Annotated in this window: 221 protein-coding genes, 2 tRNA genes, 1 other RNA gene and 2 pseudogenes (1 of these 226 only partly in view); 120 read left to right on the top strand and 106 right to left on the bottom strand. The window is 75.8% G+C overall.

The window, feature by feature from the left end:
* The 5 genes from AC1050_RS18735 to AC1050_RS18715 form a co-directional block, all read left to right on the top strand.
* On the top strand, positions 1-757 hold the end of the coding sequence (locus AC1050_RS18735) for an ABC-F family ATP-binding cassette domain-containing protein (protein WP_482388918.1). 908 nt of this gene lie to the left of the window's left edge; 757 of the gene's 1,665 nt are visible here — the last part of the coding sequence; its start codon lies off the left edge, out of view; the stop codon is at positions 755-757.
* Between the two features lie 21 nt (positions 758-778).
* Positions 779-1,276 (top strand): aminoacyl-tRNA deacylase, encoded by a 498-nt coding sequence (locus AC1050_RS18730; protein WP_482388917.1) that lies wholly within the window; start codon positions 779-781, stop codon positions 1,274-1,276.
* A gap of 164 nt (positions 1,277-1,440) precedes the next feature.
* Positions 1,441-1,791, top strand: a complete 351-nt coding sequence (locus AC1050_RS18725) for an STAS domain-containing protein (protein ID WP_482388916.1) — start codon at positions 1,441-1,443, stop codon at positions 1,789-1,791.
* 76 nt (positions 1,792-1,867) lie between these two features.
* Positions 1,868-3,061 carry an exonuclease SbcCD subunit D gene (locus AC1050_RS18720; RefSeq protein WP_482388915.1) on the top strand — a complete coding sequence of 398 codons (1,194 nt, stop codon included), beginning with the start codon at positions 1,868-1,870 and terminating at the stop codon, positions 3,059-3,061.
* Positions 3,061-6,132 (top strand): AAA family ATPase, encoded by a 3,072-nt coding sequence (locus tag AC1050_RS18715; protein ID WP_482388914.1) that lies wholly within the window; start codon positions 3,061-3,063, stop codon positions 6,130-6,132. The genes AC1050_RS18720 and AC1050_RS18715 overlap by 1 nt, the downstream gene beginning before the upstream one ends.
* A gap of 37 nt (positions 6,133-6,169) precedes the next feature.
* Here the strand turns inward: AC1050_RS18715 and AC1050_RS18710 are convergent, their stop codons facing one another.
* Entirely contained in the window at positions 6,170-6,613 is a 444-nt protein-coding gene (locus tag AC1050_RS18710; protein WP_482388913.1) for a hypothetical protein, read from the bottom strand.
* 194 nt (positions 6,614-6,807) lie between these two features.
* On the opposite strand from AC1050_RS18710, the gene AC1050_RS18705 reads away from it, so the two are divergent.
* Positions 6,808-7,566: an ABC transporter ATP-binding protein gene (locus tag AC1050_RS18705; protein ID WP_482388912.1), complete on the top strand. Its 759-nt coding sequence runs from the start codon at positions 6,808-6,810 to the stop codon at positions 7,564-7,566.
* Positions 7,566-10,106, top strand: a complete 2,541-nt coding sequence (locus AC1050_RS18700; RefSeq protein WP_482388911.1) for an ABC transporter permease — start codon at positions 7,566-7,568, stop codon at positions 10,104-10,106. The genes AC1050_RS18705 and AC1050_RS18700 overlap by 1 nt, the downstream gene beginning before the upstream one ends.
* Here the strand turns inward: AC1050_RS18700 and AC1050_RS18695 are convergent.
* Both AC1050_RS18695 and AC1050_RS18690 read right to left on the bottom strand, forming a co-directional pair.
* Positions 10,093-11,526 carry a glucose-6-phosphate dehydrogenase gene (locus AC1050_RS18695; RefSeq protein WP_482388910.1) on the bottom strand — a complete coding sequence of 478 codons (1,434 nt, stop codon included), beginning with the start codon at positions 11,524-11,526 and terminating at the stop codon, positions 10,093-10,095. The genes AC1050_RS18700 and AC1050_RS18695 overlap by 14 nt on opposite strands.
* A 10-nt stretch (positions 11,527-11,536) precedes the next feature.
* Complete coding sequence (locus tag AC1050_RS18690) at positions 11,537-11,821, bottom strand: antitoxin (protein WP_482388909.1); 285 nt, start codon at positions 11,819-11,821, stop codon at positions 11,537-11,539.
* Positions 11,822-12,131: 310 nt separating this feature from the next.
* Between AC1050_RS18690 and AC1050_RS18685 the strand changes: the two genes are divergently transcribed.
* Together AC1050_RS18685 and AC1050_RS18680 are read left to right on the top strand one after the other, a co-directional pair.
* On the top strand, positions 12,132-12,839 hold the full coding sequence (locus AC1050_RS18685) for an LmeA family phospholipid-binding protein (RefSeq protein WP_482388908.1): 708 nt from the start codon (positions 12,132-12,134) through the stop codon (positions 12,837-12,839).
* The gene (locus tag AC1050_RS18680) at positions 12,836-13,579 is read left to right on the top strand and encodes a M50 family metallopeptidase (RefSeq protein WP_482388907.1); all 744 of its coding nucleotides are present in this window, start codon (positions 12,836-12,838) and stop codon (positions 13,577-13,579) included. Before AC1050_RS18685 ends, AC1050_RS18680 begins: the two co-directional genes overlap by 4 nt.
* A gap of 74 nt (positions 13,580-13,653) precedes the next feature.
* Here AC1050_RS18680 and AC1050_RS18675 read toward each other — a convergent pair whose 3' ends face one another.
* The gene (locus AC1050_RS18675; protein WP_482388906.1) at positions 13,654-14,385 is read right to left on the bottom strand and encodes an HNH endonuclease family protein; all 732 of its coding nucleotides are present in this window, start codon (positions 14,383-14,385) and stop codon (positions 13,654-13,656) included.
* 105 nt (positions 14,386-14,490) lie between these two features.
* On the opposite strand from AC1050_RS18675, the gene AC1050_RS18670 reads away from it, so the two are divergent.
* The gene (locus AC1050_RS18670) at positions 14,491-14,907 is read left to right on the top strand and encodes a DUF2809 domain-containing protein (protein WP_482388905.1); all 417 of its coding nucleotides are present in this window, start codon (positions 14,491-14,493) and stop codon (positions 14,905-14,907) included.
* Between the two features lie 108 nt (positions 14,908-15,015).
* On the opposite strand, the gene AC1050_RS18665 is transcribed toward AC1050_RS18670, so the two are convergent.
* Positions 15,016-15,744 carry an excalibur calcium-binding domain-containing protein gene (locus AC1050_RS18665; RefSeq protein WP_482388904.1) on the bottom strand — a complete coding sequence of 243 codons (729 nt, stop codon included), beginning with the start codon at positions 15,742-15,744 and terminating at the stop codon, positions 15,016-15,018.
* Positions 15,745-15,850: 106 nt separating this feature from the next.
* On the opposite strand from AC1050_RS18665, the gene AC1050_RS18660 reads away from it, so the two are divergent.
* Positions 15,851-16,744 carry a ribonuclease Z gene (locus AC1050_RS18660; RefSeq protein ID WP_482388903.1) on the top strand — a complete coding sequence of 298 codons (894 nt, stop codon included), beginning with the start codon at positions 15,851-15,853 and terminating at the stop codon, positions 16,742-16,744.
* A gap of 30 nt (positions 16,745-16,774) precedes the next feature.
* On the opposite strand, the gene AC1050_RS18655 is transcribed toward AC1050_RS18660, so the two are convergent.
* The 8 genes and pseudogenes from AC1050_RS18655 to AC1050_RS18620 form a co-directional block, all read right to left on the bottom strand.
* Complete coding sequence (locus AC1050_RS18655) at positions 16,775-17,845, bottom strand: phosphotransferase enzyme family protein (protein ID WP_482388902.1); 1,071 nt, start codon at positions 17,843-17,845, stop codon at positions 16,775-16,777.
* A gap of 177 nt (positions 17,846-18,022) precedes the next feature.
* Positions 18,023-18,997 (bottom strand): acetylxylan esterase, encoded by a 975-nt coding sequence (locus tag AC1050_RS18650; protein ID WP_482388901.1) that lies wholly within the window; start codon positions 18,995-18,997, stop codon positions 18,023-18,025.
* 24 nt (positions 18,998-19,021) lie between these two features.
* Positions 19,022-20,335: a family 43 glycosylhydrolase gene (locus AC1050_RS18645; protein WP_482388900.1), complete on the bottom strand. Its 1,314-nt coding sequence runs from the start codon at positions 20,333-20,335 to the stop codon at positions 19,022-19,024.
* A gap of 94 nt (positions 20,336-20,429) precedes the next feature.
* Positions 20,430-20,534: pseudogene (locus tag AC1050_RS18640) on the bottom strand (family 43 glycosylhydrolase); the annotation flags it as partial.
* A 56-nt stretch (positions 20,535-20,590) separates the two neighbouring features.
* Positions 20,591-22,951, bottom strand: coding sequence for a beta-xylosidase/alpha-l-arabinosidase (locus AC1050_RS18635; RefSeq protein WP_482388951.1), 2,361 nt, complete (start codon positions 22,949-22,951; stop codon positions 20,591-20,593).
* Between the two features lie 113 nt (positions 22,952-23,064).
* On the bottom strand, positions 23,065-23,952 hold the full coding sequence (locus AC1050_RS18630; RefSeq protein ID WP_482388899.1) for a carbohydrate ABC transporter permease: 888 nt from the start codon (positions 23,950-23,952) through the stop codon (positions 23,065-23,067).
* Positions 23,952-24,989, bottom strand: coding sequence for a carbohydrate ABC transporter permease (locus AC1050_RS18625; RefSeq protein WP_482388898.1), 1,038 nt, complete (start codon positions 24,987-24,989; stop codon positions 23,952-23,954). The genes AC1050_RS18630 and AC1050_RS18625 overlap by 1 nt, the downstream gene beginning before the upstream one ends.
* A 7-nt stretch (positions 24,990-24,996) precedes the next feature.
* Entirely contained in the window at positions 24,997-26,295 is a 1,299-nt protein-coding gene (locus tag AC1050_RS18620) for an extracellular solute-binding protein (RefSeq protein WP_482388897.1), read from the bottom strand.
* A gap of 251 nt (positions 26,296-26,546) precedes the next feature.
* Here AC1050_RS18620 and AC1050_RS18615 point away from each other — a divergent pair, with 251 nt between their 5' ends.
* A complete protein-coding gene (locus AC1050_RS18615) occupies positions 26,547-27,554 on the top strand; it encodes a LacI family DNA-binding transcriptional regulator (protein ID WP_482388896.1) in 1,008 nt (335 codons plus the stop codon).
* Between the two features lie 7 nt (positions 27,555-27,561).
* Here AC1050_RS18615 and AC1050_RS18610 read toward each other — a convergent pair whose 3' ends face one another.
* Complete coding sequence (locus tag AC1050_RS18610; protein ID WP_482388895.1) at positions 27,562-28,386, bottom strand: SDR family NAD(P)-dependent oxidoreductase; 825 nt, start codon at positions 28,384-28,386, stop codon at positions 27,562-27,564.
* Between the two features lie 132 nt (positions 28,387-28,518).
* On the opposite strand from AC1050_RS18610, the gene AC1050_RS18605 reads away from it, so the two are divergent.
* Positions 28,519-29,799: an alpha/beta fold hydrolase gene (locus AC1050_RS18605; RefSeq protein ID WP_482388950.1), complete on the top strand. Its 1,281-nt coding sequence runs from the start codon at positions 28,519-28,521 to the stop codon at positions 29,797-29,799.
* Positions 29,800-29,967: 168 nt separating this feature from the next.
* Here AC1050_RS18605 and AC1050_RS18600 read toward each other — a convergent pair whose 3' ends face one another.
* Together AC1050_RS18600 and AC1050_RS18595 are read right to left on the bottom strand one after the other, a co-directional pair.
* Positions 29,968-31,728, bottom strand: coding sequence for an alpha-amylase family protein (locus tag AC1050_RS18600; protein WP_482388894.1), 1,761 nt, complete (start codon positions 31,726-31,728; stop codon positions 29,968-29,970).
* A complete protein-coding gene (locus AC1050_RS18595) occupies positions 31,725-32,777 on the bottom strand; it encodes a TIGR03885 family FMN-dependent LLM class oxidoreductase (protein ID WP_482388893.1) in 1,053 nt (350 codons plus the stop codon). The genes AC1050_RS18600 and AC1050_RS18595 overlap by 4 nt, the downstream gene beginning before the upstream one ends.
* Positions 32,778-32,902: 125 nt before the next feature.
* Between AC1050_RS18595 and AC1050_RS18590 the strand changes: the two genes are divergently transcribed.
* Positions 32,903-33,349: a ScoMcrA-related endonuclease gene (locus tag AC1050_RS18590; RefSeq protein ID WP_482388892.1), complete on the top strand. Its 447-nt coding sequence runs from the start codon at positions 32,903-32,905 to the stop codon at positions 33,347-33,349.
* A gap of 13 nt (positions 33,350-33,362) precedes the next feature.
* Here the strand turns inward: AC1050_RS18590 and AC1050_RS18585 are convergent, their stop codons facing one another.
* The 4 genes from AC1050_RS18585 to AC1050_RS18570 all read right to left on the bottom strand — a co-directional run bounded on the left by AC1050_RS18585 (position 33,363) and on the right by AC1050_RS18570 (position 38,008).
* Positions 33,363-34,121 (bottom strand): hypothetical protein, encoded by a 759-nt coding sequence (locus AC1050_RS18585; RefSeq protein ID WP_482388891.1) that lies wholly within the window; start codon positions 34,119-34,121, stop codon positions 33,363-33,365.
* Positions 34,111-34,296 carry a hypothetical protein gene (locus AC1050_RS18580; RefSeq protein ID WP_482388890.1) on the bottom strand — a complete coding sequence of 62 codons (186 nt, stop codon included), beginning with the start codon at positions 34,294-34,296 and terminating at the stop codon, positions 34,111-34,113. The genes AC1050_RS18585 and AC1050_RS18580 overlap by 11 nt, the downstream gene beginning before the upstream one ends.
* A 132-nt stretch (positions 34,297-34,428) precedes the next feature.
* Positions 34,429-35,754, bottom strand: a complete 1,326-nt coding sequence (locus AC1050_RS18575) for a glycosyltransferase (protein ID WP_482388889.1) — start codon at positions 35,752-35,754, stop codon at positions 34,429-34,431.
* Positions 35,755-35,800: 46 nt separating this feature from the next.
* Positions 35,801-38,008, bottom strand: a complete 2,208-nt coding sequence (locus tag AC1050_RS18570) for a glycoside hydrolase domain-containing protein (protein WP_482388888.1) — start codon at positions 38,006-38,008, stop codon at positions 35,801-35,803.
* Positions 38,009-38,217: 209 nt separating this feature from the next.
* Here AC1050_RS18570 and AC1050_RS18565 point away from each other — a divergent pair, with 209 nt between their 5' ends.
* Positions 38,218-38,859 carry a DUF2510 domain-containing protein gene (locus AC1050_RS18565; RefSeq protein WP_482388887.1) on the top strand — a complete coding sequence of 214 codons (642 nt, stop codon included), beginning with the start codon at positions 38,218-38,220 and terminating at the stop codon, positions 38,857-38,859.
* A gap of 21 nt (positions 38,860-38,880) precedes the next feature.
* On the opposite strand, the gene AC1050_RS18560 is transcribed toward AC1050_RS18565, so the two are convergent.
* From AC1050_RS18560 to AC1050_RS18550, 3 genes are all read right to left on the bottom strand, one after another.
* The gene (locus AC1050_RS18560; RefSeq protein WP_482388886.1) at positions 38,881-39,993 is read right to left on the bottom strand and encodes an NADH:flavin oxidoreductase/NADH oxidase; all 1,113 of its coding nucleotides are present in this window, start codon (positions 39,991-39,993) and stop codon (positions 38,881-38,883) included.
* Positions 39,994-40,077: 84 nt separating this feature from the next.
* Entirely contained in the window at positions 40,078-40,941 is an 864-nt protein-coding gene (locus tag AC1050_RS18555; RefSeq protein ID WP_482388885.1) for a mycothiol transferase, read from the bottom strand.
* 40 nt (positions 40,942-40,981) lie between these two features.
* Positions 40,982-41,893 (bottom strand): NERD domain-containing protein, encoded by a 912-nt coding sequence (locus AC1050_RS18550; RefSeq protein ID WP_482388884.1) that lies wholly within the window; start codon positions 41,891-41,893, stop codon positions 40,982-40,984.
* A 94-nt stretch (positions 41,894-41,987) separates the two neighbouring features.
* On the opposite strand from AC1050_RS18550, the gene AC1050_RS18545 reads away from it, so the two are divergent.
* Entirely contained in the window at positions 41,988-42,374 is a 387-nt protein-coding gene (locus tag AC1050_RS18545) for a VOC family protein (RefSeq protein ID WP_482388883.1), read from the top strand.
* Positions 42,375-42,423: 49 nt separating this feature from the next.
* Here AC1050_RS18545 and AC1050_RS18540 read toward each other — a convergent pair whose 3' ends face one another.
* The 7 genes from AC1050_RS18540 to AC1050_RS18510 all read right to left on the bottom strand — a co-directional run bounded on the left by AC1050_RS18540 (position 42,424) and on the right by AC1050_RS18510 (position 49,046).
* Positions 42,424-42,744, bottom strand: coding sequence for a type II toxin-antitoxin system Phd/YefM family antitoxin (locus AC1050_RS18540; protein WP_482388882.1), 321 nt, complete (start codon positions 42,742-42,744; stop codon positions 42,424-42,426).
* 456 nt (positions 42,745-43,200) lie between these two features.
* Entirely contained in the window at positions 43,201-44,286 is a 1,086-nt protein-coding gene (gene fni / locus AC1050_RS18535) for a type 2 isopentenyl-diphosphate Delta-isomerase (protein WP_482388881.1), read from the bottom strand.
* On the bottom strand, positions 44,283-45,386 hold the full coding sequence (locus AC1050_RS18530; RefSeq protein WP_482388880.1) for a phosphomevalonate kinase: 1,104 nt from the start codon (positions 45,384-45,386) through the stop codon (positions 44,283-44,285). The genes fni and AC1050_RS18530 overlap by 4 nt, the downstream gene beginning before the upstream one ends.
* Positions 45,383-46,378, bottom strand: coding sequence for a diphosphomevalonate decarboxylase (mvaD, locus tag AC1050_RS18525; protein ID WP_482388879.1), 996 nt, complete (start codon positions 46,376-46,378; stop codon positions 45,383-45,385). Before mvaD ends, AC1050_RS18530 begins: the two co-directional genes overlap by 4 nt.
* Positions 46,375-47,370, bottom strand: coding sequence for a mevalonate kinase (gene mvk, locus AC1050_RS18520; protein WP_482388878.1), 996 nt, complete (start codon positions 47,368-47,370; stop codon positions 46,375-46,377). The genes mvaD and mvk overlap by 4 nt, the downstream gene beginning before the upstream one ends.
* Complete coding sequence (locus AC1050_RS18515; protein ID WP_482388877.1) at positions 47,367-48,719, bottom strand: tripartite tricarboxylate transporter permease; 1,353 nt, start codon at positions 48,717-48,719, stop codon at positions 47,367-47,369. Before AC1050_RS18515 ends, mvk begins: the two co-directional genes overlap by 4 nt.
* A gap of 60 nt (positions 48,720-48,779) precedes the next feature.
* Positions 48,780-49,046: a hypothetical protein gene (locus AC1050_RS18510; protein WP_482388876.1), complete on the bottom strand. Its 267-nt coding sequence runs from the start codon at positions 49,044-49,046 to the stop codon at positions 48,780-48,782.
* 266 nt (positions 49,047-49,312) lie between these two features.
* Here AC1050_RS18510 and AC1050_RS18505 point away from each other — a divergent pair, with 266 nt between their 5' ends.
* A complete protein-coding gene (locus AC1050_RS18505; RefSeq protein WP_482388875.1) occupies positions 49,313-50,206 on the top strand; it encodes an SDR family oxidoreductase in 894 nt (297 codons plus the stop codon).
* A 57-nt stretch (positions 50,207-50,263) separates the two neighbouring features.
* Here AC1050_RS18505 and AC1050_RS18500 read toward each other — a convergent pair whose 3' ends face one another.
* The 7 genes from AC1050_RS18500 to AC1050_RS18470 all read right to left on the bottom strand — a co-directional run bounded on the left by AC1050_RS18500 (position 50,264) and on the right by AC1050_RS18470 (position 56,527).
* The gene (locus AC1050_RS18500; protein ID WP_482388874.1) at positions 50,264-51,013 is read right to left on the bottom strand and encodes a uracil-DNA glycosylase; all 750 of its coding nucleotides are present in this window, start codon (positions 51,011-51,013) and stop codon (positions 50,264-50,266) included.
* Positions 51,014-51,024: 11 nt separating this feature from the next.
* Positions 51,025-51,645: an L-threonylcarbamoyladenylate synthase gene (locus AC1050_RS18495; protein WP_482388873.1), complete on the bottom strand. Its 621-nt coding sequence runs from the start codon at positions 51,643-51,645 to the stop codon at positions 51,025-51,027.
* A gap of 41 nt (positions 51,646-51,686) precedes the next feature.
* Positions 51,687-52,286, bottom strand: a complete 600-nt coding sequence (locus tag AC1050_RS18490; RefSeq protein ID WP_482388872.1) for a class I SAM-dependent methyltransferase — start codon at positions 52,284-52,286, stop codon at positions 51,687-51,689.
* A 77-nt stretch (positions 52,287-52,363) separates the two neighbouring features.
* Positions 52,364-52,828 carry a DoxX family membrane protein gene (locus AC1050_RS18485; protein WP_482388871.1) on the bottom strand — a complete coding sequence of 155 codons (465 nt, stop codon included), beginning with the start codon at positions 52,826-52,828 and terminating at the stop codon, positions 52,364-52,366.
* Positions 52,829-52,932: 104 nt separating this feature from the next.
* Positions 52,933-55,008, bottom strand: coding sequence for an elongation factor G (locus AC1050_RS18480; protein WP_482388870.1), 2,076 nt, complete (start codon positions 55,006-55,008; stop codon positions 52,933-52,935).
* 108 nt (positions 55,009-55,116) lie between these two features.
* A complete protein-coding gene (locus AC1050_RS18475) occupies positions 55,117-56,040 on the bottom strand; it encodes an FKBP-type peptidyl-prolyl cis-trans isomerase (protein WP_482388869.1) in 924 nt (307 codons plus the stop codon).
* Between the two features lie 79 nt (positions 56,041-56,119).
* Positions 56,120-56,527, bottom strand: a complete 408-nt coding sequence (locus AC1050_RS18470; protein ID WP_482388868.1) for a winged helix-turn-helix transcriptional regulator — start codon at positions 56,525-56,527, stop codon at positions 56,120-56,122.
* Between the two features lie 119 nt (positions 56,528-56,646).
* On the opposite strand from AC1050_RS18470, the gene AC1050_RS18465 reads away from it, so the two are divergent.
* The 6 genes from AC1050_RS18465 to AC1050_RS18440 all read left to right on the top strand — a co-directional run bounded on the left by AC1050_RS18465 (position 56,647) and on the right by AC1050_RS18440 (position 62,041).
* Positions 56,647-57,510, top strand: coding sequence for an SDR family oxidoreductase (locus AC1050_RS18465; protein ID WP_482388867.1), 864 nt, complete (start codon positions 56,647-56,649; stop codon positions 57,508-57,510).
* Positions 57,511-57,749: 239 nt separating this feature from the next.
* Entirely contained in the window at positions 57,750-58,760 is a 1,011-nt protein-coding gene (locus AC1050_RS18460) for a TIGR03557 family F420-dependent LLM class oxidoreductase (RefSeq protein WP_482388866.1), read from the top strand.
* A 55-nt stretch (positions 58,761-58,815) separates the two neighbouring features.
* Complete coding sequence (locus AC1050_RS18455) at positions 58,816-59,181, top strand: hypothetical protein (RefSeq protein WP_482388865.1); 366 nt, start codon at positions 58,816-58,818, stop codon at positions 59,179-59,181.
* A gap of 139 nt (positions 59,182-59,320) precedes the next feature.
* Positions 59,321-60,460, top strand: coding sequence for a VIT1/CCC1 transporter family protein (locus AC1050_RS18450; RefSeq protein ID WP_482388864.1), 1,140 nt, complete (start codon positions 59,321-59,323; stop codon positions 60,458-60,460).
* A 75-nt stretch (positions 60,461-60,535) separates the two neighbouring features.
* The gene (locus AC1050_RS18445; protein WP_482388863.1) at positions 60,536-61,477 is read left to right on the top strand and encodes a siderophore-interacting protein; all 942 of its coding nucleotides are present in this window, start codon (positions 60,536-60,538) and stop codon (positions 61,475-61,477) included.
* A gap of 363 nt (positions 61,478-61,840) precedes the next feature.
* Positions 61,841-62,041: a hypothetical protein gene (locus tag AC1050_RS18440; RefSeq protein WP_482388862.1), complete on the top strand. Its 201-nt coding sequence runs from the start codon at positions 61,841-61,843 to the stop codon at positions 62,039-62,041.
* Between the two features lie 39 nt (positions 62,042-62,080).
* Here AC1050_RS18440 and AC1050_RS18435 read toward each other — a convergent pair whose 3' ends face one another.
* On the bottom strand, positions 62,081-63,100 hold the full coding sequence (locus AC1050_RS18435; RefSeq protein ID WP_482388861.1) for a LacI family DNA-binding transcriptional regulator: 1,020 nt from the start codon (positions 63,098-63,100) through the stop codon (positions 62,081-62,083).
* A gap of 65 nt (positions 63,101-63,165) precedes the next feature.
* On the opposite strand from AC1050_RS18435, the gene AC1050_RS18430 reads away from it, so the two are divergent.
* The 4 genes from AC1050_RS18430 to AC1050_RS18415 all read left to right on the top strand — a co-directional run bounded on the left by AC1050_RS18430 (position 63,166) and on the right by AC1050_RS18415 (position 69,523).
* Positions 63,166-64,761 carry an MFS transporter gene (locus AC1050_RS18430; RefSeq protein WP_482388860.1) on the top strand — a complete coding sequence of 532 codons (1,596 nt, stop codon included), beginning with the start codon at positions 63,166-63,168 and terminating at the stop codon, positions 64,759-64,761.
* 231 nt (positions 64,762-64,992) lie between these two features.
* Positions 64,993-67,287, top strand: a complete 2,295-nt coding sequence (locus tag AC1050_RS18425) for a hypothetical protein (RefSeq protein ID WP_482388859.1) — start codon at positions 64,993-64,995, stop codon at positions 67,285-67,287.
* Between the two features lie 144 nt (positions 67,288-67,431).
* A complete protein-coding gene (locus AC1050_RS18420) occupies positions 67,432-67,998 on the top strand; it encodes a pyridoxamine 5'-phosphate oxidase family protein (protein ID WP_482388858.1) in 567 nt (188 codons plus the stop codon).
* A 43-nt stretch (positions 67,999-68,041) separates the two neighbouring features.
* Complete coding sequence (locus tag AC1050_RS18415; RefSeq protein WP_482388857.1) at positions 68,042-69,523, top strand: gluconokinase; 1,482 nt, start codon at positions 68,042-68,044, stop codon at positions 69,521-69,523.
* 6 nt (positions 69,524-69,529) lie between these two features.
* Here the strand turns inward: AC1050_RS18415 and AC1050_RS18410 are convergent, their stop codons facing one another.
* Positions 69,530-69,952, bottom strand: a complete 423-nt coding sequence (locus AC1050_RS18410; protein WP_482388856.1) for a pyridoxamine 5'-phosphate oxidase family protein — start codon at positions 69,950-69,952, stop codon at positions 69,530-69,532.
* Positions 69,953-70,048: 96 nt separating this feature from the next.
* On the opposite strand from AC1050_RS18410, the gene AC1050_RS18405 reads away from it, so the two are divergent.
* Positions 70,049-70,975, top strand: coding sequence for a pseudouridine synthase (locus AC1050_RS18405; RefSeq protein WP_482388855.1), 927 nt, complete (start codon positions 70,049-70,051; stop codon positions 70,973-70,975).
* Here AC1050_RS18405 and AC1050_RS18400 read toward each other — a convergent pair.
* Positions 70,962-72,275 carry an RNA polymerase sigma factor gene (locus AC1050_RS18400; protein ID WP_482388854.1) on the bottom strand — a complete coding sequence of 438 codons (1,314 nt, stop codon included), beginning with the start codon at positions 72,273-72,275 and terminating at the stop codon, positions 70,962-70,964. The two genes, AC1050_RS18405 and AC1050_RS18400, sit on opposite strands and share 14 nt — an antisense overlap.
* Positions 72,248-72,670, bottom strand: coding sequence for a YciI family protein (locus AC1050_RS18395; RefSeq protein WP_482388853.1), 423 nt, complete (start codon positions 72,668-72,670; stop codon positions 72,248-72,250). Before AC1050_RS18395 ends, AC1050_RS18400 begins: the two co-directional genes overlap by 28 nt.
* A 138-nt stretch (positions 72,671-72,808) precedes the next feature.
* On the opposite strand from AC1050_RS18395, the gene AC1050_RS18390 reads away from it, so the two are divergent.
* From AC1050_RS18390 to AC1050_RS18380, 3 genes are all read left to right on the top strand, one after another.
* The gene (locus tag AC1050_RS18390) at positions 72,809-73,153 is read left to right on the top strand and encodes a DUF3817 domain-containing protein (protein WP_482388852.1); all 345 of its coding nucleotides are present in this window, start codon (positions 72,809-72,811) and stop codon (positions 73,151-73,153) included.
* A 27-nt stretch (positions 73,154-73,180) separates the two neighbouring features.
* Positions 73,181-74,827, top strand: a complete 1,647-nt coding sequence (locus AC1050_RS18385) for an ABC-F family ATP-binding cassette domain-containing protein (protein WP_482388851.1) — start codon at positions 73,181-73,183, stop codon at positions 74,825-74,827.
* Positions 74,828-74,910: 83 nt separating this feature from the next.
* Positions 74,911-75,393 (top strand): hypothetical protein, encoded by a 483-nt coding sequence (locus tag AC1050_RS18380; RefSeq protein ID WP_482388850.1) that lies wholly within the window; start codon positions 74,911-74,913, stop codon positions 75,391-75,393.
* Positions 75,394-75,403: 10 nt separating this feature from the next.
* Here the strand turns inward: AC1050_RS18380 and AC1050_RS18375 are convergent, their stop codons facing one another.
* The 3 genes from AC1050_RS18375 to AC1050_RS18365 form a co-directional block, all read right to left on the bottom strand.
* On the bottom strand, positions 75,404-75,586 hold the full coding sequence (locus tag AC1050_RS18375) for a hypothetical protein (RefSeq protein WP_482388849.1): 183 nt from the start codon (positions 75,584-75,586) through the stop codon (positions 75,404-75,406).
* 76 nt (positions 75,587-75,662) lie between these two features.
* The gene (locus AC1050_RS18370; protein WP_482388848.1) at positions 75,663-76,103 is read right to left on the bottom strand and encodes a hypothetical protein; all 441 of its coding nucleotides are present in this window, start codon (positions 76,101-76,103) and stop codon (positions 75,663-75,665) included.
* A gap of 177 nt (positions 76,104-76,280) precedes the next feature.
* The gene (locus tag AC1050_RS18365) at positions 76,281-76,754 is read right to left on the bottom strand and encodes an ATP-binding protein (RefSeq protein ID WP_482388847.1); all 474 of its coding nucleotides are present in this window, start codon (positions 76,752-76,754) and stop codon (positions 76,281-76,283) included.
* 175 nt (positions 76,755-76,929) lie between these two features.
* Between AC1050_RS18365 and AC1050_RS18360 the strand changes: the two genes are divergently transcribed.
* Complete coding sequence (locus AC1050_RS18360; protein ID WP_482388846.1) at positions 76,930-77,562, top strand: sugar O-acetyltransferase; 633 nt, start codon at positions 76,930-76,932, stop codon at positions 77,560-77,562.
* Between the two features lie 91 nt (positions 77,563-77,653).
* Here AC1050_RS18360 and AC1050_RS18355 read toward each other — a convergent pair whose 3' ends face one another.
* Positions 77,654-78,133: a GNAT family N-acetyltransferase gene (locus tag AC1050_RS18355; RefSeq protein ID WP_482388845.1), complete on the bottom strand. Its 480-nt coding sequence runs from the start codon at positions 78,131-78,133 to the stop codon at positions 77,654-77,656.
* A 29-nt stretch (positions 78,134-78,162) separates the two neighbouring features.
* Positions 78,163-78,978, bottom strand: coding sequence for a polyphosphate kinase 2 (gene ppk2, locus AC1050_RS18350; protein ID WP_482388844.1), 816 nt, complete (start codon positions 78,976-78,978; stop codon positions 78,163-78,165).
* 203 nt (positions 78,979-79,181) lie between these two features.
* On the opposite strand from ppk2, the gene AC1050_RS18345 reads away from it, so the two are divergent.
* Positions 79,182-79,754 (top strand): hypothetical protein, encoded by a 573-nt coding sequence (locus AC1050_RS18345; protein ID WP_482388843.1) that lies wholly within the window; start codon positions 79,182-79,184, stop codon positions 79,752-79,754.
* A 77-nt stretch (positions 79,755-79,831) separates the two neighbouring features.
* On the top strand, positions 79,832-80,449 hold the full coding sequence (locus AC1050_RS18340) for a response regulator transcription factor (protein ID WP_482388842.1): 618 nt from the start codon (positions 79,832-79,834) through the stop codon (positions 80,447-80,449).
* A 21-nt stretch (positions 80,450-80,470) separates the two neighbouring features.
* Here AC1050_RS18340 and AC1050_RS18335 read toward each other — a convergent pair whose 3' ends face one another.
* On the bottom strand, positions 80,471-81,214 hold the full coding sequence (locus AC1050_RS18335; RefSeq protein WP_482388841.1) for a nucleotidyltransferase domain-containing protein: 744 nt from the start codon (positions 81,212-81,214) through the stop codon (positions 80,471-80,473).
* A gap of 28 nt (positions 81,215-81,242) precedes the next feature.
* Positions 81,243-82,649: an APC family permease gene (locus tag AC1050_RS18330; protein WP_482388840.1), complete on the bottom strand. Its 1,407-nt coding sequence runs from the start codon at positions 82,647-82,649 to the stop codon at positions 81,243-81,245.
* Positions 82,650-82,836: 187 nt separating this feature from the next.
* On the opposite strand from AC1050_RS18330, the gene AC1050_RS18325 reads away from it, so the two are divergent.
* Both AC1050_RS18325 and AC1050_RS18320 read left to right on the top strand, forming a co-directional pair.
* Positions 82,837-83,175 carry a YtxH domain-containing protein gene (locus tag AC1050_RS18325; protein WP_482388839.1) on the top strand — a complete coding sequence of 113 codons (339 nt, stop codon included), beginning with the start codon at positions 82,837-82,839 and terminating at the stop codon, positions 83,173-83,175.
* Between the two features lie 13 nt (positions 83,176-83,188).
* Complete coding sequence (locus tag AC1050_RS18320) at positions 83,189-84,787, top strand: FAD-dependent oxidoreductase (protein WP_482388838.1); 1,599 nt, start codon at positions 83,189-83,191, stop codon at positions 84,785-84,787.
* A gap of 79 nt (positions 84,788-84,866) precedes the next feature.
* Here AC1050_RS18320 and AC1050_RS18315 read toward each other — a convergent pair whose 3' ends face one another.
* On the bottom strand, positions 84,867-86,267 hold the full coding sequence (locus AC1050_RS18315; RefSeq protein WP_482388837.1) for a GntP family permease: 1,401 nt from the start codon (positions 86,265-86,267) through the stop codon (positions 84,867-84,869).
* Positions 86,267-86,809: a gluconokinase gene (locus AC1050_RS18310; RefSeq protein WP_482388836.1), complete on the bottom strand. Its 543-nt coding sequence runs from the start codon at positions 86,807-86,809 to the stop codon at positions 86,267-86,269. The genes AC1050_RS18315 and AC1050_RS18310 overlap by 1 nt, the downstream gene beginning before the upstream one ends.
* Before the next feature lie 275 nt (positions 86,810-87,084).
* Between AC1050_RS18310 and AC1050_RS18305 the strand changes: the two genes are divergently transcribed.
* Positions 87,085-87,777 carry a FadR/GntR family transcriptional regulator gene (locus tag AC1050_RS18305; RefSeq protein WP_482388835.1) on the top strand — a complete coding sequence of 231 codons (693 nt, stop codon included), beginning with the start codon at positions 87,085-87,087 and terminating at the stop codon, positions 87,775-87,777.
* 153 nt (positions 87,778-87,930) lie between these two features.
* Here AC1050_RS18305 and AC1050_RS18300 read toward each other — a convergent pair whose 3' ends face one another.
* Positions 87,931-89,703, bottom strand: coding sequence for a pyruvate dehydrogenase (locus tag AC1050_RS18300; protein WP_482388834.1), 1,773 nt, complete (start codon positions 89,701-89,703; stop codon positions 87,931-87,933).
* Positions 89,704-89,938: 235 nt separating this feature from the next.
* On the opposite strand from AC1050_RS18300, the gene AC1050_RS18295 reads away from it, so the two are divergent.
* Positions 89,939-94,054 carry an SCO7613 C-terminal domain-containing membrane protein gene (locus AC1050_RS18295; RefSeq protein WP_482388833.1) on the top strand — a complete coding sequence of 1,372 codons (4,116 nt, stop codon included), beginning with the start codon at positions 89,939-89,941 and terminating at the stop codon, positions 94,052-94,054.
* Between the two features lie 40 nt (positions 94,055-94,094).
* Here AC1050_RS18295 and AC1050_RS18290 read toward each other — a convergent pair whose 3' ends face one another.
* The 3 genes from AC1050_RS18290 to AC1050_RS18280 form a co-directional block, all read right to left on the bottom strand.
* Positions 94,095-95,378 (bottom strand): MFS transporter, encoded by a 1,284-nt coding sequence (locus AC1050_RS18290; protein WP_482388832.1) that lies wholly within the window; start codon positions 95,376-95,378, stop codon positions 94,095-94,097.
* A 70-nt stretch (positions 95,379-95,448) separates the two neighbouring features.
* Entirely contained in the window at positions 95,449-95,742 is a 294-nt protein-coding gene (locus AC1050_RS18285; protein WP_482388831.1) for a GNAT family N-acetyltransferase, read from the bottom strand.
* A 26-nt stretch (positions 95,743-95,768) separates the two neighbouring features.
* On the bottom strand, positions 95,769-96,446 hold the full coding sequence (locus AC1050_RS18280; RefSeq protein WP_482388830.1) for an HAD family hydrolase: 678 nt from the start codon (positions 96,444-96,446) through the stop codon (positions 95,769-95,771).
* A 98-nt stretch (positions 96,447-96,544) separates the two neighbouring features.
* Between AC1050_RS18280 and AC1050_RS18275 the strand changes: the two genes are divergently transcribed.
* A complete protein-coding gene (locus tag AC1050_RS18275; RefSeq protein ID WP_482388829.1) occupies positions 96,545-97,180 on the top strand; it encodes a DUF998 domain-containing protein in 636 nt (211 codons plus the stop codon).
* A gap of 69 nt (positions 97,181-97,249) precedes the next feature.
* On the opposite strand, the gene AC1050_RS18270 is transcribed toward AC1050_RS18275, so the two are convergent.
* Together AC1050_RS18270 and pgm are read right to left on the bottom strand one after the other, a co-directional pair.
* Positions 97,250-97,414 (bottom strand): hypothetical protein, encoded by a 165-nt coding sequence (locus AC1050_RS18270; protein ID WP_482388828.1) that lies wholly within the window; start codon positions 97,412-97,414, stop codon positions 97,250-97,252.
* 101 nt (positions 97,415-97,515) lie between these two features.
* A complete protein-coding gene (gene pgm, locus AC1050_RS18265) occupies positions 97,516-99,186 on the bottom strand; it encodes a phosphoglucomutase (alpha-D-glucose-1,6-bisphosphate-dependent) (RefSeq protein ID WP_482388827.1) in 1,671 nt (556 codons plus the stop codon).
* Positions 99,187-99,263: 77 nt separating this feature from the next.
* Between pgm and AC1050_RS18260 the strand changes: the two genes are divergently transcribed.
* From AC1050_RS18260 to AC1050_RS18250, 3 genes are all read left to right on the top strand, one after another.
* Positions 99,264-100,085, top strand: coding sequence for a DUF5926 family protein (locus tag AC1050_RS18260; protein ID WP_482388826.1), 822 nt, complete (start codon positions 99,264-99,266; stop codon positions 100,083-100,085).
* Positions 100,086-100,462: 377 nt separating this feature from the next.
* A complete protein-coding gene (locus AC1050_RS18255) occupies positions 100,463-101,170 on the top strand; it encodes a glycosyltransferase family 2 protein (protein WP_482388949.1) in 708 nt (235 codons plus the stop codon).
* Positions 101,171-101,288: 118 nt separating this feature from the next.
* Complete coding sequence (locus tag AC1050_RS18250; RefSeq protein WP_482388825.1) at positions 101,289-101,663, top strand: VOC family protein; 375 nt, start codon at positions 101,289-101,291, stop codon at positions 101,661-101,663.
* Positions 101,664-101,781: 118 nt separating this feature from the next.
* Here the strand turns inward: AC1050_RS18250 and AC1050_RS18245 are convergent, their stop codons facing one another.
* The 9 genes from AC1050_RS18245 to AC1050_RS18205 all read right to left on the bottom strand — a co-directional run bounded on the left by AC1050_RS18245 (position 101,782) and on the right by AC1050_RS18205 (position 107,777).
* Complete coding sequence (locus AC1050_RS18245; protein ID WP_482388824.1) at positions 101,782-102,789, bottom strand: hypothetical protein; 1,008 nt, start codon at positions 102,787-102,789, stop codon at positions 101,782-101,784.
* Complete coding sequence (locus tag AC1050_RS18240; protein WP_482388823.1) at positions 102,786-103,448, bottom strand: DUF1345 domain-containing protein; 663 nt, start codon at positions 103,446-103,448, stop codon at positions 102,786-102,788. Before AC1050_RS18240 ends, AC1050_RS18245 begins: the two co-directional genes overlap by 4 nt.
* Before the next feature lie 37 nt (positions 103,449-103,485).
* Positions 103,486-104,064: a zinc-binding dehydrogenase gene (locus AC1050_RS18235; RefSeq protein WP_482388822.1), complete on the bottom strand. Its 579-nt coding sequence runs from the start codon at positions 104,062-104,064 to the stop codon at positions 103,486-103,488.
* A complete protein-coding gene (locus AC1050_RS18230) occupies positions 104,040-104,660 on the bottom strand; it encodes an alcohol dehydrogenase catalytic domain-containing protein (RefSeq protein ID WP_482388821.1) in 621 nt (206 codons plus the stop codon). The genes AC1050_RS18235 and AC1050_RS18230 overlap by 25 nt, the downstream gene beginning before the upstream one ends.
* Positions 104,657-105,145 carry a hypothetical protein gene (locus AC1050_RS18225; RefSeq protein ID WP_482388820.1) on the bottom strand — a complete coding sequence of 163 codons (489 nt, stop codon included), beginning with the start codon at positions 105,143-105,145 and terminating at the stop codon, positions 104,657-104,659. Before AC1050_RS18225 ends, AC1050_RS18230 begins: the two co-directional genes overlap by 4 nt.
* Positions 105,142-105,714 carry a type 1 glutamine amidotransferase domain-containing protein gene (locus tag AC1050_RS18220; protein WP_482388819.1) on the bottom strand — a complete coding sequence of 191 codons (573 nt, stop codon included), beginning with the start codon at positions 105,712-105,714 and terminating at the stop codon, positions 105,142-105,144. Before AC1050_RS18220 ends, AC1050_RS18225 begins: the two co-directional genes overlap by 4 nt.
* Positions 105,707-106,876: a glutathione-independent formaldehyde dehydrogenase gene (locus AC1050_RS18215; RefSeq protein WP_482388818.1), complete on the bottom strand. Its 1,170-nt coding sequence runs from the start codon at positions 106,874-106,876 to the stop codon at positions 105,707-105,709. Before AC1050_RS18215 ends, AC1050_RS18220 begins: the two co-directional genes overlap by 8 nt.
* A 108-nt stretch (positions 106,877-106,984) precedes the next feature.
* Positions 106,985-107,584, bottom strand: coding sequence for a helix-turn-helix transcriptional regulator (locus tag AC1050_RS18210; protein ID WP_482388817.1), 600 nt, complete (start codon positions 107,582-107,584; stop codon positions 106,985-106,987).
* A 108-nt stretch (positions 107,585-107,692) separates the two neighbouring features.
* Positions 107,693-107,777: transfer RNA gene (locus tag AC1050_RS18205), tRNA-Ser, on the bottom strand.
* Between the two features lie 81 nt (positions 107,778-107,858).
* Between AC1050_RS18205 and AC1050_RS18200 the strand changes: the two genes are divergently transcribed.
* Positions 107,859-108,587, top strand: a complete 729-nt coding sequence (locus AC1050_RS18200) for an AAA family ATPase (protein ID WP_482388816.1) — start codon at positions 107,859-107,861, stop codon at positions 108,585-108,587.
* Between the two features lie 50 nt (positions 108,588-108,637).
* Here AC1050_RS18200 and AC1050_RS18195 read toward each other — a convergent pair whose 3' ends face one another.
* Together AC1050_RS18195 and AC1050_RS18190 are read right to left on the bottom strand one after the other, a co-directional pair.
* Positions 108,638-109,012: a roadblock/LC7 domain-containing protein gene (locus tag AC1050_RS18195; RefSeq protein ID WP_482388815.1), complete on the bottom strand. Its 375-nt coding sequence runs from the start codon at positions 109,010-109,012 to the stop codon at positions 108,638-108,640.
* A 32-nt stretch (positions 109,013-109,044) separates the two neighbouring features.
* Positions 109,045-109,410, bottom strand: a complete 366-nt coding sequence (locus tag AC1050_RS18190) for a hypothetical protein (RefSeq protein ID WP_482388814.1) — start codon at positions 109,408-109,410, stop codon at positions 109,045-109,047.
* Positions 109,411-109,630: 220 nt separating this feature from the next.
* Between AC1050_RS18190 and ffs the strand changes: the two genes are divergently transcribed.
* From ffs to AC1050_RS18160, 6 genes are all read left to right on the top strand, one after another.
* Positions 109,631-109,727, top strand: an RNA gene (gene ffs / locus AC1050_RS18185) — signal recognition particle sRNA small type.
* A 161-nt stretch (positions 109,728-109,888) separates the two neighbouring features.
* Positions 109,889-110,656 (top strand): ABC transporter ATP-binding protein, encoded by a 768-nt coding sequence (locus AC1050_RS18180; protein WP_482388813.1) that lies wholly within the window; start codon positions 109,889-109,891, stop codon positions 110,654-110,656.
* Between the two features lie 5 nt (positions 110,657-110,661).
* Positions 110,662-112,026: an FtsX-like permease family protein gene (locus AC1050_RS18175; RefSeq protein ID WP_482388812.1), complete on the top strand. Its 1,365-nt coding sequence runs from the start codon at positions 110,662-110,664 to the stop codon at positions 112,024-112,026.
* 102 nt (positions 112,027-112,128) lie between these two features.
* Positions 112,129-113,625 (top strand): serine/threonine-protein kinase, encoded by a 1,497-nt coding sequence (locus AC1050_RS18170; protein WP_482388811.1) that lies wholly within the window; start codon positions 112,129-112,131, stop codon positions 113,623-113,625.
* A gap of 89 nt (positions 113,626-113,714) precedes the next feature.
* The gene (locus AC1050_RS18165; RefSeq protein ID WP_482388810.1) at positions 113,715-114,929 is read left to right on the top strand and encodes an alpha-hydroxy acid oxidase; all 1,215 of its coding nucleotides are present in this window, start codon (positions 113,715-113,717) and stop codon (positions 114,927-114,929) included.
* Positions 114,926-116,374 carry an FAD-binding oxidoreductase gene (locus AC1050_RS18160; protein WP_482388809.1) on the top strand — a complete coding sequence of 483 codons (1,449 nt, stop codon included), beginning with the start codon at positions 114,926-114,928 and terminating at the stop codon, positions 116,372-116,374. Before AC1050_RS18165 ends, AC1050_RS18160 begins: the two co-directional genes overlap by 4 nt.
* Before the next feature lie 160 nt (positions 116,375-116,534).
* Here AC1050_RS18160 and AC1050_RS18155 read toward each other — a convergent pair whose 3' ends face one another.
* The 4 genes from AC1050_RS18155 to AC1050_RS18140 form a co-directional block, all read right to left on the bottom strand.
* Positions 116,535-117,134: a methionine ABC transporter permease gene (locus AC1050_RS18155; protein ID WP_482388948.1), complete on the bottom strand. Its 600-nt coding sequence runs from the start codon at positions 117,132-117,134 to the stop codon at positions 116,535-116,537.
* Positions 117,135-117,193: 59 nt separating this feature from the next.
* Positions 117,194-118,264: a methionine ABC transporter ATP-binding protein gene (locus tag AC1050_RS18150; protein WP_482388808.1), complete on the bottom strand. Its 1,071-nt coding sequence runs from the start codon at positions 118,262-118,264 to the stop codon at positions 117,194-117,196.
* A gap of 40 nt (positions 118,265-118,304) precedes the next feature.
* Positions 118,305-119,204 (bottom strand): MetQ/NlpA family ABC transporter substrate-binding protein, encoded by a 900-nt coding sequence (locus tag AC1050_RS18145; RefSeq protein WP_482388807.1) that lies wholly within the window; start codon positions 119,202-119,204, stop codon positions 118,305-118,307.
* A gap of 543 nt (positions 119,205-119,747) precedes the next feature.
* A complete protein-coding gene (locus AC1050_RS18140; RefSeq protein WP_482388806.1) occupies positions 119,748-120,659 on the bottom strand; it encodes a MetQ/NlpA family ABC transporter substrate-binding protein in 912 nt (303 codons plus the stop codon).
* 446 nt (positions 120,660-121,105) lie between these two features.
* On the opposite strand from AC1050_RS18140, the gene AC1050_RS18135 reads away from it, so the two are divergent.
* The 3 genes from AC1050_RS18135 to AC1050_RS18125 are packed head-to-tail and all read left to right on the top strand — an operon-like array spanning position 121,106 to position 125,239.
* Complete coding sequence (locus AC1050_RS18135) at positions 121,106-123,895, top strand: DNA polymerase III subunit gamma and tau (RefSeq protein WP_482388805.1); 2,790 nt, start codon at positions 121,106-121,108, stop codon at positions 123,893-123,895.
* A 52-nt stretch (positions 123,896-123,947) separates the two neighbouring features.
* Positions 123,948-124,547, top strand: a complete 600-nt coding sequence (gene recR / locus AC1050_RS18130; RefSeq protein WP_482388804.1) for a recombination mediator RecR — start codon at positions 123,948-123,950, stop codon at positions 124,545-124,547.
* A 59-nt stretch (positions 124,548-124,606) separates the two neighbouring features.
* Entirely contained in the window at positions 124,607-125,239 is a 633-nt protein-coding gene (locus AC1050_RS18125) for a DUF5063 domain-containing protein (protein WP_482388803.1), read from the top strand.
* 94 nt (positions 125,240-125,333) lie between these two features.
* Here the strand turns inward: AC1050_RS18125 and AC1050_RS18120 are convergent, their stop codons facing one another.
* The gene (locus AC1050_RS18120) at positions 125,334-125,759 is read right to left on the bottom strand and encodes an organic hydroperoxide resistance protein (protein ID WP_482388802.1); all 426 of its coding nucleotides are present in this window, start codon (positions 125,757-125,759) and stop codon (positions 125,334-125,336) included.
* 111 nt (positions 125,760-125,870) lie between these two features.
* On the opposite strand from AC1050_RS18120, the gene AC1050_RS18115 reads away from it, so the two are divergent.
* The 10 genes from AC1050_RS18115 (at position 125,871) to AC1050_RS18070 (ending at position 135,142) form a co-directional block, all read left to right on the top strand.
* Positions 125,871-126,503 carry a TetR/AcrR family transcriptional regulator gene (locus AC1050_RS18115; RefSeq protein WP_482388801.1) on the top strand — a complete coding sequence of 211 codons (633 nt, stop codon included), beginning with the start codon at positions 125,871-125,873 and terminating at the stop codon, positions 126,501-126,503.
* Entirely contained in the window at positions 126,500-127,279 is a 780-nt protein-coding gene (locus AC1050_RS18110) for a TSUP family transporter (protein ID WP_482388800.1), read from the top strand. The genes AC1050_RS18115 and AC1050_RS18110 overlap by 4 nt, the downstream gene beginning before the upstream one ends.
* Before the next feature lie 125 nt (positions 127,280-127,404).
* Positions 127,405-128,682, top strand: a complete 1,278-nt coding sequence (locus AC1050_RS18105; RefSeq protein WP_482388799.1) for an aspartate kinase — start codon at positions 127,405-127,407, stop codon at positions 128,680-128,682.
* Positions 128,679-129,743 (top strand): aspartate-semialdehyde dehydrogenase, encoded by a 1,065-nt coding sequence (locus tag AC1050_RS18100; protein ID WP_482388798.1) that lies wholly within the window; start codon positions 128,679-128,681, stop codon positions 129,741-129,743. The genes AC1050_RS18105 and AC1050_RS18100 overlap by 4 nt, the downstream gene beginning before the upstream one ends.
* A gap of 255 nt (positions 129,744-129,998) precedes the next feature.
* Positions 129,999-130,391, top strand: coding sequence for a GntR family transcriptional regulator (locus tag AC1050_RS18095; RefSeq protein WP_482388797.1), 393 nt, complete (start codon positions 129,999-130,001; stop codon positions 130,389-130,391).
* On the top strand, positions 130,388-131,299 hold the full coding sequence (locus tag AC1050_RS18090) for an ATP-binding cassette domain-containing protein (RefSeq protein WP_482388796.1): 912 nt from the start codon (positions 130,388-130,390) through the stop codon (positions 131,297-131,299). The genes AC1050_RS18095 and AC1050_RS18090 overlap by 4 nt, the downstream gene beginning before the upstream one ends.
* Positions 131,296-132,066: a hypothetical protein gene (locus tag AC1050_RS18085; protein ID WP_482388795.1), complete on the top strand. Its 771-nt coding sequence runs from the start codon at positions 131,296-131,298 to the stop codon at positions 132,064-132,066. Before AC1050_RS18090 ends, AC1050_RS18085 begins: the two co-directional genes overlap by 4 nt.
* A gap of 67 nt (positions 132,067-132,133) precedes the next feature.
* Entirely contained in the window at positions 132,134-133,105 is a 972-nt protein-coding gene (locus AC1050_RS18080) for an ABC transporter ATP-binding protein (RefSeq protein WP_482388794.1), read from the top strand.
* Between the two features lies 1 nt (position 133,106).
* Positions 133,107-133,877 carry an ABC transporter permease gene (locus tag AC1050_RS18075; protein ID WP_482388793.1) on the top strand — a complete coding sequence of 257 codons (771 nt, stop codon included), beginning with the start codon at positions 133,107-133,109 and terminating at the stop codon, positions 133,875-133,877.
* A 101-nt stretch (positions 133,878-133,978) separates the two neighbouring features.
* Complete coding sequence (locus tag AC1050_RS18070; protein ID WP_482388792.1) at positions 133,979-135,142, top strand: GGDEF domain-containing protein; 1,164 nt, start codon at positions 133,979-133,981, stop codon at positions 135,140-135,142.
* A 70-nt stretch (positions 135,143-135,212) separates the two neighbouring features.
* Here the strand turns inward: AC1050_RS18070 and AC1050_RS18065 are convergent.
* The 3 genes from AC1050_RS18065 to AC1050_RS18055 form a co-directional block, all read right to left on the bottom strand.
* Positions 135,213-135,286, bottom strand: a tRNA-Pro gene (locus tag AC1050_RS18065).
* Between the two features lie 87 nt (positions 135,287-135,373).
* Positions 135,374-136,348: a metallophosphoesterase gene (locus AC1050_RS18060; protein WP_482388791.1), complete on the bottom strand. Its 975-nt coding sequence runs from the start codon at positions 136,346-136,348 to the stop codon at positions 135,374-135,376.
* Positions 136,348-138,753: a transglycosylase domain-containing protein gene (locus tag AC1050_RS18055; RefSeq protein WP_482388790.1), complete on the bottom strand. Its 2,406-nt coding sequence runs from the start codon at positions 138,751-138,753 to the stop codon at positions 136,348-136,350. The genes AC1050_RS18060 and AC1050_RS18055 overlap by 1 nt, the downstream gene beginning before the upstream one ends.
* Before the next feature lie 248 nt (positions 138,754-139,001).
* Here AC1050_RS18055 and AC1050_RS18050 point away from each other — a divergent pair, with 248 nt between their 5' ends.
* Genes AC1050_RS18050 through AC1050_RS18040 form a run of 3 tightly spaced genes read left to right on the top strand, consistent with a single transcriptional unit; the run spans position 139,002 to position 139,968 of the window.
* Positions 139,002-139,301 carry a WhiB family transcriptional regulator gene (locus tag AC1050_RS18050; RefSeq protein ID WP_482388789.1) on the top strand — a complete coding sequence of 100 codons (300 nt, stop codon included), beginning with the start codon at positions 139,002-139,004 and terminating at the stop codon, positions 139,299-139,301.
* A gap of 26 nt (positions 139,302-139,327) precedes the next feature.
* A complete protein-coding gene (gene sp36 / locus AC1050_RS18045; RefSeq protein ID WP_203669286.1) occupies positions 139,328-139,489 on the top strand; it encodes a Sp36 family protein in 162 nt (53 codons plus the stop codon).
* On the top strand, positions 139,486-139,968 hold the full coding sequence (locus AC1050_RS18040) for a RidA family protein (RefSeq protein ID WP_482388788.1): 483 nt from the start codon (positions 139,486-139,488) through the stop codon (positions 139,966-139,968). Before sp36 ends, AC1050_RS18040 begins: the two co-directional genes overlap by 4 nt.
* A 67-nt stretch (positions 139,969-140,035) precedes the next feature.
* On the opposite strand, the gene AC1050_RS18035 is transcribed toward AC1050_RS18040, so the two are convergent.
* Complete coding sequence (locus AC1050_RS18035) at positions 140,036-140,713, bottom strand: Crp/Fnr family transcriptional regulator (protein WP_482388787.1); 678 nt, start codon at positions 140,711-140,713, stop codon at positions 140,036-140,038.
* Between the two features lie 50 nt (positions 140,714-140,763).
* Positions 140,764-141,186, bottom strand: coding sequence for a hypothetical protein (locus tag AC1050_RS18030; RefSeq protein WP_482388786.1), 423 nt, complete (start codon positions 141,184-141,186; stop codon positions 140,764-140,766).
* Positions 141,187-141,345: 159 nt separating this feature from the next.
* Here AC1050_RS18030 and nth point away from each other — a divergent pair, with 159 nt between their 5' ends.
* A complete protein-coding gene (gene nth, locus AC1050_RS18025) occupies positions 141,346-142,050 on the top strand; it encodes an endonuclease III (RefSeq protein ID WP_482388785.1) in 705 nt (234 codons plus the stop codon).
* Positions 142,051-142,062: 12 nt separating this feature from the next.
* Here nth and AC1050_RS18020 read toward each other — a convergent pair whose 3' ends face one another.
* From AC1050_RS18020 to AC1050_RS18010, 3 genes are all read right to left on the bottom strand, one after another.
* Positions 142,063-142,986 (bottom strand): alpha/beta fold hydrolase, encoded by a 924-nt coding sequence (locus tag AC1050_RS18020; RefSeq protein WP_482388784.1) that lies wholly within the window; start codon positions 142,984-142,986, stop codon positions 142,063-142,065.
* Between the two features lie 11 nt (positions 142,987-142,997).
* Entirely contained in the window at positions 142,998-144,269 is a 1,272-nt protein-coding gene (gene nhaA / locus AC1050_RS18015) for a Na+/H+ antiporter NhaA (protein ID WP_482388783.1), read from the bottom strand.
* Positions 144,270-144,354: 85 nt separating this feature from the next.
* Positions 144,355-145,089, bottom strand: a complete 735-nt coding sequence (locus AC1050_RS18010) for a winged helix-turn-helix transcriptional regulator (RefSeq protein WP_482388782.1) — start codon at positions 145,087-145,089, stop codon at positions 144,355-144,357.
* A 216-nt stretch (positions 145,090-145,305) separates the two neighbouring features.
* Between AC1050_RS18010 and AC1050_RS18005 the strand changes: the two genes are divergently transcribed.
* The 9 genes from AC1050_RS18005 to dtd all read left to right on the top strand — a co-directional run bounded on the left by AC1050_RS18005 (position 145,306) and on the right by dtd (position 152,078).
* Positions 145,306-146,043: a hypothetical protein gene (locus AC1050_RS18005; RefSeq protein WP_482388781.1), complete on the top strand. Its 738-nt coding sequence runs from the start codon at positions 145,306-145,308 to the stop codon at positions 146,041-146,043.
* Positions 146,044-146,082: 39 nt separating this feature from the next.
* Complete coding sequence (locus tag AC1050_RS18000) at positions 146,083-146,511, top strand: TlpA family protein disulfide reductase (protein WP_482388780.1); 429 nt, start codon at positions 146,083-146,085, stop codon at positions 146,509-146,511.
* 30 nt (positions 146,512-146,541) lie between these two features.
* On the top strand, positions 146,542-147,027 hold the full coding sequence (locus tag AC1050_RS17995; RefSeq protein WP_482388779.1) for a DUF4395 domain-containing protein: 486 nt from the start codon (positions 146,542-146,544) through the stop codon (positions 147,025-147,027).
* Between the two features lie 172 nt (positions 147,028-147,199).
* A complete protein-coding gene (locus AC1050_RS17990) occupies positions 147,200-147,790 on the top strand; it encodes a heme-binding beta-barrel domain-containing protein (protein ID WP_482388778.1) in 591 nt (196 codons plus the stop codon).
* 1 nt (position 147,791) lies between these two features.
* Positions 147,792-148,976 (top strand): CAF17-like 4Fe-4S cluster assembly/insertion protein YgfZ, encoded by a 1,185-nt coding sequence (gene ygfZ, locus AC1050_RS17985; protein ID WP_482388947.1) that lies wholly within the window; start codon positions 147,792-147,794, stop codon positions 148,974-148,976.
* Positions 148,973-150,097, top strand: coding sequence for an FUSC family protein (locus AC1050_RS17980; RefSeq protein WP_482388777.1), 1,125 nt, complete (start codon positions 148,973-148,975; stop codon positions 150,095-150,097). The genes ygfZ and AC1050_RS17980 overlap by 4 nt, the downstream gene beginning before the upstream one ends.
* A gap of 51 nt (positions 150,098-150,148) precedes the next feature.
* Positions 150,149-150,502 carry a DUF2516 family protein gene (locus AC1050_RS17975; protein WP_482388776.1) on the top strand — a complete coding sequence of 118 codons (354 nt, stop codon included), beginning with the start codon at positions 150,149-150,151 and terminating at the stop codon, positions 150,500-150,502.
* A 71-nt stretch (positions 150,503-150,573) separates the two neighbouring features.
* Positions 150,574-151,641 (top strand): asparaginase, encoded by a 1,068-nt coding sequence (locus AC1050_RS17970; RefSeq protein WP_482388946.1) that lies wholly within the window; start codon positions 150,574-150,576, stop codon positions 151,639-151,641.
* Positions 151,638-152,078, top strand: a complete 441-nt coding sequence (gene dtd, locus AC1050_RS17965; protein WP_482388775.1) for a D-aminoacyl-tRNA deacylase — start codon at positions 151,638-151,640, stop codon at positions 152,076-152,078. Before AC1050_RS17970 ends, dtd begins: the two co-directional genes overlap by 4 nt.
* Before the next feature lie 146 nt (positions 152,079-152,224).
* Here dtd and AC1050_RS17960 read toward each other — a convergent pair whose 3' ends face one another.
* Together AC1050_RS17960 and AC1050_RS17955 are read right to left on the bottom strand one after the other, a co-directional pair.
* Entirely contained in the window at positions 152,225-152,707 is a 483-nt protein-coding gene (locus tag AC1050_RS17960; protein WP_482388774.1) for a GNAT family N-acetyltransferase, read from the bottom strand.
* Between the two features lie 76 nt (positions 152,708-152,783).
* Positions 152,784-153,026 carry a hypothetical protein gene (locus AC1050_RS17955; protein WP_482388773.1) on the bottom strand — a complete coding sequence of 81 codons (243 nt, stop codon included), beginning with the start codon at positions 153,024-153,026 and terminating at the stop codon, positions 152,784-152,786.
* A 72-nt stretch (positions 153,027-153,098) separates the two neighbouring features.
* Between AC1050_RS17955 and AC1050_RS17950 the strand changes: the two genes are divergently transcribed.
* Complete coding sequence (locus AC1050_RS17950; protein WP_482388772.1) at positions 153,099-153,623, top strand: O-acetyl-ADP-ribose deacetylase; 525 nt, start codon at positions 153,099-153,101, stop codon at positions 153,621-153,623.
* Positions 153,624-153,675: 52 nt separating this feature from the next.
* Here AC1050_RS17950 and AC1050_RS17945 read toward each other — a convergent pair whose 3' ends face one another.
* Entirely contained in the window at positions 153,676-154,830 is a 1,155-nt protein-coding gene (locus AC1050_RS17945; RefSeq protein ID WP_482388771.1) for a pyridoxal phosphate-dependent aminotransferase, read from the bottom strand.
* A gap of 117 nt (positions 154,831-154,947) precedes the next feature.
* Between AC1050_RS17945 and AC1050_RS17940 the strand changes: the two genes are divergently transcribed.
* The 9 genes from AC1050_RS17940 to AC1050_RS17900 all read left to right on the top strand — a co-directional run bounded on the left by AC1050_RS17940 (position 154,948) and on the right by AC1050_RS17900 (position 162,458).
* A complete protein-coding gene (locus AC1050_RS17940) occupies positions 154,948-155,304 on the top strand; it encodes a TraR/DksA family transcriptional regulator (protein ID WP_482388770.1) in 357 nt (118 codons plus the stop codon).
* 69 nt (positions 155,305-155,373) lie between these two features.
* Positions 155,374-156,225: an SDR family NAD(P)-dependent oxidoreductase gene (locus AC1050_RS17935; protein ID WP_482388945.1), complete on the top strand. Its 852-nt coding sequence runs from the start codon at positions 155,374-155,376 to the stop codon at positions 156,223-156,225.
* Complete coding sequence (locus AC1050_RS17930) at positions 156,218-156,934, top strand: TetR/AcrR family transcriptional regulator (protein WP_482388769.1); 717 nt, start codon at positions 156,218-156,220, stop codon at positions 156,932-156,934. Before AC1050_RS17935 ends, AC1050_RS17930 begins: the two co-directional genes overlap by 8 nt.
* A complete protein-coding gene (locus AC1050_RS17925; RefSeq protein WP_482388768.1) occupies positions 156,924-157,703 on the top strand; it encodes a hypothetical protein in 780 nt (259 codons plus the stop codon). Before AC1050_RS17930 ends, AC1050_RS17925 begins: the two co-directional genes overlap by 11 nt.
* Positions 157,700-158,980 (top strand): aminotransferase class III-fold pyridoxal phosphate-dependent enzyme, encoded by a 1,281-nt coding sequence (locus AC1050_RS17920; protein WP_482388767.1) that lies wholly within the window; start codon positions 157,700-157,702, stop codon positions 158,978-158,980. Before AC1050_RS17925 ends, AC1050_RS17920 begins: the two co-directional genes overlap by 4 nt.
* A gap of 90 nt (positions 158,981-159,070) precedes the next feature.
* Positions 159,071-160,372, top strand: coding sequence for an MFS transporter (locus AC1050_RS17915; RefSeq protein ID WP_482388766.1), 1,302 nt, complete (start codon positions 159,071-159,073; stop codon positions 160,370-160,372).
* Positions 160,373-160,427: 55 nt separating this feature from the next.
* Positions 160,428-160,907: a VOC family protein gene (locus AC1050_RS17910; protein WP_482388765.1), complete on the top strand. Its 480-nt coding sequence runs from the start codon at positions 160,428-160,430 to the stop codon at positions 160,905-160,907.
* A 128-nt stretch (positions 160,908-161,035) separates the two neighbouring features.
* The gene (locus AC1050_RS17905; RefSeq protein WP_482388944.1) at positions 161,036-161,986 is read left to right on the top strand and encodes a DMT family transporter; all 951 of its coding nucleotides are present in this window, start codon (positions 161,036-161,038) and stop codon (positions 161,984-161,986) included.
* Positions 161,987-161,990: 4 nt separating this feature from the next.
* Positions 161,991-162,458: an acyl-CoA thioesterase gene (locus tag AC1050_RS17900; protein WP_482388764.1), complete on the top strand. Its 468-nt coding sequence runs from the start codon at positions 161,991-161,993 to the stop codon at positions 162,456-162,458.
* A gap of 18 nt (positions 162,459-162,476) precedes the next feature.
* On the opposite strand, the gene AC1050_RS17895 is transcribed toward AC1050_RS17900, so the two are convergent.
* Entirely contained in the window at positions 162,477-163,259 is a 783-nt protein-coding gene (locus AC1050_RS17895) for a Cof-type HAD-IIB family hydrolase (RefSeq protein WP_482388763.1), read from the bottom strand.
* Positions 163,260-163,595: 336 nt separating this feature from the next.
* On the opposite strand from AC1050_RS17895, the gene AC1050_RS17890 reads away from it, so the two are divergent.
* The 4 genes from AC1050_RS17890 (at position 163,596) to AC1050_RS17875 (ending at position 169,098) form a co-directional block, all read left to right on the top strand.
* Complete coding sequence (locus tag AC1050_RS17890; protein ID WP_482388762.1) at positions 163,596-164,402, top strand: SCO4651 family lipoprotein; 807 nt, start codon at positions 163,596-163,598, stop codon at positions 164,400-164,402.
* Between the two features lie 221 nt (positions 164,403-164,623).
* Positions 164,624-167,206 carry an ATP-dependent Clp protease ATP-binding subunit gene (locus tag AC1050_RS17885; protein WP_482388761.1) on the top strand — a complete coding sequence of 861 codons (2,583 nt, stop codon included), beginning with the start codon at positions 164,624-164,626 and terminating at the stop codon, positions 167,204-167,206.
* Positions 167,207-167,339: 133 nt separating this feature from the next.
* A complete protein-coding gene (locus AC1050_RS17880; RefSeq protein WP_482388760.1) occupies positions 167,340-168,371 on the top strand; it encodes a LacI family DNA-binding transcriptional regulator in 1,032 nt (343 codons plus the stop codon).
* Positions 168,372-168,393: 22 nt separating this feature from the next.
* On the top strand, positions 168,394-169,098 hold the full coding sequence (locus AC1050_RS17875; RefSeq protein ID WP_482388759.1) for an alpha/beta fold hydrolase: 705 nt from the start codon (positions 168,394-168,396) through the stop codon (positions 169,096-169,098).
* A gap of 15 nt (positions 169,099-169,113) precedes the next feature.
* Here AC1050_RS17875 and AC1050_RS17870 read toward each other — a convergent pair whose 3' ends face one another.
* Positions 169,114-169,872: an ABC transporter ATP-binding protein gene (locus tag AC1050_RS17870; protein WP_482388758.1), complete on the bottom strand. Its 759-nt coding sequence runs from the start codon at positions 169,870-169,872 to the stop codon at positions 169,114-169,116.
* A gap of 153 nt (positions 169,873-170,025) precedes the next feature.
* Complete coding sequence (locus AC1050_RS17865) at positions 170,026-171,489, bottom strand: sugar porter family MFS transporter (protein ID WP_482388757.1); 1,464 nt, start codon at positions 171,487-171,489, stop codon at positions 170,026-170,028.
* A 275-nt stretch (positions 171,490-171,764) separates the two neighbouring features.
* Between AC1050_RS17865 and AC1050_RS17860 the strand changes: the two genes are divergently transcribed.
* The 4 genes from AC1050_RS17860 (at position 171,765) to AC1050_RS17845 (ending at position 174,876) form a co-directional block, all read left to right on the top strand.
* A complete protein-coding gene (locus tag AC1050_RS17860; RefSeq protein ID WP_482388943.1) occupies positions 171,765-172,370 on the top strand; it encodes a hypothetical protein in 606 nt (201 codons plus the stop codon).
* Between the two features lie 329 nt (positions 172,371-172,699).
* The gene (locus AC1050_RS17855; RefSeq protein WP_482388756.1) at positions 172,700-173,320 is read left to right on the top strand and encodes a DUF47 domain-containing protein; all 621 of its coding nucleotides are present in this window, start codon (positions 172,700-172,702) and stop codon (positions 173,318-173,320) included.
* Positions 173,321-173,326: 6 nt separating this feature from the next.
* Positions 173,327-174,331 carry an inorganic phosphate transporter gene (locus tag AC1050_RS17850; RefSeq protein ID WP_482388755.1) on the top strand — a complete coding sequence of 335 codons (1,005 nt, stop codon included), beginning with the start codon at positions 173,327-173,329 and terminating at the stop codon, positions 174,329-174,331.
* Between the two features lie 59 nt (positions 174,332-174,390).
* Complete coding sequence (locus tag AC1050_RS17845) at positions 174,391-174,876, top strand: septum formation family protein (protein ID WP_482388754.1); 486 nt, start codon at positions 174,391-174,393, stop codon at positions 174,874-174,876.
* A 58-nt stretch (positions 174,877-174,934) separates the two neighbouring features.
* On the opposite strand, the gene AC1050_RS17840 is transcribed toward AC1050_RS17845, so the two are convergent.
* The 3 genes from AC1050_RS17840 to AC1050_RS17830 form a co-directional block, all read right to left on the bottom strand.
* Entirely contained in the window at positions 174,935-175,915 is a 981-nt protein-coding gene (locus AC1050_RS17840; protein WP_482388753.1) for an NUDIX hydrolase, read from the bottom strand.
* Positions 175,912-178,437 carry an RNA degradosome polyphosphate kinase gene (locus AC1050_RS17835; RefSeq protein WP_482388752.1) on the bottom strand — a complete coding sequence of 842 codons (2,526 nt, stop codon included), beginning with the start codon at positions 178,435-178,437 and terminating at the stop codon, positions 175,912-175,914. Before AC1050_RS17835 ends, AC1050_RS17840 begins: the two co-directional genes overlap by 4 nt.
* 74 nt (positions 178,438-178,511) lie before the next feature.
* On the bottom strand, positions 178,512-179,189 hold the full coding sequence (locus tag AC1050_RS17830; protein WP_482388751.1) for an Atu4866 domain-containing protein: 678 nt from the start codon (positions 179,187-179,189) through the stop codon (positions 178,512-178,514).
* 185 nt (positions 179,190-179,374) lie between these two features.
* Between AC1050_RS17830 and AC1050_RS17825 the strand changes: the two genes are divergently transcribed.
* The 6 genes from AC1050_RS17825 to AC1050_RS17800 all read left to right on the top strand — a co-directional run bounded on the left by AC1050_RS17825 (position 179,375) and on the right by AC1050_RS17800 (position 185,473).
* Entirely contained in the window at positions 179,375-180,205 is an 831-nt protein-coding gene (locus tag AC1050_RS17825) for an SDR family oxidoreductase (protein WP_482388750.1), read from the top strand.
* On the top strand, positions 180,202-182,070 hold the full coding sequence (nhaA, locus tag AC1050_RS17820) for a Na+/H+ antiporter NhaA (RefSeq protein WP_482388749.1): 1,869 nt from the start codon (positions 180,202-180,204) through the stop codon (positions 182,068-182,070). The genes AC1050_RS17825 and nhaA (AC1050_RS17820) overlap by 4 nt, the downstream gene beginning before the upstream one ends.
* A gap of 11 nt (positions 182,071-182,081) precedes the next feature.
* Positions 182,082-182,873: an SDR family oxidoreductase gene (locus AC1050_RS17815; protein WP_482388748.1), complete on the top strand. Its 792-nt coding sequence runs from the start codon at positions 182,082-182,084 to the stop codon at positions 182,871-182,873.
* 160 nt (positions 182,874-183,033) lie between these two features.
* The gene (locus tag AC1050_RS17810; RefSeq protein ID WP_482388747.1) at positions 183,034-183,945 is read left to right on the top strand and encodes a helix-turn-helix transcriptional regulator; all 912 of its coding nucleotides are present in this window, start codon (positions 183,034-183,036) and stop codon (positions 183,943-183,945) included.
* Positions 183,946-183,988: 43 nt separating this feature from the next.
* Complete coding sequence (locus tag AC1050_RS17805) at positions 183,989-184,480, top strand: MmyB family transcriptional regulator (RefSeq protein ID WP_482388746.1); 492 nt, start codon at positions 183,989-183,991, stop codon at positions 184,478-184,480.
* Positions 184,481-184,693: 213 nt separating this feature from the next.
* Complete coding sequence (locus tag AC1050_RS17800; RefSeq protein WP_482388745.1) at positions 184,694-185,473, top strand: SDR family oxidoreductase; 780 nt, start codon at positions 184,694-184,696, stop codon at positions 185,471-185,473.
* Positions 185,474-185,569: 96 nt separating this feature from the next.
* On the opposite strand, the gene mshD is transcribed toward AC1050_RS17800, so the two are convergent.
* Positions 185,570-186,478 carry a mycothiol synthase gene (mshD, locus tag AC1050_RS17795; RefSeq protein WP_482388744.1) on the bottom strand — a complete coding sequence of 303 codons (909 nt, stop codon included), beginning with the start codon at positions 186,476-186,478 and terminating at the stop codon, positions 185,570-185,572.
* A 68-nt stretch (positions 186,479-186,546) separates the two neighbouring features.
* Between mshD and AC1050_RS17790 the strand changes: the two genes are divergently transcribed.
* Positions 186,547-187,911: an FAD-dependent oxidoreductase gene (locus AC1050_RS17790; protein ID WP_482388743.1), complete on the top strand. Its 1,365-nt coding sequence runs from the start codon at positions 186,547-186,549 to the stop codon at positions 187,909-187,911.
* Here AC1050_RS17790 and AC1050_RS17785 read toward each other — a convergent pair.
* The gene (locus tag AC1050_RS17785; RefSeq protein WP_482388742.1) at positions 187,884-188,804 is read right to left on the bottom strand and encodes a LysR family transcriptional regulator; all 921 of its coding nucleotides are present in this window, start codon (positions 188,802-188,804) and stop codon (positions 187,884-187,886) included. The two genes, AC1050_RS17790 and AC1050_RS17785, sit on opposite strands and share 28 nt — an antisense overlap.
* Before the next feature lie 85 nt (positions 188,805-188,889).
* Between AC1050_RS17785 and AC1050_RS17780 the strand changes: the two genes are divergently transcribed.
* Positions 188,890-190,158: an MFS transporter gene (locus AC1050_RS17780; protein ID WP_482388741.1), complete on the top strand. Its 1,269-nt coding sequence runs from the start codon at positions 188,890-188,892 to the stop codon at positions 190,156-190,158.
* Between the two features lie 10 nt (positions 190,159-190,168).
* Here the strand turns inward: AC1050_RS17780 and AC1050_RS17775 are convergent, their stop codons facing one another.
* Complete coding sequence (locus tag AC1050_RS17775) at positions 190,169-191,272, bottom strand: LacI family DNA-binding transcriptional regulator (RefSeq protein WP_482388740.1); 1,104 nt, start codon at positions 191,270-191,272, stop codon at positions 190,169-190,171.
* Positions 191,273-191,412: 140 nt separating this feature from the next.
* Here AC1050_RS17775 and AC1050_RS17770 point away from each other — a divergent pair, with 140 nt between their 5' ends.
* From AC1050_RS17770 to AC1050_RS17755, 4 genes are all read left to right on the top strand, one after another.
* Positions 191,413-192,687 carry an extracellular solute-binding protein gene (locus AC1050_RS17770; RefSeq protein ID WP_482388739.1) on the top strand — a complete coding sequence of 425 codons (1,275 nt, stop codon included), beginning with the start codon at positions 191,413-191,415 and terminating at the stop codon, positions 192,685-192,687.
* Between the two features lie 5 nt (positions 192,688-192,692).
* The gene (locus tag AC1050_RS17765; protein WP_482388738.1) at positions 192,693-193,649 is read left to right on the top strand and encodes a carbohydrate ABC transporter permease; all 957 of its coding nucleotides are present in this window, start codon (positions 192,693-192,695) and stop codon (positions 193,647-193,649) included.
* 19 nt (positions 193,650-193,668) lie between these two features.
* Entirely contained in the window at positions 193,669-194,565 is an 897-nt protein-coding gene (locus AC1050_RS17760; protein WP_482388737.1) for a carbohydrate ABC transporter permease, read from the top strand.
* A 94-nt stretch (positions 194,566-194,659) separates the two neighbouring features.
* Complete coding sequence (locus AC1050_RS17755; RefSeq protein WP_482388736.1) at positions 194,660-195,871, top strand: glycoside hydrolase family 1 protein; 1,212 nt, start codon at positions 194,660-194,662, stop codon at positions 195,869-195,871.
* 99 nt (positions 195,872-195,970) lie between these two features.
* On the opposite strand, the gene AC1050_RS17750 is transcribed toward AC1050_RS17755, so the two are convergent.
* The 5 genes from AC1050_RS17750 to AC1050_RS17730 form a co-directional block, all read right to left on the bottom strand.
* The gene (locus AC1050_RS17750; RefSeq protein ID WP_482388735.1) at positions 195,971-197,407 is read right to left on the bottom strand and encodes a dicarboxylate/amino acid:cation symporter; all 1,437 of its coding nucleotides are present in this window, start codon (positions 197,405-197,407) and stop codon (positions 195,971-195,973) included.
* A gap of 130 nt (positions 197,408-197,537) precedes the next feature.
* On the bottom strand, positions 197,538-197,597 hold the full coding sequence (locus AC1050_RS17745; RefSeq protein WP_482388942.1) for a putative leader peptide: 60 nt from the start codon (positions 197,595-197,597) through the stop codon (positions 197,538-197,540).
* A 176-nt stretch (positions 197,598-197,773) separates the two neighbouring features.
* Positions 197,774-199,774 (bottom strand): acetate--CoA ligase, encoded by a 2,001-nt coding sequence (acs, locus tag AC1050_RS17740; protein ID WP_482388734.1) that lies wholly within the window; start codon positions 199,772-199,774, stop codon positions 197,774-197,776.
* Positions 199,775-199,892: 118 nt separating this feature from the next.
* Positions 199,893-201,203 (bottom strand): hypothetical protein, encoded by a 1,311-nt coding sequence (locus AC1050_RS17735; protein WP_482388733.1) that lies wholly within the window; start codon positions 201,201-201,203, stop codon positions 199,893-199,895.
* Positions 201,204-201,407: 204 nt separating this feature from the next.
* Positions 201,408-202,256, bottom strand: coding sequence for a formate/nitrite transporter family protein (locus AC1050_RS17730; protein WP_482388732.1), 849 nt, complete (start codon positions 202,254-202,256; stop codon positions 201,408-201,410).
* 80 nt (positions 202,257-202,336) lie between these two features.
* Here AC1050_RS17730 and AC1050_RS17725 point away from each other — a divergent pair, with 80 nt between their 5' ends.
* The gene (locus AC1050_RS17725) at positions 202,337-202,894 is read left to right on the top strand and encodes a GNAT family N-acetyltransferase (protein ID WP_482388731.1); all 558 of its coding nucleotides are present in this window, start codon (positions 202,337-202,339) and stop codon (positions 202,892-202,894) included.
* Positions 202,895-202,900: 6 nt separating this feature from the next.
* On the opposite strand, the gene rlmC is transcribed toward AC1050_RS17725, so the two are convergent.
* Positions 202,901-204,025, bottom strand: a complete 1,125-nt coding sequence (rlmC, locus tag AC1050_RS17720) for a 23S rRNA (uracil(747)-C(5))-methyltransferase RlmC (RefSeq protein WP_482388730.1) — start codon at positions 204,023-204,025, stop codon at positions 202,901-202,903.
* A gap of 40 nt (positions 204,026-204,065) precedes the next feature.
* Entirely contained in the window at positions 204,066-205,508 is a 1,443-nt protein-coding gene (locus AC1050_RS17715; protein WP_482388729.1) for an NAD-dependent malic enzyme, read from the bottom strand.
* 78 nt (positions 205,509-205,586) lie between these two features.
* Between AC1050_RS17715 and AC1050_RS17710 the strand changes: the two genes are divergently transcribed.
* Positions 205,587-206,495 carry a Fic family protein gene (locus AC1050_RS17710; protein ID WP_482388728.1) on the top strand — a complete coding sequence of 303 codons (909 nt, stop codon included), beginning with the start codon at positions 205,587-205,589 and terminating at the stop codon, positions 206,493-206,495.
* Positions 206,496-206,826: 331 nt separating this feature from the next.
* Here AC1050_RS17710 and AC1050_RS17705 read toward each other — a convergent pair whose 3' ends face one another.
* Positions 206,827-207,702, bottom strand: a complete 876-nt coding sequence (locus tag AC1050_RS17705) for an HAD family hydrolase (RefSeq protein WP_482388727.1) — start codon at positions 207,700-207,702, stop codon at positions 206,827-206,829.
* A gap of 184 nt (positions 207,703-207,886) precedes the next feature.
* Here AC1050_RS17705 and AC1050_RS17700 point away from each other — a divergent pair, with 184 nt between their 5' ends.
* From AC1050_RS17700 to AC1050_RS17670, 7 genes and pseudogenes are all read left to right on the top strand, one after another.
* Positions 207,887-208,678 (top strand): CpaE-like family protein, encoded by a 792-nt coding sequence (locus AC1050_RS17700; RefSeq protein WP_482388726.1) that lies wholly within the window; start codon positions 207,887-207,889, stop codon positions 208,676-208,678.
* Between the two features lie 11 nt (positions 208,679-208,689).
* Positions 208,690-209,991, top strand: coding sequence for a TadA family conjugal transfer-associated ATPase (locus AC1050_RS17695; protein ID WP_482388725.1), 1,302 nt, complete (start codon positions 208,690-208,692; stop codon positions 209,989-209,991).
* Positions 209,992-210,097: 106 nt separating this feature from the next.
* Entirely contained in the window at positions 210,098-210,883 is a 786-nt protein-coding gene (locus AC1050_RS17690) for a type II secretion system F family protein (protein WP_482388724.1), read from the top strand.
* A complete protein-coding gene (locus tag AC1050_RS17685; protein WP_482388723.1) occupies positions 210,876-211,460 on the top strand; it encodes a type II secretion system F family protein in 585 nt (194 codons plus the stop codon). Before AC1050_RS17690 ends, AC1050_RS17685 begins: the two co-directional genes overlap by 8 nt.
* A gap of 169 nt (positions 211,461-211,629) precedes the next feature.
* Complete coding sequence (locus AC1050_RS17680) at positions 211,630-211,911, top strand: DUF4244 domain-containing protein (RefSeq protein WP_482388722.1); 282 nt, start codon at positions 211,630-211,632, stop codon at positions 211,909-211,911.
* 47 nt (positions 211,912-211,958) lie between these two features.
* Positions 211,959-212,276 carry a TadE family type IV pilus minor pilin gene (locus AC1050_RS17675; RefSeq protein ID WP_482388721.1) on the top strand — a complete coding sequence of 106 codons (318 nt, stop codon included), beginning with the start codon at positions 211,959-211,961 and terminating at the stop codon, positions 212,274-212,276.
* Positions 212,273-212,593: pseudogene (locus AC1050_RS17670) on the top strand (Rv3654c family TadE-like protein); the annotation flags it as partial. The gene AC1050_RS17675 and the pseudogene AC1050_RS17670, both read left to right, overlap by 4 nt.
* Before the next feature lie 30 nt (positions 212,594-212,623).
* Here the strand turns inward: AC1050_RS17670 and AC1050_RS17665 are convergent.
* Positions 212,624-213,166 (bottom strand): dihydrofolate reductase family protein, encoded by a 543-nt coding sequence (locus tag AC1050_RS17665; RefSeq protein ID WP_482388720.1) that lies wholly within the window; start codon positions 213,164-213,166, stop codon positions 212,624-212,626.
* A gap of 109 nt (positions 213,167-213,275) precedes the next feature.
* Here AC1050_RS17665 and AC1050_RS17660 point away from each other — a divergent pair, with 109 nt between their 5' ends.
* The gene (locus AC1050_RS17660) at positions 213,276-213,932 is read left to right on the top strand and encodes a TetR/AcrR family transcriptional regulator (protein ID WP_482388719.1); all 657 of its coding nucleotides are present in this window, start codon (positions 213,276-213,278) and stop codon (positions 213,930-213,932) included.
* A 129-nt stretch (positions 213,933-214,061) separates the two neighbouring features.
* Here AC1050_RS17660 and AC1050_RS17655 read toward each other — a convergent pair whose 3' ends face one another.
* Positions 214,062-216,665: a DEAD/DEAH box helicase gene (locus AC1050_RS17655; RefSeq protein WP_482388718.1), complete on the bottom strand. Its 2,604-nt coding sequence runs from the start codon at positions 216,663-216,665 to the stop codon at positions 214,062-214,064.
* Positions 216,666-216,722: 57 nt separating this feature from the next.
* Here AC1050_RS17655 and AC1050_RS17650 point away from each other — a divergent pair, with 57 nt between their 5' ends.
* The 5 genes from AC1050_RS17650 to AC1050_RS17630 all read left to right on the top strand — a co-directional run bounded on the left by AC1050_RS17650 (position 216,723) and on the right by AC1050_RS17630 (position 222,295).
* Entirely contained in the window at positions 216,723-217,496 is a 774-nt protein-coding gene (locus tag AC1050_RS17650; RefSeq protein ID WP_482388717.1) for a LamB/YcsF family protein, read from the top strand.
* Positions 217,493-219,130, top strand: coding sequence for a 5-oxoprolinase subunit B/C family protein (locus tag AC1050_RS17645; RefSeq protein ID WP_482388716.1), 1,638 nt, complete (start codon positions 217,493-217,495; stop codon positions 219,128-219,130). The genes AC1050_RS17650 and AC1050_RS17645 overlap by 4 nt, the downstream gene beginning before the upstream one ends.
* 220 nt (positions 219,131-219,350) lie before the next feature.
* Positions 219,351-221,168, top strand: a complete 1,818-nt coding sequence (locus AC1050_RS17640; protein WP_482388715.1) for a ribonucleoside triphosphate reductase — start codon at positions 219,351-219,353, stop codon at positions 221,166-221,168.
* 7 nt (positions 221,169-221,175) lie between these two features.
* Entirely contained in the window at positions 221,176-221,889 is a 714-nt protein-coding gene (locus AC1050_RS17635; protein WP_482388714.1) for an anaerobic ribonucleoside-triphosphate reductase activating protein, read from the top strand.
* Positions 221,890-221,959: 70 nt separating this feature from the next.
* Positions 221,960-222,295, top strand: a complete 336-nt coding sequence (locus AC1050_RS17630) for an STAS domain-containing protein (protein ID WP_454050767.1) — start codon at positions 221,960-221,962, stop codon at positions 222,293-222,295.
* 56 nt (positions 222,296-222,351) lie between these two features.
* Here the strand turns inward: AC1050_RS17630 and AC1050_RS17625 are convergent, their stop codons facing one another.
* From AC1050_RS17625 to AC1050_RS17610, 4 genes are all read right to left on the bottom strand, one after another.
* The gene (locus AC1050_RS17625; protein WP_482388713.1) at positions 222,352-223,170 is read right to left on the bottom strand and encodes a hypothetical protein; all 819 of its coding nucleotides are present in this window, start codon (positions 223,168-223,170) and stop codon (positions 222,352-222,354) included.
* Positions 223,167-223,700, bottom strand: a complete 534-nt coding sequence (locus tag AC1050_RS17620; RefSeq protein ID WP_482388712.1) for a SigE family RNA polymerase sigma factor — start codon at positions 223,698-223,700, stop codon at positions 223,167-223,169. The genes AC1050_RS17625 and AC1050_RS17620 overlap by 4 nt, the downstream gene beginning before the upstream one ends.
* Before the next feature lie 172 nt (positions 223,701-223,872).
* Complete coding sequence (locus AC1050_RS17615; RefSeq protein ID WP_482388711.1) at positions 223,873-225,222, bottom strand: hypothetical protein; 1,350 nt, start codon at positions 225,220-225,222, stop codon at positions 223,873-223,875.
* A complete protein-coding gene (locus tag AC1050_RS17610) occupies positions 225,219-225,749 on the bottom strand; it encodes a sigma-70 family RNA polymerase sigma factor (RefSeq protein ID WP_482387203.1) in 531 nt (176 codons plus the stop codon). Before AC1050_RS17610 ends, AC1050_RS17615 begins: the two co-directional genes overlap by 4 nt.
* Between the last annotated feature and the right edge of the window lie 64 nt (positions 225,750-225,813).

Below are 225,813 nucleotides of genomic sequence, written 5' to 3'. Positions count from 1 at the left end.
GGCCATGACGGACCGGAACACGATGGCCTACGGCCGGGCCGGCGACCGGGTGGAGCAGCAGGTGTCCCGCCGGGTGCGGGACGCGCGCCGCCGCCTGGACGAGCTGGAGGCGGCGCCCGTGCCGCGCCCGCCGCGCGAGCTGCGGTTCCGCGGGACGCTCACGACCGCGGGTCCCCGCGACGGGCTCGCCGTCGCCGTCCGGGGAGCGGAGGTGCCGGGCCGGCTGGTGGTCGACGCGCTCGACGTGCACCCGGAGACCGCGCTGCTCGTCACGGGTCCCAACGGCTCGGGCAAGTCGACGCTGCTGCACCTGCTGGCGGGCGACCTGGCTCCGGCCCGCGGCACCGTGCACCGGGCCCGCGGCGCGCGGGTGGCGCTGCTGGAGCAGGACGTCGGCCTGGCGGACGACGCCCGCACCCCGCGCGCGGTCTACGGGCTGGTGACCGACGGCGTGCCGGACGCGGTGCCGCTGGTCGAGCTGGGGCTGGTCGCGCCGCGGGACGTCGACCGGCCGCTGCGCGAGCTGTCGGTCGGGCAGCGGCGCCGGGTGGTGCTCGCGCTGCTGGTCGCCCAGGCACCCGACGTGCTGCTGCTCGACGAGCCGACCAACCACATCTCGCTCGCGCTCGCGGACGAGCTGGCGGAGGCGCTGCGGTCGGCGCCGGGCGCCGTGGTGGTCGCGTCGCACGACCGGTGGCTCCGGCGGACGTGGCACGGGGAGACGGCGCAGGTGGTGGCGGGCACGCTCGTGTCGTAGCGCCCTCGTAGGGTGGCGGGCATGACGACCACGCAGGGCGAGGGCGAGCAGCGCGCGGCGCAGGCGCTCGCGGACGCGGGCATCCCGCACACGATCACCCGGCACGGCCGCGTCGGCTCCCTGGCCGAGGCCGCGGCGGCCCGCGGCGTCGAGCCGTCCGGGATCGTCAAGACGCTGGTGGTCCGGCGCGGGGAGGACGACTACCTGTTCGTGCTCGTGCCCGGGGACCGCACGATCTCCTGGCCCAAGCTGCGCACGCTGCTCGGCGTGAGCCGGATGTCCATGCCCGACGCCGCGACGGCCCGGGACGTCACCGGGTACGAGCGCGGCACCATCACGCCGTTCGGCTCGCTCCGGGCGTGGCCCGTGGTCGCGGACGAGCGGGTCCCGGGCCGGCCCGCGTCCATCGGCGGGGGCGGCCACGGGGTCGGCGCGACGGTGGACGGCGACGACCTGGTGCGGGTGCTGGACGCGACCGTGGCGGACGTCACCGACCCCCTGCCGGACGGACAGGCCTGAGCCGGCGCCGGGGAACGAACCCCGGCGCCGTCGCGTTGTCCCTGATGAGCACGACGGTGGCCGCCGCGGTGGCCACCGGCACCCCGCCGGCCCTCCCGGGTGCGCGGCGGACGCCGACGGTCCATGATCGGTCGGCCCCACGACCAGCGAGCAGACGAGGACCGATGGACCCGATCGAGAACGCCGCGACCCCCGCCGGGGAGATCGGGGTGACCTCCGAGGACGGCCGCACCGTGGTCCGGCTCCGGGGCGAGGTGGACGCGGCGCTGCGCGCGGAGGCGAGCCTGTCGATGGCGGAGGCGCTCGCGAGCACCGCGCCGATCGTGGTGGACACGGCCGGCGTGACGTTCATCGACTCCTCCGGCCTGGCCTTCGTCCTGCAGCTGCACCTGGCCGCCTCGGAGACCGGGCAGGCCCTCACGCTGCGCGACCCGGAGCGCGAGGTGCTGTCCAAGCTGGAGATGCTCGGGATGGCCGGCGAGTTCGACCTGGAGCCGTCGCCGGCCGTCGCCTGACCGCGCCACGCCGGTCGTCCACAGGCGACGTCGAGGTGGTCGGGGGATGTCGGTCCCGGCGGCTACCGTCGTCCGCATGCGGCTCCTGCACACGTCCGACTGGCACCTGGGCCGCACCCTGCACGGCGTGGACCTGACGTCGCACCAGCAGGCGTTCCTGGACCACCTGGTCGAGGTGGTCCAGGAGGAGCGGGTCGACGCGGTGCTGGTCGCCGGCGACGTGTACGACCGGGCGATCCCCCCGGTCGAGTCGGTCGCGATGCTCTCCGAGACCCTGCGCCGCCTGGCCGAGCACACCGTCGTGGTCCTCACGCCCGGCAACCACGACTCCGCCGTCCGGCTCGGGTTCGGCGCCGACCTCCTGCAGGACCGCGTGCGGGTGCTGGCCCGGACCGCCGACGTCGGCCGGCCCGTGCTGCTGCCGTCGGGCGACGGCGACGTGCTGGTCTACGGCCTGCCGTACCTCGACCCCGACGCGGCACGCCACGCGCTCGCCGGCCCCGACGGCGACGGGCCGCTCGCCCGCTCGCACGCCGCGGTGCTCGGTGCCGCGATGGACCGGGTCCGCACGGACCTCGCCGACCGCACCGCCGTGGCGGCCGGCGCGGGCCGGTCCGCGCCGCGCTCCGTGGTGCTGGCGCACGCGTTCGTGGTCGGCGGCGCCGCGAGCGAGTCCGAGCGCGACATCCGCGTCGGCGGCGTGGACCACGCGCCGGCGGCGGTGTTCGACGGCGTCGACTACGTCGCGCTGGGCCACCTGCACGGCCCGCAGCGGGTGGGCGCCGAGGACGGCCCGACGGTGCTGCGGTACTCCGGGTCGCCGCTGGCCTACTCGTTCTCCGAGGCGCGGCAGGCCAAGTCCACGACGCTCGTGGAGCTGGGCGCGTCCGGCCCTCCGGCGGTGCGCTTGCTGCCCGCGCCGGTGCCGCGCCGGTTGACCGACCTGACCGGCCCGCTGGACGAGCTGCTCGGCGCGACCGGGGAGCCGCACGTCGAGGACTGGGTGCGCGTCACGGTGACGGACGCGCACCGGCCGGCCGACCTGTACCGCCGGGTACGGGGCCGGTTCCCGCACGCGCTCGTCGTGCAGCACCAGCCGCCCGTGCGGGAGGCCGGGCCGCGCGCCGCCGAGGTCACGGCCGCCCGGGACCCGCTCGAGGTCGCCGCGGAGTTCGTCGAGCACGTCAGCGGGGCACGACCGACCGACACGGAGGCCGCCGTGCTGCGGCGCGCCTACGAGGACGCCGCGCAGGCGGAGCGGAGCGCCTGATGCGGCTGCACACCCTGACCATCCAGGCCGTCGGCCCGTTCGCCGGGACGCACACGGTCGACTTCGCCGCGCTGTCGGCCGGCGGGCTGTTCCTGCTCGAGGGTCCGACCGGTGCCGGCAAGTCGACGGTGATCGACGCGGTCGTGTTCGCGCTCTACGGCAAGGTCGCGTCCGCCGCGGCCAGCGAGGACCGGCTGCGCTCCGCGTTCGCCGCCGACGACACCGAGACCGTGGTGGACCTGGTGTTCGAGACCGGGTCCGGGGTCTACCGGGTGCGGCGGACGCCGGCCTACGAGCGCGCGAAGCGCCGGGGCGTGGGCCGGGCCAAGCAGCAGGCGACCGTGAAGCTGTGGCGGCTGACCGCCGTGCCCGAGGGGCTGCCGGCGGGCGACGAGCCCGCGGGCGAGCTGCTGTCGACCCGGCTGGACGAGGCCGGTGCCGAGCTGACGCGCGTGGTCGGGCTGGACCGCGCGCAGTTCGTGCAGACGATGGTGCTGCCGCAGGGGGAGTTCGCGGCGTTCCTGCGCGCCGACCCCGAGCAGCGCCGCGGCCTGCTGCAGCGGATCTTCGGCACCGAGGTCTACGAGCGCGTGCAGCAGCGGCTCGACGAGCTGCGGCGCGAGGCGCAGCGGGCCGTGGCCGACGCACGGGCCGAGGTGCAGGAGTGCACCGCGCGGTTCGCCGGTGCGGCGGCGGCGGACGCCGACGCCGTGGCGGAGCTGCGCGCCGCCGCGACCGAGGACGTCACCGCGCTCGGGCCGCTGGTCGCCGACCGGCTCGCCGCGCTGCGGGCGCAGGCCGACGAGGCGCGGGACGGCGCCGCCCGGGCCGCGGCCCGCGTGCACGCGGCGCGGGCGGCGGCGGACGGCGCCGGGGCGCGGCTGACGCTGGTGCGCCGGCGCGTGCAGCTGGAGGCGGAGCGGGCGCGGCTCGCGGAGGGCGCGGACCAGCACGCCGCCGACCTGGCGCGGGTCGAGCGCGCCCGCCGGGCCGCGGTGGTGCGCCCCGTGCTGCGCGGCCTGGACGACGCGCGGGCGGCCTTCGCGGGTGCCGAGAAGGAGCTCCGCGCCGCGCTGGACGCCGCCCCCGCCGGCCTGGCGCCGGCGGACGTCGACGCGGCGCTGGCGGACCCGGGGCTGCCCGCGGCGCTGTCCGCCGCCCGGGACACGAGCACGGCGCTCGTGGCCACCCTGACGCGGCTGGTCGCGCTCGAGCGCACGCTGCCCGGACGGGAGCGGGACCGGGACCGGCTGCGCGAGGTGCAGGTGACCCGGGCGCGCACCATGGCCGAGGCCGACGACCTGCTCGCGGTGCGGCCGGAGGGCCGGGCCGCGCTGGTCCGGGTGCTGGACGAGGCGTCGGAGGCCGCCGCCACGGGCCCGGCCCGCGCCCGCGACCTGGCCGACGCCGAGGCGGTGCTGGCCGCGGTCCGCGACCTGGCCGACGCCGAGTCCGCGCTGGCCGCCGCGGAGGCGGCCCGGTCCGCCGCCGCCCGGGCGGCCCGTGCCGCGGTGCAGGAGGAGGCGCGGCTGCGGACCGCCCGGCTGGACGGCTTCGCCGGAGAGCTCGCCGCCGCGCTGGTCGACGGCGAGCCGTGCCCGGTCTGCGGCGGCACGGAGCACCCGCAGCCGGCCCCGCTGCACGCGGACCACGTCCGCGAGGAGGACGTGGCCGCCGCGGAGCAGCGCCGGCGCGCGGCGGAGGACGCGGTGCAGGAGGCGGACGCCCGCGTGGTGGGCCGCGCGGAGCGCTGTGCCGCGCTGCGCGAGCGCACCGGCGGGCTGCGTGCCGACCAGGCCGACGTCGCGCTCGCGGCCGTCGACGCCTGCCGCACGGCCCTGGCCGAGGCGCAGGCCGCCGAGCGGACGCGCGAGCGCACCCGCACCGAGATCGCGGAGCACGACCGCGCGACCGAGGACCTGCGGTTCACCCGTGCGGCGATCGGCGACGAGCACACCGCCGCGGGGCACGCGCTGGCGCGCGCGGAGGAGGACCTGGCCCGCGACCGCGCGGAGGTGGCGTCCGCCCGCGAGGGGCACCCCACGGTGCTCGCGCGGCAGGGCGCCGAGCAGGCGCGCGTGGACGCCGCGGGCGCGGTGCTGGACGCCCTGGACCGCCGGACCGCTGCCGGCCGGTCCGTGGCCGACCGGACCGCCGAGCTCGCCGCCGTGCTGGCGGAGCAGCAGGTCGACGACGAGGACGCCGCCCGCGCCGCGATCGCCGAGGCGGAGGGCGTCGCGGCCGTCGAACGCGCGGTCGACGCCTACCGGACCGCGGTCGCCCGGGTCGAGCAGGGGCTGCGCGACCCGGAGCTGGCCGACCTGGCGGCCGGGGACCCGGTGGCCCTGGCCGCCGAGGTGGCGGAGCTGGACGAGGAGCTGACCGCGGCCGTCGCCGACGCCGACGCCGCGGGTGCGGTGCTGGGCTCGGTCCGCGACCGCGCGGCACGTGCGGTCGAGGCCGCCGAGCACGTGACGACCGCGGCCCGCGCGCTGACCGCGGCGGAGGCCGGGGCCGCGCCGGTGAGCCGGATGGCGCGGCTGGCGGGGGGCGCCGACGCCGACAACGCCCGGGCCCTGTCGCTGGCCACGTACGTGCTGGTCCGCCGGTTCGAGGACGTCGTCGCCGCGGCCAACGACCGGCTCGGCGAGATGTCCGACGGCCGGTACCGGCTGGAGCGCAGCGACGAGCGGGAGGACGTGCGCAGCCGCCGCACCGGCCTCGCGATGCGGGTCGTGGACCACACCACGGGGTCCGCCCGCGACCCCCGCACCCTGTCCGGCGGGGAGACGTTCTACGTGTCGCTGTGCCTGGCGCTCGGCATGGCCGACGTGGTCACGGCGGAGGCGGGCGGCGTGGAGCTCGGCACGCTGTTCATCGACGAGGGCTTCGGCACCCTGGACCCGCACACGCTGGACGCGGTGCTCGGCGAGCTCGGCCGGCTGCGCGCCGGCGGCCGGGTGGTCGGCGTCGTGTCGCACGTCGAGGCGCTCAAGCAGGCGGTGGCGGAGCGGATCGAGGTCCGGCGGCGCGGCGACGGGTCGAGCACGCTCACCGTCGTCGCGGGCTGACCCGGGCCGGCGAGGCCGGCAGGGTCGACGGGGCGCCTCACCAGGTCCAGCCGCGCGCGGCGAGCTCGACCTCCTCGCGCATCCGCTCCCACGGGTCGCCCTTGGGCCGCGGGAGCACCTCCACCTCGGCCAGGCGGCAGGCGTCGGCGAGCAGCGCGTCGTACGCGAGCTGGCTGGCGATGATCCGCTCGGCACGCGCCCAGGCGTGCGGGTCGGCCTCCAGCCGCTGCAGGTGCTGCGCGACGATCCCGAGCCGCATCTGCACGTGCAGGGCGTCGAACGGGTCCGGCGGCGGCCGGCGCCGGCCGTGCCGGACGCGCGCCGCGATCCGGTCCAGCACGGCGGCCGCGCGGGCGCGTCGCCGGTCCCGGGCCGCACGCCGCCGCGGCGACAGCTCCGCCCCCGCCCCGGGGATCAGCCGGAGGACGACGGCGAAGGTGAGCGCCGGGAGCGTCAACCACAGCAGCAGGGACCACACCATCGGAGCACCTCGTGCACCACACTAGGTGTCCGGTGTGACCCACGCCACACCTCGCAGGACGAACGTCCTCAGGGTTCCCGACCGCGCGGACCCGGGGGCCGCTCAGGGGCCGGCCAGGGTACTCACCGATGCCCCTGGGTGCTGCGGCCACGGGACGATCGACGGGTTCGACTCGGACTGACGGGATGGGGAGCATGACCACCAACGACGCGACGCCGATCGCGAGTGCACGCGGTCTGGTCAAGACGTACGGCACGGGTGAGACGGCGGTGCGGGCGCTCGCCGGCGTCGACGTGGACTTCGGGCGCGGCGAGCTGACGGCCATCATGGGCCCGTCCGGCTCGGGCAAGTCGACGCTCATGCACTGCATGGCCGGGCTGGACCGGTCCGACGCGGGCACGGTGGTCGTGGACGGCGTCCAGGTCAGCGGCATGTCCGAGCGGCACCTGACCCGGTTGCGGCGGGACCGGCTGGGCTTCGTGTTCCAGGCGTTCAACCTGGTGCCGACGCTGACCGCGCTGGAGAACATCACGCTGCCGCTCGACATCGCGCGCCGCCCGGTCGACCGCGACCACCTCGACGCCGTCGTGCAGGCCGTCGGGCTGGCCGACCGGCTCGGGCACAAGCCGACCGAGCTGTCCGGCGGTCAGCAGCAGCGCGTCGCCTGCGCCCGCGCGCTGGTGTCCCGGCCCTCCGTGGTGTTCGCCGACGAGCCGACCGGCAACCTGGACTCGACGTCGTCGGGCGAGGTGCTGGGCTTCCTGCGCCGATCGGTGGACGAGCTCGGCCAGTCCGTCGTCATGGTCACGCACGACCCGACCGCGGCCTCGTACGCGCACCGCGTGCTCTTCCTCGCCGACGGCTCCCTGGTCGGCGAGCTGACGGACCCCACCCCCGAGACGGTGCTCGCGGCGCTCGCCGCCCTGCGCCCCGCACCCGCCGCGGTCGTCTGATGGGCCGGGTGGCGCTGCGCGGGATCCGCGCGCACCTGGTCCGGTTCGTGCTGTCGCTGCTGGCGGTCGCGCTGGGCGTGGCCTTCGTCGCCGGCACGTTCTCGCTGCGCACCATGATGTCCAGCACGTTCGACGGCATCGTCGACGCCGGCACCCCCGGCGACGCGTACGTGCGTGCCGAGCCGGTCGAGGGCGCGTCCGCGGTGGAGGGGTCCGTGCCGGCTCCCGCGGTGCCGATGGACCTGGTGGACGACATCGCCGCGCTCGACGGCGTCGACGCGGCGGTCCCGGAGGCGTCCGGGTCGATCGTGCTGGTCGGCGCCGACGGCACCGCCGTGCAGAGCACCCAGGCGCCGAGCCTCGTGTTCGCCTACGTCGAGGGCGACCCGTCGCTCGAGGTGGTCGAGGGCCGCGGCCCGGAGCGCGCCGGGGAGATCGCGCTGGAGACGGCGACGCTCGCGTCGTCCGGGCTCGAGGTCGGCAGCACGACGCAGGTCGTGCTGGGTGGCCAGATCACCGACGCGGAGGTCGTGGGCCGGTTCGACATGGGTGCCCCGATGGCCGGCGCGACCCTGGTCGTCGTGGACCCGGGAACGGGCTTCGCGCTGTTCGCCCCCGGCGACCTGCTCGCCGACATCGCCGTGTACGCGGCGGACGGGACCAGCCCGCAGGAGCTGGTGACCGCGCTGCAGCCGCTGGTGCCGGGCGACCTCCAGGTCGTGACCGGCCAGGAGCTCCGGGACGAGAACAAGGCCGCGATCAGCGAGATGCTCGGGTTCATCACCACGTTCCTGCTCGTGTTCGCGGCGATCGCGCTGTTCGTCGGCGCGTTCATCATCTCCAACACGTTCGCGATGTCCGTCCGGCAGCGGATGCGGGAGTTCGCCCTGCTGCGGGCCGTCGGTGCCTCGCCGGCGCAGGTCTTCACGTCGATCCTGGTGCAGGCCGCGGTGGTCGGGCTGATCGGCTCGGCCCTCGGGATCGCCGGCGGGCTCGCCCTGGTGCAGGGCCTGAAGGCCGTGTTCGAGCAGATGGGCATGGACCTGGCGGGTGACATCCCCGTCGACGGGGCGACGATCGGCATCTCGCTGCTGGTGGGCACCGTGGTCAGCGTGCTGGCCGCGGCCGTGCCCGCCCGGCGTGCGGCCCTGGTGCCGCCCGTCGAGGCGATGCGCGACGAGGTGACCGTGCCCGAGCGCTCGATGCGCGTGCGCGCCGTGGTCGGCGCCCTGGTGACCGGCCTCGGCGCGGCGGCCGTGCTCGCCGCGGTGCTCAACACCGGCGAGGACACGATGGACGCCGCGCTCGGTGCCGGTGCGGCGGCCGTCCTGGTCGGCGTGCTGATGCTCGCGCCCAGCCTGGCGCGGGCCACGATCGGCGTGCTGGCCTGGCCGTTCGTCCGGCTGATCCGGCCCGTCGGGCGGCTGGCCCGCGGCAACGTGGTCCGCAACCCGCGGCGTACGGCGAACACCGCCGGCGCCCTGATGATCGGCATGGCCCTGGTCGGCGGCGTCTCCGTGATCGCGGTCTCGGCGCAGGCCTCCGTGGCCGGCGTGGTCGAGTCCCAGCTGCACACCGACCTGGTGCTGCAGTCCGCGACCTTCGACATCCCGAAGGGGGCGATCGCCGACGTCGAGGCCCTGCCCGAGGTCGGCGGCGCGGCGTCGTTCGCCTTCGCCTCGCTGGAGGTGTCCGCCGACGGCGAGAGCGCCGGCGTCCCGTTCGTGGCGGGCGTCCGGGACGACCTGTTCGGCAGCACGATCGAGGCCGAGACGATCGACGGCGACCTGGCCTCGCTGGCGGACGGCCGCGCGGCGGTGCAGGAGGGCATGGCCGACGCCGAGGGCTGGGCGGTCGGCGACACGATCCGGCTCGCGTCGGCGACGGGTCCGCAAGACCTCGAGATCGGCGCCGTGTTCACCACGAACGTCATCGGCGCACCGGTGGTCGTGTCCACCGAGGTGCTGGACGGCCTGGTGCCGCCGGAGCAGCAGCAGGTCGACACCCTCGCGGTGGACGCCGCGGCCGGGGTCGGCGTGGCCGAGCTGCAGGACGCGGTCGCCGCGGCGGTGGCGCCGTACGTGGTCGTCTCCGTGCTCACCGCCGACGAGTTCGTGTCCAACCTCGCCGACCAGGTCAACCAGGTGCTCGTGATCCTCTACGCGCTGCTGGGCCTGTCCGTCGTGATCGCGGTGCTCGGCATCGTCAACACGCTGGCGCTGTCGGTGATCGAGCGGACCCGCGAGATCGGCCTGCTGCGGGCCGTCGGCCTGGGCCGGCTGCAGCTCGCCGGCACCGTGACGGTCGAGTCGGTGCTGACCGCGGTGTTCGGCACCGTCGTGGGGCTGGCCGTCGGGGTCGCCCTCGCCGCGGCTCTGCCGTCGGTGTACGCCGACGACGGCCTGTCCGAGCTGGTGGTCCCCTGGGGGAACCTGGCCGGGATGCTCGGGCTGGCCGTCGTCGTCGGGGTGCTGGCCGCGCTGTGGCCCGCGACCCGCGCCGCGCGGATGAAGGTGCTGGACGCCGTCAGCTACGAGTGAGGACCCACCCGTCCGGGCCGGCGAGGTCGTCGGCCCGGGCGGGGCCCCACGATCCCGGCTCGTACGGCTCCGGGTCTGGCCGGTCCGGGCCGAGCAGCGGCGCGAAGGCGGTGAACGCGGCGCGCAGGCCGTCGGGGGTGGTGAACAGCGTCCGGTCGCCGACCAGCACGTCGTGCAGCAACGACGCGTACGGCGCCAGCGGGTCACCGGGGGCGACGTCGTCCAGCGCCAGCGACGCGGTCCCGGTCGCCAGCCGCAGGTCCGGCCCCGGCTGCTTGACCGTGGTGGTGATGTCGATCCCGCCGTCCCCGGCCAGCGAGATGCTGATCCGGCCCGGGCCGGCCGGCTCGCCGAACACCTCGTCCGGCGTGCGCAGCACCAGCGTCACGCGCTGGGCCGACGCCGCCATCCGCTTGCCGGTCCGCAGCAGGAAAGGCACGCCTCGCCAGCGGTCGTTGTCGATCCAGAGCCGCGCGGCCACGAAGGTGTCCGTCGAGGAGTCGTCCGCGATGCCCTCCAGCTCCCGGTAGCCCTCGAACTGCCCGAGCACCACGTCCTGCCGCGGGTCCAGCGGCCGGAAGCTGGTGATCACGTGCTCGCGGGCGCTCGCGAGGTGCGCGGCGTCCATCCGGGCCGGCGGCTCCATCGCGACCTCGGCGGCCACCTGGAACAGGTGCGTCACCAGCATGTCGAGCGCGGCGCCGGTCTCGTCGTAGAAGTCGGCGCGGTCGGCGACGTCCAGGGTCTCCGGCACGTCGACCTGGACCTGGGCCACGTGCTCGCGGCTCCACACGCCGCCGAACAGCTCGTTGCCGAACCGCAGCACGTGCAGGTTCTGGGTCGCCTCCTTGCCGAGGAAGTGGTCGATCCGGAACACCTGGTCCTCGTCGAGCACCTCGTGCACCAGGGCGTCGAGCTCCTCGAACGACTCCGGCGACGTCCCGTACGGCTTCTCGTAGACGACCCGGACGCCGTCGACCAGGTCGTGGGCCCGCAGGGCGCGGGTGGTCGGCGCGAAGGCCGACGGCGGCACGGCCAGGTAGTGCACGACCGTCACGTCGCCGCCGTCCCCGCCCAGCTCCCGGGTCGCGTCGTGGATCGCGTCCACCAGCTCTCCGGGCTCGTCCTCGCTGAACGTGGACGCGTACCGGACGTGGCCGTCCAGGGCGTCCGCGTGCTCGGGGTCGCCGTGCTCGCGGAGCGCGTCCCGCACCAGGTCCGTGTACTCGTCGTCCGGCACCTCGCGGCGGCCGGTGCCGATGACGAGCCAGCGCTCGGGCAGCAGGCCGCCCGCGGCGAGCTGCGCGAGGCCGGGGTAGACCATCCGCTGCGCGAGGTCGCCGCGACCGCCGTGCAGGACGATCAGCACGGGCTGCTCGGGGGTGGTGGGGGGCTCGGTCGTGGTGGTGCTGTCGGTCACGCGGTGCCTCTCAGAGTGCCGGCGGGTCGGTGCGTTCGGTGCGTCCGGTGCGTTCGGGGTTCCGGACGGGGTCCGGCGTGGCGGGGTCGCCCCCTGCGCCGGGTCGGCCGGAGCCCCGCTTCTGCTGCTCCAGGAACTCCCGCGCCCGGTCCGTGGCCTGGTCGATCTTCTGGTCGGTCGAGTCGGAGGTGCGCCCCTTGGCGGCACCCGCGGCCTTGTCGATCGCGCCCGCGATCGTGTCCTCGTGGCCCGCGACGGCGCGCTTGGCCTTGTCGACGAAGTCCCCGATGCCCATGCGCCCGCTCCTGCCGCCTCGGTGGCCGTGTCCCGACCTCGAGTCAACGTCCCCCCGCAGACCCCCGCAACCGGGAGTCCCTGTCCGGCCCGGACCCCGCCCGCTCACCGCCCGGCCCCCGCCCGCCGAGGTAGGGCGTCCGCGCCGAGGTAGGGCCTCCCGTGGCCCTATCTCGACGCCCGCGCCCGATCTCGGCACGTCCGCCGTCATCCCCGGCAGGCGCGGGCGGTGTGCGGGGTGCTGGTGGAGGAGTTGCGTGCGGTGCGCCGACCTCCCGCGGGGCGGCCGTCGCGCCTCGTACCCTCGGGGCGTGACCCGCACCCGCTCCCCCCGCCGCCGCGCCGGCTGCCTCGTCGGACTGTCGGTGGCGGTGGTGCTGCTGGTCGGCGGCACGCTGCTCGCCGACCGCGCCGGCCACAGCATCGCGGAGGACGTCGCCGCCGACGCCGCCCGGTCCCGGCTCGACGCCGCCGACCTCGACGTCGCCATCGAGGGCTTCCCGTTCCTCACGCAGCTGGCCCGCGGCACCCTCGACGACGTCCGGCTGCAGGCCTCGTCCGCGACGCTGCAGGGCCTCGCCGTGACCGACCTCGACGTGACGGCCACGGGCGTGGCGGTCCGCGAGCCGCGCGGCGCCGAGCACGTCGTCGCCACCGGGACCGTGCCCACCGCCGCCCTGCAGACGCTGCTGCGGGAGCGCACCGGCTGGGACCTGACGCTGACGGTGGAGGGCGAGACCCTGGTGGCGGGCGGCTCCGTGGCGGGTGTGCCGGTCGGGGTGGCGCTCGCGGTGGCGCCGGCGGGTGCCGACGGGCTGACCGCCACGGTCACGAGCGCGTCGCTCGCCGGGCTGACCGTCGACGCCGGGGTGCTGCCGGACGCCCTCGCGTCCCGGCTCACGGAGGTCGACGTCACCGACCAGCTGCCGGCCGGGGCGCGCGTCACCGGCGCGGTGGTGCAGGCCGACGGGCTGCACCTGACCGCCGAGCTCGACGACGTCGCCCTCGACGCCCTGTGAACGGGTTCCTCGACACGGTGCGCGTCCTGCCCGGGGAGATCTGGGACCGCGCCACGACCGCGCAGCCCGTCCCCGGGCAGGCCGTCGTGCTGGGCACGCTCGCCGCCGCGCTGCTCTGCCTCGTGGTCCCCGTGCTCTGGCACCTGTCCCGGCACGCGCTGACGATCGTGCACGAGGGGGCGCACGGCCTGGTCGCCGTGCTCTCCGGCCGCCGCCTGTCCGGCATCCGGGTGCACTCGGACACGTCCGGGCTGACGGTGTCCGTCGGCAAGCCGCGCGGCCCCGGCATGGTCGCGACCGCGTTCGCCGGCTACGTCGGGCCGTCGGTCCTCGGTCTCGGGGCGGCGTGGCTGCTCGGGCAGGGGTACGCCGTCGGGCTGCTGTGGGCGCTGGTCCTCGCGCTCGCGCTGCTGCTCGTGCAGATCCGGAACTGGTACGGGCTCTGGGCGGTGCTGGTCACCGGCGTGGTGCTGGTCGGCGTCACGTGGTGGGGCAGCCCCGAGGTGCAGGTCGCCGCGGCGTACGCCGTCACCTGGTACCTGCTGCTCGGGGCGCCGCGGGCGGTGCTGGAGATGCAGTCGCAGCGGCGCCGGGCCCGCGGACGGGGGACGTCGGACGCGGACATGCTCGGCCGGCTCACGCCGCTGCCGGGCGGGTTCTGGGTGCTGGCGTTCCTGGTGGTGTGCGGCGGGGGGCTCGTGCTCGGCGCGTCATGGATCCTGCAGCGGCCGCTGCTCTGACGCCAGAGCCCGCATGAGACGTCCGGCTTCGTGACCTCTCAGGTGAACACCGACGATCGCGGGGGCGCCTCCTCTCAGTCCCCGACCGTGCAGCCGTCGAGCTGGCGGTCCATCGCGTCGTGCTCCGCCTGGGTCACCCACAGCCCGTAGGCGGCCTTCACCCGCACCTGCCGCACGACGTACGCGCAGCGGTACCCGGTGCTCGGCGGCAGCCACGTCGCGGCGTCGCCGTCGCCCTTCGCGCCGTTGGCGGGTCCGTCGACGGCGAGCAGGTTCGCCGGGTCGTTGGCGAACTGCCGGCGCGTCTCGGCGTCCCACTGCTGGGCGCCCTTCTGCCACGCGTCGGACAGCGCGATGACGTGGTCGATCTGGACGCGCGCGCTCTCCGGCCCGCGGACGAAGTCGATGACGGTGTCCGTGTACGGGTCGTCCAGCGTCCCGGTCAGGACGACGCACTCGTGGGTGCCGGCCTCGTAGGTCACGTCCGTCAGGTCGCGGGCGAGGACGTCGTTGCGGGTGTCGCAGCCGTTCCTGTCGACGTCCGCCCAGGCCGGGCCGAACTCCTCCCGGTCGTACCCGGTCTTCGGTGCGCGGCCCTTCACCGCCAGACCGGCGAGCTCGTCCCGGGCGCGGTCGAGGTCCGCCGACGTGACGGGGAACCGGGCCGACTCCTGCGCCTCGGACCAGACCGGCAGCCCGGCGCCGAGCGCCACGGCGACGACGAGGACCAGCCACACCCAGCCGAGGTGCCGCCCCCGTCGGTCGCGTGCGGTCGGTCGGCGGCGGGGACGGGTGGTGCGACTCACCGGGGAACCGTCGCACACGGGACCGACACGACACCTCCTCCCGGCGCGGCCCCGCGCGCCGTCCCAGCAGGTCGTGGCGGACCTACCGTCGTCCCGGGAGGTGCGATGACCACGAGGGACCCGGAGCAGCGGCGGCCGTGGCGTGCGACGGCGCTCGCGGGCGGGCTCGTCATCACGGCGGGGCTCGCGACCGCCCGGTACGGCTCGGGACCGGTCGGCGACGCCCTCGGGGACGCCCTGTACGCCGTGCTGGTGCTGCTGCTCGTCGCCCTGTCCGTGCCACGGGCGTCCCGTCCCGTCCAGGCCGCGGTCGCGCTGGCCCTCTGCTGGGCCGTCGAGCTCGCCCAGGCCACCGGCGGACCCGCAGCGGCCGTCGCCGCACTCCCGCCGCTGCGGTACCTGCTCGGCACCACGTTCGTCGCGACCGACCTGCTCTGGTACGCGATCGGCGTGCTGGTCGCCTCGTCCGTCACGGTGCTCGCCTCCCGGTGGTCCGGCGCGCGGTGCGCCGTTCCCGCCTGAGGGTGCCCCGTCAGATCCGGCCCCGCCCACCCGTGACGGACCGCCTGTGGACGACGCAGGGCAAGACGACCTGTGGAGCACCCGGTCCCCGGTCCGGCACCGCAGTCGCTACTCGCAACCCACCCCGTCCCCGTCACGGTCCAGAGCAGACCGGTAGCCCGGATCGCCCGAGCGGACCGGGGCGGCACCCGCGGCGCGGGCGGCGTCGCAGTTGGCGTAGTACACCGCGCCACCGCCGCTGGAGGACGAGCCTGTCGACGTCGTGCCCGAGGCGGCCGGCGCGCTGACCGCCGCCGCTGCCTCACGTGCCGCGACCTCGGCCTCTCGCGTGGCCAGGCCTGCGGCTGTCCCGTCCAGCTCACCGCTGCGCTGATCGAGCTGCGCCTGGAGGGCGGCCAGCTCATCGGCACGCGTGCTCTGGTCCTCCTCGGTGACCTGCTGCTCCTCCTCGGCGGCGCTCACGGCGCCCTCCCGCGCGACCAGCTCCGCCTCCTGGTCGTCGAGAGCCGTGGCCCTGTCCGTCAGGGACTCGTCGAGGTCGGCGAGCCTCTCCTGCTCCGTCGCGGCGGCGGCGCGGTCCTCCGACGCTGTTCCGTTCGCGACGCCGGCGCCCAGGACCAGCCCGACCACCAGTCCCGCCGCGACCAGGAGAGCGGTGCGCCGGCGACTGCGGGGAGTGCGGGGCGCGGCAGCACCGGGGCCGTCGTCGTCGTCGACCCACAGCTGCCAGCCGTCAGGAGCGGGCGGCCAGGAGGGGTCAGGGCGCCAGTCGGGGCCCGGCGACCAGCCGTCCGGGGCCGCGGGCCACTCGGGCGGCGGGTTGAAGGTCTGTGCCATCGAGGTCCCCTGACTCGAGCGCACCTGCGCGCTCGTCCCCGTCGTCATCGGCAGGGCGGGTTGCCGAGATGAGCAGTCAGCGGGTCCGGGACGCCACACTGGCCAGGTGGTCCGCCAGCTCGTCGTCCTCGGGACGGCCTCCCAGGTCCCCACCCGCACGCGCAGCCAGAACGGCTACCTGCTCCGCTGGGACGACCAGGGCCTCCTGCTCGACCCCGGCGAGGGCACGCAGCGCCAGATGCTGCTGGCCGGCGTCGCGTCGTCCTCGATCACCCGGATCTGCCTGACCCACGTGCACGGCGACCACTGCTACGGCCTGCCGGGCGTGCTGTCCCGGATGGTGCTGGACGGGGTGCAGCACCCCGTGCACCTGCACTACCCGGCCGAGGGCGAGGCCGTCGTGCGGGCCCTCGTCGGCCTGGCGACGCCGGGTCTGGACCTGCGGCTGCACCCGCACGCGGCCGCGGGCGAGGTGGCGGACGGGCTGACGGTCGAGCCGCTGCGGCACCGCATCGCCGCCTTCGGGTACCGCCTGACGGAGCCGGACGGCCGCACGCTGCTGCCGGACCGGCTCGCCGCGGCCGGGATCAGCGGTCCCGCCGTCGGCGAGCTGCAGCGGACGGGGCGCCTCGGCGACGTGCGGCTGGAGGACGTCAGCGTGCCGCGGCGCGGGCAGCGGGTGGCCGTGGTGATGGACACCGCGCCGTGCGCCGGGGCCGAGGCGCTCGCGGACGACGTCGACCTGCTCCTGGCGGAGTGCACCTTCGCGGACGAGGACGCGGAGCTGGCCGAGCAGTACCGGCACCTGACGGCGGGGCAGGCCGGCGCGCTGGCCGCGTCCGGGGGCGCCCGGCTGCTGGTGCTGAGCCACTTCTCCGGCAGGTACACGGACCTCGAGCCGCTCGGCGCCCAGGCCCGGGCGACGGCCGGCGGAGCGCGGGTGCACGTCGCCCGCGACCTGGACCGGGTCGACCTGCGCCGGCGGCGCGCGACCGCCTGACCTACCGGCCGAGCACCCGGCGCCCCCGGCTCAGTGCAGGAGCCAGGCGGGGGAGCGCAGGTACCGCTCCGCCACCAGCACGGTGCCCGCGGGCTGCTCGGCGCGCAGGGCACCCGACGGACCGCCGCGCGGGTCCCCGACGGTGCGGCCGAGCAGCTGCAGGCGCCGGAGCATCGACAGGGCGCACGCGGTCCGCGCGTCGTGGGCGGTGAGCGGGCGGACCTCCTGGTAGCCGGCGGCCCAGGCCTGGGCGCGCTCGGGGGCGTCGGGCAGGTGCTCGACGTACGACAGGTGCGCGGCGAGGTCCAGGACGAACCAGGAGAACCCCGAGTCGTCGAAGTCGATGACGGTGAGGTCGTCGCCGTCCACCAGCAGGTTGCCGGGCCGCAGGTCCGCGTGCACCAGTCCCCAGGCGTCGGGTGCGCGGGAGGCGTCGTGCAGGGCGTCCAGCGCGGCGGACCGTGCGCGGCCGAGCAGCGCCAGGTCCGCGGCCGGCAGGCACGCGGCCTCCCACGGGCCCCAGCGGCTGTCGGGCCCGACCAGGTCGGCCGGCTCCCACGTCGGCCGCACGAAGTCCCGCGGCCGGTGGTAGGCCAGGGCGTGCTCGTGCAGCAGCGCCGCCGTCGTCCCCACCCGCCGGTGCCACCCGCTCGCGTCGGGGAGCGTCGGCAGCACGTCGTCGAGGTCGACGCCCGGCACGTACTGCCAGGTCAGGCAGACCCAGTGCCGGTCCTCGTCGTCGGCGACCATCGCGACGGCCTCGCCGTCGACCGGTGCGACGGTGCGCGGGACCCGCACGGTGCCGGACCGCGCCAGGTCGGCCATCCAGGCGACCTCGGACTCCACCGCCGCGGTGTCGTCCATGTACGCGGGCGGTGCCACCCGCGTCGCCGCCACGGTGCGGCCGTCGACCGAGACCCGGAACGTCGCGTTGTGCGACAGCGCCAGCAGCTCGACCGCCGTGCGATCCGGCTCCCACCCCCAGGCGGCGCAGAGCGCGGCGTGCAGCCACCGGGGGGCCGGGTCACCGGCGTGCAGGCGGCCGAAGGGCGGGTCGGGTTCCGCGAGCCCCGTGCTCCCGAGCGTGTCGTCGGTCGTCATGCCCACCTGCCCCCGGGTGTCTCGCGTCGTCGCGGGGCCTCGGCGGGCCCGAGCCGAGTCTCCGCAGGCCGCGGCCCCGCCCACAAGCAGGCCCGTGCGGAATTCACGCAGGTGTCACGCGGTCCGGGCGGCGGTGACGCGGCGGAAACACGCCGTTCCCCGGCCCGTCCTCCGGGACTACGCGGCGTCGGGTGCGCCGAGGGTCCGCGTGACGAAGGCGATCGCCTCCGCGTGCTCGTCCGGCCCGCCGGACTCGTGCCCGTTCCAGCGCCAGGTCCGCAGCTCCTTGGGCCCGGCCCAGGCGTGGTGGGCCGCGACCACCGTCGACGGCGGGACGACGGTGTCCATCAGCGCCACCGTGAACCGGGCGGGCACCGTGCCGCGGCGCGCGAACGCGACGCCGTCGACGTAGGACAGGGTGCGCAGCACCTGCTCCTCCCGGTCCCGGTGCACGGCGAGGTACGCGGCGACCTCCCGGAACGGGTGGCTGTCGGTGATCCGGACGGCCCGGGCGATGTCGCAGAGGAACGGCACGTCGGCCACCACGGCCGACACGTCGGCGAGCGCGCCGGCCGCCAGGGCCAGGGCACCGCCCTGGCTGCCCCCGACGACGGCGACCCGCGCCGGGTCGACCCCCGGCAGCGTCCGGCCGGCGTCGACCGCCCGCACCGCGTCGGTGACCAGGCGCGGGTAGTAGGCGGTGGCGGGGCTCTCGATCCCGCGGGTCATGACGCCCGGCTGCTGCGGGCCGGTGCCCCACGGGTCGGGGGTGTGGCCCACGCTCCACCCCGCGCCCTGGCCGCGGGTGTCCATCAGCAGGTGGGCGAACCCGGCGGACGCCCAGCCGAGGTTGTCCAGCACGTGCCCGCGGCCGCCGCCGTAGCCGACGTACTGCACGACCAGCGGCAGGTCCCCGGTGACGCCCGCGGGCCGGCGGTACCAGGCCCGGACCGGGTCGCCGCGGTAGCCGGGGAACGTCACGTCGGCGGTCTCCAGCGTCCGCAACGGCGTGCCGACGGGCAGCACCTCGACCGGGCCCTCGCAGGCGCGCGACGTCGCGAGCTCCTCCTGCCAGAACGCGTCGAAGTCCGCCGGGTCGACCAGGCTGCTGCGGTAGGCCCAGAGCTCGGGCTCGGGCAGGTCGACGTGCACGGTGTCCTCCGGGTGCGGCGGCGGTCAGCGGGGCAGGTACTCGAGCTCGGCGAGCCGCACGCGCGAGGTCGTGGGCCGGCCGTGGCTGGTGCCGTGCACCCCGAGCCACAGGCCCAGGAAACCGCCGGTCGCGACGGAGTCGAGCGTGCGCAGGTCCACGCACCCGACGGGCGTCGCGGGCTCGCCGGCCGCCCCGGCCAGCAGCTCCACGTCGACCCCGCGGACCCGGGCGGTCAGGACGAGCGGCCGTGCCGGGTCCCCGGTCAGGACCGCCTCGCCGAGCACGGCGTCCACCCCGGCGCGGCGGTGCACGACGCGCACCTGCCAGCCGTCCGTGTCGGCGGTGTCGGACGCGGGGGTGACGGCGAGGCGCGCGTGGTCGTCCTCGGACTGCCGCAGCAGCAGGCCGCACTCCTCCCCGGGCGCCAGGTGCGGGCGCACGGTGGCGTGCACGTCCGCGTCCCGGTGCTGCAGGCGGACGCCGAGGAACGCGAGGGCCTCCGGCTCGGTGGGCGCGACGGGGCGCAGCGGCAGGTCCCAGGCGTCGCCGTCCAGGGTGGCGACCTCGGTGGGCAGCGCGCGGACGGCGCCCCAGCGGGGGTCGCCGGGCGGGACGACGCCGGACGTGCGGCCCTGCACCACGCCAGGGCGCCAGGGCCCCGCGGCGGGCACCTCGACCTCGGCGGGGACGCGGCCGGCGCCCGGGGCGAACACGGGCCAGCCGTCCTCCCAGGTCACGGGGACGAGGAACGTCTCGCGCCCCAGCGGGTAGTGGTAGCCGCCGTACGGCCGCATGCCCAGGGCCACGGCCCACCACGTCCCGTCGACGGCCTCGACCAGGTCGGCGTGCCCCACGCCGACGACGTCGCTGCCGCGGCCCAGGTGGCGGTGCGTGAGCACCGGGTTGCCGCGGTTGCCGATGTACGGCCCGGTGACGCGGTCGGCGCGCGCGACGCTGACGGCGTGGTGGAACTCCGTGCCGCCCTCGGCCGCCACCAGGTAGTAGGCGCCGTCGACCCGGTACAGGTGCGGTCCCTCCGCCCAGACCACGTCGTGCAGCGCACCGGTCCAGATCACGTGCTCCGGGCCGACCAGCGTCGTGGTCGCGAGGTCCAGCTCCCGCACCCACACCTCGGTCTGGTCGTGCCACCGCGGTTCGCGCGCGAGCCGGGTCCCGTGCACCCAGGCACGGCCGTCGTCGTCGAAGAAGATCGACGGGTCGATGCCGTCGGCGTCCAACCACACCGGGTCGGACCACGGCCCCGCGGCGTCGGTCGCGGTCATGAGGAAGTTGCCGCCGCGCGCGGGGTCGTCGCGGTCCACCAGGGTGCAGATCACCCAGAACGTCCCGTCGTGGTGCCGGATGGTCGGGCGCGTACAGGCCGCCCGAGGACCCGATGCCCCCGTAGTCGAGCTGCCCGGGCCGGTGCACCACGTGCCCGACCACCTCCCACGACACCAGGTCGCGGCTGTGCAGCACCGGCAGCCCGGGCAGGTACTCGAAGGTCGAGGTCACCAGGTAGTAGTCCTCGCCCACCCGGCAGACCGACGGGTCCGGGAAGCAGCCGGGGAGCACCGGGTTGGGCACCCGGGTCACGGAGCGGTGACCTTGACCTCGACCAGCCGGGCCTCGTCGCCGGTGAGGACGTGCACGTCCCCGGTGACCGCGAGCCGGGCGCGCTCCGTGGTGGTCCCGGCGACCGGGTGCCGCTCGGACGCCCGGTGGTTGCTGATCGCGCCGCCGGTGGTGCCGCTGAGCCCGGTCCCGGGACGGGCCGTACCGGCGTGCGAGGCGACCCACACCTCGACGTCGCCGGGCTCGACCACGCGCACCAGGCGCCGGTCCGAGAACGCGAGGCGCGTGGTCGGGACGCCGAAGGTCACGCGGCGGCGCTCGCCCGGCTGCAGGTCCACCCGCGCGTAGCCCAGCAGCTGGGCGACGGGGCGGGTCACGGTCGCGAGGACGTCGTGGGCGTAGAGCTGGACGACCTCCGTGCCCGCCCGGTCGCCGGTGTTCTCGACGGTGACGGCCGCGGTGAAGGTGCCGCCGGCGGCCACGGCCTCGTCGACCGTCAGCACGTCGTAGGCGAACGTCGTGTACGACAGCCCGAACCCGAACGGGCGCACCGGCGTGGAGTCGGCGGACGTCACGTCCGACGGCCCGCCGAGCAGCGGGTGCAGGTACCCGTACGGCTGGGAGCCGGCCGACCGGGGCAGGGAGACGGGCAGCCGGCCCGACGGCCCGACGGCCCCGGTGAGCACCCGGGTGATCGCCTCGCCGCCCCGCTCGCCCGGGAAGAAGGCCTGCAGGACGGCGGCGGGCCGCGGCCCCTCGCCGTCGAGCGCCCAGCCCAGGGCGTACGGCCGTCCGGTGAGCAGCACCAGGACGACGGGCGTGCCCGTGGTGAGCAGCTCCGCGACGAGCTGCCGCTGCACCCCGGGCAGCTCGAGCGTCTCCGCGTCGTTGCCCTCGCCGACGGTGCCGCGGCCGAACAGGCCGGCGTGGTCGCCGACCACCACGACCGCGACGTCGGCGGACGCGACGGCGTCCACGGCGGCGGCGAAGCCGGAGGTGTCGTCGCCCTCGACCGCGCACCCCGGGGCGTGCACGACCTCGGGCCCGGGCGCGCCCGCCTCGCCCGTCCCGCGCAGCGCCTCCAGCACGCTCGCGATCTCGAAGCCCATCGGGACGTCCGGGTGGTGCGCGAGCACGTGGTTCGCGAACGAGTAGCAGCCCATCAGCGCCTCGGGGCGGTCCGCGTTCGGCCCGACCACGGCGATGCGCGCGGGTCCGCCGGCCCCGGGAGCGGCGAGCGGCAGCACGCCGTCGTTGGCCAGCAGCACGACGGACTCCTCGGCGAGCCGGAGCGCGAGCGCCCGGTGCCGCGGGGAGTCCAGGTCGACGGCCGCGGGCGGCTCGTCCTCGTAGGCCCCGGGGTCGAGCAGCCCGAGCTCCTCCTTCTGCGCGAGCGCGCGCAGCACCGCCCGGTCGACGTAGCCCTCGTCCAGCAGCCCGGCGCGCACGCGCTCGGCCAGCGGCTCCAGGTAGGCGTCGCCGGTCGGCAGCTCGACGTCGATGCCCGCGGCCAGGGCCAGCGCGGCGGCCTCGCCGCGGTCGGCGGCCACCTGGTGCATCACCTCGAGGAACGCCACCGCGAAGTAGTCGGCGACGACCACGCCGTCGAAGCCCCAGCGCTCGCGCAGCACCTCGGTCAGGTAGGTCGGGTCGGCCGCCATCGGGACGCCGTCGATCTCGGTGTAGGCGTTCATCACCGAGCGCACGCCGCCGTCCTTGACCGCCATCTCGAACGGCGGCAGGAAGACGTCGGCGATCTCGCGCGGACCGGCCGAGACCGGCGCGTGGTTCCGGCCGGCGGCCGACGCGGAGTACCCGACGAAGTGCTTGAGCGTGGCGTGCACGCCCGCCTCCTGCATGCCCCGCACGTACGCGGTGCCGACGGTGCCGACCAGGTACGGGTCCTCGCCGATGCACTCGTCCACCCGCCCCCACCGCGGGTCGCGCACCACGTCCAGCACGGGCGCCAGCCCCTGGTGGACGCCGAGCTCGCGCATCGAGTCCCCGATCGCCCGGCCGACCTCGTGCACCAGGTCCGGGTCGAACGCCGCGCCCCAGGCGAGCGGCGTCGGGAAGGTCGCCGCCTGCCACGCGGCGAGCCCGGTCAGGCACTCCTCGTGCACCAGGGCGGGGATCCCGAGCCGGGTCTCCCGCTTGAGGCGGCGCTGCTCGGCCCACAGCCAGGCGGCGCGCTCGGCGGGATCGACCGGGCGGGTGCCGTAGACCCGGGTGTAGTGGCCGAGGCCGTGGCGGGTGACCTCGGGCAGCAGCCCGGCGTCCTTCTGGCCGGCGGCCATCTCGGACTGCATCGGGGCGACGGTCCCGTTCTGGTCCAGCCAGTAGCCCACGAGCTGGGCGAGCTTCTCCTCGAGGGACATCTGCGCGTGCAGCGCGCGCACCCGCTCGGAGACGGCGGGCAGGGCAGGGATCTCGGACACGCGGTCCTTCTCCTTCGTCGGCGGGTGGTGCGGGTGCGGGAGGCGGCGGTGCCTCAGCCCTTCACGGCTCCGGTGAGGCCACCGACGATCCGCCGCTCGAAGAGCGAGAAGAACACCAGGGCGGGGATCATCGACAGGGACGTGAACGCCAGCACCCGGGCGGTGTCGACGGAGTACTGCGAGGCGAACGACTGCACGCCGAGCGGCAGCGTGTAGGCGGCCTCGTCGTTGAGCACGAACAGCGGCAGCATGTAGCTGTTCCAGCTCGCCACGAAGGCCAGGATGCCGACGGTGACGACGCCGGGGACGGACAGCGGGACGACCATCCGGAAGAAGAACCCGAGGCGGCTCGCGCCGTCGATGGCGGCGGCCTCCTCGAGCTCCTTCGGGATCGCCCGCAGGAACGGCACGAGGATGATGATCGTCGTCGGCAGCGCGAACGCCACCTGCGGCAGGATGATGCCGGCCAGGCTGTTCATCAGGCCGAGGTTCTTGATCATGATGTACAGCGGCGTGATGGCGACGGTCATCGGGAACATCAGGCCGGCGGCGAACAGCGAGTACATCGCGCCGCGACCCCGGAACTCGTACCGCGCCAGCACGAAGCTGGCCATCACGCCGAGGATGACCACGCCGATGGTGGTCGCGACGCCGCAGATCACGGAGTTGGCGAACTGCTGCCAGAACAGCGAGCTGGTGAGGACGTCGGCGTAGTTGCCGAACTCCCAGGTGCTCGGCAGCCCGGACGGGTCCTGGGTGATCTGCGAGTTGGTGCGCAGACCGCCCAGCACGATGTACGCGACGGGGGCGATGCACACGCCCACCAGCAGCCACGAGACGACGTAGACCATCGGGTTGACGCGGTCGAGCGTCGACCCGCGCCGGCGGTGCGACGACGCCGGGGTGGGGAGCGGGGGTGCCTGGACGGCGACGGCGGCCATCACTTCTTCCTCTCGGTCAGTGCGCCCTCGGTGTCCCGCCGCAGCACCGAGCGCTGGTAGGTCAGCGCGATGACGAGCGAGACGAGGAACAGGACCACCGCGACGGCGTTGCCGAAGCCGTAGTTCCCGGCGTTGCGGCCGTTGACCACCATGTAGGTCGCCATCGTGGACGTGCCCGCGGTGGCGGCCACGTACTGGCCCCAGATGATGTAGACGAGGTCGAACAGCTGCAGCGAGCCGATGATCGACAGGAACGCCCAGATGCGGATGGTCGGGCCGAGCAGCGGCAGCGTGATCGCGCGCTGGGCCTGCCAGTAGGACGCGCCGTCGATGGCCGCGGCCTCGTGCAGCTCCTCCGGGATGGACTGCAGCCCCGCGAGGAACAGGATCACGGCGAAGCCGATGTACTTCCACGTGATGATCAGCATCAGCGACCAGATCGCGACGTCCGGGTCGGACAGCCAGTCGACCGCCCAGCCCTCCAGCCCGATCTTGCCGAGCAGGTCGTTGACCGCGCCCGTGGTCTGCAGCATGAGGGACCAGCCGGTGCCGACGATGACCTCGGAGATCACGTACGGCACGAAGATCAGCACGCGGATGATCGAGCGGCCGCGCATCCGGCGGTTGAGCAGCAGCGCGAGCACGACCGCCGCGGGTCCCTGCAGCAGCAGGGACAGCACCACGATGATGCCGTTGTGCCGCAGCGCGTCGTGGAACGTCGGGTCCTTCAGGATCGTGGCGTAGTTCTCCAGGCCGACGAAGTCGGTCGGCGGGCCGAAGCCCTTCCACTTGAAGAACCCGTAGTACGCCGCCATCACGACGGGGAAGATGACGAAGGCCAGGAAGACGGCGATGGCCGGGCCCGACAGCAGCGTGATCTCCAGCCGCTGCCGCCAGCTGCCGCCCCGCCGGCGCGGGCGGGCGGGGCGGTCCGGCCGGCGGGCCGGGGACGACGCCGTGGCGGCGCCGTCCCCGGCCGCGGAGCGACCCTCGGGCGACTTCGTGACCAGCGGGCCCACGCCCTGCGAGTCGCTCATGGTGCGGCTACTCCTTGGCCGCGGCCGCGTTGACGGCGTCGACGATCCCGGCGGCATCACCGTTGCCGGCGAGCATCTCGACGACGCCCGCGTTGAGGGCGTTGCCGACGTTCTGACCGAACATCGTGTCGAGCCACACGGTCACGTACGCGGCGTCGTTGTACGAGGCGAGCACGTCGGTGAGGGCGGGGTCGGTGACGACGCCCTGCGCCTCCTTGCTGGCCGGCAGGGTCACGAACGCCTCGGCGTAGCCCTCCTGGTACTCCTTCTGCATGAAGAAGTTGAGGAACTCGGCGCACTCCGGCGGGGCCTCGGCGGAGCAGCTGAAGCCGTCGACGCCGCCCATCATCGCGGTGGCGTCGCCGTCACCGCCCTCGACCTCCGGGAACGGGAACCAGCCGAGGTCGGCCAGCGGCTTCTGGTCCGGGGTGAGCGAGGCGATGACGCCCGGGTCCCAGGCGCCCATGAGCTCCATGGCGGCCTGGTGGTTGGCGATCAGGCCGGCCGACGACCCGGCGCCCTGCTGGGCGGTCGTGGTCAGGTAGCCCTCGTTGAACGGCTCGGTCCCCGCGAACTCCTCGAGGTCCTCGCCGGCCGCGGTCCAGCACGGGTCGTCGAAGGACATCTCCTTGGCGGCGGTGTCCATCGTCTCCTGCGAGCACTCGCGCAGCGCGAAGAAGTAGTACCAGTGCGCGGCGGGCCACGCGTCCTTGGCGCCCAGCGCGATCGGCGAGATGCCGGCGGCCTTGAGCTTCGTGACGGCCTCGTCCAGCTCGGCGAAGGTCGTGGGCGTCTCGGTGATGCCCGCCTCGGCGAACAGGTCCTTGCTGTAGTAGATGCCGCCCGGCAGGACCGAGGTCGGCATGCCGTAGACCTTGCCGTCGACCGTGAACGCGCTCAGCGCCGCGTCGCCGACGGCCTCGCGGGTGGCGTCGTCGATCTGGTCGGTCAGGTCCATCGCCTGGCCGGCCTCGACCACGTCGGCGAGCTTGCCGCCGCCGCGCGCCATGAAGATGTCCGGGGCGTCGCCCGAGTTCAGGGCGGTCTGCAGCTTGCCGTCCATGTCCTCGTTCTGGATGGACTGCACGGTGATGGTGACGCCGGGGTTCGCCTCCTCGAAGGCGGCGACCGTGTCCTCCCAGTACGCCTTGCCGTCGCCGGTCGTCGAGTTGTGCCAGAACGTCATCTCGACCGTCCCGTCACCGCCCGAGCCGGAGTCGTCGCCGCCACCGGAGCCGCAGGCGCTCAGGCCCAGCGCGCCCAGGAGGAGGACGGCGGGGACCGCCAGGGTCTTCCTTGCCTTCATCGGATCTGTCCTCTTCGTCGAGTTGATCTGAGTCGAACGGCCGCCCCGGGCGGGGGACCGGAAGCTCGGTACCACGTGCTCCGGGGGTGCCACGACGAGCCCGGCTCCGGCGGCGCGGGGGTGTGCCGCACTCCGCCGTCGTCGCCGGTTCCCCGTCGTCGCTGACCGGGTGCACGGCCGACTCTGGCAGCCCTCGATCTGACGTGTCAACCGTTGTCGATAACGGTTTCGTTACCGCTACGATCGAGCCCATGGCCAACCGGGTGACGATCACGGACGTCGCCCGCGCCGCCGGCGTCTCGGTCGCGACGGTGTCGAAGGTCGTCAACGGCCGGGACGGGATCGCCCGCGGCACCGCCGCCCTGGTCCAGCAGGTCGTGGCCGACCTGGGGTACGAGTCGAGCATCGTCGCGCGCAGCCTGCGCTCGCACCGCACGCACGTGCTGGGCATCCTCGTCGCCGAGTTCGAGCCGTTCAGCACGGAGATCCTCAAGGGCGCCGGCGCGGCGCTAGCCGGCACCTCCTACGACCTGCTGGCCTACACGGGCGGCGGCACCGGCGGCGTCGCCCGGGCCGGCTGGGAGCAGCGCTACCTGTCCCGGCTCAGCGGCACGCTGATCGACGGCGCCGTGCTCGTCACGCCCACCGTGGTCGCGGTCGCCGCCGGCGTCCCGGTCGTCGCCGTCGACCCGCACGCGGGGCCGGGCGGGCTGCCGACCGTCGACTCGGACAACCGGCACGGCGCGGTGCTGGCGGTCCGGCACCTGCTGGCGCTCGGGCACCGGCGGATCGGGTTCCTCGGCGGCCGGGCGGACCTGGAGTCGTCCCGGCTGCGCGAGGCCGGCTACCGGCAGGCGCTGGCCGAGGCGGGCATCCCGGTGGACCCGTGCCTGCTGCACGTGGCCGAGTACCGGCGCGAGGCCGCCGCCGGGCCGACCGCGGCGATGCTCGGGCTGGCCGACCCGCCGACGGCGGTGTTCGCGGCCAACGACCTGTCCGCCATGGGCATCCTCGACGCCGCGCAGCGCCTCGGGCTGCGGGTGCCGGACGACCTGTCGGTCGTGGGGTTCGACGACATCCCGGAGTCGGCGTCGACGACCCCGGGGCTCACCACCGTGCGGCAGGAGATCCAGCAGATCGGCGCCGCCGCCGTCGACCTGCTCGTCGGCCTGGTCGAGGGGACGCCCGCCCCGCAGGCGCACCTGCGGCTGCCGACCACCCTGGTGCCCCGGGGGTCGACCGCCCCGCCGCGCCGCTGACGACGCCTCAGACCCGGACGAGCGCCGCGCTGACGTCCCACAGCCGCCGCGCGAGGTCCGCGTCCGCGGCCTGCGGAGGCGGGACCGCGAGCCGGTCCTTCTCGTAGTACCCGCCCGGCTGCCACGTCGCGCCCGGGGTGCCCTGCACCAGCCACGTGAGGTGCGCGCCGCCCTCCTCGGGCGTGATGGTCAGCAGCCGCCGCAGGGGCGTGTGGTAGACGAACCGCATCAGGTGGGTGGTCTCGCGGGCGAAGCTGGTCGCGACGACGCCGGGGTGGAACGCCACGGCCGCCAGGCCCTCCGCGCCGTACCGGCGGTCCAGCTCGACGGTGTGCAGGATGTTGGCCAGCTTGGCGTCGCCGTACGCCTTCTGCGGGGAGTAGCCGCGCGTGCTGCCCAGGTCGTCCACGTCCAGGGCGCCCCAGGTCCGGGCGGCGACGCTCGACGTCTGGATGACCGACGCCCGGCTCGCGACGAGGGTCGGCAGCAGCAGGTGGGTCAGCAGGAACGGCGCCAGGTGGTTCACCTGCAGGGTCCGCTCGAACCCGTCCACCGTGTCCTCGCGGCGGCCCATGATGCCGCCGGCGTTGTTCGCCAGGACGTCGATCCGCGGGTACGCCGCGCGCAGCTCGTCCGCGAGCCGGTGCACCTGCGCCAGCTCGGCGAAGTCGGCGAGGTGGTGCGGGGCGCCCAGGTCCGCCGCGAGCTTGCCCGTGCGCTCGGCGGACCGCCCGACCAGCACCACCTGCTCGCCCGCGTCGGCGAGCTGGCGGGCCGACGCGGCGCCGATGCCGTCGCTGGCGCCGGTGATCACGATCGTCCGTCCGGGCACGCGTCCTCCGTCCGCCGTCACCGCAGGTGCGGCGACGAGTTCCCGAGAGCCTAGGGTGCTGCCGTGACCCCCGCCTCCCCGGACGCCCGCCGCCGCACCCGCACCTCCGCGACCCGGACGTCGCCCGCGCGCCTGGTCCCGCCGGTGCTGGTCCGGGACCACCGGGTGCGCGTGCCCGTCGACCGGGAGCACCCGGGGCGGTACCCGCACCTCGAGGTGTTCGCCCGCGAGCTGGTCGACCCGACGCGCGACGCCGAGGACCTGCCGCTGCTGCTGTTCCTGCAGGGCGGACCCGGTGGCATGGGCCCGCGCCCGCTGGGCGCCGGCTGGTGGACGACCGCGCTGCGCACGCACCGGGTGGTGCTGCTCGACCAGCGCGGCACCGGGCGCTCCTCCCGGGTGGACGGCCGCACGATGGCCCGGTTCGGCACGGCCGAGGAGGCCGCGGACTACCTGGCCTGCTTCCGGGCGGACGCGGTCGTCGAGGACGCCGAGGCCGTGCGCCGCTCGATCTACGGCGGCCGGCGCTGGGCCACGCTCGGGCAGTCGTACGGCGGGTTCCTCACGCTGACCTACCTGTCCCGGCACCCCGAGGCGCTGACCGCGTGCTACGTGACCGGCGGCCTGCCCGGCACCGGCGCGAGCGCCGAGGACGTCTACGCGCGCACGTTCCCCCGCCAGGCCGCGCGGGTCGCGGCGTTCGCCCGCCGGTACCCGGAGGACGTGGCGCTGCTCGGGGCGCTCGCGGACCGGCTGGCGGCCGGCGACGTCCGGCTGCCCGACGGCGACCCGTTCACCGTCCGGCGCCTGCAGACCCTCGGCATGCCGCTCGGGATGAGCACCGGCGTCGACGGCCTGCACTGGCTGCTCGACACGGTCGACCTGGACGCGGACGGCGTGCCCGACGACGCGTTCGCGCTCGCGGTGCAGACGCAGACCGGCTTCGACGCCAACCCGCTCTACGCCGTGCTGCAGGAGGTCATCTACCACCAGGGCGAGCGCGCGGGCGGCTGGGCCGCGCAGGCCGAGCTGGACCGGCACCCCGGGCTCGACCCGGCCGCGCGGCCGCTCGGGCTGACCGGCGAGGCGGTGTTCCCGTGGATGTTCGGCGAGGTGCGAGCACTGCGGCCCTTCCAGGCCGCAGCCGAGGCGCTCGCGGCCCGGACCTCCTGGCCTGCGCTCTACGACCCGGAGCGGCTCGCGGCCAACGAGGTGCCCGTCGCGGCCGTGCAGTACGTGGACGACCCCTACGTGGACCTCGACCTCGCGGTCGGCACCGCCGACGCCGTGGGGAACGCCCAGGTGTGGGTGACCAACGAGTACCTGCACGACGGGCTGCGCGCCGCGGGCGACGTCATCCTGCCGCGGCTGACGGACCTGGCCGCGGGGCGCTGGTCGGTCACGCGCGGCTGACCCCCGAGGGCCGGCCCGCGGGGTCCCGGCCCGGCCGGCTTGCGCACCCCGCACACCGCGCACTCGGCGAGCCCGCGAGCCCGCGAGCCCGCGAGCCCGCGAGCCCGCGAGCGCACGGGTCCGTGAGCGCACGGGTCCCCGGGAGGCAGGGGTCTCCGGGAGGCAGGGTCAGAGCAGCCGGCGGGAGCCCGGGCGGACGACGCGCATCCACCGGTACCCGTACGCGGGCAGCTCGACCTCGAGCCGGCCGTCGGCGCCGACCTCGCACGCGGCGTCCTCGAGCAGGTCCACCAGGCGCACCGGCTCGTCGTCCCGGGCGTCGCTCTCCGTGGACGCCGTGCCGTCGGCCCGCGCGTTCTCGCCGGGGTCGCGCTCGGCGTCGGGCAGGTGCAGCGGTACCGTCACCGCCTCGGGACCCAGGTTGTGCAGCGCGATCATCGAGGCGTCCTGCCACGTCGACCGGTGCGCGAGCACGGCGGGGTGCGGCTGGTCCAGGATCTCGGCGCGGGTCGCCCAGCCGAGCTCCGGGCACTCGCGGTACCGGCGGACCAGGGTCTGCACGAAGACCAGCAGCGAGTCCGGGTCCCGCCGCTGGTCGGCGACGTTGACGTGCTGCGGGGCGTACCCGCCGTCGACGACCGGGCCGGAGAGCCGGCGGGCCGGCGCGGCGGAGAAGCCCCCGTTGGTGCCCGAGGTCCACTGCATCGGCGTCCGGACCGCGAGGCGGCCGTCGGCGGCGAGGTTCTCGCCCATGCCGATCTCCTCGCCGTAGAACAGCACCGGGGTGCCGGGCAGCGTGAAGAGCAGCGAGTAGACCATCCGGATCCGGCGCGGGTCGCCGCCGAGCATGGTCGGCAGCCGCCGGCGCAGCCCGCGCCCGAACAGCTGCATGTCCTCCTCGGGGCCGAAGGCGGCGAACACCTCCGCGCGCTCCTGGTCGGACAGCTTGTCGAGAGTCAGCTCGTCGTGGTTGCGGACGAACGTCGCCCACTGCGCGTCGTGCGGGATCTCGGGCCGGTCGCGGAGCGCCTGGGCCAGCGCGCCGGCGTCCTGCCGCGCCAGCGACAGGTACATCTGCTGCATCGCGACGAAGTCGAACTGCAGCGTGAGCTCGTCGCCCTCGGCCGAGCCGTCGGCGTCGTGGTCGCCGAAGAACAGCCGCTGCTCCTCGTACGGCAGGTTGACCTCGCCCATCAGGATCGAGTCGCCGGTGCGGCGGGACAGGAACGACCGCAGGGCCTTGAGGAACTCGTGCGGGTGCTCGATGTCGTCCGCCGGGGAGCTCGCGGCGTCCGCCAGCATGAACGGCACCGCGTCGACCCGGAACCCCGCGAGGCCCAGCTCGGCCCAGTACCCGACCACCTTGGCGATCGCGTCCCGCACCTGCGGGTTGGCCGTGTTGAGGTCGGGCTGGTGCCGGTAGAACCGGTGGCGGTACCAGGCCTGAGCCTTCTCGTCCCAGGTCCAGATGCCGTCCTCCTGGTCCGGGAAGATCACCTCGTCCCCGGTCGGCGGGGGCGCGTCCGTGCGCCACACGTAGAAGTCCCGGAACGGGCTGTCCGGGCTGCTGCGTGCCGACCTGAACCACGGGTGCCGGTCGGAGGTGTGGTTGACGACCAGGTCCGCGATCACGCGGATGCCGCGGTCCCGGGCCGTGCGGATCAGCTCGACCAGGTCGCCGGCGTCGCCGAGGCGGGGGTCGACGCCGTAGAAGTCGGTGATGTCGTAGCCGTCGTCCCGGTCGGCCGTCGGGTAGAACGGCATCAGCCACAGGCAGGTGATCCCGAGGTCGGCCAGGTGGTCGAGCCGCTGCACCAGGCCGGGCAGGTCGCCGACGCCGTCGTCGTTCCAGTCCATGAACGTCTCGACGTCCAGGCAGTAGACGACGGCGTTCTTCCACCAGAGGTCGCCGGTGTCGCGGATCCTCACGCGTCGGCCTCCGCGGTCCCGGCCTCGACCGCGTGCAGCGCGGGCAGCAGGTGCTCGGCCGCGAGGTCGATGAACGCGTCCAGCGACGACGGCGGGTGCGTCACCGTCGGGGTCGCGTCGTCGTGCTTGCCGTGGTCCGGCCGGACGTCGGTGGCGACCTGGTGCAGGTACACCTCGTCGAACCCGATCTCGACCAGCTCGACCAGCCGGTCCCGGAGCCGCACGGGATCGTGCTCGACGACGACCGCGGTGCCCAGGGTGTCGTCGTCGACGGTCTTCGCGAGCTCGTCGAACGCCTCTGGGGTCGCGAGGTCCCACGCCGCCGGTGGGCCGGCCGCGTTGCCCGCCCACTGCTCGCGGGCCAGGCGCCAGGCCTCGTCCGGGTCGGTCGCGTACGACACGTGCACCTGCAGCGAGATCGGCCCGCGTCCGCCGGCGTCGCGGTAGGCGTCGACCACCCGGCGGAGCTTCTCGGGCTCCTGGTTCACCGTGACCAGGCCGTCGGCCCAGTCGGCGTGCGCGCGGGCGGTCTCGACGGTCACCGCGGGCCCGATCAGCCGCGGCGGCACGTCCGGCAGCGTCCACAGCTGCGCGTGGTCGACGGTCACGAGGCCGTGGTGCGTGACCTCCTCGCCGGCGAGCAGCGCGCGGATGATCTGCACGCACTCGCGCAGCCGGGCGTCCCGCTCCGGCTTCGGCGGCCACGGGTCGCCGGTGATGTGCTCGTTCATGTTCTCGCCGGAGCCGAGCGCGACCCAGAACCGGCCGGGGTACATCGAGGCGAGCGTCGCCGCCGCCTGGGCGACGACCGCCGGGTGGTACCGCTGCCCCGGGGCGTTCACCACCCCGAACGGCAGGCGCGTCGTGGCCATGGCCGAGCCCAGCCAGGTCCAGGCGAAGCCCGAGTGCCCCTGGTTCGTGCTCCACGGCGCCCAGTGGTCGGAGCACATGGCGGCGTCGAAGCCGGCCTCCTCCGCGTGCTGGGTCGCCGCGAGCAGCGCGCTGGGGTGGACCTGCTCGTGCGAGTTGTGGAAGCCGACACGGGTCATGCCGTCGTTCCTACCGGCTCCGCCGCTGCTCCGCGCGGTGAACGGTCCCGCCGTGCGTCCGAACTCACAGGGTCCAGGGGCTCGCGCCCGGGGGGTGGCCGCCCGGCGGGACGTAGCCTGGGGGCGTGGCGACCTTCTCCGCCGTGACGCGACAGCACCTCCTCCAGGCCATGGCCGAGCACGACGCCCGCGGCGCCGAGGACTTCCTGGGCGTCTACGGCTACACCGAGACCAGCGGCAGCACCTTCGAGCACGAGGGCACCCGGTACCCGAGCCTCGCCGTCGTCGGGGTGGCGCACCGGTTCGCGACCGGCCGGCTGCCGTCCGCGGACGAGTTCCACGGCGGCGACCAGGCCGTCGAGGCGCTGCTCCGCCGGCGCGGCTTCGACCTGCCGGAGCCCGCCGGGACGCGTCCCGCACCCGCCACCCGCACCCGCGCGTCGGCGCCCGCGCGCACCCGCACGGCGGCCCCGGCCAAGCCCCGCGCGGTCCAGCGCGAGGAGGTCATCACGCTGTGCCCGACCTGCTCGATGGCCCTGCCGGCGACCGGGCGCTGCGACTACTGCGACTGACCGTCCGGCACCCTCAGAGCGCCCCGAGCCGGTCCGCCCGCCCCGCGGGAACCGACGCCGGCGCGGCCACCCGGTAGCCGAGGCGGCAGAGCTCCGCCGCGGCGCTCACGGGGTCGTCCCGCACCGCCGCCCGCAGCTGGGTACCGCGCCACCGCTCGCGCCCGGTGCGGATCGCGTCCTGCCAGCCGTCGCGGGTGTCGAGCCCGAACTCCCGCACCAGCATCTCGAGCACGTCCTCGAACGCCGGCCGGAACCGGTGGCCGCCGAGCGGGAAGTGCAGCGTCGACACCCGGGGCACGCGCCCGCGCCGGACCGCGGACGTGCGGGCACGGCCGCGCAGCCGGTGGCCCGCCGCCATCATGGCGAACACGAGCTCGTCGCGGTGCCCGTGCACGTTGAGGTGCGCGGCGGGGACCTTGCCGTCGGACCCGGCGTCGTAGTCGTACCGGAACAGCGGCTCGGCGGTGGACTCGGTGACGACGGAGAAGCTCGAGCGCCGCACGGCGAGGTGCTCGCCGGTGCCGTCCCACGCGCAGCGGAGCAGACCTCGGAGCCGCAGGATCGTCAGGCCGTCGACGGTGAGCGGGATGCCCGTCCGGGGGCCCTGCTCGATCGCGAGTCCCACGTCGCCGCCGGCGCGGACCGCTCGTGCACGGACGAGCGGCGGGACGACCGGCAGCACCCCCGCCAGCGTGCGGTGGAGGTCGTCCGCGAACTCGGTGGCGGCGTCCAGGAGACGCCGGTCGGCGAGCGGTCCCGGCTCAGTCCTCATCGAGGAACCACCCGAGCTCCTCGTACTCCTCGAAGTCGGCGCGCTGCTCGGGCGACAGCTGCCAGCTCTCGGCACGCTCGTGCAGGGTCGCGAGGTCGAGGCCGGTACTGGCCAGCGCGGCGGCTCGGCGTTCCAGCACCTGCTCGATCGAGAGGATCTCGATGATGACGGCCACGGGGCGCTCCTCGGGTGCGGCGGACGACCCCCTCGGCGGCGGCTGACGGGTCGACGCCTCGACGCTAGCCGCACCGGGCTGTGCGCTGTCCAGCCCGATCTCGCGAGGTCGTCCGCCCGCCGCCCGCCCGGGTCAGCGCGCCGCCGGCTGCACCTGGTCCACGGCCTCGAGGATCTTGTCCAGCACGACCGCCCGGTCGAACTGCAGCGCGAACTCCCGCGAGGCGGCCGCCCACGCCTCGCGCTCCGCCGCCGCGAGCCCGAGCGACCGGTCCAGCGCCGCGGCGATCGCGGCCGGGTCGTCGACCGGCACGATGATCGCCGTGTCGCCCACCGCCTCCGGGATGCCGCCGGTGTCGGTCGTGATGACGGGGCCGCCGCCGGACAGCATCTTCTCGACGAGCGCGATGCCGAACGTCTCGACGAACTCCGGGCGCGGCTTGCTGGGCAGCACGTACGCGGCGGCGCCGGCCATCAGGTGCGGCTTCTCGTCGTCGGAGACGTCGTCCAGGAACAGCACGCGGTCCGCGACCGGGGAGGCGGCGGCGTGGGCGCGGAGCTCGGCGGCCTCGGGCCCGTTGCCGGCGATGACCAGCCGGTGCGTGCCGGGCGCGGAGCTGGCGGCGTAGCCGTCGATCAGGTCGTCGACGCCCTTGGCCGCGGCGAGCCGCGACAGGAACAGCACGTAGCCGTCGCGGTCGAGCCCCCGGGCCGCGAGCAGGGCATCGGTCTCGGTGTCGTCGCGGGACAGGTACTGCGCCACGTCGACGGCGGGGTAGGAGATCCGGACGCGCTCGCGGCACTGCTCGGCGAACGTGGTGCCGTGCCGCGCGTCGACCGCCTCCGCCTCGCTGATGATGAGGTCGCGGGTGTACTCCGAGACCGCGAGGCAGACGTCGTGCTCCAGGTAGGACACCAGCACGTGCGCAGCGGCGCCGAACCGGTCGGCCTGCACCGCGGCGCGCACGACGTTGGTGACGTCGGAGCCGACGGCCTCGGCGACCGTGGTGACGTTGACCGGCAGGCCGGTGCGGCGGGCGACCTGCACGGCGTCGGCGACGGCGGTGGCGTGCGGGCTCAGGTAGAGCGACAGCGCGACCGTGGGCACCCCGTCGGTGAACAGCTCCACCAGGCGGCCGATCAGGCCCGCGACGTAGCGGCCGTCCGGCACCTTGTAGTCGCCGACCGGGTCGGGCCGCTCCACGATCACGCCGTCGCGGTACGGCATGACCCGGTCCAGCGGCTTCAGCGGCAGGCCCGCGGCCTGCAGCCGGTCGATGGGCCAGGTCACGATGCGCACCTCGTCGAAGCCGCGGTCGAGCGCGGCCTCGGCCAGGTTGCGGGCCTCGCCGGAGTGCCCGCAGATGACGGGGTCGGCGCGCACCACGATGACGAGGCGGCGGTCGACGCGGCGGGGCGGTGCGGCGTCGGTGGCGGTGGTGAGGGTCGTGTCGGTCACGGCATGCCTCCGGGAGCGTGCTGCAGGGGAGAGAGGGGAGAGCGGGTCAGGCCGGGGTGGTGCTGACCGAGGGGGGCCGGGTGGCGGCGTTCCACGGCCCGGGCGCGGGACCGAGGTCGACCTGCAGCCGGCCCCCGGCGTGCAGCTCGGTGCCGGTGAGCCAGGTGCGGTCCAGCTCGACGCCGTCCAGGCGGACCCGCTGCACGTGCTGCGCGGGGCCGCCCGGCTCGGGTTCGACGAACCCCGACGTCTCGACGGTGAGCACCTTGCCGCCGACCTCGAGCCGGGCCTCGCGCCACGCCGGCGCGTTGAGCAGGAACAGGTTCTGCCCCGCGACGGGGAACAGCCCCAGCGACGCCCACACGTACCAGGACGACAGGCCGCCGGAGTCGTCGTTGCCGGGCAGCCCGCCCCGGCCGGTGCCGAACTGCTGCTGGACCACCGCGTGCACCACCTCCGCGGTGCGGTCCGGCCGGCCGGCGTACTGGTACGCCCAGGGGGCCTCCATGTCCGGCTCGTTGTTCAGCCCCTCGAACCGGTGCAGCCCGTAGCCGGCGAGCATCTCGTCCTCGGTGGGCGCCAAGCCCGGCTGCCGGACCGGCTCGGCGCCGTAGCCGAAGAACCGGTCCAGCAGCGTGACGAACCCGTCGTCGCCGCCGGCCAGGGCGATCCGCGCGGCCATGTCGTGCAGCAGCCGGAACGAGTAGTTCCACCGCCCGCCCTCGTAGAACGTGGAGTCGCGCAGCAGGCCGGTCCCGGGGTCGAAGGCGTTCCGCCACCGCCCGGCGAACGGGGCGAACTGGTCCGTCAGCGTGCGGTCGCCGACCTGGCGGGCGATCACCGCGGTGCAGAAGTACCCGGACGCCAGGTCGAGCGTGTGGCTGATCGGGTGCGTGCGACCGTGCAGCAGGAACTCCTCGCCGTAGGTCCGGCGCAGGTCGTTGTGCAGGTGCACCAGCGCCCAGTCCCAGTCCATCGGCAGGCCCAGCGCGCACAGGTCGGCCAGGAACGTGTGCGCCAGGGCACTGCCCTGCCGGGAGAACCGGTCGGCGCCGCGGGCCATCCGGTAGCCGATCGGGAAGTTCCCCTCCTCCTCGGCGATGTGCAGGATCGCGGTGGCGAGCTCGACGGCCTTCTCCGGCACCAGCGCCGTCAGCAGCGGCAGCTGGGTCCGGTAGATGTCCCACATCGTCGCGATGTCGTACGCGAACGGGGTGTCCGTCGGCCAGAACGGGCTCTCGTCGGGGGCCAGGCAGGGCTTGATCAGCGAGTGGTAGACCGCCGTCGACAGCACGGTCTGCTTGCCCGGGTCGGGGGTGTCGACCTGGACCTTGCCCAGCTGGCGGCGCCACTCGTGCGCGGTGCGCGCCCGGCGCTCCGCGAACGACGACGGCCCCGGCCCGCAGTCGCGCACCAGGTTCTCGCGCGCCTGCTCGACGCCGCGCAGCGAGAACCCGAAGCGCAGCTCGACCACCTGGCCGGGCTCCGTGGGGCCGGCCCACATCAGGCCGAACGGCCGCAGCGTGGTGGGCCGGATCCGGTCGAAGTCCAGCCGGGTGCCGCCGGGCATCAGCCGCCGGTCGTACCAGAGCAGCTGCCGCCACTGCGCCGACGCGGGGGCGTCGCACTCCACGTGCACCGCCAGCGGCGCGCCCTCGACCGTGATCTCGCCCTGCGCGACGCCGGGCGCCACCGACTGCAGGTGCGCCCGCAGCGGGACGGTGCGGCCGTAGGGGATGTCCAGGCCGCCGAGGCTGAGGTCGATCACGAGCCGCGCGTCCCGGTGCGCGGGGAAGGTGTACCGGTGCACGGCGGACTTGGGGCCGACCGTCACCTCGCACCGGATGCCCGAGTCCAGGGTCGCCGCGTAGTAGCCCGGCTCCGCGACCTCGTCGGAGACGTCCCACAGCTGTCCGAGGTCGTCCAGCGGCTGCAGCATCGGCGTGACCCGCAGGTAGTTGTAGTACTTGCGGATCGCCCCGGTGCCGGACTGCTGGAAGTGCGTGAAGCCGGAGGCGCGCTGCCCGTCGTGCAGCTCCGGCGGCAGCCCCTCGGTCGACAGGTCGTACCGGCCGTAGCCCGTCGGGTAGGCGCCCGAGTAGGCGCACGCGCTGACCATGCCGAGCGGGTACGTCGCCCCGGGGTGCGTGTTCCCGACCTGCGGTTTCGGCCACCACCACGTCGCGGCCAGACCGGACTGCGGCGGCAGCGCGGTGGCCTCCGTGCCGATGAACGGGTCGACGTGCTCGAACACCCTGGCCTGCCCCCTCCCGGTCGCCTGCGCCCTGCGCCGGCCGCCGCGGTGCGGCCGGTGGAGGGAACGTACGCGCCGGAGGTGTCCGGCGGGTTACGAGACGGCGGGGCGCGCCGGGGGTGCGCCGCGCGCCGGGCGCCGCTGCGCCGAACGGGGGATCGCGCGCGCCCGGGGTCATGGAGCGGCACCCGCGTACCGAGAGGGAGGGCATGACCGAGGCTGCACCGCTCCCGGCCCCCGGGTGGTACCCCGACGGGGTGACGCCCGGCGTGCTGCGGTGGTTCGACGGCGCGGGCTGGACCGAGCGGACCGCACCGGTCCCGGCGGCACCGCCCGTCCCCGCGCCGCCCGCCCCCGTCAGGCCCGCGGTGCCGGACCCCGCGGATGCCGGTCCCGCCGCACGACCCGGGGCGCACACCGCCGCGGGGGTCGCCGCGCCGGCGCACGCCCGGCGCCCGGTCGCCGCGGCACCCGTCCCACCTGCTGCCCCCGTCGCGCAGCCGTACGCCGCCGCCCCGTACGCCGCCGCCCCGGGTGCCGCGCCCGGGTGGGCCCCGCAGACGACCGCCTGGTACCCCGACCCGCCGCGGCCGGGGGAGAGCCCGCGCGACGCGCTGCACTGGCTCGTCCCCGTGGGCCGGTCCTGGCAGTCGGTCGTCGCCGGCTACCTCGGTCTGGTCGCGATCGTCGTGTGGCCGCTCGGCCCGGTGGCGCTCGGCTTCGGCGTCTGGGCGATGCGGCGTGCCCAGGACGGCGGGCACGGCCGGGGTCGCGCGGTGCTGGCCCTCGTCGTCGGCGTGCTGTCGACCGTCGCGCTCGTGTTCGTGGGCGTCTCGCTGCTCACGACCTGACGCGGCGACCCGGCCCGGCGCTCAGCCCCAGGAGCCGCGCGCGTACTGCGCGGGCCAGCCGGCGGGCTGGTCGGGCAGCGCCGTGGCCGCGGCGTCGCCGGCGTGCTCGAGCACGGGGGCCTTGTCGTCCAGGGTGTGCGCGGCGCGCAGGGGCCAGTGCGGGTCGAACAGGGCGGGCCGGCCGATCAGGACGACGTCCGCGGAACCCTCGGCGAGCACCTGCTCGGCCTGCTGGGGCGTCGTGATGAGGCCGACGGCGGCGGTGGGCAGCCCGGCGGTCTCCCGGACCGTCCGCGCCGCGGGCACCTGGTACCCGGGGCCGACCGGGATCGTGGCGTGCACGTTGCCTCCGGTGGAGACGTCCACCAGGTCCACGCCGTGCTCGCGCAGCCAGACCGACACCTGCGCGACGTCCTCGACCGTCAGCCCGCCCTCGGTCCAGTCGGTGGCCGAGACGCGGACCAGCAGCGGCCGGTCCTCGCCGAGCTCGGCGCGCACGGCGTCCACGGTGTCGAGCAGCAGCCGCACGCGGTCCGCCAGGGAGCCGCCCCACGCGTCGGTGCGCTCGTTGGACAGCGGCGACAGGAACTGGTGCAGCAGGTAGCCGTGGGCGGCGTGCACCTCGACCACGTCGAACCCGGCGGCGACGGCGCGCCGGGTGGCGGCCGCGAACTGACCGGGGACGGCGGCGACCTGCTCGGCGGACATCGCCTGCGGCGCGGCGTAGCCGGCGAACGCCAGGTCGGACGGGCCGACCGTCTCCCAGCCGCCGTCCGTCGCGGGGACGGTGCCCGACCCCTCGCCGAACCCGCGGTAGGTCGAGGCCTTGCGGCCCGCGTGCGCGAGCTGGACGCCGACGGCGGCGCCCCGGCTGCGGACGAAGTCGGTGATCCGGCGCCAGGCGGCGACCTGCTCGTCGTTCCAGAGCCCGACGTCCTGCGGCGAGATCCGGCCCTCCGGGACCACGGCCGTCGCCTCCGCGAGCACCAGGCCGAACCCGCCCACGGCGCGGGCGCCGAGGTGCGCCAGGTGCCAGTCGGTGGGCACGCCGTCGCCGTCGGCGGAGTACTGGCACATCGGCGCCAGCCAGACGCGGTTCCGGAAGGTCGTGCCGCGCAGGGTCAGGGGGGACATCAGCAGGCTCACGCCTGGTCGAACGGCGGCGACCGCGGCGGCCATTCCGGCCCCGCCCGCGTCGTGACGCAGGTCACGCCGGTGCTACTCGCCGACCTCGCCGTCGACGGCCTCGCGCAGCAGGTCCGCGTGACCGGCGTGCCGCGCGTACTCCTCGATCATGTGGGTGACCACCCAGCGCACGCTCGGCGCCCGCCCGTCGGGCCAGGTCCGCCGGACCGGGGAGCCGGGCCCGCCGGCCGCCAGCGCGGCCGCGAGCAGCTCGCGGGACCGGTCGACCGACGCCTGCCACAGCGCGCGCAGCTCCTCGGGGGAGTCCTGCGCGGCCGTGTGCCACTCCCAGTCGCGGTCGGCGGCCCAGTCGACGGAGCGCCAGGGCTCGGCGCGGTCGCGGTCGTGCAGGGTGCGGGAGAACCAGTCGTCCTCGACGTACGCCAGGTGCTTGAGCAGGCCGCCGAGCGTCATGGTCGACGGCGGCACGGTCACGGCGAGCCCGGCGGCGTCGAGGCCGCGGGTCTTCCACTCCAGCGTGGCCCGGAGGAAGTCGAGGAACCCGAGCAGCGTCGCCATCTCGTCGGCGTCGACCGGCGGCTCCGGCCGGCCCTGCTCGTCCAGATCCACCGCCGGGGCGACGACCGGGTCGGGCCGGTCCGCGGGCACGTCGAGCTCGCGTGCCGCCGCGGAGACCTGGCTCGCCAGGGCCGCGTCGCGCTCGCTCAGCCCGCCGACGTCGTGCGACACCAGCCGGACGGTCACCGCGGCGTACCGCAGGTCGACGTCCGCGTGGTGGTCCGCGGCGTCCGCGAGCTCGCCGATCGCGTCGACCAGCTCGACGCCGGCCGCGAACGACCCGGTGCGGAACCGCGCGGACGCGCCCTCGGGGGTCGCCCGCCAGTCCGCGACGCCGGGGGTCGCGTGGAACTGCTCCGGCGTGATCCGATCGCCCATGGCGCCACGGTAGACCCGGGTGCTGCCCGCGGTCTGCGGGTCAGCCGGCGGCGTCGAGCCAGGCGAGCAGGAAGTTGCCCACGGTCAGCAGGCCGAGCACGGCCAGCCCGAGGCGGAGCGCGCCGTCGCCGGCGGCCGCACGCGGGGCGGCGGCCCGTCCCGCACCGTCGACGTCCGCGTCGGCCTGGTCGTGCAGGCCGGCCACCGCGTGGTTGCGGGGCTGCGCGTACGGGGCGACCCGGTCGGACGTCGTGGTGCCCGCGGCCCGGGCGGCCGGCGCCTGCCACACCGCCGACGGCCGGAACACGTCGTCGACGGTCAGCTGCTCCGGGCTCACCGCGCCACCGAGCTCGGCGGCCAGGTACTCGGACACGAGGACCACGTCCTCCGCGGTGAAGCGGTCCGGCAGCCCGGCCAGGTGCTGCGCGAGCCGCAGCTCGCCGACCACGAGGCCGCCACCGCGGGCCGCGGCGGGCTCGAGGGTGCTGCCGGCGACGCACAGCACCGCGTGCACCGCGCGGCGGTGGGCAGGCGCGAGCAGCGCGGTGATCGCCCCGGCGCCGTCGGCGACCGCCGTGACCTCGGGAGTCCGCCCGTAGCCCTGGTGCCGCAGCGTGCCGTCCACGACCTCGACGTCGCCGCGCCACCGGACCGTCTCCAGGACCACGACGCCGCCGGGGCCGACCGCGACGTGCTCGACGGTGGTGCGGGAGCGTCCGGGTCGGTGCAGGTCCCGCAGGACGGTCCAGCCCGCAGGCGCGGCCGCGAGGGCCCGGGTGGTGCCGGACGCCTCGGCGGCCGTCCCGCCGAGCCAGGAGTCGAACCAGTCGTCGTCCCGGTCGGCCTCGGGGCGCGCCGCAGGCACGCCGCTCGCCGTGGTGGCGTCGCCGCGCCGCAGTGCCCGCCGGCGCGCGCGTCGCGCGGTCCGGTCGGTGCCGATCCCCAGGTCCATCGTCCTCACCCCACGGGACCTATCGACACGTGGGGTGCCGGTGCTGAGCGGAACCGTGCACCGGTTCCGGGTACCCGGGTCGTACGCTCGGCGGATGGCCGCCCTGCGCGACGTCGTCGTCGACTGCCACCACCCCGCCTCGCTGGCGCGCTGGTGGGCGGCGACGCTCGACGGGTTCCGGGTCGCGCCCTACGACGACGCCGAGCTCGCCCGGCTGCGGGCCCAGGGGGTCGACGACCCGGAGGACGACCCCTCGGTCCTGGTCGAGCCGGTGTCCGGCGCCGGGCCGCGGCTGTGGTTCAACCAGGTGCCGGAGCCGAAGGCCGGCAAGAACCGGCTGCACCTCGACCTGACGGTCGCCGACCTGGGGTCGGGCGTCGACGACCTGGTGGCGCGCGGCGCGACCGTGCTGGCGCGGCACGACGGCTGGACGGTGCTCGCCGACCCGGAGGGCGACGAGTTCTGCGTCTTCCCCGCCTGACCTCGCGACAGCGGTGGCCGCGGGGTCGGCGCCCTGGCCGGAGCCGGCGCTAGCGGGCGGGGGAGGTCGGCGTGCTGCCGTCGTCCCCGTCCTCGACGGCGCGTGCCTCGCGTGCCTCCTCCTCGCGTCGCAGGCGGTCCTCCTCGACGGTCCGGGCCGCCCACTCGTCGAGCGTCTCGCGCTCCCGGGCGTCGGGGTCGGCCTCGAAGCGCCGGAGCTTCTGGAAGTCGTCGAGCCCGATCAGCACCGCGACGAGCGTCCCGTACCGGTGCAGGGCGATGCGGCCGTTGCCGTAGGCGGCCTCGTTGACGAGCGTCGCGAGCTCGCTGCGGAGCTGGCGCGCGGTGACTTCCCGGGTGATGGTCTCCATCGTCCGACGGTAGGGCGGGTGCGGGCCGTCGAGGGCGTCGTCCCCAGGGCGGTGTGCGGAGCCGTCGATCCGAGGTCGGGTACACGGTGTCCCGCAGACGAGCGGGGTGATCCGCTCGGACGACGTGGACACCTGGTACCCGGTGCACCCGGTGGACACGTCGTCCTGCGGGAACCTCGCGAAGGCGCCCGGGTCATGGTGTACCGGGTGGACACGTCGCTCCGACAGGAAACCGCGGCGGCCCCGGCGTCACGGTGTACCCGGTGGACACGTCGCTCAGACTGGAAACCGCGGCGGCCCCGGCGTCACGGTGTACCCGGTGGACACGTCGTCTCTCGGGAACAACCCGAGGTCTCCTGGGTCACGGTGTACCCGGTGGACACGGCGCCCCACCGGAACACGTCCCGGGCGCGTGGGCCACCGTGCACCCGGTGGATGCGGCGCGTGCGTGAGAGGTCAGAGCCCGCTGCGCCGTGCGTACGCCGCCGCGTCGACCCCGCGGAGCCCGCAGAACTCGCGCACCGGGCCGGTGAGGAGCAGGTCCGTGCGCTGCAGGTCGGCCACCGTGCGCGCGCCCAGCAGCGTCATGATGTCGCCCACCTGGGTCAGCCAGGTACGGATCCGTTCGACCAGGGCGGCCTCGCCGTCGGTGAGCAGCACCCGCAGGAACCCGCCGGCGACCCCGACGGCCGTCGCCCCCAGCGCCAGCGCGCGCACCACGTCGAGGGGGTGCCGCACGCCACCGGACGCGAGCAGGTCGACGCCGTCGACGGACGCGGCGTCGAGCAGGCCCTCGACGGCCGACTGCCCCCAGGACGCGAGGTAGTCCATGCCGCCGTCGTCGCGGCGGGCGGACTCGATGGCGGTGAAGTCCGTGCCGCCGCGCCCGGACACGTCGACGGCGGCGACGCCGAGGTCGCGCAGCTGGGCGACGGTCCCGCGGCTCATCCCCGCGCCGACCTCCTTGACGACCACCGGGACGCCGACGCCCTCGACGATCGCGGCGATGCCGTCCGCCCACCGCGTGAAGTCGCGGTCGCCCTCCGGCATGACGATCTCCTGCGCCGGGTTCACGTGCACCTGGAGCCCGTCGGCCTCGAGGATCTCGACGGAGCGACGGGCCTGGGCGGGCGTCAGGTTGGCGTTGACGTTGGCGAGGACGAAGCCGTCGGGGTTGAGCTCGCGCAGGACGCGGAAGGACGGGATCGCCGCGGGCTCGCGGTGCAGGATCCCGGTCGACCCGGACGCGATCGGGACGCCCGTCTCCCGCGCGGCCAGGGCGAGGGCGCGGTTGATCGTCGCGGTGTACGCGGTCCCGCCGGTCATGCCGTTGATGTAGAGCGGCACGGGCCAGTCGAGCACGCGGCCGGTGGTGCGCAGCGAGACCTGGGACCGGTCGCCGGCGGCCAGGGGGTGGTTCATCGGCCGCACGTGGTCGAAGTCGTGCGCGCCCGGCTCGGCGTGCTGGGCGACCGCCAGCCGGACGTGGTCGTCCTTGCGGCGGGCGTCCTGCCCGGACAGCGCGGCGTCGTCGGTGCTCATCGGACCTCTTCCCGCGGGGGCTGCACGTGCAGGGACAGGTGCCGCACGTCGGACAGCGCCCAGTCCCGGAGCATCGGCTCGAGGTCGGTGTCGGCGTCCACCAGGACGATGCCGCAGTCGCCGCCGCCGGCGCCGGAGGACTTCGCCGCGGCGCCGACCTGCTGCGCGGTCTCGCACAGGGTGCGCAGGGCGGGCGTCTCGATGTCGACCCCCGCGGCCCGCGCGAGCGAGGTGAGCAGCCCCCGGGCGCGACGGATCTGGGCCTTGGCGGCGGGGGCGTCGTCGCGCTCGATGGCGTCGGCCAGGGCGTCGACGCAGTCCCGGGAGGCGGCCAGGAAGTCGGGGTAGTGGCTCTCCGCAGCACCCTTGCGGGACTGCATGGCCTCGACGAGCCGGGTGGTCGACGCCGGGACCCCGGTCCAGCCGACCACGAGCCGCATCGACGTGGGCGTCGGCAGCCGGCGCACGGACAGCCCGGGCCACTCGGCGGCGAGCAGCGCGGTCAGCGGCCGGTCGACACCGGACGCGGCCGCCTCGGCCTGGGCGTCGCGCAGCCAGACCCGGTCCAGTGCGGCGTACCGGATCCAGCCGCCGTACAGGCTCGCGGCGACGTCGCCGCCGGAGCCCATCGGGTTGACCGCCACGGTGGCCAGCAGCGCGAGCCGCAGCAGCTGCTCGGTCGGGAGCCCCAGCTCGTAGAACTGGTCCAGCGCCCGCACCGTCGCCGCGGTGACGGCGGCCGAGGAGCCCAGGCCGAACTTCCGTCCGGACTGGTCGTCGAGCTCGGAGCTGATGGTGATGTCGTAGAACCCGAGGGTGCGGCCCTGCTCGGCGGCGAACCGCTCGACGACGTCGATCGCGGCGAGCACGTAGTCGAACGGGCGGCTGTCGTGGTCGAGCACGACCCGGTCGCCGTCCCGGCGCCACACCACGGGCAGCCGGCCGTACTGGTCGGAGGCGATGGAGCCGGCGCCCTCGGCCGGTGCCAGCCGCACGGTGACGTGCCGGTCGACGGCCACGAGCACGGCCGGGTACCCGGCCTCGACGACGGCGTACTCGCCGGCCACGAACAGCTTGCCGGAGGCGCTGACCTCGATCACGCGGCACCTCCCGCGGTCACGCGCAGGTCGGGCCCGGGCCGGGCGGTCACGACGCGCCGCGTGCCCTCGAGCGACAGCGCCTCGGCCACGGCGGGCAGGTCGCGTCCGGCGCACAGCACCTTGACGTTGGGGCCGGCGTCGATGGTCGCCCAGCAGGGCAGGCCGTCGGCGCGCAGCGCGAGCACCTGGTCCAGCACCGCGACGGTGTGCGCCGTCCAGTACCGCACCGGCGGGCGGGCGCCCAGCATCGTCGCGTGCATCCGCAGCGCGTTCGACTCCGCGAGCTCGCCCAGTGCCGGGAGGTCGCCGGCGGTGACGGCTTCCAGCATCAGCGTGACGTCCCGCTCCGTCGCCTCGGTCCAGGCGGCGAAGTACGGGGACGTCTCGACGGTGCGGCGCATCGCGACCCGGCTCGACACGGACTTCAGGCCGGCGTCGAGCACGACGACCGCCATCGCCGGGTCGAGGGGGCCGCCGGCCTCGCCACCGGCGACGGGCTCGGCGAACGAGGAGGCGTCGTCGGTGCCGGCGTGCCAGATCACCAGGCCGCCGAACACGGACCGGGCCGCGGAGCCGGAGCCGCGCCGGGCCAGCCGCGACAGGCCGCGCGGGTCGAGGTCCAGCCCGTAGGCCGCGGCGGCCGCACCGGCCAGCGCGGCGAACCCGCTCGCGGAGGAGGCCAGCCCGGCGCCGGTGGGGACCGTGGAGGTGGAGGTCACCGTGCCGTGCACTGCGGACCCGGCCAGCGAGCGCACCAGGTCGAGGAACCGGCGCACGCGCACGACCTCGGCCTCGGACATCGCCCGGCCGTCGAGCACGCCGGTGTCCTCCGTGGCCCCGGGGTCCAGGGTCACCGTGGTGGTGGCGTGGAACGCGTCGAGCGTGAGCGACAGGCTGGACGTCGCGGGGAGCGCCAGGGCCTCGTCGCGCTTGCCCCAGTACTTGGCGAGCGCGATGTTCGCGTGCGCGACGGCTGTCGCGGAGTTCGTCATCCGAGGGACACCTGGGCGGGAGCGGCGGGGGGCCGCGCGTCGGTCCGGTGCAACCATGTGCGCGCCGCGCCCGCGCGGCGCAGGGCAGCGGCGATCGTACCAGCGGAGGTGGTGTCGGCCGCGAGCGCGAGCAGGCATCCGCCCTGGCCACCGCCGGTCAGCTTCGCGCCGAGCGCCCCGGCGGCGAGGGCCGCGCCGACCAGCCGGTCGAGCTCGGGGGAGGAGACGCCCAGCTCCGCCAGCGCCCCGTGCGCCCGGGTCATCCGGGCCCCCAGGTCGCGCGGGCGGTCCAGAGCGAGGTCGTCAACCACGTCGCGCGTGATCTGCCCGAGCTCGGCGACCAGCTCCGCGCCGCGCGCGGGGTGCCGGTCGAGGAACGCGCGCACGTCGGCGACGGCGACCCGGGTCCGGCCGTGCACGCCCGTGTCCGCCACCACCAGGTGCGCGCGGAGCCGCAGGTCGAGGGACCGGATCTCCCCGGCCTGGAACCAGACGGGCTCCGTGGAGGCGGTGGTGCGCGCGTCCAGTCCGCTCGGGTTGCCGTGCGCGACGCGCTCGCCGACCTGCACGAGGTCGAAGTGCTCCTGCTTGGTGAGCGTGCGTCCGGCCAGGTCGGCCAGCGCGAGGGCCAGGGCTCCGGCCGTCGCGGCGCTGGAGCCGAGGCCGCGCGCGGCGGGGATGGTGGACTCGGTCGACAGCACGATGCCGTGGTGCGGCAGCCCGAGGTGGTCGAGGGTGGCCTCGACGGCGGCGCGCGGGGCGGCCAGCTGCTCCGGCGCGTCGGCCAGCGGACCGGAGTACAGGACCGACTCGAGCGTCAGCGGGCCGTCCTCCCGGCGGGCGGTGGCGCGCATCGGGAGGCTGGCCAGGGGCAGCGCGATGGCGGGCTCGCCGTAGACGACGGCGTGCTCGCCGACCAGGATCGCCTTGGCACGGGTGTGCCCGGTCCCGGTGCTGCGCGGGTGCGTGCTGGTGATGGCCGTACTCCTCACATCAGGTGGGTGACGAACCACGGGGCCGCGTACAGCGACATGAACTGCACCCCGAAGTTGACGCCCAACCGGTTCAGCGTGCCGCAGGTCAGCCCGACCAGCAGCACGGCGAAGACGTTCACGAGCCCGGCGTCCAGGTACGCCAGGAGCAGGACGAACACGACGAAGAGCGCCAGCACCGCCTCGTGCGGCACGTACCGCGTGACGAGCGCGGTCAGCCGGAACGAGTACCGGACGGCGAGCACGTAGGACAGCACCAGGGCGATGGACCCGCCGACCAGCACGGCGACCACGAACTGCGACGTCGTCAGCAGGTGGTGCAGGTTGTTGTCCAGGGTCAGCACGGGCGGCGCGTTGAACAGCGCGTTGGCCGGACCGACGGCGACGGGCGACAGCGGCAGGCCGATCGCCAGCAGCGGGATGATCACCCCGGCCAGGTACGTGGAGTGCGCCAGCGCGGCCATCGCCGTGACGGCGCGGGACGAGCGCTCGACCGGCTCCTTCGCGCGGCCGCCCGCGGCCTCGCCCATCAGCAGGGTGAGCGCGACCGGGCTGAGGAAGAACAGCGGCGTGGACGCGGCGGACACCGTGGCGCTGGCGCCGAGCTCGGCGCGGGTGAGCAGCCGCCGGGGGCTGAGCGGGGCGCCCTTCAGCTCGGACGTGGTGATCCGCACGGGCGTCCGGCCGGCGCGGGGCATCGCGGCCCGCAGCGTCGGGTTGAGCAGCGTGGTGAGGCTGAGCAGCAGGGGGCCGGCGGTGATGGCCAGGAAGAACGACACGGTGATGGTGCCGTCCTCGGGCAGCACGCCCGTCTGCCGGTACAGCGCCTGCACGCCCTGGAACAGCAGCCCCAGCGGCACGATCGCCAGCAGCGACAGCACCTTGTTCTTGCCGAGCAGCGCGAGCACCACCGCGCCGCCGACGAACAGCAGCGAGCCGTACTCGCGCAGCTGGTCCGCCAGCGGGGTGATCGCGGACGCGATGAGCAGCGCCAGCGGGATCGCGATCAGCGTCCCGACCACGGAGCCGGCCGCCATCTTCCGGATCGTCTCCGCGGCCCGCCCCTGCCGCTTGAGGACCAGGGCGTGGTCGATCATCGGCGCCGACAGCACGCCGCCGGGCAGCCCGACCAGGGCCGTGGGGATCGAGTTGGTCAGGTTCAGCGTGACGACGGCGGCGATGAAGAACGCCAGCACGACCTGCGGGTCGGTCCCCGCGAGCACCAGGGCGAGGGTCACGGGCAGCAGCACCGAGGTCTCGTCGGTGCCGGGGATGAACCCGATCAGCGTGTAGAGCGCCACGGCCGCCAGGACGGCGGCGACCATCGGCAGCAGCAGGGAGAGGTCCACGGAGGTCTTTCGGTGCGGGGCGCCCACCCGGATGGGTGCGGCGCCGGTCGACGGGTCGGCTCAGTCGGCGCGCGGGTCGGTCCGACCGGCCTCCGCGTCGGAGTCGTCGACGATCTGCACGTCGCGCTTCGGCCGGACGAGCACCAGCGCCGCACCGAACCCGGCGACCGCGCCGCCGAGGCCCCAGAAGAACTCCGACGACCCGAGCGCACGCCCCACCAGCACGGCCGCGACGGTGACGGCCGCGACCGCGGCCAGCGCGACCACGAGGTCGCGCATCGACACGCGGTCGCCCCAGATCTCGACGTACTGCTCGTCGTCGCTCACGTGCGCTCCTGCTCTGGTGGTCGGGATCGCCACCCTAGGGCCCCACCTGCGGGGAGGCTGCGTGGCGGGTGTGCGCGCGGTGTGCACGTGCTGGACGGACGCCGGGAGGCGTGGCGGCGGCGCACCCGCGGGCGCGGGCGGCCGGGGGCCACTGTGCGCGGGTGCCGGGCGGCCCGGCAACTCGGGACGACGCGCCGGGCGGCGACACGCCGTGGTTTCACCCGCTCCGGTGGCGCGCCGCCGCGCGATGCGCACGATGGATGAGCATGAGCGACCAGACGACACCCCAGGACCCGACCGACCAGCACCCCGAGCCGGAGCAGCCGGCCCAGAAGCTCGACCACCCCGGCGTGACCGGGGACATGGCGCAGAAGCCGGACCACGGCGAGGACACGTACGTCGGCTCCGGCCGGCTCGAGGGCCGCAAGGCCCTCATCACCGGCGGCGACTCCGGCATCGGCCGCGCCGTCGCCCTCGCCTTCGCCCGCGAGGGCGCCGACGTCGCCATCGTGTACCTGCCCGAGGAGGAGCAGGACGCGCAGGAGACCGTGCGCCTGATCCAGGACGCCGGGCGCAAGGCCGTCACCTGCCCGGGCGACCTGCGCGAGGAGCAGTTCTGCCAGGACGTCGTGGAGCACGTGGTGTCCGAGCTCGGCGGGCTCGACATCCTCGTGAACAACGCGGCGTACCAGATGTCGCAGGAGAACGGCCTGCTCGACCTCACCACCGAGCAGCTCGACCGCACGATGAAGACCAACGTCTACGCGCTGTTCTGGCTGACCAAGGCCGCGCTCGCCCACCTGGGCGAGGGGGCCAGCATCATCAACACGACCTCGATCCAGGCGTTCCAGCCGAGCCCGCAGCTGATCGACTACGCCGCGACCAAGGCCGTCATCCTCAACTTCACCAAGGCGCTCGCGCAGCAGGTGGCGGAGCAGGGCATCCGCGTCAACGCCGTGGCGCCCGGCCCGATCTGGACGCCGCTGATCCCGGCGACCATGCCGGCGGAGAAGGTCAAGGAGTTCGGCGCCGACACCCCGCTGGGCCGTGCCGGCCAGCCGGCCGAGCTGGCGCCGGCGTACGTGTTCTTCGCCAGCCAGGAGTCGAGCTACATCACCGGCGACCGCATCGGCGTCACCGGCGGCAACCCGCTCGCCTGACCACCGTCGGACCCGCTCACCGACGTCGGGCCCGGCAGGGGTCTGCCGGGCCCGGCGTCAGGCGGCGAGGTCGCGGGCGCGCAGCAGCACGGCGTCGAGCATGTCCGGCGTGAGGCGGCCGGTGAAGGTGTTCTGCTGGCTGACGTGGAAGCAGCCGAGCACCGTCAGCCGCTCGTCGGTGCGGGGCCGGTCCAGCACCACCTCCGCGCCGTGGCCGAACCGCGGCCGCGGCCGGGGGACCGCCCAGCCCTGCTCGCCGAGCGTGCGCAGCAGCGCGTCCCAGCCGAACGCCCCCAGCACCACCGCGACCCGCGGCCGCACGATCTCCAGCTCCCGGGCCAGCCACGGCCCGCACCGGTGCCGCTCCTCGGGCAGCGGCGTGTTGTCCGGCGGTGCGCAGTGCACCGGCGCGGTGATCCGCACCCCCGTCAGGCCCAGACCGTCGCCGGCGTGCGTCGACGTGGGCTGGGACGCCATGCCGACGCGGTGCATCGCGGCGAACAGGAAGTCGCCCGACCGGTCGCCGGTGAACATCCGGCCGGTGCGGTTGGCGCCGTGCGCGGCGGGGGCCAGCCCGACGACCAGCACGGCCGCGTCCGGGTCCCCGAAGCCGGGCGCCGGGCGGGCCCAGTACTCCTGGTCGCGGTAGGCCGCGCGCTTGACCGTGGCGACGTGCTCGCGCCACGCGACGAGCCGGGGGCACGCGCGGCACTCGACGACGGCCCCGTCCAGCTCCGCGAGGTCCCGCGCCCCGGGCGCGAGCGCGGCGGGGAACCCGGCGTCGTCCGGCGGCGGCACGTCGGGCACAGCGGGCACGGTCAGGCGAACCGGTCCGGGTCGCCCGCGCCGACGCGGACGACCTCGGGGTAGCCCTCCGACCAGTCGACGACGGTCGTGGGCTCCGTCCCGCACTCGCCGGCGTCCACCACGGCGTCGACCACGTGGTCCAGCTCCTCCTTGACCGTCCAGCCGTCGACCTGCGGCTCGGCCTCGCCCGGCAGGATCAGCGTCGAGGACAGCAGCGGCTCGCCCAGGTCGCGCAGGATGGCCTGCACCACCCGGCTGTCGGGGATGCGCACGCCGACGGTCTTCTTCTTGGGGTGCGCGAGCCGCCGGGGGACCTCCTTGGTCGCCGGCAGGATGAACGTGTACGGCCCGGGGGTCGCGGACTTGATCGCGCGGAACGGCGCGTTGTCCAGCCGGACCAGCTGCCCGAGCTGCGCGAAGTCGCTGCACATCAGCGTGAAGTGGTGCTTGTCCCCCAGGTGCCGGATCGCGCGGATCCGGTCCGCGCCGGTGTGGCTCTCCATCCGGCAGCCGAGGGCGTACCCGGAGTCGGTGGGGTACGCGATCAGCGCGTCGTCCCGCAGCAGCGCGACCAGCTGGCTGATCGAGCGGGCCTGCGGGTCGTGGGGGTGGACGTCGAAGAACCGGGCCATGCGGTCGAGCGTAGGCACGACCCGGGCCCGCGACCAGCGGGTCAGCCCAGGACGGCGACCAGGAAGTCGGAGCCGGGCTCGACCGGGCGCAGGTCCCAGGTCGAGAACCGGTGCTCGACGCGGAAGCCCGCCGCGCGCGCGTCCACGTCGAGCGCGTCGAACGCGTAGCCGCGGCCCGCGCCGAACCCGACCACCAGCCGGCCGCCGGGGACCAGGTGCCGGCGGACCCGGCGCAGCACCTCGGCCTCGGTGCCGGGGGCCACGAACGTCAGCACGTTCCCGGCCATGACGGCGACGTCGAACGGCTCGGCGACGCCCGCCGCGGGCAGGTCGAGCTCGGCCAGGTCGCCGACGTGCCAGTCGCCGCCGGGGTGGTCGGCACGCGCCGCGTCGACCAGCAGGGGGTCGACGTCCACGCCGACCACGGTGTGCCCGCGCCGGAGCAGCTCGCCGCCGACCCGGCCGGGACCGCAGCCGGCGTCCAGCACCCGCGACCCGCGCGGCACCATCGCGTCGACCATCCGCGCCTCGCCGGCCAGGTCCGCGCCCTCGGCCGCCATGGTGCGGAACCGCTCGACGTACCAGGCGGACCGGTCGGGGTTCTGCTGGCCGATCTGCTCCCAGCGGGTCGGCTGACGCATGACGCTCCTGGCGGGTGGGACGACGACGGGCGGCACCGAGCCTAGCCAGGTGCCGCCCGCGTCCTGCTCCCGGGCCGTCAGCGCGTGACGACCTTCTTCGCCTTCGTGGTGGCCTTGACGCCGGCCTTCTTCGCCGACGAGGTCAGGGCGTCGATCAGGTACGACGTCGCGGCGCCGAAGATGATCACGTCCTTGGCGATGCCGACGCCCTGCTCGCTGGGGCGCGGGTCGCTCTCGCCGCGGCGCAGCGCGGGCGTGCGCGCGTACATGCCGACCAGCCCGGCCGAGAACGCGGTGAACCCGGCCGCCACGACCACGCGGGGCAGCACCGGGACCAGCAGCGCGGCGCCGAGGCCGACCTCGGCGGCGGCGAGCGCCCTGGTGAACGTCTTCGGGTCGACGTCGGCCAGGAACGGGTACGCGCCGGAGGCCATGCCGTGCAGGCCGGCGGCGGTGTCGTCGTCGGCGCTGAGCTTGTCGACGCCGGAGCTGAGGATGTACGCGCCGGCGCCGAGCCGGATCGGGAGATGGCGGAGCTTCACGGGTCCTCCTCGAAGAGCGGGTGGTCCGTCGACGCTATGACCACCCGGCCCGGTCCGCACGGTCGCGGGACCCGCCGCGCGACGAGGTCGCGCCGGCGGAGGCCTCACACCGGCGCCAGGTGCCGCGGGCGGACGTCGTACCCGCCCGGTGCGAGCACCACCTCGGCGCGCCCGCCGGCCAGCGCCCGCAGGTCGAGCGCGTACCGCACCACCTCCGCCTCCGGCACGACGGCCTCGACCCGCACCCGGCCGTCGTCCGTGGTGCTGCTGGCGCTGATGTGCCCGCGCCGGCCCGACAGGTCGCCGAGCACGTCGCCCTGCGCCTCGGGCGGGACCAGGACGCTGACGTGCACGGTCGGCTCGAGCAGCACCGTCCCCGCGGAGGCGAGGGCGGCGCGGACCCCGGCGGCGGTCGCGGTGCGGAAGGCCATGTCCGAGGAGTCGACCGCGTGCGCCTTGCCGTCGTGCACCTCGACCTCGACGTCGACCACCGGGTGCCCGAGCGGCCCGCCGGCGGCGAGCGCCTCGACGGCGCCGCGCTCGACCGCCGGCAGGTACGACCGGGGCACCGCCCCGCCGACCACGGAGTCCACGAACACGAACCCCGACCCGGGCGGCAGCGGGCGCAGCCGCAGCTGGACCACGGCGAACTGGCCGTGCCCGCCCGACTGCTTCTTCAGCCGGCCCTCGGCCTCGGCCGGCCCGGCGAGCGTCTCCCGGTACGCGATCCGCACCGGCTCGGTCGTGACGTGCACGCCGAACACCCGCGCGAGGCGCTCGACCGCGACCGCGAGGTGCGCGTCGCCGAGCCCGCGCAGCACGGCCTGGTGCGCCGTCCGCTCGACGTGCAGGGTCGGGTCCTCGGCGGCGAGCCGGGTCAGCGCCGCGGACAGCCGGTCGTCGTCGGCCTGGCTGACCGGGACCAGCGCGACCCCCAGCACGGGGCCGCGGGCCGGCAGCCCGGCGGGCCGCACCGGCTGGGCCCGCGCGGCGAGCAGACCGCCGGTCGGCGTCCCGGTGAGCTTGGCGACCGCGGCGATCTCGCCCGCCCGCACCACGTCGGCGGGCAGGTGCTCGCGGCCGCGCAGCCGGAACAGCCCGTGCAGCCGCTCCTCCGTGCCGGTGGCGGTGCTGACCAGGCGGTCGCCCGGCCGGACGGTGCCCGAGAGCACCTTGAACACCGACACCTGCCCGACGAACGGGTCGGCCACCGTGCGGAACACGTGCAGCACGGGCTCGCCGTCCGGGTCGGCCGGCAGCGCCGTCGTGGCGACGTCCCCGCTGCCGACCCGCAGCCGGGCCGGCCGGTCGGCGGGCGCGGGGCCGATCTCGCACACCAGGTCCGCCAGGCGGTCGACGCCGACGCCGGTCGCCGCGGAGACCACCAGCACGGGGACGGCCGTGCCGCGTGCGACCTCGCGCGCGAGCGTCCGCTCCAGCTCGGCGGCGTCCGGCTCGTCGCCGGACAGGTACCGCTCCAGCTGGTCGTCGTCGTGGGCGACGATCTCCTCCGTCACCTCGTCGTGCAGCCGGTGCTCCTCGTCCGCGACGTCCGCGGGCAGCTCGCAGTCCCGGTGCCGGCCGTCGGGCGCGTAGTCCAGGCCCCGGTCGGACAGGACGTCGGCGACGCCGTGCAGCGCCTGCTCCTCGCCCAGCGGCAGCTCGAGCGGCACGACGCCGGCCGGGTCGTGCCCGGTCCGCCGCGCGAGGTCGCGCACCTGGTCCAGCACCCGGTGGAAGTCGGCGCGGGCGCGGTCCTCCTGCGTGACGACGACCAGGCGGCCGATCCCGGCCTCGTCGCACCGCCGCCACGCCGCCTCGGTCCCGGCCTGGACCCCGTCGACGGCGCTCACCACCAGCACCGCGAGGTCGGCGACGGACAACGCCGCGTCCACCGCCCCCGCGAAGTCGGGCGCGCCGGGGGTGTCGAGCAGGGTGACGCGGTGCGGGCAGCCCTGGCTGCAGGTCCAGTCCAGGTCCGCTACGCCGAGCGCCACGGAGGAGCCGCGGGCCACCTCCTCGGGCTCGTGGTCGCAGACCGTCGAGCCGTCCTCGACCCGCCCGGCGCGGGGGACGGCCCCGGCGCGCAGCAGCAGGGCCTCGGCGAGTGTCGTCTTGCCGGATCCGCCGTGGCCGACGAGCGCCACGTTCCGGACCGTCGGCGTCGTTGCCGCGTCCATCGCAGTCTCCTGGTTGGGGCCGGGACGCCAGGCTAGTCGCGTTGGTGCCCGGAAAGACAGGACCCCGGCCGCAGGTGCGGCCGGGGTCCTGCTCGGGTGCGCTGCGCGTCAGGAGGCGCTGAGGATGTCCACCACGAAGATCAGCGTCGAGCCGCCGGGGATGGACGCGGTGTCCTCGTCGCCGTAGCCCAGGTCCGGCGGGATGATCAGCAGCACCTGGCTGCCGACCGGCTGGCCGACCAGGCCCTGCTGCCAGCCCTGGATCAGGTTGCTGAGCGAGGTGGACAGCGGGGTGCCGTTCTCCCACGAGGAGTCGAACGGCGTGCCGTCCCAGAGCCACCCGCTGTACTGGATGGTGATGTTCTGGCCGGCCTCGACGGCGGCGCCGGTCCCGGTGATGAGCGGCTGCACGACCAGCTCGGCCGGCGGGTCGGTGTCGACCGTCTCGATGGACGGCTGGCCGTCCTCGGCGAGCGTCACGGTCGGCAGGCCCTCGGGCAGCGGGGTGACCGGGGTGCCCTCGGCGCGGGTCGGGACGGCCTCGGCGCCCATGATCTCGACCGCGAGGATCAGCGTGACGTCCTCCGCCGGGTTCGCGTAGAGGATGCGCGCGCCGACCTGCTGGCCGATGACCTGGTCGAGCAGGACGTCCGGCAGGGTCGGGCTCTCCGCGATGTAGGACTCCGGCGCCGCGCCGTAGGTGCCGCCCTGGCTGGTGCCGTCGGCACCGCTGACGGCGGCGATGTTCATCGTGACCAGGTCGCCCTCGGCCACCTCGGCGCCGGTGCCCGGCGTCGCGACCCGCGCCACGGGGGCGGAGACCGTGAACGGCTGCTCGAACTCGAAGGTCGGCTCGGCGCCCGCGTCACCGGTGACGGTCACGGCCTCGAGGGCGGCGACGTCCTCGGCGCTCGCGGTCGCGGCGGTGCTGGCGGAGGCGGTGGGCGACGCGGAGTCGTCCGGGTCGCCGCTGCTGCACGCGGAGAGCAGCAGCAGGGAGGCGGCGAGGAGGGTGGCGGCCGTACGGCGCACGTGCTCGTCCTTCGGTCGGGTTCGGCGGGCGGTCGGCCATCGTAGGCGCCCGCCCTGGGGATCGTCTGTGCGCGCGGGCTCAGCGCCCGGTCGCGCGCCCCGCCAGCATCGCGTCGGCGTGGCCGGCGATCCAGGACATCAGGGGCAGCAGGTGCGCGGCCAGCTCGCGGCCGAGCGGGGTCAGCGAGTAGTCGACGCGCGGCGGGATCGACGGCGTCGCCTCCCGCAGCACCAGGCCGTCGGCCTCGAGCGTGCGCAGCGTCGAGGCGAGCATCTTCTCGCTGATGCCCTCGACGACCCGGCGCAGCTCACCCCAGCGCAGGGTGCGCTCGGACAGCGCGACCAGGACCAGGACGCCCCACTTGCTGGTCACGTGGTCGAGCACGACGCGGCTGGGGCACGCGGACGGCAGCACGCCGTCGGTCAGCAGCCCGTCCAGGACGGATGTCGGCGGCCGCAGGCCCGTGTCCTCGATGCTTACCGTCATGCCAGTACCTTACGCGGAAGTGGGTACCGGCGATCGGGAAGGGTGCTGCCGGGGTCGCGGTTGGGGCGGGTGCCGGACACGTCACCGATCCGGCGCCGCCCCACCGAGAGGAACCTCCCATGTCGATCGTCGTCACCGGTGCCACCGGCCACCTCGGCCGCCTCGTCGTCGAGCACCTGCTGGCCGACGGCGTCCCCGCCGACCAGGTCGTCGCGACGGGCCGCCGCACCGAGCGGCTCGCCGACCTCGCCGAGCGCGGCGTCCGGGTCGCCACCGCCGACTTCGCCCGCCCCGAGACCCTTGCCGCCGCGTTCGACGGCGCGGAGGTCGTGCTGCTCGTCTCCGGCAGCGAGGTCGGGCAGCGCGTCGAGCAGCACCGCACCGCGATCGAGGCCGCGAAGGCCGCCGGCGTGCGGCGCGTGGTCTACACGTCCGCACCGCAGGCCGACACCACCGCGCTGGTGCTCGCCCCCGAGCACAAGGCCACCGAGGAGATCCTGCGCGCGTCCGGGGTCACCTTCACGATCCTGCGCAACGGCTGGTACACCGAGAACTACGTCGGCGACGTGCAGCGCGCGGGCGAGACCGGCGAGATCACCGGTGCGTTCGGCGACGGGCGCGTCGCCAGCGCCCCGCGGGACGACTTCGCCGCCGCTGCGGCCGTCGTGCTCCGCACCGAGGGCCACGACGACGCGGTCTACGAGCTGTCCGGCGACGAGGCCTGGGGCTTCACGGACCTGGCCGCCGCCGCGTCGGAGCTGCTGGGCCGCGAGGTGACGTACCGCCCGGAGTCCGCCGAGCAGCGTCGCGCCGACCTCGCCGCCGCCGGGCTGGACGAGGGCACCGTCGGGTTCGTCGTCGCCCTCGAGGAGAACACCCGCGACGGACTGCTCGCCGCCACCCCGGGCGACCTCTCCCGCCTGATCGGCCGCCCGACCACCCCGCTGGTGGACGCCCTCCGCACGGCCCTCGCCACGTCCTGACCGAGGCGCCCGCGCCCGCGGCCCCCGCCCCGGGCCTCCGCCCCCGCCCCGGCCCTCCGCCCCGGACCCCGCCCCGGCCTCCGCCGAGATAGGGCCTCCGCGCCGAGATAGGGCTTGCGCGCGCCCTACCTCGGCGCGACGGCCCTCTCTCGGCGCGGGAGCGGAGGCGCCGGGCGGTCTCGCCGGGGGGGGGCGGCGCTCCAGATGCCGTGGCGGGGCGGGCGGGGGAGAGTCGGAGCATGACGCGATTCGGGTACACCCTCATGACCGAGCAGTCCGGGCCGAAGCAGCTCGTCGGGTACGCCGTGGACGCCGAGCGTCTCGGCTTCGACTTCGAGGTGTCCAGCGACCACTACTTCCCGTGGGTCGACGAGCAGGGGCACGCCTCCTACGCGTGGTCGCTGCTGGGCGCGGTGGCGCACGCGACGTCCCGGGTCGACCTGATGACCTACGTGACGGCCCCGATCGTCCGGTACCACCCGGCCGTCGTCGCGCAGAAGGCCGCCACGATCGGCGTGCTGTCGGACGGCCGGTTCACGCTCGGCCTCGGTGCCGGCGAGAACCTCAACGAGCACGTGGTCGGCGAGCGCTGGCCCGCGGTCGGCGAGCGGCACGACATGCTCGAGGAGGCCATCGAGATCATCACCGCGCTGCTGGACGGCGAGCGGCTGACCTTCGACGGCGTGCACTTCCGCACCGACTCCGCGAAGCTCTGGGACCTGCCGGAGCAGCCGGTCGAGATCGGTGTCGCCGTGTCCGGCGCGCAGTCGATCTCCCGATTCGCCCCGCTGGCCGACCACCTGATCACCACCGAGCCCGACGCCGACCTGCTGCGCGGCTGGGACGAGGCCCGGGCCCAGGCCGCGAAGGAGATCGGCGAGGGCACCCCGTCGCCGTCGCGCAAGATCGGCCAGATCCCGATCTCCTGGGACCCCGACCTGGAGACCGCGAAGCAGCGCGCGCACGAGCAGTTCCGCTGGTTCGCCGGCGGCTGGAAGGTCAACGCGGACCTGCCGACGACCGAGGCGTTCGCGTCGGCCAGCCAGTACGTCCGGCCGGACGACGTCGCCGAGACCATCCCCTGCGGGCCGGACCTGGACGCGATCGTCGAGGCCGTGTCGGCGTACTGGGAGGCCGGGTTCACCGACATCGCGCTGGTGCAGGTCGGCGACGAGGGCCAGCAGCGGTTCCTCGACGAGGCCGCCGCGCCGCTGCTGGAGAAGCTGCGGGCCGCCGCGCCCTCGTCCTGACCCGGCACCGTCCCCAAGCCGCCTGTTGCACAACCGTCGAGTTGAGAGGAGCGCCATGGCCGTCACCGCCTTCCAGGACCTGCCGCTGGCCGACCGCGACCGCGAGTGGGACGGCGCCGCCGCCGAGAAGCGGGTCCGCGCCTGGGCCGACGCCGAGGACGAGCCGAACCAGCAGTACCGCGACGCGCACGTCTGGTACGACGCGGACGCCAAGCAGAACTTCACCGCGTACAAGCTGCTGATCGCCGACGTGGTCGGCGGGAAGCTGGTCGCCGTCCCGCGCGGGGTGTTCGCCGCCGCGGCGGTGATGCAGGGTTCGCGCGGCGGGGTGGACCTGCCCGCGAAGGACGTGGACCGGGTCAGGAGCCACCTCGCCAAGTACTACGCGAAGCTCGACGAGACACCGCCCTGGGACGACTGAAGCCGGCGACGGCGCACCGGTCCGGCCTCTGGGGCCGTCCGGTGCGCCGTGGCGGGGTCGTCCCGACGCCCCGATTCGGCCGTCCGAATCGGCTCGGAACGCGTGACTCGGCCGGTTCCGGCCGCCACCATGGACGACCGTGCCACCGACCGACACCCCCTCCCGCCCTGCCCGGCCCGCGCCGACCCCGCGGCAGATCCGGCGCTGGCGGCGCTACCTGGCCGACGAGCGCGCCGAGGCGGCCGCCTACCGCGACGTCGCCTCCCGCCGCACGGGCGAGGAGCGCGCGATCCTGCTCGCCCTCGCCGACGCCGAGAAGCGCCACGAGCAGCACTGGCTCGACCTGCTCGGTGACCAGGTCGGCCGCCCGCTGCGGGGCGACTACCGGTCCCGGGCGCTCGGCTGGCTGGCGCGGCGGTTCGGCGGGGTCTTCGTGCTCGCGCTCGCGCAGCGGGCGGAGGGCCGCTCCGCCTACGCCGAGGACGACGACGCCACGCCCACCATGGCCGCCGACGAGCGGATCCACGAGGAGGTCGTCCGCAGCCTCGCGATGCGCGGGCGCAACCGGATCTCCGGCACCTTCCGCGCCGCGGTGTTCGGCGCCAACGACGGCCTGGTCAGCAACCTCGCGCTGGTGCTCGGCATCGGCGCCAGCGGCGTGGCGACCTCGACCGTCCTGTTCACCGGCCTGGCCGGTCTGCTCGCCGGCGCGCTGTCGATGGGCGCGGGCGAGTACGTCTCGGTGCGGTCGCAGCGCGAGCTGCTCGAGGCGTCCCGGCCCAGCCGCGAGGCCCGCGAGGCGCTGCCGCACCTGGACCTCGACGCGAACGAGCTCGCGCTGGTCTACCGGGCGCGCGGGATGACCGAGGACGAGGCGCACGACCGCGCGGCCACGGTGCTGGCCGGCATCGCGGTGCTGGACGGGGCGCTGCCCCCGTCCGACGCGGCGCCCGCGTCCGACGGCCCGCACGCGCCGGACGAGGTCGACGAGCACGAGACCGTCGGCAGCGCCGCGGGCGCCGCGGGTGCGAGCTTCTGCTTCTTCGCGGGCGGCGCGATCGTGCCCGTCCTGCCCTACCTGCTGGGCATGGAGGGCTGGCCCGCGGTCGCGCTCGCCACCGGGCTGGTCGGCCTCGCGCTGCTCGGCACCGGTGCCACGGTCGGCGTGCTGTCCGGCTCGTCGCCGATGAAGCGCGCGCTCCGCCAGCTGGCGATCGGGCTCGGCGCGGCCGCCGCGACGTACGGCCTCGGGCTGCTGTTCGGCACCACCGTGGCGTGATCCCCGGGTGTCCGTTCTGTGGGATCTTTCACACCAGGGGTGAGGGAAGCCTTACCTACGGGTTACGGTGGCGGCATGACAGCGTCCACCACCGCGCCGGCCGTCACCACGCCGTTCCGCTTCTTCGACGTCCGCGTCGCGCGGATCGTGGACCTCAGCCCCTCGTTCCGCCGGTTCACGTTCGTCGGCGACGACCTGGAGCAGTTCGCCGACAACGGCTTCGACCAGCGCATCAAGCTGCTGCTCCCGCTGCCGTGCGGCTACGGCGCGGTCCCGCAGGGCGACTCCTGGTACCTGCAGTGGCGCGACCTCCCCGACGAGCTGCGGCACCCGATCCGCACCTACACAGCCCGCGGGGTCCGGCACGACGTCCGCGAGCTCGACGTCGACATGGTTCTGCACGGCGACGGCGGACCCGCGTCCGCCTGGGCCGGCTGCGCGCAGGTCGGCGACGGCCTGGTCATCCTCGGGCCGAACCGCGAGCACACCGGCCCGACCGGCGGCATCGACTTCGTCCCGCCGGCGCACGCCGACCGCGTGCTGCTGGCCGGCGACGAGACGGCCGCCCCCGCCATCGTCGGCATCCTCGAGCGCCTGCCCCGCGACGCGCGCGGCGAGGCCGTCATCGAGGTGCCCGTCTCCGGCGACGCGATCCCGGTCGACGCGCCCGCCGGCGTGACCGTCCGGTGGCTTCCCCGCGACGGCGCCCACCACGGCGCGCGGCTGGTGCCGGCGGTCCAGGCCGCCTGCGTCCGGCTGATGCCGCACGAGGCGCCGCTGCCCGAGGGCCTGGAGCTCGAGGACGTCGACGTCGACACCGGCATGCTGTGGGAGGTCCCCGTGGACCACGCCACCGGCGAGCCGCTGCGGCAGTCCGCCGCCCTGTACGCGTGGCTGGCGGGGGAGGCCGGGGCGATCAAGACGCTGCGGCGGCACCTCGTCGGGACCTGCGGTGTGGACCGCAAGGCCGTGGCGTTCATGGGGTACTGGCGCGAGGGGCGGGCCGAGGGGGCCTGAGGCTGGGCTCGGAGGGTCGTCCGACGGGGATCCCGAGGATGGGCACTGGGTTCGCGTACTCGCGTACGTCGGTGATGAGCCCCTCGGCGTCGAAGGTGAACCGGAAGACGTAGACGTTCCGGTACGGCTCTCCCGTCGCCGCCACGAGGAGGTCTCCCCTCGCGTCGACGAAGATCGTGCGCCCGCCGTGGGCGACGCTCACCTCCGGTCCCGGATCTCGACGCGGGTGAAGGGCGTGGTCAGGCGCTCCCACGTCCGGTCCCGTCCGCCCGGCTGTCGCCCGCCGGTCCGCGGTGGCATGCTCGACACGACCGCAGCCGGGAGCAGCCCGGACGCGGCCGCACTCACGAGGGAGTGAGCGTCATGAGCACAGCGGTCCCCGGATCCGGCTCGACACCCGACGACGCGTCGGCGGCGGCAGCCAGGCCGTCCAGCCCGGGTCCCGACCCGGACGACATCAACCCGGACCACGACTCGGGCGACCTGCCCGCGACGGGCGGGGACGCCGCGCAGCAGGCCCGGCCGACGAGCCCCGGGCCGAACCCGGACGACCTGGACCAGTAGCAGCGGCACACGCAACCGGCGGTGCGCACGCCGACCCGCTCACGCCGACTCGCGCACCGTGAGGAACTGGGGCTCCGGTCCGGGCGACCCCCGGTGCGTGGCCGGCGCCCCGGCGAGGAGCGCGGCGACAGCGTCGATCGCGAGCCCCGCGTAGTGCGGCTTGCTCAGGTCGATCGTGGTGAGCTCGGGGGAGAGCATGCGCCCGAGCTCGAGCCCGTCGGCGCCGATCACCGCGACGTCACCGGGGACGGCGACGCCGCGGCGGGCCAGCGCCTTCAGCGCGCCTGATGCCATGACGTCGTTGTAGACCAGCACCGCGTCCAGGTCGGGGTAGCCGGCGAGCAGCTCCTCGGCGGCGTCGGCGCCGCCCTGGTACGTCTCGGGCCCGGCGGTCTCCGAGCGCGCGTCGCGGTGCAGGCCGAGCTCGTCCAGCCGGTCACGGAAGGCCGCGTGCCGGGGCGAGCTGGGCAGCTGGGTGCTGCCGACCAGCCCGATGCGCCGCCGGCCGGTCGCCACGAACCGGTCGACCGCCGCGCCCACGCCGGCGCGGTGGTCGATGTCGATCAGCGCGTCGACCGCCGGGTGCGGGGTGCCGTCCAGCATCACGGTCGGGATGCCGAGCAGGTCTCCCCGGAGGTCGTCCAGCGGGATGAGGCCCACGGTGCCCTCGCGGCACCCGGTGAGCACGAGGGCGTCGATGCGCGCCATCAGCGTCGTGATGCGGTCGCGCGCGCCGGCCTCGTCGTCCCCGAGGTCGCACAGGATGACGCTCCAGCCGCGGCCCGCCGCCGCCCGGGTGAGCGCCGCGGCCATCTCGGAGTAGTACGGGTTCGCGAGGTTCTCGACGAGGAACCCGACGGCGGTCCCCGCGCCCCGGACCAGCGCCTGCGCGGCGCGGTTGGGGCGGTAGTGCAGCTGCCGCGCGGCCGCCAGCACGCGCTCGCGGGTGGCGTCGCTGATGTCCGCCATGCCGTTCAGCGCGCGGGTGACCGTCTGCCGGGAGACCCCGGCCTCGCGGGCCACGTCCACGATCGTCGCGGTCCCCGGGCTCGTTGCCATGGCGGGAACTCTACGGCTAGGGTCCGCCGTGAACGTTCACGTGAACGTTCACGGGAGGAGCGAAGATGTCGGAGCAGATCCCCGCGGCGGCCGCCGCGGTCGAGGCGGGGCGCGGTGCCGCCCCCGAGCTGCGCCGGGCGCGCGCGGCGGTCGCGGCGCTGTTCTTCACGAACGGCGCGGTGTTCGCGATGCTCGTGCCGCGGTACCCGGACATCAAGGCGGCGCTGGAGCTGTCGAACACGCAGTTCGGGCTGGCCGTCGCGATGTTCCCGCTGGGCGCGCTCCTCGCCGGGCTGCTGGCCGCACCGCTCGTGCGGCGTTGGGGGTCGGGGCCGGTCGCGGTGGTGGGGACCCTGCTCGCCGCGACGGCGGTGGTCGCGGCCGGGACGGCCCCGGTGGTCGCGGTGCTGTTCCTCGGGCTGTTCGCCGGCGGCGCGGCGGACGCCGTCACCGACGTGGCGCAGAACGCGCACGGGCTGCGGGTGCAGCGGGCGTACGGGCGGTCGATCCTCAACGCCTTCCACGCGGCGTGGAGCGTCGGCGCCGTGGCAGGTGGTCTCGGCGGGGCGCTGGCCGCCGGTGCCGACGTGCCGCCCGGCGTGCAGCTCTCCGTGTCGGGTGCGGTGTGCTGCCTGGTGGCGGTGCTCGCCGCCCGCGCGCTGCTGCCGGGACCCGACGCGCCGGAGGACCCGGAACGGGCGGCCGCGGGTGGGGCGACCCGCTCGGCCGGGCGCGGGCGGCTGCTGCGCTGGGGGAACATCGCGGCCCTGGTGCTGATCGCCACGGCGGCAGCGGTGGTGGAGGACGTGGGCGCCTCCTGGTCCGCGATCTACCTGCGGGAGAGCCTCGGTGCCACGGCGCTGGTCGCGGGGAGCGGCTTCATCGCGCTGCAGGCGTCGCAGGTGGTCGGCCGGCTGCTCGGCGACCGCCTGGTGGACCGGTTCGGGCAGCGGGCAGTGGCCCGCGCCGGCGGCGCGCTGGTCGCGGTCGGCATGGGCCAGGCGCTGCTGCTGCCCTCTGCTGCCGGCACCGTGATCGGCCTCGGGCTCGCAGGCCTCGGGATCGCCACCCTGATCCCGGCCGCCATGCAGACGGCCGACGAGCTGCCCGGCCTGCGCGCCGGCACGGGGCTGACCGTGGTCGGCTGGCTGCTGCGCGCCGGCATCCTCGTCTCCCCGCCCGCGATCGGGGCCGTGGCCGACGCGACGTCCCTGCGCGCGGCGCTGGTCGTGGTCCCGGTCGTCGGGGTGCTGGTCGTGCTCCTGGCCGGCGTCCTGCCGGCCCGGTCGGCGGCCCGCCGCGGGTCCGGCACGTCCGGCGGGACCCCGCCGGCGGAGGCGCCCGAGGTGCTTGAGGTGGGCGACGACGGCACGCTGACGCTGCGCGGCGAGGTCGACCTGACGTCGCTGTCCGCGGCGGCCGGCTTACGTGGCCTGGCGCTGGCCGAGCTGCCAGCAGCGCTCGGGTCCGTGCAGCGGGTGGACCTGTCCGCCGTCACGTTCGCCGACACCGCGGCGCTCGGCCTGCTGGCCGGGCTCGCGGCGCAGAGCCCGGACGACCACGCCGTCACGGTCGTCGGCGCGGGTGCCGGGGTCCGCCGGATGCTGAGCCTCAGCGGCCTCGACCGCCGCGTTCGCGTGGCCGAGGTCGCGCCGGGCTGAGACCGCGCCCGCCGCTGCCCCGGTCGTCCAGCCTGCGCACGAACCGGGACGAACCGCCCATACCGGGCGGCGTCGAAGGTGAACCGCGGGGTGAACCGTGCCCGTCGCGCCCCGAGGCGGGACGTTCGTCCGCCAGGCTCCCGCAGGAGCCGGCCGCGTCTGCGTGCCGCCCGCAGGTGACGACCGCCGCGCACCGGCGCGGTCCCGGTCGGGACAGCATGGAGGAGACACGTGCAGCACAGACCCACGTCCGCGACCCGCCGACCCGGCGCGCGCCGCGCCGGGCTCGCCGGCCTCACGGCGGCGGCGGTCCTCGCCGCCGGCGTCGTGCCGGTGGCCCTGGCGCCCGCCGCGCTCGCCGACCCGGCGGCCCCGGCCCCGACCGCCGTCTTCGGGGTGGGCGCCCTCGCGGGCGTGGTCCCGGACGGGGTGTGCGCCGTCGAGGCGGTCGTCGTGGGCGGTGCGGGCGGCCGCGCCGCGGCCGGTGCCAACGGGGTGGGCTCCAACGGCGGGGCCGCGCGGGTGACGGCGACGTTCGACGTCGTGCCGGGCACGGCCTTCGGCGGGACCGTCGGTGGCGGTGGCCGCGAGAACAGCGGCAGCCTGGGTGGCGCCGGCGGGGCGAACGGCGGCGGTGCCGGTGGCGCGGTCGTGGGCCAGCACGGCGGCGCGGGCGGCGGCGGTGCCAGCGAGCTCACGCTCGGTGGCGACCTGGCCGTGCTCGCGGGCGGTGGCGGCGGGTCCGGCGGCGGGCACTCGGTCTCGGCCGACGGCTTCGGCGGGGACGCCGGCCTGCCCGTCATGGCCGGTGCCGTCGCACCCGGCTCCGCGGGGACCGACGGGTACGAGGGCGTCACCGCCGGCGGTGAGCGCATCGTCGTCGGCGGCGGTGCGGGCGGCGCCGCGACACCGGGTGCGGGCGGCGTGCACAGCACGGACAGCACGCTGGACGGCCTGCCGGGGGCGGGGCGGACCGGCGGCGCCGGCGCCTTCGACCCGAACTACGACGCGGGCGGCGGCGGTGGCGGTGGCTACCAGGGCGGTGGCGGCGGTGCCTCGACGCTGATCCAGAACACCGACGCGGACGGCTCCGGCACCGTGATCTCGACCGTCGCCGGCGGTGGCGGCGGTGGCGGCTCGAGCCTGGTGGCTGTCGGCGCGACCGGCGTCGGCGCGACCGCGGTCGGCCGCCAGACCGGCACGGGTGCGGGCGCCGCGGGCTCGATCACGCTCGACTGGGTCGAGTGCGCCTACGACCTCGCGGTGACCAAGACGGTCGCCGTCGACGGCAGGCCCGCGGGCACCGCGGCGACGGCGGTCGCGGGAGACGTGCTGACCTGGACGGTCACCGTCACCAACCGCGGCCCCGCCGCGATGACCCGCGGCGACGTGGTGACCCTGCGCGACGTCGTCCCGGGCACCGGGCCGGCCGTCCTCACCTCCCTGACGACCACCGGCGGCACCGCCGGCGCGCTGGGGCGCGGCCCGGTCACCTGCGACGCCGGCGTGGGCGACCCGCTCCCGGCGGAGCTGGACTGCGCACGGCCGTTCGCGCCGCTCGGCGGGACCGCCTCGGGCAGCCGCGGGCTCGACGTCGGCGAGACGCTCACGGTCGTCGCCACGCAGACGGTCGCCGACGCGGCCGGGACCACCCTGACCAACGTCGCCGCGGTCGAGGACCGCGGCGACGCGGCCGACAACACGGCGAACGCCGCCGTCACCGTCGTCACGCCGCCCGCCGCGGCCGACGACGCCGACACCGGCAACACCATCGGCGACTCGGTGGTCGTGGACGTGCTCGGGAACGACTCCGGCACCGGCGCGCCCCTGGACCCCGCGAGCGTCGTGCTCCGCGACCCCGCCGGCGCGTGGGTCACCTCCCTCACGGTCCCGGGCGAGGGCCGCTGGACCGTCGACCCCGCCACCGGCACGGTGGCGTTCGCGCCCGAGCCCGGGTTCCGGGGCGACCCGACGCCGGTCCGCTACCGGGTGGCGGACGCCGGCGGCCGGACCGCCTCGGCGCAGGTCGTGGTGACCTACCTGCCGCAGGCGACCGACGACGCCGCACGGGGCAACGCCCCGGGCACCGCCGTGACCGTGGACGTGCTCGGCAACGACGCGGGTCGCCTCGACCCCACCAGCGTGCGGCTGGTGGACCCGGCGGACGGCGGCGCGGTCACTCGGCTGGTCGTGGCCGGCGAGGGCACCTGGACGGTCGACCCCGCGACCGGCGCGATCACGTTCACCCCGCAGGACGGGTTCACGGGTGACCCGACGCCCGTCGGCTACCGGGTGAGCGACCTCGAGGGCGACGTCACGTCCGCGCTGGTGCGCGTCACGTACCTCCCGGTCGCGGCCCCGGCCCCCGGCGCGCCGGCCCTCCCGGTCGCGGCGCCCGCCGCCGCTCCCGGCACGCCGCTGGCGGTGACCGGCTCGGAGGCCGGCGTCGCCGGGGGCGGGGCGCTGCTGCTCCTGCTGGCCGGCACGGCGCTCGTGGCCTGGCGCCGCCGGGCGAGCCGAGCCTGAGCCGCGGCCCGGACGGGCCGACCACCGACGACCCCGGCCGCACCGCCCCCCGGTGCGGCCGGGGTCGCCGGCGTCTCCGGGCACGAGCGCGCGACTCCCGGGTGCCGGCGGGCGACCGCACGTGCGGTCCGTGATGCTGGGCGCATGAGCACCCCCGAGCCCGACGTGCGGCTGTCGGCGACCTGGCGCGCGCTGGCCGAGGCGACGACGCGGCGCACGCCGTACACGCTGGCCGCCCTCGCGACCGTCGACGCGACCGGGGCGCCGCGCGTCCGGTCGGTCATCCTGCGGGACTGCGACCCGGACGCCGGCACCCTCGCGTTCGCCACGGACGCCCGGTCCGCGAAGGTCGCCGAGCTCCGGGCGGAACCGCGGGTCGCCCTGACGTTCTGGGACGACGGCACCGGCGTGCAGGTCCGGGTGACGGGGCGGGCGGTGCCGGTGGACGACGACGAGCGGCGGCGTCGCTGGTCGGCGCTCGGCGCGCGCTCCCGGCGCGGCTACGGCTCGCCGTCGGTCCCGGGGACGCCGCTGGCCCCGGGCGAGGCGCCCGCTGGACCCGACGACGAGGACAGGTGGCCCGCCCGGTTCGCGTGGGTCGAGGTGCACGTCGAGCGGGTCGACCGGCTCGACATCGCGGCGGAGCCGCACGACCGCTGGGTGTTCACGCGCGACGGCGCCGGGTGGGGCGGCGGCCGCGTGGTGCCGTGACTAGGGTCGGAGACGACCCACGCCGCCGAGGACGAGGACCGCGATGACCCGGACCGATGACGACGTCGACCTCGGATCGGCGCTCGACCCGCTGGTGGTGGCGCTCGACGTCGGTTCCACCGCGACCCGCGGCGGCGTGCACGACGCGTCCGGCCGCCGCGTGCGCGGCCTGCAGCACAAGGTGCCGCACGCCTTCACCGTCGCCCCCGACGGCACGTCGGTCATCGACCCGGACCAGGTGACCGCCGAGATCGAGCAGGTGCTCGACGCGGTGACCGCCGACCGGGCTCTCGGCTCCCGGATCGCCGGGGTCGCGGTGGCCACGTTCGCCGCGTCGCTGATCGCCGCCGACGCGGCGGGCCGCGCGCTCACGCCGTGCCTCACCTACGCCGACTCCCGCAGCGCCGCCGAGGTGCCGATCCTGCGGGCCGAGCTGGACGAGCACGCCGTCCAGCAGCGCACCGGGACCCGGGTGCACACCAGCTACCACGCGCCGCGGCTGCGTTGGCTGGCCACGGCGGCGCCGCGCGTCGTCGGGGCGGCCGCCGGCTGGTGGTCCCTCGGCGAGTACGTGCTGGCCCGGCTGGTCGGGACCCCGCTGGCCGGGACCTCGACGGCGGCGTGGACCGGGCTGCTCGACCGCCGTACCGGCGCGTACGACCCCGAGCTGCTCGCGGCCGCGGGCGTCGACGCCGTGCAGCTGGCACCGCCCCGGGACCCGGCCGACCCGGCACCCGCCGTCGCCCTCGCGCGCTGGCCCGCCCTGGCGCGCGCCGTCTGGTTCCCCGTCATCACCGACGGGTTCGCGAGCAACATCGGCGCGGGCGCGGCCGACGCGACGGTCATGGCCGCCTCGACCGCGACCAGCGGGGCGCTGCGGGTGCTGGTCGACGGACCCGCCGAGCCGCTGCCCTTCGGCCTGTGGAACTACCGGGTCGACGCCCGCCGGACGCTGCTCGGCGGGGCGATCAACGACGTCGGCCGCGCCATCAGCTGGGCGCAGGCCACGTTCCGGCTCGGCCCGTCCCTCGCGCCGGTGCTGGCCGCGCCCCCGACGGACGCCACCCCGCTCGTGCTGCCGTACCTGACGGGCGAGCGCGCGCCGGGCTGGGTCGGCGGCGCGCGGGCCGCGTTCACGGGGGTCTCGGCCGCCACCGAGCCCGACGTCGTGTTCCGCGGCGTCGTCGAGGGGGTCGCGATGACCTACGCCCGCGTCGCGGACGAGCTGCACCCCGCCGCCCCGCAGGTCGTGGAGGTCGCCGCCTCGGGCCGGGTCAGCAACGACGAGCCCGCGTGGCTCCAGGTGCTCGCGGACGTGCTCGGTCGTCCGGTCACGCACGTCACGCGCCGTAGGGCCACGCAGCGCGGCACGGCGCTGCTCGCGCTCGACGTGCTCGCGCCGGACGTGCCGCGGGCACCCCGGGTCACCGGGGCGACGTACGAGCCGGTCCCGGCGCACGCCGCGCACTACGCCGAGCGGCGCGCGCGGTTCGCGGACACGTACGACGCGCTGGTGCGCGGCTGAGGGTCGTCAGTACTCGACGCGCCGGACCTGGTCCGGGTGGATCACGACGCGCACCTGGTCCTCCGCCAGGATCCCGGCCAGCTCCTCCGCGCGCCGCGGGTCCTCCAGGTCCCAGTACCGGGCCGCGAGGCGTGCGGCGAGGTCGTGCGCCCCGTCCGTCTCGACGGTGACCCGGCCGGTGACGGCCACCCAGTGCTCCCGCTCGTCCGCCGGGGCGGCGACGATCAGCGACGCCCGCGGGTCCTCGCGCAGCCGCTTCACCTTGAGGGTGCCGGGCCCGGTGAACAGCTGGAGCGTTCCCTCGTCGGTGAGCTCGAACCACACGGGCCGCGCCGGCGCCGGCACGGGCCCGGCGGCGACGGTCAGGAACCCGAGCAGCGGCCGCCGGAGCAGCTCGCGGTCGGTGGCGGTCAGGGCGTCGGTGCTCATCAGGGTGCCTCCAGGGTCGGACGTGCCGGTCCACCGGCACAACCGCGGCACAGGGCCCCGTCATCCCGGCGCCGGGCGTCCTCGTACGATCGGCCGGTGCCTCCTCGCTCGCCACTGCCCGCCCGCCACGGGCTGAGCGCCGCCTGGGTCCGCACGCCCGACCGCGACCGGACCCGGCCGGACCTCGACTGGCCGAGCATGGGCGCGTGGCTCCGGGAGCGGCTGCCGGAGCAGGTCGACGTCCCGGCGATGCTGGCCGGCGAGCGGTTCGTCGACGAGGACGGCCGGCCGGTCCGCGACGACGACCCGTACCGCCCGCACCGGTTCGTGTTCTTCCACCGCGACCTGCGCGAGGAGCCCGAGGTCCCCGGCACGATCCACGTGGTGCACCGCGACGAGCGGCTGGTCGTGGTGGACAAGCCGCCGTTCCTGTCGTCGATCCCACGGGGCCGGCACGTGATGCAGAGCGTCGTGGTCCGGCTCCGGGCCGAGCTGGGCCTGCCCGAGCTGTCGCCGCTGCACCGGTTGGACCGGGTCACCTCGGGCCTGCTGATGCTGGCGACCGAGCGGCGGTGGCGCGGCCCGTACCAGTCGGCCTTCGAGCGGCGGGCGGTGCGCAAGACCTACCGGGCGCTCGCCCCGGTGCGCGCGGACCTGGAGCTGCCGGTCGAGGTGCGGAATCACATCCGCAAGGAGCGCGGCGTCTGGCAGGCCGAGGTGGTGCCGGGCGCGCCGGTGAACGCGGAGACCCGGGTCGAGCTGGAGTCCGTGCGCGACGACGGGCTCGGCGTCTACCGGCTCAGCCCGCGCACGGGCCAGACCCACCAGCTGCGGCTGCACCTGCTGGGCCTGGGTGTCCCGATCGTCGACGACCCGCTGTACCCGGTGGTGCAGGACGTCGAGGTCGACGACTTCCGCCGGCCGCTCCAGCTGCTCGCCGCGGAGGTGGCGTTCACCGACCCCGTCGACGGGCAGGAGCGGGAGTTCCGCAGCGTGCGGACGCTGCCGCTCACGGCCGGCTGAGCGCCGCCGCCTTCCGCTCCAGCACCGCCCGCTCCCGCGCGTTCCCGCACAGCTGCGCCGCCAGCCCGAGCTCGGCCCGCGCCTCCTCCGTCCGCCCCAGCCGGGCCAGCAGCTCGCCGCGGACGCTCGGCACCAGGTACGTGGCGCCGAGCGTGCCCGTGGCGGCGAGCGCGTCCACCAGCGGCAGCGCGGCGGCGGGGCCGGCGGCCATCGACACGGCGACGGCACGGTTGAGCTCGACCACGGGTGACGGAGCGACCCGGCCCAGCGCCTCGTAGAGCAGCACGATGCGCTCCCAGTCGGTCCCCGGGACGGACGGTGCGATCGCGTGCTGCTCCGCGATCGCCGCCTGCAGGCCGTACGGCCCGAGCCCGCGTCCGGCGGCCACCGCCCGGGCGAGCGCCGCGCGGCCCCGGCGGACCGCCGAGGCGTCCCAGCGGCGCCGGTCCTGGTCCGCGAGCAGCACCGGCTCCCCGTCGGGCCCCGTGCGGGCGGGGAAGCGTGCCGCGGTCAGCTCCAGCAGGGCGAGCAGGCCCTGCGCCTCCGGCTCGTCGGGCACGAGCCGCACGAGGATCCGCGCCAGCCGGATCGCCTCGTGCGCCAGGTCCAGCCGCAGCCAGGAGTCGCCGGTCGAGGCCGACGAGCCCTCCGTGAACAGCACGTACACGACGTTCAGCACGGAGCCGAGCCGCTCGGTGCGCTCCGCCGCGGGTGGCACCTCGAACGGCACCCGCGCGGCGGCGAGCGTCTTCTTGGCGCGCGTGATCCGTGCCTGGACGGTCGGCACCGGCACCAGCAGGGACGCCGCGACCTGCTCGCTGGTGAGACCGGCGACCACCCGCAGCGTGAGCGCGAGCCGCGCCTCCTTGGACAGGACGGGGTGGCACGCGACGAACAGCAGCGCGAGGCGGTCGTCGTCGATCCGGTCCGGGTCCCAGAGCAGGTCCGGGTCGTCCGCCGGCGACGGCGCCGTGCCGGTGTGCGCGCCGCCCTCGGTCAGCTCCCGGGCGAACCCCGCGTACCGCTCGTCGCGGGCGGACCGGCGCCGGAACGCGTCGATCGCCCGGCGCCGTCCGGTGGCCAGCAGCCACGCGACCGGATCCCGGGGGACGCCGTCGCGCGGCCACGCCGCCAGGGCCTCGGCCAGCGCCTCGGAGGCGACGTCCTCGGCGAGCGCGAAGTCCCCGGTGTACCGGGCGAGCGCGCCGACGATGCGGGCGGACTCGATCCGCCACACCGCCTCGACGGCGCGCCGCCCGGCCTCGGCGGGGCTCAGTTGGTCCCGAGCTGCTCGCGCCACCCCGCCTCCTTGCGGATCCACTCGTTGTCCTGCGGGAAGTCCTCGACGCCGTTGACCCGGCGGACCTCGATCTTGTTGCCGGGGCCGCCCAGCGGAGCGCGGCGCGCCCACTCGACGGCCTCCTCCTTCGTGGCCACGTCGACGATCCAGAAGCCGTTGAACAGCTCCTTGGTCTCGCCGTAGGGGCCGTCGGTGACGACCGGCGTCTCCGCGGAGAAGTCGACGACGGCGCCCTCGGCCGCGTCGCTCAGGCCCTCGCCGGCCACCAGCACGCCGGCCTCCACCATCGACTCGTTGTACCGGCCCATGGACGCGATCACCTCGGTGAAGTCGATGTCCGCGTACGCGGCGGCGCCCTCGTCGGTGCCCCGCATGATCAGCATGTACTTCGGCATGGTGCCGTCCCCTTCGCGTCGGTGGTCCGCTCCTGCGGACCTTCTCACCTCCCAGGTCGAACGGGGAAGACGCGGATCGACACCTCGGCCGGGTTAGTGTCGTCCGACCCCCGGAACCCACCCCCAGGAGCCACCCGCATGAAGCCCGTCAGCAACGCCGACGGCCAGGCGTTCCGCATCGTCGCGTTCCTCGAGGCCGCGACGTGGGCCGGGCTGCTGGTGGGGATGTTCCTCAAGCACGTCACGCACACCACCGAGCTCGGGGTGCAGATCTTCGGCCAGGCGCACGGGCTCGTGTTCCTCGCCTACGCGGGCATCACCGTCTGGGCGGGCGTGAAGCTGCGCTGGGGCTGGTGGGTGACGCTGGTCGCGCTCGCCGCGTCGGTGCCGCCGATGTTCACCCTGATCGCCGAGCGGTGGCTGCACCGGACCGGCCGCCTGGACGCGCCCGCGGACCGGGAGAGCGAGCCCGCGGCACGCTGAGCCCCGCCCGCACCGGACAATGGCCGCATGAGTGCCACGGTGCAGGCCAAGGGTGTCGGCGCGGGCTTCGGCGACCGCGAGCTGTTCTCCGACGTCGACCTGGTCGTCGCCCCGGGTGACGTCGTCGGGCTGGTCGGCCCGAACGGCGCCGGGAAGTCGACGCTGCTGCGCATCCTCGCCGGGCTCCGCGCGCCCGAGCAGGGCGCGGTCGCGGTGTCCCCGCCGGACGCGCAGCTCGGCTTCCTCGCGCAGGAGATCGAGCGCCGCGCCGACGAGTCCGTCAGCGCCCACCTGGAGCGCCGCACGGGCGTCGGTCCCGCGCAGGTGGCGATGGACGCCGCCGCGGAGCGCCTCGCCGCGGGAGAGCCCGGTGCGGACGACGCCTTCGGGGAGGCGCTGGAACGCTGGATGGCCCTGGGCGGCGGCGACCTCGACTCCCGCCGCGGGTCCGTGCTGGCCGACCTGGGGCTCGACGTCGACCCCGAGCTCCCGATGACGGCGCTGTCCGGGGGGCAGGCCGCCCGGGTCGGCCTCGCCGCGCTGCTGCTGTCCCGGTACGACCTCTACCTGCTCGACGAGCCGACGAACGACCTGGACCTGGACGGGCTCGCGCTGCTGGAGGACTTCGTCGACCGGGTGGACGCGCCGGTGGTCGTCGTCAGCCACGACCGCGAGTTCCTCAGCCGCACCGTGACGTCGGTCGTCGAGATCGACCGCAGCCTGCAGCGGGTGGCCGTCTACGGCGGCAGCTACGACGCCTACCTGGACGAGCGGTCGACCGCCCGGCGCCAGGCGCGCGAGGCGTACGAGGACTACGCCGCGCGCCGGGACGCGCTGTCGGCCCGCGCCCGGATGCAGCGCGCGTGGATGGACAAGGGCGTGAAGAACGCGCGCCGGAAGTCGACCGACAAGGACAAGATCGGCCGCAAGTTCCGGGCCGACGCCTCCGAGAAGCAGGCGGCGAAGGCGCGGCAGACGGAGCGCCTGATCGAGCGGCTCGACGCCGTCGCCGAGCCCCGCAAGGAGTGGCAGCTGCAGATGAGCATCGCGGCGGCGCCGCGGTCCGGCACCGTCGTGGCGGCCGCCCGGGCCGCGACCGTGCGCCGCGGTGCGTTCGTCCTCGGTCCGGTGGACCTGCAGCTCGACTGGCGCGACCGGGTGGCCATCACGGGGCCGAACGGTGCGGGCAAGACGACCCTGCTCGGGCTGCTGCTCGGCCGCCTGGTGCCGGACGCGGGCCGGGTCGACCTCGGGTCGGGCGTCCTGGTCGGCGAGGTCGACCAGGCGCGCGCCGCGTTCGAGGACGACGCGTCCCTGGTCGACGCGTTCTCCCGCGAGGTGCCGGAGTGGACGACGGCGGACGTGCGCACCCTGCTCGCCAAGTTCGGCCTGAGCGGGAACCACGTGAACCGGCCGGCGTCGTCGCTGTCGCCGGGCGAGCGCACCCGCGCCGCCCTCGCGCTGCTGCAGGCCCGCGGGGTCAACCTGCTGGTGCTCGACGAGCCGACCAACCACCTGGACCTGCCCGCGATCGAGCAGCTGGAGCAGGCGCTCGAGGCGTTCGACGGGACGGTGCTGCTGGTGACCCACGACCGCCGGATGCTCGACTCCGTGCGGCTGACGCGCCGGTGGCACGTCGAGGACGGGCAGGTCACCGAGGTCACCGCCGACTGATCTCCCCCTCAGGGCGGAGGCGGGCGTCCGACGGTCCTGCCTACCGTGGACGACCAGCCGACCCACCCCAGAAGGAGCCGTCCATGCCGACGACCCCGCCGGCCAGCAAGGTCCTCGCCGCCGCGGCGACCGCCGTCGCCACCGCCGCGTACTACGCCACCCCCGACGTGATCCGGTCCCGAGCCGCCCGCGGCTGGGCCAAGGCCGGCCTGGGCGTCGCCCTGACCGCGCTGTCGCTGCCGGACGTGCGCCGCATGCAGGAGGAGACCCGCGCCCGGCGGGAGGCGCTGCCGGAGGAGGAGCGCGTCGACGTGCGGCAGGCCCTCGCGGACATGGAGCCGAAGCGCCAGGTGGTCCTCGCGGCCGTGGCCGCCGGGCTCGCGGCGGGCTCGGTCGCGTCGGTCGTGGTCGCGGAGCGGTGGATCTTCCGCCGCGGCGAGGCCCGCCGGGCCGCCGGCAAGCCGTACGCGCACACCCGCGCGGCGGTCGTGCTCGGCCTGCTCGGCGGCGCGATGACGCTCATCCCGGACCCGTCGGAGGCGTCCGAGGCGCACCCGGCGCGGTAGCTCGTCGCGGTCAGCGGGTCGCGACGAGCAGGACCACCGCGGCGAGGACCAGGGGCGGCAGCGCCGTCAGGAGCATCGCGCGCCAGGACCGGGGTTCGCGCGGCGGGGCGTCGCGGAAGCTCGCGCCGGTCGGGCTGCCGTTGATGCCGGGCAGCTCGCCGAGCGCCGGCTCGTGGTGCCCGTGCTCGTCCACGTCGTCCCCGTCCGTCGCGCCGCGTCCTGGGGGTCATCCTGCCCGTCGGCGGCGCGCCGCGGGGCCGGTTCCGGCCTCAGGTCGTCGCGGCGGTGCCGGTGGAGCTGCCGTCGGCGGCGGAGCCCGGGTCGGAGCCGCTCCCCGACCGGTCCGACGGCGGCTCCGGCAGCTCGCCCGGGTCGCCGCCCGGCATCCGGCCGCCGGGACGCTCGACGCCGAAGCGGCCGGGCACTTCCGGAGCCGTGGCCCGGCCGATCGCGAAGCCGCCCGCTCCGCCAACCAGCAGCACGCCGACGAGGACCGCAGCGGTGATCCAGCGCCCGAACCGCCGCCACGGTGCGGGAGTCGCAGCCTCGGTGGGAGCGGTCGACGGTGCCGACCACGACGACCCGTCGGGGGCCGCGGCGTCGGGCGGCGCCGTCGGAGCGGCAGCGGGTCCGGCCGGACCGGGCGTCGGCGCCGGGGTGGTGGCAGCGGGAGCCGCCGGCGTCTCGGGGGTGTGCGGGTTCTCGGTCATGCCGCTGACGATGCCGCTCCACCCCGTGCCCACCTCCGGTGCCCGCTGTGCCCGCCCTGTGGGCGCGGCACCGCCGCCTCGCCCACTGATTCTCGCTGCGCCCACGGATAGTTCGGTGGGCGACGCGAGAATCCGTGGGCGACCCGGTGGCTCAGCGGCCCGAGGTGGACCAGCGGCTCAGCGCTGGGCGGGGAAGACGGCCCAGACGTGCTTGGTGGTGGCGGTGGTGTACCAGCCGACATCCTGCGACAGCCGGCGCGCGATCATCAGGCCGAACCCGCCGGCGCCCGACGGCCGCTCCCCGGCGAGCACCGGCTCGCCGTCGAGGTCGGCGTCGCACACGTCGAGCAGGTAGTCGTCGTCCGCGGCGTGCAGCGAGAGCACCGTCGGCGGCTGCCCGTGCTGCAGGGCGTTCGTGGCGAGCTCCGAGGCGACCAGCACCATGTTCTCCGGCACCGGTCCCAGCCGGGCCTGCGGCTCCGCGCGGGCCGACGTCACCTCCCGGAGCAGCTCCCCGCGGATGCGCGACAGGTCGGTCACGGAGTCCAGCGACCACTCCCGCACCGGGCGGAAGCGCTCCGGAGGGTGGGCAGGCTCCAGCCCGGCGTCGTCGGTCGGTCGCACGTTCGTGTCGTCACCCGGCTGTGCCACGGTGTCCTCCATGGTCTCGAGGGGTTGCGACGACCGTAGGTCCCGCCCTGGGCCACCGCCACCGGGAACCTGGCGAGCGCCCGCGCGGTCGACCCGCACGCCCGGCGACCCGGCCGCCGCAGGGCAGGATGGTCGTCGGTCCGACGAGGGGACCGGCGACGCGAGAGGGTGGACGATGGACGACCGCGAGCGCGAGGTGCGCCGCCGCATGGACGCGCACGAGCTCTACACCGACTCCGGCCCCGGCCTGGAGGCCCTGGACGCCGAGCGCGTGCGGGGCAAGGAGCTCGCGCACGACTTCAACGCCACGCGCCCGCGGGAGACGGCGGAGCGGGAGCGGCTGCTCCGCGAGATGCTCGGCAGCGTGGGCGAGCGCGTCTGGGTCGAGCCCCCGCTGCGCGTCATGTACGGGCACCGGGTCCACCTGGGCGACGACGTGTTCGTGAACGTCAACCTCACGCTGGTCGACGACGTCGAGGTGCACGTCGGCGACCGGGTGATGTTCGCCCCGAACGTCACCGTCACGACGACGGGTCACCCCGTGCACCCGGACCTGCGGCGCGACGGCACCCAGTTCTCCGCCCCGGTGCACATCGAGGACGACGTGTGGATCGGGTCGGGCGCGGTGATCCTGCCGGGTGTGACGATCGGGCGCGGCTCGGTGGTCGGTGCCGGTGCGGTCGTCACCGCGAACGTCCCGCCGGACGTCGTCGGCGGCGCGCCGGCCCGCGTGATCCGGGCGATCACGGACGCGGACCGCGAGTTCCGCTACCGCCCGCCGCGCGACCTCCCGCTGCCGCTGGCCTGACCCGACGCGGCGGGCGAGGTCGAGGGTCTGCCGGTCTCGGACGGCCGGAGACCCTCGACCTCGCCGCTACCCCTCGACCTCGGCCGACGGGTCAGCGCGACGAGAGGTCGAGCGTCATGAACGTCGACGCCGGGCTCGGCGCGTAGGAGCCGAACGGGGGGCACTCGACGAAGCCCGCGCGGGCGTACAGGGCGCGGGCGGGCGCGAACCCGTCCTGCGTCCCCGTCTCCAGGCTGACCCGGTGGTAGCCCCGGTCGACGGCGAGCCCGACCAGCCGCGCCAGCAGCGAGCCGGCCACCCCGCGCCGGCGGGCGGCGTCGGCGGTGTGCATCGACTTGATCTCGCCGTGCCCCGCGCCGATCTCCGCGAGCGCCCCGACGCCGAGCAGCGTCCCGGCGTCGTCGTCACGGGCGCTGAGGAACGTGATGTGCGGTGCGGCCAGCGCGTCGACGTCGAGGGCGTGCACGTCCTCGGGGTCGGACTGGGCGTGCATCAGCTCCAGGTGCCGGGTGAGCAGCGCGACGACGTCGGGGGAGCGGGGGTCGTCGGGGGCGATCGTGTGCGTGGTCATCGCCCGCGACGGTACCGCCGCCGGGCGGGTCAGGCGTCCGCCTCCCGGTCGCCGACCAGCTTCGCGGCGTGGTCCGGCACCGACGTGTAGAGCTCCCGCGGGGGACGCCGGTAGTCGTCGGCGGGCGGTCGCGTGGGGAGGTGCACCGGCTCCTGCGGCACCTCGCGGTACGGGATGGTCGACAGCAGGTGCGCCACCATGTTCAGCCGCGCGTTGCGCTTCTTGTCCGACTCCACGACGAACCACGGGCTCGCCGGCAGGTCGGTGTGCGCGAACATCTCGTCCTTGGCCCGGGAGTAGTCCTCCCAGCGGGCGATCGACTCGAGGTCCATCGGGCTGAGCTTCCAGCGCCGCACCGGGTCGTCCATCCGGGACCGGAACCGCTTGAGCTGCTCGTTGTCGGACACCGAGAACCAGTACTTGCGCAGCAGCACGCCGTCGTCGACCAGCATCTGCTCGAACACCGGTGCCTGCTCCAGGAACCGTGCGTGCTCCTCCGGCGTGCAGAACCCCATCACCTTCTCGACGCCGGCGCGGTTGTACCAGGACCGGTCGAACAGCACGATCTCCCCGGCGGCGGGCAGGTGGGCGGCGTAGCGCTGGAAGTACCACTGGCTGCGCTCCCGCTCGGTCGGTGCGGGCAGGGCGGCGATCCGGGCGACCCGGGGGCTCAGGTACTCGGTGATCCGCTTGATCGTGCCGCCCTTGCCGGCCGCGTCCCGGCCCTCGAAGACCACGGCGACGCGTGCGCCGCTGGCCCGCACCCACTCCTGCAGCGTGACCAGCTCGGCCTGCAGCCGGAACAGCTCGGCCTCGTACACGTCCTTGGGCACCTTCGGCGTCATCCCCGGACGGTACGCCGGGGCGACGGTGCCGGACCAGAGCCGCCTATGTCGAACGAGGTATACCGGCACCCGGCCACCTGCGGTCGACTCGTCCTGCGGTGCCGAACAGCGCCGCGCGGCAGCTGCCGCTGAGAGGGGCACCGTCGCCGCCAGGCGATGGCGCGTCAGGTGGGAGGGCCGTCCGTGATGGGTCGGGGACAACCGTGAGCCGACGCACGCTGGTCGGTGCGGGTCTGCTCGCCCTCGTGGTGTCGGTGCTCGTCTCGGTCGTCGGGTGGCTCTCCCTCGAGCCGGGCGCGGAGGTGCCGATCCACATCGGCCCGGACGGTGTCGACCGGTGGGTCGGCCGCACGGAGGCGGGTGTGTCCGTGCCGGTCGTGATGGCGCTGGTCCTGGCCGTCGGCGTGATCCGTGCCTCTCGGGTCCGGGCGGGTGCCCGGGCCCGGGGGTCGCTGCTCGTGGCGGCGTCGCTGGCGGCCCTGGTCCTCGTGCACGCCCTGGTCATGTCCGGGAGCCTCGGGGCGCCGGAGCTGACGCCCGCCCTCCTGAGCCTGGGCTGTGCCGCGCTGCTCGTCGCTCTGGCTCTCGTCCGACAGCGCCGCCCAGCAGGGCCGGGTGTCGCCGCTGCGCTGATCGGCAGCGCTGCCGCACTCGTCGTCCTGAGCCCGGTCCTCGGCGCACGGGGCGTCGCCGGCGTGGTCGCGCTGGGCCTGGTGTCGGCCGGCGCCGTCGCCGCCGTGTCGAAGCGGCGGAGGCGGAGCGTGGACGGGGTGTGAACCCGGCCTGCCGGTCGACGGGGTCGATCCGTACAGTGGGACGAGGTGCGGGGGCACGTCGATGGCGGGCAGCGCTCATGTCGTTCATCCGGGTCCTCCTCGTCCACCCCCACGAGATCGTCCGGCACGGGCTGCGAGTCGTGCTGGCGGCCGACCCCCGGCTGCGGGTCGTCGCCGAGATCGCGTCACCCGGTGAGCTCGTCGCGTCGGTCCGGAGCTCGCGCCCGGACGCGCTGGTCGTGGGCGACCGCGTGGAGCGGGCAGCCTCGGCGCGGGCGCTGCGCGCGGTCGCCGTGTCGCCGCGCGCCCCGGTGGTCGTCCTCATCGCGGCCGTGCCCGAGGACCCGCAGGGGCTGTCGCCCGCGCTGGTCGTGCACCGCGTGCCGGAATCGGTCTCCGCGTCGGAGCTCGTCGCCGCGGTCACGCAGGTGTGGTCGAGGCGCCGCGGGGATCGCGATCGGCAGCCGACGATCCCGGATCGGGTGCACGAGTCCGGGCCGGCCGCCCTGACCCCACGCGAGCTGGAGGTCGTCGCCTGCCTGGGTCGTGGTCAGAGCAACGCGGAGATCGCGCGATCGCTGACGCTCGCGGTGGGGACGGTCAAGGTGCACCTGGCGCGCATCATGGCGAAGACCGGGGCCCGGAGCAGGGTGGACCTGGTCGCGTGGGCCTTCCGGGCGGGCGTCGTCCGCTGACGTGCAGGCGGGCCAGGACCGTCAGTCCCGTCCGAGCTCCCGCGCGGCCGTGACGACACCCAGCAGCGACCCCGGGTCCGCGCCCAGCCCGAGCACGAGGTCGTCCACCGCCCGCAGGCCCGCCCGGTCGAGCAGCCGCTTCTCGTTCGTCACCCACTCCCCGCGGGCGGCGAGCACGGCGTGCGCGCGCTGCGCGGCGGCCACGGCGACCTGTCCCGCGCACTGGGCGACCCGCCCGGCACGGGCGTGCTGCTCCGCGGCGTCGAGCGTCCAGTCGGCCCGCGCGCCCCACACCTCGGGCGCGGTGCGGCGCAGGGCCTCCGGGAAGCCCGGGCGCGGCAGGGTCCCGCGCAGCACGCGGTGCCCGGCCAGCTCGGCGACGACCACGTAGGTCGGGAAGCCCGCGAGGTGGAACAGCAGCGGCTCGATGTCGAACTCGCCCCGGCCCGCCCGCTCGACCTCGCGCTCCACGACGGCGAGGTCGCGGTAGTGCACGTCGACGCGCCGGCCCTCGACGGTGAGCCAGGCGCCGCCGTTGAACACCCCGCCGCCCCAGCCGCCGACGTCGAAGACGTGGCCGTCCCAGCCGACGTCGCGCAGGTGCTGCGGGTCGAAGGTGCCGCGGTAGTAGACGGCCAGGTCCCAGTCGCTGTCGGGGCGGTGCGTGCCCTGCGCGCGGGAGCCGCCGAGCGTGACGGCCTCGACGGCGGGCAGCCCGGCGAGCACGTCGGCGACGTGCTCGAGGAACGTCGGGTCGTCCGGCACGGCGCCTCCTGGTCGGGGGTGGTGCCCTTCAGTCCACCGGCGAGGCGTCCGCCCTGTCCACCCCGTTCGCCCTGCCGCCGACCATCCGGTTCACCAGGTAGAGCACGACGCCGATCGCGAGCAGCACGCCGGCGCGCAGGTACACCGACCCCTCGCGCCCGGTGAGCGGCGACGCGAGCACGAGAGACACGACCGCACCGGCGACCGGCGCCCACGTCGGCGCGCGGAACGACCGCTGCGCGTCGCCCTCGACGCGCTCGGGCTGCTCCTCCCCGTCGCCCACCGGCCGGCGGCGCAGCACCAGCACCGCGACGTTGACCACGGCGAACACCAGCAGCAGGAGCAGCACGGTCGTGTCGGCCAGGTCGCCGAGGTCGCCCGTCGCGGTGAGGGTCAGGGCCAGCACGACGGTGAACGCGATCGCGGTGACCGGGGTGCGGCGGCGGGCGTGCACCCGGCCGAGGAAGGCCGGGACGATGCGCTCGCGGGCCATGCCGTAGACCAGCCGGGACGCCATCATCATGTTGATCAGCGCCGTGTTCATGACGGCCAGCAGGGCGATCAGCGCGAACAGCCAGGCCGGGAACACCACGCCCGCGACCTTGACCACCTCCAGCAGCGGTCCGGTCGAGCCGACCAGCACGTCCGTCTCGACCAGCATCGACGCGGTGAACGCCACGGCCAGGTAGATGACGCCGGCGATGGCCAGGCCGCCGAACAGCGCGCGCGGGTAGTCGCGGCGCGGGTGCCGCGCCTCCTCGGCCAGGTTCACCGAGTCCTCGAACCCGAGCAGCGCGTAGAACGCCAGCGCGGCCCCGCCCAGGACGCCCATCCACGCCGCGCCCTCCGTGTGCAGCTCCAGCGCGCGGCCGGGGTCGCCCTCGCCGCGGACCAGCGCCAGGACGCCGATCCCGATGATGACGAGCAGCCCGGTCGCCTCGATCAGCGTGAGGACGACGTTGACCCGCACGGACTCGGAGACGCCCAGGACGTTGATCGCGGTGATGAGGCCGAGGAACACCCACGCGGCGACCACGGTGGGCACGCCGAACGGCAGCAGCTCGGCCAGGTAGTCGCCGCCGAAGGCCCGTGCGGCCGCCGAGGCGCTGGTGATGCCGGACATCATCACGGCGAACGCGACGAGGAAGGTGAGGAACGGCCGCCGGAACGCGCGGTTCGCGTACAGCGCCGCACCGGCGGCCTGCGGGTAGCGCGCGACGAGCTCCGCGTAGGCGGTCGCCGTCAGCGCCGCGAGGACGAACGCCGCCAGGAACGGCACCCAGATCGCCCCGCCGACCTCCGCGGCGACGGTTCCCGTCAGCGCGTAGATGCCGGCGCCCAGGATGTCGCCGACGACGAACAGCAGCAGCACGGTGCGGCCGATGGTGCGCCTGAGCGCCGGCTGCTGGTCGGTCACCTGCGTCGACTGGGCCATCGTGACCACCTCCTCGGGGGTCACTGTGCTCTCGAGCGCGCCTGCCCGCGCGTCGAGCGCCGGGCCGGTGACCGGCGGCGCGACCTCAGGGGCGTACGGTCGGCCGGGTCTGCGCTCGCTCTGCGGGCCGGGACGCCCGCGCCTACGCTCGGTCGGACCACCAGGACACCGACTCAGGAGGTCAGGCATGAAGGGCAAGCTGGCATTCGTCCTCGGCGCGGGCGTGGGCTACGTGCTCGGGACCCGCGCGGGCCGTGCGCAGTTCGAGAAGATCAAGGGCTGGGCCTCCGACGCGTGGCACGACCCCCGCGTGCAGTCGACGGTCGACGACCTGGAGACGAAGGCCGCCGGGTTCGCGAAGGACCAGGGCGGTGCGCTCAAGGACAAGGCGGTGGGCGCCGTGAAGAGCGCCGTCTCGCGCTCGTCGGACGACGCGGACGACAGCACGCCGGCCCCGGCCGGCACCCCGGGCACGCCGGTCAACCCCGGCACCCCCGAGACCCCGCCGCCGGCCGCCCAGATCTGAGCGGAGCACCCCCGTGGTCGCGCGGACCTCGCTGTGGTGGGACCGGCGGCCGTCGCCGGCCCACCCGCACCACCTCGCCCCCGGCGAGGTCCCGCACCCGGGGGACGCGCCCGCCGACGTGGTGGTCGTCGGCGCCGGGCTGACCGGCCTGACCACCGCCCTGCTGCTGACGCGCGCGGGCCGCCGCGTGACCGTGCTCGAGGCCCGCACGGTCGGGGCGGGGACCACCGGCCGCAGCACCGCCAAGGTGAGCCTGCTGCAGGGCGACCGGCTCGCGGCGCTCGCCGACCGCCACGACGACCGGGTGGTCACCGCGTACGCGGAGGCCAGCGCCGAGGGCATGGACTGGCTGCTGCGCTACCTCGACGACCACGAGGTGCCGTACCAGCGGCGCGAGGCCCTGACCTACTCGACGACCGCCGGCGGCCGGGACCGGGTCGAGGCCGAGCTGGAGGCTGCCCGGCGCGCCGGTGTGCCGGTCGGCTGGCGGCGGCGCACCGACCTGCCGATCCCCGTCACCGGCGCGATCGGCCTGGCCGACCAGGCGCAGGTCGACCCCCTCGACGTGCTCGCCGCGCTGGCGACGGACCTGGTGGCGCGCGGCGGCCGGATCGTCGAGGGCGTCCGCGTGCTCGGCACCCGGCACGTCCCCGGTCCGCGCACGCGGATGACGCTGCGGACGACGGCCGGCGACGTCGCCGCGGACGCCGTCGTGCTCGCCACCGGGACTCCGGTGCTGGACCGCGGCGGCACGTTCGCGCGGCTGCGCCCGAACCGGTCCTACGCGCTGACCTTCCGCGTGCCCGCACCGCCGCCGACGACGATGTCGCTGTCCGTCGACGCCGAGCCGCGCTCGCTGCGCTCCACCCCGGCGCTGGCCGGGCCCGGGCTGGTCCGCCCGCCGGACCTGCCGGGCGACGACGCCACCGCCGTGGCACCCGCGACCCCGGACCTGCTGCTGGTCGGCGGCGCGGGCCACCCGGTCGGCCGCCGGGTGCCCACCGGCGACTCCGTCCGGCTGCTGGTCGACTGGACGCAGCAGCACTTCCCCGGGGCGGTGCTGACCCACGCGTGGTCGGCGCAGGACTACACCTCCACCGACGGCCTGCCGCTGGTCGGCCGGCTGCTGCCCTCGGACCCCCGCCTGCTCGTGGCGACCGGGTACGCGAAGTGGGGCATGACGACGGCGGTCGCCGCGGCGCTGGTGCTCGCGGCGGACCTGCTCGGCCACCACGCACCGCGCTGGGGGCAGGCCTGGCGGCCGCTCGGCCGGCAGGAGCTCACCGGCCTCGGCGCCGCCGCGCGGCTGAACGCGGCCGTCGCGCGCTCGCTGCTCTCCGGCTGGACGGCGCCCCGGCCGGCCGCGGGTGTGCGCGCCGACCCGCCGGAGGGCCAGGGCGGGGTCGAGCGGGCGGGCGTCCGGCCCGAGGCGGTCTGCACGGTCGGCGGCGTGACCCGGCGGGTGTCGGGGGTCTGCACGCACCTGGGTGGGGTCGTGACGTGGAACGAGGTCGAGCGGTCCTGGGACTGCCCGCTGCACGGCAGCCGGTTCGGCCCGGACGGCACGGTCCTCGAGGGCCCGGCGACCCGGCCGCTCGCGCCGCGCGGCTGAGCGCCCGCGCCGCACCGAGGACGCACGAGGGCCCCGCCGGCGATCCCGGCAGGGCCCTCGTCGCGCGCGTGGCGGGTCGCTAGATCACGAGGCTGAGCAGCAGCACCACGACCAGCGCCGTCACCGACAGCACGCACTCCATCAGCGACCAGGTCTTGAACGTCTGGCCGACGGTCATCTTGAAGTACTCCTTGACCAGCCAGAACCCGGCGTCGTTCACGTGGCTGAGGAACACCGAGCCGGCGCCGATCGCCAGCACCATGAGGGCGACGTGCGTCGGCGACAGCCCCTCGGCCAGCGGCGCGACGATGCCGGCTGCGGTGACCGTCGCGACGGTCGCGGAGCCGGTGGCCACGCGGATCAGCACGGCGACCAGCCAGGCCGCGAGCAGCGGCGAGATCGGCGCGTCCGCGAGGCCCTTGGCGATGACGTCGCCGACCCCGGAGTCGACCAGCGTCTGCTTGAACCCGCCGCCGGCGCCGACGATCAGCAGGATCGACGCGATCGGGGCGAACGAGGAGTCGACGAGCTTGCTGACCTGGCTGCGGTCCCGGCCCTGCCGGGTGCCGAGCAGGACGAGCGACACCAGCGCGGTGATCAGCAGCGCGACCAGCGGGGTGCCGACGAAGTCCAGCACCTGACCGACGCCGGACTCCTGGAAGCCGATGGTCTCGGCGAGCGTGCGGGCCAGCATCAGGACGACCGGCAGCAGGACGACGGTCAGCGCGATCGCGAACGACGGCCGGCGGTCGGTGTCCTCGCGCTCGGACCCGCCGAGCACCTCGGTGGGCGGGGGGAGCGGCACCCAGCGGTTCATCGGCTTGGCGAGCAGCGGGCCGGCGATCGCGACGGTCGGGATGGAGACCAGCAGGCCGAGGCCGAGCGTGAGGCCGAGGTCGGCACCGAGCGCGTCGATCGCGATCAGCGGGCCGGGGTGCGGCGGCACCAGGCCGTGCAGCGCGGACAGGCCGGCGAGTGCCGGGATGCCGACCAGGATCATCGAGACCTTGGACCGGCGGGCCACCAGCATGACGACGGGGATCAGCAGCACGACGCCGACCTCGAAGAACAGCGGGATGCCGATGATGAACGCCGCGAACGCCATGGCCCACGGCAGGCGCTGGACGGGGGTGCGGCGCAGGATCGAGTCGACGATCTGGTCCGCTCCGCCGGAGTCGATCAGCATCTTGCCGATGATCGCGCCGAGGGCGATCAGGATGCCGACGCCGGCGACGGTGGTCCCGAGGCCGGCCGAGAACGACGTGAACGCGTCGACGTACGGCAGCCCAGCGGCGACGGCCAGCACGCCGGCGCCCAGCATGAGGGCGAGGAACGGGTGCAGCTTCAGCCACACGATGAGCAGCACGATCGTCGCGATGCCGATCACCGCGGCGACGATCAGCCGGGTGTCGGAGACGGCGGGTGCCGCGGTGTCGGCGGCGGCCAGCAGCGCGCCGGCTGCGGTCGGCAGAGCGAGCATCAGGACTCCTGGGTGGCCACGCGCACGGTGGCCGGGTCGATGCCGAGCTCGCGGAGGGCGGCGTCGGCGACGGAGTGGGGGGAGACCTCGACCGGGACCCGGACGCCGTCCTCGGCGTCGGTCAGCGGCTCGAGGGTCTGGAACTGCGAGGGGAGCAGGGAGGGCGGCATGAAGTGGCCCGCGCGGCCGGACATCCGGCTGCCGATGGCCTCGATGGTGCCCTGCAGGTGCACGAACCGGACGCGTCCCTCGGCCTCGCGGAGCACGTCGCGGTAGGCGACGCGCAGCGCGGAGCAGGTGACGATCGTGGAGCGGCCCGCGCGGGACTGCTCGGTCAGCCAGTCGCGCATGGCCCGCAGCCACGGCCACCGGTCGTCGTCGGTCAGCGGGGTGCCCGCCGACATCTTGTCGATGTTGGCCTGCGGGTGGAACTCGTCGGCCTCGGCATAGGGCCAGTTCAGGCGTTCGGCGAGGATCTGGGCGGTCGTGGTCTTCCCCGACCCCGACACGCCCATCACCACCAGGTGCTGGACCTCTGGCATCGCTGTCTCCCTCGACATCGTCGTCCGGGCGGAACCGTCCGGCGCGACCCGGACCGCCCCGGGCGCACGGACACTCTGGCACAAAGGTGAGATCTTTCAAACTTTGAGGTCATACCTTTCGCGACCCCATCGTCGAGGTGCGCGCACGGTCCGCCCGTGTGCGACCCTGGCACGGCTCTCCCGAGAACGCGCGCCGACCTCGGCCGCGGCCGCGGGCGGCACGGGGGCCCGGCGCACGGCGCGGACCCCTCCTGACCTGGAGAAAGGGTGGGCGGGTGGCTGCCGAGGTCCTGCACAGCACCGTGCTCGAGGCGGTCGGCTCCGAGATCACCGCCGGCACGCTCGCCGAGGGCGCGGTGCTCACGCTCGAGCAGCTGCAGCACCGGTTCGGCGTCTCCCGCACCGTGGCGCGGGAGACGATGCGCTCGCTCGAGCAGCTGGGGCTGGTGACGTCCAGGCGCCGCGTCGGCCTCGTCGTGCGCCCTGCCGGCGACTGGATGGTGTTCGACCCCCGGGTGATCCGCTGGCGGCTCGCCGGCCCCGGGCGCCTCGGGCAGCTCCGCTCGCTCACCGAGCTGCGCGCGGCCGTCGAGCCCGTCGCGGCCGCCGCCGCGGCCCGGCACGCGGACGGCGACGAGGTGGACCGGCTGCTCGCCATCACCGCCCGGATGCGCGAGCTGGGCGAGGCCGGCCGGCTGGAGGAGTTCCTGGCCTGCGACGTCGAGTTCCACGCCCTGCTGCTGCGCGCCGGGCGGAACGAGATGTTCGCGGCCCTGACCGGCGTCGTCGCCGAGGTCCTGGCCGGGCGCACCCGGCACGGGCTGATGCCCAGCCGGCCGCGGCCCGAGGCGCTCGACGCGCACGACGCGGTCGCCGCGGCGGTCCGCGCACGCGACCCCGAGGCCGCCGAGCGCGCGATGACCGTCATCACGGCCGAGATCCGCGCCGCCCTTGGTGACCTGCACTGACCCTCGCGCTCCCTGCGCCCTCCCCCGAACCTGCCGGCCCCGTCCCCGGCCAGCCCCCCGTCGTGCCGTCGAGATAGGTCCTCCGCGCCGAGATAGGACCTGTTCCGGCCCTACTTCGGCGCGGAAGCGCTATCTCGGCGGGGCCGGGAGGGGTTACGGGCGGGGGACGTTGCGCAGGTTGGAGCGGGCCATCGACATGACCTCGCCCATGCCGCCGCCGAGGATCTCCTTGCTCATCGCCGCCGTGAAGCCGCTGACCTGGGCACGCGTGATCTTGGGCGGCAGGGACAGCGCGCGGGGGTCGGTGACCAGGTCGACCAGCGCCGGCCCGTCGTGCGCGAACGCCTGGCGCAGGGCCGAGCGGATCTGCGTCGGGTCCTCGACCCGGACCGACGGGATGCCGACGGCCTGCGCGACCGCCGCGTAGTCGATCGCGGGGGAGTCGGTGCCGAAGCTCGGCAGGCCGTCCACCAGCATCTCGAGCCGGACCATGCCCAGCGTCGCGTTGTCGAACAGGACGATCTTGACCGGCAGCTGGTAGTGCACCAGCGTGATCAGCTCGCCGAGCAGCATCGACAGGCCGCCGTCGCCGGCGATCGCCACCACGTGCTTCTGCTCGGCGCCCGAGTCGCGGGCGGCGAACGCCGCGCCGATGGCGTGCGGCACCGCGTTGGCCATCGACCCGTGCAGGAACGAGCCGATCACCCGGCGCCGGCCGTTGGGCGTGAGGTAGCGCGCCGCCCAGACGTTGCCCATGCCGGTGTCGACGGTGAACACGGCGTCGTCGGCCGCCTCCTCGTCCAGCAGCACCGCGGCGTACTCGGGGTGGATCGGCGTGTGGTGCTCGACGTCCTTCGTGTACGCGCCGACCACGCCGGACATGGCCTTCTCGTGCTTCGTGAGCATCGAGTCGAGGAACCGGCGCGACTTCTTGCGCCCGACCAGCGGCAGCAGGGCACGGACCGTCTCGCCGACGTCGCCGACGACCGCGAGGTCGGTGCGGGTCCGGCGGCCCAGGTGCGTGGGGTCGATGTCGACCTGCGCGGTCCGGACGCCCTCGGGCAGGAACTGGTCGTACGGGAAGTCGGTGCCGAGCAGGATCAGCAGGTCGGCGTCGTCCATGGCCGCCTGGAGGGCGCCGTAGCCGAGCAGGCCGGTCATGCCGACGTCGAACGGGTTGTCGTACTGGATGTGCTCCTTGCCGCGCAGGCTGTGGCCGACCGGGGCGGCGACCTTGTCCGCCAGGGCCAGGACGTCGTCGTGCGCGCCGCGCGCGCCCGCACCGGCCAGGATCGTCACCTTCTTGGCCGCGTCGATCGCGTCCGCGAGAGCGGCGACCTCGGCCTCGGCCGGGATGACGCGCGGCCTGCTGGGCCGGGTCAGCGTGTCGGTGCCGGGGGCGGGGGCCTCCAGGTCGGCGACGTCGCCGGGGATGGTGAGCACCGCGACGCCGGGAGCGCCGTAGGCGTGGTGGATCGCCGACCGGATGACCCGCGGCGCCTGCGCCGCCGAGGAGATCATCTCCGAGTACACCGAGCACTCGGTGAACAGCCGGTCGGGGTGCGTCTCCTGGAAGTACTGGGTGCCGATCTGCGCGCTCGGGATGTGCGACGCGATGGCGAGCACTGGGACCTTGCTCCGGTTCGCGTCGTAGAGACCGTTGATCAGGTGCAGGTTGCCGGGCCCGCAGGAGCCCGCGCAGACCGCGAGGTTCCCCGTGATCTCGGCCTCCGCCGCCGCGGCGAAGGCCGCCGCCTCCTCGTGCCGGACGTGCACCCACTGGATGTCGACGCCGTCCTTCTGCGCCCGCCGGATCGCGTCGACGACCGGGTTCAGGCTGTCGCCGACGATCCCGTAGACGTGCTTCGCGCCGGCCGCCACCACCTGGGCGACGAGCTGGTCGGCCACCGTGCTGCTGCGTGCCACGCTGCGCTCCTGTCGTTGTCGGGGTCAGGCCATATTCGTCCCATGACTTCGTCCGGTGCCACCGCCGGACGGTGTCTGGTCCGTCACGCCGGTCCCACCACCCTGGCCCGGACCCGCGATCGGGGCACCTCGGGGGTGCCCGGCTGCGGCGTCGCGACGCGGCAACCTGGTGAAACGCTGCGGAGGAACTGTGGACGGCACCACTCAGCGGTCCGCGGCCTGGCACCCTCGGCACGTGGACCAGACTCCGGTGGACGCCGCACGGCGCGAGCTCCTCGACTACACGCGCTGCCCCTCGTGCGGCGCGGCCCTCGGCGCGGCACGCTGCGGGCGGTGCGGCCTCGACCTCGCCGGCCCGGACGGGGTGCGGATCGCCGCGGCCTCCGTCGCCGCCGCGCAGGCGCTCGACGCCCGGCACGCGCTCCTGACGCAGGTGCGGGCGGCGCAGCGCGCGGCTGCCGTGCCCGGTGCGCCGGTTGCGGGTACCGGGTGGCAGCCCGCCGGACCGGCCGCGGCCCCCGTCGCGGTCCCGGGTCCGGCGCCGACGCCCGGGTTCGCGCCGCCCGGCCCGGGCGCGCCCGGGTTCGCGTCGCCCGGCCCTGCCGCGCCGGGGTTCGCGCCCACCGGGTTCGCGCCGACCGCCTCCGTACCGTCGGGCACCGCACCGATGGGCTTCCCGGCGGCCGGCTTCCCGGCGGCCCGGCCCACGCCACCCGGCGCCCCGCCCACGGGTCGCCCGCCGGTGCCCCCGTCGGCCCCGCCCGCGCCGGAGCGCCCGTTCGACGTGGTGCGCCTGTTCGTGCTGGCAGGGGCCGGCCTCGTGGCGGCGGCCGCGCTGGTGTTCGCGTTCTTCGTGCTGGACGAGGCGCCCGTCGCCCGGGTGGCCGTGCTGCTGCTGGTGACCGCCTTCGCGGTGGCGGGCACGCTGACGCTGCGGCGGATCGGGGTCGCCTCGTCGGCGGAGGCGGTGGGCGGGCTGGTCGCGGTGCTGGCCGTCGTGGACGCGTGGGTGGTCGCCTCGCTGGCCGACGGGCCCGCGCGCTGGCTGGTGCTGGCGCCGCTGCTGCTCGCCGTGGGGCTGGGGCTCACCGCCGCCGGGCTCGCGGTCCGGATCCGGTCGTGGACGGTCGCCGTGCTGGTGCTGCCGCTGGTGCCGCTGTGCGTCGCCGCCGCGGCCGCGGGGCCGTGGGCGACGCAGCTCGGGCTGCTCGTCGCCGCGCTCGTGACGCTCACCCGGGTGTGGCACCGCAGGGCGGTCCGGGACCGGTTCGGCGCGCCGGCGGTGGTCGTGGACGGGCTGCTGGCCCTCGCCGCGCTGGCTCTGGTGCTGCTCGCGCTGCCGGCCGCCCTGGTCGTGACGTCGCCCGGCGGCTGGGAGACCGGCGGGCCCGCGCTCGCGGTGCTGCTCGCCGCGGTGGTCGCGCGCGCCCAGGCGCCTGCCGGTCAGAGCGGCGCGTGGGTCGCCGGCTCGGCCGCCCTGGCGGTCGCCGCGGCCGCGCTCGCCGCGGCGTCGGTGCTGCCGGCCCCGGTGGGCACGGCTCCGCTGGCCGGTGCGGCGGTGTGGGCGCTGCTGGTCCTGGTGCCCGCCCGGCGCGGCCACGACCGCGCCGCCGACCCGCAGCACCGGGCCCAGGTGTCCGGCGGGTGGGTCGCGCTGCTGACACTGACCGGCATCGGCGTGCTGGCGGGCGTCGGCGCGACCCTCGCGCTGCTCGGCGGCGTCGGGTCCGGGTCGCCCGAGCGGTTGGACCCGCAGGCGTTCGCCGGTCAGATCGTCGGCCAGGGCACCGGGCCGGTGCTCGCTCTCGTGGTGCTGGTCGGGGCGGTCGCCGCGATCGGCCGGGTCCCGCTCGCGGCGGTCGCGGTCACGCAGGTGGTGCGGGTGCCGGTGCCGGCCCCGCCCGTCGCGCCGGTGTCCCCGGCCGCCTCGGGCCCGGCGGTTCCCTCGGGCGCCGCCGGCGCCACGGGTCCGGCGGCGCAGGCCCTCCCGGCCGCCCCGCTCCTCGGCCCCGGCCTCGCCCGCGTGCTGCGGAGCGAGCCGGCGGCGCACGTGGTCGGTCGCGCCCTGCTGCCGGTCGCCGCCGTGCTCACCGTGTGGGTCGCCGCGGGCCTGCTCCGCCCGTGGTCGGTGCCGCTGCTGCTGGCCGAGCTCGCGCTGGCGGCCGGGTTCGTCGAGGCCGCCCGGCGGTTCCCGGCGGCCACGTACGGCACGCCCGCAGCGCACCCCCTCGCGCGGGGTCCGTGGCGGGGGACGCTCGTCACCGCCGCCTACGCGCAGGTCGCGTTCCTGGCGGTGCTGACCTGGGTCTCGTGGCCGACGACGGCCCTGGGGGCGGTGGCCGTGGTGCTGCTGCTCCTGCGCAGCCGCCCGCTCGCCGCCGCGGAGCTGCGCGGCCTGCTGGTGGCCGCGGGCACCCTCTACGCGGGCGCGGTGCTCGCGGTGCTGCTCGCCCTGTGGGCCGGGTGGGACGGCTTCGGCGTGGTGGGGGCGGTGACGGTGGCGCTGACCCTGACCGCGGCGGCGCTCACGGTGCTCCCGCGGGTCGGCGACGACACCTGGCTCGCCGTGCTCGTCGTCGCGGTCGTGCCGTCCGTGGTCGGCGTGGCCGCGGTGGCGGCGGACCGCACGTGGTGGGGTGCTGCCGGTGCGGCGGCGCTGCTGCTGCTGGAGGTCCTGCTCCTCGACACGCGGGCCCGCCGGGTGCCGTCGTGGCTGCGCACGCTCGCCGCCGCGCTCGTGCTGCCGACGCTGTCCGTCGTCGTCATCTGCGCCGGGGCGCTGCTGCTGCCCGGCTCCGGGTCGCCGGTGCTGCTGCCGGTGGTCGCCGTCCTCGCGGCGGTCGCCGCGGTCGCCGCGCCCGCCGTCGCCGACCGGGTGGGTGCCCGGGCGCCGGGGACCGCGCCGGGACCCGTGCGCACGGCCGTCGAGGTCGCCGCGGCCGCCACGGCCGGCGTGACGCTGCTGCTGGGGGTGGCCCGCACCCCGACGGGCGCCGACACGGTGCTGGTGCTGTGCGCGGTGCTCGGCGCCGGTGCCTCGGCGGTCGCCCAGCGGAGCGACCGCCGCCCGGTGTGGTGGGCGTCGGCGGCGCTGTGGACCGGTGTCGTCTGGTCGGCGCTGGTCTGGTGGGGCGTCGGGCTCGTCGAGGCGTACACCGCGCCGCCCGCCCTCGCGGCGGTCGTCACCGGGGCGCTGCTGTCCCGGCGGCACGACCGCTGGCGGCCGCTGGTCGCGTCCGGGGCCGCGCTGCTGGTCGTGCCCACGCTCCTGCTGGCGCTCGCCGGACGCGATGTCGGCGTCCGCAGCGCGGCCCTCCTGGGGTTCGCGGCGGTGGCGGTGCTGGTCGGCGCGCTCGACCGGCGCCCGGCCGCTGCGATCACGCCGGCGCGCCGGTCGCTGGCGGCGCTGGCCGGACCGCTGGTCCTCGCCGGGGCGGTGGCGGCGCTCGCGGGTGCCGTCCGCGCCGCGCACCTGGCCGCGGACACCCCCGTGGGCTCCGGCGTCGCGAACGCCCGCCTGTTCGGTGCGGCGCTCGGCTGGTCGCTGGCCGGGGCGGTGCTGCTCGGCGCGCTCGGCCTGCTCGCCACCCAGGGCTCCCCGGTGCGCCGCCGCTGGGCGCTGACGCCGGCGCTCGTCGCGGGCACCGTCGGTGCGCTGTGCGCCGTGCGGCCGTCGTGGGCCCTCGTCTGGACCGGCCTGCTGGTGGAGCTCGCGCTGCTCGCGCTCGCGGTGCTGGCCGTCCGGGGCGAGGCCCGGCGCGAGCGCGGCGTCCTGGACACCGTCGTGCCGCCGGGCTGGGTCCTCTGGCTGGCGGCGCTCGCCTGGGCGATCGCCGCCTGGAGCCCGCGCGAGCTCCGGGTCGAGGTGTTCGCGCTGCCGCTCGGCGTCGCGCTCACGGCCATCGGCTGGGTCGCGCTGCAGGCGGCGCTCGAGCACCCGGGTCCCGCCGCCGCGCGGCCGGCCGCGTCCCCCTGGCCCGTGGGGCGGACGAGCTCCGTGGCCACGCTGACGCCCGGCATCGTCGCGACGCTCGGCCCGTCGATGCTCGCGATCTGGACCGACCCGCTGACCTGGCGCGCCATCCTCGTGGTGGTGCTGGCGCTCGGGTTCATGCTGCTCGGCGCCCGGCAGATGCTCCGCGCGCCGCTGGTCGTCGGGGCGGCTGCGCTCCCGGTGGCCGTGGTCAGCGTGTTCGCCGCGCAGATCGGGCGGACGATCTCGGCCGGGCCGTGGCTGCTGACGCTGCTCGCGGCGGGCGGCCTGCTGCTCGTGCTGGGGATCTTCGCGGAGCGGCGCCGGTCCGCCGCGCAGGACGGCGGCACGACGGGGGCGCCCCGGACGCTGCGCTGACGCGGGTCCGCCGGGGTCGCTCGGCGGGCCCGGCGCCGCCTCAGCGGCCGGGCGCGTCCTCGGCCGTCGCCGACGGTCGCGCCGGCGCCTCGCCCGCCGGGGAGACCAGCCCCGCGGTCCCGGCGCGGAGCGTGCGCAGCGACGCCAGCACGGCGACGACCGCGAGCACCGCGGCACCGACCACGACGAGGTACCCGCCGTGCGACCCCTGCCGGTCGATCAGGTGGCCCGCGACCCAGGACCCGAGGGACACGCCCACGCCCAGCGACGTGCCGACCCAGGTCAGGCCCTCGGTCAGCCGCTCCCGGGCGACGAGGTGCTGCACGAGCGCGTTGCCGTTGATCAGCGTCGGCGCGATCGCGAACCCGGCGACGAACATGACGACGGCGAGCACCGCCAGGGACGTCACCACGACGAACAGCGCCGAGCCGATCGCCAGCGCCACGATCCCGATCGCGAACCGCCGCCACAGCGGCATCGTCCAGTGGCGGGCGCCGTAGAGCAGGCCGGAGATCAGCGACCCGCAGGCGAACACGGCGAGGATCACGCCGGCCAGACCGGGCCGCCCGGCCTCCTCCGCGAACGCGACGGTGCTCACGTCGGTGGCGCCGAAGATCGACCCCATCGCGACGAACACGACCGCGAGCACCACCATCGCGCCCGAGCGCATGACGGACCTGCGGCGCACCGGGCTGCCGTCGGGTGCGGTGACCGCCTCGGTGCGCGGGTGCGGCGGCGGCTGGGTGCGGCGCTGCGCGAGGAACCAGAACCCGCCGACGACCATGCCGACCACGGGCACGACGAGGCCCGCCGACGGGGCGACGGAGGTGGCGAGCGTGGTCGCGAGGATCGGCCCGACGACGAATACCAGCTCGTCCAGGGCGGACTCCAGCGAGTACGCCGTGTGCAGGGCGCGCGGGTCCTCCAGCACGTACGACCAGCGCGCGCGGACCAGCGCGCCGAACGAGCCGAGGGTGGCGCCGACCAGGGCCGCCGTGGCGTACAGGGTCCAGGCCGGGGCGCCCGAGATCGCGCACAGCACGAGCGCGACGAGCGCGGTCGCGGACACCGTGACCGCCGGCCGCATCACCCGCGCCTGCCCGTGCTGGTCGACCAGCCGGGCGAGCTGCGGCGAGCAGACCGCCTGCGCCAGCACGCAGACCGCGGACACGCTGCCCGCCAGGCCGTACGAGCCGTACAGGGCCTCGACCATCAGGACGATGCCGATGCCGACCATCGACATCGGGAGCCGGGCGACCACGCCGGCTGCGGAGAACGGCAGCGCCCCGGGTCGGGAGAGCACGTCGCGGTAGGGCCCCAGCACGTGCGTCAGTGTCGCACCCGGCACCGACGGCCGGGCACCGGATTCCGTCCGGGCGCCAGGACCCCCGGGATCACCGCCGGGCGTCGGCCACGAGGTCCGCGTACTCCGGGTGGTCCGCCACGAACGACGCGACGAACGGGCACTGCGGGTCGATCCGGTCTCCCGCCGCGCGGACGGCGTCGAGAGCCTGCTGCACCAGCGTCGACCCGACGCCGTGCCCCTCGTGCCGGGGGTCCACCTCGGTGTGGGTGAACACGACCAGCCCGGGTTCCCGGCGGTACGCCGCGACGCCGAGCACGGTCCCGTCGGCGTCCCGGGCCTCGAAGCGGTCCTGGTCGGGCAGGTCGGTCACGTCGATCGTCATGCCCCGAGTATCGAGCGGGCCACCGCTCAGCGCAGCAGGGCGCCGACCGGCGTGGCGTCCAGGTCGCGCAGCAGCGCGGCGGCGTCCTCGACGACGGTGGCGGCGCCGGCGTCCCGCAGCTCCGCCTCGGACGTGCCGCCCGACAGCACGCCGACGCACACGACGCCCGCCCGCGCGGCCGCCTGCACGTCCCACACCGAGTCGCCGACGAACACGGCGCGGTCCGCCGGCACCCCGGCCAGGTCGAGCGCGGCCTGCACCAGGTCCGGCTCGGGCTTGGCCTCCTCGACGTCCTCCGCGCCGGTGAGCTGGACCAGGTCGTCGACGTCCAGCACGGCGCGGAGCTTCTCGACCTCCTCCGGGGCGGCCGAGGTCGACAGGACGACGTGCAGCCCGCGGTCGGCCAGGGCCCGGACCAGCTCGCGGGCGCCGGCGAACGGGCGGAGCAGGCCGGCCAGCTCCGCGTAGTGCGCGGTGTGCCGCTCCTTGACGTCGTCGGCGAGCCGGTCGGCGTCGTCGCCCAGCAGCTCGTCGAGGAGCCGGCCCGACCCCATGCCGATCCGCCGGTGGATCCGCCAGGCGTCGACGGGGTGGTCCACCTCGGCGAACGCGAGGGTCCACGCGTGCACGTGCAGGAAGTTGGAGTCGACGAGCGTCCCGTCGATGTCGAGCAGGACGGCGGAGGGCGCGGCGCTGTCGGTCATCCCACCGGTCTAGCGGCTCCGCCGCAGGCCCGCGACCCGGCGGCGCCCGCCGGGCCGTCCGCCGGGCGGTCCGCCGGGGGCCGGGCTACCGTGCGGCGGTGCCCGTCCCCGCCGCTCCTGTCGCCGCACGACCCGCGCCCGGCACCACGCGCCCCCGCGGCTGGGCGGTCGCGTCGGCCGTGGTCGCCCCGCTCGCGATGATCGGCGGCTGGACCCTGGCCGCCGCGCTGCAGCGGGGGTTCGACCCGGTGCGCGCCACGATCAGCGAGCTGGCGACGGCGGCGGTCGCGCACCCCGGCGTGATGACCGCGGGCCTGCTGGTGACCGGAGCCGCGCACGTGGTGACCGCCGCCGGCCTGCGGGGCGTGCCGGTGCCGGGCCGGGTGCTGCTCGCGCTCGGCGGCGCGGGGACCGCGGCCGTCGGGCTGCTCCCGGTCGACCTGGTGCCGGCGGCGCACGGCGTCGCCGCGGGCGTGGGGTTCGGTGCCCTGGCGCTGTGGCCCGTGGCGTCGACCCGACGGCAGGGCGCGCGGGTCCTGCGGTCCCCGGTCCCGGCGGTCGCGACCGGGGTGCTGCTGGTCCTGCTCGCCTGGTTCGTCCTGGAGCTGTCGGCCGGCGGCGACCGCGTCGGCCTCAGCGAGCGGGCGGTCGCCGGCGCGCAGTCGCTGACCCCGCTGCTCCTGGTGCTCACCCTGCGCGCGCAGGCCCCGCGCCCGCACGCCCCGCGCCGGTGACAGCGGACGAACGCGCCCGATCCGCGCGGTATGCGCGGCTGTTCGTGCGCTGTCAACGGCGCCGGTCGCTCAGGGGTTGAGGAACGAGGCGGGGTCCTGGTCGCTCGTGCTCGCGTCGGGCATCGAGCGCGACACCTCCTCGTCGCTGATCTCCTCGTCGCGCACCTCGTCCACCTCGGGGTCGACCAGGGCGTCGGGGAGGTTGTCCGGCGTCGTCTCGGCGTGCTCGCTCATCGCGTGCTCCTTCGCTCAGCGGGTGGGGACGTCCACGCTAGGCGCGCGCGTGGCCGCCCGCGCGGCGAGCGCGGACGGCCACGGAGCGGTGCGTGCCGGGCTCAGCCGAGCGCGTCGGAGACGACGTCCTTCGCGGCCTCCTGCACCTGGGCGAGGTGCTCCGGGCTGACGAACGACTCGGCGTAGATCTTGTAGACGTTCTCCGTGCCGGACGGGCGCGCCGCGAACCAGGCGTTCTCCGTCGTCACCTTGAGGCCGCCGATCGGCGCGTCGTTGCCGGGCGCCGACGTGAGCTTGGCCGTGATGTCCTCGCCGGCCAGCGTGGTCGCCGTCACCTGCTCGGGGGACAGCTTCGCGAGCGTGGCCTTCTGCTCGAGCGTGGCCGGGGCGTCGACCCGGGCGTACCAGGACTCGCCGAACCCGGCGACCAGGTCCGCGTGGTGCTGCGACGGCGACTTCCCCGTCGTGGCGAGGATCTCCGAGGCGAGCAGGGCCAGGATGATCCCGTCCTTGTCGGTGGTCCACACCGAGCCGTCGGTGCGCAGGAACGACGCACCCGCCGACTCCTCGCCGCCGAACCCGACGGAGCCGTCCAGCAGGCCCGGGACGAACCACTTGAACCCGACGGGCACCTCGAGCAGCTTCCGGCCGAGGCTGCCGGCGACCCGGTCGATCAGCGAGGACGACACGAGCGTCTTGCCGATCGCGGCGTCGGCGGGCCAGCCGGGGCGGGCGCCGGCGTACAGGTAGCCGATCGCCACGGCGAGGAAGTGGTTCGGGTTCATCAGGCCGGCGTCCGGGGTCACGATGCCGTGCCGGTCGGAGTCCGCGTCGTTGCCGGTGGCGATGTCGTACGGGGCGTCCCCGCCCATCGCCTGCACCAGCGAGGCCATCGCCGACGGCGACGAGCAGTCCATCCGGATCTTGCCGTCCCAGTCGAGCGTCATGAACGACCACTGCGGGTCGACCCGCGGGTTCACGACGGTCAGGTCCAGGCCGTAGCGCTCGGCGATCGCGCCCCAGTACTCGACGGACGCGCCGCCCAGCGGGTCGGCGCCGATCCGCACGCCGGCGGACCGGATCGCGTCCAGGTCCAGCACGTGCCGCAGGTCGTCGACGTACGCGCCGAGGTAGTCGTGCTTGCGGGTGGTGTCGGCGGCCAGCGCCGCGTCCACGCCCACCCGGGCGACCCGGTCCACGCCGCTCGCCAGCAGCTCGTTGGCGCGGTTCGCGATCCAGGACGTCGCCTCGGAGCCGGCCGGCCCGCCGTGCGGCGGGTTGTACTTGAAGCCGCCGTCGCGCGGGGGGTTGTGCGACGGGGTGACGACGATGCCGTCGGCCAGGCCGGGGCCGGTGGCGCGCACCCCCTCGGACGTCGCGGCTCCGTTGTGCAGGAGGATCGCGTGCGACACGGCCGGGGTGGGCGTCCAGGAGTCGCGGGCGTCCACGCGCACCTCGACACCGGCCGCCGCCAGCACCTCCAGCGCGGTCCGCCACGCGGGCTCGGACAGGGCGTGGGTGTCGCGGCCGATGAACAGCGGGCCGTCGGTGCCCTGGCCACGGCGGTACTCGACGATCGCGGCGGTGATCGCCACGATGTGCAGCTCGTTGAACGCGCCGTCCAGGCTCGACCCGCGGTGCCCGCTGGTGCCGAACACCACGCGCTGCGCGGGGTCCTCCAGATCGGGACGGCGGTCGTGGTAGGCGGCGAGCAGCGCCTCCACGTCGACGAGGTCGGACGGCTGGGCGGGGGTTCCGGCGCGCGGGTCCATGGCCCCGATCCTGCCACCGAAGGCCGGTCCGCGGCGGGTTCGCCCCGGCCCCGCCCGGGGTCGGTACGCTGGCGGGCATGCCTTCCTCCGTCGACTTCGTGCTGCGTCCCTTCGAGGGCCTCCCCGGTGAGCCCGACTGGGTCGCCCTGCGCGAGCTGGTGCCCGCCGCCACCGCGACCGCCCGCACCACCGCCGAGCACGGCGCGCGCGACGTGACCGTGACCACCGTCCTGCCCGACGGCTGGGCCGCGCTGCACCGCGCCGACGGCGTCGTGCTGCTCGCCCTGCAGGTGGTCGGCGGCTCCGGCGACGCCAGCCGCGACCTGGCCGCCGCGCTGCTCGAGGCCCTGGACTCCGAGCCGGGCACCGCGATCCAGAACACCGGCCTGGCCGAGCCCGGTCCGCGCCTGCAGGACGTGCTCGACCTGACCGTGCCGTTCGAGGTCACGATCGAGGAGAGCTTCTCCTACTGGATCGCCGCCGACACCGAGATGACGCCGGAGCTCAAGGCGGCCGTCGAGGAGGCCGACGCCGGCGTCGTCGACACCAAGAAGATCGCCGCCGTGGACGCCGCGTACTGGGTGCGGATGGGTGCCCGCGAGTACCTGCGCTGGGCCCAGCCGCACGACGAGCAGCAGGTCATCGACGGCCTCGCCCGGCTGCACGGCCGCCGGGAGTCCGGCTTCGAGGGCGCGAAGTTCATCGGCTACTTCCGGTCCAACGGCCTGGTCGTCCCCGTGTGGGAGCTGGCCCGGGGCAGCGAGGCGGAGGACGTCGAGGCGCCGCTCGCCGCCTTCGCGCCCGCGTTCGAGGCCGCGCTGGCCGACACCGAGCCGCTCGACGCGAACGCCCGCCGCGCCCGCGCCGGCATCGTCGCCCGGCAGGTCACGCTCCGCTGACGTGTCACGCACAGGCCGCCACCCCGCTGGCTCGGGGTGGCGGCCTGTGCCGTACCTGCACCGAGTCCGGCACCGAGCCGGCACGGACCCGCAGGTGGCGGCCTCGCGGTGCGGATGTGACCGTCCGGTGCAGCCCCCGCGTGTCCCGGCCGCACGGGACGCGACGGGCCCCGGCGGTCAGTAGGCTGTCGCAGGTGACGGGCGAGGCGGAGGACACGACCGAGGGACGACCGGTCGCTGACCGACCTGCCCAGGACCCGACGCCCCCCGCGGGCCGCGCGCCCCGGGCTCCGCGCCGCGGGAAGCCGCAGCAGCCCGCGCCGCTCGAGACCGCGACCACCACCGCGCGCACCGGACGGACCCGGCAGCGCGTCGCCGTGGTGATCCCCGCCAAGGACGAGTCGCGGCGGATCGCCGCCACGGTCCGGTCCGCCCGGGCCATCCCGCACGTCGACCTCGTGCTCGTCGTCGACGACGGCTCCGAGGACAACACCCAGCACGTCGCCCGCGAGGCCGGCGCCGTCGTGGTCCGGCACTCGCACAACCGCGGCAAGGCCGCCGCGATGGAGACCGGTGCCGCCGTCGTGGCCATGCGCGACGCCCCGGACCGCCCGCCGCGCCTGCTGCTGTTCATCGACGGCGACCTCGGCGACACCGCCGTCAACACCGCGCCGCTCGTGCCGCCGGTGCTCGAGGGGACCGCGGACGTCGCCATCGCCCTGCTGCCGCCGCAGCCCGGCGCCGGCGGGCGCGGCATCGTCGTGGGCGCGGCCCGGCGGGCGATCCAGTCGATGACCGGCTGGACGCCCACGCAGCCGCTGTCCGGCATGCGCTGCCTGACCCGCGAGGCCTTCGAGGCCGCCACGCCGCTGGCCCGCGGCTGGGGCGTCGAGACGGGCATGACCATCGACCTGCTGCGCAAGGGCTTCGTCGCCGTCGAGGTGCCGTGCGACCTGCGGCACCGGCCGTCGGGCAGCGACCTGCGCGGGCAGATGCACCGCGCGGCGCAGTACCGCGACGTGCAGCTGGCCGTCGCGGCGCGCCGGCTCCGTTCGGTCGGCGGGTCCCGGCGCCCCACGGCCTGACCCACCGGGCTCGCGCGAGGCTCTCCGCACCCTGGTCCTCGGACCGGGCCGACCCCTACGCTGGCGGGAGCTGATCCTGCAGCGGCGCAGGGTCGCCCGCCTCGGGGGAGAGCTGGTCATGGCACACGGCGACATCACGCACATCGACATCCCGGTCGACGACATGGAGCGCGCGAAGGCGTTCTACAGCGGGCTGTTCGGCTGGGAGATCCAGGAGATGCCCGGGTACGAGGGCTACCCGATGTGGCGGGCGCCGAACCAGATCAGCGGCGGCGGCCTCGCGCCCCGGGACGACAGCCTCGACCGGCCGCGGTCCTACGTCGAGGTCGACTCGATCGACGACGTGCTCGCGAAGGTGACCGAGGCCGGCGGCAGGGTCGTCCTCCCGCGCACCGAGATCAGCCCGACCAGCTGGTGGGCGGCGTTCGTGGACACCGAGGGGAACGAGATCGGGCTGTACGAGGGGACGTCCGAGGCTGACGGGGTGGAGTAGGGCGCCGGGCTCTCGGGGCCGCCGGCCACCTGGTCCTCGGACCGGGCCGACCCGGCGGACGGACGGTGCAGGCGCGCCGGCTCGGCGGGCCGGTCGACGCGGGTCCTGAGCCCGGCCCTCAGCCCCCGCGTCGCGCGAGCCGGCTGCGGCGCTCCTGCTCGCGCTTCGAGTACGCCGCGGTCCGGATCGCCTCGTCCGACTCCAGGCCGGAGCCGAGGCCGCCGCCGACCGTCGCCGCCGACGCGACGAACCACGCGAGCAGGACGAGGTCGCCGTAGCCCAGCGTGGTGCCGAGGTACCCGCCCATCACGTCGGGGTCCAGCACGAACAGGGCCCAGGCCAGGTTGACCACGAAGAGCCCGAGGTAGGAGATCAGCACCCCGGCGGTCAGCGTCGCGACCGTCGAGACGTTGTAGAGGCGGGAGCGGTCGCGGGCCTCGGGCGAGCCGTCGTCCGGCCGGTCCCACAGGCCGCCGTCGACCACGAGCCACGCCACCACGACCGCGACGGAGGCGATCGTCGCCACGACGAGCCGCCACGTCGAGAGCGAGCCGGCGAGGAGCCACACGGTGGAGTTGATGGTGGCGACGGCACCGGTCGCCAGCGCGGCGACGAGCGCGGACTTCAGGCCGGGCACGAGGAGCCACGGCCGGTTGGCGAGCACCATGCCCGTCAGCAGCCGGAGGCGGCTGCCGGGACGCGGGACCCGGACGTCCTGGTCCCCGGACGCGGTCGCGTCGGCCAGCCCGCTGACGAGCGCCCGCACCGCACGGCGCGTGCGCGCGTGGAGGCGGAGCCCGCCCAGAGCGGGCAGCGACAGGACCGCCGTGCGGCGCCGTGCGTCCGTCGTGGCCAGCAGGTACCGGCCGTCGTCGTCCCGCAGCGGGAGCTCCGTGAGGCCGACGACGACGTCCCACCCGTGCCGGTGCGCGTGGTCCTCCAGCCGCTCGACTGCGGTGCCGACGTCCTCGGAGTCCGTGGTGAACGGCTCGCTGACGACCTCGACGTCCCACGTGGCGTCGGCATCGTCCCCGGGCGGGCCGAGGTCCTCCAGGCGGCGCGCGATCTCGGTGGGCGATTCCGGGTCCGCCACCAGGCCGACGTGGACCGGTTCCGTCGCGGTCATCCCTGCTGCCCCAGGTTGGTGACCAGGTTGACGGCGACGGCGATCACGACCGTCCCGAACAGGTAGGACAGCAGCGCGTGCGCGAGGGCGACCTTGCGGATCGGCGTGGTGCCGATCTGCGTGTCCGGGACCGCGAAGCTCATGCCTACCGTGAACGCGAGGTAGGCGAAGTCGCTGTAGGCCGGCGGCTCCTCCTGGCCGAACTCGATGCCGCCGTCCCCGCCCGAGTAGTACAGCCGGGCGAACTTCAGGGCGAAGACCGTGTTCACCAGCGCCCACGACAGGATCACCACCTGCACCCCGAGGATCACGGTCACCACCCCGACGGCGTCGCCGCTGCTGGAGCGGACGAGCGCCTCCGCGACGGCGGCGAGGCTCACCACGGCCGCGCCCAGGACGAAGGTGTCGGTGACGCGCGTGCGCGCCTCGTCCTCCGCGAGCTGCTTGGTGCCCGCCGCGTCGCGCGGCCAGCTGATCCGCCACACCCACACCAGCGCGGCGCCGGCGGTGACGGCCCAGCCGGCGAGCACCGCGATCTCCGGGACGCCCGCGACCACGGCGACCGCCGCCACGAGCAGCCCGCCGCCGAAGCAGACCAGCAGCCGGCGCGAGGACAGGATGGTCGGCGACGCACCGGTCCTGCCGCGGTGCGCGCTCACCCGCGTGCCCGCGGCCGCCCGGACGGCGCCCGGTGCCTCACGTGCCGGGACGGAACACCGCGCGGACGCACCCGTCCTCCTTGTTCTTGAACATCCGGTAGCCCGTCGGACCGTCGTCCAGCGACATCACGTGGGTGGCGAGGTGCTCGGTGGTGACCTCGCCCCGGCTCATCCGGTCGAGGATCTCCGGGATGTAGCGGTGCCCGTGCTGCTGGGCGCCGCGCAGGGTGAGCGCCTTGTTCATCACGGCGCCGAGCGGGAACTTGTCCACCAGCCCGGCGAACACGCCGAGCGTGAACACCGTCCCGCCCTTCCGGCACGCGTAGATCGCCTCGCGCACAGCCGCCGGCCGGTCGGTCTGCAGTCGCATCTGCTGCTTCACCTGGTCGTACACGTGCTGCAGACCCGGGGTGTGCGCCTCCATCCCCACCGCCTCGATGCAGACGTCGGGGCCGCGACCACCGGTCGTCTCCCGCAGCTCGCCCAGGACGTCGACCTGCTCGTAGTCGAGGGTCTCGGCCCCGACGTGCGTCCGGGCCTGCGCCAGTCGGTTGTCGTACCGGTCGATCACGATCACCCGCTCGGCGCCCATCAGGGACGCGGCGCGCGCCGCCATTGGCCCACCCCGCCCGCGCCCCAGACCGCCACGACGTCGCCCGGCTGCACGCCGGCCTGGTGCGCACCGGTCCACCCGGTGGGCGCCGCGTCGGAGGCGAACAGGGCCCGCTCGTCCGGGACGCCGTCCGGGATCGGGAACGCCCCCTGGTCGGCGTACGGCACGCGGATGTACGGCGCGTGGCTCCCCGCCCAGCCGCCGAGCGCGTGCGAGTACCCGTAGCAGCCGCCGATGGACTGGCCCCACAGGGCCTCCGTCATCCCCGGGTTGGGGTTGCCGTTGTCGCACAGCGACCACAGCCCCTGGCGGCAGTACCAGCACCGCCCGCAGCTGGTGAAGGAGACGACGACCACGCGGTCGCCCACGTGGTGCTTCGTCACCCCCCGGCCGACCTCCGCCACCGTCCCCATGAACTCGTGCCCGAGGACGTCGCCCGCGCGCATTGCGGGGACGTACCCGCCCATGAGGTGCAGGTCGGAGCCGCAGGTCGCGGACAGGCCGACCTGCAGGATGAGGTCGTGGTCGTTGAGGATCCGGGGCTCCGGGACGTCCTCGACACCGATCTCGTTGACGCCCCGCCACGTGACCGCCTTCATCGCACACCGCCCTTCGGTGCCACCCGGGTCCACGACTCGAGCAGGGCGCCGCCGGGCGTCCGCGTGCGCTCGCCGTGCGGCACCGGGTCCACCGCGAGCACCTCGCCGACCTCGATCAGCTGCTTGGCCCGGCGCAGGGCGGACCGCAGGTCGGCCTCCGGGTCGCGGCCGCTCAGCCTGCTGCCCGGCGTCCCCGCAGAGCGGTGGTCGCGGAGCCGGGCCGCCAGCTCCGTGCCCTTGCCGCCCGGCGCCGGGCGGACGCGGACCTCGATGCGTCGGTCCAGGTCGGCCAGCGGCGCGGGCAGCCGTGCCGTGTCGACGTCGGACGGGTCGCAGGCCAGCGTCACGGCGAGCCACCCCGACCCCGCCCGACCCGCTGCACCGCGCCGCGTGGTGGCGGGGACGACCGCCGACCGCACGGCACGGACGACGCCTCCGCCCGCACGGAGCGCGAGCGACCCGAGGTCCTCGACCAGCGACGTCATGACCCGGCCCCCGCTCCGGTCGCCGGGGCCCGCGCGAACTCCTGGACGATCCGCTCGCAGAACGCGGGGAGGTCGTCCGGCGACCGGCTGGTCGTCAGGTTGCCCTCGGTGACGACCTGCTCGTCGACCACCTCGGCGCCGGCGTTGCGCAGGTCGGTGCGCACGCTCGGCCACGAGGTGAGCCGGCGACCCCGTACGACGTCGGCCTCCACCAGCGTCCACGGCCCGTGGCAGATCGACGCGACCGGCTTGCCCGACCGGACGAAGTCCCCGACGAACCGCACGGCGTCGGGGTCCGTCCGGAGCTTGTCCGGGTTCACCGTCCCGCCCGGCAGCAGCAGCGCGGCGTAGTCGTCCACCGACGCGGCGGAGACGAGCCCGTCCACCGGGAACGTGCCCGCGTCCGCCAGGTCATGGTCGCGCGCCTGGATCTCGCCGTCGGCGAGGGAGAGCAGGACCGTGCGCGCACCCGCGTCGTCCAGCGCCCGGCGCGGCTGCTCGAGCTCCACGCGTTCCACCCCGTCCGCCGCGAGGACCGCGACCGTCCGTCCCGCCAGCTCGTCAGCCACGACGCGCCTCCTCACCCGTCGTCGACGGGTGCAGGACGACCTTCGTCCAGCCGTCGTCCCGGTTGTCGAAGTGCTCGTAGGCCCCCGGGGCCTCGTCCAGGGACAGCTCGTGGCTCACGATGAACGACGGCTCCGCCTTGCCGCCGGCGATCAGGTCGCGCAGCTGCCGGTTGTACTTCTTGACCGGCGCCTGGCCGCTGCCGATCTTCTGGCCCTTGAACCAGAACAGGCCGAAGTCGAACGCCAGCCGGCCCTGCTTGGCCAGCTCGTCGCCGGCCCCGGGGTCCTCGGGCACGAAGACGCCCACGGTGCCGATCCGTCCGGTGAACCGGACGGAGGCGACCAGGCGGTTCATCGTCAGGTTGGGGCGCTCCTCGCCGTCGGGCTCGTGCGCCTGGTAGCCGACGCACTCGCAGCCGTTGTCCGCACCCAGGCCCATCGTCTGGTCGAGCACGGCCTGCACCGGGTCGACCGCGGAGTCGTCGATGGCGATCGCCCCGATCGACTCCGCCAGCCGCAGCCGGTCCGGCTGGCGGTCGACCACCATGACCTTGCTCGCGCCGCGGATCGTCGCCGACAGGGCGGCCATCAGCCCGACCGGCCCGGCGCCGTAGATCACCGTCTGGTCGCCGGGCCGCACGCCGGCCATCTCGGTGGCGTGGTAGCCGGTGGGGAAGATGTCCGCGAGCATCACGTAGTCGGTCTGCCGCTCCTCGGCGTCCTCCCCGAGCCGCAGGCAGTTGAAGTCGCCCCAGGGCACCCGCAGCAGCTCGGCCTGGCCCCCGCCGTACGGGCCCATGTCCGCGAAGCCGTACGCGGCACCGGCTAGGGCCGGCTCCGGCTGCGCGGTCAGGCAGTAGTTGGTGAGCTGCCGCTCGCAGTTCTTGCAGTGCCCGCACGCGATGTTGAACGGGAGGACGACCCAGTCGCCCACCCGGACCTTGTCGACGCCGTCGCCGACCTCGACGACCTGGCCCAGGTTCTCGTGCCCGAACCACCGGCCGGGCTCGAAGTCCGTCCGGCCCTCGTACATGTGCAGGTCGGAGCCGCAGATGTTCGCCGACGTGATCCGCACCAGGACGTCGGTCGGCCGCTCGACCCGGGCGTCCGGGACGTCCTGGACGCTGACCTGCCGCGGTCCGTCGTACACGACTGCCTTCATGATCGCTCCCCGTCGTGGGATCCCGCCGCCCGTATCAGGTCGCGGTCCCTTCATTGGACCCGGCGTACCGCGCGGTGGGTATCGGCAGAACTGCCGATCCTGCGTGGCTCAGGGCTGCGGGACCGCCGGGACGTAGAGACCCTCCCGCTCCGCGCGCACCGCGGCGAGCGTCCGCGTCGCGGCACCGAGCTTCACGAGCAGGTGCTCGACGTGCGCGGCGACCGTGCGCGGCGCCACGACGAGCACGCGGGCGATCTCGTGGTTGGAGCAGCCGTCGACCACGAGCCCCAGCACCTCGAGCTCACGGGGGGTCAGCCCGTGCACGACAGGGCCGGGCGACAGCAGCACCGCACCACCCCCGCGCCCCGGTGCGTCCGCAGGCGCGGACAGGACCGTCACCCGTGCGTGGCCGCGGGGGGCGTGCCAGCCGCCGAGGGGCCAGAGGAACGACGAGTACACCTGGCCCGCCGCGATGCGCGCGCACGCGACGGCGAGGACGGGAGACCCCGGGGCGAGCAGGGGGTCACCCGGGACGCCTGGCAGCGGCTGGGTCCGGCCGTCCGTGCGCACGAGGGCTCCCGCCGTCACCTCCCGGACCAGGCTCGCGGCGGTGAGGAGCGCATCCAGCGGTCGACGAGCACGCGTGCCGAGGACGCCGGGGGCAGCCACGGCGAAGTGCGCGGGACCGGCACGGTCGGACTGGGGCACGGTGCTGTCGCCTCCCCCTGGGCAGCAGCGGGCCGACGAGGACGAGCGCCTCCGGGGACGACGAAGGGCCCGTGACCAGCGCTGACGCGGTCACGGGCCCTTCACCTGCGGAGGATGGGGGATTCGAACCCCCGAGGGCTCTCACCCAACACGCTTTCCAAGCGTGCGCCATAGGCCACTAGGCGAATCCTCCCGGCCGTAAGAGGGTACCTGAGTCCGACCCGTGCCCGGTAACCGGCCCCCGGGGCCCGCCCGCTGTGGTGGGCTGGACCCCGTGCGACCTCGTGACCTGCCCGTCCGCCGCGTGCGCGCCGACGACCGCGAGCCGGTCCCCGCCGGTGCCTGGTTCGCCCGGGTGCCCGCCGTGGCGCAGGTCCTGCGGGACGGGTGGGAGCTCGGCCCGGCGACGGTGCTGGTCGGGGAGAACGGCGCCGGCAAGTCCACGCTGGTCGAGGCGCTGGCCATGGCCTTCGGCATGGGCGCCGAGGGCGGGTCGACGGGGGCGCGCAACCAGACGCGGGCGTCGGAGTCGGGGCTGTCGGAGCACCTGCTGCTCGAGCGCGGTGCGGGGACGCCACGGCGCGGGTTCTTCCTGCGGGCCGAGACGATGCACGGCTTCTACACCTACCTGGAGGCGAACCCCGGGACGGCGCCCGATCCCGTGTTCCACGAGATGTCGCACGGGGAGTCGTTCCTCGAGGTGGTCACGTCGCGGATGGTCCGGCCCGGGTTCTACGTGCTCGACGAGCCGGAGTCGGCCCTGTCGTTCACGGGGTCGCTGGCCCTGCTGGCGCACCTGCGCAGGCTGGTCGCCGGCGGGTCGCAGGTGCTGCTGTCGACCCACTCGCCGGTGCTGGCCGCGCTGCCGGGCGCGCAGGTCCTGGAGGTCGGCGAGCACGGGCTGCGGGAGACGCCGTGGGACGAGACCGACCTGGTCCTGTCCTGGAGGGGGTTCCTCGACGCGCCGGAGCGCTACCTGCGCCGGCTGGACGACGGGGACTGAGCGCAGCCGGCGCGGCAGGCGCCGCGGGCACGGCCGCCCCGACCCGGGGGTCAGACGACCGCGCCGTCCAGCGCCAGCAGGTTCTCGACCTGCGGGGCGATGGCCCGCTGCAGCAGCACCAGGTTCACCTGCGGCTCCACCACGACGGCGAGCGCGAACCGGTCGCCCACGGGGGTGACCAGCACGGCGCCCTCGTCGGTGCGCACGGTGCAGGTGGCGAGGCCGTGCAGGTCCGCTCCGGCCGCCGTGTGGTGCGCCATCTCCAGGCAGTGCACCACCAGGGCGGCGAACCGGTCCCGGTCCTGCTCGGGGCCGTCGTCGCTGAACGGCGTCCCGTCGCGCTGCACGAGGATGACGCGACGGATCCCCTCGATGGCGTGCCGGAGGCTGGCAGCCACCTGCAGCCCGTTCTGGCGGATGATCATGCCGCGCTGTCTCCTCGTCCGTGCGCCGTCGGTCAGATGGCCAGCTCACGCTCCAGGTTGAGCAGCTGCCGGCGGGCCATCGCGAGGTTCGCGCGGCTGCGGTCGAGCACCAGGTACAGGAACAGGCCCTGGCCGTTGGCGCTCTGCAGCAGGCGGATGAGGTGCAGCTGCGTGGTCAGGGTGATGAGGATGTCCTCGATGCCGTCCTGCAGGCCGAGCGACTGCAGCGTGCGGAACTTGGCGCGGACGACGTCGGTGTTGCCGGCGGCCGCGAGGTCCAGGTCCATGCCGCCGCCGGCGGAGCCGAGGGTCATGCCGGAGTCGAAGTCGACGAGCGCGACGGCGGTCGCGCCCTCGATCGCCATGGCCGCGGTCAGGGTGGAGTCGACGGTAGCCACTCAGGTGCCTTTCGCATGCGGCGGCCAGCGGCCACCGGGGTCGGTTCGGGGGGTGGCGGCCCGCACCGGTCCGGTGGTGCCGCACTCAGCCGTATCGACAGGTGGGACGACCTGCTGAACCGGTCGGACGGGTGATCCGACCTGCACGGACGGGTGCCGGTCCCGTGCGCCCGGTCCGACGACGCGTCGGAGGACCCGGGCTCGCTGCGTTATCCTGGTGCCAGACCCCTCGTGCGGCGTCATCTCGCTGAACCCCCCCAGGGCCGGAAGGCAGCAAGGGCAGGCGAGCTCTGGCGGGTGTGCGGGGGGTCCTCGCATGCCCGGACCGGCCCGCACATGACGGCTCGCGTGCGACCTCCGGCGTCCACCCCCGGGCGGACGCCGCCGTCCGGGTCCCACCGCGGTCGCACGCCGACGCCGGCCAGGACGCCACCGGGGGCCGACGCGGCGCCCGCCCCGTCCCGGCGACGCTGGACGCATGAGCCACGAGACCCCCGCCCAGCCCTGGGGCGCACCGGCCGGGACCACGCGCCCCGTCGCGCCCGCACCGGCCCCGGCCGCCACCCCGCGCCTGCAGGCCCGTGGGCTGGTGCGGCGGTTCGGCGCCACCACCGCGCTCGCCGGCGTGGACCTCGACGTCGCACCGGGGGAGTCGGTCGCCGTGATGGGCCCGTCCGGGTCCGGCAAGTCGACGTTGCTGCACTGCCTCGCGGGCATCCTCGTGCCCGACGCCGGCACGGTGGCGCTGTCGGGCCGGACGCTGCACGACCTGGACGAGCGGCAGCGGTCGCTGGTGCGCCGCCGGCAGTACGGGTTCGTGTTCCAGTTCGGCCAGCTGCTGGCGGAGCTGCCGGCGGTGGAGAACGTGGCGCTGGCCCCGATGCTGCTCGGCACGCCGCGCCGGGAGGCGACCGAGCTCGCCGGGCGGTGGCTCGCGTCGCTGGGGCTCGCGGGGATGGAGGGCCGTCGTCCGGGCGAGCTGTCCGGTGGCCAGGCGCAGCGGGTCGCGGTGGCACGGGCGCTGATCACCGGGCCGGAGGTGGTGTTCGCCGACGAGCCGACCGGCGCGCTGGACCAGGCCACCGGCCACGAGGTCATGCGGGTGCTGACCGAGACCACCCGGCTCGCGGGCGCCTCCCTGGTGCTGGTGACGCACGACGCCGACGTCGCCGCGTGGTGCGACCGCCGGGTCGAGGTGCGCGACGGTCGCGTGGTGTCCGACGTCCGCCGGGACGGTGCGCGGTGAGGGCGGTGCTCGCGCTCGCAACCGGGCTGCGGCGCGCGGGCGGGCGGGACCAGGTCCTGACCACGGCGCTCGCGGTGGCGGCGTTCGCCGTGATGACGGCCCTGACGCTGTCCGTGATCGGCGGCCTGCTGGGGTTCCTCGACCGCGCCGCGCACCCCGGCGGCGCCTACCAGCGGGAGAACGGCGAGTTCTACGTGGTGCTCGCGTGGACCGCGGTGGTGCTGCTGGTGGTGCCGCTGCTGACCCTCGGCGGGTCGGCGGCCCGGCTCGGGGTGGCGCGCCGCGACGCCCGGCTCGCGACGCTGCGGCTGCTCGGGGTCACCCCGCGCGAGGTGGTGGCGCTGACCGTCGTCGAGACGGCGTGGCAGGGCCTGCTCGGCGCGCTGGCCGGCGTCCTCGGCTACGTCGCGCTGCTGCCGGTCTGGACCCGGGTGCCGTTCCAGGGATCGACGTTCTCGGCGGGGGAGCTGTGGGTCGGCTGGTCGGTGCTCGTCGCCGCGTGCGCGGTGGTGCCCGCGCTCGCGGTGGTCAGCGGCGTCGTGTCGCTGCGCCGGGTGGTGGTGTCACCGCTCGGAGTGGCCCGCCGGCAGACCCCGCCGGGGCTGCGGGGGGTCCGCGCGGTGCTGGCCGTGGTGGCGATGGGCGGGTTCATGGTCGTCACGTCGGCGCTCGGCGCGTTCGGGGCGGCCGCGATCGCGTTCGGCGTCGGCTCGCTGGCGCTCGGGTTCGGCGCGCTGAACCTGGTCGGCCCCTGGGTGCTGGGCCTGCTCGGCCGCCTGCGGGCCCGCAGGGCGCGGACGCCCGCGCAGCTGCTCGCGGCCCGGCGCCTGGTGGACGACCCGCGCGCCACGTGGCGGGTGGTCGGGGGCCTGGGCCTGGCCGGGTTCGTCGCCGGGGCGCTCGCGGTGGTGCCGATGATCGCGGGCGCCACCCCGGCCGACGCGACGCCGGCGGAACGCGCCGCGAACGAGGTCCTCGCCGGCGACCTGATGCGCGGCGCGCTGCTCACGCTGACCATCACGTTCCTGGTGGCGGCGGCCTCGGCGGGCATCACGCAGGCGGCGTCGGTGCTGGACCGGCGCCGGGAGCTCGCCCTGCAGGTGCTGGCCGGGACACCGGTGGCGCTGCTCGACTCCGTGCGCCGCCGGGAGGTGCTGGTGCCGATGCTGACGGTGGGCGTCGGGTCGGCGGCCGCCGCGGTGGTGATGATGTCGCCGGTGCTGGGGTTCGCCGGCGTCACGGACCCCGGTGGGCTGCTCCTGCTGCTCGGCTGCCTCACGGGCGGGTGCCTGCTGGTGCTCGGTGCCACCGAGATCAGCCGGCCGCTGCTGCGCTCGGTGCTCGCGGAGACCCGGGTGCGACCGGACTGACACGTCACCCGGACCGGTGACGTGCAGCACCCCGGGCCCGCTCGACGCGCGCATCCGCCGGTCCGCGGCGATCCTGGAGGCTCGGCGTCCAGGAGGTCCAGCGTGAGCGAGCAGCCCGAGGTGGCGACCGCGCCCGCGTTCGGCACCCCTGCGGGGCTCGGCCCGCGCCCGCGGGGCACCGCGCTCCCGGCCGGGACGGTGCTCGGCGAGCGGTACGTGCTGGCCGACCGGCTCGGGCAGGGCGGCATGGCCGAGGTCTACCGGGCGCGCGACTCCGTCCTGGGGCGCGAGGTCGCCGTGAAGGTGTTCCACCCCGCGGCCGCCGGGACCGGGGACGACCCGCGGCACGGCGCCGAGATGCGGCTGCTCGCGCGCCTCAGCCACCCCGGCCTGGTCATGATGCTGGACGCGGGCACCACCGAGCTGCCCGACGGCGAGCCGCAGGACTTCCTGGTGATGGAGCTGGTCCGCGGTCCCTCGCTCGCCGCGCGCATCGCGCAGGGGCCGATGCCGGTGGAGGAGGCCGCGCTGGTCGGGGTGCACGTCGCCGAGGCGCTGGCGTACATCCACGACCAGGGCGTCGTGCACCGCGACGTGAAGCCCGCCAACATCCTGCTGCCGTCGGCGGACCTGGCGGGCAGCACCGCGCCGTGGGTCAAGCTGACCGACTTCGGCATCGCCCGGGCCCGGACGGACGAGTCCCTGACGAGCACGGGCGAGCTGCTCGGCACGCCGCCGTACCTCAGCCCGGAGCAGGCGACCGGCGGGCGGCTGACCTCCGAGTCCGACGTGTACGCGCTCGGGCTGGTGCTCGTCGAGTGCCTGACCGGCGAGCGCGCGTTCCCCGGCGACGCGCTCGCCTCGGCCGTGGCCCGGCTGCACCAGCCGGTGCCCGTGCCGGAGCGGTTCGGCCCCCGCTGGGCGGAGCTGATCGGCGCGATGACCGCGCTCGACCCGCTGGACCGGCTCACCGCCACGACGGCGGCGGAGGAGCTGCGGGCGCTGCTGCGGCCCGCCGCCGTGGGCGTCGGCCCGGTCGCCGGCGACATCGGCACGGTGCCCTTCCCCGTGGTCGAGCTGCCGCGCCTCGATCTGCCCGCAGACGTGCCCGCCGCCCCGGACGGCCCGACGACCCGGCGGCAGCTCCGGCCGCACCGGGACCAGCGCCGGCGGCGCGCGCGGGCCCTCGTCGTGGCGGCGGCCGCCCTGGCCGGGACGGCGTCGGTGCTGCTGGGCTACGACGCCCTGAGCGCGGAGACGCCGCAGGCCGGGCCGCCGGCGAGCACCGAGCAGGCGACGACCGAGCCGGCGGACGGGTCCGGGACCACCTCGGTGGCGACCGTCCCCGTCCCCGACGAGGCGGTCGCCGAGCCCCAGCCGGTGGCCGAGGGCGCGCAGGCCCCGCAGGTGCAGACCGTGGTGGAGCAGCCGGCCGCCGAGCAGCCGGCGCCCGAGGTGGTGACCGAGCGCGAGGCGACCCCGCCCACCGGTGGCCCCGGCCCGGCGGCGAACGCGAACGAGCGCGCCCACGCGAACGCCGCGGAGCGTGCGGGGCGCCAGGCCTCGGGGAAGCCCGCGCCCGGTCCCGACGCGGGCTGAGACGCCCCGACCCGGGCCGCCGCGCCGGGGCTACCGTGCCGGGCGGGCCCGGAGCGGCCGGAGCCCGCGGTGACGAAGGAGGTCCCACGGTGCGCACGCGGCGACGGCTGCAGACCTGGTCCGAGCTCCGGCCCCTGCTGCGGATGCGTCCGCTCGAGCTGGACCCCGTCACCCGGCGCCTGTCGCGGGCCCACACGGTGCGCGACCTGCGCTCGATCGCCCGCGGACGGACGCCGCGCTCGGTGTTCGACTACGTGGACGGCGCCGCCGAGGCCGAGATCTCGCTGCGTCGCGCACGCCGCGTCCTGCGGGACGTCGAGTTCCGGCCGTCGGTGCTCCGGGACGTCGCGGACGTCGACCTGACGACCTCCGTGCTCGGCCGGCCCGCCGCCGCACCGTTCCTGTACGCGCCGACCGGGTTCACCCGGCTCATGCAGCACGAGGGCGAGCGGGCCGTCGCGCGGTCGGCCGCCCGCACGGGCATCCCGTACACGCTGTCGACCATGGGCACGACGTCCGTCGAGGACCTCGCGGCGGCCGCGCCCGGGGGCCGGAACTGGTTCGGCCTGTACGTGTGGAAGGACCGCGGTGCCTCGACCGAGCTGATGGCCCGCGCGCGGGACGCCGGGTACGAGGCCCTGGTCATCACCGTCGACGTGCCCGTCGGCGGCGCGCGGCTGCGGGACGACCGCAACGGGTTCAGCATCCCGCCGGCGCTGTCGGTCAGGACGGTCCTGGACGGCGCGCTGCACCCGGGCTGGTGGGCGAGCTTCCTCACCACGGAGCCGCTGCGGTTCGCCTCGCTCGACTCGTGGCAGGGCACCATCGAGCAGCTCGCGGCCCACATGTTCGACCCCGGCGTGGAGCTCGACGACCTGGCGTGGGTGCGCGAGCACTGGGACGGCCCGCTGGTGGTCAAGGGCGTGCAGACCGTCGCGGACGCCGAGCGGGTGGTCGCCGCGGGCGCGGACGCCGTCGTGCTGTCCAACCACGGCGGCCGGCAGCTCGACCGCGCGCCGGTCCCGCTGACCCTGGTGCCGGCCGCCGTCGAGGCCGTGGGCGACCGGGCCGAGGTGTACGTCGACACGGGCTTCTCGAACGGGGCCGACATCGTGGCGGCGCTCGCGCTGGGCGCCCGCTCCGTGATGCTCGGCCGCGCCTACCTGTACGGCCTGATGGCCGGCGGCGAGCGCGGCGTCGACCGCGTCGGCCAGATCCTGACCACCGAGATCGCCCGGACGCTGCGCCTGCTCGGCGTGCGGTCGCCGGCCGAGCTCACCCCCGAGCACGTGCGGCTGCCGTGAGCACCGGGACGCACCCCCTCGACCCGGCGGGCGCGCCCGCTGCGCCTGTCGCGCCCGACGCGGCCGCGCTCGCGGCGGTCCTCGCCGACCTGCGGTCCGCGCTGCCCGCCGACGCGCTGGTGACCGACGCCGACGTGCTGACCGGGCGCGGGCAGGACGGCTCGGCGACGCCGCCGACCGGGGCCGCCGTCGCCCTGGTGCTCCCGTCGTCCACCGCCGAGGTGTCCGCCGTGCTCCGGGCGGCGCACGCCCACGGGATCCCGGTCGTCCCGCAGGGGGCGCTCAGCGGCCTGGCGGGCGGTGCCAACGCCGTGCCCGGCGCGATCCTGCTGTCGACCGCCCGGATGACCGCGATCCGCCGGATCGACCCGGTGGACCAGGTCGCGGTCGTGCAGCCCGGCGTCGTCACCAAGGACCTGGTCGACGCCGTCGCCGAGCGCGGGCTGTTCTACCCGCCGGACCCGGCGTCCTACGCGCAGAGCACCGTCGGCGGCAACATCGCCACCAACGCCGGCGGCATGCGGTGCGTGAAGTACGGCGTCACCCGGGACTTCGTGCGCTCGCTCGAGGTGGTCCTCGCGGACGGCACCGTGCTGCGCACCTCGCCGCCGACGGTCAAGGCGGTCGCCGGGCTGGACCTGACCGGCCTGGTCGTCGGGTCGGAGGGCACGCTGGCCGTCGTCACCGAGGCCACGCTCGGGCTGCTGCCCGCCCCCGGGCCGGACCGCGGGGTGTCGGCCACGTTCGGGTCGGTCGCCGACGCGCTCGAGGCCGCCAACGCGATCGTCGCGAGCCCGCACCGGCCGTCGACGCTGGAGCTGCTGGACGACGTGGTGCTGGCGGCGCTCGCGGCGTACGACCCGGACGCCGGGCTGCCGGTCGGTGCGCGCGCCATGCTGCTGGTCATCACCGACGAGCCCGGCGAGCGCGGCGCGCAGGACGTCGCCGCCTACGCCGCGGTCGCCGTGGCGCACGGCGCGCTCGCCGTCGAGCAGGCGCACGACCCCGCCCGGCTGCACGAGCTGATGCGCGCGCGCCGGGCGTTCAACCAGGCGATGCGCGCGGTGCGCGGCGGCAGCATCAACGAGGACGTCGCCGTGCCCCGCACGCAGCTGCCCGCGCTGCTGGACCGGCTGGCGGACATCTCGGCGCAGTGCGGCCTGCCCATCGGCACCGGCGGCCACGTCGGCGACGGCAACCTGCACCCGGTGATCGCGTTCGACCCCGGCGACCCCGCGCAGGTGGCCGCGGCGGCCGAGGCGCACACGCGCGTCCTCGGCCTGGCGGTCGAGCTCGGCGGCACCATGACGGGCGAGCACGGCATCGGCACCGAGAAGCGCGGCGCCCTCGCCGGGGAGCTCGGCGCGCGGGTCCTGGAGCTCCAGCACGGCATCAAGGCCGTCCTGGACCCCACGGGCATCCTCAACCCCGGCAAGAAGCTCTGACCCCGCCCGCCCGCCGGCGCGCGTCCGCCCGTGCGGTGCGGTCCCGGAACCACGACGCCGAGGTAGAGCGTCCGCGCCGAGGTAGAGCGGTGTACCGCACTACCTCGAGCAGGAGGCTCTACCTCGGCGCAGGGGGACGTGGCGCGCGAGGCGGGCCGGGTCAGCGGCGGAGGACCTTGCGGGCCAGGAAGTTCCCGAGGAACTGGGCCAGCTGGACCATGATCACGATCACGGCGACGGCGGTCCACGTGACCACGTCGTTGAACCGCTGGTAGCCGTAGACGATCGCGAAGTCGCCGAGGCCGCCGGCGCCGATCGCACCCGCGACGGCCGTCATGTCGACGATGCCGACGAACAGGAACGTGAACCCGAGGATGAGCGGGCCGAGGGTCTCGGGCACGATCACCGTCGCGATGATCCGGAACGGCCCGGCGCCCATCGCGCGCGCCGCCTCGACGACGCCGGGGTCCAGCGCGACCAGGTTCTGCTCCACGATCCGGGAGGTCGCGAACGTCGCCATGATCGCCAGCGCCGGGATGGCCGCCTCGACGCCGTACGAGGCGCCGGTCAGCGCCTGCGTCAGCGGCCGCACCGCGGTGATGAAGATGATGAACGGGATCGGCCGGACGATGTTGACCAGCACGTTCAGCACCAGGAACACCGGGCGGTTGGCCAGGATGTTGCCCTTGCGGGTCACGTAGAGCGCGATGCCGAGCACGAGGCCCGCCAGACCGCCGATCGCCAGCGCGGCGATCGCCATCTGCAGGGTCTCGCCGAGGGCCTGCCAGAGCTCGGGCCACAGGCTGACGCCGTTGCTGTTCACGCGCCCACCTCCTCGGTCGCCGGGCCGGCATGGTCGCCGTCGTGCGCGTGCTCGACGACCTCGGTGTGCTGCCGCAGGTCGGCGATCAGCGCGTCGACCTGCGCGTCCGGGCCGGTGAGCGCGAACGTCAGCGAGCCGAGCGGGCGGGAGTTCACCTCGGTGATCCCGCCGAACACCACGGAGCCGTCCACCCCGTGCGCCCGCAGCCGCTCGGTGATGGTGACGCCGGGCTCGCCGTCGACTTCGCGGACGGCGACGGTGATGATCCGGCCGTCGTGGCGCGAGCGCAGCCGCTCGACGACGTCGGGCCGCGGCCGGTCGTGCAGGGCCGCCCCGATGAACCGGCGCGTGACCTGCTGGCTCGGGTCCGCGAACACGCCGTAGACGTCGCCGGACTCGACGACCTTGCCGTGCTCCATCACCGCGACCTTGTTGCACAGGTAGGACACGACCGACATCTCGTGCGTGATGACCACGATGGTGACGCCGAGCTCGCGGTTGACCCGCCGCAGCAGGTCGAGCACGTCCTTGGTCGTCTCCGGGTCCAGCGCGCTGGTCGCCTCGTCGGCGAGCAGCAGGGCCGGGGAGGTCGCGAGCGCGCGGGCGATGCCGACGCGCTGCTTCTGCCCGCCCGAGAGCTGGTCCGGGTACTGCTTGGCCTTGTCCGTCAGCCCGACGAACTCGAGCAGCTCGGCGACGCGCGCCTGCCGCTTCGCCTTGGGCCAGCGGGCGACCCGCAGCGGGTACGCGACGTTGGCCGCCACCGTCCGGGACCGCAGCAGGTTGAACTGCTGGAAGATGAACCCGATGCCCACCCGGGCCGGGCGCAGGCCCCGCTCGCTGAGGCCGGTCAGCTCCGTGCCGTCCACGACGACCTGGCCGGACGTCGGGGTCTCCAGGCCGTTGATCAGCCGGACCAGCGTGCTCTTGCCGGCACCGGAGTAGCCGATCACGCCGAACACGTCGCCGCGCTCGATGTCGAGCGAGACGCCGTCGACGGCGCGCACGAGGCCCGAGGAGCCCGTGAACACCTTCGAGACGTCGCGCAGGGAGACCATGGCGGTCATCGGGTCACCAATCCTGTTCGGGGTGGTCGGGGGTGTCGGGTCAGCCCGCGGTGCGGACCTGGTCCTCGAGCTCCGTGAGGCTGGTCTGCAGCTCCTCCGGGGTGAGGTTCTGCTCGACGGCCGTGCCCTGGTTCTCCTCGAGCAGCTGGCCGATCACCTCGTCGCGGTGGTAGATCTCGATGAGCTGCTCGTAGACCGGGTTGTCCGCGTCCTCGGCCCGGGCGACCCAGATGTTCACGTACGGGCGGGCCGTCTCGGTGTCCTCCAGGTCGGAGTAGATCGCCGTGGTCGGGTCGATGCCCGCGTCGGCGGCGAAGTTGTTGTTGACCACCGCGGCGTCCAGGTCCTGCAGCTGGATGGCGGTCTGGTTGGCGTCGACCGGGACGACGGACACCCGCGAGGCGGCCGTGTCGATCTCCGCCGGCGTCGACAGCGCGTTGCCGCCGTCCTGCAGCTCGATCAGGCCGGCCGACTGCAGCACCAGCAGCGCGCGCGCCTGGTTGGTCGGGTCGTTCGGGATGGCGATCTCGCCGCCGTCGGGGATCTCCTCGGGGGAGGTGTAGCCCTTGGTCGTGTAGAGGCCGAGCTGGTAGATCACGGTGCTGCCGATGGGCGCCAGGTCGTCGTCCGCGCTCACGTTGTAGTTGGCGAGGAACAGCAGGTGCTGGAACTGGTTCAGCTCCAGGCCGCCCTCGCTGAGGACGGTGTTCGGCTGCTGGTAGTCGGTGAAGTTCACCAGCTCGACCTCGATGCCCTCCTCGGCGGCGAGGTCGCTGAACGCCGTCCAGTACTCCTTGCTCTTGTCCGTCACGCCGACGCGCACGGTCACCGGGTTGTCCGGGTCGGCGGCGGTCGGGGCGGCGGTGGGCTCGCTGCCCGAGCACGCTGCCAGCGCGCCCAGGGTGAGGGCGGCGAGTGCGGCGGTCAGTCTGCGCTTCATGGTGGAGCTGCCTTCCGGTGGATCTGGAGCGGGGTGCGAGGGCTCGTCGGGACCGAGCGCGGCGCGCGGGGCGTGCCGGGTGACGTCCCGGGGCGGGGACCCGCCCGCCGGACGGCGCAAGCCGTCAGCGGCCGGGGGCCGGTCCGGGCCGGCGGCGCCGAGGGCGCCCGGCCGGACGTGGTCCGCCGCGGGAGGTCGAGCTGCGTGGGAGCAGCGTCAGCGCATTCGCCGACAGCAGCACATGTGCCCGCAACGCGTCCCGGCCGTGGCGCGCATCGACGGCGCGCGGCGCTCGGAGGCGGCGTGGGTGCTCACGTGCTGGACTCCTGTCCCGTGAGGGGGGCGGACGCGGGCGACAGTAGCACCCGCCTGGAGCGCCGCGTCCGGAGGTCTCACGGACCCGCGCGCGGGCCCGCGCTCACGGTCCCATCCCCGTCGGGACCTCGCCAGCGCGCCGGTCGTCCCGTGCCTCGCCGGAGCCGGGCACGCCGACGGCGCCGCCCCGCGCGGGGGTCGGCGCCGTCGGCCTGCGCGGCGTGCCCGTCAGGCGGACTCGCGCACGAGGTCCTCGAGCTCGTCCAGGTCGGACTGCAGCTCCTCGGCCGGCACGTCCTCGACCACCGCGGTGCCGCCGTTCTCCTCGAGCAGCCCGTCGGTGACCTCCTTCGAGTGGTAGATCTCGATGAGCTGCGCGTACACCGGGTTGTCGGCGTCCTCGGCCCGGGCCACCCAGATGTTCAGGTACGGCCGGGCGGTCTCGGTGTCCTCGAGGTCGGAGTAGATCGCCGTGGTCGGGTCGATGCCGGCGTCCGTCGCGAAGTTGTTGTTGATCACGGCGCCGTCGAGCGACTGCAGCTGCACCGCCGTCTGGTTGGCGTCGACCGGCACGACCTTCACCCGCGACGCGGCCTCGTCGACCTCGGCGGGCGTCGAGAACGCGTTGCCGCCGCCGGTCAGCTCGACCAGCCCGGCCGACTGCAGCACCAGCAGCGCGCGCGCCTGGTTCACCACGTCGTTCGGGATCGCGATCTCGGCGCCGTCCGGGACGTCCTCCGGCGTGGCGTAGCCCTTGGTCGTGTACAGCCCGAGCTGGTAGATCGCCGTGGAGCCGATCGGCTCCAGGTCGTCGTCCGAGTTCACGTTGTAGTTGGCGAGGTACAGCAGGTGCTGGAACTGGTTCAGCTCCAGGTCGCCCGAGCTGAGGATCGGGTTGGGCTGCGCGTAGTCGGTGAAGTTCACCAGCTCGACGTCGATGCCCTCCTCCGCCGCGAGGTCGGTGAAGGTCGTCCAGTACTCCTGCGCCTTGTCGGTGACGCCGACGCGCACGGTCACGCGGTTGTCCGCGTCCGCGGGCCCGGTGGCCTCCGAGGCGGACGAGTCGCCGCCGGACGCGCACGCGGCGAGCGACGCGGTGGCGGCGATCGCGGCGATCCAGGCGGTCAGTCTGCGCTTCATGAGGGGAGTGCCTTCCGTGGGGTGGTGCCGCGGCTGAGCGGCGGGTCGCGCGGTCGGGGTGTCCGCGCGGCGGTCGGGGAGGGCCGGCTGGACCCGGACGGGTCGGACGGCGGCCGGTGCGTCGGCGCGGCGTCGGCCGCGGGGCACCTCAGGAGGGACAGCAGCAGCGGAGCGCGCGGACGCCGGCCGCGGCGCGCGGGCTGCGCGGGCGGCTCGGGGAACCGGCGTGCTGGATCACGTCGTCCGTCTCCTGGTGCTGGGGGCGCCGGACCGGTCGTCCGGGCGGCTGGCGCAGACCCTAGCGCGCGCATCTCGTCAGATGGAACGCGATGTCCAGCCAGTGAGACGGGGTGTCGCCGGTACCCCGTCGGCGCCCCGATCGCGTGGTCCCCAGCCCGTCCGGACGGGGGTCCCGGTGTGTCCCCGCGCCCCTCTAGAGTTCTGGGGTGACGACCGCCCTGTACCGCCGCTACCGGCCCGAGACCTTCGCCGAGGTCGTGGGGCAGGACCACGTCACGGCGCCCCTGCGGCAGGCCCTGCGCAGCGGGCAGGCCAACCACGCCTACCTCTTCTCCGGGCCGCGCGGCTGCGGCAAGACGACCTCCGCCCGGATCCTCGCGCGCTGCCTGAACTGCGCCGAGGGGCCGACCGACACCCCGTGCGGCGTGTGCCCGTCCTGCGTCGAGCTGGCCCGCGGGGGCCCCGGCAGCCTGGACGTCGTCGAGATCGACGCCGCGAGCCACGGCGGCGTCGACGACGCCCGCGACCTGCGCGAGCGAGCCACGTTCGCGCCCGCGCGCGACCGGTACAAGGTCTTCATCCTCGACGAGGCCCACATGGTCTCGCCGCAGGGCTTCAACGCCCTGCTGAAGATCGTCGAGGAGCCGCCGGAGCACGTGAAGTTCATCTTCGCGACGACGGAGCCCGACAAGGTCATCGGCACCATCCGGTCCCGGACGCACCACTACCCGTTCCGCCTGGTCCCGCCGGACGTCATGGTCGGCTACCTCGAGCACCTCTGCCGCGCCGAGGGCGTGACCGTGGGCTCCGGCGTGCTGCCGCTGGTCGTGCGCGCCGGCGGCGGCTCCGTCCGCGACTCGCTGTCCGTGCTCGACCAGCTGATCGCCGGCTCCGGGCCGCAGGGCCTGGTCTACGAGGACGCCGTCGCCCTGCTCGGCTACACCCACGCCTCCCTGCTGGACGACCTGGTCGAGGCGGTCGCGGCCCGCGACGGCGCCAGCGCGTTCCGCGTGGTCGAGCGCGTGATCTCGACGGGCCACGAGCCGCGCCGGTTCGTCGAGGACCTGCTGGAGCGGCTCCGGGACCTCATCGTCCTGGCCGCGTCGGGCGAGGCCGCGGCCGCGGTGCTCCGCGACGTCCCGGGCGACCAGATGACCCGGATGCAGACCCAGGCGCGCCAGCTCGGCGCCGCGGAGCTGTCCCGGTCCGCCGACCTGGTGAACGCCGCGCTGTCCGAGATGACCGGCGCCACGTCGCCGCGGCTGCACCTGGAGCTGCTCATGGCCCGGCTGCTGCTGCCCGCGCTCGACGACTCCGCCTCCGGCATCGGTGCCCGGCTCGACCGGCTGGAGCGCGAGGGCGTGCGCGTCGCGGGCGGGGTCGCCCCGGCCGCGCCGGCGGCACCCGCTCCGGCGTTCGCGCCCTCGACGCCGGTCGAGCGGGTGGCGGTCGTCACCGCGCCCAGCCCGGCCCCCGAGCCGCCCGCTCCTGCGGCGGTGACCCCGCCGGTTGCCGAGCAGCGTCCCGCGGAGCCCGTCGCGGCCGCTCGTCCCGAGGTCGGCGCGGCCGGTGCCGCCGACGTCTCCGAGGTGCCGGACGCGGACGAGGACGACCCCGCGGACGTGGCGACCGAGCCGGACGTCGTCGACGAGCCCGTCGAAGCGCCCGGTCCCGAGTCCGCTGCCGAGCCGGACGGGTGGCCCGAGCCGGCTCCGGTCCCGGCCGCCGCGCCGCGGGCCGGCGAGGGGTCCGCGCCGCCCGCCCCCGCCGCCGCCGTGCCCCCGCCCGCTCCCGCGCCGGTCCCGCACGACGTCCCCACCGCCGAGCCGGTCGCCCCCGTCGAGCGCCCGGCGGGTGCGCCCGGTGGCGGCGACACCGAGGTGCTGCGGCGGCGCTGGCCCGAGGTGCTCGACACCCTCAACCGGCTGAAGAAGACCACCTGGGTGCTGATCAGCCAGAACGCGCAGGTGGTGGAGCTCGACGCGACCACCCTCAAGCTCGGCTTCGCCGCGCCCGGCCTGGCCGCCGCGTTCCGGGCGGGGCCGCACGCGGACCTCGTGCAGCAGGCGGTGCGGGAGACGCTCGGCTTCACCGTCTCCGTCGAGCCGGTGCTGGCCGGTGGCGCGGGTGCCCCGGCCGGGCGGTCGACGGGCAGCCAGGGCGCGCCCGCCTCGCCGCCCAGCAGCACGCCGAGCGCGGCCGAGGCCGCGGCGTCCTGGGACGCCCCCGCGGCCCGGCCCGCGCCCGTCCCCGCGCCGACCGGCGAGACCCCCCGGGCCTCGCACGGCTCCGCCGGTGCGGCCGACGGCCGCCGGGGCGGGCCGGCCGCGCCGCCGTCGTCCGACGAGGAGCCCGACGGGGCCGACCCCTGGGCGTCCGCCCCGGTCGCCGGCCCCGCTGCCGACCCGTGGGCCGACGCCCCGCCCGCCGCGTCGGCCGCCGAGCTGGCGGCGACCGCCCCCGCACCGGCGCGCCCGGCCGACGACCCGGCGCGTGCCGACGTCGCGCCCGACGGTCGCGGCGAGGCGTCTCCCGCCGGTCCGGGTGGCCCGGGTGCGGCGGACGACGACGCGCCCCGGCGCCCCGCCGCCGCTCCCGCCGAGCCCGTTCGCGCGTCGTCGGCCGGCCCGCGCCCCGGCACCGCGGGTGGCGCCGGCGCCCCGCCCCCGTGGGACGTCCCCGACCCGGACGACCCCGGTGCCCCCGAGCCGCCGGCCGACGACTGGGTGCGCGACGCCCCCCGGGACGCGCCCGCTGCGGGCGCGGGCCCGGTCACGGTCACCCCGAGCGGCGCCGACCGGGTCCGTGCCGCGGCCCGCGCGCACGCAGCGGGTGGCGGCACGACCGGGAGCGCCCCGACGCGCTCGCGCTGGGCGGACGACGAGCCGTCGATGGACGACCCCGACATCGGCGCGAACGGCCTGTCGGGCATCCCGCTGCTGACCCAGGTGCTCGGCGCGACGGTCATCGAGGAGATCGTCGACGAGGGCTTCTGACCGCTGCGCCCCGCGTCCCGCCGGTGCGGCGTGCGGGCCGTAGGCTGGGGGCGTGTACGAGGGCGCGGTCCAGGACCTGATCGACGAGCTGGGGCGGCTGCCCGGCGTCGGTCCCAAGAGCGCGCAGCGGATCGCGTTCCACATCCTCGCGGCGGACGGGACGGACGTGCGCCGGCTCGTGGACGCGCTGACCGAGGTGAAGGCGCGCGTCCGGTTCTGCGTGCAGTGCGGCAACGTGGCGGAGGAGGACCTCTGCCGGATCTGCCGCGACCCCCGTCGGTCGGCCGCGGTGATCTGCGTCGTCGAGGAGCCCAAGGACGTCGTCGCGATCGAGCGCACCCGCGAGTTCCGTGGCAAGTACCACGTGCTCGGCGGCGCCATCAACCCGATCGCGGGCATCGGGCCGGACGACCTGCGGATCAAGGACCTCATGACGCGGCTGGCGGACGGCACGGTCACCGAGGTGATCCTGGCGACGGACCCCAACGTCGAGGGCGAGGCGACGGCGACCTACCTGGCGCGCCTGCTCGTGCCCATGGGCCTGACCATCAGCCGGCTCGCGTCGGGCCTGCCCGTCGGCGGCGACCTGGAGTACGCGGACGAGGTCACGCTGGGCCGCGCGTTCGAGGGCCGGCGCCGCATCAGCGCCTGACCAGCGGTGGCGGGGGCCCGCGGCACGTCGGCGGGCGGCTGCGCCCCCCGGGGGGCACGATGGCGGACGTGAACCGACCCGACGACCTGCGCGTGGCGAGCGACGCGGCCCGCGTGGACGACCTGGCGCTCGACCCGGAGGCCGCCGACCTGCGCGCGGTGGCCGACTCGGTCGCGCGCGAGTGCCGGTCCTTCCTGACGACGGTCACCGAGGTCGGCGCGGGCACCAACCCCGAGGCCGCGATCCCGCTGCTCCTGCTGGCGGTCTCGGACGTGCTGGCCGTGGGGGCCCGGCTCGGCGCGATCGTCGACGTGGTGCCGAGCGAGCGGTACGAGCCCGACGTCGGCCCGGACCCGGACGTCGAGGCGCTGCGGGCGGCGCTGGCGGGCGTGCTCGACGGCGTCGACGACTACGCGGAGGTCGTCGACCCGGTGCTCGGCGCCGAGGTGGGCGCCGCGACGCTGTCGGGCGACCTGGTGTCGATCACCGGCGCGCTGGTGCAGGGTCTGCGGCACCACGAGCGCGGTCACGTGCTCGAGGCGCTGTGGTGGTGGCAGTTCTCCTACCTGTCGAGCTGGGGCGAGCGGGCGTCGAGCACGCTCCGCACCCTGCAGACCCTGCTCGCGCACCTGCGCCTGGACGTCGAGGACGACGTCGCCGCCGAGGCGGAGTACGACGCGCTGCAGCCCTGACGCCCCGGCGTCCGACCCGGGCGGGCGGCGCGCCGTCCGCCGCCGCCGAGCAGTCGGGCTGCCGCCCAGGGCGGGGGCGGACGGCGCGGTCCGGTCAGGCGACGGTGGTGTCCAGCACGACGTCGATGTTGCCGCGGGTCGCGTTGGAGTACGGGCACACCTGGTGGGCCTGCTCGACGAGCTTCTCGGCGGTGGCCTGGTCGACCCCGCCGATCTCGACGTGCAGGGCGGCGCTCAGGGTGTAGCCGCCGGTGCCGTTCGGCAGGATGCCGATGTCGGCGACGACGGCGCTGTCCCGGATCGGGGTCTTCGCGGCGGCGGCGACGCCCTTGAGCGCGGAGTGGAAGCAGGCGGCCCAGCCGGCGGCGAACAGCTGCTCGGGGTTGGTGCCGCCGCCGGGGCCGCCCATCGGCGCGGGGACGGCGAGCGTGAGGTCGAGGACGCCGTCGTCGCTGGTGACCCGGCCTCCGGCGCGGCCCTCGCCGGTCGAGGTGGCGGTGGCGGTGTAGAGCGCGCTCATGCGGGGACCTCCAGGTAGAGTTACTAGTTCGTCTACTACACAACCACACCGCCCGGGCCCGTGCCACACTGACGGCTCCGCGACCGCGTCACACCGCCGAGGGACACACCCATGACGACCACCGGCCTCACCTGGCCGCCGCTCGCCGCCCCCGCGCCGGCGGAGGGCCCCTCCTCGCCCGTCGCCGCGCGCATCCTGCGGGCCGCGACCGGTCTGTTCTACGCGGACGGCATCCGAGCCGTGAGCGCGGACCGGGTGATCGCCGCGGCCGGGGTCAGCAAGGTGACCTTCTACCGGCACTTCGCCACCAAGGACGCGCTGGTCGTCGCGTACCTGGTCGCCGTGGCCACGGCGGAGCGGGCCGCGGTGGACGCCGCGCGCGCGGAGCACCCGGGCGACCCCGCGGCCGTCCTGCGCGGGTACGCCGAGGTGCTGGGCCGGGAGTCGTGCGCGCCGGGGTTCCGCGGCTGCCCGTTCATCAACGCCGCCGCCGAGTACGCCGACCCGGACCACCCGGTGCGTGCCGTGGTCGCCGAGCACCGCCGCTGGATGGTCGCGACCGCGGCGGAGCTCCTGGGTGCGCTCGGGCTGGCCGACGCCGAGGGCGCGGCCGAGGAGCTCGTCATCCTGCGGGACGGCGCGATGGTCGCCGGGTACGTCGCGGGCGGGGAGCGCGCGCGTGCCGTCGCGGCCGCGCTGCAGCACGCGGGCGCGGCCGTGGTCGCCGCCCACCGCCCCGCGTGACGGTCTCCGGCCTGGAGCTCTCGCTCGCCGCCGTCCTCCTGCTCGTCCTGGCCGGGTTCGCCGCCGGCTGGGTGGACGCCGTGGTCGGCGGTGGCGGGCTGGTCCAGCTGCCCGCGCTGCTGCTGGTGCCGGGCATCAGCCCGGTGCAGGCCCTGGCGACCAACAAGCTCGCCGGGATCATGGGGACGTCCGTGAGCGCCGCGACCTACTACCGGCGCGTGCAGCCCGACCTGTCGACGGCCGGGCCGATGGCGGCCGCGGCGCTGGCCGGCGCGGGTGGCGGGGCGGCGCTCGCGTCGTCGCTGCCGGAGGACGTGTTCGTGCCGGTGATCCTCGTGGCGCTGGTCGCGGTCGCCGTCTACACCGTCGCGCGCCCGCAGGTGGGCCGCGCCACGGAGCTGCGCTGGCAGGGCCGCACGCACCTGGCCGTCGCGCTGGCGCTCGGCGCGGGCATCGGGTTCTACGACGGCCTGCTCGGGCCGGGCACCGGCTCGTTCCTGGTGATCGCCCTGGTCGGCGTGCTCGGGTACGCGTTCCTGCAGGCGTCGGCGCAGGCCAAGATCGTCAACGCCGCCACCAACCTGGGTGCGCTGATCGTGTTCACCGTCCAGGGGGCGCCGCTGTGGCGGCTCGGGCTGCTGGTCGGCGCGGCGAACGTCCTCGGCTCCTACCTCGGCGCCCGCACCGCCGTGGCGCGCGGCAGCGGCTTCGTGCGGGTGGTGTTCCTGGTGGTGGTGACCGTGCTGATCGTCCGGCTCGGGTCCGAGCTGCGCTGAGCCGCGCGTCCCCCGGTCCCGCGATGCGGGCGCGCCGCGGCGGCGGGACGCGCGCGGCCTAGACTGCGCCGCGACCCTGCCGGTCGCCGCGCGCGACCGTCCACCGCACCCGGAAAGCACCTCTCGTGGCCCTCATCGTGCAGAAGTACGGCGGTTCCTCGGTCGCTGATGCCGACAGCATCAAGCGCGTCGCGAAGCGGATCGCGGAGGCGAAGCGGGCCGGGGACGACGTCGTCGTGGTGGTCTCCGCGATGGGCGACACGACGGACGAGCTGATCGACCTCGCCCAGCAGGTCACGCCGCTGCCGCCGCAGCGCGAGATGGACATCCTGCTGACCGCGGGGGAGCGCATCTCGATGTCGCTGCTGGCGATGGCGATCAGCAACCTCGGTGTCGAGGCGCAGTCGTTCACCGGGCAGCAGGCCGGCGTCATCACCGACTCGGTGCACGGCAAGGCGCGGATCATCGACGTGACGCCGAGCCGCATCCAGCAGGCGGTCGACTCCGGCGCGGTCGCGATCGTCGCCGGGTTCCAGGGCGTCACCCAGCACACGAACGACGTGACGACGCTCGGCCGCGGCGGCTCCGACACCACCGCGGTGGCGCTCGCGGCCGCGTTGCACGCCGACGTCTGCGAGATCTACACCGACGTCGACGGCGTGTTCACCGCCGACCCGCGGATCGTGCCGTCGGCGCGCAAGATCGACCGGATCACCTACGACGAGATGCTCGAGATGGCCGCCAGCGGGGCCAAGGTGCTCGTGCTGCGCTGCGTCGAGTACGCGCGCCGCTACGGCGTCCCCGTGCACGTGCGCTCGTCGTTCTCCAACCGCACGGGCACGCTCGTGACCGACGTCCAGGACGAAGCCGAAGGAGCACCGATGGAGCAGCCGATCATCGCCGGCGTCGCGCACGACCGCAGCGAGGCGAAGATCACGATCGTCGACGTCCCGGACGTGCCCGGCAAGGCCGCGCGCATCTTCCAGGTCGTCGCCGGCTCGGGGGTCAACCTCGACATGATCGTGCAGAACGTCTCCGTCGCGTCGACCGGCCGCACGGACATCTCGTTCACGCTCCCGGCCTCCGACGGCGCCGCCGCGACCGCCGCGCTGACGGAGCACCAGCCCGACATCGGCTTCACGTCGCTGCAGTACGACGACACCATCGGCAAGCTGTCGCTGATCGGGGCGGGCATGAAGTCGCACCCCGGCGTCTCCGCGAAGCTGTTCGCCGCGCTGTCCGAGGCGGGCATCAACATCGAGATGATCTCGACGTCCGAGATCCGCATCTCGGTGGTGACGCGCGCCGACCAGCTCGACGACGCGGTGCGCGCCGTGCACACCGCCTTCGACCTGGACAGCGCCGACGAGCAGGCCGTCGTGTACGGGGGGACCGGGCGGTGAGCGCGCGCGAGGGGCTGCGGGTCGGCGTCGTCGGCGCGACCGGCCAGGTCGGCGCCGTCATGCGCCGGCTGCTCGAGGAGCGCGACTTCCCGGTCGCGGAGATCCGCTACTTCGCCTCCGCCCGCTCGGCCGGCGGCACCCTGCCGTGGCGCGGCGAGGACGTCGTGATCGAGGACGCGGCGACCGCCGACCCGACGGGCCTGGACATCGCCCTGTTCTCGGCCGGCGGGACCACCTCCCGGGTGCAGGCGCCGCGGTTCGCGGCCGCGGGCGTCACGGTCATCGACAACTCGTCCGCGTGGCGGATGGACCCGGACGTGCCGCTGGTCGTCTCCGAGGTGAACCCGGACGCGCTCGACGAGACGCGCAAGGGCATCGTCGCCAACCCCAACTGCACGACCATGGCCGCGATGCCGGTGCTGCGGGTGCTGCACGCGGAGGCCGGCCTGCGCCGGCTGGTCGTGTCCACGTACCAGGCCGTCTCCGGCTCCGGCCTGGCCGGCGCGCGCGAGCTCGACGAGCAGGTGCGCGGCGCGGTGCAGCAGGACACGCTCGCGCTGGTGCACGACGGCACCGCGGTGGCCTTCCCCGAGCCGCAGAAGTACGTCGCGCCGATCGCGTTCAACGTGATCCCGCTCGCGGGCAACCTCGTGGACGACGGCAGCCTGGAGACGGACGAGGAGCAGAAGCTCCGCAACGAGTCCCGCAAGATCCTCGGCATCCCGGACCTGCTGGTGTCGGGCACCTGCGTCCGGGTGCCGGTGTACACGGGCCACTCGCTGTCCATCAACGCGGAGTTCGACCGGCCGATCACGCCGGAGCGCGCCTACGAGCTGCTGGCCGGCGCGCCGGGCGTGCAGCTGGCCGACGTGCCGACCCCGCAGGCCGCGGCCGGTGCGGACCCGTCGCTGGTCGGCCGGATCCGGCAGGACCCGGGCGCGCCCGACGGCCGCGGGCTCGCGCTGTTCATCTCGAACGACAACCTGCGCAAGGGCGCGGCGCTGAACGCCGTGCAGGTCGCGGAGCTCGTCGCCGCGCGCCGGGGCGTCGCCACCGCCTGACCCGCGCACCCCGCACCACCGCCCGAGCCCGGGACCGATCTGGTCCCGGGCTCGCGTGCGTCCGGTTCCCGCGCCCCCAGGTGCGCGTCGAGGGTCCACAAACCACCGGACATATCGCCCACATCGCACGGGTTTGTGGACACTCGGCGCGCGAGGCCGGTGAGGGGTGCGCAGGGGGTTGTGCGTTCGGCGTGCTCTGTGGTTCATTAGTGGAGTAACGAACCACTGAACCACCGGCACGAGAGGAGGCGCACCGTGTTCGACGGCCGCGACCCCATCTACGTGCAGATCGCCGACCAGATCCGCCAGGACGTCCTGCGGGGCGACCTCCAGCCCGAGGAGCAGGTGATGAGCACGACGCAGTACGCCACCACCTTCCGCATCAACCCGGCCACCGCGGCCAAGGCGTTCGCGCAGCTCGTCGACGACGGGATCCTGTACAAGCGCCGCGGGGTCGGCATGTTCGTGGCGCCGGGCGCCCCGGACCGGCTGCGGGCGGAGGGGCGCGAGACGTTCTTCGCGGAGACCGTCGACCCGGTCGCCGACCACGCCCGCGCGCTCGGCATCCCGCTCGAGGACGTCATCGCCCGGCTGCGTGCGCACGCCGCGCGCACCGCCGGTGCGGAGCGGGACGGGGCGGCGTCGTGAGCGCGCCGCTCGGCGTCGAGACCCGCGGGCTCGCCGTCCGCTACGGGGCGAAGGACGCGCTGCGCGACGTCGACGTGACCGTCCCCGCCGGCGCCATCACCGGCCTGCTGGGGCGCAACGGCTCCGGGAAGACCACCCTGGCCTCCGTGGTCGCGGCGTTCCGCCGGCCGACGTCCGGCACGGTGCTGGTCGGCGGCGAGGACCCCTGGGAGAACGAGGACCTGCTGCCGCGGGTGCTGCTGGTCCGGGAGTCGGGCGACGTGCTCGACACCGAGTCGCTGCGCAGCAACCTGCGGTTCGTCGAGGACTGCCGCCCCGCGTTCTCCCGCGAGGTCGCCGAGCGGCTGATGGACCGGTTCGAGCTGGACCCGGGCACCAAGCCGCAGAAGCTGTCCCGGGGCCAGCGGTCGGCGTTCGGCATCGTGATCGGCGTCGCCGCGCGGGCGGACCTCACCATCCTGGACGAGGTGCACCTGGGTCTCGACGCGCCGTCCCGCTACGCGTTCTACGACGCGCTGCTGGAGGACTACGTCGAGCACCCCCGCACGATCGTGCTCAGCAGCCACCTGATCGGCGAGATCGAGCGGATGGTGGAGCACGTCGTCGTGCTGGACCGCGGCGGCGTGCTGCTGGCCCAGGACGCCGACGCGCTCCGCGTCACGGGGGTCTCGGTCACGGGCCCGGCGCGCGAGGTGGAGCGGTTCGTGGTCGGGCGCACCGTGCTCGGCCGCCAGCAGCTCGGCGGCACCGTGCAGGCGACCGTGCTCGCGACGCTCGCGGACGGCGAGGCGGCCGACGCCCGCGCCGCCGGGCTGGACCTCGGCCCCGTGCCGCTGCAGGACCTGTTCGTGCACCTGACCGCCGACGGCGCCGCCGACGCGGCGCGCGAGCTCGGGAGGGCCCGATGAGCACCACCACCCGTCCGCTGTTCCCCGCCCGCCCGGCGACACGGCAGGGCCCCGTGCTCCGGACCGCGATCTCGCTGCTCGCCTGGTTCGGCCAGGTCGGCCTCTGGTACTGGGCGATCGTCCTGGTGGTGGTCGTGGGGCTGCCGTTCCTCATCGGCGCGTTCGGGGAGGTCGGGACGTCGGTCCTCTGGTTCGCCCGGCAGAGCGGGGTCTGGTTCCCGTTCTCCGTGCTGATCGGCGTCGCCACGGCCTACCCGCAGGTGCACGTCGCGAGCGGGATGACCCGGCGCAGCTACGTGCGCGGCGCCCTGCTGGCCGCGGCCGGGCTCGCGGCCGCGTTCGCCCTGCTGATGGCCGGCGGCCTGGTGCTCGAGCGCGCCTGGTACGGCGCGATGGGCTGGGACTGGTCGCCGCAGGACCAGGGCTGGTTCGACCCGGACGTGACGTTCGGCAGCCTGCTGGTGGCGTACCTGGCCACGTTCCTCGTCGCCTACGTCAGCGGCCTGCTGGTCGGCACGGTCTACGCCGCGGCGGGCGGCTGGTGGGGGACCCTCACCCTCCCGCTCACCGCGGGACCGTCGCTGGTGATGACCATCCTGGTCGGCAACTCGAACGACTGGGTCCCGTTCTCCGAGCTGTTCGGCGGTGACGGCGGGAGCACCCCGCTCGCCCTCGTGCTCACCGTCGCGGCCGTCCTGACGCTGGCCATGGCCACCGCCTTCTGGCTGATCGCCACCCGCCGGTCGATCGCGCCGCGTCGCGGCTGACCGCCCGCACCACCCCGCACGACCCCGCCCTGCTCTGCCACCGCACCGCCAGACAGGAGACTCCGTCATGCCCTCGGAAGCACCCGTGATCCACGCCGAGCACCTGCAGAAGCGGTACGGCCGCACCGTGGCCGTCGCCGACGTCAGCCTGACCGTCGCCCGCGGCGAGATCGTCGGCGTGCTCGGGCGCAACGGCGCCGGCAAGACCACCTCCGTCGAGATGATCGGCGGGCTGCGCGACCGGGACGGCGGCACGGTCCGCGTCCTCGGGCTGGACCCGGGCGGGCCGCCCCACGACCGCGCCGCCCTGCGCGAGCGCGTCGGCCTGCAGCTGCAGGAGTCCGCGCTGCCCGCGCGCATCACCGTCCGGGAGGCCGTCGAGGAGTACGCCTCCTTCTACGACGACCCCGCGGACCCCGCCGAGCTGCTCCGCGACCTGGGCCTGACCGACAAGGCCGGGACCCAGTACCGGGCGCTGTCGGGCGGCCAGAAGCAGCGGCTGTCCATCGCGCTGGCGCTGGTCGGCAACCCCGAGCTCGCGATCCTCGACGAGCTGACCACCGGCCTCGACCCGCAGGCCCGTCGCGACACCTGGGACGTGATCGAGCGGGTGCGCCGGCGCGGCGTCACCATCGTGCTGGTCACGCACTTCATGGAGGAGGCGGAGCGGCTCTGCGACCGGGTCGTGCTGGTCGACGCCGGCCGCGTCGTGGCCGAGGGGACGCCCGCCGAGGTCGCCGCCCGGGTCGGTGCCGAGCAGACGCTGGCGTTCCACCCGTCGGCACCGGTCGGTCCCGCCGGGCTGGACGCGCTGGCCTCCGTGCTCGCGGTCCAGCAGGACGACCACGGCACCGTCCGGGTCCGCGGCACCGGCAACGTCGTCCAGGACGTCATGGTGGCGCTCGCCACCGCCGGCGTCCGGCCGGAGGACCTGCGCGTCACCCGCAGCACCCTGGAGGACGCGTTCGTCCGCCTCACCGGCGCGGAGCCCGGCTCCGACGCCCTCGACCTGCAGCCGACGACCCGCGTGGAGGCCTGACATGTCCGCGACCAGCCCCCGGGTGCTCGCCCGGGTCACCGCCGTCGAGGGGCGCCTCGCCCTGCGCGACCCCGGCAACCTGTTCTTCGCCGTGTTCTTCCCGGCCGTCCTGCTGGCGGTGCTCGGCCTCGCCATGCCGTGGGGCACGACGCCGTTCAGCGAGGACGACCCGCTCCTGTCCCAGATCAACGGGATCACCGGGTACACGCCGGTCGTGCTGACCCTGGCCATCGGCACCGTGGCGCTGTCCGTCTACCCCATCACCATCGCCACCTACCGGGGTCAGGGTGTGCTGCGGCGGCTGTCGACCACCCCGCTGCCGCCGTCCCGGCTGCTGGTCGCGCAGATCCTCGTGAACGTGGCGGCGCTGCTGGTCGCGGCGCTGCTGGCGCTCGCGGTCGGGATGCTCGTCGTCGACGTCACCGCTCCCGAGAACCCCGGCGTCGTGCTGCTCGCGTTCCTGCTGGCCGCGACGTCCACGTTCGGGGTCGGCTCCCTGATCGCCGCCCGGGCGCCGACCGCCGGGTCCGCGACCGGCATCGGCATGACCGTCTACTTCGTGTCGCTGTTCTTCGCCGGCGTGTGGCTGCCGCTGCCGATCATGCCCGAGGTCGTCCAGCAGGTCGCCGCGTGGACGCCCCTGGGCGCCGGGTCGCAGGCGATGCTCGACGGCTGGGTGGGCGCCGGCGTCCCCACGCGCGAGCTGCTGGTCATGGCCGGGTGGACCCTGGTCCTCGTCCCGCTGGCGGCCAGGCTGTTCCGCTGGCGGTGAGCGGCCGCCTCCGCTGGGCGGAACCTGTGAGATACCGGCGGATTCCGTGAAACCTCAACGATCTCCTGCAGCGCGGTGGTCCGGCGGCCGATGATCTGGACATGACCATCGCGCCGCCGGACGACCCGCGCACCCGCGACCGCGGCGTGCCGGAGATGCCCGTCGTCGTGCGGCTGATGGCGCACGTCCCCGCCTGGTTCCGGGTCGGTGGCCACGCAGCCGCGGGCGGCCGGGTGCTGCTGCTGTTCAGCGGCCTCGTCGTCGTCGTGGGAGCGCTCTGCCTGGGCGTCGACGGGCACGAGCTCCGGGTCCTCGCAGGGACGTCCGCGGCGATGCTGGCCGTGGTCGGCGTCAGCCTGCTGGTGCGTTGGCGTCACGACTCCCGCGCCATGCTCGTGTTCCCCGTCGTCGTCCTGGCCGCGCTCGGCGTGCTGAGCCAGACCACCTCGGACCTCGCGACCGCGTTCGTGGGTCTGATCCCGCTCTGCTTCGTCTACATCGGCCTGTTCCACCGGGCCCGGGCCGCACTGGCCGTGCTGCCTCTCGCCTGGGTCGTCTACGCCTCGATGGTGCCGGTGCTCGACGGCAACGTCGCGGTGCGCCTGGCCATCTACGGCATCACCTGGTGGGCGATCGCCCAGCTGCTCGCGGTCTCCGTCGCGTACCAGCGGGCGCTGCGGGCACGGCTGCGGGCCGACGCGCGCACCGACGCGCTCACCTCGCTGGGCAACCGCCGGGACCTCGACGAGCGCCTCGTCCAGGCCGTCGCCGGCGACACCGTCGTGATCGCCGACCTCGACCACTTCAAGAGCGTGAACGACACCCAGGGGCACGGCGCCGGGGACCTGGTGCTCGAGCGGTTCGGGCACGCCGTCGACCAGCACCTGCGGCGCCGGGACTACGCCGCGCGGTACGGCGGCGAGGAGTTCGTGCTGATCCTGCCGCGCACGGAGCCGGTGCAGGCGATGAACATGCTCCGGGCCCTGCGTACCGAGTGGGCCGAGGAGGGCACCGGTGTGACGTTCTCCGCCGGCATCGCCCTGATCACGGCCGACAGCCCGGCGGCGAGCGCGCTGGCCGCGGCGGACGTGGCGCTGTACCGGGCCAAGCAGTCCGGCCGCGACCGGTTCCGCATCGCACCCGAGGCCATCGGCGCGCGTCGCGCCGAGGCGCCGCGCGAGGACGTCCGCGCGGGCGACGACAGCCGCGGACCCGCGCAGGCCGCCGCGGTCGTCGAGCACGACGAGCAGCACGCGAGCTGCTGACCGCGCGGCCGGCCGCGGACGCCGGGAAGCACGAAGGCCCGGACCGTGAGGCCCGGGCCTTCGTCACCGGTCGGGGTGGCGGGATTCGAACCCACGACCTCCTCGTCCCGAACGAGGCGCGCTACCAAGCTGCGCCACACCCCGGTGAAGCCTGGCAAGCATAGCCGACGCAGGGCCGTGGTCGTGAATCGCCGGACCGCGGCTCCCTGCGGGTGCCCGTGAGCCCCGCGATCAGGCAGCGACGAGCGTCAGCAGCGTCGCCTCGGGCCGGCAGGCGAACCGCACCGGGGCGTACGGGGAGGTGCCGAGGCCGCCGCAGACGTGCAGCCAGGTGGAGTCGGCACCGCCGCGCTCGTCCGGGCGGGCGCCGGGCCAGCCGTGCAGACCCTTGGCCCGGCCGCGGTCGAGGTCGCAGTTGGTGACCAGGGCGCCGTAGCCGGGGATCGCGAGCTGGCCGCCGTGCGTGTGCCCGGCGAGCACCAGGTCCACCGCGTCCGCGTGCATGGCGTCGAGCACCCGCACGTACGGCGCGTGCGTGACCCCCAGGTGCAGGTCGACGTCCCCGTGGCCGGCGCGGGTGACACCGGCGTCGTCGCGGGTCGTGGCCGGGCGGACGTCGTCGGTGCCGCCGGCCGCGGGGAACCGGTCGCGGTCCAGGTGGGCGTCGTCCGTGCCGACCAGGGAGATGCGCCGGCCCGCGGCGGTGACCTCGCCCCGGCGGTTGGTCAGGTCGACCCAGCCGGCCGAGGTGAACCGGCGTCCCAGCTCGCGCCACGGCAGCTCCACCGGCGGCGCGGCCGGGGTGGTGCGGGCGTCCGGCAGCAGGTACCGGGCCGGGTTCTTGGGCGACGGCGCGAAGAAGTCGTTGGACCCCCACACGAACGCACCCGGCGTCGTCAGGTGCGGCTCCAGCGCGTGCAGGAGGGACGGCATCGCGTCCAGGTGCGCCCAGTTGTCACCGGTGTCGACGACGAGGTCGGGCTGCAGCGACGCCAGGTCGCGCACCCAGTCGACCTTGCGGTGCTGGCCCGGCGTCAGGTGCAGGTCGGACAGGTGCAGCACGCGCAGCGGGTCCTGGCCGTGCGGCAGCACGGGGACCGTGACCTCCCGCAGCGTGTACCAGCGCGCCTCGACGACGCCCCAGGTCAGCGCGGCCGCGCCCGCGAGGGCGGCACCGCCCACGGCCCGGGTGACGGGGTGCGGCACTAGCCGTTGCCCCGGCCGTTGCCGTTGTTCTCGCCGCCGCCACCGCCGGGGTTCTCGGCGGCCGGCGGCGCCGCTCCGGGCCCGCTCGACAGCGTCAGCGTCACGGTCGTCCCCGCGGGAGCCGCACCGGACGGGCTCTGGCTCACCACGGCGCCGGGCGTGATGTCGGAGGGGGTGGACCCGCCGACCGTCGCGCCGAACCCGGCCGCCTGCAGCTCGGCGATGGCCGTGTTCTGGTCCTTGCCGACGACCGACGGCATCGGGACGGAGCGGCCGTAGATGCTCGTGCTGCTGGGGGCCGTGAACCCGGGGTTCGGCTGGCCGTCGGCCAGCACCTGGTCCATGGCCCGCCGCCAGGTGGCGCCGGCGACCGTCGCACCGAACACGTTGCGGATGTACTGGCCGTTGATCGTGATCCGCTGCATCGGCGTGAAGGAGTCGGCGAACCCGACCCACACGGCGGAGACGAGACGCGGCGTGTAGCCGACGAACCAGGTCTGCTCGTTCTCGCTGGTGGTGCCGGTCTTGCCGGACGCGGTGTAGCCCTGCGGCGCGCCGAGGCTGCGCGCGGTGCCGTTCCAGACGTTGCTGAGCGCGTAGTTCATCGAGTTGGCGACCTCGGGGTCGATCGCCTGCGCGCAGCCCGCGTCCGGGATCGGGATGTCCTCGCCGTCGGCGTTCTTGACGTTGGTGATGGCGATCGGCCGGCAGTAGACGCCGCCGGACGCGAACGCCGCGTACGCACCGGCGAGGGCGAGCGGGGTGGTCGAGTCGGACCCGAGCACGCTGGACGGGAAGGTGTTGAACCGCTGGCCCTCGACCCCGCTCGGCGACTGGACGACGCCCAGCGCCGCGGCACCGTCCATGATCCCGCACAGGTCGAGCTGCATGGCCATCGTCAGGTACGCGAGGTTCACCGAGTTCCGGGTCGCGTCCATCACCGTCATGGTGCCGGCGCCGCCCTCGGAGTTGCCGGGGGTCCAGCTCCGGTTCGCGCCCTTGACGCCGCACGAGGTGAACTGGTTCTCGTTCAGGGGGCGCACGCTGCCGTTGACGCGCTCGTTCAGGCTGTGGCCCTGCTTGAGCCACTCGAGCAGGGTGAACGGCTTGAACGTCGAGCCCGGGGCGAAGCCGCCGGACCCGCCGTACGAGAACGAGGCGTTGTAGTTGACCGACAGGTCGCGCCCGGCCGCCTCGGCGGTGTTGTTGTAGTTGCGGTTCTGCGCCATGGCCTTGATCTGGCCGGTCCCCGGCTCGACCACGGAGATCGCGGAGCCGACGCCGGACGGGTCGTCGACCGGGACGCCGTTCTTGACCTCGGTGTCGGAGATCGTCTGGATGCGGGAGTCCAGCGTCGTGGTGATGGTGAGGCCACCGCGGTACAGCAGGTCCTCGCGCTCCTCGGGCGTCTCGCCGAAGGCCGGGTCGTTCCGGATCACGCGGGTGACGTAGTCGCAGAAGAAGCCCGACCCCTGCACGACGTTGCCCGCCGCCATGCAGCCGCTCTGCGCCTCGCTGACGCGCAGGGTGTCCGGCAGCGGCGTGGCGATGCCGGCGTCGTACTCCTCCTGCGTGATGAAGGCCTCGCGCAGCATGAGCCGGAGCACGATGTCGCGCCGGCCCTGCGACGCCTCGGGGTTCTTCACCGGGTCGAACGCGGTCGGGCTCTGCGTGATGCCGGCGATCGTCGCCGCCTCGAGGTACGTGAGGTCGACCGCGCCCTTGCTGAAGTACCGCCGGGCGGCGGACTCGACGCCGTAGGTCGCCACGCCGAACTGCGCGATGTTCAGGTAGTTCTCGAGGATCTGGTCCTTCGTGAGCTCCTTCTCCAGCGCGATCGCCAGCTTGGCCTCGCGGAGCTTGCGCGCGTAGCCCTCGGCCCCCTCCGCCTCACGGGCCGCCTCGGCCGCGGCGAGGTCGCCCTCGCGGACGGCGGTCTCGATGAGCACGTTCTTCACGTACTGCTGCGTGAGGGTCGACGCGCCCTGGGTCGAGCTGGTGATCGAGTTCTGCACCAGCGCGCGCACCATGCCGGCGGGGTCGATGCCGCCGTGCTGGAAGAACCGGCGGTCCTCGGTCGCGATCACCGCGTTCTGCATCTGCGGCGACACCTGCTCCAGCGACACCACGACGCGGTTCTCCGAGAAGAACTCGGCGAGCACCGAGCCGTCGGCGGCGAGCATGACGGACTTCTCCGACAGCGGCTTGCGCTCCAGCTCCGACGGGAGGTCCTCGAACGCCTCGGCGCTCAGGTCCGTGGCGGTGTTCGCCACGGCGACCGTGGGCAGCACGAGTCCGGCGGTCAGCAGGCCGCCGACGCCGGCGGTCAGCACGAAGGCGAGGAGCAGCGCCACCGCCTGCACGACGGTGACCTGCCGCCCGCGCGGCGTGGGGGAGGAAGGCATGCCGGAAAGGGTACGGGAGGCCCCTGAGCGCGCGGGGGCGGTCTCGGGCGCCCGCGGGGACCTGCACGGTACCTGCACACGCGCGTCCGCGTGCGGCGACCTGGCACGACAACCCGAACGGAGGATGCCCCGGGCACCCGTCACCCGATACGGTCGCCGGGCAGGGGGACTGCCGAACCGTCCGCCGGGGAGCGCTCGCGCGTCCCGGCCCGGGACGGCCCGTCCCGTACCTAGGGGACGAGGGACGTATGACGATCGCAGGGCCCGACGGGCACTGGACAGCGGCCGCCGCGTGCGGCACGGGCAAGGTCGCACCGGACGAGCTGTTCGTGGAGGGGGCGGCGCAGCGGGACGCGCGCTCCGTGTGCGGGGGGTGCGTCGTTCGGCTGCAGTGCCTCGCCGACGCGCTGGACTCCCGCGCCGACTTCGGCGTGTGGGGCGGGATGACCGAGCGCGAGCGCCGTGCGCTGCGCCGTCGCCGCCCCGAGGTCGAGTCGTGGTACGACGAGCTGGTCGGCGTGGACGCGGCGCAGGCGGTCGCCACCTGACGCGGCACCGCCGCTAGGGTGGCGGCATGGCCACCACCACGTGGGAGTACGCGACCGTCCCCCTCATCGTCCACGCGACCAAGGCGATCCTCGACCAGTGGGGGCAGGACGGCTGGGAGCTCGTCCAGGTGCTCCAGTCCGAGACCGGGCTCGTCGCCTACCTGAAGCGCCCGACGGGCGAGCGGTGAGCGGCGCCGTCCTCGCGCGCCTGGCGGAGCTCGGCATCGAGCTGCCCCAGGTCGCCGCACCGGTCGCCGCCTACGTGCCGGCCGTGCAGACGGGGCCGTACGTCTACACGTCCGGCCAGCTGCCGTTCGTCGCGGGCGAGCTCCCGGTGACCGGCAAGGTCGGGACCGGCGGCGGGCAGGTCTCCGCGGAGACCGCCCAGGGCCTGGCCCGCACCGCCGCGCTGAACGCCGTCGCGGCGGTCGCCTCCCTGGTCGGGGACCTGGACCGGGTCGTGCGCGTCGTCAAGGTCGTCGGCTTCGTGGCGAGCGACCCGGCGTTCACCGGGCAGCCGGGCGTCATCAACGGCGCCAGCACGCTGCTGCACGAGGTGTTCGGCGAGGCGGGCGTGCACGCGCGCTCGGCCGTCGGGGTCGCCGTGCTGCCGCTGGACTCGCCGGTCGAGGTCGAGATCGTCGTGGAGCTGGCTCCCGGCGCCTGACCGCCGCACGCACCGACGGCCCGCACCCCGGCGAGGGGTGCGGGCCGTCGTCGTCGGTGCCGCGGCGTCAGCGCGCGCGGCGCTCCAGGCGCTCGAGGTCCAGCAGCACGATGGCGCGGCCCTCGCGGCGGACCCAGCCGCGGGCGGCGAAGTCGGCGAGCGCCTTGTTCACGGTCTCGCGGCTGGCGCCGACGAGCTGCGCGAGCTCCTCCTGCGTCAGGTCGTGCGCGACCCGGACGCCCTCGTCGGTCTGCTGGCCGAACCGGTGCGACAGGTCCAGCAGCGCCTTGGCGACGCGGCCCGGGACGTCCGAGAACACCAGGTCCGCGAGGGCGTCGTTGGTGCGGCGCAGCCGGCGGCCGAGGGCCCCGAGCAGGTGCTTGGCGACCGTCGGGTTCTGCTCCAGCCACGGGATCAGGTCGTGGTGGCCGAGCTCCAGCACGACCGCGTCGGCCAGGCCGGTCGCGGTGGCGGTGCGCGGGCCGGGGTCGAAGAGCGACAGCTCGCCGAACATCTCGCCCGGGCCGAGCACCGCGAGCAGGTTCTCGCGGCCGTCGCTCGACCGGCGGCCGAGCTTGATCTTGCCCGAGCGGATCACGTACAGGCGGTCGCCCGGCTCGCCCTCGTGGAACAGCACCTCGCCGCGGCCCACGTGCAGCGGCACCATCGAGGCGAGCAGCGTCCTCGACGCGTCGGGGTCCATGTTCGCGAACAGGGGCGCCGTGAGCACGACGTCGTCCTCCACTGGGAGAACCTCACCTTCTACCGGGATGTGACGGTCCTCAGTCTGCCTCATCACGCGCGGGCAGGACCGCGGAGCGCGTCGACACCGCCCTCGGTGACGTCCCGGGCCAGCTGGTCGATGTACCGGTCGGTCAGGTCGCGCAGGGCGTCCTCGAGCCGCATCTCGTACCGCGCGAGGCGCAGGTCCAGGTCACGCAGCCGCGGCAGCTCGTGCACCTCGGCGATCGGCAGGGCGCCGCGGACCGCGGCGGCGAGCTCGGCGGCGGGCGGCACGTCGCCGGCGGCGGAGCCCAGGACGGCGCGGACGTCGGGGCACGCACCGGGGGCCTCGGGGGGCGCGGCGGCCGCGACCGCGAGCTCCAGGCGGTCGCGCACCAGCCGGCGCCACCGGACCACGTGCTGGTGCTCCAGGCGCAGGGAACCGCGCTGGCGTCGCAGCTCGACGAGCTGGTCGGCCGGGCTGGCCAGGGTCATGCGGTCCGCCGTCTCTCTCGCGTCGGCCCGCAGCTGCAGCCCGTCCTCTCCTCCTGGTTCGACGCGCGGTGGTCCCGACTTGAGGACCTGGTCATGTGATCCACTTCGCGGTCACTCCCCCGGAGGAACGCGTTGGGCCGGGGGATCTACGCTGGGCCGGTGAGCAGCGTCCCCGTGCCGGCCGACCGCCCGTCGACGGCGCTCGTGCGCCGGGCGCGGCGCGTGAACCGGGCGCTCGCGGTCCGCTGGCCCGACGCGCGGTGCGAGCTGGACTTCGCCTCGCCCCTGGAGCTGCTGGTCGCCACCGTGCTGTCGGCGCAGACCACGGACGTCCGGGTCAACCAGGTCACGCCGGCGCTGTTCGCCCGGTACCCCGACGCGGCCGCGTACGCGGGCGCGGACCCCGAGGAGCTCGAGGGGCTGATCCGGCCGACGGGGTTCTTCCGGGCCAAGGCGCGGTCGCTGCAGGGCCTGGGCCGCGCGCTGGTCGAGCGGTTCGACGGCGAGGTCCCGCCGCGGCTCGAGGACCTGGTGACGCTGCCGGGGGTCGGCCGCAAGACGGCCAACGTCGTGCTCGGCGACGCGTTCGGCATCCCGGGGATCACCGTGGACACGCACGTCGGCCGGCTGGCCCGCCGGCTCGGCTGGACCACGCAGGAGGACCCGGTCAAGGTCGAGCAGGACATCGCCGCGCTGATCCCGCGCGCGGAGTGGACCCTGCTGAGCCACCGGCTGATCTTCCACGGCCGGCGGACCTGCCACGCCCGCAAGCCGGACTGCGCGACGTGCCCGATCACGCGGGACTGCCCGTCGGCGCTCGTGCGGGTGGGGGTGCCTCCGGTGCCGCCCGTGCCGCCGGCCTGACGACCGGCCCCGTCAGCCGAGCTCGCCCAGCCAGTCCCGGAGCAGCGCCGAGATCCGCGCCGGCTCCTCCTCGGGCAGGTAGTGCCCGGCGCCGGACAGCATCTCGAACCGGTACTGCGGGCCGAGGCGGCGCGCCACGGAGCCGTCGGCCATCGCCCGGGACACCGAGTAGCAGCCGTCCGAGCCGCCGTGCACCTGCAGCGTCGGCACCGGCTCGGCGGCGCGCAGGGCGATCGCGTGCCGGCGCCCGTCGGCGCGGGCGCCGGACCGGTACAGCCAGCGGACCTGCTCCAGCGCCGAGTGCGCGGCGAACGGGACCTGCGCGGCGCGCCGGTACAGGGCCAGCGCGGCGGGGTCCGGCCAGCGCGGCCCGCCCCACTCGCGCAGCAGCCGCGCGACCAGGTCGCCGTGCGTCATCGACCGCTCGGGCAGGTACGGCACCTGGACGGCCGCCATCCGGCGGGCGGCCCGGGCGCGCAGTCCCGACCGCGGGTCGGCGCGGCGCAGCAGCGGGTGCGGGGACGACAGCACCGCCACGCCGCGGGTGAGCCCCGGGTGGTAGGCGGGCATCGCCCACGCCACGTCGCCGCCGCCCACGCCGTGCCCGACGACGACCGCGCGGTCGCAGCCGAGCGAGCGCACCACGCCGGCGACGTCCCGCGTGAGCGTGGGGACGTCGTAGCCGATCGGCGGCTTGTCGGACCCGCCGGTGCCGCGCAGGTCCATCGCGACGACGCGGTAGCCGTCCTCGGCGATGGCGGGCAGCTGGTGCCGCCACGCCCACCACAGCTCGGGCAGGCCGTGCAGCAGCACGACGAGAGGGGCGTCGCGGTCGTCGGGGCCGGCGACGGCGACGTGGAACCGGGCGCCGTTGGCGGGCACGAAGTGGTGCCGCCACGGGCCGTCGAGCAGCAGGGCGGCGGAGTCGACGGTCATCGGGTGCGAACCTACCGCGTCCCGGCGGCTCCCTGGTGGACTCGGTGCTGCCGGTCGCGCCACGCCAGCGCGGACCCGCCGAGGACGGCGGCCGTCGTGGAGGCGATCAGGATCGCGACGGTGAGGTGCTCGTCGTGGGGGCTGCCCTCGCCGAACGCGAGCTCGCCGATCAGCAGCGAGACGGTGAAGCCGATCCCGGCGAGCAGCCCGACCGCCCCGACGTCCCGCCAGTGCAGGTCGGGCGCGAGCGCCGCGCGGGTGAACCGGGCGACCAGCCAGGTCGCGGCCAGGATGCCGATCGGCTTGCCCACGACCAGCCCGACGGCGACCCCCTGCGCGACGGGGTCGCCGACCGCGGCCGCCACGGCGGCGCCGGAGAGCGGGACGCCGGCGGCGAAGAGCGCGAACACCGGGACGGCGAAGCCGGCCGACACCGGCCGCCACCGGTGCTCCAGGCGCTCCGCGACGCTGGCCTCCTCGCCGGGACGGGCGAGGGCGGGCGCCGTGAGGCCGAGCAGCACGCCGGCGATCGTGGCGTGCACCCCGGACGTGTGCATGAGCGTCCACGCGGCCACGCCGAGCACCAGCAGGCCCAGCTGCCGCGCCGCACCGCCCCGGCGGGCACGCACCAGCCAGGCGAACGCGGCGACGGCGAGCAGCGACGCGGCGAGCGTCAGCAGCTGGATGCCCTCGGTGTAGACGACCGCGATGACGACGATCCCCAGCAGGTCGTCCACGACCGCGAGCGTGAGCAGGAACGCGCGCAGCGACGCCGGCAGGCTCCGGCCGACGACCGACAGCACCGCGACGGCGAACGCGATGTCGGTGGCGGTGGGCACGGCCCAGCCGCGCAGCGCGCCGTCGGCCGCGGTCGCGTTCACCGCGACGTACAGCAGGGCGGGCACCACCATCCCGCCGACGGCGGCGACGACCGGGACCACGGCGGTCCGGGCCTGGCGCAGCTCCCCGGCGACGATCTCCCGCTTGAGCTCGAGGCCCACGACGAAGAAGAAGATCGCGAGCAGCCCGTCGGTCGCCCAGGCGGACAGGCTCAGGTCGAGGTGCAGCGCGGCCGGCCCCACGACGGTCTCGGACACGGTCGTGTAGGACGCGGCCCAGGGGGAGTTGGCCCAGACGAGCGCCGCGACCGCCCCGATCAGCAGCAGCACGCCGCCGGTGCGCTCGGCGCGCAGGGTGTCCAGGAAGTTGCTGCTGCCGCCCGGCGTCAGCGCCCCGAACAGCGTGCGCGGTTCCGGGCTGGGGGGTGGCGCGGACTGGGTCACCGGGAGGCCTCCGGGAGATCGACGAGCGGCGACGCCGACCCGACTTCCCGGCACACCGCCGACGACTGTAGCCGCCGGTGCCGGCTCAGGCCTCGGCGGGGACCTCGGACGGAGCCGCCGTGCCCGTGCCCTCGCCGGAGCGCCGGTCCTTGGGCGGGTCGAACCGGTAGCCGACGTTGCGGACGGTCCCGATCAGCTGCTCGTGCTCCGGCCCGAGCTTCGCGCGCAGGCGCCGCACGTGCACGTCGACGGTCCGGGTGCCCCCGTAGTAGTCGTAGCCCCACACCTCCTGCAGCAGCTGGGCGCGGGTGAACACGCGGCCCGGGTGCTGCACCAGGTACTTGAGCAGCTCGAACTCCTTGTAGGTGAGGTCGAGCGGGCGGCCGCGCAGCCGGGCGGTGTACCCGCCGGCGTCGATCATCAGCTCGCCGGAGGAGATCTCCTGGGGCTGGTCGTCGTAGGCGGAGGACGCGGCGCGCTCGATGACGAGCCGGAACCGGGTCTCGACCTCGGCGGGCGTGGCGTTCTCCAGCACGATGTCGTCCGCGCCCCACTCGGCGGTGACCACGGTGAGCCCGCCCTCGGTGAGGACCAGCACGAGCGGCACGGTGAGCCCGGTCGCGCGCAGCAGGCGGCACGTGGTGCGGGCGGTGACGAGGTCCCGGCGCGCGTCCAGCACGACGATGTCCGCGTCGGGCGCGTCCACCAGCGCCGACGGCTCCACGGGCAGCACCCGCACCCGGTGGGACAGCAGCCCCAGCGCCGGGAGCACCTGGGCGGAGCCTCCGGACGCGGGCGTGAGCAGCAGCAGGTCGGCCACGATGAACCCTCCTCCCGTCCGAATTGGGGGACACGGTACAGCGTGGATGTCACGTCAGATGGCGCGGGCCGGACGCACCAGGGTCCCGCCGGCCCGGCCGGACGGCGACCGGGCGGGCCGCGCGGGCCCCGGAGAACCCGCGGCGACGGCGGCCCGATGCCGGTCGGACGGGCCGGGGATGCGAGGATGGCGCCCGTGCAGGCGTCGAATCGTGCCGTGACCACGGCGGTCCTGGCGACGCTCGTCGCCGTTGCCGGTGTCCTCGCCGGGCTCTCCCTCGCGGGGCGGGACGGGGTCGTCCTGGCCGCCCTCCTCGTCCTCCTCTCGCTGGTGTTCGCCGTGGGCTGGCCGCTGGTCGCCGGCCTGCCCGCGCGGGTGGGCAGCGGCGTGGTCATCGGCCTCGCGGGCACCGTCTCCGTGGTGGTCGTGCACGTCACCGCGACCGAACCGCTCCTGGGGGCCGTGCCGGCGGTGTTCGCCGGCGCGGTGCTCGCCTCGTTCGTCGCGGAGCTCGCGCGCCGGGACGGGCGCGAACGGCTGGTCGAGTCGGTCGCCGGCACCGTCGCCGGGGCGCTGGTGCCGGTCTGCGCGGCGGGGTGGCTGGCCGCCGAGCGGACCGGGGCGGGCGACGCCGTGGTCGTCACGGGCGCCGTGGCGCTCGCGGTCGGGTCCGCCGTGACGGCGCTGCCGCTGCGCGGCTGGGCCGGTGCCGGCGCGACCCTGGGGGCGGCGACCGCGGGCGGCCTGGTCGCCGGGGCGGCGCTGCCCGCGGTGGGCCTGGTGTCCGGCGCGCTGCTGGGTGCGGCGGTCGGCGTGCTGTGCGCCGCCGCGGACGCCCTGTTCGACCGCATGGCCGTCCTGGAACATCGTCTCGCGGGCTGGGCGGTCGCTGTGCTGCCCGTGGCCGTGACCGGCATCCTCGTCTACGTCGTGGGGCGCGTGCTGGTGGGCTGAGGCGGCCCCGGCGTCCCGCAGGACGGGACGGGGGTCCGCGTGGGGCTGCGCCTGCTGCTGGTCCTGGCCGCGCTCGCCCTGGCCCTGGCGATCGGCCTGCTGTGGCGTGCGCGGAACGGCCGCTTCGGTGCCGTGGCCGGCGACGACCGGCTGACCGCGCGCGACGTCGGTGTCCCGCTCGGGAGCGCGGCGACGTTCGTCCAGCTGTCGTCCGAGGTGTGCGCCGCGTGCCGCGGCACCGCCGCGGTCCTGGGCGACCTGGCGCGGCAGACCGACGGCGTCGCCCACGTGGAGCTCGCCGCCGAGCACCGGCTGGACCTGGTCCGCCGGTTCGGCGTCCTGCGCACCCCGACCGTCCTGGTGCTCGACCCGGCCGGGACCGTGCGCGGCCGGCTGTCCGGCGCCACGACCCGCGTGCAGGCGCTCGACGCCCTCACGCACCTCGACGCCGCGCACGCCGCCCGGTGACCCGTCCCCCGTCCCGCCGGAAGGTCCGTCGTGCCCCCTGAGCCCCGCACCACCGCCACCCCAGCCACCGCCACCACCGTCGTCCCCGCCGGCATCGACCCGCGCGGCCCCCGGGTCGGGGCCGGGATCACCGCGGTCCTGCTCGTGGTGGTGCTGCTGCTGCCCGGGGCGGCGGCCACCGTCGCCCTCGCGGTCGTGGCGGCCCTGTTCGCGGTCGGGGCCGTCCGGGGTGCCCAGGGCTCCGTGCAGGGCATGCTGTTCCGGGCGCTCGTCCGGCCGCGGCTCGGGCCGCCGGCGGGCACCGAGGACCCGCGTCCGCCGCGGTTCGCGCAGCTGGTCGGCCTGGTCATCACGGCCGCGGGCGTGCTGCCGGCGCTCGCGGGCGTCGGCGCCGCGGTGCCGGTGGCCGCGGTGCTGGCGCTGGTCGCGGCGACGCTGAACGCCGCCGTCGGCCTGTGCCTCGGCTGCGAGCTGTACCTGCTGGGCGCCCGGCTGCGCGGCGGCGCCCGGGCCTGACCGGCGCGGGACGGGAAGGCGCGGGCCGGTTCCGTCGTTAGGATCGGTGCATGCACGCACTCGAGATCGTGTTCATCGGCCTGCTCGTCGCTGCGACGATCGCGATCGGCTGGTTCTCATTCTTCGTCGTGTACCGGCTGTTCAAGGGACAGCGCTGAGCAGAAGGGCCCCCATGGCGTTCACCATCCCCGAGGGCCTCGCGCCCGAGGTGTACCCGCTGGCCTGGCTCGTCGGCCGCTGGCACGGCGAGGGCGTCGTCGGCTACCCGGGTGTCGAGGAGACGGCGTTCACGCAGGACGTGGTCGTCGACCACGACGGCGGGCCGTACCTGTCGTACACGTCCACCATCCGGCTCGTCGTCGTGCCGGACGACGCCTCGGCGCTGGGTGACGACGGCGCGACGGGCGACGCCGCCCCGGCGGGCGCGGACGGCGAGGGCGCCGTCTGGTCCACCGAGCAGGGCTACTGGCGCATCCCGCCGGACCGGCCGGAGGGCATGGGGTCCGAGCTGTTCCCGGTGGAGCTGCTGCTGGCCGACCCGTCCGGGCACGTCGCCGTGTACGTCGGCGCGACCGGCAACGGCCGGATCGACCTGGTCAGCGACGTCATCGCGCGCACCGCGACCGGTGCGGACATCGCGGCGGGCAAGCGGCTGTACGGCCTGGTCCAGGGCGACCTGATGTGGGCGCACGACCTGGCCGCCTTCGGGCACGAGCTGCAGTCCTACGCGTCCGCGCGGCTGAGCCGCGTGGCCGGTGACTGACGTGACCGCGCCCGTGGAGCCGGCCGAGCCGGTCGCACCGGTCGAGCCCCGGCACCGCAGCCCGCTGCTGGACCGGCACGGCGCCGTCGCCGGCTCCGGGCCGGACGCCGGCGTGGCGTGGCACTACGGCGACCCGACCGCGGAGCAGCGTGCGCTGACCCGCGGCGGCGGCGTCGTCGACCAGTCGCACCTCGGCGTCGTCCGCGTGACGGGCCCGGACCGGCTGTCCTGGTTGCACTCGATCACCTCCCAGCAGCTGACCGACCTGCCGCCGCGCACCTCGACCGAGACGATCGTCCTCAGCCCGCAGGGGCACGTGGAGCACGTCGCGTCGGTCGTCGACGACGGCTCGTCCACCTGGCTGATCACCGAGACGGCGCCGGAGCTCGCCGCCTGGCTGGACCGGATGCGGTTCATGCTGCGCGTCGAGGTCGCCGACGTCACCGACGACTGGGCCGCGATCGGGGAGCCCGTCGACGCCGAGGGCGCCGAGGGGGAGCCGGTCACCTGGCGCGACCCGTGGCCCCGCACGCTGCCCGGCGGCACCCGGTACGGGCTGCCCGACGACGAGCACCCGGGCGCCGACCGCGCGTGGCGGCTGGTGCTGGTGCCCCGCGCCGGTCTGGTCGACGCCGTCGCCGAGCGCGAGGCCGCCGGCTGGCCGCTGGTCGGCACCTGGGCGACCGAGGCCGTGCGCGTCGAGGCGTGGCGCCCCCGCGCCGGCCGCGAGGTGGACCACCGCACCATCCCGCACGAGCTCGACTGGCTGCGCACCGCCGTGCACCTGCACAAGGGCTGCTACCGCGGGCAGGAGACCATCGCCCGCGTGCACAACATGGGCCGGCCCCCGCGCCGGCTGGTCATGCTGCACCTGGACGGGTCCGGGCACCTGCTGCCCGAGGCCGGCGCCGCCGTCCGCGAGCTCGGCGACCTGCTGACCACGGGCGAGCCGGGCCGCGAGATCGGCCGGGTCACGAGCCTGGTGCGGCACCACGAGCTCGGGCCGGTCGCGCTCGCCGTGGTGAAGCGCTCGGCACCCGTCGACGTCGACGTCGTCGTGGACTGCGACGGCGGCCCGGTGACCGCCGGGCAGGAGGCCGTGGTGCCGGGCGACGGGGTCTCCGTCGACCGCCCTGCTGCGCACGGGCCGCTGACGCGCGGCCTCGGCGGCCACCCGATGCTGTGACCGGCGGCGCCGGGGGCACCCGGACCGGGCCGTCGGCCGTCCGGGTGCAGGTCGCGGCCCGTGCCCGTCAGGGCCGGTCGCGGGTCCGGTCCGCGTTCGTCCCGGTCCTGCAGGCGGTGCTCGCCGCGGGCATCGCGTACGCGATCGCCTACTCCGTGCTGGGGCACAGCGCGCCGTTCTTCGCGCCCGTCAGCGCCTGGGTGGCGCTCGGCTTCACGGCGGACCGCGACCTGCGCCGGGTGGCGGAGCTCGCGGTCGGCGTGGCGATCGGGGTCGGGCTCGGCGACCTCGTCGTGCACGGCATCGGCACCGGCGCCTGGCAGGTCGCGGTCGTGCTGTTCGTCGCGGCGATGGTCGCGCGGTTCCTCGACCGCGGGCCGATGCTGACGACCCAGGCGGGCGTGCAGGCGATCGTCATCGTCGGGCTGCCCGCCGTGACCGCCTCGGGCGGGCCCCTCGGCCGGTGGACCGACGCCCTGGTCGGCGGACTGGTCGCGCTCGCCGTGGCCGCCCTCACCCCGAGCGACCCGCGGCGCCGCCCCCGGGCGCAGGGTCGCGCCGCCGTGGAGGAGCTCGCCGGGATGCTGCGCCTGGTGGCCCGCGGGATGCGCACCCGGTCCGCGGCCGACGTCGAGGACGCCCTGGTCCGCGGCCGCGCCTCGCAGCCCGCGCTGGACGAGTGGCAGGACGCCGCGTCCTCCGCACGCGACCTCGCACGGGTCTCGCCGGCCGCGCGCCGGCACCGCACCGAGCTGCTGTGGATCGGGCAGTCCGCCGTGCGGGTCGACCGCGCCGTGCGGAACGCGCGGGTGCTGGCCCGGCGCGCGCTGGCGACGGTGCAGGCCGAGCAGCCGCACGACCTGGGACCGGTCGCGGACGCCGTGGACCGGGCCGCGCTGGCGTCCGACGCGCTCGCCGCGGCGCTCGGTGCGGGTGCGGAGCCGCTGCGGGCGCGGGAGGAGCTGCTGACGCTGGCGGCGGAGCTCGACCCGTTCACCGCGACCCCGGACGACTGGCAGGCGCAGAGCCTGCTGCTGCTGGTGCGCTCGCTCGTCGTGGACCTGCTGGAGGCGTCCGGCGTGGACGCCCGCACGGCGCGCGAGACGCTGCCGGAGATCTGAGCGGACGACCGGACCCGCCTCCGGGCGCCGTCGCCCCGTAGGCTCGGCTGCGTGATCTTCGCCTCCGTGCAGCTCCTGCTGTTCCTCGTCTTCAGCCTCGTCATCCTGGCGCTGGCCGTCTGGGCCCTGGTGGACGCCGCGCGCCGGCCCGCGTCCGCGTTCGTCGCGGCGGGCAAGCGGACCAAGCAGGTCTGGATGATCGTGCTGGGCATCGCGACCGCGGTGTCGTTCTTCTGCGTGCCCGGTCCGCTCGGCCTCGGGCTGCTGCCGTCGTTCCTCGGCCTGCTCAGCGCCGTGGCGGCGATCGTCTACCTGGTCGACGTCCGCCCGGCCGTCGCGCCGCACTCCGGACGTCGCGGCGGCGGTCGCGGCACCGGCGGCGGCCCGACCCGCGGCGGGTGGTGACCGTGCCCGGGGTCCGTCCCGGCGGCCCGCAGATCGCGGAGCGGCTGCACGGCACGACCGGCGCGGCCGCGGTGGTCGCGCACGCCGCCGCGCGGACCGGTGACGTCGCCGCGGCCGCCGTCCCGCTGGCCCGGGTGGTCCGCGGCGACCTGGTCGAGTCGGTGCACACCGGGCACCTCGTCGTGCTGGGTCCCGACGGCGCGGTCCGGCTCGCGCTGGGCGACCCCGAGGTCACCGTGCTCGCGCGGTCGTCGCTCAAGCCGCTGCAGGCCGTCGGCATGCTCCGGGCCGGGGTCGACCTGGACGGGCCGCACCTCGCGCTGGCCTGCGCCAGTCACGACGGCACGCCCGAGCACCTGCGCGTGGTCCGCGAGACGCTGCTGGCCGCGGGCCTGGACGAGTCCGCGCTGGCCAACACCCCGGACCTGCCGCTCGACGCCGAGGCGGCGTTCGCGTGGCGGCAGGACGGCCACGGCCCGGAGCCCGTCGCGCAGAACTGCTCGGGCAAGCACGCGGCCATGCTCGCCACCTGCGCCGCGCACGCCGGCGAGCCCGGCTGGGAGCCGGATGCGTACACCGACGCCGGGCACCCGGTGCAGATCGCGTGCCGCGCGGCCGTCGAGGAGCTGACCGGCGTCCAGACGTGGCACACCACCGTCGACGGCTGCGGCGCGCCGCTGTTCTCCACGACGCTGGTCGGCCTGGCACGGGCGTTCGCCCGGCTGGCCGTCGCGCCGGCGCGCGAGCCCGGCACCCCGCTCGCCCGGGTGGCCACGGCGATGGCGGAGCACCCCGAGCTGGTCGGCGGCGCGGCGCGGGACGTCACCCGCGCGATGCGCGCCGTGCCGGGCCTGGTCGCCAAGGACGGCGCGGACGGCGTCTACGCCGCGGCCCTGCCGGACGGGTCGGCCGTGGCGTTCAAGGTCGCCGACGGCGGCGCACGACCGCGTCCGGCGGTCCTGGTCGCCGCGCTGCGCCTGGCCGGTGCCGCGGAGGTCCCGGGCGCCGACGTGGCCGCGCTCGACGCGCTCGGCGAGGTCCCGGTCCTCGGGCACGGGGAGCCGGTCGGCGCGGTCGTGCCCGCGTTCGGGCCGGGCGTGCCGGACGCCGACCCCGCCGCCGCGGGCGCGAGCGCGTGAGGGCGGTCGTCCAGCGCGCGTCCCGGGCGTCGGTGACGGTGGACGGCGAGGTCGTCGGGTCGTTCGACGGGCAGGGGCTGGTGGTGCTCGTCGGCGTCACGCCCGGGGACGGGCCGGCCCAGGTCGAGCACATCGCGCGGAAGGTCGCCGAGCTGCGGATCCTGCGGGACGAGCGCTCGGCGTCCGAGGCCGGCGCGCCGGTGCTCGTGGTCAGCCAGTTCACGCTCTACGGCGACGCGCGCAAGGGTCGCCGGCCCACCTGGAACGCCGCGGCGCCGGGCCCGGTCGCCGAGCCGCTGGTCGACGCGGTGGTCGCCGACCTGCGGGCCCGGGGGCTCACGGTGTCGACCGGGGTGTTCGGCGCGGACATGGCGGTCGAGCTGGTCAACGACGGCCCCGTGACGCTGCTGCTGGAGTCGACGCCCGACCCCGCGTGACCCGCCGGCGGCGTCGCCGCCCGGCGGCCCTTCTCGCCGCCCCGCGCCGACTGACGCCGAGGTAGGGCGTTCTCGCCGAGGTAGTGCGCCGTACCGCTCTACCTCGGCGCGGAGGCTCTACCTCGGCGCACGGGGGGCGCGGAGGGTCAGGTCAGGCGGAGGACGAGGCGCTCCTCGACCTGGGAGGGGTCCCGGGTCAGCGCGTGCCGCTCGGTGGTGCGGACGAAGCCCGCGCGGACGAACAGGTCGCCCGCCGCGTGGTTGCCGTCGACGACCCACAGCGAGACCGTCGCGGCGCCCTCGGCCCGGGCGGCCTCCCGCACCGTGTCGAGCAGGCCCCAGGCCAGGCCGCGGCGGCGGGACTCGGGAGCGACCCAGAGCTGCACCACGTGCCGGTCGCTCGTCGGGGACCCGGGCTCCTGGATCATCCCCACGAGGCCGCGCGGCACGCCGTCCTCGTCGACGACCCACGTGGCGGCGCTGCGCAGGCGCATCCGCCAGTGCGGCTCCGCGAACAGCTCCTCGCGCGTCAGCGAGGAGCCGAACACGTCGGGGTCCTCGCGCAGCGCGCGCAGCCTGATGTCGCGGACGGTCTGCCAGTCGTCCTCGAGCACGCGCCTGATCTGCACGCCGACCAGCATGCCTCACGCCGTGCCGCCCGTCCCGCGCGACCTGCGGGCGCGGCGCGGGTGAACGGGCGGCCCGTCAGGGGTGCAGGCGCGCGTCGTCCGCGCCGCCGAGCTCCGGCTGGCCGTGGCCGGCCGGGTCCGGCACGGCCCGGGCGACGTCGGCGACGTCCTCCTCGGGGCGCGGCGGGATGGTCTCGTCGTCCTCCAGCTGGGGCACGTCCTCGCGGCCGTCGTGCCCGACCGGGACGGGCTCGGTCCCGTCGGGGCCGGAGGTGAGCGGCTCGGTGGGGACGGGCTCGGTGGGCGTCTGCTCGGTCACGGTGTCCTCCCTGGTACGGACGGTCCTGCTCACCGTAGGGCGCGCGGTGCCGGTGCGCGCGAGCATGGGGGCGTGCAGATCGAGATCGTCCCCGGGGACATCACCACGCAGGACGTCGACGCCGTCGTCAACGCGGCCAACTCCTCGCTGCTGGGCGGCGGGGGCGTCGACGGCGCGATCCACGCCGCGGCCGGCCCGGAGCTGCTGGCGGCGTGCCGGGAGCTGCGCCGGACCTCCCTGCCCGACGGCCTCCCGGTCGGCGACGCCGTCGCCACGCCGGCCGGCCGGTTGCGGGCGCGGTGGGTGATCCACACGGTCGGGCCGAACGCGCACGCGGGCGAGACCGACCCGGCGCTGCTGCGGTCCTGCTTCACGCGGTCGCTGGACGTGGCTGCCGAGGTCGGGGCGCGCAGCGTCGCCGTCCCGGCGGTCAGCGCCGGGGTCTACGGCTGGCGGGCGGACCGGGTCGCGCACGAGGCGCTGGACGCGGTGCGGGGCTGGGCCGCCGCCCGACCCGGCGTCGTCGACGTGGTGCGCTTCGTGCTGTTCTCGCCGGGCGTGCTCGCGGCGTTCGAGGAGGCGGCTGCGGAGCACTGACCGGCACGCACCGGCCGCGCGGCCCGTCGCGCCGGTCGGCCCGCGGCGCCGGTCAGCCCGCCGCGCGGGTCCGCGCCGGCAGCCGGGACAGGCCGGTGCGCAGGTCGTCGGCGCTCGCGGTCAGCGAGATGCGCGCCCAGCCCTCGCCGCCGGGCCCGAACGCCGAGCCGGGGGCCACCGCGACGCCCCGGGTGCGGACCAGGTCCTCGGCCCACGCCGCGACGTCCCCGCCCGACGCGTGCGAGACGTCCGCCCACAGGTAGATGCCGCCGGCCGCGGGCAGCCAGGGGATGCCGCGCTCGTCCAGCAGCGCCGTCGCGAGGTCCCGGTGCGCGCGGTACGTCTCGCGGGCGTGGTCGACGGCGTCCTGCGGCCCGGTCAGCGCCGCGAGCGCGGCGTGCTGGGCGGGGGTGTTCACGCAGGAGATGACCGACTCCTGGAGCGTCGGCATCAGCGGCGCCATCTGGTCGGGCACCACGAGGACGCCGACCCGGAACCCGGTCATCGCGTGCGTCTTGGAGAACGTGTGCAGCGTCAGCACCCGGCCGTCGGTGTCGAACCGCGCGGCCGGCACGTGCGGGGCGTCGTAGGTGAAGGCGGCGTAGCACTCGTCGGACAGCACCCACAGGTCGTGCCGGCGGGCGAGGTCCAGCAGCTCCGCGACCAGGTCCGCGGGCAGGCTGGTGCCCAGCGGGTTGGACGGGGAGTTGAGCAGCAGCACCCGCGTGCGGTCCGTGATGGCGGCCTCGACCACGGCCGGGTCCGGCAGGAACCCGTCCTCGGCCCGCAGCGCGTACGGCTGGGCCTCGGCCTGCAGCAGGCGGGTGGCCATGGTGAACGGCGGGTACCCCGGGTCGGGGACCAGCACGCCGTCACCGGCCCCGACCGTGAGGCTCAGGCCCAGGTGCAGCGCCTGCGCACCGCCGGCGGTGATCCAGACGTTGTCCCGCCGCACGGGCGGCGCGTGCTCCGGGTCGAGCCAGGCGGCCACGGCGTCGCGCAGCTGCGGGATCCCGCCGTTGGGCGTGTACCGGGTGTCGTCGCGGTCCAGCGCCGCGCGGGCGGCGTCCAGCACGTGCGGCGCGGTGGGCAGGTCCGGCTCCCCGACGCACAGCACCACCGTGCCCGGCAGCGACCACGCGAGCTCGAGGGTCCGGCGGATGCCGGAGGCGGGGACGGCGCTGGCGTGGGGGGCGATGCGGGGCACCCGCGCAGGCTAGCCCGGGCGGACGCGGCGGACGCGGCGGACCCGACCACGCCCGGCGACGCCCGCCCGCCCCGGTCACCTGGCCGCGGGCCCGGCCCCGGGCGGATACTGGGTCGCATGGCAGAGACGCTGGACCCGGTCGAGGTCGAGGCGGTGCTGCGCGAGCGGCGGCGCGAGGCCCTGTCGCGGCTGGCGGGCACCGACGCCGAGCGCGCGGCGGTCGTGTCGGCGTCCCGGGAGCAGGTCGCGGACGACGAGCACGACCCCGAGGGGTCGACCATCGCCTACGAGCGGCGCCTGCTGGACGCGCTGACCCACGACATGCGCGAGCGCGTGGTCGAGATCGACGCGGCGCTCGGCCGGCTGGCGGCCGGGACCTACGGGACCTGCACCCGGTGCCGCCGGCCGATCCCCCCGGAGCGGCTGCGTGCCCTGCCCGCGGCTCGGACCTGCGTGGCCTGCGCCGCTCGCTGACCTGCGAGGCCGTGCGCGTTTCGGTCGTGTGAACTTCCGGCCGGACCCCTCGCCAACGCCGGGGACGGCCTGCGAGAGTGCCGCTACTGGGTCGGTCGTCCCAGTCGCGACCCGCACCTCGAGGAGCACCTCATCGCCGCCCACCCCCGGCCCGTCGCCGTCGTCACGGGCGCGTCGTCCGGCATCGGCGCCGAGTTCGCCCGGCGGTTCGCGGCGCGCGGGTACGACCTGGTCCTCGTCGCCCGCCGCCGGGACCGCCTGACCGCGCTGGCCGAGCAGCTCGACGCCGAGCACGGCGCGACGTCGACCGTGCTGCCCGCCGACCTCGCCGACCCGGCGGCACCCGCCGCCCTGGTGGCCGACCTGGTGGGCCGCGGGGTGCTGGTGGACGCGCTGGTCAACAGCGCCGGCTTCGGCACCTACGGCCGGTTCGAGGACGAGGACCCGGAGCGGATCGCCGCGCAGGTGCAGGTGAACGTCGGCGCGCTCACGCAGCTGTCCCGCCTGCTGCTGCCGGACCTCGTCGCGGCGCGCCGCGGCGTCCTGGTGAAAGTGGCGAGCACGGCGGCGTACCAGCCCGGTCCGTCGTTCGCGGTGTACGCGGCGACCAAGGCGTACGTGCGCTCGCTGACCGAGGCGATCTGGCAGGAGCACCGCGGCTCGCGGCTGCGGGTGCTGGCGCTCGCCCCGGGGCCGGCCGAGACCGAGTTCTTCGCGGTCGCCGGCTCCGACCGGTTCCGGGTGGGTCAGGTGCTGACCGTGCCGGAGATCGTGGACGTCGCCTTCCGGGCGCTCGACCGGCGCAACCCGCCGCCCTCCGTGGTGGCGGGCCTGCGCAACCGGGTCACCGCGGTGCTCGCGGGGCTGGTGCCCCGGCGCGTGGTGCTCGGCGTGGCCGGCCGGCTCGCGGGGGGTGCGTGACGTGCCCCGGATGGCGGTCGAGGCGCGGCGGCGCGCGCTGGTGGAGGCGGCGATCCGGGTGATCGTCCGCGACGGCGTGGCCGGCGCGACCACCCGGGCGGTCGTCGCCGAGGCCGGCATGTCGCTGGCGAGCTTGCACTACGCGTTCCCGTCGGTGGACCAGCTGCTGGAGGCGGTCATCGCCGAGGTCACCGCCCAGGAGCGCCGGGCGGCGGAGGAGGGGCTGCTGCCGGTCGCCCTGCCGTCGGACGCCGGGTCGGGCCCGACCGAGCCGCCGCTGCTCGAGGACGTGATCCGCGGCGGCCTGGAGCGCTACGTCGACCTGCTCGCTGCGCACCCCGACCGCGAGCAGGCGCTGTTCGAGCTCGCGGCGTACGCGATGCGGACCCCCGGTCAGCGGGCGTCGCTGGTCGCCCAGCACGCCGTCTACCAGGAGTCGGCCCGGGCCACCCTGGCCACGGCGGCCGTCGCCGCGCGCAGCCGGTGGACCGTGCCGCTCGACCAGGCCGCCCGGGCGCTGGTCATGGTCACCGAGGGGATCACCAGCGTCTGGCTGGCCGACCGCGACACCGCGGCCGCCCGGGACACCGCCCGGTTCGCTGCCCGGTCGCTCGCCGCGCTCGCGGAACCGGTCGGAGCCGGGTCCCCCGACCCGGGCGTCCTGCCGACCGCGCGCCCCGCCCCCGAGGAGGACCCCCGTGCTGACTGACACCGACCCGCGCGCCGCCGCGTACGTGCACCTGCACGCGGTGCTCGGCGCGCTGCCCGAGCTGGTCCGGCGGGTGCCGGAGGCCCGCGCCCTGCTGGCGCGCGACCCGCGCCCGGTCTCGATCGCGTTCGTGGTGCGCGGCGGGCCGCGCGGGGTGCTGGCGTTCCGCGACGGGCAGGTGCGCGCGGTGCCGGACCGGGCCGTGGCCACGGTGGTGCTGCCGTTCGCGAGCCCGGCGGCGTTCAACCGGATGGTCGACGGGGCCGCACCACCGGTGCCCGTCACCGGGTTCCACCGGGTCCCGTTCCTGCGGCACGTCCTCGCACCGCTCACCGAGCTGCTGACCCGGTACCTGCGCCCCGGCGCCGCGGACCTGGCCGACCCGGCGTTCCGCGCCACCAGCACGGTCCTGACCCTGCACGTCGCGGCGGCGGCCGCCGCGCAGCTCGGCAACGAGGACCGCTCGGGCCGGTTCAGCGCGCACCTGATCGGCGACGGCGACGTCGCGCTGGAGGTCACCGGCGAGCTGGCGTACACGCTGCGCGCACGGGACCACCGGCTCACGTTCGTGCCGCAGCCGTCGCCGCGCCCCCGCGCCGCGCTGACGTTCGCCGACCTGGACACCGCCGGCGCGCTGCTGGCGGGCCGGGTGAGCGCGGTGGCGTGCCTCGGGGACGGGCGGATGGCCATGCGCGGCACCGTCTCGATGGTCGACAACGTCAACCGGATCCTCGACCGCGTCGGCCACTACCTGGGGAGCCCCGCATGACGACGAGCACCACGACGACGCCGTACACCTACGCGAAGAGCCGGGCGGCGTTCGAGCGGGCGCAGCGCGTGGTGCCGTCGGGCATCTACGGCCACCAGGGTCCCGCCGAGGGCTGCTACGTGCCGGTGTCGGCGTTCCCCCTGTTCTCGCAGCGCGCCGAGGGCACCCGGTTCTGGGACGTCGACGGCAACGAGTACATCGACTACATGTGCGGGTACGGGCCCAACGTGCTGGGCTACGGCGACCCCGACGTGGCGGCGGCCGCCGCGGCGCAGGCCCGGCTCGAGGACGTCGTCACCATCCCGTCGACGGTGATGATCGACTTCGCGGAGCTGCTGGTCGACACGGTCGCCAGTGCCGACTGGGCGTTCTTCGCCAAGAACGGCGGCGACACCACGACCCTCGCGGTGATGACCGCCCGGGCCGCCACCCGGCGCAAGAAGATCGTGTTCTTCGAGGGGTTCTACCACGGGGTCGCGCCGTGGACGCAGAAGCTGGACTACCCCGGGGTGCTCGAGGAGGACGTCGCGCACAACCTGTACGCCCCGTGGGACGACCTGCCGGCCCTGGAGCGGCTGCTGTCCGAGCACCGCGGCGAGGTCGCGGGCCTGATCGCGCAGCCGTACATGCACGGCAACTTCGCGGACAACCGGCTGCCGAGCCCGGGGTTCTGGCAGGCGGTCCGCCGGCTCTGCGACGAGCACGGCGTCGTGCTGATCGTCGACGACGTCCGGGCGGGGTTCCGCCTGGACCTGGCCGGGTCCGACCACCACTTCGGGTTCGAGGCCGACCTGATCTGCTTCTGCAAGGCGCTGGCCAACGGCTACAACGTGTCGGCGCTGTGCGGCCGCGACTCGCTCAAGGACGTCGTCAGCAGCCTGTCGTACACGGGGTCCTACTGGATGAGCGCGGTGCCGTTCGCCGCGGGCATCGCCACGCTGACCAAGCTGCGGGAGATCGACGGCCCGGCGCTGTTCGACCGGCTGGGCACCGAGCTGACCACGGGGCTGGTCGCCGCGGCGGCGGACCACGGGCTGCGGCTCGTGACGTCCGGGGCCCCCGCGCTGTTCTACCTGCGGCTCGCCGAGGACGACTCGCTGATGCTGCACCAGGAGTGGGTGGCCGAGTGCGTGCAGCGCGGGGTGTTCCTCACCTCGCACCACAACCACTTCGTCAACGCGGCGCTGACCGGGGCGGACATCGCCCGGACCCTCGAGGTCGCGCACGAGGCGTGCGGCGTCGTCCGCGCCCGGCACCCGGAGCTCGGCGGCCCGTAGCCCGGCTCCGCGGCACCGCACGGCACCACCGCACGGCACCACCGCACGGCACCACCACCGGTACCACCAGCGACGGACGAGGGCGGGGCGATGGACGGCACCACCACGGAGGCGGGGACGGGCACGGGGCACGACCCGGGCACGGGGGGCGACGGGACGGCGCCGGCCGGCGCCGCCCCCACGCGAGGGGCGCCCGCCACGGACCGCGGGCACCGCACGGACACGGCGGCGCGGCTCGCCGTCGCCGCCGCGTTCGCCGCGCAGGGCTTCGGGTACGCCACGGTCGTCACCGCGCTGCCGGCGCTCAAGGAGCGGCAGGGCATCGACGACACCGCCGTCTCCCTGGTGGTGCTGCTCGTGTGCGTCGCGGCGGCGGCCGGGTCGGTGGTCGCCGAGCGGGTCGCGACCCGGCGCGGCAGCCGCGCTGCCCTGCTGCTGGGGCTCGCGGTGCAGGCGGTCGCGCTGCCGGCCGTGGCGCTGTCGGTGCCGGCGGCGCCGTTCGTGGCCGGCTTCGTCGTCTACGGCGTCGGCCTCGGCCTGGTGGACGCCGCGTCCGGCATCCAGGGCGTCCTGGTGCAGCGGCGGTACGGGCGGCCGGTGATGTCGGGGTTCTTCGCCTGCTACACGGCGGGGGCGGTCACCGGGGCGCTGGCGATGTCCGCGCTGGTCGGCGGCGCCGGGGTGCCCGGGGCCGCGGGCGCGCTCGGGGTCGCGGCGGTGGCGCTCGCCGCGGCCGCGCTGACGGGGCGGCGGCGCCTGGTCCCGGTCGACCTCCCGCTGCTGACCGCGGCCGCCGGGGGCGTGCCGCCGGCCGCTCCGGCGCCCCCGGCGCGGGGTCCGCTGCCGACCCGGGGGATCTGGCTGGTCGGCGGGGTCGTGCTCGCCGCGTTCGTGGCCGACTCGGCGGTCAGCACCTGGAGCACCGTCTACCTGCACGACGTGCTGCTCGCGTCGGGCGCCGTCGCGCCCCTCGGCTACGCGGCCTACCAGGGCGCGGTGCTCCTCGCGCGGCTCGCCGGGGACCGGCTGGTGGCGCGGACCGGTCGCGCCGCGCTCGTCGCCGGTGCCGCGGCGGTCGCGACGGCAGGCCTGGTGCTGGTGGCGCTCGTGCCCAGCACCGCCGCGGCCGTGCTGGGCTTCGCCGTGGTCGGCGCGGGCGTCGGGGCGCTGGTCCCCCTGGCGTTCTCCGCGGCCGGGGACCTCGACCCGGCCCGCACGGACGAGGTGGTCGCGCGGGTGAACGTGTTCACGTACGCCGGCGCCGTGCTGGGTGCGGTGGCGGTGGGGCTGCTGGCGGACGGCCCCGGGCTCGCGCTCGCGTTCCTGCTGCCCGCGGCGCTCGTGGCACCGACGGTCGTGACCGCGCGCCGGCTGCGGCCCGGGAACCCGTGACGCGGGCGGGCCCGGCGGAGCAGACTGGGGCGCACCCGAGTCGAGGAGGCCTCCCGTGCAGACGCGCGTGCACCCGTTCCTGTGGTTCGACGACCAGGCCGAGCAGGCGGCGACGCTCTACACCTCGCTGATCCCCGGGTCGCGCGTGCTGGAGACGCGCAGCTACCCCGACGGCGCTCCCGGCGACCTGGGCGGGAAGGTCATGTCGGTCTCGTTCGAGCTCGACGGGCTGCCGGTCGAGGCGCTGAACGCCGGGCCGCAGTTCCGGTTCACCGAGGCGTTCTCGTTCTACGTCTCGGTCGACACCCAGGACGAGGTGGACGCGCTGTGGGACGGCCTGATCGCCGGGGGCGGCGAGCCGTCCCGGTGCGGCTGGCTCAAGGACCCGTACGGCCTGTCCTGGCAGATCGTGCCGCGGGTGCTCGACGAGCTCCTGCAGGACCCGGACCCGGCCCGCGCGCAGCGGGCGATGCAGGCGATGCTCGGCATGACGAAGCTGGACGTCGCCGGCCTGCGCGCCGCCGCCGACGGCTGACGCCCCTGCCCCTCCCGAGCACCCGTGCGCGTGGTGTCGGCGGCCGGTCGTAGGCTGCGCGCGTGAACCAGCAGGAGCGGCCCGGCGCCGCGGGGGCGGGCGTCCCGACCGTGGCGCAGTTCGTGGCCATGGGCCTGGTGTGGGGCGCGAGCTTCCTGTTCATGAAGGTGGCGCTCGACGGCACGACGCCGGTGCAGATCGTCTGGACGCGGCTGGTGCTGGGTGCGCTCGCGCTGGGCGCCGTCGTGCTGGTCACCCGCAGCCCGATGCCGCGCACGCGGGCGCTCTGGGGGCACTTCGCGGTGCTCGGCGTGGTGGGCTGCGCCGTGCCGTTCAGCCTGTTCGCCTGGGCCGAGCAGCACGTCGCCTCCGGGGTGGCGTCCATCTACAACGCGACCACCCCGCTGATGACGGCGCTGATGGTGACCCTCGCGTTCCGGGTCGAGCGCCTCACGCGCGAGCGGCTGGCGGGCGTCGCCGTCGGGCTCGCCGGCGTGGTCGTCATCAGCGCGCCCTGGCAGCTCGCCGGCGGGTCCGGGTCGTCCGACCAGATCGCCGGTCAGCTCGCCTGCCTGGGGGCGGCGCTCTGCTACGGCATCACGTTCGGCTACCTCCGGCGGTTCGTCACCCCGCACCGGGTGCCCGCCGTGACGACCGCGTTCCTCCAGGTCGGCTTCGGCGCGGTGGCGCTGCTGCTGCTCACCCCCTGGGTCGTCGCGTCCCCGGTGCGGGCCACCCCGGCGGTCGTCGGCAGCCTCGTCGTGCTGGGCGTCGCGGGCACCGGGCTCGCCTACCTGTGGAACATCAACGTCCTGCTGCGCTGGGGACCGACCGCGACCAGCACCGTCACCTACATCACGCCGGTGGTCGGCGTCGCGCTCGGGGTGCTCGTCCTGGACGAGCGGCTGGGCTGGCACGAGCCCGCCGGCGCCGTGCTGGTGCTGCTCGGCATCCTGCTCGCGCAGGGCCGGCTCCGACGCCGGGCCGCCGTGCCGGCCAGCGCCGCACCCCCGGCCGAGGGCGCGGCGCCCGGCGCGTCCCCGGCGTCCGTCGGCACCCCCGCGCGCGACCTACCCTGAGCAGGTGAGCACCCCCAGCCCCCGGCGCGGCCGCGTGACGATGCAGGTGCGGTGGTCCGACGTGGACCTGTTCGCGCACGTCAACAACGCCGCCTACCTGCGCTACCTGGACGACGCCCGGTTCGCGCTGTTCCCGTCGATGGGCGTCGACCCCGCGGGCCGGCCGACCGACTCCCTGCTGGTGGTCGTCAAGCACGAGATCGAGTACCTCGCGCCGCTGGCGTTCCGCCCGGAGCCGATCGCGGTCGACGTGTGGGTGCCGCGCACCGGCCGGTCGTCCGTGGACTTCGCGTACGAGATCGTGGACGACGCGCCCGCCGCCGCGGGTGCCGAGCCCGTCGTGTACCTGCGGGCGCGGTCGCGGATGGTCCAGCTGGACCGGGAGACGCACCAGTCGCGCCCCTTCGCGCCGGACGAGCGCGCGGTGTTCGAGACCTACCCCGGCGAGGCCCCGGTCCTGCACGGCTGGTGACCGGCGCCGGGCGGCGCGTCAGACCGACGGCACCCCGAGCGCGGCCGCGATCGTGCGGACGACGCCGTCGCGGGTGTGCGCGGGGGCGACGTACCGGGCGCGCGCCCGGACGTCGGGGTGCGCGTTGTCCATCGCGAACGACCAGTGCGCCCCGTCCAGCAGCCCGACGTCGTTCAGGTAGTCGCCGAAGGCCATCGTCTGCGCCGGGGTCACGCCGAGCCGCCGCTGCACCCGCGCCAGCGCGTGGCCCTTGTCGGCGTCCGGGCTCATGACGTCGACCCAGTGCTGCCCGGAGACGACGACGCGGAGCCGGTCGGTCAGGTCGGCGAAGGCCGGTGCGGTCCGCTCCTCCACCGAGCCGAAGTCGAACACCGCGATCTTCAGCACCACGTCGTCCACGTCCGCGAGGTCGTCGACCTGCTGCAGCCAGGCGTAGTGCCGGCGCGCGTGCTCGGCGAACGGGCCGTCACCGCGCTCGATGTAGCCCGCCTTCTGCCCGCAGAGCACCATGCCGACGTCGCCGCCGGCCGCCGCGAGGTCCCGGACCCGCTGGATGACGACGGGCGCCTGGCCCTCGGGCAGCGGGTCCGCCGACAGCGTCGCGCCGCCCTGCACGACGTAGGCGCCGTTCTCCGCGATGTAGACCAGGTCCTCGCCGCGGTCGCCGAACAGCCCGCGCAGGTTGGCGTACTGCCGCCCGCTCGCCGGGACGAACGTGATGCCGCGCCGGTCCATCTCGTCCAGCAGCGGCCACAGCCCGTCCGGCACCCGGCCGTGCTCGTCCAGCAGCGAGCCGTCCATGTCCGACACGATCAGGCGGACGTCGCTCGCGTCCGGCAGGGCGGGCGGGTCCAGGACGGGGCCGGGCGCGGGGGTGGTCGTCGAGGGGGGGCACCGCCCCAGTGTCGCAGGGCGGCGGCCGCCACCGCCGGGTGGCGGACCCGGCGCCGGGCGCACAGCCGTCACCCGGCTGCCGCACCGACGGTGCACACGCAGCGCCGTCGACGGGATACGGTCGTCCCGCCGAGACCGCCCCGCGGGCGTCCGGCGTCGTCAGGGGGCCGGCGGGTGACCGCCGCACCCCGGCGCGCGCCGCCGCCCGGCGCGGCACCCGACCCCTCCCGAGGAGACCCCGTCATGCGCGTCACCCGTGCCACCGCCGTCCTGTCGCTCGCGACGGCCGCCGTCATCGGCCTGTCGGCCTGCTCCTCCGACGGCGGTGCGAAGCCCGAGCGCGGCGCCGAGACCACGGCGGCCGCCGAGGAGGCCGTCGACGCCGGCGACCTCGACCTGACCGCCGAGGACTTCGTCGCGCGCATCACCGAGGCGTCGCAGGCGGCCGGGACCGTCTCGATGGAGATGACGACCGGCGCGGGCGGCCAGACCATGTCGGCCACGGGCGTGCTCCGGTACGGCGAGAGCACGCAGGAGATGGCGATGACGATGGAGGCGCCCGACGCGGGCGGCACCATCGAGCTGCGCGTCGTCGGCGGCATGATCTACATGTCGATGGCGGAGCTCACCGAGGGCAAGTTCATCCAGATCGACCCGGCCGACACCAGCAACCCGCTGGCCCAGTCGTTCGCGCCGATGATGGAGCAGATGGACCCCACGGCCCAGCTGTCCACCTACGAGGGCGCGATCCTCTCGCTCGAGAAGTCCGGCGAGCCCGAGGAGGTCGGCGGCGCGCTGGCGCAGCCGTACACGATGACGATCGACTCGGCGAAGGCCCTGGCGGCCATGGGCGGGGCCGACGCCGCCGGTGCGGCGGACCTGCCGGCCGAGCTCACCTCGACCTACTGGGTCGACGCGGACGACCTGATCCGCCGCGTGCAGTCCGAGACCGCCGGCACCACGGTCGACATGACCATGTCCGGCTGGGGCGAGCCGGTCGAGATCGTCGCGCCGACGGCCGACCAGCTCACCGAGATCCCGGGGTTCTGAGCGCGCCGCACCCCGCAGACCCGCACCGACCGCGAGGCCGGCACCCCGCACGGGGTGCCGGCCTCGCGGCGTGGCGGGGCGGCCCCGTCACGCCAGGGGCGAACACGGGACGCCCCGGGGCACCCCCGCCGTTAGCATCGAACAACGCCGCCTCGTCGTGCGTGCGACCGGGCACCTGGCCCCGTCCCCGCCGACGAGCACGCCGCTCGTGAGGAGTGCACATGTTCGAGAGATTCACGGACCGAGCCCGTCGCGTGGTCGTCCTCGCCCAGGAAGAGGCGCGGATGCTCAACCACAACTACATCGGCACCGAGCACATCCTCCTGGGCCTGATCCACGAGGGGGAGGGTGTCGCGGCCAAGGCCCTCGAGTCGCTGAACATCTCGCTCGACGCGGTGCGCGCCCAGGTGCAGGAGATCATCGGCGAGGGCCAGCAGGCCCCGAGCGGGCACATCCCGTTCACGCCGCGTGCCAAGAAGGTGCTGGAGCTGTCGCTGCGGGAGGCCCTGCAGCTCGGCCACAACTACATCGGGACCGAGCACATCCTGCTCGGCCTCATCCGCGAGGGCGAGGGCGTCGCCGCCCAGGTCCTCGGCAAGCTCGGCGCGGACCTGAACCGCGTCCGCCAGCAGGTCATCCAGCTGCTGTCGGGCTACCAGGGCAAGGAGCCCGTCGCCGCCGGCGGCCCGCAGGAGGGTCAGCCCTCGGGCTCGGCCGTCCTCGACCAGTTCGGCCGCAACCTGACGCAGGCCGCCCGCGAGGGCAAGCTCGACCCGGTCATCGGGCGCGAGAAGGAGATCGAGCGGGTCATGCAGGTGCTGTCCCGCCGCACCAAGAACAACCCGGTGCTGATCGGCGAGCCCGGCGTCGGCAAGACGGCGGTCGTCGAGGGCCTCGCCCAGGACATCGTCCGCGGCGACGTGCCGGAGACGCTGAAGGACAAGCAGCTCTACACGCTGGACCTCGGCGCCCTGGTCGCCGGCTCCCGCTACCGCGGTGACTTCGAGGAGCGCCTGAAGAAGGTCCTCAAGGAGATCCGCACCCGCGGCGACATCATCCTGTTCATCGACGAGATCCACACCCTCGTGGGTGCGGGTGCCGCCGAGGGCGCGATCGACGCCGCCAGCATCCTCAAGCCGATGCTGGCCCGCGGCGAGCTGCAGACGGTCGGCGCGACCACCCTGGACGAGTACCGCAAGTACGTGGAGAAGGACCCGGCCCTCGAGCGCCGGTTCCAGCCCATCCAGGTGTCCGAGCCGAACCTGACGCACGCCATCGAGATCCTCAAGGGCCTGCGCGACCGGTACGAGGCGCACCACCGCGTGTCGATCACGGACGGCGCCCTCGTGGCCGCCGCGACGCTGGCCGACCGGTACGTCAACGACCGGTTCCTGCCGGACAAGGCGATCGACCTGGTCGACGAGGCCGGCGCCCGCCTGCGGATCCGCCGGATGACGGCTCCGCCGGAGCTGCGCGAGCTGGACGAGCAGATCTCGGACACGCGCCGCGACAAGGAGTCGGCGATCGACGAGCAGGACTTCGAGAAGGCCGCGCGCCTGCGCGACCAGGAGAAGCAGCTCGGCCTCAAGCGCCAGGAGAAGGAGAAGGCCTGGAAGTCGGGCGACCTGGACGCGGTCGCCGAGGTCGACGAGGAGCTCATCGCCGAGGTGCTGGCGCTGGCCACCGGGATCCCGGTGTTCAAGCTCACCGAGGAGGAGTCGAGCCGCCTGCTGCACATGGAGGACGAGCTGCACAAGCGCGTCGTCGGGCAGGAGTCGGCGATCAAGGCGCTCTCCCAGGCGATCCGCCGCACCCGTGCCGGCCTCAAGGACCCGAAGCGCCCCGGTGGCTCGTTCATCTTCGCCGGCCCCACCGGCGTCGGGAAGACCGAGCTCGCCAAGGCGCTCGCGGAGTTCCTGTTCGGTGACGAGGACGCGCTGATCCAGCTCGACATGTCCGAGTTCTCGGAGAAGCACACCGTGTCGCGGCTGTTCGGCTCGCCCCCCGGCTACGTCGGGTACGACGAGGGCGGCCAGCTCACCGAGAAGGTCCGGCGCAAGCCGTTCTCGGTCGTGCTGTTCGACGAGGTCGAGAAGGCGCACGCGGACATCTTCAACTCGCTGCTGCAGATCCTCGAGGACGGTCGCCTGACCGACTCGCAGGGCCGGGTGGTCGACTTCAAGAACACCGTCATCATCATGACCACGAACCTCGGCACCCGGGACATCGCCAAGGGCGTCCAGACCGGCTTCCAGGCCGGCGGCGACCTGTCGACGTCGTACGAGCGCATGAAGTCCAAGGTCAACGACGAGCTCAAGACGCACTTCCGTCCGGAGTTCCTCAACCGCGTCGACGACGTGGTCGTGTTCCCGCAGCTCTCGCAGCCGGAGATCTTCCAGATCGTCGACCTGATGATCGCGAAGCTCGACGCCCGCCTGCGCGACAAGGACATGGGCATCGAGCTCACCGAGGCGGCCAAGAAGCTGCTCTCGGAGAAGGGCTACGACCCGGTCCTGGGTGCCCGGCCGCTGCGCCGCGCGATCCAGCGGGAGATCGAGGACGCGCTGTCCGAGAAGATCCTGTTCGGGGAGCTGCACGCGGGTCAGCAGATCGTCGTGGACGCCCACGGCGAGGGCCTGCTCGGCGAGTTCGTGTTCCGCGGCGAGGAGCGTGCCGCTCGCGCCAAGGAGCCGGTCGTCGCCGGGGCACGCTCGGCGGGGACGCCGGGCTCCGGCGCGGACGTCCCGCCGGCGCCGCCGATGCCGTCGTCCGGTGACGGCGGCACGGGGCTCCTGCCCGCCTGACGCAGCACCGCCACGAGGGCCGGGTGCGCACCGCGAGGTGCGCACCCGGCCCTCGCGCTTTCACCCTCCCGCCTGGGTGGGAGCACCCAGCCCCTCCGCGGGCCCTCGGAGGGAAGGCGCCTACCGTGGCCGGATGGCGGGACAGGTGACGCTCAGCGACGTGGCCCGGGAGGCGGGTGTCTCCCTGGCGACGGCGTCGCGCGCGCTCAACGGCAGCGCGAACCGGACCGTCGGGGCCGACCTGCGCCAGCGGGTCCAGGCCGCCGCCGCGCGGCTGCGCTACTCGCCCGACGGCATCGCCCAGGCCATGGCCCGGGGCCGGACGACCGCCCTCGGCCTGGTCGTGCACGACATCGCCGACCCGACCACCGCGGCCATCGCGGCGGGCGTCGCGGCGGCCGCCGACGACGCGGGCCTCACCGTCACGCTCGCCTGCTCGGGCCCGGACCCCGCACGCCAGGCCGAGCTCGTCGCGTCCATGGAGCGGCACCGGGCCCGCGGCGTGGTGCTGGTCGGCGGGCTCACCGGCGACGCGGAGACGGACGCGGCCCTGCGCGCCGCGCTCGACTCGTTCCGGGCCGTGGGCGGGGCGGTCGCCGTGATCGGCCGCGCCGACCTCGGGGGCGACACCGTGGTGGTCGGCGACCGGGACGGCGCGGCCGACCTCGCGCGCGCCTTGCACGGCCGCGGCTACCGCCGGTTCGCCGTGCTGGGCGGCTCCGACGGGCACGTGGCCGCCGCCGAGCGTCGCGACGGGTTCGCGGACGCGCTCACCGGGCTCGGCTGCCCGGTGCCCGACCACCACCTGCTCCCGGCCGCCGCCACGCGGGACGGCGGGTACGAGGCGATGACCCGGCTGCTGGCGGCGCGCGGTGACGTGCAGGCCGTCTTCGCGGTCAGCGACGCCATGGCGCTCGGCGCCCTGGCCGCGGCGCGGGAGGCCGGCGTCGCGGTCCCCGGCGACCTGGCCCTGGCCGGGTTCGACGGGGTGGCCGCCCTGCGGGACGCCGTGCCCGGCCTCACGACCGTGCGGCTGCCGCTGGCCCGGATCGGCGCCGAGGCGACCCGGCTGGCGCTGCAGCAGGCCGGGCCGGACCCGGTGCACGTGCCCGTGGCGGGGGAGGTCGTGCTGGGCGCGACGACCCCGCTGCTCGCGGACGGCTGACCCGCGGCGCTAGCGTCGGGGGATGCCCCAGGTGCCGCCCGAGCTCGTCGCCGGCCTGCACGTCGAGCGCGTGGGCGCCGGACCGACCGTCGTCCTGCTGCACGGCAACGGCGAGGACCTGACCTCGCTCGCACCGGTCGCGGCCCTGCTGGCCGCGCACGCGCGGGTCCTCTCCGTCGACTCCCGTGGCCACGGTCGCTCGCCCCGCGGCGACGGGCCCCTGACGATCGCGCGCATGGCCGACGACGTCGCGGCGGTGCTCGCTGCCGAGGCCACCGGGCCGGTGGACGTCGTGGGGTTCTCCGACGGGGGCAACGTGGCGCTGATGCTCGCCCTGCGGCACCCGGAGCTCGTCCGGGCGCTCGTCGTCTACGGGGCCAACACCGAGCCCCGGGGCCTGACCGCACGGGCACAGGTCCAGGTGACGGCGCAGTGGGTCCGCGAGCGGGTGGCCGGGGTGGTCAGCCCGGCAGCGCGCGCACGGGCCGAGGTGACCGACCTGATGGTGCACCAGCCGCGGATCCCGCTGCGGGCGCTCGCGCGGATCACCGTCCCGGTGCTCGTCGCCGCCGGGGAGCGCGACGTCGTGCGGCGGTCGCACACCGAGGCGGTCGCCGCGCACCTGCCCGCCGGGCGGTGCGTCGTCGTGCCGGGTGCGGACCACGGGCTGCCGCTGTCGGACCCGGCGACGTTCGCGGCGCTCGTCCGGGAGCTCCTCAACGCCTGACGCAGGAGACCGCGGTCAGCGGAACGCCCCCACCGCCTCCGGGAACGCCTCGGCGAGCTCCCGCGTGTCCTCGTGCTGCGGCTCCGCGAGCAGCCGCCGCAGCGGCCCGGACTCGACGATCTGCCCGTCGGCCAGCACGTGCACGGTGTCGGTGAGCCGGTCGACCATGCGCAGGTCGTGCGACACCACCAGCAGGCCCACCCCGGCGGCCGCCAGGTCGACCAGCTGGTCCGCGACGGCCTCGCGCAGCGCGGGGTCGAGCGCGGTGGCGGGCTCGTCCAGCACGAGGATCTCGGGCCGGGACGCGAGCGCGTCCGCCAGCGCGAGCCGCTGCTTCTCGCCGCCGGACAGCGAGTGCAGGGTGCGGGGCAGGTAGCGGGGCTCGAGCCCGACGCGGGCCAGCACCTCCGCGGGCTCCTGCCCGCTGGCGCGGCCGGCCTTGCGGGCGTCCTTGAGGGTCGCGTCGAGCACCTTCTCGACCGTGGTCCGGGAGTCGATCCCGACCATCCCGTTCTGGTGCACGGCGCGGACCAGCGACCGGAAGGTCGTGGTCTCCTTGCGGGACATCTTCGCGACGGGGCGGCTTCCGTAGGAGGCGCGGCCCTGCGTCGTCTTCTGCCGGCCGAGCAGCACCTGCACGAGCGTGGACTTGCCGACCCCCGACCGGCCGATGATGCCGACGGTCTCGCCCGGCGCGACCGACAGGCTGACGCCCGCGAGCACGGGCGCGCCGCCGTACCCGGCCCAGACGTCGTGCGCGGCGAGCGCGGTCATCGGGTCGCCTCCGCGGCTCGGGTGGTGTGCTGCGTGCGGTCAGGCGTTCCCACGGTGCTGCGTCCCTTCGAGCGATGACCGGCGTCGAGTGACAACGGCCGGGCCCCCCCGCGAAGTTTCCGCGAGGGGCCCGGCCGAGGGCAAACCGAGCGGTCAGCGCGTCACCGGCCGCTGCCGGCGCTGGCGCGCCGGGCCGAGGTTCTCCATGTCCTCGAGCTCGACGCCCTTGGTCTCGGGCACCTTGCTGAGGACGAAGAAGAACGACAGGGCCGCGAAGACCGCGTACATCAGGTACGGGCCGGTCGCGCCGAACTGGTCGAGCATCGGCGGGAACGAGACCGTGATGAGGAAGTTCGCGATCCACTGCGCCGCGGCGGCGACGCCGAGCGCGGCGGCGCGGATGCGGTTCGGGAACATCTCGCCCAGCAGCACCCAGACCAGCGGGCCCCACGAGGCGCCGAAGAACACGACGAAGGCGTTGGCGGCGACGAGCGCGACCGGGCCCCACGGCGAGGGCAGCGACACGTCCTCGCCCGACCCGGAGGCCTGGGTGAACGCGAGGGCCATGATCCCCAGCGAGATCGCCATGCCGGCGGAGCCGGTGAGCAGGATCGGCCGGCGGCCGACCTTGTCGATCAGCGCGATCGCGATGAACGTGACGGCGACGTTGGTGACGGCGGTGATGGTCGAGACCAGGAACGACTGGCTCTCGTCGAAGCCGACGGCCTGCCATAGCGTCGTCGAGTAGTAGAAGATCACGTTGATGCCGACGAACTGCTGGAAGACGGACAGCAGGATGCCGACCCAGACCACCGGCAGCAGGCCGAAGCGCGGGCCGCGCAGGGTGGCCTGCTCCTCGAGCGCCTTGTCCTTCTCGATGGTGTTCTCGATCTGGGCGACCCGCTCGCGCGCGTCCTCGTCCGGGCCGAGCACGCCCTGGAGGACCGCCACCGCCTCGTCGTGCCGGCCCTTGGCCACGAGGTAGCGCGGGGACTCGGGGATCCGCAGCGCGAGGATGCCGTAGACCGCGGCGGGCACGACGGCGACCAGGAACATCCACCGCCAGGCCTCCCAGCCCAGCCACAGGACCTCGCCGGCGCCGCCCGCGGCCTCCTGCAGCAGCTGGTCGGAGAGCAGGGCGGCGAAGATGCCGAGGGTGATCGCGAGCTGCTGCAGCGAACCGAGGCGACCGCGCAGCGCGGCGGGGGCGATCTCGGCGATGTAGGCGGGCGCGATCACCGAGGCGATGCCGATGCCGACGCCGGCCAGGATGCGCCAGATGATCAGGTCCCAGACGCTGAACGCGATCGCGGACAGGATCGAGGACACGAAGAAGAGCACGGCGCCGAGCACCATGACCTTGGTGCGGCCCCAGTGGTCGGCCAGCCGGCCACCGGCCCACGCGCCGAACGCGCAGCCGAGCAGGGCGACGGCCACGGCGAACCCGGTCAGGGTGGCGCCGAGCTCGAACTGGTCCTGGATCGCGTCGACGGCGCCGTTGATCACCGACGAGTCGAACCCGAACAGGAAGCCACCGACCGCGGCGGCGACCGCCAGGCCGATCGCCTTGTTGTGCGACGGGTGCTTCCCCGCCGGTCGTGCGCTGCTCTCCGCCATCGCCTTCTCCTAGCTCCTGCTCTCGAAGCGGGTACGCCACCTCGTCCGGAGCACGTCGTCGGGCAACGGTCGAAGGCGAACCCCACCTTTCACCCGCTGAGCACATCGCGCACCCGCAACCGGGCACGACGACGCGCGGCGGGGAGCCTAACCCCGCGACCCGCGGGTCCGCGCACCGGGAGGCCCGCACGCGACGCACGTCACGATCGGGCGCACAATCGTGTTCCGTGACGTCCGACCACGGTTCCTCCCGGCCCCGCTTCCGCCGCCCGGCGATGCTCGACCCGCGCGACGCGGACCAGCTGCCGGGCGACATGGACCCCGCCCTGCGCTCGCAGGTCGCGCACACCACGGCGTCCGCGATCGTGCACCGGGGCCGCGCGGCGGGCGAGGACGACCCGGCGCTGGTCGAGCGTCTCGTGCGCCTGGTGGAGCACGAGGGGCTCGACGTCGTCGCCGCGCTGTGGGCCGACAGCCCCGCGACGACCCTGCCGGGCACGCTGTGGCGCCTGTACGTGCTGCGGGAGTGGGTCCGGCGCGACCCCCGCACGCTGGCGGACCGGTACCGCCTGGGCATCGAGGCCGCTCCGGTGCACCACGTGGTCGTCGGCGTGGTGAGCCCGCCCGGCCCGGAGGAGCTGCGCGTCGTGCTGGACGCGGTGCTGTCCGGCGTCTGGACCGGCGACCTCGACGTCGCCCTGGAGCGCGGGGCGGCGTTCTGCCGGGTGCTCGCGACCGGCGCCGCCTTCGACGCCGACCACCTGGACCACGCGCCCGACGACTCGTCCGCCCGCCTCACCCGCAGCGCGGGGTCGCTGGTCCGCACCGCCGAGGAGCTCGAGCAGGCCGCGCACCTGTGGCGGTCCGGCTCCCTGGAGTGACCGCCCGCCGTGTTCCCGCCCCGGGCGTGGTGATGCTCACGGGCCCCGGCCGTGCCCCACGGGCGTGGGGCGCGTAAACTCGACGCAGACGTCGGGCCGCGGTAGCCCCGGGCTCCATCTCAAGCCGCTTCGAGCGGCCGTGCGCCGAGAGGCGCTCCCGGTCCGGCGTCGCCCCCTTCTCCCGGCGTCGGGTCCGCGCGCCCGTGGCACCGGGACGACACCGGCGAGATGCCGGGCGTCCACCTGGGGTTCACCGACGCGGTTGTGAGTTCACCGGTTGGCTGCCCTAGCCTGTGCCTGACAAGAGCACCCTCTCCCCGGAGCCTCACGTGCGCCTGCGCCTCACCCCGCGCGACACCTCGTTCTTCGACCTCCTGGCCGCGTCTGCGGCGCACCTCGTGACCGGCGCGAACCTGCTGGCCGAGCTGCTCGGGGCCGACCGGCCGGCCCGCAAGGCGCTCGCCAAGCAGATCAACGAGGTCGAGCACCTCGCCGACGAGGCGACCCACACGATCATGCGGCGCCTGAACCAGACGTTCGTCACCCCGTTCGACCGGGACGACATCTACGGCCTGGCGTCGGCGCTCGACGACTGCATGGACTTCATGGAGGAGGCCGCCGACCTCATCGTCCTGTACAAGCTGGACGAGCTGCCGGCGCGGGTGTCCGACCAGGTCCAGGTGCTGCAGCGCTCGGCCGAGCTGACCGCCGAGGCGATGCCCCGGCTGCGGTCCATGGACTCGCTGTCCGAGTACTGGATCGAGGTCAACCGGCTCGAGAACCAGGCGGACAAGATCCACCGGAAGCTGCTCGCGCAGATGTTCGACGAGATCACCGACGCCATCCTGCTCATGAAGCTGAAGGAGGTGGTCGAGAAGCTCGAGGACGCTGCCGACGCCTTCGAGAAGGTCGCGAACATGGTCGAGACCATCGCGCTCAAGGAGTCCTGAGCACCGGTGGAACTCGCGCTCGTCGTGGTCGTTGTCGCGTTCGCGCTCGGCTTCGACTACACCAACGGCTTCCACGACGCCGCCAACGCCATCGCCACCTCGGTGTCGACGCGTGCCCTGACGCCCCGGGCCGCGCTCATCATGGCGGCCGTGTTCAACCTGGTCGGCGCGCTGCTCGGCACGCACGTCGCGACGACCATCGCGCACGACATCATCAGCATCAGCGACGTCTCCGCGCACGAGGGCCTGGTCATCGTGCTGTCCGCGCTGATCGGGGCGATCACCTGGAACCTCATCACGTGGTGGCTCGGGCTGCCGTCGTCCTCCACGCACGCGCTGATCGGCGGCCTGGCCGGCGTCGGCGTCGCGTCCCGCGTGACCGTGCACTGGGACGCGATCCTCGACAAGGTCGTCCTGCCGATGGTGCTGTCGCCGCTGGTGGGCTTCGGGGTCGCGTTCCTCGTGATGGTCGGCGTGCTGTGGCTGGTCCGGCGGGCGTCCCCCGCCCCGGCCCAGCGCCGGTTCCGCCTCGCGCAGACGGCGTCCGCGGCGGCCATGGCCCTCGGGCACGGCCTGCAGGACGCGCAGAAGACCATGGGCGTGATCGTCCTGGCGCTGATCGCCGGCGGGTTCCACGACAACAACGACGAGATCCCGCTCTGGGTGAAGCTGTCCGCGGCCACGGCGATCTCGCTCGGCACCTACTCCGGCGGCTGGCGCATCATGCGCACGCTGGGCCGGAAGATCATCGAGCTGGACCCCGCGCGCGGCTTCGTCGCCGAGTCGGTGTCCGCGATCGTGCTCTACCTCAACGCCTACTGGCTGCACGCACCGGTGTCGACGACGCACACCATCACCTCGGCGATCATGGGCGTCGGTGCCACCAAGCGGCTGTCGGCCGTGCGCTGGGGCGTCGCGAAGAACATCGGCGTCGCCTGGGTGCTGACCATCCCCGCCGCCGCGCTGGTGGCGGCCGGCGTGTACCTGGTGCTGAACCTCTTCCTGGGCTGAGCGGGTGACGCGCGCCGTCGTGGTGGACAGCGCGCCCCGCCGGACGGTTGACTCGGGCTATGACTGTGCGAACCCTGACTGCCCGCTGTGCCCTCGCTGTGCTGGCGGGCGCCTCGGCGCTCGCCCTGACGGCCTGCGGGCCCGAGGCGGCCCAGCGCGACGAGGCGTCGGGGGAGATCACCGCCTCGGCCGACGCCGACGTGTTCTCGCTCGAGGTCGGTGACTGCCTCGACATGGAGGCGGCCACGGAGACCGAGGTCGAGACGCTGCCGACCGTCCCGTGCGGCGACCCGCACGACGGCGAGGTGTACGCCGAGAACGAGCTGACGGGCGACGAGGTCCCGGCGGACCTGGAGGACCAGGCCGGCACGTTCTGCTACGACGCGTTCGAGCCGTTCATCGGGATGACCTACGAGGAGTCGACCCTCGACTTCAGCTACCTCGCGCCGACCCCGGCGTCCTGGGACGAGGGCGACCGCGCGGTGCAGTGCGTCCTGCTGAGCCCCGAGCCCGTCACCGGCACGCTGGAGGGCGCGGCGGTCTGACCCGCCCCCGAGCTCGCCGGACGGCGCGTCCCCGCTGCGGGGGCGCGCCGTCCGCGTGTCAGGCGAGCGGCGTGTGCAGCTCGACCGCCTCGACGCGGACGCCGTCCTCGCCGTCGCGGACCACGTGGCAGACCAGCGCCTGGCCGGGTCGCAGGTACGGGTTCGCCTCGGGCAGCTGGGCGCGGACCCGACCGGGCGCGTGGGCGCCGACGACCTGCAGGACGGTCGGCAGCACGGGCCGGTGGGTGCAGAGCGCCACGTCGGTGCCCGACCCGAGCACGGCGGCGACGACGTCGGCGGTCTTCTCGGGGGAGTCCGCGTGGTCGGCCTCGGTCAGCGGCTCCCGCTGCACCGGGTCGATGCCGGCGGCGGTGGTGTACGGCTCGACGGTCGAGCCGCAGCGCAGCCACGGGCTGGTCACGACGTCCGCGACCCCGTAGGCGGACAGCACCGGGACCAGGGCCTTCGCCTGCAGCCGGCCGACGTCGGTCAGCGGCCGGGTGCCCTCCTCGCCGCCCCACGAGGCGCGGCTGCGGGCGCGCCCGTGCCGCACGACAGCGACGGCGCGCGTGTCGAGGCGGCCCTTCTCGTACGCCTCGACGAGCGCGTCCAGCGGCTCCCGGTCGACCTCGCGGGTGAGCCGGCGGCGCGCGACGTCGACGTCCATCCAGCGGACCGCGTCGATCTCGTCCTTGGACGCGCGGGCGGCGGGCGGGCGCGCCTGCACGGCGGCCCGGTCCGGGCGGCCGGCCACCTGCGCGGCCCAGTACCGCACCCGCTTGCGCCGGCCGTCGGACAGCACGTACTCCAGGCCGGGCAGCGGCCGGCCGAGCACGACCTCGAGCCCGACCTCCTCCTCGACCTCGCGGACCGCGGCGGTGGTCACGTGCTCCCCGGGCTCGAGCTTGCCCTTCGGCCAGGACCAGTCCTTGTACCGGGGCCGGTGCACGAGCACGACCTGCAGGCGCCCCTGGCGGACCCGCCAGACCAGCGCACCCGCGGCCTCGACGACCGTGCCCGGACCGGGGTTCCGCGTCACCGTGCGGCGCCCAGGCGGCGGCGCTGACGGTAGATGAGCATCGACTGCAGGTCGCGCAGCGGGCCCTCGTCACCGGACGCGTGCCGGGTCCACGCGCCGTCCGCGCCGAGGTGCCACGACGACGTGCCGTCGTCCATCGACTCGTCGAGCAGCTGCACGAGGTCCGCGACCTGGTCCGGGTCGGACAGCCGCACCAGGGCCTCGACGCGGCGGTCGAGGTTGCGGTGCATGAGGTCCGCGGAGCCGATGTAGACCTCGGGGCCGGGGAGCCGGTCGCCCTCGTCGTCGCGGGCGGCGTCGGCGACCTCCCGGGGCACGCCCGCGTCCGCGGCGAACGCGTAGATGCGGGAGTGCTCCAGGAACCGGCCGAGGATGGAGCGCACGCGCACGGTCTCCGACAGCCCCGGGACGCCCGGGCGCAGGGCGCAGATGCCGCGCACGCACAGGTCGATGGGCACGCCGGCCTGCGACGCCCGGTACAGCGCGTCGATGGTCTCCTCGTCGACCATCGAGTTGACCTTGAGCTTGATCCAGGACGGCCGGCCGGCCCGGGCTGCCCGGGCCTCGCGGTCGATCCGCTCGATCAGGCCCGACCGCACGGAGCGGGGCGCGACCAGCAGGCGGTGGAACCGGGACTTCGGCGCGTAGCCGGACAGCTGGTTGAACAGCCGGGTCAGGTCCTGGCCCACGTCCGGGTCCGCGGTGAGCAGGCCCAGGTCGGTGTAGATCCGCGCCGTCTTCGGGTTGTAGTTGCCGGTGCCGACGTGGCAGTACCGGCGCAGCCCGTCCGACTCCTGGCGCACGACCAGCGACAGCTTGGCGTGCGTCTTGAGCCCGACGATGCCGTAGACCACGTGCACCCCGGCCTGCTCGAGCTTGCGGGCCCACTCGATGTTGGCCTGCTCGTCGAACCGCGCCTTGATCTCGACCAGCGCCAGGACCTGCTTGCCCGCCTCGGCGGCGTCGATCAGGGCGTCGACGATCGGGGAGTCGCCCGACGTCCGGTACAGCGTCTGCTTGATGGCCAGCACCTTGGGGTCGGCGGCGGCCTGCTCGAGGAACGTCTGCACCGAGGTGGAGAACGAGTCGTACGGGTGGTGCAGCAGGATGTCGCGCGCCCGGATGGCGGCGAAGACGTCGGTCGGGTTGGCGCTCTCGACCTCGGCGAGGAACCGGTGCGTGGTCGGCACGAACCGCGGGTACTGCAGGTCCGCGCGGTCCAGGTCGGCGACGGTGTTCAGGCCGGTGTGGTCGAGCGGCGCGGGCAGCTCGTACACCTCCTCCTCGGCGACGCCGAGCTCCCGGACCAGCAGCTGCCGGATGCGGGGGCTGATGGTGTCGGCGATCTCCAGGCGGACCGGCGGGCCGAACTTGCGGCGCAGCAGCTCCTTCTCCATCGCCTGGAGCAGGTTCTCGGCGTCGTCCTCCTCGACCTCCACGTCCTCGTTGCGGGTGACGCGGAACGAGTGGTGCTCGCGCACCTCCATGCCGGGGAACAGCTGGTCGAGGTGCTGGGAGATGACGTCCTCGACCGGCACGAACGACATCGGCGCGCGGTCGGTGGGCGCCTGGGACGGCGCGGCGCTCGGCCGGCCCCGTCCGTCGACGGCGATGTACCGGGGCAGCAGCGGTGGCACCTTGACGCGGGCGAAGTGCTCCTTGCCCGTCGTCGGGTTGGCCACGACGACCGCCAGGTTGAGCGACAGGCCGGAGATGTAGGGGAACGGGTGCGCCGGGTCGACGGCCAGCGGGGTGAGGACCGGGAAGATCTGCTTGCGGAAGTACTTGCGCAGCCGGTCCTGCTCGGCCTCGCCCAGCTCCTCCCAGTGCACCAGCGTGATGCCCTCGCCGACGAGCGCGGGCTGCACCTGGTCGGCGAACACGCGCGCGTGCCGCTCGGCGAGCTCGTGCGCGCGCACGCTGATCGCCTCGAGCACCCGGCGCGGGCTCATCCCCGACGCCGCGGTGACGGCCAGGCCCGTCGCGATGCGGCGCTTGAGGCCGGCGACGCGGACCATGAAGAACTCGTCGAGGTTCGACGCGAAGATCGCCAGGTAGCGCACCCGCTCCAGCAGCGGCTGCGTGGGGTCCTCGGCCAGCTGCAGCACCCGCTCGTTGAACGCCAGCCAGCTCAGCTCGCGGTCGAGGAACCGGTCGTCGGGCAGCGGCGTGGGCTCCGCGGGGGCGCGGTGCGGCGCGTCCGACGGCAGCGGCGCGATGTGCTCGGCGATGTGCGCGGCCAGCTCCGGCGCGAGCGGGCGGGTGCGCGCGGCCGGGGCCGACGTCACCGGGGTGGGCGCCGTCGTGGTGCCCGAGCCGCCGTCCGACGTCGCCGTGGTGCCGCGACCGCGGGCGCCACCGGACCGGGAGGTGCCGGAGCGCGCCGTGCCCGACCGGGCCGTGCCGCCGGACCGGGCCGTGCGGCCGGTGCTCGTCGCGGTGCGGCCGTCGGTGGACGCGGCCGACGTGGTGCGGCGGGGGCGGCCCTCGGCCGCACCGTCGGAGGAGGAGGCGTCGCTCATCCCCACATGGTGGCACGCGGGGTTGAACAGCACGCGGCGGCCGGGGGTCCGTCCGCACGCACGTGGGCGCGAGGTCACGCCCGGCGGCGGAACCGGAAGTGCGCGTGGTGCAGCGTGCTCCCGCGGAGGGTCCCGTACGCCCAGAACCCGAGGTCGTCGCGGTAGACGACGTGGTCGCCGTGCACCCAGAAGCAGCCCTGGTACGCGTGGCGGCGTCCGCCGCGGGTCTCGTCGTACCTTCCGTCCGGGCCCAGCTCCTGCACGACGTCGGTGCGCTCGTCGTACCAGGTGCCGACGACCGGGCTCTCGACCGCGCGACCCGTCCGCGCGCGGGCGGGGGTGCCCCGGCGGCCGGGGACGACCGCGCCGTCGACCCACAGGGTGGCGCGGTCCGCATACCAGACGAGCTCGTCGAGCGGGCCCGGCCGGGTCTCCCGCGTCGGCAGCATCGCGAACGTCGCCGGACTGCCTGGGACGAGGGCGCCGACCCGGGCGGACCGGTCGTCGGCGGCGGGCACGAGGGTCGTCCCGGTGCCGTCGACGACGTGGACGTCCGCGCCGGCCGACGCCCGCAGACCGGTGCCGACGGCGGTGACGAGGCCGCCCTTCACCAGCACGTCCGCCCCGACCAGGTCGGCGGACGCCTCGTCGAGGGTCCGGACGAGAGCGCCGGTCAGGACGACGGCGGACACCGCCCGCCCGGGAGCCGTCCGGTCGCCGGCTCCCGGGGCACTGCCGCGCTGCATCGTCATCGTCGTCCTCTCCGTCGGGTGCGCCCGGCCCGGCGCACCGGCAGCACCGTGGACCGGTCGCGCCGCGCGAACCAGGCCGTGACGCACCCAGGCACGACCGGGCGGGGTCGGCTTGGCTCGTGCCGCGGCACCGCCCCGGCTGCCGCAACCGCACCGCGTCGGCGCAGCAGAGGAGGTCTCGAGCCATGGACCGCACGGGCACCCGGCTCCCCGGGAGGACGGTCGTCGTCACGGGCGCCGGCAGCGGCATCGGCCTGGCGTGCGCGCGCCTGCTCGCGGAGCGGGGCGACGTGGTGGTGCTGCTCGACCGCGACCGCCGTGCGCTGCGCGACGCGGCGCACGACCTCGCCCACGCCGGGGACCGCGTCGTGACCGCGGAGGTCGACGTCGCGGACGGCTTCGCGCTGCGCGAGGTCCGGGACGACCTGGCCGCGCGGCTGCCCGGGCCGGTCGACGCGGTCGTCGCGGCGGCCGGCACGATGGCGGGCGGCGCGTTCGCCGCGGGGGTCCCCGGCGAGTGGGGCGACATGATCGACTCGAACCTCACCGGGATGCTGCAGACCGCGCAGACCTTCGTGCGGGACCTGGCAGCCGCCGCGGCCGCCGGAGGCCGGAGCGACCTCGTGGTCGTGGGCGCCATCGCCGGCACGGTCGGGTTCCCCCGGTTCGCGGTGTACTCGGCGGTCGAGGCCGCCGTCGGCCAGCTCGCCCGCACGCTGCGCACCGAGCTGGGCGCCCAGGGCATCCGCGTGCACCAGGTGCAGCCGGGGATCACCGGGACCCGGCTGGGGTCGGCGATGAGCGACCGCGCCGCGCGCCGGGAGTGGCGCACCCTGCGCCAGGAGGTCCCCCCGGCGGACCCCGCGGCCGTGGCCGGCGCGGTCGCGTTCGGCCTGGACCAGCCACCGCACGTGACGGTCGCCGACATGGTCGTCCTGCCCACGCGGCAGGACGCGGGCCTGCCCACGGTGCAGGGTGCCCCCGAGCCGCCGCGTCCCCGCTGGGGCCTGCGGTGACCGCCGAGGCACCGGGCCGCGCGGCTGCCGCGGGAACGCCCGCCCGGCTGCGCACGTCGCCGGCCGCGGCCGCGGCGATCCTGCTCGCGGCGACGGTCGCCGCGCTCGTGTGGGCGAACCTGCCCGGCTCCACCTACGCGTCGTTCTGGCACACGCCCGCGGCCGTGACGGTCGGCGGCGCCGGGGTGTCGCTGGACCTGCGCCACTGGGTGAACGACGCGCTGATGGCGCTGTTCTTCTTCCTGGTCAGCCTGGAGGCGAAGCGCGAGCTCGCCGTCGGCGAGCTGCGGGACCGGCCGCGGGCCCGCGTCCCCGTCGTCGCGGCGGTCGCCGGCCTGGTGCTCCCGGCGGTCCTGTACGTCGCCCTGCTCACCTGGGCGGAGGCGCCCCGTGAGGCCGTCGCCGCCTGGGGCGTCGTCATCTCGACCGACACGGCGTTCGCGCTGGGGCTGCTCGCCGTCGTCGGCCGCCGTGCGCCCGCCGCCCTGCGGCTGTTCCTGCTGACGCTCGCCGTCGTCGACGACGTCGGGGCGCTCGCGGTGGTCGCGCTGGCCTACACCGACGAGCTGCGGCTGGGCCCGCTCGCGGTCGCCGCGGCGGCCACTCTCGCGATCGCCGGGCTGCGTCGCCTGCGGGTGTGGCGCGGGCTGGTGTACCTCGCCCTGGCCGTCGTCACGTGGGTGGCAGTCCTGGAGTCCGGCGTGCACGCGACGATCGCGGGTGTCGCCATCGGCCTGGCGATGCCCGTGTACCCGCCGCGCCGGGAGAAGGTCGAGGCCGCGATGGCCGCCGCGGCGCAGTTCTCCCGGGCGCCCACCCCGCGGCGCGGGCGCGACGCCGGCCTGCGGATCGCCCGCGCCGTGTCGGTGAACGAGCGGCTGCACACCCTCTACGCGCCGTACGTGAACCTCGTCGTGGTCCCGGTGTTCGCGCTCGCGAACGCCGGCGTCGCGCTGGACGGGCCGACGCTGCGCTCGGCCGCCACCTCGCCCGTCACCTGGGCGGTGGTCGCGGGCCTGGTCGGGGGGAAGCTGCTCGGCGTCACCCTCGGCACGGGTGCCGCGGTGGCGCTGCGGCTCGGCCGGCTCGCGCCCGGCCTGCACGCCCGGCACCTGGTGGCGGGCGGGCTCGTCTCGGGGATCGGGTTCACGATCGCGTTGTTCATCGTCGACCTGGCGCTGACGGACGAGACGCTGCGCTCCGACGCGCGGATCGGGGTGCTCACCGCCTCGGTGCTGGCCGCGCTGCTCGCCACGGCGGCGTTCGCGCTGGCCGCGCGGACGGACCGGCACCGGCGCACCGTCGCGGACCCGCTGATCCGCGCGGTGGACCCCGAGCGGGACCACCTGCGCGGTGACCCCGGCGCGCCGATCCGCCTGGTGGTCTACGCCTCGTTCGCGTTCCCGGACGCCGGGCGCGCCGTGGAGACCGTCGAGGAGCTCCGGTCCGAGCTCGGCGACCGGCTGGTGTTCGTGTTCCGGCACCTGCTCACCGACGACCCGGTGGCGACCGAGGCCGCGCAGGCCGCGGAGGAGGCCGCGGCCCAGGGCCGGTTCTGGCCGATGCACGACGCGCTCGCCGCACGTGCCGGGCGCCTGTCGTCGCGCGAGGTGCGCCGGTGCGCCGCCGAGGCCGGCCTGAACCTGGACAGCCTGGACGACGCCCTGCGGCACGGCACGCACGTCGCCCGGGTCACGGAGGACGACGCGGACGCGGCGACCATGCGGCTGCCCGGGCCGCCGGCCTTCTTCGTGGACGACCGGCGCTACGACGGCCCGGTCGACGTCGACGAGCTGCGGGCCGCGCTGCTGGCCGGCGCGCCCGACCCCGTTCCCGACCCCGCCCCTGACCTCGCCCGGACCTGAGGAGGACCACCGTGTCGCTGGTGCAGAACGCCCGCCTGGAGGACAACCCCTACCCGCTGCGCGGACGGACCGCCGTCGTGACCGGCGCGGCCGGCGGCATCGGCCGGGCCGTCGCCCGGTCGCTGCTGCACGCCGGCGCCCGCGTCGCCTCGGTCGACACCCGGGAGTCCGTGCGGCGGGCCGACCGCGCCGGCGGCGCCGCGCCGGGTGCGGAGGCCCTGGGCCTGGTCGCGGACGTCACCGACGTCCAGGCGCTGCACCGCGTCCGCGACGCGGTGCACCACACCTGGGGACGCGTGGACCTCGTCGTGGCCAACGCCGGCGTGATGTTCGGCGCCCCGTTCGAGCGGGCGTCCGAGGCGCAGTGGGCGCAGATGGTCGACGTGAACCTGATCGGCTCGGTCAACACGGCGCGGGTGTTCGTGGACGACCTGCTCGCCGCCGCCGCCGGCGATCAGCCCACCGACCTGGTGTTCGTCGGCTCGGTGGCGTCGCACCTGCTGCTGCCGGAGTTCAGCGTGTACTCGGCGACGGCCGCCGCCCGCGCGCACCTGTCCCGCACGCTGCGGGCGGAGCTGTCGGGCCGCGGGGTGCGGGTCCGCCACGTCGAGCCCGGCACCACGCTGACCGCGCTCGGGTCCGAGATCGACGACGACGCGGCGCAGGAGCGGCTCCGCCGGATGCGTGCCGTCGAGCGGCCGCTCACCCCGGAGGACGTGGCGCACTCCGTGCTGTTCACCGCCTCGATGCCCGCGCACGTGAACGTCGCGGAGATCGTCGTGATGCCGACGCACCAGGTGTGACGTCAGCGAGGGCGGTCCGCGACGGCGGCGAGCCCGCGCGCCGCCGCCACCAGCCGTCCGCGGCACGGTCGCGCCGGACGGAGCGTCGCCCCAGGTCACAGGCGTGTGGACGGATGACCGAGCGCTTGCTCCCGCTGCGTCCTGGCTCTAGTTTCGCGGCATGGCGAAGGGCAACGAGCTCGGCAGCTTCCTGCGCGCCCGGCGGGCGGCCACCTCGGTGGACGACGTGGGCCTGCGGTCCTACGGCGCGCGGCGCGTCCCCGGCCTGCGCCGCGACGAGGTCGCGCAGCTGGCCGGCGTGAGCGTCGACTACTACACCCGGCTGGAGCAGGGCCGCGAGACCCGGCCGTCCGCCCAGGTCGTCGACGCGCTCGCGCACGTGCTGGGCATGGACACCGCCGACCACCGGCACGCGTACGCGCTGGCCCAGCTGATGTGGGTCCCGCCCCTGCCCGACACCCCGCCGCCCGTCGACCCCGCGCTCGTGCGGCTGATGGAGTCGTGGCCGGCGGCCGCCTGCTTCGTCCTCGACCCGATCCTCGACATCCTCGCGATCAACCCGCTCGCGCAGCGGCTGTTCACCCCGTTCGCGGCGACGGGCAACCTCGTCGAGATGGTGTTCCTCGACCCGGCCGGCCGGACGTTCTACACGGACTGGGACCGCGCCGCGACCAGCTGCGTGGCGAACCTGCGCGCCACCTCGGACATCCACGTGGGCGCGCGTCGCCGGGAGCAGCTCGTCCGGCGCCTGCAGGACGGCAGCCCGGAGTTCGCCCGGCTGTGGGCGGCGCACGAGGTCACGCCCAAGACCCACGACTCCAAGGAGCTGCACCACCCCGAGGTCGGCACGATCACCGTGGACTTCGACGCCCTCGAGGTCGCCGGGATGCCGGGGCACCAGCTCGTCGTCTACCGCGCCGAGCCGGCGACGGTGGACGGGCAGCGGCTCCGCGCGCTGGAGCGTGCGGTGGCCGGGACGGTGCCGGCGGCGGTGCCGGACGCACCGGTGCCTGCGGAGCCGGTCCCTGCTGCGCTGGACGGTGCTGCGCTGGACGGTGCTGGGGAGCAGTGATGCGGCCAGGCTCGGGGTCACGACCCCGACCTAGCGTCGAGGGGTGCACCTCCACCACCCCGGGGCCGGCGACGCCGCCGCGATCCTGAGCGACGCGCTCGACGTCGTGCACGCGACCCGGCGGTGGCAGGCGCTGCACGCCCCGCTCGGTGTCGTGACCAACCTGGCCCGCACGGTGTTCACGCACCCGGCGGCGTCGTGGTTCTACCTGGACCTGGTGCAGGTCCAGGTCGCCGTGGTCGCCCAGCTCCGGCGGCCGTCCGGCGCGGATCCCGCCGACCACGGGACCGTGCCGGCCGTCACGACCGCGCTCGCCGCGGAGAGCGACCGGTTCCGGGCGCTGTGGGCGGGACCGGCCGTGACCCACCGTCCCCGCGCGCCCTACGAGGTGCGCCACCCCGCGCTGGGCGTGCTCGCCCTCGACCGCGCGACCGCCCGCCGGCCCGACGGCACCTGGTGCGAGCACCTCGTGCCGCGTCCCGGGGACCGCGAGGCCCGCGACGCCGACCTGCTGGCCCTGCTCGACCTGGTCTGAGCCGCAGCCGCCGGAGACGCCCCGAGGGTGGGTGCGACACGGCCCGCCATCCGCCACCGTCCCGCTCGCATGCTCGCCGTGGTGCACCGCCGCCGTCCCGCAACTCGGGAGCCTGGCCGTGCCGCGGCCTGGTTCCCCCACCCCGGGGCAGAGAGCCTCGGTGCACGGGCCGACGCACGACGGCCTGACGTCCACGACGAGAGGAACACGCAGATGACCACCACCGTCCTGAACGAGCACGTCCTCGCCGGCCGCACCGCCGTCGTCACCGGAGCCTCCAGCGGCATCGGCGAGGCCACGGCGGAGCGCCTGGCGGCCCTCGGCGCCCGGGTCGCCGTCCTCGCCCGGCGCAAGGACCGCCTCGACGCCCTCGCCGAGCGGATCACCACCGCCGGCGGCACCGTGCTCGTCCTGCCGACCGACGTGACCTCCCGCGAGGAGGTCGCCGCCTCCGCCGAGACGATCGAGCGGGAGTGGGGCCACGTCGACCTGGTCTTCGCGAACGCGGGCGTGCAGCTGATCTCCGAGATCGACGCGCTCCAGGTCGCGGACTGGGAGGCCCAGATCGACCTGAACATCAAGGGCGTGATGCACACGATCGAGGCGTTCGTCCGCCCGCTGGAGGCCGCTGCGGCCGACGGGCGTCCCGCCGACCTCATCACCACGTCGTCGATCGCCGCCACCCGCGTCCTGGAGAAGTTCTCCGTGTACTCGGGCACCAAGGCGTACGTCAGCCACATCACGCGCCTGCTCCGCACGGAGCTCGGCCGCAAGGGGGTCCGCGTCGCCACGGTGGAGCCCGGCATGGTGGACACCGAGCTCCCCGACCACGTCACGGACCCCGACGCGAGCCGCCTGATGGCCGACCTGCTGCGGGAGATCGACTGCCTGCAGTCCGCCGACGTGGCGGAGACCGTGGCGTTCGTGGCCGCCGTGCCGCGGCACGTGAACCTCACCGAGATCACGATCCTGCCGACCGCGCAGGCGGTCTGACCGGCTGGCGCACGACCGGTCGTCAGCACGACGCCCTCCGCCGGAGCCCCGTGGGAGCCCGGCAGGGGGCGTCGTGCCGCGTTCGGCGCGGTGGGGTCAGGAGACGCGGTAGACCACGTCGAGCGCCGACCGCTCGAAGCCGGCCGCGCGGTAGACCCGGATCGCGGGGGCGTTGTCGCCCTCCGTGTAGAGGACGACCCGCGCCACGCCCCGTCCGTGCAGGTGGGCGAGCATCCGCGCGGTGAGCGCGGGCCCGAGCCGCCGGCCCTGGGCGTCCGGGTCGACGCCGAGGGCGTAGATCTCGCCCACCTCCGGCGAGGCGACCTTGGTCCAGCCGAAGCCGAGCAGCCGGCCGTCCTGCTCGGCCAGCAGCAGGCCCGCCGGCTCGAACCACGGCTCCGCCTCCCGCGCCTCCAGGTCGGCACGGGTCAGGCGGCCCTGCTCCGGGTGCTGCGCGAAGGCCCGGGCGTTCACCGCGACCCACGCGTCCTCGTCGCCGCCGGGGACGAACGCACGCACGGTCACGCCGCCCGGCAGGGGCGGGAGGTCGTCCGGGACGACGAGCGGGTCGAGCGCCATCTGCCAGAGCTCGCGCACGGCTGCCAGGCCGCGGTGCGCCGCGACGGCGCGCGCGGGCGCGACGTCGCCGTGCGCCCAGACGTCGACTGCGGCGCCGCCCCGGGCGCGGACCGCGACGAGGGCGGCGTCGAGCAGCACGGTGCCGGTGCCGCGCCGCCGGTGCGCCGGGGTGACGACCACCTCGGCCGTCGCCAGCTCCGGGTCGCGGGCGTCGACCTGGGCGTAGCCGAGCACCCCCGCCCCCGGGTCGCGCACCAGGAGGTGGACGATCGCCGGCCCGGCACCGGTCAGCCAGAGCAGCGGCTGCTCGGACAGCGGCGGGACGCCGTCGTGCTGCGCCGCCGCGGCGGCGAGCGCGCGCACGGCGGCGGCGGTCCCGGCGTCGAGCGCGCCGGTGCGGACTTCGGGGACTGGGGTCGCGGGCACGAGCCCATCCCACCATCGTGGAGGGGATGACGGGGAACGGACGACCGGTGCGACGCGTTGGAGGGGGAGTGCCTGACGTGACCCCGGACCCCGCCTTCGCGGACGTCGTGGTGGTCGGGGCGGGGCAGGCGGGGCTCGCCGTCGCGGCCCACCTGGCCCGCTCGGGCTTCCGGCCGGCCGGCGCCGCCGGCGGCCCGACGTACGTGGTCCTCGACGCGTCCCCGGGGCCGGGCGGGGCGTGGCGCGAGCGCTGGGCCGGGCTCACCATGCGGACGGTGAACGGCGTCTACGAGCTGCCCGGCCGGCCGCTCCCGACCTTCGACGCCGACGAGCCGGCGAGCCGGGCGCTCACGCGGTACTTCGGCGACTACGAGCGCGACCTGGCGCTCCCGGTCCGGCGCTCGGTCCAGGTCCGGGCCGTGCGGGACGTCGCCGGGCCGGAGCGGCTGCTCGCGGTGGAGACGGTCGAGCGGCCGGTCGCCGAGCCAGAGCGGGGCGCGCCGCCGGCGCCGTCCGAGCCGGACGCGCAGGCGGCCACGTCGGGCGCGGCGACGCGCCCGGACTTCGACGACGGCCTCGGCGGCGGCGCGGGCCTGTGGCGCCCGGTGACCGCCCCGGTCGAGCCGCAGGACGTCCGCGCACCGGAGCAGCCCGTGGCACCCGCCGTGCAGGACGCGCCCGCGCGCCGTCGCTCGGCCCGCACCTGGCACGCGCGCGCCGTCGTCAACGCGACCGGCACGTGGACCCGGCCGTTCTGGCCGACCTACCCGGGCACGCAGGAGTTCGCGGGCACGCAGCTGCACACCCACGACTACCGGGCGGCGGAGGACTTCGCGGAGCGGCACGTGCTGGTGGTCGGGGGTGGCATCTCGGCGGTGCAGCACCTGCTGGCGATCCACCCGCTCGCGGCGTCGACGACGTGGGTGACCCGCCGCCCGCCGGACTGGCGGGACGCGGAGTTCAGCCCGGAGCTCGGCCGGGACGCGGTGGCCCGGGTCGACGAGCGCACCCGCGCCGGTCTCCCGCCGCAGAGCATCGTCGCGGCGACCGGGCTGCCGCTCACGGAGCAGTACCGCGCGGGCATCGCGGCCGGCGTGCTGGTCGCGCGCCCGATGTTCGCGCGCCTGGTGCCGGACGGTGCGGTGTGGGACCCGGCGGCGGTGCGCGGACCGGTGGCCGACGGCTGGGTGCCGGGGCCGGAGCACGTCGCGGCCGACGTGGTGCTGTGGGCGACGGGCTTCCGCGCCGCGCTGGACCACCTGCGCCCGCTGGGCCTGCGGGACGCGGGCGGCGGCATCGTGATGGACGGCACGCGGGTGGTCGCCGACCCGCGGGTGCAGCTGGTCGGGTACGGGCCGAGCGCGAGCACGGTCGGCGCCAACCGGGCCGGCCGCGCGGCGGTCCGTCAGGTCCGCCGGCTGCTCGGCGTCTGAGCCGGGCCGGTCGACCGCCGGATGTGCTGCGCCAGCGCGAGGGTCGCGGCGGCGGGCCGGCGGTCGGCGGGCAGCGCCAGCTGCATGGGCCAGCGGAGGTCCCCGGCCAGCGGCACGACCACCGCCTGCGCCGCCGCGCCGGCGGGCTCGGCCACGAACCGGGGGAGGACCGCGACGCCCAGCCCGTGCCGGACGTAGGCGGCGGCGGTCCCGATGTCGGCCACCTCGAGCGTGACGCGCCGGTGCGCGCCCGCTGCCGCGAACGCCCGGTCCGTGACCGACCGGTTCCCGTACCCGACCGGCGAGTCGATGAAGTCGAGACCGTCCAGGTCGGCGACGCCGACCGTCGACGCCGAGGCGAGCGGGTGCTCCGGCGGCACCACGAGGTCCATGGCGGCCGACGCGATCTCGGTGAGCCGCACCCCCGGAGCGGCCCCGCCGGGCACCGAGACGAACGCCAGGTCCAGCCCGCGCTCGGCGACCGCCGCCACCAGCCCGTGCGACCCCGACGGCGCGGCGCTGAGCCGGATCGCCACGCCGGGGTGCTCCCGGTGGAACGCCCCGAGCAGCGCGGGCACGTCGACCAGGCCGACCGAGGTCATCGTGCCGACGCGGACCGTCCCGCCCAGGCCCTGCCGCACGGCCGTCACCGCCTCGCGGGCGTCGCGCGCCGCGTCGAGGGTCGCGCGCGCGTGCGGCAGCAGCGTGGCCCCGGCGTCGGTGAGCGCGACGCGACGCGACGTGCGCTCGAGCAGCGGGGTGCCCAGCTCGCGCTCCAGGGCCTTGACCGACGCCGAGACGGCGGACTGCACGACCACGAGCCGGGCGGCGGCCGCGGTGAACCCGCCCTCCTCCGCGACGGCGACGAACGCGGTGAGGTGGCGCAGCTCCATGTCCGCGACACTATCGCGCATCGTGATGGATCCCAGCGCGAACAGGCGTTGGACGCGATGGATCGTCCGGGCGGATGGTGGACGCATGTCCCCGACGACGCACCGCACGCCCCCCGCCCCGGCCACCGGACCCACCGCCCCCGCCGCACCCGCGGCCACCTCGGTCCGTGTCGGGCACGGTGCGGGGTTCTGGCTGGTCGCGGCGGCGTTCGGCTCCGCGATGGCGTTCTCCACGGTCCCGGCGCCGCTCTACCCGCTCTACCAGGCGGCGGACGGCTTCTCCACCTTCACCGTGACCCTGGTGTTCGCGGCGTACGCCGTCGGCGTCGCGCTGAGCCTGGTGCTGGCCGGGCACGTGTCGGACTGGCTCGGCCGCAAGCCCGTGCTGGTCCCCGCCCTGCTGCTCGAGCTGGTCGCGGCGGCGCTGTTCCTGTCCCGCTCGGACGTCGGGACGCTCCTGGTCGCGCGGTTCGTCAGCGGGCTCGGCGTCGGGATGCTGACGGCGACCGCCACCGCCCACCTGCAGGACCTGCACCGCCGGCACCGTCCCGGCGCGTCCGACCGCCGGTCCCAGGTGGTCGCCACCGTGGCCAACATCGGCGGCCTGGGTGCCGGCGCGCTGGCGGGCGGCGCGCTCGCGCAGGCGTTCGGCGCGCCGTTGCGCCTGCCGTACGCCGTGTTCGCGGTCCTGCTGGTGCTGGGCGTGGTCGGCGTGCTGCTCACCCCGGAGACCGTCGCGCGGCCGGCCGCGCGGCCCGCGTACCGCCCGCAGCGGCCGCGCCGGGCCGGGGCGGACCCGGTCCGGCACACGGTCGCGCTGACCGCGGCGTTCGCGGCCTTCGCCGTGTTCGGCGTGTTCACCTCGGTCGCGCCCGGGTTCGTCGCGGGCACGCTGCACCACACCTCGCGGGTCCTGGCCGGGCTCGTCGTGTTCGTGGTGTTCGCCGCCGCGGCGGCGGTCCAGGCGACCACGACGCGCGTCCCGGCCGACCGCAAGCTGCTGCCGGGCGCCGTGGCGCAGGGGGCCGGTCTGGTCGTGCTCGTCGGGGGCATGCACGCCGCGTCGCTCGGGGTGTTCCTCGCGGGCGGGGTGCTGACCGGCGCCGGGGCGGGCCTGCTGTTCGCGTCCGCGGTCGGGACGATCGGTGCGCTGGCTGCGCCGGACCGGCGCGGGGAGGCGCTCGCCGGGCTGTTCCTCGTCGCCTACCTCGGCCTGAGCGTGCCGGCGCTCGCGCTGGGGGTCGCCGTCCGGACGGTCCCGGCGGTGACCGCGATGACGGTCCTCGCGGCGGTGCTCGTCGTGCTGCTGGTGGCGCTGGGCCTGCTCGGGCGCCGGGCGCGGGCCGCGCGCTGAGCGGCGCTCCTCACCCCGCCGGGCAGCCGCAGCTCCCGCGCCGGACCACCCGCACCGGCAGCCGGTGCGACTCCGGCTGCTCCGCCGGCGAGTGCGCGTGCCGGACCAGCACCTGGACGGCGAGCCGGCCCATCGCCGCCATCGGCTGCCGCACGGTGGTGAGCGTGGGCCGTGCCAGCCGGCCGGCGAGGATGCCGTCGAAGCCGGTCACGAGGACCCGCTCGGGCACGGGGACGCCGCGGCCTGCGAGCAGGTCGAGCACGGCGAGCGCGAGCTGGTCGCTCGCGCACACCAGCGCCCGGGGGAGCCGGTCGGTGCCCACCAGGTCCGCGACCACCTCGAACCGGTGCGGCTCGGCCAGGTCCGTCGGGTCGAGCGGCTCCGCCGGGGCCGGCAGGCCGAGCGCCTCGAGCGCGTCCCGGAAGCCGGCGAACCGCTCCGCGTAGTCGGGGGTGGTGAGCCGGCCGACGAACCCCAGCTCGCGCGTGCCGTGCTCGCGGACCAGGTGCTCGACCAGCTCGCGCATGCCGGCGCGGTTGTCGACGGTCACGTGGTGCAGCCCGTCGGCGACCGGGGGCATGCTGAACGCCACCACGGGGATCCGGCGGGCCACGTGCGCCAGCGTGTCGACCGGCGTCGGCCCGGGGAACACGGCGAGGCCGTCCACCCGGCCGGCGACGTCCGTGACCGACGCGCCGGACCCGGTGCCGCTGCTCAGCAGCAGGGCCTGGTCGCGCTGCCGGCACTCCAGCTCGAACCCGCGCTGGACCTCGTCCACGTACAGCGGGAAGGCCCGCGGGTCGGTGTCCCGGTCGTCGGGCAGGTCGTCCACGGTGAGCACCTCCCGGGCGGCGGCCTCGAGCGGGGAGTCGGTGCCCTGCTGCGGGCCGGCCAGCATCAGGTCGAACGAGTAGAGGCCCAGGGCGCCGGTCGCGCCCTTCGCGAGGCCCCGGGCGCTCGCGCTCGGCACGTAGCCGAGCTCGCGCGCGGCCACCAGGACCGCGGCCCGGGTCGACTCGCGGACGCGCTCCGGCTGCCGGAACGTGAACGACACCGTGGCGATGGACACGCCGGCGCGCTCGGCGACGTCGTAGACGGTCGGTCGACGCGGCACGGCTCATCTCCCTGGGGCGGCTGCTGGTCGGTGGGGGCCACCAGCCGGCGCCCCTTGCACGGCGCACAGTCTATGCGCTTAACTGCTCACACGATCTAAGCGCATAGAAGCGCAGCCGTCCGTTCGAGGAGGAACGCACCATGATCCGTCCCGCTGCGCGCGTCGCCCTGGTCACCGCGCTCGCCGTGACCGCACTGTCCGCCTGCGGCCGCGCCGACGACACGGGCGGTGGCGGCAGCACCGACGCCGCCACGCTGTCGTCCGGCGAGGCGTCCGGCGACCTGACCATCTGGGCGATGGGCGCCGAGGGCGAGGCACTGCCCGACTTCGTCCAGGAGTTCGAGGACGCGAACCCCGACGTCTCGGTCGAGGTCGTCCCGATCCCGTGGGACGCCGCCCGCGACAAGTTCCAGACCGCCATCGCGGCGGGCACGACGCCGGACCTGGCGATGATGGGCACGACCTGGATGGCCGAGTTCGGGGACGCGTTCGCGCCGGTGCCGGACGGCATCGACACGAGCGACGTGTTCGAGGGCCCGCTGGCCACGACCGAGCTCGACGGCACCGCCGTGGGCGTCCCCTGGTACGTCGACACGCGCGTCCTCTACTACCGCACCGACCTCGCCGAGCAGGCGGGCTGGACCGAGCCCCCGGCGACGCAGGACGAGCTGAAGCAGATGGCCGCCGACATGCAGGACAAGGCGGGTGCCGACTACGGCATCCGGCTGCAGTCCGCCGGCAACGACTCGTTCCAGGGCTCGCTGTGGGCCGCCTGGTCCAACGGCGCGAGCCTGACGGACGAGGACCAGACCGAGTGGACGCTGGACACCCCGGAGATGGTCGAGTCCTACGAGTACTACCAGTCGTTCTTCACCGACGGCGTCGCGAACGCCTCGGCCGACCGCACGCCCGGCGCGCAGGAGGCCGAGTTCGTCGCGGGCACCACCCCGATGCTCATCGACGGCCCGTTCATGATGGGTCAGCTCGAGACGCTCGGCGGGGAGGGCTTCGCCGACAAGTACGCCACCGCGCGCATCCCGGCCGGCGACTCGTCCACGTCGTTCGCGGGCGGCTCCAACCTCGTGGTGTTCCAGGAGTCCGACAACGCGGACGCCGCGTGGAAGCTGGTCGACTGGCTGACGCAGCCCGAGGTGCAGGTCGAGTGGTACGACGTCACCGGCGACCTGCCGTCGCAGCAGTCGGCGTGGGAGGACCCGGCGCTGACCGAGGACGCCAAGCTCGCGGTCTTCGGCGAGCAGCTCGAGGACACGGTCGCCCCGCCGGTCACGACCACCTGGGTGCAGGTCAACGCAGCGGCCGACTCCGTGCTGGAGCGGATGACCGTCAGCGGGCTCGCGCCCGCGGAGGCGCTGGCCGACCTGCAGCAGCAGGCGACGTCGATCGGCATGGGCTGACCCTCATGTCCACCGCAGCCGCCACCCGTACGGCCGGACCCGCGCGGTCCGGCCGTACGGCCCCGGCCCCGCGCGGGCCCGCCGCCGCCCGACGGCGCCGGCAGGGCTACGTCGCGTGGCTGTTCGCCGCGCCGTTCGTCCTGGTCTTCGGCTTCTTCATGCTCGTGCCGCTGGTGTCGTCGTTCGCGATGTCGTTCACGGACTTCACCTCCCGCGACGTGCGCACGCCGTTCGCCGTGAACTTCGTGGGCCTGCAGCAGTACATCGACCTGTTCGGCGACCCCCGGTTCCTGAAGTCGCTCGGGGTCACCGCGACGTTCGTCGTGGTCGGCATCCCGGTCACCATGGCGGTCGCGCTCGCGCTCGCGGTGGCGCTCAACTCGGGCATCGGCCGGTTCCGGGCGGCGTTCCGCGTCGGGTTCTACGCGCCGGTGGTCACCAGCATCGTCGCGGTCTCGGTGGTGTGGCGGTACATCCTGCAGCCGGACGGGCTGCTCAACAGCTGGCTGGGCTGGTTCGGGATCGAGGGGCCGAACTGGCTGAGCTCGACCACCTGGGCGCTGCCCTCGCTGATCCTCATGGCCGTCTGGCGCAACGTCGGCACGCTCATGGTCATCTTCCTGGCGGGCCTGCAGGCCGTCCCGGCCGAGGTCCAGGAGGCGGCCGTCATGGACGGGGCCGGCCCCTGGCGCCGGTTCCGCAGCGTCACGCTCCCGCTGCTGCGCCCGACCCTGCTGCTCGGCGCGGTCCTGATCTCCGTCGGCTACCTGCAGTTCTTCGAGGAGGCCTTCGTGATGACCCAGGGCGGCCCGCTCGACTCCACGCTGTCGACGGCCTTCTACACGTTCGAGCAGTTCGGGTTCGGCAAGTACGGCTTCGCCTCCGCGGCGTCCTACGTGCTGTTCCTGGCCATCGCGCTCCTGAGCCTGCTGCAGTTCCGGCTGCTGCGGTCCCAGGACTGACCGGGCGAGGGAGATCGTCATGTCCGCTGTCACCCCGCCGTCCGCGCACCCCGCGGTGGACGCGCTCGCCCGGCCGGCCGCGCCGCGCCGCCGCCGGCGCCCGACCACCGGGCGCGCGCTCACCTACACCGTGCTCGTCGTCGGCGTCGCGCTCTGGCTGCTGCCGTTCGTCTGGATGGTGCTCGGCTCGGTCAAGACCCAGCGCGAGATCCTGATCAAGCCGCCGACCATCTGGCCCCAGGACCCGACCGCCGCGAACTTCGAGCGCTGGTTCACGGACCTGAACTTCGGCCAGTTCTTCAGCAACTCGGTGATCGTCGCCGTCGTGACGGTGCTCGGGAACCTGGTGTTCTGCTCGATGGTCGGGTACGCCCTGGCCAAGATGGACTTCCCCGGCAAGAAGCTGCTGTTCACGCTCGTCATGGTCATGCTGATGGTGCCCGGCGTCGTCACGTTCGTGCCGCTGTTCGTCCAGGTGACGTCGCTCGGCCTGCTGAACACCTACCCGGCGCTGATCCTGCCGTTCCTCACGCAGCCGATCGGGGTGTTCCTGATGCGGCAGTTCATGCTCGGCATCCCCGAGCCGCTGATGGAGGCCGCACGGATCGACGGGGCGGGCGAGCTGCGGATCTTCGCGCGCGTCGTCATGCCGCTCTGCGGGCCGCCCCTCGCGACGCTCGGGATCCTCACGTTCCTCGGCTCGTGGAACAACTTCCTGTGGCCGCTCGTCGCCGCGCAGAGCCAGGACATGTACACGCTGCCCGTGGCGCTGTCCCTGTACTCGACCGGCCAGCAGGCCACCGACTACGGGCTGCTGCTCGCCGGCGCGGTGCTGATCATCACGCCGATCCTGCTGCTGTTCCTCGCGTTGCAGCGGTACTTCATCCAGGGCGTGGCCACCGCCGGCCTCAAGTGACGGCTGCCACCCGCCCACCCGCCCGCGCCGAACCGCTCCCGACCTCGGCACCCAGCCGCCGCAGGACCCCGCACCACCGTTGGAGGACCCCCGCATGACCTCGCACCACGACCCCGCCCGCCCCGCACGCCGGTTCCCCGAGGGCTTCCTCTGGGGCGCCGCGACCGCCGCGCACCAGGTCGAGGGCAACAACGTGAACTCCGACTGGTGGGTGCGCGAGCACGCCCCGGGCACGGACCTGTCCGAGCCGTCCGGCGACGCCGCCGACTCCTACCACCGCTATCCCGAGGACATCGCGCTGCTCGCGTCGCTCGGGCTGAACACCTACCGGTTCAGCATCGAGTGGGCGCGCATCGAGCCCGAGCGGGGCTTCGTCTCGAAGGCGGAGCTCGCGCACTACCGCCGGATGGTCGACACCTGCCGCGAGCACGGCCTGACCCCGTCCGTGACGCTGCACCACTTCACGCACCCGCGCTGGTTCGCGCGGCTCGGCGGCTGGCGCAACCCGGAGGCGCCCGCGCTGTTCGAGCGGTTCACCGAGATCGCGCTGCCCGTGCTCGGCGACGACGTCGAGTGGGTCTGCACCATCAACGAGCCCAACATGGTCGCGATGACCCGCGGCGAGGAGGGCACCGAGATGACGGCGTCCCGGCTGCCCGCGCCCGACCCGGGGATCACGCAGGCGCTGATCGACGGCCACCAGCGGTCCCGTGCCGTCCTCGCGCAGCTGCCGCAGGTGCGGTCGGGCTGGTCGGTCGCCACGCAGGCGTACCACCCCGCCGGGCCGGACGCGGAGGAGGCCACCGCGGCCTACGGCTACCCACGCGAGGACATCTTCCTGGACGCGGCGCAGGGCGACGACTGGATCGGCGTCCAGGCGTACCTCCGGACGTTCATCGACGCCGACGGCAACCCGCTGCCCGTCGCCGACGACGCCGAGAAGACCCTGATCGGCTGGGAGTACTTCCCGCCCGCGCTCGGCATCGGCGTGCGGAACGCCTGGAAGCGCACCGGCGGGGTGCCGGTCGTCGTGACCGAGAACGGCATGGCGACCCAGGACGACGCCCGCCGGATCGACTACACCCACGACGCGCTCGTCGGGCTGCACGACGCCATGGCCGACGGCATCGACGTGCGCGGCTACCTGCACTGGTCCGCGCTCGACAACTACGAGTGGGGCTCGTTCACGCCGACGTTCGGCCTGATCGGCTGGGACCGCGACACCTTCGAGCGCACCCCCAAGCCGAGCGCGCACTGGCTCGGCGAGGTCGCGCGCACCGGGGAGCTCACGCACCCGACGCGCTGACGGCGCGGAACCCGACCGGGTTCCCCGTCACGCGCCAGGTCGTCGGTCGCGTCACCCGCCCGGGTGCGCGACCGACGACCTCGAGGCCCGTGGTCCCGGTCAGCGCGCCGCGGCCGGCTCCGGCTCGCGGGCGGGGGTCGCGGGCGTCGGCACCGCGGGGCCGGCGTCGTCGTCGGAGTCCGTGAAGAGGTCCTCCGCCTGGGCCGCGTCGTACTGCGCCTGGTCGAGGATGCCCTCACGCTTCGCCACGATCGTCGGCACCAACACCTGCCCGGCGACGTTCACCGCGGTCCGCCCCATGTCGAGGATCGGGTCGATCGCGAGCAGCAGCCCGACGCCCGCCAGCGGCAGGCCGAGCGTCGACAGCGTGAGCGTGAGCATGACGATCGCGCCGGTGAGCCCGGCGGTCGCGGCGGAGCCGACCACCGAGACGAACGCGATCAGCACGTAGTCGAGGACCGACAGGTCGATGCCGAAGATCTGCGCCACGAAGATCGCGGAGATCGCCGGGTAGATCGAGGCGCAGCCGTCCATCTTGGTGGTCGCCGCCAGCGGCACGGCGAACGACGCGTACTCGGACGGCACGCCGAGGTTCCGCTCGGTCACCCGCTGGGTGACGGGCAGCGTGCCGATGGACGAGCGCGACACGAAGGCGAGCTGGATGGCCGGCCACGCGCCGCGGAACCAGCGGACGACACTCAGCCCGTGCGCGCGCAGGATCACCGGGTAGACGACCAGCAGGACCAGGGCGAGCCCGACGTAGACGGCGACCGCGAACCGGCCGAGCGAGGCCAGCGAGTCCCAGCCGTAGGACGCCACCGCGTTGCCGACCAGACCGAGCGTGCCCAGCGGCGCCAGGCGGATCACCCACCACAGCACCTTCTGGATCACGGCGAGCGCGGACCGGGTGACGGACAGGAACGGGTCGGCCTTCGGGCCGGTGCGCAGGACCGCGATGCCGACGACGATCGCGACGATCACGATCTGCAGCACGTTGAAGCTGACGGAGGTGCTGAGCGCGCCGTCGGGCTGCGCCTGGGTGCTCGCGCCGAGGCCCAGCACGTTGCCGGGGATCAGTCCGTCGAGGAAGTCGGTCCAGGTGCCGGTGCGGCCGGGCTCGTAGCCCTGCTCGACCGACAGCGTGGTGTGCTTGCCCGGCTGCAGCACCAGGCCGAGGCCGATGCCGATCACGACCGAGATCAGCGCGGTGATCGCGAACCACAGCAGGGTCCGCCACGCCAGGCGCGCGCCGTTGGCGACGTTCCGCAGGTTCGCGACGGACGCCACGATGGCGGTGAAGATCAGCGGCGGCACGATCGCGCGCAGCAGGGTGACGAACGACGAGCCGATGGTGTCGAGCGTCGAGGTGAGCCAGTTCGGCTGCTCGGCGTCGGTGCCGGCGTTCACGGGGCCGATCGACAGCGCGACCCAGCCGAGGGCGACGCCCAGGACGAGCGCGGCGATGATCTGGAAGCCGAAGCTGCCGAGCAGCCCGCGGGCTCGCGAGCGCGGCCGGGCCGTGGGGGTGGAGGACATGGGTGGGCCTTTCGCGGGCGCGCACGAGCGACGCCCGGGGTTCGGGTGGAGCGGGGCCCGCGGGCGCGCAGCGGCGGCGCGACGGTGTCGCAGGCGGGGGACGAGCGGGGACGAGCGGGGTGGGCAGGCGTCAGCGACAGAGCGCGCTGGCGACGCGGCGCAGGTCGACGGCGCGGCGTCCGGTGAGCATCCACCCGGTCACGTGACGTGACTCCTTCTCGTCGGGGCGCGCCCGGTCGGGCGCGACGCGCGCCCCGGCGGACCGAGGCGCGCGTCGAAGTCTACGAACGGTGCGGGAGAGCGCCTCCCGGCGTTCAGCTGGTGGTCGTTCGCAACCCGCGCCGGCCGGCCGCCGGGCGGGCGCGCTCAGTCCTTCGGGGCCGCGAGGCCCTCCTGGATCAGGTCCATCACCGACGCGTCGGCGAGCGTCGTGGCGTCACCGACCTGGCGGTGCTCGGCGACGTCCCGCAGCAGGCGGCGCATGATCTTGCCCGACCGGGTCTTCGGCAGCTCCGGCACCACCAGGATGGTCCGCGGCTTGGCGATCGGGCCGATCTGCTGCGCCACGTGGGCACGCAGCTCCGTCGCGACCTCCTCCGGCGACCGGTCGCCGGCGGCGTCGCCGCGCAGGATGACGAACGCGACCACGGCCTGGCCGGTGGTCTCGTCGGCCGCGCCGACCACGGCCGCCTCGGCGACCGTGGGGTGCGAGACGAGCGCGGACTCGATCTCGGTGGTCGAGAGCCGGTGGCCGGACACGTTCATCACGTCGTCGACCCGGCCGAGCAGCCAGATGTCGCCGTCCTCGTCCTTCTTCGCGCCGTCGCCGGCGAAGTAGATGCCGCGGAACCGGGACCAGTACGTGTCGGCGAACCGCTGCTCGTCGCCCCAGATGCCCCGCAGCATCGCCGGCCAGGGCTCCGTGAGCACCAGGTAGCCGCCGGAGCCGTTCGGCACGGGCTGGGCGTCGTCGTCGATGACGTCCGCCGCGATCCCGGGCAGCGGCGTCTGCGCCGAGCCGGGCTTGGCGGTGGTGACGCCCGGCAGGGGGCTGATCATGATCGCGCCGGTCTCGGTCTGCCACCACGTGTCGACCACCGGGGTGCGGTCGGCGCCGATCACCCGGCGGTACCAGGTCCACGCCTCCGGGTTGATCGGCTCCCCGACCGAGCCCAGGACGCGCAGGCTCGACAGGTCGAACTGCCCCGGGATCTCGTCGCCCCACTTCATGCAGGTCCGGATCGCGGTCGGGGCGGTGTACAGGATCGAGACGCCGTACTTCTGGACGATCTCCCACCACCGGCCGCGGTGCGGGGTGTCCGGCGTGCCCTCGTAGATGACCTGCGTCGCCCCGTTCACCAGCGGGCCGTAGACGACGTAGGTGTGGCCGGTGACCCAGCCGACGTCGGCGGTGCACCAGTAGACGTCGGTCTCCGGCTTGAGGTCGAAGACGTTGAGGTGCGTCCACGCCGCCTGCGTCAGGTACCCGCCGGTGGTGTGGAAGATGCCCTTCGGCTTCCCGGTCGTGCCCGAGGTGTACAGGATGAAGAGCGGGTGCTCGGCCTCGAGCGGCACCGGCGTGTGCTCGGCGCTCGCGGAGTCGACCACGTCGTGCCACCAGACGTCGCGGCCCGGGGTGAACGGGACGTCCTGGCCGGTGCGGCGCACGACCAGCACGTGCTCGACCACGTTCCCGCTGCCCTTGGCGAGCGCCTCGTCGACCGTCGGCTTCAGGGCGCTCGCGGTGCCACGGCGGTAGCCGCCGTCCGCCGTGATGACGACCCGGGCCTCGGCGTCCAGGATCCGCGAGTGGAGGGCCTCCGCCGAGAACCCGCCGAACACGACGGAGTGCGGGGCGCCGATCCGCGCGCAGGCGAGCATCGCGATGACGGCCTCCGGGACGAGCGGCAGGTAGATGGCCACCCGGTCGCCGGTCTGCACACCGAGCGCGGTCAGGGCGTTCGCCGCGCGCGACACCTCGCGCTGCAGGTCCGCGTAGGTGAGCGTGCGGGTGTCGCCGGGCTCGCCCTCGAAGTGCAGCGCCACCCGGTCCCCGTGCCCGGCCTCGACGTGCCGGTCCACCGCGTTGTACGCGGCGTTGAGCCGGCCGTCGCCGAACCAGCGGGCCCGTGGCGCGCCGGACCAGTCGAGCACCTCGTGGAACGGCTCGGCCCAGTCGAGGAGGGACCGGGCCTGCTCGGCCCAGAACTCGAGCGGGGCGGAGTTCGCCCAGGAGTAGAGCTCGGCGTGCGCGTTCGCCTGGGCGGCGAACCCGGGCTCGGGCGGGAACCGGCGGTCCTCGCTGAGCAGGTTCTCCAGGCCGGGCGCGGGCGTGCCGCTCGGGGGTGCGGAGCTGTCGAGGGCCACGTGTGCCTCCAGCGCAACGACGTCGGTGCGGGACCGGCGCGGCTCGTCTGCCGCGTCTCCCGGCACTCTAGTAGGACTTTGGTCCCGGGAGACGCGAAGCCCGTGGTGACGGGGTTCGTCAGGCCCGCGGCAGCCAGCGGCGGCGGGCCGCGCCGAGCACGAGGCCGGCGACGAGCAGCAGGGCGCCCACCACGAACACGGTCCCCGAGGTCGCGGTCACGGTCGCCCGCACGACGGAGTACTCGGTGCCCTCCGTGCCGAACCACCGCACGGCGTCGACGTGCGTGGTCGCGGGCACGTAGAGCAGCACGACGCCGACGACGGTCGCCACGAGGCCCGCGGTGACCGGCACCGCCGGCGTCCACAGGCCGAGCCCGAGCACGACGGCCAGCACGAGCACACCGGCCGTCACCAGCACCACGCCGAGGGCGTCGTACGACGCGTCCCAGCCCGGCGCCTGCGCGGCGAGCACCCGCGACTGCCCGAACAGCACGGTCCAGACGCCGATCACGCCGACCACCAGGCCGACGAGCGCGCCGAGCAGGTGCCGCACCGGGCCGCCGCCGGGACGGCGCACCGGCTCCGGGCGCTCCGGGGCGGCCTCGGCGGAACGTCGCGACCGCGGCCCGCGCGAGCCGGCTGCCGCCTGCTCCTCCTCGGCGGTGTCCTGGCCGCCCGGGATGACCGGCTCCGCGGGACGCGGCGCCGTCGGGGCGTTCTGGTCGCCGTAGGGCACCGACGCGTCCGACGGGCCGGTGCCCGGCAGCGCCGTGGTCGCACCGGGGTCGCCGGGCACGCCGGACGTGAGCACGGCGGCGGCGCGGGCCTCGGCGCCGCGGATGCTCGTCCGCACCACGGGCTCGGCGGGGGTCCTCGGGGTGGCCGGCGTGGCTGCCGTGGTCGGTGCGGCCACCGTGGCCGCCGTGGTCGGGGTGCCGTCGCCGGCGGGCGCGGACCCCGTCGCGGGGGTCGCGGGCAGCGGGGCGGTCGGCGCGCCGCGGCCGTCCGAGACGGTCGCGGTGCCGGCGGTGCCCGAGGCACCCGGCGTCGGGGGCAGCACGGGCGGGGTGCTCTCCTCCGGTGCCGGCGGGACCGGCGCGGGGCGGGACGCCCGGTGCGCGCTCGTGCCGCGGGACGGGGTGGACGCGGGTCGGGCCGCAGCGGCCGTGCTGCCGGTGGCCGGGGCGGCCGTCGCACCTCCCGGTGCCGTGCCCTGCGCGGCCTTGGCCGCCTCCGTGGCCTCGGCGGCGGCGTTGGCGGCACCCGGGCGCGGCGCGGTGCCGGAGCCGGCCGGCTCGTCCGGCTCGGCCGGGACGGAAGTGCTCCCGGCCGCGGTCGCCCCCGCGGGGGCCGGCGCGGTCTGCTCCGCGGGGTCTCCCGCGGCCGCAGCCGTCGCGTCGTCCTGCTCGCGGTCCGAGCTGCTGCTCATGTCTGCTCCCTGGTCGCCGGCTCTCGGTGCGCGGGGCAGGAGCGGCAGCGCCTCCCGCGCGACGGGTTCGGTGTGGGACGCCACCGCATCAGGCCACGTCCGTGCTCGTACGACCGTAGAGCGCGTGACCGGCACGCGCCCGGACGGCGCGCCCGAGATGTCCGATCCCGGCCGAGATCCCGGTGCGGGCGTCGGTGGTGGTGCTCAGCGGGCGGCGGCCAGCGGGTCTGCGGCGGCGACCGGGTCCGCGGCACCGGGGACCGCGGGGGTGGCGGCCGCCCGCGCCGGTGCGGCCGCGACCGCGTTCGCCGCCCCCACCAGCAGCCCGCCGCCCACCAGGTTCCCGAGCCCGACCAGCAGCACGTTGCGGGCGAACTCGGCGACGGTCGCGCCGGGCAGCCCGCCGATCAGGCCGAACGAGAAGGTCGTCATGTTGGCGACCACGTGCTCGAAGCCCGAGGTGATGAACACCATCACGCACGCGAAGACGACGATGATCTTCGCGACCTCGTGCTGCAGCCGGCCCGCGCACCAGATCGCCAGGCACACCATGAGGTTGCAGAGCACGCCGCGGAAGAACAGCTCGGTGCCCGACTCGTGCGCCTTGTGCTCGATCATCGAGGCGATGGTCCGGCCCGCGGGCGTCGCCGGCCCGAGCGCGCCGGACAGGTGCAGGATCGTCGCCAGCACGACCGCGCCGAGCAGGTTCCCGGCCAGGCAGGCCAGCAGCGTCGCGCCGCCGCGGGCCCACGAGATCGTGCCCCGCATCGCGCCCTGCGTGAAGACCATCATCCCGGAGGTGGCCAGCTCGCCGCCCGCGACCACGACGATGGTCAGCGCGACCCCGAACACCAGCCCCTGCACCAGCGGGGCGAAGCCCGACCCCGCGTCGACCAGCGGGCCGCCGGCGGTGGTCATGATCACCACGCCGAGCCCGATGTAGGCACCGGCCAGCATGGTGTTCACCAGGTACACGCCGGGCCGGCGGGCGAGGTCGGTCTTCGTCCGGGCCGCGTGCGTCTGGTAGTCGAGGGCCTCGGCGACGCTGAGCATGCGACCAGCCTGCCGGTCGCGCGCGCCCGGGACGTGGGACGAAAGCCACGGCCCGCGAGGCGCCGGGCAGACTGGAGGGCGTGCCTGACCACCGCCACGTCGTGACCGAGCGGCTCGTGCTGACCGCACCCGTGCCCGCCGACCTTCCCGAGCTGCACGCGCTGCACGCCGACCCGCGCGTGTACCGGCACTGGCCGCACGGCCGGCACACCAGCCCGGAGCAGACCGAGCAGATGGTCGCGGGGTACACCGGCTCGTGGACCCGGTACGGGCTCGGCGCCTGGGTGGTCCGGGCCGCGGACGACGGGCGGCTGGTCGGCATGGGTGGCTGCAGCGTGCGCGGCGGGGTCGCCTGGAACCTGTACTACCGGCTCGACCCGGCGGAGTGGGGCCGCGGCTACGCGCAGGAGGTGGTCACCGCGGCCCGGGCCGCCGCGCACGATCAGCGCCCGGACCTCGCGGTGCTGGCCTACCTGCTCGAGGTGAACGAGGGATCGCGGCGCACCGCCGAGCGGGCCGGCCTGACCCGGGTCTGGCGCGGCCCGGACGCCGGCAACCCCGACCCGGGCGCGGTGCGGCTCGTGTACGCCGACCGGGCGGTGGGCGCGGAGGTGCTGGCGGCGTTCACCGAGGTCTGAGCGCGGTCAGTCGCGGGAGAGTGCCACGACCACCTCGTAGTGCCCCGTCTGCGGGAACATGTCGAGCAGCCGGCCGCGGCGCGGGCGCAGCGACGGCATCGCCGCCAGGTCCCGGGCCAGCGACGCGGCGTTGCAGCTCGAGTAGACGACGTCCCGCACGCCCGACTCCTCGAGCCAGTGCGCGAGCTCGGTGCCGATGCCCCGCCGCGGCGGGTTCACGACGACCAGGTCCGGCGGCGCCCCGGCACCGAGCGCGAAGGCGGTGGCGTCACCCGCGGCGAACCGCACGCCGGGCAGCCCGAGGTCGTCGCGGCTCTGCTCGGCGCTGGCGATCGCCTCGGTGCTGGTCTCGATCCCGACGACCTCGCGGCCGGGGCCGGCGACGTGCAGGGCGAACCCGCCGACGCCGCAGTACAGGTCCCACACCGACCGGGGCCCGGCGGCGTCCACCCAGTCCCGGCCGATCCGGTACAGCGTCGCGGCGACGTCCGTGTTGGTCTGGAAGAAGCTCTGGGGCCGCAGGTGCAGGTCGATGTCGTTGACCCGCATCCGGAGCGTGGCGCGCTCGGTCAGCACCACCTCCTGCTCGCCCTCCAGCACGGCCTTGTGCTCGGGGAGCAGGTTCGCCGACACCGCGACGGCCCGGGGCAGCGCCGCGAGCAGCCAGGGCAGGTGCTTGCGCAGCCGGGGGAGCGCCTCGCTCGAGCGCAGCACGAACCGCAGCATGAGGTCGCCGTCGGGGGACTCGGTGACCAGCACGTACTTGAGCTCGCCGCGCCGGGTCGGCACGTCGTACGGCACCAGCCGCGCCCGGGTCACCAGCTCCGCGACGACCGGGAGCGCCGCCTGCAGGCTCGCCGGGTACAGCCCGCAGTCGCGCAGGTCCACGCCGACGCCGCCGGGGTCGAGGATGCCGAGCGTCGGGGCGTCGACCGTCCCGCCGACGGCCAGCTTGGCCTTGTTGCGGAAGCCGGACTCGGCGCTCGCCACCGGCGGCAGCCAGTCCAGCGTCCCGAAGGGCGCGAGCAGCTCGGCGCAGCGCTCCTGCTTGGCCGCGAGCTGGTCGGCGTACGGCTGCTCGATCAGGGTGCAGGAGCGACACCGCGCGGCGTCGAAGTGGTGGCACTGCACCCGTCGATCCTACGGGCGCGGCGCAGCGCGGTCCCCGGCGTCAGATGCCGGGGACGGGCACCACCGCGACCGCGCCGGTGTCCGCCCGGGGTCCGTCGCCCGCGCCCGCGACCCGGGCGACCGCGGTGGCCACCGTCGTCGCGACGTCGGGGTGGAACACGCTCGGGATGATGTAGGCCGGGTTCAACTCGTCGTCGGACACCACCGACGCCAGCGCCACCGCCGCGGCCAGCAGCATCTCGTCGGTGATCACGTGCGAGCGCGCGTCGAGCAGCCCGCGGAAGAACCCCGGGAACGCGAGCACGTTGTTGATCTGGTTCGCGACGTCGCTGCGTCCCGTGCCCACCACCGCCGCGTGCTGCGCGGCCTCGACGGGGCCGATCTCGGGGCGCGGGTTGGCCATCGCGAACACGACCGAGTCGGGTGCCATCGTCGCGATGTCCGCGCCCGTCAGGATGTTGGGCGCGCTGACCCCGATGAACACGTCCGCCCCGGCGAGCGCGCCGCGCAGGTCGCCGGTCACGCCCCGGGGGTTGGTGCGCTCGGCGATCCAGCGCAGCTCCGGCGACGCCAGCGGTCGCCCCGGGTGCACGATGCCGTCGATGTCGGCGACGACCACGTCGCGCACCCCGGCCGCCATCAGCAGCTTGAGCACCGCGGTGCCCGCCGCCCCCGCGCCGGACAGCACGACCCGGACGTCCCCGATCCGCTTGCGGACGACCTTGAGCGCGTTGGTCAGCGCCGCGGTGACGACGATCGCGGTGCCGTGCTGGTCGTCGTGGAACACCGGGATGTCCAGGCGCTCGCGCAGCCGCCGCTCGATCTCGAAGCACCGCGGCGCCGAGATGTCCTCCAGGTTGATCCCGGCGAACACCGGCGCGACCCGCACCACCGTCTCGACGATCTCGTCGACGTCGGTGGTGTCCAGGGCCAGGGGGAACGCGTCGATCCCGGCGAACCGCTTGAACAGCGCGGCCTTGCCCTCCATGACCGGCAGCGCGGCCAGCGGGCCGATGTCGCCCAGGCCGAGCACCGCGGTGCCGTCGGTGACCACGGCGATGGTGTTCCGCTTGATCGTCAGCCGGCGCGCGTCGTCCGGGCGGGCCGCGATGGCCTCGCAGATCCGCGCGACGCCCGGGGTGTAGGCCATCGACAGGTCGTCGCGGTTGCGCAGCGGCACCTTCGACTCGATCGACAGCTTGCCGCCGAGGTGCATGAGGAACGTGCGGTCGCTGACCCGCTCGACGTCGACGCCCGGCAGCCCGCGCAGCGCCTCCACGATCTGCGCGGCGTGCTCCTCGCCGCTGGTCGCGCAGGTCACGTCGACGGTGATCCGCTCGTGCCCCGAGGCCGTGACGTCGAGGGCGGTCACGATGCCCCCGGTCTGCTCGATCGCGGACGTGAGCTCGGAGACCGCGGTCGGCCGCGCCTCCACGTGCAGACGTGCGGTGATGGACGAGGACACGCTCGGCGTCGAGGGCATGGGGCCAGTGTGGCCCGGATCACGGCGCCGTGCTGGCCACCTGGGGTGCGCGCGTCGCGCGCTCGTAGGGTGTGGCGCGTGCTGCCCCTCGTGCCCGCGTCGCCGCCCCCGGCCACGGATCCGCTCGCGCCGCTGCTCGACCTGCCGGGCGTGCGTGCCGGGGTCGACCGGGCGCGGGTCGCGTGCGAGGAGCTGCGCTGGCACGAGGCGTTCCGCCGCCGGTGGCGGGAGGTGCGGGCCGAGGCGGACGTCCGGGCGGCGCGGGCGAGCGCGGCGGTGGACGGCGCGCGGGTGCCGCTGGACCTGCTGCGGCACGTCGCGACGGGCGGGACCGGCGACGGCGGCGACGGCGGGGACGGCGCGGCCGGCCGGAGCGCCGCGGCGGACCGCCTGCTCGCGACCGGTGCCCTGCGCGCGACCGTGCTCGCGGCGACGTGGCGACCCGACCTGGGCGGTCGTGCCGAGCCGGTGGTCCCGCCGCTCGGCCAGGTGCTCGCCCGGCTGCACGCGGCGGCCGGCGCCGGGTGGCTGCCCGACGCCGCGCTCGGCCGGGTGCGGGTGGCCGGGGAGCCGGCCCGCGACCTGACCGGGCTCGGCCAGGCGCCGCCCGGCCCCGAGGTCGCCGAGCGGCTCGCGCTGCTCACCCGCACCGTCGGGGCGACGCGGGCGCCCGCGCTCGTGGTCGCGGCGGTGGTGCACGGCGAGGTGCTCGCGCTGCGGCCGTTCGTCGCCGGCAACGGCGTGGTCGCGCGGGCCCTGGCGCGGATGCTGCTGAGCGGTCGCGGTCTGGACCCGACCGGGGCCGTGGTGCCGGACGCCGCGTGGGCCGCGGCACCGAACCCGTACCTCGCGGCGGCGGCCCGGTTCGCCACCGGGACGCCCGACGGCGTCGCGACCTGGGTCGCCTCGGCGGCCGACGCCGTGGTCGCCGGGGCGGCAGAGGGACGCGCGGTGGCGGACGCGGTGCTGGCGGGCCGGCTGGGCTGAGCGCCGTCCCGGCGCGGAACCGACGACGGCGTCCCGGGAGGGGGACGCCGTCGCCGAACGGACGACCGCGAGGGGTATCAGGCGTGCACATGTGCAGTCGAGACGGGATCGAGCCCGTTCGACGCGTCCGACGTGGACGGGTCGCGCGTGGGTTCCCTCGGGTCGTGCTGTTGTGCTGCCCATCACACCCCAGCCCTCCGAGGACGAGAAGAGCCGGTCGCGAACTCCCAGGTCCTCGGTACCAGTCTTCTCGCATGCCGGGACGCGTGCCCGGATGCCGGACGGGCGGCACGGGGACGATGCGCCCCGGGAGCTGGCCGTCCGCGAGGCGTCAGGCGGGACGCAGGCGTCCCCGGCGGCACCGCACCAGCGCGGCGCCGGCCAGCACCGTGACGCCGGCCGCCAGCGTCCCCACGCCCAGGAGGACGGCCCGGTCCCGGCGGGGCGCGGCCGACGCGAGGTGCCGCAGCGCGGCGCGCCGCCCCCGGGCGCGCAGGTCGGCGTGCCGGCGGAACGCCAGCGGCGTCCACCCCCGTTCCGCGGCCAGCCGGCGCAGGGCGCGATCCGGGTTCACCACGTACCCGTGCCCGACCGCCTCCAGCATCGGGACGTCGGTCGCCGAGTCCGTGTAGGCCGACGACGCGGCCAGGTCGTACCCCCGGCGGGCGGCCAGCTCGCGCATCGCCGCAGCCTTGGCGGGCCCGTAGGCGTAGAACGCGATCTCGCCGGTGTACCGGCCGTCCGCGACGCCCATCCGGCTCGCGATCACCTCGTCGGCCCCCACCAGCTCGGCGATCGGCAGCACCAGCTCGGCGCTCGACGCCGACACGACCACCACGTCGTGGCCCGCGGCGTGGTGCTGGGCGACCAGGTCCCGCGCCTCGGCGTAGAGCACCGTGTCGATCGAGGCGTGCAGGCTCTCCGCGACGATCTGCGACACCCGCTCGACGTCCCAGCCGGTCACCAGGGACGACAGCTGCGCGCGGACCCGCTCCGTCCGGCCCTCGGTCGCGCTGCCCAGCAGGAACGCGAGCTGCGCCCCGGCGGACCGCAGCATCGCGCGCCGGCTCAGCAGGCCGCCGGCCAGGAACGGCCGCGCGAACGCGGTGGCCGCGGACGTGGCGATCAGCGTCTTGTCGAGGTCGAAGAACGCGGCCGCGCGGGCCGGCGCGGCGGCGCGCTCGGCCGGGCTGCTGCTCTCGGTCATCAGGACGGGTGCCTCCTGGGACCCAGGGTATCGAGCCGCACCGGGACGACCACAGGTCCCGCGGAGGCGCGTCGTCCCCAGGTCGGCGTCCGCCCGCGCGCACCGCCTGCCGTCCTGCGGCGACCGTCGGGTGCCCGGCGGTCGTGGCAGGGCGATCGGAGGGGACGAGCGGACGGAGGAACCGATGGAGCGGACGAGCCGGGAGCCGGCGGGCGCGGGGGTGGTCGGCGTGGTCGGCGCGCGCGGTGGCGCGGGCGCGACGGTGACCGCCGCGGCGCTCGCGGCCGAGCTGGCGCGGCGGGGGACCACCGTGCTCGTCGAGACCGGCCCCGGACCCTCCGTCGACACGGCCCTCGGGCTCGAGGCGCACCCGGGACTGCGCTGGCCGGACCTCACCGGCGCCATCGGGTCGGTGGACGCCGCCCTGCTGGCGGGCAACCTCATGCGGTGGCGCCGGTGCGCGGTGCTGCCGACGGACGACGCCCGCCCCGGGCCGCCACCGGACGAGGTGGTCCCGGACGTGCTCGGCGCGCTGTCGGTCGCGCACACCTCGGTGGTGCTCGACCTGGACCGGTCGGCCGTGCTCGGAGCGGGGCCGACCGCCGGTCCGGTCGCCGAGCACCCTGCCGACCCGGACCGCGGCGCCGACGACGGCGCGCCCCCGCACGGCGGCACGCTGCTCGTCGCGTGCCGCACGGTGCTCGTCGTGGTCCCGCGGGACGTCCCGGCCGTCGCGGGCGCGCGCCTGCTGCGTGCCCTGCTCGTCGCACCCGGTCGGCGCGTCGGCCTGGTCACCCGCGGTCCGGCGCCGGGCGGTCTCACGGACGCCGACGTCGCCCGCGCCGTCGGTCTGCCCGTCGTCGCGTCGCTGCCCCGGGTGCGCGGGCTGGGCGGCGCGCTGGACCGGGGCGTCGGTCCCGTCCTGCCGCCGGTCGCGGCCCGCGCCGTCTCGCGGCTCGCGCGGCGGCTCACGTGACCGGCGGGCCGGTGGCCGGGTCCGAGGGGGGCGTCGCAGGCCTCGTCGCGACGGTGCGCCGCCGGCTCGCGGAGGACGGCGGGCCGGTCACGGGCGAGCGGGTGTCCGCGGCGCTGCGCGACAGCGGCCGGGTGCTGGGCAGCACGGCGCTCGCGGAGCTGGACGGGGTGGTGCGCGCCGAGATCGTCGGCGCCGGCCCGCTGCAGCGGTTCCTCGACGACCCGGCGGTCACGGACGTCCTGGTCAACGGGCCGCGCGACGTGTGGGTGGAGCGCGCCGGCCGGCTGGTGCCGGTGCCCGTGGACCTGGGGGACGCGCCCCGGGTCCGCGAGCTCGCGGTCCGGCTCGCCGCCTCGGCCGGGCAGCGGCTGGACGACGCGCGGCCCGCGGCGGACGCCCGGCTGCCCGACGGCACCCGGATGCACGCCGTGCTGCCCCCGGTCGCCGACGGCTGCACGCTGCTGTCGCTGCGCGTGGTGCGGCACCGGGCGTTCACGCTGGACGAGCTGGTCCGCTCGGGGGCGGTCGCCCCGGGGGTCGACCGCGTGCTGCGTGCGCTGGTGCGGGCGCGCGCGAACCTGCTCGTGTCCGGGGCGACCGGCACGGGCAAGACGACGGTGCTGTCCACGCTGCTGTCGCTCGCCGACCCCGGGGAGCGGATCGTCTGCGTGGAGGAGGCCGGGGAGCTCGCCCCGCGGCACCCGCACGTCGTCCGGCTGCTCGCGCGCCGCCCGAACGTCGAGGGCGCCGGCGGGGTCGACCTGGCGGACCTGGTGCGGGAGTCCCTGCGGATGCGGCCCGACCGGGTCGTGCTCGGCGAGTGCCGGGGCGCCGAGGTGCGCGAGGTGCTGAGCGCGCTCAACACGGGGCACGACGGCGGGTGCACCACCGTGCACGCCAACGCCGCCACCGACGTGCCCGCCCGGCTGGAGGCGCTCGGCGCCCTCGCCGGGCTCTCGCGCGCCGCCCTCACCGCCCAGGCGGCGAGCGCGTTCGACGCGGTCGTGCACCTGCGCCGCGACCGCGGCGTGCGGCGGGTCGCCGAGATCGCCGGCGTGGTCCGCGCCGGAGCCGGGAGCGGACCGGAGCGGGGCGGCCTCGTGGTGCGCACCGCGCTCGCGATCGGTGCCGACGGCCGGGTGGTCACCGGCCCCGGGTGGCCCGCGCTCGCGGAGCGGGCCGGGGTGGTGCCCGGCGGCTCGGGCGGCCCGGAACCGCCCGGAGGCGGACGGGTGCCGGGCAGGGCCGCGCCGCGCGGGGACGGACGGGTCCCGGCCACGGCCGCGCCGCGCGGGCCGGGCGACCGGGCGTGAGGGGTGTCCAGAGGTGTCTAGACGTGACGGGTGATCGGACGCGAGGGGCGGGCAGGCGTGAGGGGCGGACCCGTGAGCGACGGGCAGGCGTGAGGGGCGAGCGGGGGTGACCGGCGGCGCGGGGGTCGTCGCCGTGCTCGCCGCGGCGGCGGTGCTGCTGGCTGCGCGCTCGGGAGCCGCGGCGCGGCGGCGGGTGCGCGGCCGGGCCGGCGGCGGCACGGGGGACCCCGGCCGCCCTGCGCCGGCGCGGGGTGCCGGCCGCGCGCGGTCGTCGGCGCGGCGTCGGGACCCCGCGGCTGAGCTGTCCGCGGCGGTGGCGGCGGTCGCCGCGGAGCTGCGGGCGGGCCGGGCACCCGCCGAGGCCTGGCGGCTGGCGCTCGGGGTGGTGGCCGGTCCCGACGGCGTGCCGCGCGCGCAGGACGTGGCCGCCGCGGTGACGGCACCGGCAGGGCCGACCGGGCCGGCGGCGGAGGTCGTCCACCGGCTGCGCCACCTGGCGGGGCCGGGGCGGCGACGCGGCCCGGACGCGCTGCACGTCCGCGTCGCGGGGGTGGTCGCGGCCACCCGGCTCGCGATCCGGCTCGGTGCGCCGCTGGCCACCGTGCTGGACGGCTGCGCGCGCTCGCTCGCCACCGACGCGGACGCGGAGACCGCGGTCCGGGCGGCGCTCGCCGGCCCGCGGCAGACGACCACCCTGCTCACCTGGTTGCCCGCGCTCGGCGTGGGCCTCGGCACCCTGCTCGGTGCCGACCCGCTCGGCGTCCTGCTCGGCGGTGGGCTGGGCAGCACCGCCGGGCTGTGCGGGGTCCTGCTGACGGTGGCCGGGCGGCTGTGGGTCGGACGCATGGTGCGCCGGGCGCGGGGCGACGGCGCGGGTGGCTGCGATGGCTGATCTGCTGCTGGTGCTGCTGGTGGCTGCACCGGTCCTCCTCCTGCGTCCGCGCGCCCGCCCTCCGGGACCCGGCACCGCGGGGTCCGATCCGCCGGGCGCGCACGGGCGGACGGCAGCCGGCCGTGGACCCGCCCCGGACGCCGGCGAGCCCGTCGCGCCCGACCCGGTCGCCGTCGTCGAGCTGCTGGCGGTGGCGGTCGAGTCGGGCGCCAGCGTCCCCGGGGCCCTCGAGGCGGTCGGTCAGGTGCTCGGCGGGCGCACCGGGGCGCACCTCCTTCGTGCGGGCTCGGCCCTCCTGCTCGGTGCCGCCTGGGACGTCGCCTGGGCGCACGCGCCGGCGCTCGGCGGCGGTCTCGACGGGCTCGCGGCCGCGTGGCGGACCGGGGCGGCACCGGGGCCGCCGCTCCGGTCGGCGGCAGCCGAGCTGCGGCGGCGTCGCGACCGTGTCGCGCGTGAGGCGGCCGGGCGGCTTGGCGTGCGGCTCGTCGTGCCGCTCGGGCTGTGCTTCCTGCCGGCGTTCGTGCTGGTCGGGCTGGTCCCCGTGCTCGCGTCCTTCGGTCGCAGCCTGCTCGGGTGACCTGCTCGCGACCGGTCGCTCCGTGACGGGGCCCCGACTCCTCCACAGGGGGCGGGTGCGGGCGTCGTCCCCAGGGCGGTCCCGGAGGCGGCGCGTCCGAGGGCCGGACCCGGGCACCGTCGGGGTGTCGGCCGGTGAGCGGCCGGCACGGGACGACAGGAGGCAGGACATGGAGAGCAGGACCAGCAGGGCGACGGCGCCGGGCGGGGCGGCCGGCACGGCGGGAGGGGGCGGGGTCGTGCGGCGCGTCGGAGGCCGTGCGGCGCGAGCCGCGCGGCGGGTCCGCGGCCGCTGGGCCGGGGTCGGGCGGGACGCCGGCATGGCCACCGCCGAGTACGCCGTCGTCCTGATCGCCGCGGTGGGCTTCGCCGGTCTGCTCGTGGTGATCCTCACCAGCGCGGAGATCCGCGAGGCGCTGACCGCGCTCGTCCGGGGCGCGCTGTCGGTGTGAGGGACGGGCGAGGGCGGCCGCGGCGCGCGGCACGGGACCGCGGTGCGGTGACGGCGGAGTTCGCGGTGCTGCTGCCGGTCGTCGCGCTGCTGGTCGGCGTCGTGGTCGCCCTCGCCGCCGCCGCGGGCACGCAGCTGCGGTGCGCGGACGCCGCCCGCTCGGGGGCGCGGGCCGCGGCGCTGGGTCAGGCGGACAGCGACGTCGCGGCGGTCGCGCGGCGCGTCGGCGGCGAGGGCGTGCGCGTCGCGGTCGGCCGGGACGGCGACTGGGTGGTGGTGACGGTCTCCGGGACGGTGGGCCCGGCGCTGCCGCTCGTGGGCGGGCTCGTGGTGCACGGCTCCGCGACGGCACGGGTGGAGCCGTGACCGGGGGCGGGCGCGACCGCGGGTCCGGCACCGTGCTCGTCATCGCGGTGCTGGCGGTCGCGGTGCTTCTGGCGGGTGCGCTCGGGCTGCTCGCGGGGGCGCAGCGGGCACGGGCGCGTGCGCAGTCCGCGGCCGACCTCGGGGCGCTCGCGGCCGCCGACCGTGCGCTGCGGGGCCGGTCGGACCCGTGCAGGACCGCCGCGGACGTCGTCGAGCGGAACGGCGCGGTGCTCGCCGGGTGCGCGGTGGAGCCGGGCGTGGTGGTCGCCGTCACCGCCACGGTGGCGACGGCGGTGGGGGAAGCCCGCGCCGACGCCCGGGCCGGGCCGCGCCCGACCCGGGGGCGGTCACCGCACCACGCGGTACCGCAGGTGCGCCTCGCCCGCGAAGCCGGACGTCTCGACCCGCTCCAGCTCGACCCGCCGGCCGAGCCCGGCGAACAGCGGGATGCCGTCCCCGAGCAGGAGCGGCACGACGTGGAGGTGGATCTCGTCGACCAGCCCGAGCCGCAGGCACTGCCGCGCGATGCTGCCGCCGAGCAGGCTGACCCACTTGTCACCCGCTGCCTCCTTCGCGGCCGCGACCGCCTGCGCGATGTCGTCGACCACGAAGGTGTAGGTGGTGCCGTCCTTCTCGATCGGCGCGTGCTCCGTGTGCGTCATCAGGAACACGGGGACCTGCAGCGCGCCGCCGTAGGGCTCCTCGCCGGCCTCGACGGTCTGGTCCCGGGTGCCTCCGCCGACGACCGCGCCGATCCGCTCCACGACCCGCTGCACGACCGCCTCGTCCTCCGGCGCGGTCGGGAACCCGAACATCCAGCCGACGCCTCCCTCGGTGTCGGCCATGAACCCGTCCAGGGTCACCGTCGCGTGGATGAACACCGTCGCCATGGTCCCGCTCCTCCGGCTGATCCGAGGTGAGTCGACCGGCTCACCTCGTCCCAGCGTGGCACTCGTCACGAGGTGAGTCAATGGACTCACCTCGTGGGACCATGAGTCCATGGCCCGTCCGCTGCCCGACTACCACCGCGACGTCGCGACCCGGAACCGCGCGTCGATCCTCGACGCCGCCGCCGAGCTGTTCCTCGAGTCCGGCTACGACCGGACGTCGCTCGCCCGCGTCGCCGAGCTGGCGGGCGTCTCCCGGGCGACGCTGTTCAAGCAGTTCCCGACCAAGGCCGCGCTCTTCGAGGCGACCGTGCTCGCGGCCGGCGGCACGTCGGAGGGCGAGCCCGTCGAGCCACCTGCCGACGACTTCCTCGGGGGCCTGGTCCAGCTCGGCCGGGCGTACGCGGACGTGCTCGCCCGGCCGCGGATGGCCGGGCTGATGCGCACGATCATCGCGGAGTCGCCGCGGTTCCCCGCGCTGCAGGAGCGCACCTTCGACTTCGGGACGCTTCCGGTGCTGCGGGCGCTGCGCAGCCATCTCGGTGCGGCGAGCGCGGCGGGGACCGCCGACGTCGACGACCCCGAGGTGGCGGCGACCCAGCTGCTCGGGATGATCGCCTCCGCGGTGTTCTGGCCGCAGCTGGTCCACGGCACCTGGTCCATCACGGACGACGAGCGGCTCGCGGCGGTCGACCAGGCGGTGCGCACGATCGCGGCGCGTTACGCCACCTCGTCCCACGACGGCGCCCGGCCTGTGCCGCGCGTCTGACGCGAGCTGACGCGGCGCGGGCACGCCCGACCGGGCCCGACCCGGCGCCGGCTCGACACGACCCGGCCCGACCTGGCCCGACGCGGCGCCGGCCCGCCCGACGTCGGCCACGCCGCACGGGCGCGGGCGTCACTCCGGCGCGTGCGCGAGCACCGCGTCGAGCAGCCGCACCGCCGCGGCCTTCTCCAGCGGGTTGTTGCCGTTGCCGCACTTGGGCGACTGCACGCAGGCCGGGCAGCCCGTCCGGCACGGGCAGGTCGCGATGGCCTCCCGGGTCGCACGCAGCCAGGTGGCGCCGAGGGCGTACCCGCGCTCGGCGAACCCCGCGCCGCCCGGGTAGGCGTCGTGCACGAACACCGTGGCCTGCTCGGTGTCCACGTGCAGCGCGGTCGACACCCCGCCCAGGTCCCACCGGTCGCAGGTCGCGAGCAGCGGGAGCAGCCCGATCGACGCGTGCTCGGCGGCGTGCAGGGCTCCCGGCGCGGTCTCGACCGTGATGCCGGCCGCCGCCAGGACCTCGGCCGGCGCCGTCCACCACACCGCGGTGGTCGGCAGCGTGCGCGCGGGCAGGTCCAGCAGCTCTGATCCGAGCACCTCCATGTCGGGGATGCGCTTGCGCTGGAAGCTCAGCACCTGCGTGGTGACGTCGACGGCGCCGAACCCCCAGGTGACCGGGCCCCACCGGCGCTCCTGCGTCGTCGAGCGGATCTCCGTCGAGGTGACCCACCGCGCCCACGTGCCGTAGTCGACGTCCCGGCGGTCCACGAGCGCGACGCCGTCCTGCAGGTGCAGCTCGTCCACCACGTAGGTCGCCCCCTGGTGCACGTAGACGGCGCCCTGGTGCACGGTGGAGTCGGCCGCGGCCGAGTCGACCGTGCCGAGCAACCGGCCGGTGGTGGACTCGACGACCCGCACCGGGTCGCCGCCGGTCCCGCGCAGGTCCGTCAGCCGGGCGGCCTGCTCCGCGTGCGTCCAGTACCAGCCCGACGGGCGACGGCGCAGCGCACCCCGCTCGACCAGGACGTCGAGCAGCTCGCGGGTGCCGGGGCCGAACAGGTCCAGCTCCTCGGTCCGGATCGGGGTCTCGGCGGCGGCCGCGCAGAGGTGCGGCGCCAGCACGTACGGGTTCGACGGGTCGAAGACCGTCGCCTCGACCGGGGCGTCCAGCGCGGCCTCGGGGTGGTGCACCAGGAAGGTGTCGAGCGGGTCCTCGCGGGCGACGAGGACGACCAGCCCGTCGGCGCCGGCGCGGCCCGCCCGCCCTGCCTGCTGCCAGAGCGAGACGCGGGTGCCGGGCCAGCCGGCGATCACGACGGCGTCCAGCCCGGAGATGTCCACGCCGAGCTCGAGGGCGTTCGTCGTCGCCAGGGCGCGCAGCCGCCCGGTGCGGATCGCGTCCTCGAGGGCGCGGCGCTCCTCGGGCAGGTAGCCGCCGCGGTACGCCGCGACCGCCGTCGCGAGCTCGGGGTCCACCTCGCGCAGGTGCTCGCGGGTGACGGTGGCCACCGACTCGGCGGCGCGCCGGGACCGGGTGAACGCGAGCGTGCGGGCACCGGCGGCGGTCAGGTCGGCGAGCAGGTCCGCCACCTCGGCCGTCGCCGAGCGGCGCGGGCGGTCGGGGTCGTCGGCGACGAGGTCCTCGCCGGTGCCGAGCGGGCCGGAGCCCTCGCGCGCCGGCCCGACCGAGCCCGCGTCCGGGCCCGGAGCGGGTGCAGCGGTGCGGGCGGCGAGGTCGTCGGGCCCACCGGGCGCACCCGCCGGGTCGTCCGGAGCGGGCCCCGGCGGTGCCGTGCGGTCGACGTCCACCGGCGGTTCGTCCAGCGGCAGCGCCCACGGGTCGTCCTCGGGCAGCAGACCGGTCCACGGGCCGGCGGCGGGCGGCACCTCCGGCGGCTGCCACAGGGCGACGGTCTTGCGCCCCGCGGGGGACGCGTCGCCGGCCACGGACACCACGTCGTCGGGCAGCACGCCGATCAGGCGGGCGGCGCTCACGGCGGGCTCGGCGGTGGTGGCTGACGCGAGCAGGAACACCGGGTCGGCGCCGTAGATGCCGGCGACGCGGCGCAGCCGGCGCAGCACGGCCGCGACGTGCGCCCCGAACACCCCGCGGAAGGCGTGGCACTCGTCCAGCACCACGTACCGGAGCGACCCGAGCAGCCGCGCCCACCGGCGGTGCTGCGGCAGCAGCGCGAAGTGCAGGAAGTCGGGGTTGGTGAGCACCACGTCGGCGTGCTCCTGCACCCACCGGCGCTCCTCCTGCGCGGTGTCGCCGTCGCAGGTCGAGACCCGCACGTCCCGCAGCCGCGCCGCGTGCAGCACCCGGTCCAGGGCGTGCCGCTGGTCGGCGGCGAGGGCCTTGGTCGGGCACAGGTAGAGCACGGAGCCGCGCCGGGTCACCGTCTCGATCCGGCCCGGGTCGAGCGTGCGGGCGGCGGCCTGCGCCCGGACGGCCGTCAGCGACGGCAGCCAGAACGCGAGCGACTTGCCGGACCCCGTCGACGTCGACAGCACGGTGTGCCGACCCGACCAGGCGGCGTCGGCGGCGAGCGCCTGGTGCTCCCACGGCCGCTCCACACCCAGCGCGCGGTACCCGGCGACGAGGTCGGGGTCGGCCCAGGCCGGCCAGTCGACCGGCACGCCGGCGCGCGCGGGCAGGTGGCGCACGTGCGTGAGCCGGTCCGCCCGCCGGCCACCGGCGAGCAGCACGTCCAGCAGCTCACCGGTCCCGACCACGGCACCATCCTCACCCCTGGCCGCCCCGGCGCGCGCCGGCGGCGGCAGGATGGGGGCGTGGCGACGCACATCGACCTGAACTGCGACCTCGGCGAGGGCTACGGCGACTGGACGCTCGGCGACCCCGGCGCGGACGACGCCCTCCTGGAGGTCGTCACGAGCGCGAACGTCGCCTGCGGCTTCCACGCGGGCGACCCGGCGATCATGGCGGCACGCTGCGCCACCGCCGTCGCGCGCGGCGTGGCCGTCGGCGCGCACGTGGGGTACCGGGACCTCGCCGGGTTCGGCCGGCGCCGGCTCGACGTCCCCCCGGGGGTGCTGGCCGCCGAGGTCAGCTACCAGGTAGGCGCCCTGCAGGCGGTCGCGCGCGGCGTCGGGGCCCGCGTCACCTACGTGAAGCCGCACGGGGCGCTCTACAACCGGGTCGTGCACGACGTCGCGCAGGCCGAGGCGGTCGTCGCCGGGGTGCTCGGTGCCGACGCCGGGCTGGCCGTCGTCGGGCTCCCCGGGTCGGTGGTCCTGGAGCTCGCGCGCGACGCCGGGCTGCGGACCGTGACCGAGGCGTTCGTCGACCGCGGCTACCTGGCCGACGGCACGCTCGTGCCGCGCGGCCGGCCGGGAGCGCTCGTCACCGACCCGCAGGAGGCCGCCGAGCGGGCCGTGCGGATGGCCCGCGACGGGGTGGTCGCCGCCGTGGACGGCGGCGAGGTGCGCCTCGACGCCGTGTCCCTGTGCGTGCACTCCGACACCCCCGGCGCGGTTCCCGTTGCGCGCGCCGTGCGGGCGGCGCTGGAGGCGGCGGGCGTCGCGCTGCGCCCGGTCGCCGGATGAGTCCCGCGGGCGCGGGGCCCGGGCCAGGCGCCGTCCGGGTTGCGCCGTACGGCCCCGACGCCCTGCTGGTCGACCTGCCCGGGCCGGACGCGGTCCGGGCGCTCGACGACGCGCTGCGCGCCGAGCCGCCCGCCGGCGCCGTCGACGTCGTGCCCGCGGCGCGGACGGTGCTGGTCCGGTTCGCGGACGCGGCGCACGCGCGGGCCGCGGCCGGCGACCTGCGCGCCCGGGCCGAGAACGCCGCGGCAGGTCCTGCTACCGCCCGCGCCGCCGGGAAGCCCGTGGTGCTGCCGGTCCGGTACGACGGCGCCGACCTCGACGAGGTGGCGCGGCTGTCCGGCCTGGACGTCGCCGAGGTCGTCCGCCGGCACGCCGCGGCGACGTACACGGTGGCGTTCGGCGGCTTCATGCCCGGGTTCGCGTACCTGACGGGGCTGGACCCGGCGCTGCACCTGCCCCGGCGGTCGACGCCGCGGGAGCGCGTCCCGGCCGGCGCGGTCGCGGTCGCGGGGGAGTTCGCGGCCGTCTACCCGGCGGCGACCCCGGGCGGGTGGCTGCTGCTGGGCACCTGCGACGTCCCGCTGTTCGACGTGCACCGCGACCCGCCGGCGCTGCTGCGTCCGGGCACGCGCGTGCGGTTCGCCCCGTCGGACGCCGGGACCACCGCACCTGTCCCCGCCGCCGTCCCCGTCCGCGGGGCGGCGCCTGCTGCCGGGGGAGCCCGGGCGGTACCGGCCCCCGAGGTGGCGTCACCGACGTACCCGCCCGCGGTGGTCGAGGTGCTCGCCCCCGGCGTCCTCACCCTCGTGCAGGACACCGGCCGTCCGGGTCTGGCCGCGGTCGGCGTCGGCCGCTCCGGTGCCGCCGACGCGGGCGCGCTGCGCCTGGCGAACCGGCTGGTCGGCAACGCCGGGGACGCGGCGGTGCTCGAGGTGGTGCTGGGGGGTCTCGAGCTGCGGTTCCCCGCCGGTGGCGTGGTCGCGCTCGCGGGCGCCGAGGTGCCGGCGTGGGTGGACGCCGCCCCGATACCCCCGCACACGGCCACCCGCGTCCCGCCGGGTGGCGTGCTGCGCACGGGGCGCGCGACACGGGGTCTGCGCCTCGTCGTCGCGGTGCGCGGCGGGGTCGACGTGCCGCCGGTGCTCGGTTCGCGGTCGGCCGACCAGCTGTCGGGCATCGGCCCCGAGCCCCTGCGGCCGGGTGACGTCCTGCCGGTCGGCGCCCGGCTGCTGGCGGCCGCGCAGCCGTGGGGCGACCCGCCGCGCTCCTGGGCGGACCCGGCCGTGCTGCGGGTGCTGCCGGGCCCCCGCGCCGACTGGTTCGCGCTCGGTGCGCTCGACCGGCTCGGCGGCGTCGAGTACGCGGTGACGCCGGCCAGCAACCGGGTGGCGGTCCGGCTCGCGGGACCGCCCGTGGAGCGCCGGGAGCGCGGCGAGCTGCCCTCCGAACCCCTGGTGCCCGGAGCCGTGCAGGTGCCGCCGGACGGGCAGCCGGTGCTGTTCGGGGCCGACCACCCCGTCACCGGCGGGTACCCGGTGCTGGGGGTCCTCGACGCGCGCTCGCGGGACCGCGCCGCGCAGCTGCGCCCCGGCGACCGGGTCGTCCTGGCGCCCGCGGAGCACGGCGGCCGGTGACGCCGGCAGCGACACGCCGCGCACCCGGGCGAGTTCGCCGCGGCCCCGCGCCGGTGTCGCGCGGGCAGCGCGCCGGCGCCGGGACGAAGGTCCCCGCGGTGGCCCGGCGGGCGGCATAGAACTGTCACATCTTGTTGCCGCACGGCCGTCGCACCACCACATGTAGTGCCGACGAGCCGGGGCGGGCGGCGACACCCACCCGCACCGAAAGGCACGCCCCATGGATCACACGCCCGTCGTCGAGGTCGGCTCCTCCATCGACGAGTACCTCCAGCGCAGCGACTGGCGGGTCAACGCCAACGCGAACCAGGGCTACTCGCTGGGCGGCCTGATCCTCAACACCGCGGGGAAGGTCGTCGCGAACTACTGGCTCAGCCACGTGTACCCGGAGGCCGTCGGCGCGGCGCACCGGAACGGCGACCTGCACATCCACGACCTCGACATGCTGAGCGGCTACTGCGCGGGCTGGTCGCTGCGGACGCTGCTGCAGGAGGGGCTGAACGGCGTCCCCGGCAAGGTCGAGGCGACGCCGCCGCGGCACTTCTCCTCCGCGATCGGCCAGATCGTGAACTTCCTCGGCACCATGCAGAACGAGTGGGCCGGGGCCCAGGCGTTCAGCTCGTTCGACACGTACATGGCGCCGTTCGTGCGGCTGGACGGCCTGACCTACGCCCAGGTGCGCCAGGGCATCCAGGAGCTGGTCTACAACCTCAACGTGCCGTCGCGCTGGGGCACCCAGACGCCGTTCACCAACCTCACGTTCGACTGGACCTGCCCGGAGGACCTGCGCGACGACGTGCCGTTCGTCGGGGGCGAGCCGGTCGGCTTCACCTACGGCGACCTGCAGGCCGAGATGGACATGCTGAACCGGGCCTACATGGAGGTGATGACGGAGGGCGACGCGTCGGGCCGGGTGTTCACCTTCCCGATCCCGACCTACAACATCACGAAGGACTTCCCGTGGGAGTCCGAGAACGCCGACCTGCTGTTCGCGATGACCGCCAAGTACGGGCTGCCGTACTTCCAGAACTTCATCAACTCCGACATGAACCCCGGCGACGTGCGGTCCATGTGCTGCCGCCTGCAGCTGGACCTGCGCGAGCTGCTCAAGCGCGGCAACGGCCTGTTCGGGTCGGCCGAGCAGACCGGGTCGCTCGGCGTCGTCACGATCAACTGCGCCCGGCTCGGCCACCTGTACCGCGGCGACGAGACCATCCTGCTGCGCGAGCTGGACCACCTGATCGACCTGGCGGTGACCTCGCTCGAGCTCAAGCGCGAGGTGATCGGGCACTACATCGACGAGGGCCTGTTCCCCTACACCAAGCGGTACCTGGGCACGCTGGACAACCACTTCTCGACGATCGGGGTCAACGGCCTCAACGAGATGGTCCGCAACTTCACCGGCGACGCCGAGGACCTCACCGCCGAGGGCGGGCACGCCCTCGTGGTGCGCCTGCTCGACCACGTGCGGGCCCGGATGGTCGAGGTCCAGGAGCAGACGGGGCACCTCTACAACCTGGAGGCGACCCCGGCCGAGGGCACCACGTACCGGTTCGCCAAGGAGGACCGGAAGCGCTGGCCGGAGATCCTGCAGGCCGGCACCCCGGAGAACCCGTACTACACGAACTCCTCCCAGCTGCCGGTCGGGTTCACGGACGACCCGTTCGAGGCGCTCGAGCGCCAGGACGAGCTGCAGCGCAAGTACACCGGCGGCACCGTGCTGCACCTCTACATGGCCGAGCGCGTGTCCAGCGGCGAGGCGTGCAAGCAGCTGGTGCGCCGTGCGCTGACCCGGTTCCGGCTGCCGTACCTGACCATCACGCCGACGTTCTCGATCTGCCCGTCGCACGGCTACCTGGCCGGCGAGCACCCGACCTGCGACCGGTGCGCGGACGAGCGCGGACCGGACGCCGAGCCGGTCGAGTGCGAGGTGTGGACGCGGGTCATGGGGTACTTCCGCCCGGTCAGCTCGTTCAACATCGGCAAGCGCGGCGAGCAGGCGGAGCGCACCCCGTTCCTCGAGCCGGCGGGTGCCTGAGCGCCCGATGACCAGCACCCCCGCGGGCGGGCCGGCGACCCCGGCCCGCCCGGTCTCCCGCGCCGACGACCTCGCGATCGCCGGCCTCGTCCCGGTGTCCACGGTCGACTGGCCCGGCAGGCTGGTCGCCACCGCGTTCCTGCAGGGCTGCCCGTGGCGGTGCACGTACTGCCACAACGCGGCGATCCTCGACCCGCGCACCCCGGGGGTCGTCCCGTGGGCGCGGCTGCGAGCCCTGCTGGCACGGCGGACGGGGCTGCTGGACGGCGTGGTGTTCTCCGGCGGGGAGCCGACGCGGCAGCCCGCCCTGCTCGACGCCGTGCGGGAGGTGCGGGCCGCGGGCTTCGCCGTCGGCCTGCACACCGGCGGCGCCTACCCGCGGCGGCTGGCCGCCCTGCTGCCGCACGTCGACTGGGTGGGCCTGGACGTGAAGGCCCCCGCGCACCTGTACCGCGCGATCACCCGCACCGGCGGCCCGACGACCGCCGCCGACCAGGCGTTCGCCTCGTTGCGCCTCGTGCTCGACTCGGGCGTCGACGTGCAGGTCCGTACCACCGTCGACCCGACGGTCCTGGGGCCCGGGGACGTCGCCGACCTCGCCGCGACCCTCGCCGGCCTCGGGGTGCGCGACCACGTCCTGCAGCGCGTGCGCCCCGACGGGACGACCGACGAGTACCGCGCCGCGCTCGCCGCCGTCACCGCCGGACACGCTGGAGGGTGACCGGCACGCCGTCGTCCGCGCCGTCTGTTTGAATGCTCCCAGTGCGAGGGGAGTCCACGTGGACGTGAGTGTGGCCAGCAGGACGGTCGAGGGCCGGACGGTCGTCGACGTCACGGGCGAGATCGATGTGTACACGGCGCCCGCGCTGCGCGAGAAGCTGACCGCGCTGGTGGACCAGGGGCACGTGGACCTGGTCGTGAACCTCACCGAGGTGCGGTTCATGGACTCCACCGGGCTCGGGCTGCTGGTCGGCGTGCTCAAGCGCGTCCGCGGGCTCGACGGCCGCCTGCAGCTGGTGATCGACTCCGAGCGGCTGCTCAAGGTCTTCCGGATCACCGCGCTGACCCAGGTCTTCACCATCCGCGAGACCGTGGACGAGGCGCTGGCGGACCGCGCCGAGGGCTGAGCCGCCGCGCCGGGGCTGACGACCGCCCCGACGCGCGACCCCCTCGGTAGCCGGCGTCAGGGCAGGTACTGCCCGACGAGCTGGACCACGGCGCCGTCCCGCACGTCGACCCAGAACCCCGACCGCCCCGTCCCGGCCGCCGACGACTCACCCGGGCACGCGGGGTCCGCCTCGGTCAGCCCGGTGACGGAGCGGAGATCCTGCCGGACCGTGCCCGCGTCGACGCAGAACCCGGTGACGACGACGCCGGCCCCGAGCGTGAGGCTGCGGGCGCGCTCCACGTCGTTGACCACCACGTAGCTGTTGAGCGGCCATCCCGGCACCTGCGCCATCTGCTCCGGCTCGTTGACGAGCGCCCAGTCGGTGGCCGCCTGCCCGCCGTAGAACAGGGCGACGTCGACCGTGACGGTGCCGGCGGCGGGGTCCGTCGCCAGCACGTACCCGAAGAAGCTCCCGTCCTCGAGCACGTCCCCGGACACCGGGGCGTCGGACGTGATGCTCGACGTGCCGTCCCACCGGCTGACGTACGGGTCCGCGAGCGGGCGCGCGGGCTCGTCGGGCTCGGAGGCCACGGGCGGGTCCACGGGTGGCGCCGTGACCGGCGGGGACGCGGGTGTCGCAGCCGGCGTGGAGGCGGGCGTCGGCGCGGGGCCGGTCACCGCGGGCTGCGGGTCGGCGGTCCGCCAGTCGGCGATCGCGGTGCCGGCGAGCAGCAGCCCGCCGAGCACGGCGAGCGTGGACGCGCCGGCCACGGTGCGGCGCACGACGCGGCGCCGCCGCCGGCGACCGACGATCCGGTCCGCCGGTCCCAGGTCGGCGTGGGCGCTCGCGCTGTCGGCGATCTCGCCGAGCGCACGGCTGAGGTCGAGGTTCACAACGGGCTCCTCTCGGTGTCGTGCGTGGCGGTGCCTCGCACCGGGCCGAGCAGACCCTCCAGCCGGCGGGTCCCGGTGGACAGGTAGCGCTTCACCGCGCCGACGCTCACGCCCAGGACGTCGGCGATGTCCGCGAGCGGCAGGTCGTCGTAGTACCGCAGGACCACGCAGGCCCGCTCGCGGCGGGGCAGGTTCCCGAGCGCCGCGCGCACGTCGACCTGGGCGGTCACGCGGTCGACGGGGTCCGGGACGGGCACCGTGGACTCGTGGCCGAGCCGCGGCAGCGCGTCCCGCCACCGGCGCAGCCGACGGTGGCCGTCGACGAACGTCGTCAGGATCGTCCGTCGCACGTACGCCTCCGCGGCCTCCAGCTCCACGCCGGACCGCGAGCGGAGCATCGTCTTGACCAGGGCGTCCTGCACCAGGTCCTCCGCGTCGCGCATGCTGCCGGTCAGCAGGTAGGCGTAGCCCACCAGCGCGCGGCCTCGCTCCCTGGCGAGCGCCGCGACCACCTCGTCCCCGTCGTCCACTGCCGTCCCTCCCGCTGCGTCGTCGTCTCGGGTGGTGGACGACCGGTGTGCCCGGTCGGTTGTACGCCTCACCCGATCGGACGCGTCCCGTCAGCCGATCACGAGGTCACGGCGTTCCGGCCACGGCTGGGCGCGGAGGCGAGGTGCGGGACCCGCTCCCGTGCACCGCCCGTCACGGCACGATCAGCGTCAGCGGGTCGCTGAAGGCCACGGAGCGTGTCGCCGACCCGGTTGCGGTCACCGAGACCGCCAGCACCAGGTCGTAGGTGCCCGGCCCGAGCGGCTCGTAGGACGAGTCGCAGGCGATCGGGCCGCCCGTGCTCGGGACCGGCGCCGCGATCCCCTGCGCGAGGAGCATCCGCCAGCCGGCGTCGCCGGGCATCGGGACGCCCACGACCACGCCGTCGCGGACGGCGTAGGGCACGACCTCCGTGCTCCCGAGCTCGAGGCGTCCGTCGCCGCCGTAGGTGAGCCGGACGTCGAGCGTCGGGAGGTCCGCCACCTGCACCACGGCACCGGCGGCGGGCACGTCGAGGCGCAGCGGGCTGCCGGGCAGGTGCGACGGCAGCGGGTCGCCGCACGTCGGCAGCTCGGCGGCGGGCAGGGTCGCGGGAGAGCCACCCGCGCCGGGCACGGGCGCGACCTGCTCGGCCTCGCCGGTGACCGTGATCGTGATCCCGTCGCCCACGACCGTCTCCGGCTGCGCTCCCGAGGCGGCGACGGCGTCCGCCACCGGCAGCCAGTCGCCCGCGTCGTCCGTGATCCGCGCCCCGTCCAGGTCGATGACCTCGGCCCAGGGCACCAGCGTGTAGTCACCGGCCGGCAGCGGTGCCCCCGCCGTGACGCCGGGCTGCCCGTCGGGCCCGCACACGGCGGGCGTCAGCCAGTCCGCGCTCTCGTGGACCTCCGGATCGGGCAGGTCCTCGCCACCCGACCCACGGTAGGACGGCGTGGCGTCGCCGCCCAGCTGCCCGGTCGCGACGACCACGCCGTCGCGCAGCACCGCGACCTGCGGCCCGGTGCGGGGGACGACGACGTGGCGGGTGCCGGGCGGGTCCAGCGCGACGCCTCCCGCCACGCCGATCGGGTCGCCGGCCGGGACCGCGGCCGCGTCGGCCTGGATCCAGGCGCGGAACTCCGTGGTGACCGGGGTGCTGGGCGTGGCGGTCGCGAGCGCCCCGCAGGTGCCGAACGGAAGGGCCGGGTCGCCGGTGGGCAGGACGACGGACGGTCCGGTCGGGGTCGCGCTCGGTGAGGGTGCCGGGGTGGGGGTGGTCGACGGGCTCGGTCCGGCGGGTTGGGGGTCGGGCTCCTGGCCGAGTGCCATGCCGCCGAGGACGAGGCCGGTGATGACGGCGAGGCTGCCGGTGGCCGCGGCGGCGGCGCGGGTGCGGCGGCGGCGGCGGACCCGGCGGAGGGTCGGGGTCAGGAGGAGTCCGGTGTCGGTGGTGGTGCGGGTGCGGTGGGCGGCGGCGGCGCCGGCGGCGAGGTCGTGCAGCGCGGCGTCCAGGTCGTGGTTCATCGCGTGCCGCCCTTCGTGGTCGGGATGTCCTCGGCGGTCAGGCCGGCCTGGGGGCCGAGGCGTGGTGCCAGGGCGCGGTTGGCCTCGTGCAGGTAGCGCTTGACGGCGCCCTCGCTGATCTGGAGCCGGTCGGCGATGTCCTGCAGCGGCAGGTCCTCGTAGAACCGCAGGACCACGCAGGCGCGCTGGCGGGGGGTGAGGTGGGTCAGGGCGGTCAGGACCGCGTCGCGGTCGTCGCTGCCCTGGTGGCCCTCGCCGCGTTCGGGCAGGGCGACGAGGTGGGCGACGTCGCGCCACCGGCGGGCGCGACGGCGGCCGTCGACGAACGCGTGCAGGATGCACCGCCGCACGTAGGCCTCGAGCCACTCGACGTCGGCGCCTGCGCGCCGTCTCGTCCAGGTGCGGACGAGGCCTTCCTGCACGAGGTCCTCCGCCGCGGCGAGGTCGCCCGCGAGCAGGTAGGCGTATCCCACCAGCGCGTCACCCCGCTCGCGGACGAAGTCCTCGAGCTCCCGCTCCCAGGCCACGCCGTCTCCTCGTCCTCGTACCGCACCCGATCTTGTCGCCCCCTCAGACGCCCGGGCCCGGCCG

The sequence above is a fragment of the Cellulomonas sp. NEAU-ZC6 genome (genome assembly GCF_056844425.1).
The sequence above is the reverse complement of the archived record's forward strand: the minus strand, read 5'-3'. Positions and strand labels throughout refer to the sequence as shown.

Coding starts and splice junctions, on each gene's coding strand:
- AC1050_RS18730 (WP_482388917.1), top strand. CDS start 779: ATGACGACCACGCAGGGCGAGGGCGAGCAGCGCGCGGCGCAGGCGCTC.
- AC1050_RS18725 (WP_482388916.1), top strand. CDS start 1,441: ATGGACCCGATCGAGAACGCCGCGACCCCCGCCGGGGAGATCGGGGTG.
- AC1050_RS18720 (WP_482388915.1), top strand. CDS start 1,868: ATGCGGCTCCTGCACACGTCCGACTGGCACCTGGGCCGCACCCTGCAC.
- AC1050_RS18715 (WP_482388914.1), top strand. CDS start 3,061: ATGCGGCTGCACACCCTGACCATCCAGGCCGTCGGCCCGTTCGCCGGG.
- AC1050_RS18710 (WP_482388913.1), bottom strand. CDS start 6,613: ATGGTGTGGTCCCTGCTGCTGTGGTTGACGCTCCCGGCGCTCACCTTC.
- AC1050_RS18705 (WP_482388912.1), top strand. CDS start 6,808: ATGACCACCAACGACGCGACGCCGATCGCGAGTGCACGCGGTCTGGTC.
- AC1050_RS18700 (WP_482388911.1), top strand. CDS start 7,566: ATGGGCCGGGTGGCGCTGCGCGGGATCCGCGCGCACCTGGTCCGGTTC.
- AC1050_RS18690 (WP_482388909.1), bottom strand. CDS start 11,821: ATGGGCATCGGGGACTTCGTCGACAAGGCCAAGCGCGCCGTCGCGGGC.
- AC1050_RS18670 (WP_482388905.1), top strand. CDS start 14,491: ATGACCACGAGGGACCCGGAGCAGCGGCGGCCGTGGCGTGCGACGGCG.
- AC1050_RS18665 (WP_482388904.1), bottom strand. CDS start 15,744: ATGGCACAGACCTTCAACCCGCCGCCCGAGTGGCCCGCGGCCCCGGAC.
- AC1050_RS18655 (WP_482388902.1), bottom strand. CDS start 17,845: ATGACGACCGACGACACGCTCGGGAGCACGGGGCTCGCGGAACCCGAC.
- AC1050_RS18635 (WP_482388951.1), bottom strand. CDS start 22,951: ATGTCCCTCGAGGAGAAGCTCGCCCAGCTCGTGGGCTACTGGCTGGAC.
- AC1050_RS18630 (WP_482388899.1), bottom strand. CDS start 23,952: ATGGCCGCCGTCGCCGTCCAGGCACCCCCGCTCCCCACCCCGGCGTCG.
- AC1050_RS18625 (WP_482388898.1), bottom strand. CDS start 24,989: ATGAGCGACTCGCAGGGCGTGGGCCCGCTGGTCACGAAGTCGCCCGAG.
- AC1050_RS18620 (WP_482388897.1), bottom strand. CDS start 26,295: ATGAAGGCAAGGAAGACCCTGGCGGTCCCCGCCGTCCTCCTCCTGGGC.
- AC1050_RS18615 (WP_482388896.1), top strand. CDS start 26,547: ATGGCCAACCGGGTGACGATCACGGACGTCGCCCGCGCCGCCGGCGTC.
- AC1050_RS18595 (WP_482388893.1), bottom strand. CDS start 32,777: ATGACCCGTGTCGGCTTCCACAACTCGCACGAGCAGGTCCACCCCAGC.
- AC1050_RS18585 (WP_482388891.1), bottom strand. CDS start 34,121: ATGAGGACTGAGCCGGGACCGCTCGCCGACCGGCGTCTCCTGGACGCC.
- AC1050_RS18565 (WP_482388887.1), top strand. CDS start 38,218: ATGACCGAGGCTGCACCGCTCCCGGCCCCCGGGTGGTACCCCGACGGG.
- AC1050_RS18560 (WP_482388886.1), bottom strand. CDS start 39,993: ATGTCCCCCCTGACCCTGCGCGGCACGACCTTCCGGAACCGCGTCTGG.
- AC1050_RS18555 (WP_482388885.1), bottom strand. CDS start 40,941: ATGGGCGATCGGATCACGCCGGAGCAGTTCCACGCGACCCCCGGCGTC.
- AC1050_RS18550 (WP_482388884.1), bottom strand. CDS start 41,893: ATGGACCTGGGGATCGGCACCGACCGGACCGCGCGACGCGCGCGCCGG.
- AC1050_RS18545 (WP_482388883.1), top strand. CDS start 41,988: ATGGCCGCCCTGCGCGACGTCGTCGTCGACTGCCACCACCCCGCCTCG.
- AC1050_RS18540 (WP_482388882.1), bottom strand. CDS start 42,744: ATGGAGACCATCACCCGGGAAGTCACCGCGCGCCAGCTCCGCAGCGAG.
- fni (WP_482388881.1), bottom strand. CDS start 44,286: ATGAGCACCGACGACGCCGCGCTGTCCGGGCAGGACGCCCGCCGCAAG.
- mvaD (WP_482388879.1), bottom strand. CDS start 46,378: ATGACGAACTCCGCGACAGCCGTCGCGCACGCGAACATCGCGCTCGCC.
- AC1050_RS18505 (WP_482388875.1), top strand. CDS start 49,313: ATGAGCGACCAGACGACACCCCAGGACCCGACCGACCAGCACCCCGAG.
- AC1050_RS18495 (WP_482388873.1), bottom strand. CDS start 51,645: ATGGCCCGGTTCTTCGACGTCCACCCCCACGACCCGCAGGCCCGCTCG.
- AC1050_RS18490 (WP_482388872.1), bottom strand. CDS start 52,286: ATGCGTCAGCCGACCCGCTGGGAGCAGATCGGCCAGCAGAACCCCGAC.
- AC1050_RS18480 (WP_482388870.1), bottom strand. CDS start 55,008: ATGGACGCGGCAACGACGCCGACGGTCCGGAACGTGGCGCTCGTCGGC.
- AC1050_RS18470 (WP_482388868.1), bottom strand. CDS start 56,527: ATGACGGTAAGCATCGAGGACACGGGCCTGCGGCCGCCGACATCCGTC.
- AC1050_RS18465 (WP_482388867.1), top strand. CDS start 56,647: ATGTCGATCGTCGTCACCGGTGCCACCGGCCACCTCGGCCGCCTCGTC.
- AC1050_RS18460 (WP_482388866.1), top strand. CDS start 57,750: ATGACGCGATTCGGGTACACCCTCATGACCGAGCAGTCCGGGCCGAAG.
- AC1050_RS18455 (WP_482388865.1), top strand. CDS start 58,816: ATGGCCGTCACCGCCTTCCAGGACCTGCCGCTGGCCGACCGCGACCGC.
- AC1050_RS18445 (WP_482388863.1), top strand. CDS start 60,536: ATGACAGCGTCCACCACCGCGCCGGCCGTCACCACGCCGTTCCGCTTC.
- AC1050_RS18440 (WP_482388862.1), top strand. CDS start 61,841: ATGAGCACAGCGGTCCCCGGATCCGGCTCGACACCCGACGACGCGTCG.
- AC1050_RS18435 (WP_482388861.1), bottom strand. CDS start 63,100: ATGGCAACGAGCCCGGGGACCGCGACGATCGTGGACGTGGCCCGCGAG.
- AC1050_RS18430 (WP_482388860.1), top strand. CDS start 63,166: ATGTCGGAGCAGATCCCCGCGGCGGCCGCCGCGGTCGAGGCGGGGCGC.
- AC1050_RS18420 (WP_482388858.1), top strand. CDS start 67,432: ATGAGCACCCCCGAGCCCGACGTGCGGCTGTCGGCGACCTGGCGCGCG.
- AC1050_RS18415 (WP_482388857.1), top strand. CDS start 68,042: ATGACCCGGACCGATGACGACGTCGACCTCGGATCGGCGCTCGACCCG.
- AC1050_RS18410 (WP_482388856.1), bottom strand. CDS start 69,952: ATGAGCACCGACGCCCTGACCGCCACCGACCGCGAGCTGCTCCGGCGG.
- AC1050_RS18395 (WP_482388853.1), bottom strand. CDS start 72,670: ATGCCGAAGTACATGCTGATCATGCGGGGCACCGACGAGGGCGCCGCC.
- AC1050_RS18390 (WP_482388852.1), top strand. CDS start 72,809: ATGAAGCCCGTCAGCAACGCCGACGGCCAGGCGTTCCGCATCGTCGCG.
- AC1050_RS18385 (WP_482388851.1), top strand. CDS start 73,181: ATGAGTGCCACGGTGCAGGCCAAGGGTGTCGGCGCGGGCTTCGGCGAC.
- AC1050_RS18380 (WP_482388850.1), top strand. CDS start 74,911: ATGCCGACGACCCCGCCGGCCAGCAAGGTCCTCGCCGCCGCGGCGACC.
- AC1050_RS18370 (WP_482388848.1), bottom strand. CDS start 76,103: ATGACCGAGAACCCGCACACCCCCGAGACGCCGGCGGCTCCCGCTGCC.
- AC1050_RS18360 (WP_482388846.1), top strand. CDS start 76,930: ATGGACGACCGCGAGCGCGAGGTGCGCCGCCGCATGGACGCGCACGAG.
- AC1050_RS18355 (WP_482388845.1), bottom strand. CDS start 78,133: ATGACCACGCACACGATCGCCCCCGACGACCCCCGCTCCCCCGACGTC.
- ppk2 (WP_482388844.1), bottom strand. CDS start 78,978: ATGACGCCGAAGGTGCCCAAGGACGTGTACGAGGCCGAGCTGTTCCGG.
- AC1050_RS18340 (WP_482388842.1), top strand. CDS start 79,832: ATGTCGTTCATCCGGGTCCTCCTCGTCCACCCCCACGAGATCGTCCGG.
- AC1050_RS18330 (WP_482388840.1), bottom strand. CDS start 82,649: ATGGCCCAGTCGACGCAGGTGACCGACCAGCAGCCGGCGCTCAGGCGC.
- AC1050_RS18325 (WP_482388839.1), top strand. CDS start 82,837: ATGAAGGGCAAGCTGGCATTCGTCCTCGGCGCGGGCGTGGGCTACGTG.
- AC1050_RS18315 (WP_482388837.1), bottom strand. CDS start 86,267: ATGCTCGCTCTGCCGACCGCAGCCGGCGCGCTGCTGGCCGCCGCCGAC.
- AC1050_RS18310 (WP_482388836.1), bottom strand. CDS start 86,809: ATGCCAGAGGTCCAGCACCTGGTGGTGATGGGCGTGTCGGGGTCGGGG.
- AC1050_RS18285 (WP_482388831.1), bottom strand. CDS start 95,742: ATGACGATCGACGTGACCGACCTGCCCGACCAGGACCGCTTCGAGGCC.
- AC1050_RS18280 (WP_482388830.1), bottom strand. CDS start 96,446: ATGACCGACAGCGCCGCGCCCTCCGCCGTCCTGCTCGACATCGACGGG.
- AC1050_RS18270 (WP_482388828.1), bottom strand. CDS start 97,414: ATGAGCGAGCACGCCGAGACGACGCCGGACAACCTCCCCGACGCCCTG.
- pgm (WP_482388827.1), bottom strand. CDS start 99,186: ATGGACCCGCGCGCCGGAACCCCCGCCCAGCCGTCCGACCTCGTCGAC.
- AC1050_RS18260 (WP_482388826.1), top strand. CDS start 99,264: ATGCCTTCCTCCGTCGACTTCGTGCTGCGTCCCTTCGAGGGCCTCCCC.
- AC1050_RS18250 (WP_482388825.1), top strand. CDS start 101,289: ATGGCACACGGCGACATCACGCACATCGACATCCCGGTCGACGACATG.
- AC1050_RS18245 (WP_482388824.1), bottom strand. CDS start 102,789: ATGACCGCGACGGAACCGGTCCACGTCGGCCTGGTGGCGGACCCGGAA.
- AC1050_RS18235 (WP_482388822.1), bottom strand. CDS start 104,064: ATGGCGGCGCGCGCCGCGTCCCTGATGGGCGCCGAGCGGGTGATCGTG.
- AC1050_RS18230 (WP_482388821.1), bottom strand. CDS start 104,660: ATGAAGGCGGTCACGTGGCGGGGCGTCAACGAGATCGGTGTCGAGGAC.
- AC1050_RS18225 (WP_482388820.1), bottom strand. CDS start 105,145: ATGACGTCGCTGGTCGAGGACCTCGGGTCGCTCGCGCTCCGTGCGGGC.
- AC1050_RS18215 (WP_482388818.1), bottom strand. CDS start 106,876: ATGAAGGCAGTCGTGTACGACGGACCGCGGCAGGTCAGCGTCCAGGAC.
- AC1050_RS18195 (WP_482388815.1), bottom strand. CDS start 109,012: ATGATCATCCGCCAGAACGGGCTGCAGGTGGCTGCCAGCCTCCGGCAC.
- AC1050_RS18180 (WP_482388813.1), top strand. CDS start 109,889: ATGAGCCACGAGACCCCCGCCCAGCCCTGGGGCGCACCGGCCGGGACC.
- AC1050_RS18155 (WP_482388948.1), bottom strand. CDS start 117,134: ATGGCGATCGCCGCGCTGGCGATCGGCGGTCTGGCGGGCCTCGTGCTC.
- AC1050_RS18150 (WP_482388808.1), bottom strand. CDS start 118,264: ATGACCGCCATGGTCTCCCTGCGCGACGTCTCGAAGGTGTTCACGGGC.
- AC1050_RS18145 (WP_482388807.1), bottom strand. CDS start 119,204: ATGAAGCGCAGACTGACCGCCGCACTCGCCGCCCTCACCCTGGGCGCG.
- AC1050_RS18140 (WP_482388806.1), bottom strand. CDS start 120,659: ATGAAGCGCAGACTGACCGCCTGGATCGCCGCGATCGCCGCCACCGCG.
- AC1050_RS18125 (WP_482388803.1), top strand. CDS start 124,607: ATGGCGGACGTGAACCGACCCGACGACCTGCGCGTGGCGAGCGACGCG.
- AC1050_RS18120 (WP_482388802.1), bottom strand. CDS start 125,759: ATGAGCGCGCTCTACACCGCCACCGCCACCTCGACCGGCGAGGGCCGC.
- AC1050_RS18115 (WP_482388801.1), top strand. CDS start 125,871: ATGACGACCACCGGCCTCACCTGGCCGCCGCTCGCCGCCCCCGCGCCG.
- AC1050_RS18085 (WP_482388795.1), top strand. CDS start 131,296: ATGAGCACCACCACCCGTCCGCTGTTCCCCGCCCGCCCGGCGACACGG.
- AC1050_RS18080 (WP_482388794.1), top strand. CDS start 132,134: ATGCCCTCGGAAGCACCCGTGATCCACGCCGAGCACCTGCAGAAGCGG.
- AC1050_RS18075 (WP_482388793.1), top strand. CDS start 133,107: ATGTCCGCGACCAGCCCCCGGGTGCTCGCCCGGGTCACCGCCGTCGAG.
- AC1050_RS18070 (WP_482388792.1), top strand. CDS start 133,979: ATGACCATCGCGCCGCCGGACGACCCGCGCACCCGCGACCGCGGCGTG.
- AC1050_RS18055 (WP_482388790.1), bottom strand. CDS start 138,753: ATGCCTTCCTCCCCCACGCCGCGCGGGCGGCAGGTCACCGTCGTGCAG.
- AC1050_RS18050 (WP_482388789.1), top strand. CDS start 139,002: ATGACGATCGCAGGGCCCGACGGGCACTGGACAGCGGCCGCCGCGTGC.
- sp36 (WP_203669286.1), top strand. CDS start 139,328: ATGGCCACCACCACGTGGGAGTACGCGACCGTCCCCCTCATCGTCCAC.
- AC1050_RS18030 (WP_482388786.1), bottom strand. CDS start 141,186: ATGACCCTGGCCAGCCCGGCCGACCAGCTCGTCGAGCTGCGACGCCAG.
- AC1050_RS18020 (WP_482388784.1), bottom strand. CDS start 142,986: ATGACCGTCGACTCCGCCGCCCTGCTGCTCGACGGCCCGTGGCGGCAC.
- AC1050_RS17990 (WP_482388778.1), top strand. CDS start 147,200: ATGGCGTTCACCATCCCCGAGGGCCTCGCGCCCGAGGTGTACCCGCTG.
- AC1050_RS17940 (WP_482388770.1), top strand. CDS start 154,948: ATGGCAGAGACGCTGGACCCGGTCGAGGTCGAGGCGGTGCTGCGCGAG.
- AC1050_RS17920 (WP_482388767.1), top strand. CDS start 157,700: ATGACGACGAGCACCACGACGACGCCGTACACCTACGCGAAGAGCCGG.
- AC1050_RS17915 (WP_482388766.1), top strand. CDS start 159,071: ATGGACGGCACCACCACGGAGGCGGGGACGGGCACGGGGCACGACCCG.
- AC1050_RS17905 (WP_482388944.1), top strand. CDS start 161,036: ATGGGCCTGGTGTGGGGCGCGAGCTTCCTGTTCATGAAGGTGGCGCTC.
- AC1050_RS17895 (WP_482388763.1), bottom strand. CDS start 163,259: ATGGACGGCTCGCTGCTGGACGAGCACGGCCGGGTGCCGGACGGGCTG.
- AC1050_RS17890 (WP_482388762.1), top strand. CDS start 163,596: ATGCGCGTCACCCGTGCCACCGCCGTCCTGTCGCTCGCGACGGCCGCC.
- AC1050_RS17885 (WP_482388761.1), top strand. CDS start 164,624: ATGTTCGAGAGATTCACGGACCGAGCCCGTCGCGTGGTCGTCCTCGCC.
- AC1050_RS17880 (WP_482388760.1), top strand. CDS start 167,340: ATGGCGGGACAGGTGACGCTCAGCGACGTGGCCCGGGAGGCGGGTGTC.
- AC1050_RS17875 (WP_482388759.1), top strand. CDS start 168,394: ATGCCCCAGGTGCCGCCCGAGCTCGTCGCCGGCCTGCACGTCGAGCGC.
- AC1050_RS17870 (WP_482388758.1), bottom strand. CDS start 169,872: ATGACCGCGCTCGCCGCGCACGACGTCTGGGCCGGGTACGGCGGCGCG.
- AC1050_RS17865 (WP_482388757.1), bottom strand. CDS start 171,489: ATGGCGGAGAGCAGCGCACGACCGGCGGGGAAGCACCCGTCGCACAAC.
- AC1050_RS17860 (WP_482388943.1), top strand. CDS start 171,765: ATGCTCGACCCGCGCGACGCGGACCAGCTGCCGGGCGACATGGACCCC.
- AC1050_RS17845 (WP_482388754.1), top strand. CDS start 174,391: ATGACTGTGCGAACCCTGACTGCCCGCTGTGCCCTCGCTGTGCTGGCG.
- AC1050_RS17835 (WP_482388752.1), bottom strand. CDS start 178,437: ATGAGCGACGCCTCCTCCTCCGACGGTGCGGCCGAGGGCCGCCCCCGC.
- AC1050_RS17830 (WP_482388751.1), bottom strand. CDS start 179,189: ATGACGATGCAGCGCGGCAGTGCCCCGGGAGCCGGCGACCGGACGGCT.
- AC1050_RS17825 (WP_482388750.1), top strand. CDS start 179,375: ATGGACCGCACGGGCACCCGGCTCCCCGGGAGGACGGTCGTCGTCACG.
- AC1050_RS17810 (WP_482388747.1), top strand. CDS start 183,034: ATGGCGAAGGGCAACGAGCTCGGCAGCTTCCTGCGCGCCCGGCGGGCG.
- AC1050_RS17800 (WP_482388745.1), top strand. CDS start 184,694: ATGACCACCACCGTCCTGAACGAGCACGTCCTCGCCGGCCGCACCGCC.
- AC1050_RS17785 (WP_482388742.1), bottom strand. CDS start 188,804: ATGGAGCTGCGCCACCTCACCGCGTTCGTCGCCGTCGCGGAGGAGGGC.
- AC1050_RS17780 (WP_482388741.1), top strand. CDS start 188,890: ATGTCCCCGACGACGCACCGCACGCCCCCCGCCCCGGCCACCGGACCC.
- AC1050_RS17770 (WP_482388739.1), top strand. CDS start 191,413: ATGATCCGTCCCGCTGCGCGCGTCGCCCTGGTCACCGCGCTCGCCGTG.
- AC1050_RS17765 (WP_482388738.1), top strand. CDS start 192,693: ATGTCCACCGCAGCCGCCACCCGTACGGCCGGACCCGCGCGGTCCGGC.
- AC1050_RS17760 (WP_482388737.1), top strand. CDS start 193,669: ATGTCCGCTGTCACCCCGCCGTCCGCGCACCCCGCGGTGGACGCGCTC.
- AC1050_RS17755 (WP_482388736.1), top strand. CDS start 194,660: ATGACCTCGCACCACGACCCCGCCCGCCCCGCACGCCGGTTCCCCGAG.
- AC1050_RS17750 (WP_482388735.1), bottom strand. CDS start 197,407: ATGTCCTCCACCCCCACGGCCCGGCCGCGCTCGCGAGCCCGCGGGCTG.
- AC1050_RS17735 (WP_482388733.1), bottom strand. CDS start 201,203: ATGAGCAGCAGCTCGGACCGCGAGCAGGACGACGCGACGGCTGCGGCC.
- AC1050_RS17730 (WP_482388732.1), bottom strand. CDS start 202,256: ATGCTCAGCGTCGCCGAGGCCCTCGACTACCAGACGCACGCGGCCCGG.
- AC1050_RS17715 (WP_482388729.1), bottom strand. CDS start 205,508: ATGCCCTCGACGCCGAGCGTGTCCTCGTCCATCACCGCACGTCTGCAC.
- AC1050_RS17705 (WP_482388727.1), bottom strand. CDS start 207,702: ATGACCGAGAGCAGCAGCCCGGCCGAGCGCGCCGCCGCGCCGGCCCGC.
- AC1050_RS17700 (WP_482388726.1), top strand. CDS start 207,887: ATGGAGCGGACGAGCCGGGAGCCGGCGGGCGCGGGGGTGGTCGGCGTG.
- AC1050_RS17685 (WP_482388723.1), top strand. CDS start 210,876: ATGGCTGATCTGCTGCTGGTGCTGCTGGTGGCTGCACCGGTCCTCCTC.
- AC1050_RS17680 (WP_482388722.1), top strand. CDS start 211,630: ATGGAGAGCAGGACCAGCAGGGCGACGGCGCCGGGCGGGGCGGCCGGC.
- AC1050_RS17665 (WP_482388720.1), bottom strand. CDS start 213,166: ATGGCGACGGTGTTCATCCACGCGACGGTGACCCTGGACGGGTTCATG.
- AC1050_RS17660 (WP_482388719.1), top strand. CDS start 213,276: ATGGCCCGTCCGCTGCCCGACTACCACCGCGACGTCGCGACCCGGAAC.
- AC1050_RS17645 (WP_482388716.1), top strand. CDS start 217,493: ATGAGTCCCGCGGGCGCGGGGCCCGGGCCAGGCGCCGTCCGGGTTGCG.
- AC1050_RS17640 (WP_482388715.1), top strand. CDS start 219,351: ATGGATCACACGCCCGTCGTCGAGGTCGGCTCCTCCATCGACGAGTAC.
- AC1050_RS17635 (WP_482388714.1), top strand. CDS start 221,176: ATGACCAGCACCCCCGCGGGCGGGCCGGCGACCCCGGCCCGCCCGGTC.
- AC1050_RS17615 (WP_482388711.1), bottom strand. CDS start 225,222: ATGAACCACGACCTGGACGCCGCGCTGCACGACCTCGCCGCCGGCGCC.